Below are 196,124 nucleotides of genomic sequence, written 5' to 3'. Positions count from 1 at the left end.
GTCGCGGGCGAGGAGTCCGGCAGGGCGATCGGGATGCGCGGCGGCAGGTGAGCGCCGACCCAGGCCAGCAGCGTGGCGGCATCGGGCGCGACGCCGGGCGCGGTCGGGAAGACAGCAGGATCGTCGGCCGGCAACTTGTCGATGACGGTGAGCCGCGTATCGATGGTCGTGCCGTGTCTCGCATAGACGGTGCCGTCGATCGCGGCCGAGAACACGACGCGGCCCCGCTCCTGCAGGCGCGAAAATGCCGGCGCCCAGGCAGGATTGTCGGGCGCGAAGCTGGCGCCGGTGATGGTCACCAGCCGGCCGCCCGGCGCCAGCCGCGCCAGCGCCGAGGCGACATGGCGGACCACCGCGTCGGCGACGCGGCCTTCGACATTGGCCATCACCGAGAACGGCGGATTCATCAACACCACGCTCGGCACGGCGCCCGGGTCGAGATGGTCGTCGATCTGGGCGGCATCGAAGCGGGTGACGGACACGGAAGGAAAGAGGGAGGCGAGAAGGCCGGCGCGTATCTCGGCGAGTTCGTTGAGGAGCGGCGTGGCGCCGGCGATCTCGGCCAGGATGGCGAGGAGCCCGGTGCCGGCCGAGGGCTCGAGCACGCGGTCGGCCGGCGTGATGGCGGCGGCCGTCACCGCGACCAGCCCGAGCGGGATCGGCGTCGAGAACTGCTGGAAGACCTGTGACTCTTTGGAGCGGCGGGTGTGCGTGGGCAGCAGGCCCGCAATTCTTGACAGCGCGGAAAGCCGCAAAGCCGGAGACGCGGCTTTGCGGAACAGCGCCTTTCCGTACTTGCGCAGGAATAGCACGGTGGCCGCCTCACAGGCCTCGTAGGCCTGCTTCCAGTCCCAGGCGCCAGCGGCATCGGAGGCGCCGAAGGCCGCCTCCATGCTGGCGCGCAGGATCGGCGCATCGATGCGCTCACCGCGCTCGAGATGGGGAAGGAGAAGCGTCGCGGCCGCGAACACCGCGGCAGACGTGTCGGGCTTGGCGAGGGGGACGTTCGCAGCGGCAATCACTGCCGCCGATGCGGAGGTCGGGGTCATATCGGGATCCTCGGAGAGCAACCGGAAATCGAGCCGCGCGCGGCGCTCTCTCTGGACCGGAGCGGCTCGAACCCCTCGCGGCCTGCCTCTCCCTCTCGGTCGGCCTCGGGCCTGACATGAAACAAGCGCCCGGCCTTAAGGCGGGGCGCTTGAAGAGGATCAGGGCGCGATGGTCATTCCTCGTCGGCCGTGCCGGCAGCCGGCAGGAAGCCGTTCGGGTCGCCAGGATCGGGCGGGCGATAGGCGTCGAAGGGATTGCCTTCGGCCAAGTGCCCGAAGGGCGTGAATACATAGTCCGCGCCGTCGCGGCCGACGGCGCAGATGACATAGCGCGGCTGCGCCGTTTCGGCGTCGAGGCACTCCATCAGTGCGAGATCGCCAGTGCCGGCGGCGCGGAGCAGCGTCTGGAAATTGGCGCGGGCGAAGTCGGGAATGCTCATGATACGTCCCTCGCGCTGTTCGGTTCGTCCGGACCGCGTGCGCCGTCGAGAATGGCTTCGGCGCGCTGCACCGCCCAATTGACCTTGCCGGTCCATTCCGGGGCGGTCGTTCGACCCGCTTCGAAATCGGCGAGCAGGATCTTGAGCAGGCCGAGCAGGACTTCGAAATGCCGCGCCTTGCGCTGCAGCGTTTCCTCAAAGTGCGGCGCGATTTGTACTGTGCGACCGCGGTGGGCGGCATCCGCTCCGCGCCAGATGCCGGTGACGAAGGTCTCGCCCGCGGACTCGGCATCCTCTTTCTGTCCGGACCAGTCGTCGTCCGCGATGGCCAGCCGGCAGGCCGCTTCGGGCGTCTCGGCCGCATAGGTGCGCTGCCGGTAGACCGGCAGGCGATACGTCGTTTCAATGGTGAATTCGGACATGATCGGTCTCCGCAAGGCGAACTGCCCGGCCCTCGCTTCTTCGAGCCCGGCAGGTTCGCCTCGTTTGTGGTGGTGATTGCGCACGGCGATGCGTTACGCCGTGCAGACTGGTGCGCTCGACGCCATCAGGCCGCGGCGCGTCCCTCGACGGCGTCGGCGCTGATCTCGTCGGCGGTCACTTCGTCGATGCCGGCCTGGTGATGGCGGTTTCTCGCCAGCCACAACTCGGCCGCCACGCGGCTTTCGGCGAGGTGCAACAGTTCGACGCCGTCACCGACGGGCTGCAGGACGCGGACCTGGCCGATCCGGGGACGTTCGATGACGCGGAACTTCAGATCGCTGTCGATGCCGTAGTTGCGCATCACCGAAACGAGGATGATGCCATTCTGGCCGAAGCTCCCCTCATGCAGGGTGAAGCAAGGCGGGGACGTGTAGGTCGGGCGTTCGCGCGCCGGCTCCTTGCGGACCAGCCGGCCGGTGCCGTTGCGGCGTTCCCATGCCGCGAGCTTGCGGGTGAAGCGCGCCGGCGGTCGCGGCGTACCGTCCGAATAGGCGACGAGCGAGCCGAGCGGGGCGATGTCGAAGATCAAAGCGGCAGACATTGAAATCTCTCCTGAAACGAAAAGGCCCGGCTGGGCGCCGGGCCAGGGATGAAGGGCGGATGCCCCGTCTGTGGGGCGCCGTTACTCAGCGGCGATCGGCTGCACCGGCTCTTGGGCTTCGGCGGAAGGGCCGTCCTCGCTGGCGAGGAAGGCCGGCAGCGCCGCGCCAGCGCCGTCATCCTCGTCGGGTTCAACGGTGGCGGGTTCGTCACCGGTGAGGCGCAGCGGTTCGGGCAGCCAGCCGCTGTCGGAGAGCAGCCGCTCCGCCTCCTTGGCCATCTCTCCCTTCTTGAGGTGGTCGATGAGTTGCGCCGCGCGCTCGCCGGCGCCCTCGCGCACCGCTTCGAGGATGCGGGATTTGGTGACGCGGCCGAGATAGTTGGCGACGGTCGGCCGCCAGCCGACTTCGACCATGTCCAACCCTGTCACCCGAGCCAGCCGGTCCGCCTCGCGCAGGCGCTGCTCGAGACCCTGCTGGCTGACACCGGCGCCGTAGGGATTGATCCGCTCGAAGAGCGCATTGACCCCGAAACTGACGCAGTGCGCCAGCAGCGCCAGCCGGCTGGCGTCGTCGAGGGCATCGAGCCAGGTCCAGAGCGCCTCGTCATCGCCGGTTGGGATGTCGGCCGTCCACCCCTCCTGCCGCTCGGCGACGGCCTTGGCGGCGGGGCTGTCCTTGAGCTCGGCGTCCTGTGCGGTGAAATAGACATGGCGCACCGAGGCCTCGAGACAGCCGGTCGCGGAGCGGTGACCGAAGCAGTCGAGCACCAGCCGATGGAGCAGCGCGGTCATGGCGATATGCGGGTTGCCGGCGACGGCATTGCGCAGGGCCAGCGTGCGGTGCGCGGTGAGGTCGATGACCAGCCGCTCCGGCAGCGGCTTGATGGCGTCGCTCTCCTCCTCGTCGTCAGGTTCCGAGGCCTGCGCGCCGATGGTGATCGTGGTCCGGCGGACGGCGGGGTCGGCGCCATCGCCATCGGGTTCGTCCTGCGGCTGGTCAGCGTCGCCGTCGACCGTTGCGGGGGCCTCGTCCTCGGGACGGACATAGCCGCGATCAACGACCAGATCGCCGTCGCGATCGATGCTGACGAAGGCGCCGGCGCGGGCAATCTCGGCCGGTTCGTAGATCATCGGGCGGTTCTCGAACCGACCGAGCGCCTGCTCGATTTCGCCGAGCCGCTGATCGACCTCATCGGGCAGTTCGTCGGCTTCGCCATACTGCGCCTCGATCTGGTCATACTCGGAACAGAGCGCCGTTCTTTCGGCCTGCTCCTCGTCGCTGAGATCGGCGAAGGTGCCGGTCAGGGCGCGCATGCCGTGCTCATGGCCATAGGGCAGGTCGACGTCGATGACGATCCACTTCCAGCCCTCGGCGGCGATCGCGTCGGCACTGGCCCGCAGCTTGTCGCCGACGAGACGATCGAGCAGCGCCGGATCCTGCAGCCAGCCGCCATTGTCGGCCTCGAACAGATCGCGCAGCACGATCCCGCCTGCGGCGACATAGGCGTCGATCCCGACGAAGAGGGCGCGCCGGTCGGTGGCCCTGATCGTCGTCTCGGTCAGCATGCGCCGGATCTGATGCGGCTCCTTGGACCAGGAGCTCTGCAGTGTCTCCCAGACCTGTTCCTGGCGCGCATGATCGTCGGTCACGGTGAAGGCCATGAGTTGATCGAGCTTCATGCCGTCCTGCTCATAGATTGCGAGCAGGGTCGGCGAGATCTTGGCGAGACGCAGCCGCTGCTGCACGAAGGTGGCCGAGACGAAGAAGCGGGCCGCGATCTCCTCATGCGTGGCTCCCTGGTCGTGGAGCGTCTGGAAGGCCCGGAACATGTCGAGGGGATGCAGGTCCTCGCGCTGGAAATTCTCGGCGAGCGAATCTTCCTCGATCGGCACGACGCTGTTGGCGTCCGAGACGACGCAGGGGACCGTTTCCGTCTTCGTCATGCGCTTCTGCTTGACCAGCAGTTCGAGCGCGCGATAGCGGCGCCCGCCGGCGGGCACCTCGAACATGCCGGACTCGTTGCGCTCGCCATCGAGTACGGGCCGGACGTTGAGGCTCTGGAGGAGCCCGCGCCGCGCAATGGAGGCGGCGAGATCCTCGATCGACTGTCCGTTCTTGATGCGCCGGACATTGGCTTGGCTGAGCATCAGCTTGTTGAAGGGGATGTCGCGCGAGGCGTTGAGGGTGATCTTCTGCTTGGCGGTCGCCATGGTCTTTTCTCCGCGACGGGCGGCCGGGAACTCCTCTCGACCTCCAACCCGTCACGAAGAGCGGCGCCGCCCTCTCACTCTGAGGACGGCGCCGCGCACGCGGTTTGCGGAGAAGCGCAAAGCCTGAAGCACGGATTTGCGGGTTCCGGGTGGGGCCGCGAGCCATCTCGGCTTGTGCGTCAGGACGCGGCTGGCCGTGGGCGAGCCATGGCCGCTACGATGCGTTCGGCCCCGCGAATGCTGCCGGCTTGCCGCGCCGCCTCGGCCCAGACCGAGGTGGGCAAATCCGTCTCGAACAGGATGTCGCGCTCGATCCCATGCCGAACGGCAGTCGAACCGAGGTCAGGTCCTCGAGCGAGAAGCTGCCGAGTTCGGGATGGCCAAGGTCGGCGAGACCGAACAGGATATCACCATCGGCATCGAGCTCGGTGGCCAGCCAGACGCCCTCGCCAAGCGGATTGAAGAACTTCACCGCCGGCACGTGGTCGGTATCGCGATCACGGCCGTTGACGAGGAGACGGTCGCGCAGTTCGTCGGTCAAGAGGATCATGCCGCCCTCCTGTCGATCTCAGATTGACCATGGTCGCCGCCGGCGATTGCCTCGCCCCCATCGGGCAGGAAGCTGAGGAGCCAGTCCGCCGCCTTGCTGGCCTGCGAGGCGGCGCGGACGATGGCACGGTTGTCCTCGCGCAGCACGTCGAGCCAGGAGCCGAGATAGTCGGCATGGCGAACCGTTGGCACGATGCCGAGCGCGGCGCAGCAGAAGGCTGCGTTCATCTCCGCGACCAGTTCCTCGAAGGCGTATTTCTTGCTGCCGAACGAGCCACCGAGATCGCGGCCGAGCCGCGCGGCATGGCCGGTGGCGTGGCCGAGTTCGTGCAGCGCCGTGCGGTGCCAGTTGATCGGCTCGAAATAGGCGGCCGGCGGCGGCACCATGACATAGTCATGGGCTGGCACGTAGTAGGCGCGGTCGCCGCCGATGCGGAAGTCGATGCCGCTCGCCTTGATCAGCGCCTCGACGGTCGGTTCGATCGTGCCCGGTGGAGGCGGCGGCACCTCAACGGTGACGTCCTCCGGCAGGCCCTCGCATTGCGCCACATTGAACACGGTGAAGCGCTTGAGGAACGGAATGGCCTGCGCGTCTTCCCCGGTGTCGCGGGCGCGCTGCTTCTCGTCCTCGGGCACGAAGCGGTCGGCATAGACCACGGTCGTGCCGTGTTCGCCCTTGCGGACATTGCCGCCCTGGGACAGCGCCTGCCGGAAGGTGAGCCAGGCCTGGCCCGGAAAGCCGTGCTGGACCACGGCACCCCACAGGATCAGGATATTGATGCCGGAATAGGCGCGGCCGGTGCTTGCATTCTTTGGCAGGCCGAGCGGCGCCGCGGCGGCCGATGAGCCCCAGGGCTGCACCCAGGGGAAGCGGCCGGCTTCGAGTTCGGCGATGATCTTGCCGGTGATCTCGTCATAAAGGCCTGCCCGGTCGGCGCCGGCGCGGGCACGGCGGTGAGGTCTGGACATCGCGGTTCTCCGCGACGGGCGCCGGAAGCTCTCCTCCGGCTTTCAACCCGTCACGGCAAAGCCGGTCCGCACTCTCACTCTGAGGGGGGCGTTGCGGGGTCTCCCCGCAGAAGGGGTCGGCCGAGACCCTGGCTCGGCCGCGGGGGGAAGGCGTTTCCCCTTCACAAGCGACAATGCGGCTTTCAGGAACTACGCCTGTGCAGATATGCGCGTCCGACAGCGCCTGAGAGGATGCCGATAACGGACCGAGCCTCGAAATCCTGACCTTGCCGGGCTGGACTGCAGACCATGTGCAATGCCCATGAACGGCATGCGAGGTGGGGCGAGTATGGCCGGCCTGGCTCAAGGCCTGACCACAGCCGCTAGTCCAGCTCGATCCTTTTGCCGATCTTCGTCTGCAGGTGATCGAGATACTTGTTGATGCTGATCGTGACGAAGTGCTCGGTGTGGGCCACGGCCTCGAGGAAGTCGGGGATTTCACCTGTCGGGATTGCCGCGGTCGACAGGTGCCGAACCACCACGCGTGTTGGCTCGTCCTTCACCGCCAGCGTCAGACGTACGAGATCGGACTTGTCCGTATGAGCCGCAATCGTGTTGCGGAGCTGGTTCAGCCGGGAATGGACCTCCATGCCGTCCTTCGACCCCTTGTAGACCTGGCTGGCATCGAGCGTTGGAACATGCGGTCCCGATGAAGCGTAGCAGCGGCCATAGGCCATGATGCCAGCGACAAAGAACGCCTGTTGCTGGAGCGTGTTGTCCAGCTCGTTGGCAACGACCGGGTGGTTCAGCACCCATTGAAAGTTCGCTCTGGCATTGACGATGTGCAGAAGCATGTGCGTCCACTGGCTCAGTCGCTCGTAGCCGGGAGGATCAAGGATGAACCCGTCGTCCACGATCGACGCCATGTGCATCTGGTAGTCTTCTTCGCTGATCGTGGTCATTTCGGGGGCCGATTCTGTCGTTGCTGGCGAGGACGGATCATGGGACTCTCGAAATCTCCGCTGCCTCCCTTGATCCATGCAAGCAGACGACTGGCGGTCTGGTCCATGCCCGTCTCTGGCAGAGCACATTCTTCAGCACGACTCGCTGGGCGCGTTCCGTCTCGGGCGGCCAGAGCATGCGCGTGTCTCCGCCCACCGTCGTGAACTCGGAACGCGAGCGCTCGATCCGCTCCCGTAACGCCGGGCTGTCCGCGAGCGCACGTGCAGCGCTCGCGTTCAATTGCTTTTCAGGGGCGGTCGACCCGGCCTGCTCATCCAGCGCAAAGCTCGTGTTGCACTCTCGGCAGATGGTCACGATCGGCAGGTGGTGCGGGCGAGGTTTGGTGAGCAGGCTTTTCGAAGGGACGTGGTCCTCGTTTGTCTCGAGGCCGACGACTGGCCGCGTGCAGTGGATGCACCACGCGTTCTGACGCTCATCGACGAAATCTTCGATCTTTCGCATGTCGAACCCCGCTTTGTCGGCGTGGCCGGGAGATCACCTAGGCGGCTTCGCGCACCTCGGTCTCCGGCTCGTCATGACGCCCACGAGCGGCTTCGCGCAGGAACCGGTCAAGTGCCGACCTTCGGAAATCGCGGTCGAGAGCATAGGCAGTCTGCTTGAATTCGATCCCGTCGAGAAGCTCTTGGACATAGCCCGAGATGTGTCCGCGGGATGATGAGCGCGCTATCGAGCGTGGGAATGTACTTGCTGGTAGCCAAGCCGTTCGAATGAGGTGACGCTCATGCGTTTGCCTTCTGATCCATCGACCAACGCGCGCGCTCGTTGAGATACGCGGCGAAGGGCCTGACATCTTCGCCAACGCTCGCGGCTTCAAGGGCCGCCATATAGGCGGCGCGGTCTTCTACCCGGACAACGGTCCAGGCATAGCCGCCCGAAGCGAGCATCGCATTCATTAGAAAGCGCGCCATCCGTCCGTTGCCGTCAAGGTAGGGGTGGATGTAGCCGAACAGCCAGTGGCCCAGCACCGCGCGCACGCCCGGCTCAGGCTCCTGATCCAGGAGTCCGAACAGCGTCTCCATCGCATCAGGGACCGCCTCCCAGCGCGGCGGCACGTGGCGCGAGCCGCGGATATAGACGGGGAGATTGCGGTACCCGGCGAGCGTCCCTGGGCGCAGGAGGCCCGCAGCCACCGAGGGCTGGAACAGTTCACGGTACCAGGTGCTGTGCTGATCACGGGCCAGCGCTCCTGCGGGCGCGCCGGCGATGATGGCGGCGATGCTGCCCTTGACGCTCTGAAAGGCTTGCCAGTAACCGCGTGCCGCGAGCGCGTCGCGGCTCTTGCGGTCATCGTCATTACCCTGGGGATTCCACGCCCCGTGGCGGACGCGGTCGATCAGCGCGGGCGTCACGCTGTAGCCTTCGATCGAGAGCGAGTGGTAGGCGTCGTTCTGGTAGATGTCGTCGACGAACTTGAGATAGCCGTCGCGATCGTTGGGCAGGCCCGGCGGGGGGAGGAAGATCTCGGCGACGGCGGCGCGCTGGGTTTCCCAGATTGCCTGCAGGCGCCCCACGATGGGCGGAATGCCCGGAATAATCGTGGGAACGCGCTGCTGCAGGGCGAACGGATCGTTCTCGCGAACATCGTAGCCGGCGGCTTTCATTGTAGCGACGATTTCGTCGGCGACGCTTTTCCTTCCGGTGCGCCTGAAGGCGCCGGCGAGGCGCCCGGCCACGGCGGTATGACCGCCATCAAGCAGGCGGCTGAGAATGGCAGAGGCATTCCTGATCGCCGCGAGCGCGACCTGCGCTTCGATGGGCGCGCGCTGGAAGAAGACTTCCGGCACTTTGATAAGGGCGGCGTCCGGCGTGTAGAGGCGCAGGCCCTGGCGTTCGACGAGGTCGGCTGCGGGCGGCATGTCCTTCTGCCGGAGATCGTAGAGCGACGTCCCGAACGGCAGTTGCACCGTGTTGTTGGTCCCCTTTGGACTATAGATGACAACCTGCGCGGGGATGGCCGTGGCTTCGGCATGCAGCAGCAGGGACTGCTCGGGCGACAGGTGCCAGTCTACGCCGAACCGCTCGCCGCAATAAGCGGCGCAGAATTCCCAGAAGGATGCGTACCAGGGGGTGGTGTCGCCGCTCTCCGCCTGCGGGCCCGTTGACATGAGCCAGCCCTTGATGATCTCCCGCAGGAATCCGTTCTGGATCAGACGCTCGCGGTCTAGGCGCTTCAGTTCCCCGGACGCGAATACACGCCGCCCGCCTTCCTGGAGGGCCCTCAGGGCGTCGAGGGAGTCGGCAAGCTTCTCGTGCGGTGTAGCCATGGTCGTGCACTTGCAAGTTTTTCATGTCGTGCACTTGCACGTATATTATGACGTACACCTGCAAGTCAATCATGCCGTGCATTTACAAGTTTTTTATGTCGCACACCTGCAAGTGTATTCTGTCAACTCACTGACTGCACAGCACCATTCTGCCTCGGTAACCTCACATGACGATATGACTCCATAGCGGCTACCAGTCTCCTCCTCACCCCTTCATTCTCATCATCGTCGGCAAACTCTTCCGTACCCATCGTGGAGGACACCATGATGATGATCGGCGGCGACCGGGCTCAGTCCGGGCCCTGAAATCCGCGCCTGCTGACCGCCGAGAGCACCTTGCGATTGATATTCTCGCGCGTAGCGCTCTGCGCGGGGGACAGCACACGCCTGGCCAGCGTGTCCTGCAGGAAATTGTACTCCCAAGGCGTGAGGAGACCCCGCTCATTGAAGAAGACAACGGCGTCGGCGTTGAGGCTCTTTGTGATGTCCTTGCGGATGCGCTTGATGGCCGCGAAGATCAAATCCGAGCGCAGGCCGAGGAAGCGCTTGACGCACCGGTTGCCAATCTCAGCGCGATGTCTCGTGACGCGGTTGGCGATGGTGCAGATCTCGATGATCGGGAAATGACCGCACAGGCAGATATCAGGTTCGTCGGCCTCGGAGATGTCGACGAGACTCCACTCCTTGCGCGCTACTTCCCAGTCGCTCGCCTGACTCAGGGCCAGGATCGCGTTGCGTAGCTGCTTAAAGTTGTGGCCCTCACCCATCGGAATCCCGGCCGCGCTATTACACCAGCCACTTCGCATAGGCCTCAATGTCAATCATCGGCACGGTACCGCTGAACTGCAGTCGCGAGATCAGCTTGAACAGGAAGGCGGTCGCCGCCTTGTTCTCACTCTCAAAGCTGTAGGACCCCGACTCGGGGTCGCGGAAAAAGTGGCCGTGCGAAGCGACGCAGCCGATGTCGAGCTGGCGCTCGCCAGTGCCGGCATTGAGGGCACTCGCAAACGGAGCGCCGAGAGCGGGATTCCAATCGCTCTCAAACGTCAGCATTCCGCCGAGAATGGGGATCAGCGGCTTGGGCGGGTAGACGCCGCCGGCGTGAGGAATCGGAAGGCTGGTTCGATGGAGCCGCCTTACGCTCGCGACCTTGTCCTGCGCGTAGCTGACCAGACCCGCATCGGCGGTCTGCTTGGCTTCAAACACGGCATAGACGCTCTCCGCCGGTATGATCGTCTGACCTTCGTAGGTGAAAATGAAGGGGGAATACTGTCGGTCGAAAACTACGACGTCGATCTGCTGGCTGAAGTTGCCGAGGCTGTCGACGACATGGGCCTTGGCCGTCTGGTAGCGCTTCGGCAGGTAGAGGTCGAGCATGGCGATCCAGACATTCTCGCTGGCGTCGCCCTTCGAGCCCGGATGGTGGATCGTCTTCCTGACCGTGGCGAGGCGCTGCTGGATATCCTCATGCAAGGAGGCAAGCAGCTGTGACAACGACCAATTCGACATGACTCACCTTGCTGTTGGAATTTACGAGAGCGGGAACTTGGGGCCGAACAAGGCGCGCCAGGCTTTCAGCGCATCGCCGTTGCGGCCCTTGCGTGTGTGGTCGATGGCGATCGACGCCTCGCGAGCTGCGGCCGTCAGCAGGTCCCGTGCCCGCAGCTTGCGTGCATTATCCATGCCGTTGCTGATGGGAGGGCCAAGACCGGCAGGGTCGGGCCAGGTATCAAAGATGCGATCGGCCAGGGTTGCGTACAGCGCCTGCAGCTCACGATCGAACTGGCCCTGCCATCCGCCATAGAGGCATTCGAGCGCCATCACCTCGATGAGGAAGGAGGGCTTCACCGGCTTGTCGACGCCATGCTTGGGGTTGTTGTTCCAGTACTTGACCATGCGCACGAGGCCCTTCCACTCATTCGAAAAGGCTTGGTGGGCGGCAACGGCCTTATCCGCGTGAATTTTCGGGTTGGTCTTGATCCACGTGCTGCTGTCGGTATCGGGGATCTCGTAGTCGTCGCCGGCGGTGAAGGCCGGTACGACGTCGACGCTGACGATGCGGTAGTCGGTGTTGTCTTCGGCGTCGATGACGACGCCGAAATCGATGTTCACGGAGCGGCTCTGCTTTCGCACGGCGTCCTTGCCGTACTTGTCGACGAGCGCGTCGTAGAAATCCTTGATAACGACCGAGGGCGCCTTGCCGCGATAGTGCCGCTCGGAATCCCGCAGCACGAAAAAGATGTCGATGTCCTTGAGCGGCTTGGTTTTGGTGTGACGCTTGTAGGAACCGGTGAGGAAGCTGTTGTCGATCGAGAACTTGGTATCGAGATAATCGCGTACCTCTTGCTGCCGCGCCGAAGCGTTGGCCTGCTCCTTGTCATTGAGCTCCAGGCGGCTCTTGAACTTGCGGAACGCCTCATCGATCGTCAGCATCAGTTCTTCCTCCAGTAGGCGGCGCTGCCGCCGAGGCCGTAGTGCTCGATCGTCGAGCCCAGGCTGTGCCGGACGAAACCCTCGGTGGAGCGGTACGTGCCCGTGCCCCAGCCCGCCACATCCGGGCGTCCCGGCTTGGTCTCGATGAGGATGTCGTAGGAGGCGTCGCTCGGCGCCATGCCCGCCTTGCGGATGTGGTACTTCAGCTGCTCGGTGTCGGTCCAGAAACTGCCGTCGCCTGACGACCAGTTGTAGACCACGTCGATGTCCCAGCGGACGATCAGCGCGCCCGTCCTCGGGTTGAATACCTCCAGCACGACCCGCTCGAGATCGCCGGTGCCCAGCCAGGTCTTGAGGGCGCGCGTGTTCGTTTCCCAGTCCGCGACAAGCCTGCCGGGGTCAAGCCCGCTCAACCGGATGACATCCTTGAAGCTCTTCAGGATGTTGTCGGCGAGGTAGGTGACCGAGTGGGTGTAGATGTTGACGGCGACGCTGGTCATGAGCCTAGGAACCCCTTTGGATCGAGGGTGAGGGCCTGCGCGCTCGCGGACGCGCTGCTGTCCTCGCTGGCGACAGCCTCATCGAGGTCGCGGGCGGTGATGCGCGTGCTGTTCTTCTTCAGCGCGGCCTGGACCCAGGCTAGGTCGTCGGCCAGGCACGGGAGCGAGATGCGCCAGTCGCCCTTCAGGGGATCGTATCCAAGCGGGTCCTCGTTCGCGTCGGCGCCGTCGATGGCGTCCTCGTCGTAAAGACAGCGGATGCGGGTCCGCGGCCCGTCGCAGGTCACGACGATCGCGGCATTCTGGGGTGCCTGGTCGGCGATCACGCTGGCCGCGACCCCGCCGACGGCGAGAAGCTCGGAACGCGCAGCGCCCGTCTGCCCCTTAGTCAGGAGATCGACGATCGCCGTCCACGTTGCGAGGGCGTCGCGGGCGGGCGTGCTGGTGAAGGTGCGGCTGGCGACTGTGGTCATGCGGCACCCCCGGTAATGCGGCTGGCTTTCGCATTCTTGGCCGCCGCCAGCAGGTCGGCGATCGTGACCTTTTCGGGGTGCATCGCTGTCGCGGGCGTGGCCGCGAGGGCATTGGCGACCATCTTGCGGATAGCGCGGCCATCAAGCCCGACGCAGGCGGCGGCGCACTGATCGAACTGCGGCGCGTTGGCGAGCTTGCTGATCGCGGGATAGGTGCGGCCAAGGCCGCCCAGGCAGTCCTTAAGGATCAGGGCGCAGGCCTCGCGGTCGGGCAGCGGGATCGGCAGCACGAGGTCGCAGCGGGACGTGAAGGCGCTGTCGACCGCCTCGGGGAAATTACTCGTCGCCACGAAGAGAAGATGAGGATGCTTTTCCGCGAGGACATCGAGCTGGACGAGGACCGCGTCGGTCGCGCGGTGGATGTCGATCGGGTTGGCCTCGAGGCTCATTTTGGACCGGTCTGCAGCGAGGGTCTCCACCTCGTCGAGCAGTACGACGGTAGGCCCGGCCGCGGCGGCCTCGGTGATGGCCTGTGAGAACAGGTCCGACACCGCGCGCTGTGTCTTGCCCATGGCCGAGCTGGTCAGCGTGTGGGGCTCCACTTCGAGCAGGCGGAACTTGCCGCCGGGGAACGACTCGGCGGTGCGGTGCGCGAGGCCGCGGGCGAGCGATGTCTTGCCGGTACCCGGCGGCCCGACGAGCAGGATGATGCCGTGCAGCGGCAAGACGCTGCGGTCGACCTTGCCGCGCAAGGTGAGGTTGAGGACCGCCTGCGACACGAGACGGCGCTTGACGTCCTCGGGGAGGATGATCGAGTGCCATAGCGCGCCAAGGGTCGCGTCCGGGAGCGCTCGGCTCCGCTGGATACCCTTGGGCAGGTCGTCAAATTCCGTCGCCATATGCTTCATCGCAGGATCGCTTTCAGCCTTTCGGCGGGTTCGGGTCGCGGCCGTGGCTGTCGCTCTGCGCGATCCGGCCGTCCTGGTTGTGGATGCGCAGTTCGGTCTGCTGGCTGCGGCTGACCTGCCGACCGAAGTCGACCGCTTGCTGCTTGGTGTCGAAGTGTCCCGAGGCGCGATCGGCGCCCCCGCGCTTCACGTCCCAGCCGTTGCCGCCCTTGTGGGGCACTACATGATGGGTGTCGGGTCCGCGTTTTCCTACCATATTTTGGTCTCCTTCTGGATTAAGGTGATCTGAAGTATCACTACTCTGAACACGCTACGGGGACTCGGCATTCGTTGTCAAGGCACCTCGTATGGTGCTACTCTGAACTTGGAACAAAAGGAGGCCACCTAGTGCCCACGACTACGCCCCTCGGCGAGAAGATTCGCACGCTGCGCAAGAAGAAGGGCTACACCCTCGAGAAGCTGGCCGAGCTTGCCGAGTCCAGCAAGAGTTACATATGGCAATTGGAGAACGACAACCCGCCGCGTCCGTCGGCGGACAAGATCGCGAAAATCGCGGTTGTGCTCGGCGTGACGCCCGACTACCTGATCACTGAATCGGTGCCAGTCGCGGACGCGACGGATACGGCGTTCTTCCGCAAGTACCAGACCATGGACCCAGCGACGAAAGAGAAAATCCGGCGGATGATGGACCTGATCGGCGACGACGAATGACAGTCGTCTTCGGGCCCGAGCGCTGGGCGAACGAGATCACGGTGCTGCTCAACGCCGCGTTCGGCGCGGACCGTTTTCCGATCGACATCCCGATGATCGCCAAAGAATACTCGCGCCAGCGCTTTCCGGACGACCCGATCGTCAATGTGTTGGGGGATAACCTTCCGACCTTCGACGGAGCGCTCTATCCGGCGCGGGCAGGCCGCAAGGGCTGGGGCATCATCTATAACAACGCAATCACGTCGAAGGGCCGGATCAACTTCACACTCGCACACGAATTTGGCCACTACCTTTTGCACCGCGTGGCCTATCCACAGGGTTTCGAGTGCGGGCAGCAGAAAATCGTGCGGTGGGATTCCACCTACGGGCAGGTTGAGCATCAGGCGAACGTTTTCGCCGCGAATTTTCTCATGCCGCTCGACGACTTTCGCCGGCAGATACCGCCGCGCACCGCCGCCGATCTGGCGATGTTGCAAGCCTGCGCCGAGCGTTACAAGGTCTCGCTGATCGCGGCGACGCTGCGCTGGCTGAGCTACACCGAAAAGCGCGCTGTTCTGGTCGTATCGCGCGATGGGTTCATCCTGTGGTCCCGGTCGAGCGAGCCCGCACTTCACAGCGGCGCCTACTTCAAGACATCGGTCGGGCCGATCGAAATCCCGGCGACGGCGCTGCCTCTCCATCCCGAACTGCTGGTTGATGGGCGCGGAACGATCGAGCATCCCCTCGGCGTCTGGCTGAGAGAGCCGGTGCGAGAGACCACGATCGTTGCCGAGCAATATGACTTCTCGTTGTCGTTGCTGCAGCTCGACGACAACCGCCTCGTTTTCCATGAGGACGCGGAGTCCGAGTCCGATACGTACGACCGGTTCGTTCCGCCGGAACGGCGCCGCGAGTGGTGATCTGTAGAGTCGATCTGTCCGGGCGGGCCCAGCGACATAGGCCCTACGCCGAAGCGACAATATATGGGGTTGCTTGAATCCGGTTCACTGACCCGGCCGCACGCAATTATTGTGAAATCTCCGCGTCTAGTGCGGATTTGGGGAAACGCTTTGCCGTTCAGGCGTGTCTTTTGAGGCGTTCATCAAGCAGCCGCCGAGCGACCCCTGGGCCTGCGGCGGCGAGATGAACGAGAGCTTCAAACTGTTGTAGTCTGCCCACGGTCTCCCTGCCATGGTGAACGTGATTGGCATTTCAACGTCACATTCGCGCAGCAGCTCGTCTCGCCCCTGAAAACCATCATGCTCGTGCCAAGGCATTGACAATCTCGCGCTGATCGTTTTCTTTCAATATGAAAGTAAGCGGCACGATCGCGCTTTCGGAGTGAATAGCTTGCGAGAACGCACGCTGAGGGAGGAGAAAATGAAGCTATCGGCCTTGATAGGTCTGAGTGGTGCATTGGCATTGCTGCCGGCAATAGGCAGCGCTGGTGCCCAAGAATATAAGGAAGCGCCGGCCTTGGCCGCACTAGTTGCGGATGGGACGTTGCCACCCGTGGTGGAACGGCTGCCCGCCTCGCCGGAGGTTGTTACTCCGCTCCAAGAGGTAGGTCAGTACGGCGGCACGCTGCGCTTCGGGCTTCGGGGAAGTTCGGATCACAATCACATCCTGCGCCTCGTGAGCGCCCAGGGCCTGGTCCGCTGGAATCCGCAGTTTACCGAGGTGGTTCCCAATCTGGCAGAGCGATGGGAAGTCGATCCGGAGGGAAAGGTATTCACCTTCTACCTCCGCGAAGGCCTCAAATGGTCGGATGGACAACCGTTCACGGCTGACGACGTCCTTTTCAACGTCAACGATCTCATCAAGAACACCGAATTCGCCCCGACAAATTCTCGCTGGATCGTGAATGGTGACCCGGTGCAGGTGGATAAAGTCGATGATCGCACCGTCCGGTTCACCTTCGCCGGTCCTTACGGAGATTTCCTGAACGAGTTGGCGACGCCGCAGGGGCAGTATCCCGTCTTCAACGCCAAACATTACTGCTCGCAGTTCCTGCCGTCCTACAATGACGATATCGATGCCCTGGTGGCTGATAGTGGCGCCGGCGATTGGCAGACTCTCTATCTTCAGAAATGCGGCGACATCGAAGTGCCGACGCGCTGGAGCAATCCCGACCGTCCAACAATGGACCCTTGGGTGATATCCTCGCCCTACACTGGCGGTGCAACGCAGGTTGTGCTGGAGCGTAACCCCTACTTCTGGCAGGTCGACACCGAGGGCAATCAATTGCCCTACATTGATCGCCTGTCCGCCGAGGTGTCGCAGGACGTCGAAAGCCTCCTGCTCTCGGTAATCGGGGGCAATATCGACTTCGCGCTTCGGCATATCGACCCCCCGGCTAATCGCCCTGTCCTGTTCGAAAACCAGGAAAAGGGCGGCTACCGCATGTTCGCGGCGGACCCCGGCGGCGGCTCCCAGATGTCAATTAACCTGAACCTGACCCATCCCGATCCGGAACTGCGTGAATTGTTCAACACCAAGGACTTCAGGGTCGCTCTCTCCTTGGGAATGGATCGCCGAGAGGTTATCGACACGGCGCTGCTCGGGGTCGGCGAGCCATGGCAAGTCGGCGATTTCGAAGGCTACCCATACTATCATGAGCAGCTATCGACACAGTTCCTGGAATATGATCCCGACCAGGCAAATACGCTGCTGGATGGCATTGGGCTGACCCGCGGAGCTGACGGAACGCGCGTGCTGCCGAGCGGCAAGCCGGTACGCTTCATCATCGACGTCGTTCCGACATATATGCCTGACCACGTCGATCAATTGGAGATCATCGAGCAACAGTGGGCCAGGATCGGCGTTGACGTTGACATCAACCCAATCGAGCGCACCTTCTTTTCCGAGCGCGTCGCAGCCAATCAGCACGATGCCGCAGTCTGGGACGAGTTGGGCAACAAGCTCGTTGGCTTCCCTGACGTGGTCCCGCTTCAGAACAACGTCATCTGGGCCGTGACTTGGGGGCAGTGGTATCAGACCGGCGGAGCTCAAGGAGAGGAACCACCTGAGAGTATCAAGGAACGCTTCCGGCTCTGGGAGGCAGCGCGCAGCACCGTCGACATGGATGAAAAGGTCGAACTGCGCGGTCAGATCAACCAGCTTGCTGCCGATGCCTACGAGAAGATCGGAGTGACTAAGGCCGCCGTGACATATGGGATCGCGAAGACGAACTTGATGAACGTGCCTGAGACCATGCCCAGTGGGTTCTATTACCCCACGCCTGGACCGACCTTGCTGCAGACCTGGTTCTACAAGTAACGCCGAAAACGGGCTGATTCGCCCGGTTTGGCGCGTATCGCACGGGGCTCCTCCCGCCCCGTGCGACTTGCTCTACCCGTTGCCGAGTGATCTCCGCACCAGCCAGTTCTGCCGATTACGCTGATAGCGTAGCCGGCCTCCAACAATGCGACCTGGCCGTCCCGACCGGCAAGACTAATCAACCTCGTGGCCGAGATTGAAGGTGCCGTGCCGGTCCTTGGCTCGACTACAATTTCGATCGACCGGAGATCTAGGTGACGACAGGCCTGCCTTTAGCTGACATCGAAGACAATTCAGGAACGACCACGGCCACTTGGTGCGATCCGTCTGACACGATTCGGCCGATCCAACCGCTGACCGGCGGTTGGCGTTTCCGCCAAGACGATGAGCTGATCGGTGCGGAAGATCCCGATTTCAACGACAAGGGCTGGCAGATGGTCAGTGTTCCACACAGCTGGAACAGGGTCGGTTACTATGTGTCGGAGCAGCAGATCGAACATGCGCCGCCCAGCCACATTAATCTGCATCAAGGCGTCGGATGGTATCGCCTGAGCTTTGTTCCGGATGCGGCTTTTGGCAACAAGAAGGCCTGGCTGCAATTCGATGCCGCCAGCCGATCGGCGACGGTGTGGTTGAATGGGGTGCTCCTCGGCCATCATGCTGGCGGCTTTTCTCGCTTCCGTTTCGACGCGTCCGCCGTTTTGCGTATCAAGGAGCCCAATATCCTGGTCGTGAAGGTCGATAATTCCGCTCCACGGGCCGGTCACCCCAATGGCGACATCCTGCCTTTGGCGGGAGATTTCTTTGTCCATGGTGGGCTCTATCGTCCCGTCTGTCTTGTAGGAACCTCTTCGGTACATCTCGAAATGCTCGATTTTGGCAGCTCGGGTATCTATGCTGAGACCCGATCGGTTCATCATGGCGCGGCCACGATTGCCGTTCGGTCATTGCTCCGCAATTCCACCTCCAATTCTGTTTCCGTTGTCGTGACTACACAGCTTGTCGATGCTGAGGGAAACATCGCGGCGAAGCAGTCAAGGCTGGCATCGATGCATGCCGGCGATGGATGCGCCCTCGAGCACGAACTAACCATAGCGCAGGCCCGGTTGTGGCAGGGCATCAGCGATCCCTATCTCTACCGTCTCATTGTCGAATGCTGCACTGAAGAGGGCGAAGTGCTGGATTTGGTCGCCCAGCAGTTCGGTGTGCGACAAGTCGGATTTGATCCCGAACGCGGGTTCATTCTGAACGGATCGCCCCATAGGCTCAAAGGCATCAGTCTGCATCAGGACCGGGCGGGCAAGGGGTGGGCGGTGAATGCGGCCGATATCGCGGCCGACATCGACATGATCCTCGAAGCGGGTGCGAACAGCATTCGACTGGGTCACTACCAGCACGGCTCCACGATACACCAGCTTGCCGACCGCCATGGGCTGATTCTCTGGGCCGAAATTCCGCTGGTAACGATCTGGATGCTGGGGGAGACTCAGCAGGAAGCCAGTTCCGAGCTGATGAACAACGCCAGGCAGCAGCTGCGCGAGTTGATCCGGCAGAATTACAACCACGCCTCAATTGTCACTTGGGGAATTGCAAATGAGGTGGATTTCGGCTCGGTCCTGCCTGGCATGTTCAAGGGCAATCGAGGAGCGTCTGACCCTACGGCCATGCTTGAAGAATTGAGCGCCTTGGCCCAGGCGGAAGATCCGACCAGGCCGACAACCCAAGCCAACGCGTGCGAGGGCAGATTTCCAAACGACGACGGCATTCCGATCGTCGCGCCAACCACAGATCTGGTCGGCCTGAACAGGTATTTCGGTTGGTACTATGGCGCGATCTCGGATCTGGGCCCGCATCTCGACGCCATCCGGCAGCGACGACCGTGGCAACCGCTGGCGGTGAGTGAGTATGGCGGCGGCGGCGCCGTAACGATTCATTCCGACAACCCACTTGGCGGACCTCCGGACTCGCGAGGGCGGCTGCAACCTGAAGAATATATGACCTACGTCCATGAAGCGACGTGGGCCGTCCTGGCGAGCAAGGCTTACCTGTGGGGAAGCTGGGTCTGGTCCGGCTTCGATTTCGCCACCACGGTAAGGCGGGAGGGTGACGCCGATGATCTGAACACAAAGGGTCTCGTTACCTACGACCGCAAGATCCGAAAGGATGCGTTTTTCTTCTACAAGGCGAACTGGAGCTCAGCCCCGACCGTCCATATCACGGGGCGCCGCTATGTCGATCGAGCGTATCGGGTCAATGACCTCCGGGTTTACAGCAACGCCGATCGGACTAGCTTGACTGTGAACGGTCGACCGCTTGGGATGCGAGCGGTAGGCGCGCTAAAGACATGTGTGTGGGAAGCCGTCGAGCTTGATATCGGCGATAACGTCATTGTGGCCACTGGTCACTTTCCGGACGGACCTCGAGAAGATCGCATTGTTCTAGAAGTTTCGGGGAGAACTGCGACCGAAGTGCGCATCGATTGTGGAGCGTTGGTTGCAGCCGCTGCGCAGTCCGGGCGCTTTGGCTCCGATAGCTTCTTTGACGGCGGCCGCGCCGGCACCACCACGAAGCCGGCCGACTACGGCCGAGCCAGGGTGACGGCTCCCATTGCCAACACAGCCGATCCCGAGGTCGCCGCCACATTCCGCGAGGGACATTTCCGCTATTCCATTCCGGTGAGCGAGGGGCGTCACGAGATTACCCTGACATTTCTCGAACCCCTCGCGGGCCGAGGTGAGCGTCGTTTCGATGTGCTCGTTAACGGCAAGTTGGCCTTGGAAAGCATCGATATTGCGGCTGAGGCCAACGGCAAGATGGTCGTCGTCAAGCGGACTGTGTCAGCAACTGCGAGAAACGGAAAACTCGATCTGCATTTTCGTCCGCTGCAGGGCGATGCGATCGTCAATGCGATCGAAGTGGTTAGATGCTGATTAATAAGCCTATCGCGGCTGGCCATGAGAGCCCGGGGTCCGTTCGGAGGGCCGGCGCGGCAGCTCCTAAGACACCAGCCTTGCCAATGCTGGTGCGCTAGGAAGTGGGAAGCACAATGGGCATCACCGCCATGTCGTGGGCCACGTTTGATCTCATGCTGCGAGGCCCCTCAGAGGGAAACCCGTTCAGCGTGGTATCCTTGGGCGCAGCGTTGGCGCGTGGCGGCGAAAGATTCGCGCATCAGGATTTGCTTGAAAATTGCTTCCACGTTTCGCTTCTGCAAAGAAGAGGGCAAGGATCTCATTGTGGGGTAAGTCGCCAAACGGCGTCCGTCCTCGACCTGCGTGGATAGGGGCAAACGGCCGCGATGAAGTGCCTTGGTTCCGATGCGGGATATGGAAGGGGAGCCTTTGTGCCTAGATCAACATGTCCTTCCGACACAAAACAAAGAGATAGCCGTGATCGACAGCAAGAAGCTTCCGCGGGTGAGAAACAGATACATCGTTCTCGAGTATCTGAGGCGTGCGAGCAACTCGACGCCATCGGAAATATCCGCGGCAACCGGTGTCAGCCTTCCCACCGTCACGCGGGTGTTGTCGTCGCTAGTGGAAGAAGGGCTTGTTGAGTATACCGGCCGCGAAGCGTCGACGGGCGGCCGCCCTGCGGGGCTCGTTACCTTCACGGGTCATCGCTACGGAACCGTCTGCCTATACGCTCACACCAGCGGTATTTACGGTGTTCTGAGTGATCTTTCTGGGAGGATTACAGTCGAAAAAAAGGTTGCTCCGGCCTTTGATGGAGAGGTGAACACTCAAATTGTGCTCGACCTCATACGGGAGTTGTTAGAGATCGGACGACGCGACTTCGATGGCATTTGTGGCCTCGGCGTCGCGGTGCAGTCGATGGTCAAGCAGCCAAAGGGCGAAGTCGTTCGTACCAGCGCCGCGCTGGATTGGCGGTCGCTGCCGCTGCACTCGGTGCTTTGCGCCCATTTCGATTTGCCCATCTTCGTCGATAGCGATCATATTTACGGGGTAATCGGCGAGTGGAACTATGGCAGTTCACGCCACGTGGATATCCTGGTTCGCCTCTCGCTCGGCCCCGGCGCAAGTACCGGTTTGATGGTCAATGGCGAAGTGTACCGTGGCGCTGCCGATGCAGCCGGTGAATTGAAATGGTATCTGGATGATTCGCAGGTCAGCGGAGTACAGTTTCCTCTGCTTGGCACGAAGGAGGAACTGCGACTTGGCAAGGGGCTGACGGAGCAGGTCTTTGATGCACTTTCATCGGCTGCAGACGCGTACGAGGCCGGCAAGCTCGATCTCGGTATTTTCGATAGCGAGATTTCCGGGGACTTACGCCTTGAGACGGCCCGCCAGCTTATCGGCTATTCGTCATTGGCCATCGGCTCTGCCTCGGCCATTCTCAGCCCCACGACGATCGTGCTCTCCGGTCAGATAAACCGCGGTCGGCAACTTATCCTGGATATTTTCAACTCGCGACTTGGCGGCGACGTCTGGCCGGTGCCCAGGATCGTGCACAGCGGACTCGGCCACAGAGCAGTGCTGCTCGGAGCGGCCAAGACCGTCATGGATCAGACGATGTTGAAGCCAGATACGATATTAGAAACGTCCCACGACGTGCTGGCAGCAGCTAGCCGGTAGACGACCTCATTTCCACCCGGTGACTGTTGACAAAAAGGTCGGACTAGTTTTCTTTCATAATGAAAGAAAGCGGTAGAAATCGTGTCTTTCGGAGGAGTGGCGTGCGATCTGAGTACGTCAAAGAGGGAGGTGTGCATATGGGTGGATCGGGCTTTGGCGCTGCCGCCGACCGCAGGGTGGGTTCGCTGGTCGTAACTGGCCGATTGACCCCGGGGCATGTCGGGCGCGGCTCTGCTATCTCTCGGTACCCCAGGCGCCCGGAAGTGCCTTCACTAGAAACAAAGGCGATCATGACGCGGAACGAGGATGCTCAGTTCCGCACACTGTGCGGCACTCTCGTTTTGCCTCGCCCAGCGTAACTCCCCAGGCCGAGGTCAAAATGCTACTCAGCTATATTCTTCGCCGTATCCTGTGGGCCGTACCCTTCCTTTTTGCGGCTTCATTGGTTGCGTTCCTCCTCATAACGCTGCCGCCCGGCGATTATGTGACCACCTATGCACAGACGCTCATGCAGTCTGGCGACACCGTGGATCAGGCTCGCCTGGATGCGCTGCGCCAACGCTTCGGGCTCGATCAACCCGTGGTCGTCCAGTATTTCATCTGGATCGGCAATGTCTTGCGTGGCGACTTCGGCGTCTCCTTCGAGTGGAACCAACCGGTTTCCGAACTGATCTGGGAGCGCTTGGGGCTGTCGTTTGCGTTGGAGATCGCGACGCTCATGTTTGCGTGGAGTGTCGCCCTTCCAATCGGCATCTATTCCGCAGTCAAGAAGTACTCGGTTGGGGACTACATCGCTTCGGTTATTGGGTTCATCGGCTTAGCCGTGCCTAGCTTTCTTATCGCTCTGGTGATCATGTATGTCTCAATCGTGCACTTCGGGAAGGATGTTTCGGGCCTGTTCTCGCCGGAATATCGTCAGGCGCCGTGGTCCTGGGGCAAGTTCGTTGACCTCCTGTCCCATCTGTGGGTGCCTATGATCATTCTTGGTCTAGGCATGACTGCAGGGCTTACCCGCATCATGCGCGCGAACCTGTTAGACGAGTTGAACAAGCCCTACGTGACCACGGCCCGTGCCAAGGGCCTGAGTGAGCTTCAGCTCGTCCTGAAGTATCCGGTTCGGCTGGCTCTCAACCCCTTCGTATCGACCATCGGATGGGCGTTCCCGCAGCTGATCTCGGGTGCGGTCATCACAGCCTTCGTGCTTGGACTGCCGACGACGGGACCATTGCTGCTCCAGGCGCTCCTTGCTCAGGACATGTACCTGGCAGGCGCTTTCATCCTGTTGCTTTGCAGCCTAGCCGTCATTGGCATGCTCGTGTCGGACATCCTCCTCGCCCTTATCGATCCGCGGATACGCTTCCAATGACCGAAAGCACTGTACTTATCGATCCGCGCTCGGACGAAATGATAGCGAATGACCAGGCGTCCCAATGGCGACTGATGTGGATGGCGTTTCTCAGGCACAAGCTCGCCGTAGCGAGCGCTCTCGTCGTGCTGCTCTTCTACATCATTGGGATGTTTGCCGAATTCCTTGCCCCGTTCGATCCCGGCAGCACGTCTTCGCCTCATGTCTACCATCCACCCCAGGCAATCCACTTCATCGATGTTGATACCGACGGGGGGTGGGCGTTGAGGCCTTATGTCGATGCCATGACAATGAAGCGCGACCCCATCAGCCTGCAGTCCAATTTTGCCACAGACCCGGAACGGAAGATCTATCTCAGCTTTTTTGGCGAGGGTGCACCCTATACGATGTGGGGGGTACTTAACTCGAACCGACACTTCCTAACGACCAGCGATCCTACCGAGCGCTTCTATCTGTTCGGTGCTGATCGATTGGGGCGCGACGTACTAAGCCGCACAATTCACGGAACGCGCGTTTCGATGTCGATTGGACTGGCTGGAGTCACGCTCAGCCTGATCATCGGTCTCGTTCTGGGAGGACTGTCCGGTTACTACGGCGGCACGCTGGACATGGTGGTCCAACGGGTGGTTGAACTCATTCTGTCCTTACCGACAATCCCGATTTGGTTAGGCCTGAGCGCTGCGATGCCTCAGGACTGGCCGCCCATGACGCGATACTTGGCGATCACCGCCATCCTGTCGCTGGTGGGCTGGACTGAGTTGGCGCGTGTGGTCCGTGGACGATTTCTGGCGCTGAGAACCGAGGACTTTGTCGTGGCTGCACGACTGGATGGCGGAAGTCAGAGCCGCATTATCTTCCGGCATATGATGCCCTCTGTCCTCAGCCACGTCATTGCGTCCGTTACCCTGGCCATCCCAGCAATGATCATCGCCGAAACAGCATTGTCTTTTCTTGGCGTGGGCCTGATGCCGCCAACGATCTCGTGGGGCGTGCTGTTGAAGGAGGCTCAGAACGTTCGCTCGATCGCCCAGGCTCCGTGGCTATTCGTGCCAGGGGTGGCGGTTTGCCTCGCGGTGCTTTCCCTCAACTTCCTGGGCGACGGTCTGCGCGATGCAGCTGATCCCTATGCCAATGAAGGTCGTTAGAATGTCTGGTACCGATCGCGACCAAACTACCCTAGACGTCCGGGGCCTCCAGACGCATTTCGAAAGTCGACAGGGCGCCTTCCGCGCCGTCGACGATGTGAGCATTTCTATTCAACCCGGCAAGACACTATGCGTTGTTGGTGAGAGTGGTTCGGGTAAGAGCGTGATGGCTCGCTCCATCCTGCAGATCGTCGACAAGCCAGGTCGCATTGTTGCCGGCGAGATCATTCTCAACAAACACCGTGATACGAATGGAAGGATCATTCACGGCCCTATCGAACTCACCCGTTTGAATCCGAAATCGCAGACCCTGCGGAATATTCGTGGCCGCGACATAGCGATGATCTTCCAAGAACCGATGAGTTCCCTGTCACCAGTGCATCGCATTGGCGACCAGATCGGGGAGGTGATCCGCGTTCATGAGAAAGTGTCCAAGGGTGAGGCCCGTGAACGCACCGTGGAGCTGTTGCGCAAGGTGGAGATACCCAAGCCCGAACTGGCGATCGATCGCTATCCGTTCGAATACTCTGGCGGTATGCGTCAACGGGCCATGATCGCAATGGCGTTGGCGTGCGATCCATTCGTGCTCATCGCGGACGAACCGACAACGGCGCTGGATGTCACGATTCAGGCCGAGATATTGGCCCTGATAAAGTCGTTGCAGACTTCGAGCGACATGGCGGTGTTGTTCATCACTCATGACATGGGCGTCGTCGCCGAAATTGCTGATGAAATAGCGGTCATGCGCCATGGCAAAGTCGTCGAGACCGGTTCGGTGCGCGACATATTCGCCGGACCCAAGCATCCCTACACGAAGCGGCTGCTGGAAGCAGTCCATGAACTCGACCGGCCATCAGAGCGCCGTCTGAAAATGCGTGCGGCCCGGGAGATCGGCCAACCGATCCTGGTGTCCAACAAGGTGCGCAAGGAGTTTCCGATTCCCAGCGGACTCCTTGGTCTGAAGAAAGAGGTGCTCGTTGCCGTCGATGATGCCGAACTTGAACTTCGTTCGGGCGAGAATCTCGGCATTGTTGGCGAAAGCGGATCCGGCAAAACCACGCTAGGGCGCTGTTTGCAGCGTATCTATTCCGTGACCTCGGGCGAGATTCTCTACAGGAAAGCGGACGCTGAGACTATCGATCTGGCTCCTCTCAACGACGGTGAACTTAAGCAGGCCTGGCGTGACATACGCATGGTCTTTCAGGACCCTTTTGCCTCGCTCAATCCACGCATGACAGTCGGTCAGATCATAGCGGAGCCGCTCATAACCGGCAGCTTGATGCGGGGACCAGAAATCTCCGCGCGGGTGAAAGAACTCCTTGATCTGGTGGGTTTACCGGAGACCGCAGCCTCGCGGTATCCTCATGCCTTCTCGGGTGGACAGCGCCAGCGCATCTCAATTGCGCGAGCGATCGCACCGAAGCCACGGGTAGTGATCGCCGACGAAGCGACATCGGCTCTGGATGTGAGCTTGCGCACGCAGATCCTAGATTTGCTTCTGGATTTGCAGGAGAAGCTGGAGCTGAGTTTCATCCTGATCAGCCACGACATCTCGGTTATTCGTTATTTCTGCGACCGCACGGCCGTCATGTACCGGGGCCGGGTCGTCGAAATCGGAGACACTGAAGAAGTCTGTTCCAATCCGCAGCACGATTACACGCGGGCCCTACTGTCAGCTGTTCCCATCCCGGATCCGACCCAGCGCGGCACGAGGCAGCGCATCCGTTACGGTGGATAGGCAAATTTGGCCATGCATTTCGCGACCCACGCCTTCGACGTGGGAGCGGATCGCTTCGGAGTTCACATTGGTCTCCGGGGGAAGCGATGGTCGGCGAGGCGGAAGTGAATAGCGGAACCACTACCTTGCTGGCTTATGACCCAATCGGGAGATCACGCTGATGGAAACGAGACAGTATGTCGGCCCCATTGAATGGGTGGGCAAGATGATCGTGCCTCTGACAGATCGCGGCGAAGGCGGCCCCGCAAGTCAGGTGACGAGGGAGTTCGATGTAGAACTCGTGCGCGGCAATGAGATCCTGCGCGTATCCGCCTGCGGTCTCTATCGTGCCTTCATTAACGGCCAACGTGTCGGCGAAGATGTGCTGACGCCCGGCTGGACGACCTATGATGCGAGGTTGTCGTACCAAGTCTACCATGTTGCCCATTTGCTCAAAGAGGGCAGAAACACGATCACCATCTGGATCGGCGATGGTTGGTACCGTTCGCCCCTGATGTGGATGTCGGAGCGACGGACGGAGGTCTGGGGCACCGAGGTTTCAGCCATTGCTGAAATTCGTTCAGGAGAGGATTTTTCAAAGGTTCTGGTCGCCACTGACGAGCATTGGCTGAGCGGGCAGACACCGGTTCGGAAGTCTCAAATCTACTTTGGGGAAATCTTCGACGCGACATTCGCATCAAGGCCTCGAGAGGGCGTCAGATCCATCGTATTCGACACACGCAAGCTGATCCTGCACGAATGCGCGCCAGTGCGCGAGCTTTCACCCCTCGACCCGATACGGCAATGGCGGGACACTGACGGGAGGACCATTTACGACTTCGGACAGAACGCAGCAGGATACGTGCGCGTCTCGATAGCAGGGGAAACCGCAGGGGAAATCCTCATCGAACACGCTGAAATCCTCGATGAGCGAGGCGAATTCTACAATGTAAACTACCGCAGCGCAGAAGCTATCTCCAGGGTTCAAGTGAATGAACGCGGCCTCATCGACTACAGTCCGATCTTTACCTATTTTGGATTTCGGTACGCACGAGTCACCGCTTCAGATGGTGCGCGCATCACGAAGATACAGTCAGTACCGATATCTTCCGTGCCTGACGCGACCGCCGGCTTCTCGTGCGGCAACGAGCTGGTGAACCGCTTTTTCGAGAACGCGATCTGGTCGCATCGCTCCAATTTCATCGACGTGCCGATCGATTGTCCTCAACGAGATGAACGCCTGGGCTATAGCGGCGATGCCCAGGTCTTCGCTGCTGCGGCCTGTTATCTAGCCGACAGCGAAGGCATTCTGACCAAGTTCGTTCGCGATCTGATGGTGGATCAGGCACTCGATGGTGCCATTTCTCACACATCGCCCCATGTGGTGCGCATGAAGCCCGGGAACCGCAAGCAGCGCGGATCCATGGGCTGGGGAGATGCCATCACCATCATCCCTTGGCGCCTCTATGTACACTATGGCAACGAGGATATAATCGCTGAAGCCTTTCCAGCAATGGTTCGCTGGATAGATTTCGCCTGGTCGCTTACGACGGATGGGGTTGTAAGGCCGCCTAACACTCCAGGCATGCGTGGATACTGTCTCGGCGATTGGCTTCAGCCGGCCGGTACTGAGGCAAACCCGCTTCCAACCATCGGGAAGGACGCGATAGCCACCATCTACCTGTTCATCAGCCTGACCATCGGAACAAGAGTTGCCGACATCCTCGGGGAGACCGACACCGGTGCTCGTCTTGAACAGATGCGTTCAGCTGTCGAGACCGCCTTTCGGAGAGAGTTCATCACTGCGTCAGGCCGATTGAAACATGATGATCAGACCTCATATGCTCTGGCGCTCCTGCATGATTTGGTGCCTCCCGAACTTGTCGAGGCGACGACCGATTGTTTTCGTCAAGCCATCGGTCGGACCGGTGGCCGACTCGGGACGGGTTTTTTGGGAACGCCGGCTTTGCTCCCAGCGCTGTCCAAGGTCGGAGAGGGACACCTCGCGGCAAGCGTCTTTCTTCAGGAGGAGGTCCCAGGTTGGCTTTATCAGGTCAAACGTGGCGCTACGACGATCTGGGAGCGCTGGGATGGCGTGCTGGCGGATGGAACCCTTTTTGATCCGGACATGAATTCGTTCAATCACTATGCTTTCGGAGCGGTATGCGATTGGCTGCTCGAAAGTGTTGCAGGCTTTCGGCCCGACCCGAAGCAACCGGGGTTTGAGCACATCATCTATTCCCCAACGATTATTCCTGAACTGTCGCCGGTAACGGCTCACTATGATTCAGTGCGCGGAAAAATCTCGGCCGACTGGACGGTAGTTGGGGAAGATGTTCGATACGAGATCACCGTGCCAGACGGAACGCGCGGAACGCTGCGCCTATCTCGCGCGCATCTGGAGCCTGTGGTCGATGGCGTGTCGGTCGACGCTGGACGTGAGGTTGTTGTGACCCCGGGCCACCATGTTGTCACCTTCAGGCTGTCAAACCACGGTCGCTGACTGCAAACGGATCGCCGTCAATGCGGTTCGCCTCCGCTCCACTACCGGCAAAATCACATTGAGGGATGTGTTTTGGGGTACTCGTGCCGGACAGCCCCTCAACTGGGAGAGTTCGCGCTTTGTCACGATGTCGTCGGACTCCATGAGGTAGCAGTCGGGCTCAACCTGGGCGGCGAGAAAGCTCACCGTCTCGAGATTCGGCTGAAGTTTCGCCCGGATGGCTTCCTGCTGCTGGGTGCCGGCACGAAAATCGTGGCTTTCTACTTCCGAGGTCAGTCCTGCTTCCAGAAGGAACCGGCGGACCTTGAGGGAGAAGAGGCAGTTTTCCGTGAGGTAGACGACCGGTTCGAAAGTTCCGCTGGTCACTGATGTGGTGAGCCCGCATCCGAGGTCTCTCTGGTGAGAGGAGGAGGCGCCCGGTTCGTTCCCGGGCGTCTAATCCGCCGCGCTTCATCCGATCGTCCTTCCGAGACGTCGGACTCTACCAGAATCCCGAGGAGATCTAGGGGCTCAGGTCGCAAGCCTTCAATACTTCGGCGACGAATCCCAATGTTCGTCAGCCTTGCCGTCTACAATCCGCCAAGTATCGTACCACGTCTGCGTGTAGGTCTTGGACGCGTCGTGCGGATCTTTTTCGGTGTGAATGGTCGCCACCGTCACAAGGTCGCCTTCCGCCGTTACGAATGCAACCGGCAGACCAATCTTCGTCGGAATTGGTATTTTTGGGAACTTCAGGACTTGCGTAAAGTAGTAAACGGTTCCGTCTCGACCAGATTTGGCGTTGGGATTGTGCTGTATATATCGCTCGGTGAGATATTTGTCGGCGAGCTCCCAATGATTTGCTTCAATCAGGTCACGAACGATATGGTATACGACCTGTTTGTTCGCGTTGAGCGTAGGATCAGGGCTTGTAAACAGCGCCTCGATATCATTGGCGGGAACGACGGCCTCCTGGGCCGACACTGAACCGGTCGCGGCAAGAAGCAGCGCCGCCGCTATGGCCGTGAGATAGGAGGATTTTGCGAGCTTCATTTTCGGGTCTCTCAAGTTGATGGGACTAGTACCGACCTGCATCGATTGGACTTCGCACCCTTTGTTTGTCATTGCGAACGACCGCATATCATGCAGGGTCTTGGTTAGGTGTCATCCATGCCGCCTGGGTGACGTCAGAACATCGTGTTGGTGTTGCGCGAGGTCTCGGGGACCGGCTGCATCGCATCCCAATGCTCGACGACCTTTCCGTCGCGCACGCGGAAGAATTCCATAAGTGCCGCGCCGCGATCATCCGGGCTGGGCTTGAAATGGATATGGGCGGCGACCATGTCGCCGTCGGCAATCACCCGCTTCACGTCGATGGAAAGGTTCGGCATGGCAGCGAAGGTTTGAACGAAGCCCTCCCGCTCCGCCTCGGCCCCATTCACGCGCGTCGGGTTGTGCTGATAGTAGGGGCCGGCCACATGGCGGTCATAGGCTGACAGGTCGCGCTTGGCTGTCAATTCATCGAGAAAGGCCAGCACCACCTTCTTACTGGCCGCGGCGGAGGCGGTCGGATCGGGCGACGGCCCCGCCGGATCGCTCAAGGTCGTGAACATGTCATTCCCGCTCGTGGAGGTCTCGGGAACCGGTTGGATGACATCCCAGTGCTCGACAATCTTGCCATCGTCCACACGGTAAATGTCGATGACGGCTGACCCCGGAGTGCCGGGGTCAAGAATGGCGTGCGAATGCAGCAGAACCAGATCGTTCTCGGCAAGAACGCGATGGACGGTGTGGGTCATCTGAGGATGAGCCCCTTTGAAATACTTGATGAAGCCGCGCAATGAGTCGGCGCCATCCCCACCGTTGGGGTTGTGGTTGATGTATTCGTTGCCGATATACTGGTCGATCACGTTCAGATTGCCGTGAGTGAACAGCTGGTCATAGAAGTGCGTGACGATTTCCTTGTTGCTGGTAGTCATGTCTTGGTTCCTTTCGCTACCGATCGGTGATTGTGGGGAGCCCGCCGAAACGGAAGCTCGATGCAGTGAGTCCACCCATGAAGTCTTTCTGGTGGAAGGTGGTAGCTGCCGCTTCACCCTCAGCGGCACCGACAACGACCATGAGCGGTATCAAGTGATCTTCCCGCGGATGCGCCACACGGGCGGCGGGCGCCTTTTCCCATTCGATCAGCCTGTGGCTGCGGGTCTTGTCGCGTGTGTTTACCAGGGTTTCCTGCAGCCATGCATCGAAGCGCCTTGATGGCTCATTGCCGGCGGCGCCGCGCATTTGCGACAGATTGTGATAGCTCAGTCCGCTACCGACAATGAGGATGCCCTCGTCGCGCAGCGGCGCCAACGCTCGACCGACCGCAAGATGCAACGCGGCGTCATAGCCGGCGTCCAGCGAGAGCTGGACTACGGGAATGTCTTCGTCGGGATAGAGCGGCTTGAGGATACTGAAGGTGCCGTGATCGTAGCCGCGTGTTGGGTCGAGCGCGGCAGCAATACCGGCGCCGCCGAGCAAGTCCTTCACCCGTCTGGCTAGCGACGGCGATCCAGGGGCAGCATAGACGATGCGATAAAATTCTTCGGGAAAGCCATAATAGTCGTAGACCATGCCCGGCTTCTCACCGGAAGAGATGGCAAAGCCCCTCTCCTCCCAATGGCCGGAAACAACCAAAACTGCCTTCGGCTTATCGCCAAGTTCCACACGCATATCGAGGAGCGAGCGTTCGAGTTGGTCGAAGTTTCGGCGGAACTCACCCGTCATGTATGGCCAGGGACCGCCACCATGGCTGATGAAATACGTTGGCAGTCGAGGGTCTGGCACCGCATTGTCCTCATTGCTCTTAGGTTCAGTTTGGGCGTTTGCGCCGCTGCGGGAACCGTGCCCTCAGGCAGCGTCTGACGATGTGGGGTATTTGACGTTTCCTGTTCGGTCGATCAATGTGGCCCACATTGATGAACCGTTTCTCCTGAGTTAATGATCTATGGATACGTTGACAGGCCTCAAAGTGTTCTGCGCTGTCGCCGAATTCAAAAGCTTCACCGCTGCCGCCAACCGGCTCGGCATCTCGACTGCAATGGTGAGCAAACACGTTACACATCTCGAGCGCCGCCTCGGAAGCAGGCTCTTGAACCGGACCAGCCGTACCGTCAGCCTGACGGAGCCCGGCATCCTCTACTTCAATCACGCCAAGCAAATGCTTGAAAGTTTGGAGGAGTTGGAGGCCGCGATTGGCAACGTTACCGTTTCACCGCGCGGAACTCTCAAGATCAGCGCGCCGGTATGGATGGCAACCTCGGGATTCGCGGCTGTTCTGAGGGACTATATTCAGCGCTATCCGGATGTGAGCCTAGACCTTGACCTAAGCAGCCGGGTGATAAACTTGGTGGACGACGGGTTTGACCTGGCCCTACGCGCAATGTCATCCAGTCGACTCGACCCTGGGTTGATCGCCCGTCCCTTGGTCGACATCGATCTTTTCTTGATGGCGGCGCCCGACTACCTGGACCGTTCCGGGCGTCCCCAGACGATTGCTGAGTTGAGCGGTCACGCACTCCTTCGCTTTAATGGCATGAATGTCAGTGACGGCGTTCTGCTCAATGGTCACAAGGAAGGCGGGAAAGTTGCGTTTCGCAATGTCCTTCTGAGCGGCAATGAGACGATGCTTCACTTGGCCGCCTTGCGTGGTATGGGGTTGGTCTACTTGCCCACAAAATTAGCCGAGGAGGACTTGAAGGGAGGCCGTCTGGAGGTAGTGCTCCCGGGAACCATTGGCCTGACGAACACGCTCCATGCCGTCTACCCCAGCCGAAAATATCTTTCTGCGAAAGTTCGCACTTTCATTGATTTTCTGACCGAGCGTTCGCCTGAACTTTTCTAGCAGGAGATACTAGGATATGCGATTACATCTCGCGCTTCTTGCGCGAGGAGGAAAGACGGCAGCGCCATGATGCAGGTCAGCAGCGACGCGCTTCGAGGCGGTCGAGGATGCTTTCGTCGGTGTGACCAAAGTCGAGCCGGGACAATCGCGGCAGCAGGGGCGTTGCACCCTGTGAGATCGTTCGACATGTCGGTCCAAGAATGGCGTGAACCCGCTAGGCTGAATCGACATTCAGCGCATCCATATCATGGCAGCGGCAAGTTGCAGGAGTTGCATCGCCGAACTCAACGGCCACGCGCTGCTGCGCTGCAGTCGCATCAATGCCGGCGAAACCATGTTGCTGGACGGCCCAGACGGCCAGCACAAGGTCACGTTCGGCAATGTGATGCTGAGCGACAACGAGACCATCCTGTACCTGGCGGCCCTTCGGGGTATGGGTCTGGTGTTCCTGCCCAAATGGATGGTGCATGAGGATATTCTGGCCCGCCGTTTGGAGACCGTTTTTCCATCCGCATTCGGATTCAGCAACACGCTTCACGCAGACTATCCAAGCCGAAAGTACCTTTCGGCTAAGGTTCGCACTTTCATCGACTTCATGCCGGCAAACTTGAAGGAACTGAGATAGGCGGCACTTGATAGAGGACCGCAACTACTGCTAGGCGCCTCCTGACCTTAGGGTCGATGTTGATTCAGTTCGTTCACCCGGTGGCCCCCGCCTGCTAGTCGCGGAGCAGGGTCGCCCTTGCCGCGGAGACAATCGACCGATCTAGCTGAGGAAACTGGTGCGCTGCCATCCTGCTGACTTGCCAATGAAGAGCAACGTCCACCGTTGCATCGGGAACAAGCTCGACCAGGCGTCCGGACGCCAGGTGCTCCTGGACCAGAGCGGTCGGATTAAGACACCAACCCAGCCCCAGAAGACAGGCGTCAACAAAGCCCTGTGTTGACGGCAACCAATGGGTGGGTACCGTTTCAGTGATGCCCAGGAAGGTCTGCAGCCAGTCCTGCTGCATGCTATCCTTCTGGTTGAAAGTGAGCGCCGGCGCCTTGGCCATGTCCACTGCACTTGCTCCGTTGGGCAGATAGTGCCGCAGGAAGGCGGGGCTGGCCGTGGCGCGATACTGCAGCTTACCGAGTGGGGTCGCTCTGCACCCGGTAACCGGTTCCGACCGGGACGTTACGGCAGCCACGACGCGTCCTCGTCGGAGCCAGTCGACCGTGTGATCCTGATCGTCAACTGCTATGTTGAGCAGGATATTGGATGAGCGTGCCAAGTCGGCCGCCGCCGAGAGGAACCAGGTTCCGAGACTGTCGGAATTGACGGCGATGTCGAGCGTGACAGGCGTAGTGCCGCGCTCGCCCAATTCCGGCAGGTAGTCGAGCAGGCTGTTTTCCAGCGCGCCCACCAGCTCCATGTGTCTGCACAGTCGCGCTCCCTTTTCGGTGGCGATGCAGGGATTTCCGCGCTCGATAAGCGCCACGCCCAGCCGCTCCTCCAAATGCTTGACGCGTTGGGACACCGCCGAGGGTGTGACATGCAAGGCCTTGGCCGCGTTTTCAAAGCTTCCCGTCCGAACCACTGCGGCCACGGCCAAGGCAGCTGGATAGTCGATCATGATTTAGCTCCGCTAAGGTCTGATCAGTGAGATTAACTAGCCTAAGTCAATTGAACCAGATAGCGAATTCAGGAAACGGGACGCGAAGCGAAGCTATGAATTTTCCAGTCTTTCTCACCGGGCTCGGTATGGGCCTGAGCCTGATAGTCGCCATCGGTGCGCAGAATGCCTTTGTGCTGCGCCAGGGGCTCAAGGGCGAACATGTGCTGGCCGTGTGCCTGGCCTGCGCCTTGTCGGATGCTGCCTTGATCGTGGTCGGAGTCACCAGCTTTGCCCGAGTATCCGCGTGGCTGCCCTGGCTCGATCCTGCCATGCGGTTTGGGGGCGCGGCCTTCCTGGCTCTCTATGGTGCCAGGAGCCTCTGGGCGGCTTTGCGGACCAATGATGCCCTTTCCGTTGCCGCCGCCGGTGAACCGTCTTCGTTGGCCGCAACGCTGCTGGCATGCATCGCCTTTACCTGGTTGAACCCCCATGTCTATCTCGACACCGTGGTCCTGCTCGGCACGATTTCCACGCAGTTTCCGGGACAGGAATTGTGGTTTGCCCTCGGGGCGACGACCGGGTCCTTCGCCTTCTTTTTTGCCCTGGGTTATGGCGCCACGCTACTGCGCCCCCTGTTCGCAAACCCCGTCGCCTGGCGCATTCTTGAAACCATTATCGCCCTGGTGATGTGGGGCATCGCGGCAAAGCTTCTCGTGGGTACCTGAACCCAAACCAAGACGATGGTGGCCCGATACCGGAAGGCGTGATGGTCACCCAGTTGGCATTGCGTGCCGCATCACCCAGACTGCTTGAACCGTGAGGTGTGAGGCGTCTCAGGCCGCCAGTTCACCCAGGGCACGCAACGCGGACGCCACCTCCTCCTTGGCCGCTTCCGAAAGAGGGAGAATTGGCCTGGGTGGAGTGCCAGTCTCATATCCCAGAGCCTCGGCGATCGCATAGACCACGCGCATGCTCGAATATTTCTTGAACAGATTCCAGACCGGGGCCAATTCCCCGGACAGGCGCCTGGCTTGGTCCGCATTGCCGCCTTGCGCTGCGCGGGTCATCGCCAGGCCGACCGATGGAAGTGTCCCGCCAATGACACTGTACCACGTATCCGCTCCGGCAATGAGCGGCTCGATCGAGCGCTTGTCGCCACTATAGCCGATGGCAAAGCCGGCGGGCAGGGCTCGCCTCTGGCGGGACAGTTGCGCCAATGCCTCGTGGGTCTCGCCAGCGGCATTCTTGATGGCGACCACGCCTTCGATGGCTGCCAGCCGATCAATGAAAGCCGGGCTCATTTCGAAATGCGTCGTGCCCGGATTGTCGTAGATGATGATGGGCAGGCCGCTCTCGCCGGCAACTGCCGCGTAATGCTCGAAAACTTCGCCCTCGCTCAGTGGGGCATAGGAGACCGGCGCGAGCAATCCTGCAATTGCACCCGCCGACCTGGCATGGCGCGCGAGATCGATCGCAATGTCCGTTCGCAGGGCGCCGACGCTGACTATGGCCGGCAGGGCGCCCGATATTTCCTCCATGGCCACGTCCAGCCCGCGCTTGCGTTCGCCGGGTTCGAAATACATGTAGCCCCCGGTGCTCCCGAGCAGACCGATACTGTCCACTTTTGCCTGAGCCAGCCGGGCAACGAGTGCGCGATAGGCCGCGGCGTTGATCGTCCCATGTTCATTGGCCGGGGTTATCGGGAAGGCGCAAAGCCCGTGTAATGGCAACGTCATGTCATCAGATCAGAAGGTTGGGGGGTGGGGGCGAAGACACATCTTCTACACGCCAAGGTAAAGTGCAAGCCGGCCAAGACAAGGGAATTGTAGCAGGTGTCGCTCTGAAACCTGAGTCCCGCAAACTGGTTCGTCGCCAAAAATCGACCGGCAGGACGGGACTTACGCGCAGGTTGTTGGCTTGAGCAATTAGGGTTCAGCCGACTGGACCAGGCCGAGCACTTGGCGCTTGCAGATGGCTACCATTCTCTAGTGCACGCGCGGCCATTGATTGGGCAAGCATGGAGCAAATCAAAATCTGTAGTTGATGATACAGCATCAATGGTAAAATGATCAAACTCACCGGTCCTCCGGCGAATAGTATATTCGCAATCGGTACTCCAGAGGCTAAGCTCTTCGTTGACCCGCAGAAGATCATGCTTTTGTTATCTTCACTGTTGAATCCAGAGAGCCTGCCAACGGCGATGGTGACACCCATCGCAATCGCTAGAACGAGGGATACAACGGCTATCAGAACGAGCAACTGAGTGGAGTCAAGATTGTTCCAGACACCAGCGACCACTCCCGCACTGAACGCTGTGTAAACAATCAACAGAATTGAGCCTCGATCAACCGCCAAGGAAAGTAGGCGGTGGCGGCCGATCCAATCCCCTATCCATCGCCTAGCGACCTGTCCCAGCAAAAATGGAGTGACGATCTGAAGAGCAATGTTCACGACGGCAGCCGAATTAAAACTGCCGTCGTTGGTATGTAGAATAAATGATGCCAGAATTGGCGTGACGAAGACGCCCAATAGGTTAGAGATAGACGCCGCGCAGACACTGGCGGCAACATTTCCCTGCGCCAAGGCGGTAAAGGCGATCGAGGACTGTACAGTTGATGGCAGGATGCCGATATAAAGAAGTCCCAAAACCAGTTCTTTGCTGAGGAACATTTCTGCAAAATTTGCTAGCAATATACAAATTAAAGGAAATATTATATACGTTACGCTTGGAATGCCGAGTTGAAGTCTCCAATTAGTAAAGCCGGCGAGAACGACCTCCGTTTTCAGTTTCGCGCCATATATAAAAAAAGAAGTGCGACGGCAAAATAGGCGGCCTGCTTGACGAAATCCGCAAAGGTCTCTCGTGCGGGCAAAACAAAAGATAGACCAACCGTTGCGAGCAAAACTACTAGATAACCGTCAATGCCAAATTTCTTTGCGTATTCCAGAGTCTTCATGTGGGTATCGATGGTTGCGGCTCGAGCGAGCCGGCATAGAATTACGAAGTGATATTGGCGTCACAATTGACATGCCCAAGCTATCACGGTGGTTCGGAAAGGCACTTGCCCTGATCTTTCTTTCAGACCAACCAGTTTTCTAGAGCCAGATTGCTCTCGAATTCCGAGTTCTGAGCACTGGGCCAAACGAATAGCCGACGGTGGCCATTGCTATAATGGGCCACCCTGCTGGGTTCTGCTTAGCCGGAAGTTGCTCGAGCCTTTACGGGGTGAACTCTCGCGGCTAGATGAGGCTCGCTTGCGGACTCCATATAACCTCACAGAGTGCTAGCTCAACCCAGAGGCGCGGCAAGCTCGGACTGTTGTTCCTCATCCATTCCAGGGTGAATGCCCTGCGGTCTCCAATTCATGTGCAAATCTGGTTGGTTGAGTGCGCTCCAAACTGGCTCTGTCGCCTAGACCAGATTTGCCTTACCTGCATGCTGTCAAGCACTAGTCATAGAAGGCGCAGGTATGAGTGAGACAACAAACGGAGGCCGCCCAGCATCCCCCGACGAAATCCCGTTCAAGAGCTGGTTGTGCGTGATTTGTGGCCTCATTTATCACGAGCAAGAAGGCTGGCCGGACGATGGCATTGCGCCTGGAACTCGCTGGGAAGACGTACCAGACAGTTGGATTTGTCCTGACTGTGGTGCCGCCAAAGCAGATTTCCAGATGACTGAAATTTGAGCAAATAAGCCTAGGATTGAATGATGTATGTCCCCCCGCATTTTGCAGAGACAGATGTCGAAAAGCTCTACGCGCTGATCGAGAATGTAGCGCTTGGAACTCTTATCACCAATGGTCGCTCCGGCCTGGATGCCAACCACATCCCGTTCGAGCTTAATAGAACACAGGGCGAGTTTGGCACGCTTCACTGCCATGTCGCGAGAAATAACTCGGTATGGTCCGATGTGACTAACGGAGACGAGGTCTTGGTCGTCTTCAAGGCGGCTGATGCCTACATCTCACCCCAGTGGTACCCCAGTAAGCACGAGTTCCATAAACAAGTACCGAGTTGGAACTATCTCGTTACACACGTATACGGACGAGTGACGGTGCATGACGACGAAAGATACGTTCGCGGCAATGTTGCTAGACTAACGCGTAAGCACGAAGCATCCCAGCCGGTACCTTGGAAGATGACCGATGCCCCTAAGGAGCACATCGACATCATGCTCAGGGCGATCGTCGGCATTGAAGTAACGATCACCCGGATTCTGGGTAAGTACAAGCTCAGCCAAAATAAAGAGATCCGCGACATGGATGGAGCTGGTACCGCTTTGGTTACGCAAGGCGATGATGTCGTGGGCAACGCCATGCTTGAGCAAGCGAGAAAAGCAGAAGAGAAATGAGTAGCGTTGCGGGCGACAATCTAGACATCGTCATCGCTGGCGCTGGGCACAGTGGTATTAAAGTGGCGGCCGCCCTGCGCAAAAATGGCTGGGCCGGCGCGATAACTCTTTTTGGCGAAGAGTCGGTGCTTCCTTACGACCGGCCACCACTTTCTAAGGCTGTGCTTCTGGGTAAGAAGAGAGCGGACGACTGCACCTTCTTTGCGCGAGAGTGGTACGATGACCAGAAAGTCACGGTTCGCCTTGGTGAGACGGTCTCAGCAATCGATAGGCAATCGAGGCGAGTGCTCACCGACAAGGGCTTGTATGTCTCATTTGATCGGCTCGTGCTTGCTATGGGATCTGCTCCGAATGAACTGAAGGTTCGAGGCGCCGAGCTTGAGGGGGTATTGCCCCTAAGGGAGCCGCACCATGCCGAAAAGATTGCGAGCAAGTTGCACCCTGGCAAACCGATCGTGATCATTGGGGCTGGGGTTATCGGCCTCGAGGTGGCAGCCGCCGCTATCGAACGCGGGTGTGATGTGACAGTCATTGAGACCGCCAGTCGCGCGATGGCACGAAGCCTCCCCGAAGTCGTCAGCGGCATGTTGGTGGACTCACATCGTAAACGTGGTGTGACGTTTCGTTTCGATACCGGCGTGGTTGCCATTGAAGGAAACGGCGGTGTTGAGGGCGTCACTACTTCCGACGGCCAAAGCATACCAGCCGGCATCGTCGTCTACGGTGTAGGGGCGACACCTCGTACGGCCCTTGCCGCGGACGCGGGCCTAAGCGTTGAAAACGGCATAATAGTCGATGCTATGCTGAGGACCGACGATCCGTTCATCTACGCGTGCGGCGACGTTTGCCGCTATACCAGTCAATTGTTCGGTACGTCTGTGCGTCTGGAGAACTGGCGCAATGCCGAAGAACAAGCGAGCGTGGTCGCCAACAACCTGACCGGGCAAAATGCAGTTTACGACCCCATACCTTGGTTCTGGACCAATCAATACGACCTGGCCCTTCAGGTAGCTGGCATCCCGGCCATGGGCGCCAATCACGTGGTGCAGAAAGTGGGCGAAACGCATTTGACCTTGTCTGCTGCAGCGGAAGGGCGCCTCGTTGGTGTATCAGCGTTAGGAAGTATACGTGACGTGGCGGCGCTTATCCGGACGTATCGTGCGCACATCGGTAAACCGATATCCGACCTAGAGATTCAATAAAATCTAGGTTCAACGTTTCCAGAGGAAGGTGAAAGAACGTAAGCCCACGATTACCGACTGATGCGGTCGCGGGCTTACCCCGCTCGAGCTGGTGAAGTTCCGCATTGGTAGGAGAAAGTACGCGCCCGTATCGCGTACCGCCCGCGGTTCTGACACTCTTTGAATACCTTGCAATCGACCTCCAACAGGGCCGCCATTAGCGATCGTTGCTATTGCCCCGACGGTTCTTAAGCAATTCCTAGTCCGGTCTCCGCAAGGGTGCTCGGCGGCTCGCTATTGAAGGTCTTTTGGAGTCGTATCAGTCAGGGTTTGACCAAGGTCGCAAAAAGCGGGGCAGCTGCCCCGCTCTGTGATTCTGGTGGGGGACGGAGCGTGCTCACCAGCCCGCTTTGCACTTCTGGAACAGCTCCGCTTTTGTCATCTTATCTAAACCTATAGCGGGCACGAGGTCGTTGAGTTCGGTGAGGTCCTGGCCATAGGCGGTGGACATCATCTTAATTCCAGCCTCATGCGTTTCTGCGTTTTGTCCGACCAGGCGGGTAAGGATCGTCGTCACGAACAGACCGAATGGAACGTCCTCTAGCACATAGCGGGTGTTCGGCGACGATGGCCCCATGACACCCCCGCTACGCCTCAAGAATTCCTGGTTCATGTCATAGTAGTCGCCCATAGGCACGTGACGGCTCAGAGCAAAGTGCTCATGTTGCGTCCTCACCTTGAGCCCAAAGGCCGCTGCGAGGGCCAACCGTTCATTGTCCAACGCAAGAATTACGTTAGCAACAAACCGGGTGAGATTTTCATTCTGGTTCCACGCTTCGCCGCGCTCTATCCGCGTTAAGTTCAATAGACCAAGCGCCAGGTGGCTCTGAGGATTGAGATTGGAAAGGGCAATGGCCATAAGCCCATCTCGTGCTTTGAAAACATCTCCAAATAGGCGCGTACACAACTCCATGCCGTGATCGATCGCACTCTCCGGCACCGTACCCACATCGATCTCCTCACGGACAGGCTTGCAGTATACTTGGGTCCCTTCCGACCGCTTGGACATCAGTAGTGTGGTCCCCCACACGATTATAGGAAGCGCCACTTTCCGCTCAGCCAGACACTTCGATAGATAGAGCGCACCAAAGGAACTGTGGGACGAATAAATGAAGCTCTGATTGTTGGTGAGCCAGGGTGCGACTGCGTCAATGACGTACTTGTGCCCATACCCAGGCACAGCGAGTATAATTACATCTGCATTCTCGACAGCCGAGCGTGCCGAATGGGCAACCGCTACCTCAAAATCTCCTTCGAGTGCACCTGTAGATTGTATTTTGAAGCTATCGCCCAACCCTTCCGTGCTCTTGCCAGATGGTGACCACAAGGTCACCTCGTTTCCCTTCTGCACTAGGAACGCTGCCATTCCGAAGGCGATGCCGCCAGCGCCAAGGACGGTGACTTTCATCAGCTTACTCTCCCAATTTTAGATGGTTTCGCACCCTACGTATGACCATTTTTGGAGGGATGTTTCACAGTTCCAGATATAACCGGAATTGATCCCGTCTGAACATTCTGGCCCAGTAAGCTTATCACTCGAGTTGAATAGAAAGGGGCCAGTTGACCCGCTGGTTTCACGGCAGCACGAAGACCGGTCCGTGAGAACTGTTCAATTGGTCGCGTGGAAGGAAACATCAAGCAGGACGAGGGTTAGGAGATCCGTGGCCGGCCAATAGGGTCAGGTGTAACATGTCTCGATTCCAGAACGGCCGCAGAATCCCGATCCGAATACGTACAGCCGTCACGATTATATTGGCGCCGTAGCGGCATGAAATTGCGTTGGTAATCGTCGATATTCAAAAAGACATAAAAAAGGAGCGCCCACGCAATTGGGGCGCTCCTGCTGTTTGAAAATGGGGCGTCACTCAACGCCTGTGATTTCCTTCCACCGGGCCAAGAAAGCGTCGTAGTTATTGGTCATTTCTGGGTCCCTGCCGATCTGAACAATCTTGTCCTCGGGCATCTGGGCTGCGATTGTCGGAAAGACGTTTGATACGCCTGCCTGATCTTCCGTAAGGGTGCGCAGTGCTGGAAAGCCACCACCCGCAGCATAGGCAATCTGGCCCTCTTCGGATAGCGTAAAGTCCACGAAGAGTTTTGCTGTGTTCGGGCTTTCACCACCACGCAAAACGCCGAATCCCCTCATCGCCAGCGGAGTCCCGTCCGTGAGGTAGGCTTGGCCAATGATCGATTCAACGGCTGGATCCGAGATTGCATTAAAAACGGTGCGTGCGGCAACCAAGTACCCCACCACATATTCACCAGACATTAGCTTCTCCATCATCGACGAGGCGGAGCGCTCGAAGCGGGATTGCGGCCCGACGATTTTAAGCAGGTCCCAGTATTCGTCACCGTGGGCGTCGGCAAGGGCATAGTGGATTTGATATCCCGCACCAGAGAGGTGTGCGCCATAGCCCGTCAGTTTGCCGTTGAAGACATCGGGATTTGCTTCCACCAGTTCCGCTAGCGAGGCAAATCCCGTGGGGCGGAGGTTTTCACCCAACACCAGCTTGTTGTACGCCATCACAATGGGGTCTGCTCCAGCGACATAGAGATAGGGGCTCGGCTGGTCCTTCTGACCGGGGTACGCCACTGCTTCAGGCGACTCGTACTCTACCAACTCCCCACGTGCGATTAGGTCACGCCATGCTGGCGTCGCACTTGTCACGATAACACTCGCCGTTGGTGTGCCAGTCGCGGACTCATTGAGGTACCGCTCAATTATGCCATAGCTGTCGCCGTCCAGGTAGGCGATAGACACCCAAGGATACTTCTCCTTGAAGGCATTGAACAACGGTTCAAGGTCTTTCTCCGTACCATTGCCGTACATAGTCAATGCTGGCTCGGTCTTCGAAGCCTCAACGATTTCGTTGTAGTTCGCAGGGTATTCTATTGTCTGGGCTATAGACATCGGCGTGAGAGATAGGCTTGCTGAAAATGCGCAAGACAACAGGAGCATATTTCGACGACTAAGTTTCACGTTCATTTGAGTTCCCTCTTTCATTGTTGGTTTGTCTAGGTATTGGGGTGTCCTCGGTCAGTACCCGACCGCCATTCCGTCTCGCCGGTGATCCGAGGCACCCACATAGCCACCGTCGATTCTTTGAATGAGTTGCGCGCCGCCAAAACCAAATGTCTGGTCGGGCTCTTCTACAGTCACTCGATGCCCCATCGCGTCGAGTCCTGCGACAGTCGCGGTGGACATGGTTCCCTCACAGGCGACATCAAGCCCGGCGGTGAACCGCCACCTGGGGGCGTCGCTCGCCGCCTGTGCGTTCTGACCAAAGACCTGGGTGCGGACGATCATCTGCAGATGACCTTGTGCCTGCATTGGGCCGCCCATTACACCAAAGCTCATCTCGGGCAGCCCATCCTTCAGCAGGAAACCCGGAATGATTGTGTGGAAAGGGCGCTTCCGGGGACCAACCAAGTTGGGGTGGCCTTGTTCAAGCGTGAAGCCAAAGCCCCGGTTCTGTAAGTGAATTCCGGTCTCTGGAACAACCACGCCAGAGCCGAAGCCCACGTAATTGGACTGAATATACGACACCATCATGCCACTGGCATCTGCTGTCGCCAGATAGACAGTGCCGCCATGTTTGGGAGCACCCGCGCCAAGGTCCTGCGCTCGATGCCGATCAACGAGCGACGCGCGACTTCTAAGGTAGTCAGGATCAAGTAGATCTTTTGACGTGATACGCATGGCTGAGAGGTCGCCAACGTATTTTTTCAAATCGGCATAGGCCAGTTTCACTGCCTCGATCTGTAGGTGGATAGCCTCAGGGCCATCTGGATCAAGGGTACCAATCTCTAGGTGCTCGACGATTCCCATCGCCATCAACGCTGCTATGCCTTGGCCCGCTGGTGGGATTTCGTGGCATTCTGTCCCGTGAAAGCGTGTGCTGATCGTGCCACACCACTCAGCCTGGTGGTCGGCCAAGTCAGCTGCGTTGAGAGCCGCACCGTTTTGCGCCGCCGCCTCAACGATTTTCTGGGCGAGTTCTCCCTGATAGAACGCTTCGCCCCCTGAACGGGCGATCAAAGATAAGCTCGAAGCAATCGCAGGGTTGCGAAACTGCGTCCCAACGGCCGGTGCCTTGCCCGAGGGCATGAAAGTCTCTGCGAATCCGGGGAAGCCTGAAAGCTCAGATGCACCTTGTTTCCATAGCTTAGCGATGGTTGGTGTCACCAAAAAACCGTTCTTGGCGTAGCGTAGAGCAGACTCAAAGAGTTCGGTAAAAGGTAGCTTGCCGAATTTTTTCGAGAGCTCCATCCAGGCCGATACTGCTCCGGGAACTGTCACGCTTTCCCAACCGCGACGTGGCATGGATTGTAGGCCCGCGAAGCGGTCAGGTGTCCATGCGGCGGGAGATCGCCCCGACGCATTGAGACCATGAAGACTGGTACCGTCCCAAATAATAGCGAAGGCGTCACTTCCGAGCCCGTTACCCGTCGGTTCCACTACCGTAAGCGTAATCGCGCTTGCCAAAGCTGCATCGACAGCGTTGCCACCTTTGGCCAAGGCATCCAGCCCCGCTTGAGAGGCCAGCGGTTGGGAAGTTGCTACGACATTCTGTGCCATCACCGGCGCACGTCGAGATGGATATGGGAAGGCGTAGTTCATGAATTCCCCGACGGAAAGTGCTGCCTAGCAGCGATACTTCGCCGGGAGTTCGGTGACTGACAGGTCCAGAATCAAAGGGAAATTAGGGGGTAAGAGGCAAGTCTGGTCCGTATAGTTATCCGGGTCGCGAGTGGAGGATTGGACCAGTGTAGTCGAATTGGAAGAGCAGTCTGGACCTTGGTGACGCAGCTTCTGGCCCGCCAAACTACGATCAGCACCGTTTTGGAAGGAGCCGTTTCTAGTTATGTCAGCAACCAATTTACGGGACGATGCGAAGCCAGACCGGCGACCGCGTAAAATAGCGGTGACGCCCCGATATTCGGTGATCGGGGGAGGCATTGTAGGAGTATGCACAGCACTAGCGCTTATGGAGAAGGGTTTTTCTACCCGACTGTTCGAGGCCCGCTCTCCGGGCGCCGGCGCAAGCTCGGGTAATGCCGGCATTATTGCCATCGCTTCCATAGCACCCACGGGCGTTCCTGGACTTGCTCGGCGGGTTCCTAGGATGCTTCTGGACCCCTTGTCCCCCCTTGCGATTGACTGGCGGCATTTCCCACAGCTTGCCCCATGGCTGATTTCGTTGCTACGGAACAGCAGCCCGGAACGCGTGGCGCAAATAACGGAAGCACGTCACGCGCTGCTCTCCCGTAGTATTGCTGCGTACGACGACATATTGAATGCCACCGGTACTTCTGATCTGCGCCGGAGCCAGCCCAAGCTGACGGCCTTCGAGAGCGACGACGGCTTTCGGACGTTCGCGGCGGGACAAAGTGGTCGGCTTAGCCGCGGCATTCGTGTCGATCTGATCAGCGGCGACGAGGGGCGTGAGATTGAGCCAGCTCTTGGAGCGAACGTGAAGCACGTAGCTCGCTTTCCTGATGTCCACTTTTTTTCCGACCCAGCTGCCGTCGTGCGCGGGCTCGTGGATCATTTCGTTAGACTGGGCGGAGTCGTCGTGAATGATGAGATTCTCGGCTTCGAGGGCCCCCAATCAAAACCGACAAGCCTCATTGGCAAACAATCCAACTATCTTTGTGATCAGGTGGTGATTGCAGCTGGCCCCTGGTCTGGAGCTTTGGCCAAGCGGCTGGGCGTGAAGCTGCCTATCGAGGCGGAACGCGGCTACCACCTCATGCTGGGCGGTGCCAAAGGCTTCAAACACGCTGTGAATTTCCATGAACGATATGTCGGCCTCACCCCAATGACGAATGGGCTACGAATAACTGGAATGGCTGAATTTGCGGGGTTGCATGCCAAACCCAAAATGAGGCGCCTCGATGCGGTTTTGAAGAACATTCGTCAGGCGGTGCCGGGCATCGGTGGTTCAGAACTCTTGCGTTGGTCGGGAGACCGGCCATCCTTGCCAGACTCGCTTCCAGCAATCGGCAGAACTGTGCGAGCAGCTAATGTTCTTTTCGCGTGCGGTCACGATCACCTGGGCATGACCATGGCTCCTATTACAGGCAAGTTGGTCGCCCAGCTTGCCGCTGGCGAAAGGCCTGACCTCAACCTCACCCCCTATAGCCCCGACAGGTTCAAGTAGGCTTCACGAGATGCATAATCTTCAACGTTTTCCTGGTTTAACGTCTACGCGCAGTAGGGCCGTTGCTACCGACACGACCGTCTACACAGTAGCGGTAGCGCCGACGCCCGTTCCGGAAGCTATTTTTGACGAGGCTATGAAGGTCTTTGAGAGAATCGAAGAAAGTCTGACGCTCTGCGGCACTGAAAAAGCCAACATCCTCGCCATCAATATCTTCCTATCGTCACTGGATCATAAGGAGGAGTTCAACCGCGCTTGGGATGCCTGGATCGGCGAACGAAACCAGCCGATGCGATGCTGCTTCGGTGTGGACATTTCTCCGCCTCACCGCGTCGAGCTGGTGGTTACCGCAGCGCGATAGCTCCTTAGTAGGGCTTTCACATCGTCACATTGTGGACTAACAATTGGCGTTCAGAATACGTCATGGACTGAACCACATATGGCGAGACGCAGAAGCATCATCACCATTCCATCTCTAGGTGGGATTGATCGAGAAGGGCGGCGCCCAGGCCGAAGACTGACCCAAGGACTTCGCCAAGCCATTGTCAACGGGGAACTCAAGCCCGGGGAGCGCTTGCCATCAACCCGGACACTCGCCGCCTCGCTCAATCTGGCGCGGGGCACCGTGGTGGAAGCTTTTGAGCAGTTGCGTGCCGAGGGTTACCTAGAGACACGTCCACGAGGCGGGACGATCATCGTCGACGTTCGCGGAAAGCAGGAGCAGGTTTCTCCTCGAGCCAGTCTTGGGGAGGCCCCAGCTCCGTTGCTTCCCAAAAATGTCGCCCGTCTCGAAGGCGTTGCCGAAGAACTGAAACCCTTGCCGTCTCTGCCGTTCTTGATCGCTCATCCTGCCGGCGCGGTAGCACCAGACGACAAATGGCGTAGACTTTCTAACTGGGCTCGAGCTGCTAGGGTCAGCGCGCCATCTGGCTATTCGGATCCTCGAGGGATTTTAGAGCTGCGCACCGCCATCGCGGAATATGTCCGTAAATCTCGTGGCGTAATTTGTGAGCCAGAGCAAATCATCGTTACCAACGGCACTCAGCAGGGGCTTTTTCTTGCTGCAACGGTGCTTCTCTCGGCTGGCGATACAGTCTGGTCGGAGGAACCCGCGTATCCCGGCATCCTCGCCGTTTTGGGAAATTTTGATGTAACGGCGTTTAGGATCCCCGTGGATGACCAGGGACTACAGGTGGATGTTGGGATTGGCCTCCAACAATCCGCCAAGGTGGCCTTCGTAACGCCATCCCATCAATACCCCTTAGGCATGCCGATGAGCATGCAGCGCCGGATGGCGCTTCTCGCTTGGGCACGCAGCAATAACGCCTGGGTGGTTGAAGACGACTATGACAGTGAATTCCGTTACGCAGGTCATCCCTTCCCAGCGCTGCAAGGCATCGACCCGTCGCGCGTGATTTATTTGGGGACCATGAGCAAGGTCATGTTCTCCTCGATGCGCATCGGATACCTGATTGCGCCGCCAGCGCTAGTGAAGGCCTTTGCCGGGGCTCATTCCTTGGTGGATCGACATTCACCGACGGCTGATCAGCACGTTCTGGCCCGCTATATGCGGGAGGGCTATTTTGAAGCTCACATTCGGCGCATCCGTTCAATTTATGTAGAACGAAGGGCCGTTCTGTTGGACGCTGTCGACAAGGAGCTTGCCCATCTTGTGACGGTCCAGTCTAGCGATCAAGGCATGCATATCCTGCTTTGGCTTGCCGACGGAATTAGTGACGTTTCGATTGCCAATCACGCTTTGCAAGAGCAGGTGGTCGTCAGACCCATATCGCCCATGTACGCCTCTAATCCGAGATCTGGCCTAATGCTGGGCTTTGGCGGCTTTACAGCCGATGAAATTTGGCACGCTGTGAAGCGTTTGCGGTCAATAATTGAACTTCATAGGTGAAACTAGCCGTGCTCACGCCCGCCCAAAGGTCGTTCCTTTCAAAATATCGATCCAGAGTTTGGTGGAGGTGGATGGCATTTTCTGACGTTTCTGGTCCTAGACAGAACGCCGAAGGTGTTGAGTATTTCAGTCCAGACATATGCAGGGATCAATATGCACTGGAAGACCAAACTCATTCAAAGCGACGTACGGCCACCTGAAGGGTTTAAGTCGCTTGTGACACCGATTCAGCGGGCGTCGACTGTTGTATTTTCAAAGCAGTCAGACGTGTCGAGCAACTGGCGGCATGCCCAAGAGGGCTATACTTATGGGCTCTATGGAACTCCGACCTCTCGCGAGTTGGCAGCTCGCATAGGTGAGTTGGAAGGCGCCTATCGTACTATCGTCCTCCCCGGCGGGCAGGCAGCAATTTCTCTGATTTACTTGGCATTTTGTTCGGCAGGCGACCATGCGCTCGTGCCATACAGCGCTTATGGCCCGAACAAGGAGTTGGCTGAAAATCTGCTGGGTCGTTTGGGTATCGAGGTCGAGCCCTACGATCCGCTGATCGGCGCCGGCATCGCCTCGCTGATTAGAGACAATACGAAGTTGATCTGGTGTGAAAGTCCGGGGTCCGTCACTATGGAGATCCAGGATGTTCGCGGGATTTCTGAGGCTGCCCACGACCGTGGCGTATTGGTTGCGTTGGACAACACCTATGCTGCTGGTGTGCTGTTCGATGCATTTTCACATGGCGTTGATCTCAGCATGCAGGCACTCACCAAATATGTCGGTGGCCACAGTGACCTGATGCTCGCCACAATCTCAGTCGCAAACGACGCGGTATGGGAGCGGATCGGAACTGTGCATCGTCTGGTGGGTATGGCGGTGTCGCCGGACGAGTGCGCGCTAGCACTTCGAGGCCTACAGACCCTTGCCGTCAGAATGGACCGCCTGCAGGCCTCGACGCTTACTGTCGCTAGTTGGCTGCGGGAGCACCCCGCGGTAGAAACTGTCCTTCATCCAGCCTTCCCAGATTGCCCGGGCCATGAATACTGGCTTCGGGATTTCAGTGGCTCATCTAGCGTTTTCTCAGTGAAGTTTAGAGACGCTGTCGATCCGCGTGCTGTCGAGAACTTCGTCGACACCCTCAAGCTGTTTTCGATCGGCTTCAGTTGGGGTGGGGTGCACAGCCTTGTCATTCTTTATCCCCGCCTCGTCCGGCCAGGCAAAGACTACGGCGGGCGGTTGGTGCGCTTCAATATCGGCCTAGAGGAGCCGGCCGACCTGATCGGTGACTTGCAGGATGCAATGCAAAAAGCTGGTATCTCCTGAGATCGCTGGCGTGAGGCGAACCGACTTTTGTGAAGTCGCACCTGTCCAGAATTCGTAAAGGCGCAACAATCGCGCTAATTCTGGCCCTGTGTAGTCAGGGGTGTGAGTGTACTCTAGGGAGGCCAGACGAACGCCGGACAGTGGATATGGCGAGCTAGTCTTCACCCCATGTCATTCGAACGAATGAGCCCCAAGAACAAGTTGGCTTAGATGTTGAGGGAATAAGCTGTGCCTGACCTAGTTATCGAGAATCTCACCAAGGCGTTCAATTTGCTCAAAGCGATCGACGACGTGTCGCTGACCGTGGCGGATGGAGAGTTCGTCACGTTGCTCGGACCATCCGGCTGCGGAAAGTCGACCACTTTAGGTGCAATCGCTGGTTTGGATCGAGCCGATATCGGCCGCATCCGCCTGGGCAATCAGGTGTTCTTCGACGGCGCAGAGTCCCGGTTCATGCCGCCTGAAAAGCGAGATATAGGGCTGGTTTTTCAGTCGTACGCGCTCTGGCCACACATGACGGTGCGCAAGAATCTCGAATATCCTCTTAAGCTAAGAAAGGTGCCGGCAAAGGAGCGGGATTCCCGCATCGACGAGGTTCTCGACCTTGTCGAAATGGCGCCCTACGCGGATCGATACCCTTTTGCCCTTTCCGGAGGTCAGCAACAGCGCGTCGCCCTCGCTCGGACACTCGTGTATCGCCCCCGTTTGCTACTGTTGGACGAACCGCTGTCTAACCTCGACGCCAAGCTCCGCGAACGTGCGCGCATCTGGCTTCGAAACATCCAGAGCAGGGTCAATGTAACGACCGTCTACGTAACCCACGATCAGATTGAGGCGCTCGCTCTCAGTGACCGCATTGCGGTAATGAGTAAAGGCAAAATCGTTCAGCTTGCCCCACCTAGAGTTGTTTACGACAATCCGGCCACCGAATTCGTGGCTGACTTCATCGGCAGTGCGAATATATTCCCGGGAGCACTGGAAAGCTACGACTCTAAGCACTCCAAGCTTCGTCTTGCAGACGACGGTATTCTCATTGCGGATCGTCCACCGCCAGAGGGAGCCAAAGGTAGGCTATCAATTGCAGTACGTCCTGAAAGGATACTGTTCATCCACGAGCACGGGGATGTGCCGAGTGAGAACGTTTTTACTGTGAAAGTGGAGTCGGCTTCGTTCTTGGGCGCCAGGCTCCTCGTGGTGGTTCGGCTCGGAGACACTCAGTTGCGGGTTGAATGTGACAGTGCGCCGGAGGGGGATGTTGTCCGGATTGTAATCCCACCGAGTGCTTGCACCTTGTTTGAGATGCAAGCCTAGCGTCGCGCTATTCGTCGGCTATTGGGCGCCGACGCTGTCAAATCGGCATTCGAGGAAAAATCGTGTCGCAACAAGAAATTAGTTCAGACGCCGTTTGGAACGCCAAAAAAAACAGGTGGTCCTTCGACCGCTCATCAATGATTCAGTATGGGCTGATGTTGTTGACGGTGGTGATTGTAATGGGGCCGTTGGTGCCCATTGTCTACCAATCGTTGCTTGACGGTGCACTTTATGAGCCTAATAAGTCGTTCACGCTAGATAATTATGTCCAGGTGTTCTCCAACCCAATGTTCTTGAGGGCGCTCCAAAACACCCTCTTCGTATCCTTGGGTGCAACATTGGTGAGCACCTTTGTAGGTGGTGTTGCAGCGATCCTTTTTGGCCGGACCAACCTTCCTTTCAAGCGAATGCTGTCCGGTATCCTGCTATGGCCGATGTTTATCTCACACCTGGTCATCGCGTTTGGCTGGGTCATTGTTTACGGCCCTGCAGGTTATATCACCCAGCAACTCCAGAGCATTACCGGTACTCAACCATGGGATCTGTACACGATTGGTGGCATTATCCTTGCCGCTGGTGTGGTGGGTGCACCGCTGACTTTCCTCTTCTGTGCGGGTTCAACGGCGCTGTCTGAGGCGTCTCTTGAAGACGCCGCCCGGACCTGCGGCGCGGGGCCAATAAGGACTCTCTGGACTATCGCCTTGCCGATGCTGCAGCCGGCTATCCTCTATAGCGCTATTCTGAATTTCACCAACGCGCTCGAGATGCTCGCCATTCCATTTGTTCTCGGCGAATCCACGAACATCGAGCTGTTTTCGACTCTCATCTACACTCAAGGGTTTGCGGCGATCAAACCCAACTACGGCATCGTCTCCACGGCAGCCATCTTTCTGATCGTCGTTGTTTTCCTGCTGCTAACTCTTCAACGCAGGCTACTGTCTAATACACGACGCTTTGTAACGGTAGGTGGTAAAGCTAGTCGCCCACGACTGCTTGACCTGGGGCCGCTGCGCTGGCCAGCTTTTGCAGTCGTTGCCGCCTACGCCGTCGTATTTATCGTTATACCTATTGGTGCGTTGTTCATTCGGTCGAGCGTCTCCATCCTCTCACCGCTCGTGCCGTTTTGGAACTATTTCACTCCGCGTCACTTGATCGCCGCCTTTACCGAGGCCCAACATGTCAGAACGATTGTCAACACCATCCTCGTTGCTACTGGCGCTGGCCTGATTGGCACCTTCTTTGTGGCCGTGCTCGCTGTGATAATTCACCGCTCGGAATTTCGATTTCGCTGGGAATTGGAATATGTGGCAATGCTTCCGCGCGCTATCCCTGGGGTCGTCGCCGGCATGGGCTTTTTCTACGCCATCATCCTTCTTCCACCCCTTGGCTGGATACGGGCGACGATATGGGTCTTGATGGTCGCCTACATCATGCGCTTCATTCCGTTGGCACTGGGCGCGTTATCTCCAAGTTTGCATCAACTCGGACGAGAGCTTGACAGCAGCGCCCGCGTGATCGGGGCAAGCTGGTGGCAAACTCTGCGGACTATTGTGCTGCCGTTGATGCGGCCGGCTATGCTGTCCAGTTTTGTCCTAGTCTTCGTCGTGAGCATTAAGGAATATTCGACGGCCATCTACCTCTATACCCCGGGTAACGAGGTATTGGGGTCGTCGCTCCTGACTTACTTCTATCACGGCGATTTCGCGATGGTCTCCGCGCTGTCCGTAGTGCAAATCGTTATTACCCTGGTCGCCGTCTATGCTGCAAGAGCACTGTTTGGCGTCAAGGCTTTCGGTAATTAGAGACGCATCCATCTCGGCAAACGTGCGGTAATAATAGTTGATGCCATCTGCGGGGGCTGACTTGTTCTCAGTGTTTTCAAACGTAACTTACCGTCGGCTGTTTTTGGCTCAGGCCGTTGCTTTGGTGGGCACGGGTACGCTGACTGTCGCGCTTGGGCTCTTGGCTTTCGAGCTTGCAGGACCCCAAGCGGGCACAGTCCTGGGAACTGCGCTAGCCATAAAAATGATCGCCTATGTGGGTGTCGCTCCAATCGCCTCAGCTTTCACCGGTCTGGTTCCCACCCGCACATTGCTGGTTTCACTCGATCTCGTGCGTGCTGCCATAGCGCTTTCGTTACCCTTCGTCTCCGAAATCTGGCAGATATACATTTTGATTTTTCTGCTGCAGGCTGCTTCGGCTGCGTTCACACCAACCTTCCAGGCAACCATCCCAAGTGTGCTTCCTTCTGAGCGAGAGTACACGATAGCCTTGTCATTATCGCGACTTGCTTACGACATAGAAAGCGTGGTGAGCCCTGTAGTGGCAGGCATTCTCCTGACCTTTGTTTCCTTTCACTCGCTATTTGTCGGAACTGTAGTAGGCTTTGTGGCATCTGCCGCGCTTGTGCTATCTGTTACCCTCCCGGCACTTAATTTTAGGCCAACCGGCAGCGTTTATCATCGAACTACACGCGGACTAAAAATCTACTTCCAAGTTCCTGAGCTGCGTGCGTTGCTTGCCATTAATTTTGGTGTTGCTGCCAGCGGTGCAGTCGTGATTGTGAACACCGTCGTTTATGTCCAAAGTTTATTTGGCATGGACCAATCCGCAACGGCGGTCGCACTCGCATTCTCCGGCGGCGGCTCTATGCTTGCCGCGTTGATGCTACCGCGCTTGCTACAATACTTGTCCGATAGATCCGTGATGCTCACTGGCATAGCCGTAATTTCCGGGATCACGTTCGCATGCAGCCTGATCGGATCTTACAGTGTGCTTCTAGTGCTATGGTTCTGCTTGGGATTCCTCCGATCGATAACCATGACGCCGTCCGGTCGACTTCTCAAGAATGCCGCTGCAGAAGAAGACCGTGCCTATTTGTTTGCCGCGCAATTCACTCTTTCTCACGCCTGCTGGCTTGTCACCTATCCTCTTGCGGGTTGGGGAGGAGCAACCCTTGGCTTAGGACCCACCGCCCTAGTTATGGCTGGATTGACGACGCTGTCGGTTGGTCTGGCGTTCCATCTATGGAGCCGGAAAGCAGCTCCTGTCACCCATCACCATCGGGATCTTCCCGCAGAGCATCCACACATCCGAGAATCCGGGAGCGTTCACAGCCATAAAAGAGTGCTAGACCATCTGCATCCGGCCACTCTGTGGCAAACCTGATGCTGGCCCCGGCGATTATCGGTTTGGTTCTCTGGGCCAATAGAACCCGTCAGGTGTAGGACGCTGTCCAAATATCGCCTGGCCAATCCTGATGGTCGTGGCGCCTTCTTCTATGGCAACATCGAAGTCACCGCTCATTCCCATGGACAATTCCACTACGCGAGGATCAATCACCGCAGTGGCGTCCCGCAGTTCGCGCAGAAGCCTAAAGCATGGTCTGACTTTGCTCATGTCAGTATCATGCAACGCTAGTGTCATCAGTCCACGCGGCCGTAATCGAGGGAACTCCGGTAGGGACCTAACGAATTCTGGTACTCGATCTGGGGGCAGTCCATACTTGCTTGCTTCGCCCGAAGTATTGACCTGAACGAAAATATCAAGAAATCGATCCTCGATGTCCAGTCGACGTTGCAGCTCAGCCGCCAATGAAAGATCGTCGAGGGCATGAAATTCTGATGCAAATCTTGCAATGTACTTGGCTTTATTTTTTTGCAGGTGGCCAACCATCTGCCAGGTAACGCGAAGATCTGCCAGCTCCTCTCGCTTCTCGAGTGCCTCCTGCACCTTGTTTTCCCCGAACTCGGTGTACCCGGCGTGATAGAGACGCCTCAGTATTGAAGAGGGTACCGTTTTCGAAATGATGAGCATGCGCACAGAGTTGCGTGGTCTGGCTGACCGCTGGCATGCGAAGACAATTTTGTCATCGACAGTGTTTATGCGGCGGGACAATAAGCTGAGCGGATCCGGACCGAACCGCTGGACTTCTTCCGCTAGCGCGTCGTCATTCTGCATGATGTCCTCCCTGGATCGGATTGCCAACACGATATGGCGTGAACTAATAAGCTAGCGGGGGAGGTTAAGCGCTGCTGCGGCCAGTATAGAGTCGTTTTTTCGACCAGTTGCGTCCCACCGGTGTGGTGAGCCTGACTTGGGTTCAAGCGCGATATGGGTGAGAGGCTAGCGTGCGTGTATAATTCGGCACGCCAATCTGGCAAGTGGGCGCCAACTAACCTAAAGCATCGTCGGGAACTGAAACTCGGCCCCCTCTTTGATGCCGCTGGGCCAGCGACTTGTGACGGTCTTCACTTTGGTCCAAAACTGCATAGAGTCGGTGCCATACTGGTTGAGGTCGCCGAATGAACTGGCCTTCCAACCGCCAAAGCTATGGTAGGCGACCGGCACTGGCACCGGTACGTTGACACCGACCATCCCAACATTGACACGAGCGGTGAAGTCGCGGGCAGTATCGCCGTCACGGGTGAAGATGGCTACGCCATTGCCGTAGGGGTTGTCTGAGGGCAGTGCAAGAACCTCCTCATAGATTGTAGCCCGGACTACACTGAGGACCGGCCCGAAGATTTCCTCTCTATAGATATCCATCTCGGTGGTGACGTGGTCGAACAGGGTAGGGCCGACGAAAAAACCTTGCTCATAGCCTTGGAGCGCAAAGTCGCGGCCATCGACGATGAGCTTTGCGCCTTGCTCTACGCCCTTATTGATGAGGCCGATAACGCGCGCCTTCGCAGCGGCGGTGACCAGCGGACCCATTTCCGAATCGGCGTCAGTACTTGGGCCAACCTTGAGCTTTTGGATGCGCGGCAGTAGTGCGGCGACAATGCGATCGGCGGTTTCGTTGCCCACCGGCACTGCAACCGAAACAGCCATGCAGCGTTCGCCAGCGGCACCGTAACCTGCTCCCATCAATGCATCGGCGGCCTTCTCCATGTCGGCATCGGGCATGATTATCATGTGGTTTTTCGCGCCGCCAAAAGCTTGAACACGCTTTCCATGCGCGGCCGCGGTCGCATAGACATAGCGGGTTCAGGTAGCCACCCGTGCTGCCCAACAAACCCGTACTGTCCACTCCGGCATCAATCAGTCGTGTCAAAAGCCTCCGATATGCGCCTTTGTTGACAACGCCGTGCTCGTCAGGCGGGTCACACGAAAGGCGCACAATCCATGCGGGTCGAGCACAATTTCACTCCCCATTCTACTGCAGCGATGGCTTATCAGCTGGCAAAGAAGTCACGACTATCCTGCACTATCGCGCGTATGAAGCGGAGGAACGATCTGACCACGGCAGTATCGGCTACCTCCGGTACGGTGACTATCCAGTATGTGCGTCTAAGGCTTACCTCGTCCGGAAGCAGGCGAACGAGCTTGCTGGAGGTTCTGCCGATATACAGAGGTAACACACCTATGCCGAAGCTAGACTCTATGGCCAGTTTCTGGGCTTCGATACTACTATTTTGAAGTCTCGATCTTAACCCCGGATGAATCTCTCTAAGATAATCTAGAGGTCGGCTAAATATCAAATCATTCACATAACCAACAAAAGGGTGATCGATGAGATCTGTTCGAGAGAAAATCGGCGCCGCGATTGATAGGTAATCTGTCGAGGCGTAAAGACCAAGACTGTAGTCGACTAAATGTTCTTGCATGGAAAGATCACGCGGCGGCTCGGTCATCGTAATTGCGATGTCAGCTTCTCTGCGAGACAGGGCTAAGATCTGCTGTATGGTAACTAGCTCGACAGAAATCAGAGGGTTATCTTGAGTGAATTTCCCTACTCTTTCGGCTAGGAAGTAATTTCCGAATCCTTCTGGCGTAGAAATACGAATAGAGCCATTTAGTCCCTGATGGTGGTCCGCAGTTTTCTCCTGTATTTCAAGCACGTGCGCTTCTACTTCTGTCGTCAACGACAGTATCGCTTCGCCCTGAGCAGTTAAGTTGTATCCCCTCGGATTTCGCTCAAATAGGCGAATCCCAAGAGATTGTTCAAGCGCGGTGATGCGGCGGCCCACGGTCGCATGATCAGTACCCAGTCGCCTACCAGCTAGCGAGAGAGTTTTGGACCTTGCCACCGCGAGAAAAAAGCGGAGGTCGTCCCAATTCAGTGGTAGGGGCATTAGTGTGAATTTCTGCACAGAAACTGAGCTATTTTACTCGTTTCTGTGCGCATTCGTCAAATGCTATGCATGCTCAAGTGAACCTGTATCGGTGGCGACGAGATGACCAACGTTTACCTACCTGTGGCATTGCGAGTTGGCGGGGGCGCTCTTCGCGAGACCGCGGAAGCTATGAAATTGTTCGGCCTCCAACGCCCTGCGATCATTACGGACGCCTTTATGAACGCAAGTGGTAGTGTTCAGGGCCTAGTTTCCATTTTGACTGACGGAGGTATCCACAGCCGGATTTTTGATGGCGTCCAAGCAGACCCCACCGTTGATATTGTTAACGCCGCGGTCGATTTTGTCCTTGCGGGAGATCATGACAGCGTCATCGGTTTTGGAGGAGGCAGCTCGATCGATACGGCCAAGGCGGTTGCCGTGATGGCCAAGCGTGGGGGAGATATTCGTTCCCTCAAGGCGCCGCATCAGGAAAACAATCGCGGGCTTCCTATTGTCGCGATTCCTACTACTGCAGGGACCGGATCTGAGGCGACGAAGTTCACGATCATCACTGACAACGCAAATGACGAGAAGATGTTGTGCGTGGGTCTTGCGTATCTTCCAACGCTTGCAATTGTTGATTTTGAACTTTCGATTAGCGCACCGCCTCGGCTGACTGCAGACACGGGAATCGACGCGCTCACCCATGCTCTCGAAGCATACGTTTCCCGACGGAACAACCCATTTTCGGACGCGATGGCTCTTTCGGCGATGCGTTTGATTTGGCCGAATTTGCGAAAGGTGTGGACGTCTCCAGGCGATCGAAGCGCTCGAGAAGCAATGATGGTTGGTTCGATGCAGGCGGGTATTGCCTTCTCGAACGCCTCCGTGGCGTTGGTTCACGGCATGAGCAGACCTATCGGCGCGAATTTTCATGTGGCTCATGGGCTATCCAACGCCATGTTGCTTCCGATTGTGACTGAATGGTCAATCTCTGGATGCGAAGAACGTTATGCGGACTGCGCTAGGGCCATGGGGATCGTCGATCTTCACTTCGACGATGCAGGCGCAGCCAAAGCGCTTGTGGATGCTCTCAGGCTGCTAAACAGTGACTTGCAAGTGCCAACGCCGAAGGCCTACGGTATTGATCAAATGCAGTGGAGTGCGCTGATCCCTTTTATGGCCGATCAAGCCCTTGCCTCTGGTTCTCCAGGCAACAATCCTCGCGTTCCTACAGCTGACGAAATTAGAGACCTCTATGTCGCAGTTTGGAACGATTAGCTAACGCAGTCGCGAAACACGCAGTGGTCGCAGCGATGTGCGAGCGGGAATTATTGGAAAGTACATTTCTGAAATCCATTAGCCCAGCAGGTTTTTGAGCTGCAGAGAATGGGCTGGAGCTCTTGAGTTCCGCTACGAACATGTCCAAGCAAACCATGACTGTCAGCGTGGGGTTGGCATCCCTACATCGCGGGCTGCGGATGTGTAGGGCGACCCCAGCCCACGACAGCGAAATCGACCTCTTTGAATATCCCCGCGTTCTGTAGACACCTTCGGGGTTAGATTTGGTGCCGTTTCTCGAACTCGACGGGCGATAGCATTCCATTGCGGGCGTGCTTGCGTGTCGGGTTATAGAACATCTCGATGTAATCGAACACGTCCTGCCTGGCTTCATCGCGGGTTCGGTAGGTCCGCCGCCTGATCCGTTCGCGTTTGAGCAGGTCGCGTGGGTGTTGATGGTCTGTCGCCGCGTGCAGTTTGCCGCCGTACAGGTCTTGGAATGCAACAATGGGCATTTCAGCCAAACCAAAACGGTCCTGGGCCGGCGCTGCGCCTATCGAGCAGGGTGTGGCGCTTGAGTCCTCGCCTCAACCGGAAATTCAGAGCGCAAACCTTCGAAAGCCGTCCGATTGCGGGGCTCGCTTGCGGTCTGTCCGTTGGTTTCATGTCAGATCTACTCCGAGGTTTGCGTCTCCCATCAAGCTGTTGGCGGCCAATAGCGACCGCATCCGCCCGCAGGGGAAGAGCAGTACTCCAGCCGGAGTACACCCGCTCGAGAAACTCGTTTCGCCAAAAAGGAGGTCGGCAACGACGCTACCTTTCTCCTTCCAAGACCATAGGCACTGTTCCAAGGCGTCGCGTGGTACCGCGCCACTGCGGTGCGACGTATCTGTTCAATTGCGCCGCGCTTTCCAGATGCGATCGGAACCAGGGATGCGCCAACCAGCACAGCAATGATCAGGTCATCGCCCATGACGCCATACGCCCCCGGAAGTGACTCCATCGCTGACATCGGCCACGGCTTGATGCCGTCCACAATACCGCTAAGTGGCGTAGATTTGTGTCTTCTTGTGACGACGCCTGTCGCCAGGGCCGACGACCGCCGATATACTTCGCTGCGTAACGTGAAGGATCGGAATACGAGGTCTTTTCACACAGGAGCGGGTTACGATTTCGACATACTACGCAAAGCATTGCGCTCTTCCGACAGTAGGAATGCAGACAGATTCGGTGCGTTGAGCTGGTGACGCTACCTCGGTAAATGGGCGTCGGGGCAGCGGGGGCTGCCTCCATTAAACTGGTGGAGACCGCATCTATGGCGCTTGATCAAACGGACCTGAACCTGCTGCGTGTGTTTGACATCCTCATGAAGGAGCGCAGCGTGACCGGGGCGGCGATCGCACTTGGCAGGACGCAGTCGGCAGTCAGCCATTCACTCAACAAGCTGCGCTTGCTATTCGAGGACGAGTTGTTCACTCGAGACGGCCCGAGGATGAAGCCGACGCCGAGGGCACAAGAGCTGGCCGAAGACGTATCCAACTCGTTGATAGGCATCCAGGCCACAATAAAGCGTTTCAAGACGTTCGACCCCGGTCAGACACACCGAAACTTCAGGATTGGTCTTTCGGACTATGACGCGCTGATATTCGTTCCAGGCCTGTTGCGGCGGTTCTCGCTGGAGGCGCCTTACGCAACGTTAAACATTATACCAACCTCCAGCTCGGAGGTGAGGCCTCTCATTTCATCAGGCGACCTCGATTGTGCCGTGATCTCAAAGTTGGAATGGGACGATCCGAACCTCCACCGCATAGTCTTGGGAAAGGACGCATTGCGTTGCGTCGTCTGGCGAGGAAGCCGTCTAGCTCAAAAAGGGTTGGATCTCGATGCCTACCTGGCTGCGCGCCATGTGCAGATTTCGGCAGACGGCGTGTCCGCAGGTGCGGCCGAAGCAGCTTTGAGAGAAATCGGGCAAACCCGAAGGGTGGTGGCCACTGTCCCTAGCTATCAATTGATCCCGCAGATGCTCCGAGGGACGGAGTTGCTGACACACTGCGGCGAAAGTGTCGCCATGATCCTAGGGGGGCAAGACGAAGTTATTTTCCTTCGCCCGCCGATACCGCTTCCTGACATCTCTGTAACCTTGATCATGCATAGCCAACTGACTCTGGATCCCGCTACTTCCTGGTTACGAGAAATGATCGAGAACGTGTTCAAAGAGTGGCGCACGCAGAAGCAAAAGAAGTGAAGGGTAGGGGTTTCCTCGCCGTAGATGAATGAATTTCGTTCATAGTGTTAGTGATATTTTCTAATTTGATTAATGGAGTCCGTTTTCGGAAAGTGTAGAGATAGGGAGGATTATCTATGAAACTGCCATCTACACTCGCTCTAATGATACTTTCAGCCGCCGGATGCGGGGCGGCCAATTCCCAAGAGGTTAAACCGACGGCGGAAGTCGAGAATGCCGGCAAACTTTCGATATCGGCGTTGTTGGCGTATGCGCCCTTCGGTTTCGTCGACGAGGCCGGCAAACCGGCAGGCGTCGATGTGGATTTGGCCAATGCGGTCACGGATGCGTTGGGCGTGGAACTCGATATCACCTCGATGCCGTTCGCCAACATGATTCCGGCGTTGGTGTCGGGACGCTCGCAGGTAGCGTGGACAACGTTTTCGATAACTCCGGAACGTCTGCAGCAGGTCGATTTCGTAACTTATCTCAGCGCTTCTACAGTGTTCGTCACGACCGCGGCGAACGCGCCCCGCTTCCCGGACCAGAGTAGTCTCTGCGGCGCGACGGTTGCGTTTCAGTCGGGCTCGATGTCAGACTTGGTGGTCGACCGACTTAACGCCGACTGCGCGGCGGCGAGCAAGCCGGCAATCGAAAAAGCGATCTTTCCCGAGCAGAAAGATACGATCCAAGCGGTTCTGACCGGCCGGGTAGACGGCCGTCTCGATGACTCCACCGCCGCGGCCTATCTCGAGACTCAGAGCAACGGACAGTTGGTTGTCACACCCGGGACGTACTTCCCCACTCCCATCGGTATCGCGGTCAGGAAGGGCGACGCCGAAACTGCGGAGATGATGCGATCAAGTTTCCAGAACCTCATCGATTCCGGTGAATACGCCGAAATATTGCAGAAATGGAATATGTCCGTAGCCGCGATCAAGGAAACCCGCGTCATCACCGACGAGTCCGAACTCGTCGAATAGCGGTGCGCGCCCGCCTACGGCGGGCGCTGACTGCTTGCTCGTACAATGTGAAACACCGATGCCTTCATCACAAACATCTCCATCTCCAACGGTCGGGGTCGCGCCCGGCGCTTTCCGCGTGGTGCCTTTGCGGCATCCGTTTCGAATGGCAGCCGTTGTTCTGGTCGCTCTCTGCGTGACGGCTCTCTGCTATGCGATAGCAACCAACCCTCTGCTGCAATGGGGTACGGTCTGGCGTTATATGTTCAGCCCCATCATCGTCAGCGGATTGCTCACGACATTGGCTCTCACCGTCATCGTCATGTTGCTCGCCGTCTTTATGGGCACTGTGGCAGCCCTCATGATGTTGTCACCAAGCAAGCTCTTGGCGGCTCCGGCCGTCGCGTTCGTATGGTTTTTTCGCGGCGCGCCTGCTCTAGTGCAGATCATTCTCTGGTACAATCTCGCACTGATCTTTCCCCGGTTGGGTATATGGCTGCCCATGTTGGGAGAGGTTGTTTCCGTGCCGACCAATGAGGTCATGACACCGTTCGTCGCTGCGGTCGTGGCCCTCTCTCTTCATGAGGCCGGATACATGGCCGAAATTGTCAGGGGTGGGTTAAAAACCGTGTCGAAAGGACAGACAGAAGCGGCTCTATCCCTTGGTATGCACCCGAGCTCCCTCATTTTCCGGATCATTTTGCCTCAAGCGATGCGCATGATCATTCCGCCGACGGGAAACGAGACGATTAATCTGCTCAAGACTACCTCCCTTGTCAGTATCATTGCCGTTGCCGACCTCCTTTACTCCGCACAGGCCATCTACGCTCGGACTTTTGAGACCATCCCTTTGTTGTTGGTCGTAACGGCTTGGTATCTGGCTGTAGTCAGCGTGATGACGGTCGGTCAGTTTTATCTAGAGCGATTCTTCTCCCGCGAAGAAGGCAAGCCAGCAGGGGGGGTGAGGCAGAAAGTCTTTGGCATGTTGATCCCTATGAGAAGGCGCTTCCAATGACCGAACTCAAGTCCATGCACCGAAAATTCGGCGCGGATCAGAAATCCGTCGTCTTCGCTAGCGGCATACGCAAATCCTTCGGATCTCTGGATGTTCTGAAAGGGATCGATCTGGAGGTCCCTCAGGGATCGGTCGCGTGCATAATCGGTCCGTCAGGATCTGGTAAGAGCACCTTTCTGCGATGCATCAACCATCTCGAGGAGATCAATGGCGGCGTTTTGCTGGTCAACGGCGACTTCGTGGGGTACCGGCTGGTGGGCGACGCGCTGCACGAACTTCCCGCCTCCGCCATCTGCCACCGTCGCGCTGAAGTCGGGATGGTATTTCAACAGTTCAACCTCTTTCCCCACATGACGGTGATCGAAAACATCGTCGAAGCTCCGATACATGTACGGAAGGAGCCTGTCGCCGAGGCACGCAAGTTTGCACACGAGCTCCTGGAACAGGTGGGGCTGTCGGATAAGGCCGAAGTGTATCCGCGCAATTTGTCCGGTGGCCAGCAGCAACGTGTCGCGATTGCCCGAGCCCTGGCGATGAGGCCGAAAGTCATGCTGTTCGATGAGCCGACATCCGCGCTCGACCCCGAACTCGTGGGAGAAGTGCTCAATGTCATGAAAGAACTGGCACGTAAGGGCATGACGATGGTCATCGTCACACACGAGATCGGCTTTGCCCGCGAGGTGGCGGACCAACTGATCTTTATGGATGGTGGCGTCGTGGTCGAAAAAGGCGATCCGAATGAGATGATCGCCAATCCGAAATCGGAACGGACACGAGAGTTCTTGGCGCGAGTGCGCTGAAGGACGGCGGCCTCGACATTCCACACAATTCAAGAAGTATTGCAAAATGACATTAGACGAATTGGAAGAGTACGTCACCACGCTTCCCAGGAAGAGGGTCGGGTTTTATCCAACACCTCTACACAAAGTCGAAAACCTGTCAAAAAAGTATGGCATCGAGCTCTACCTTAAAAGAGAGGATCTGGCCGGGCCGGCTGCAGCGAGCGGTAGTAAGGTCAGGCTCGCGGAATTTATCGTCGGAGAGGCGCTGCAGAACGGTGTGACGCACATTCTCACCGTCGGCGCATACATCTCCAATTCGGCGACTCAACTGGCAGCGGTAGCGATCCAAGCCGGCATAACTCCGGTTCTTTTTCTATACGACAACCTGGCCGAAGGATTTCCAAAATCTTGGCGCGGCAATCTTCTGGTGAATAAGATCATGGGTGTCGAGGTCCACTGCTATCCCCGTTCCCCGTCAGAGTCCCAAGAAACTATTTGGGACGATAAGCTTTACCCCGCTGTCGCACGAAGGAAGGCCGAACTTGAAGCCGCCGGACACACGGTGATGGTCGCTCCCGCTGGTGTAACCCATCCCGCCAGCTTTCCGGCGCATCTATTAACCTACAAGGAGATCCAGGATCAGTGCAGAGCTTTGGGGTTCAAGCCGGACTATCTTTATCACACCACGGGAACCGGCGGGGTATTGCCAGCATTCGCAGCCGCAAAGCTCATCACGGCAGATAGCACCTTAATTCGGTCCATCGCTATCAGCTCTTATCGTCCCGACAATTATGTAAGTCATGACCTTATCGTCTCACGCGTCAAAACGATCTATGAGCAAATTGGAAAGCCTGCCCCGGACGATAGCGAGATTCTAGACGTCCTGGATATTGACCAGCGGTTCATAGGTCCCGACTATGCTGTTCCGTCAGACGAAGGAACTGCAGCGATACGCGAATTGGCCACCTCGGACGCCATACTGCTTGGGCCGGTGTATACGGGAAAAGGTTTCGCAGGTCTTCTGGCACATATTCGAGAAGGACGCGTCAAGCCAGGTGAGAAGGTTGTGTTCCTCCATACCGGGGACACCAACAATCTTTTCGAGGATGCCGCTGTCACCGGATTGGTCGCTGCCGGTTAACCGCAAAGGTTGAAGTACCACTCGTGGTCTGCCCCCTGAAAAGTGGTTCTCCCTGAAGCCGGCTATTGTGCCGTTGGAGAGGACATTGGAATGCCCCAGAAGAAGCACAGACCCGAAGAGATCGTCGCGAAGCTGCGAAAGATGGTCGGTCCTGGTACCACGGCTCCGATCGGTTCTCCTCTAGCGGCTAAGGCCGCACACCACAGTCTACAACCAGTTAGTTGTCATGCGCAGCAACGCGTATGGCTGCAATGTCCAGAACGTTGAGCGGGCGCTCACTCGGAGTGTGCGTTTGATCGGCAGATCCATCGTTTGAGGGCACCAGCATGCCCAGATGTGAAGTGCCGCCCGCCAGACCACGTATCAAGAATACACGACACTACCGCCTCTTTTATGCAATTGCCGCGCGCCGGCAATCGTGCTCGTGCAGAAGGATCGAGGGATCTTGATCACCCATGTCCACTCAGTACAATTTTCCGGGTAACGACAAAATTACAGTCCGAAGTAGCTAACTGCCGACGATGCATATGCGTTGCGATATCAAACAGGCCGAGCAGATAAGCATTCTTGTTCAATTAGTTAAGGGGCTTTTCTGCAAGCCAGCCATGGACTTTTCAACTGGGTAGCATGGGCAATTGACATTCTCAAGACGCTATGGGATCAATTATACCGGGTATCGTCAAAATAACGGCAACCCGATTTCTCATGGGAGGTTACATGAAGACCCTTTTGAAGGTTGCGACTCTGGTCGTAGCAGTAAGCCCGCCTGCGTTGTCGCTGGCAGCAGAGCCAATCGAGTTCTGGTCTAACTGGCCGGCCGCCGGCGAACTGGCAGCTGTTAACGCGCTTGTAGAACTAGCCAATCAGGTCGATGCAGATCATCCCGTCACGGCTAAGGTGGTGCCGGGCGATTTTGCCGGCTACCGCCAGCAGCTCCAGATTGCAACGCTCGGCGGCACACCGCCGCCGGCATATATCTTCAATGTGGGGCTCGAGCTTCGCGACGCTGTTCAATCTGGGCGGGTTCGGCCTCTGACCGCAGCCTGGACCGCGTTGAACGGGGATGAGGTCTTCTCCGCGGGCCTCCGCAGCCTCGTGACCTTTGACGGCGTGCCCTATGCCATCCCCGTTGCGACCAATGTCATCAGCGACATCTGGTATAACAAGAAGCTTTTTGCGGAGCTGGGCCTAACACCGCCAACAACTTGGGAAGAGTTCGGTGAGGTTTGCGACAAGCTTGCGGCCGCCGGCAAAGAGTGCCTGGCCAACGGAAAGGGACCCTATTGGTCATTCTATACTTTCTATCCCTCGATCATCGCAACGATGGGTGTGGAAGGCTACCTCGGCCTTGCCAGTGGTGAAGTAGCTTTCGACAGCCCCCAGTTTTCTGCCGCTCTAGACCATTTTCGCGACAACGTCGCCGCCCACTTCATGAGCAACTGGACGGGCGGCGATTGGGTCAACGGTGCTGATGCTGTTGTTGCCGCTGATGTCGGCATGGACCTCATGGGCTCGTGGTTCATGAACTACGCAGCCGCGAAAGGTGCCGTGCCGGGCGAAGATATCGGATACTTCCCCGCGCCGGGTATGGCCGACAAGGCGATCATCCAGATCGACGGTCTGTTGAGTGGGAACGGCCTTTCCCAAGACGTCGAAGCAGCGGCCGACGCATTCCTGGAAGTCGCTGGCAGTCCCGCGGGGCAGGCCGCACTCAACGTTGCTAAGGGGGCGCTGCCTGCCAATAGCCTTACCTCCCCTGATGCCTTCTCCGCCAATTCGCTACATGCCCAGATGGTGAAGGATTTGCTGGATCCAGCAAAGACAACAATCCCGAATCTGTCGCTGCTCCTGCCCGCAGCTTTCTCGCAGGACTTTGGCACAGCCATCGAGCGGTTCGCAGCTCAGCCTACTAGCGAGGTGAAGGCCATGATCATCGAGTCGCTGGAGGCCGAACGCCAACAGCTCGTCGCGGACGGTAAGTTCAACGACTGGACCGAGTGAGGACAGGGCGCGCGATTGCGGTCGAGCGCCATTTTTAGGGGGAACGAAAATGACCACGCTCTCACCGAACTACCGCAAGCGTGCCGATCGCTCGTTCATGCTTTTCCTGCTGTTTCCCACAGCGCTGTTCGTGTTGGCCTATGTTTATCCGATCGCTTACACGTTCGTGACCTCGCTCCACGAATGGGACGGTCTGTCGCCTACCTGGAAATGGATCGGCTTCGCCAATTATGCGGCCTTGCTCGAGTCGCCGCGGTTTTGGAATGCTCTTAGCAATAACATCCGTTGGCTGATCTTCTATCTCATCGTCCCTACTGGCGTAGGATTGGGTCTGGCGACACTCTTGGACGAGAAGATCAAGGGCGAGAATATCTTCAAGGTGATATTCTTCATCCCATTCACGATGACGCCGGTTGCTGTCGCGGCCATTTGGAAATGGATGTATCGGCCGGGCAGCGGCGTTTTTTCCTCGGTTGGCGCACACCTTGGGCTATCCAACCAAAATTGGCTCGGTGACCCATCGATTGTTTCTTTCTCCATCATGGCAGCGAGCCTTTGGTGGACCGCTGGATTTGCTTTCCTGGTCTACTTTGCTGGTCTGAGAAGCATCCCCAAAGAGTATATTGAGGCCGCTCAGGTCGATGGCGCTAAACCTTGGACTATTTTTTGGCAGGTTACATTCCCCCTCCTACTACCGACAACCGTCATCATTCTTGGTGTATCAGGCGTCGAAGCCATGCGGGTGTTCGACATCGTTCAAGGAATGACGCAAGGTGGACCGTTCCATTCATCTGAAGTCTTGGCCACGTTTGTCTATGACACATCTTTCGCCCGTTTTGAGATGGGTAAGGGGGCGGCCATTGCTGTGACCTTGATGGCGTTGGCCTGCGCCGTGATCCTTCCCTACATCCTCTATATTTCTGGGCGCATCGAGGAGCGCGACTGATGGATACAAAAGCAGTTCCCATCCGCCGATACATCGCATTGATATTGGCGTCGGTCGTATTCCTTTTTCCGCTCTTGCTCGCCATCCTGGCGTCTCTCAAGACACCGGCAGAGATGCTGCAACCGCTTAGCCTGCCCAGTTCCATATACTTCGCGAACTATATGGACGCCGTGCCACTCCTCGCTAGGCCCCTCTTGAATTCTCTGTTGATCACGGCTCCGGCGGTCGTCATCTCCGTACTGATCGGGGCTTTGGCCGCCTTCCCCCTGGCCACAACCCGTTTGCCCGGTGACCGCGTGATTTTCGTCTTGCTGCTCATGGGCATGTTCGTGCCGTTCCAGATCACCCAGCTTCCCGTTTTCTTCACCATCCGGAGCCTGGGCCTTTACGACAACATTATGGGGCTGTGGCTCGTCCATGCCGCATACGCCATTCCCTTCTGCACGTTCTTCATGCGCAATTATTTCGCAACCGTGCCGAAGTCGCTTTGGGAAGCCGCCCAAATGGACGGTTGCTCTCCCGCCAGTTACTTCGTGAAGGTTCTGCTTCCGGCCTCCCTGTCTGGTCTGGCTGCCTTGGCTATCGTGCAGGCCCGTTACATCTGGAATGACCTGCTTTTCGCTTTGACGCTTACGAACAGCGACAACGCATCGCCGGTTACCCTGAAGCTGTACGGCATGATCGGCATGTACGAGTCGCAGGAAGGTCTGCTGATGGCATCCACGCTTCTGGCTGCCGCGCCAATCGTACTCGCTTTCCTCCTTTTCCAGAACGCCTTCACTCGCGGGTTGCTTGGCGGCGTCAACAAGTGATCACCCTTTCGCGCTGATCGGCCAAACGGCCGGCGCGGTTTTGAGAGTTCTTCAGAATGGCAACCATAACCCTCCACAAGATTCAAAAATCCTACGAAAACGTACCGGTCGTCCATGGTATTGATCTCGAAATTGCAGAACACGAATTTGTCGTTTTGGTGGGTCCATCCGGATGCGGCAAAAGCACAACACTGAGAATGATCGCCGGCCTGGAAACCATAAGTGGTGGCGATCTGGCAATCGGCGGGAGGAGGGTCAACGAACTGGGTCCTGGCGAACGCGATATCGCCATGGTATTTCAAAACTATGCCCTCTATCCGCACATGACAGTGGAGCAGAACATCTCATTTGGCCTTCGTCAGCGCCGAGTGCCCAAAGCAGAAATTGACCAAGCTGTAAAAGAAGCTTCTCGAGTGTTGGGGCTAGACCCCCTACTCAAAAGAAAGCCCCGCGCCCTTTCCGGTGGCCAGCGTCAGCGAGTCGCGATGGGGCGTGCCATTGTGCGCAAACCGCAGGTATTCCTGTTTGACGAGCCGCTTTCCAATCTAGATGCAAAGCTGCGTGTGCAAATGCGCGGCGAGATAAAACGCCTTCACTCCATTTATCCTGTAACGACAGTCTATGTGACGCACGATCAGGTGGAGGCCATGACGATGGCCGATCGCGTCGTTGTCATGAACAAGGGAGTGATAGAGCAGGTGGGGCCGCCCCAGGAGCTTTATCGCAATCCGGCTACAAAGTTTGTCGCCGGTTTTATTGGATCGCCGAGCATGAACTTCATACCATGCACGGTTTCACATGGTGGTTCTGGCTTAGAGGCAGTCATGCCCGGAAGTTCGATTCTCCTTCCGGCCGAACGCAGCGAATACGCACGATTTACCGGAAAGTCGGTTCTGTTCGGCATTCGCCCTGAAGATCTCGCCATCGGATCGAACGGCGGAGCGGGCCTCAGTCTGACCGTCACGAACGTCGAAACACTGGGATTCGAGACCATCATTTACGGGCAGTACGCTGGGCTCGAAATCTGTGTGCGCGTCGCTTCCGATGTGTCCGTACATCGGGGTGAAGTCATTCCGCTCACACCCGACACGGCAAAAATACATCTCATTGACCCGGAAACGGGTCTGGTAATCAAAGCTTAGCGGTCACGAGGCTCCTCCCGTGAGGCGGCGGCTTCGAGGCACTTGTTGCTTTGGGGCCGCCGGCTCTCGGCTCCACAACAGAGTACACGATGCTTCCCAACGACGATCTATCCTTCCAGCTGTTTTCTGCCCGAGCCTTTCCGGTCCTTGAAGAGAAAATTTGGACATTGGCGAACGCGGGCTACACCGATGTTCAGCCTTACTTCAACGCTGATCATGCCATTAACCCGACAATCGACGTAGCGGCCCTTAAGCGACTGACAGCCTCACATGGTTTAAGTATCAAGTCAGCGCATTTCGATATCTCCCTTATCGAAAAGCGCACCGAACTGGTCACCGCCATCTGCGATCGGCTTGGAGCGGCACTGGTCGTCGCTCCGTGGTTGGAGCCGTCAGACCGCCCCGTCGATGCTGCCGGCTGGTCGAGAATGGCCGATCGTCTGTCTGCCATTTCCGAACTCCTGGCGTCCAACGGTCTGGAGTTCTCCTGGCACAACCATGATTTCGAATTCGTACGCCTTCCGGATGGCCAGTATCCTATGGACATTCTGATGGCCAGCGGCATCACATGGGAACCAGACCTTGCCTGGATTACCTTGGCCGAACAGGATCCTACCCATTGGCTGCGGCGCTACGCGGGACGCCTATCCGCCCTCCACGTCAAGGATATCGCACACCCCGGCAATGGCCTTGATGAGGGGGGATTTGCGGCTCTGGGTGAAGGTTCAATGCCTTGGGACCATTTGTGGCCAGTTGCGGTGGAGGCCGGCATCCGGCTAGCGGTCATTGAGCACGACAATCCCAAGGACTACCGCCACGTCGCATATAGAGGCGCGACAACACTCAGGGCGCTCGCATCAACCAAATAACGCGATCGATTATCTGGATCGGATGGCGCCGGACAGCAAGCCGTGCCCCATCTGACGGTCTCGAAGGGCTAAAAAATGACGGATTACATCATCGTTGGCGCTGGCTCTGCAGGGTGTGTGCTGGCAGATCGACTTTCCAGGGACCCGGGGAACTCCGTGCTGCTGCTTGAAGCTGGTGGAAGCACCGAACACCCACTGGTACACATGCCCCGTGGCATGGCCAAACTCTGGCAGACTCCGAAATACTTTTGGTCCTTTCCAATGGAAGACCATCCAAACCGTGCACCCAACGAGACATGGTACTATGGCAAGGGACTGGGTGGTTCCAGCGCAGTTAACGGCACTTGGTATTTTCGCGGGCAACCTGGCGATTACAATAGCTGGGAAGCGCTTGGGCTCGCCGGCTGGAACTGGGAAGTGATCTCGAGAGCTTACGCCGAACTGGAAGGGTACAATGACCCTCAGGCTGATCAGTCTCGAGGTAAGAAGGGGCCGTTGGAAATCACTGCCAGCAAAGATCGAAATCCGATCAACGACGCGTTGATCGAAGCAGGTCGACAGATGGGTATCCCATTTCTCGCCGATGTGAACCAGCCCGGAACTGAGGGTATCGGGTACACTCAGATGACGGTTAACAGCCGAGGACGCAGGGTGAGTGCGTACTCTGCCTTCCTAAAACACGCTCGGAAGCGACCAAATCTCAAAGTCAGAACGGGCGTACATGTCCGAAGGGTCGACTTCGACGATAGCAAACGCGCTGTCGGTGTCACCTGTTCAATGGGTTATGGGCTCGAGCGCTTCACGGCAAATAAGGAAATCATTGTCTCATCCGGCGTCATGCAGTCGCCCAAGTTGCTGCAATTGTCGGGCATCGGACCGCGAGACTTGCTCGACAGCCACAAAATTGCAGTAGTTCATTCCAACGATCAGGTCGGCAAGAATCTTGCGGAGCACATGATGATTTCCATGTCGTACGACCTTATGGAAACTCCTGGCATAAACCGCGAATTTAGCGGTTGGCGTCTGTATAAGAACGTTCTCGACTACTTCTTGATGGGTAGAGGGCATATGGCAACAAACCTGCCCGATGTAAGCGCGATGGTATCTTCTCCGGAAACCGCATCGGACTTCCCGGACATCCAATTGGGCATTTCGCCGTACTCCCTTGAAAATTCGGCCGAGGCCAAGTCTGAGGCCGGTAGAGGCGTGCCAGAAACGACGCCTGGCATTACCGCCGTAGGATTCTATTTGCGCCCGGAAAGTCGTGGCACGGTTTTTATCCGATCGTCTGATCCGAGAGATCCGCCTCGCTCGACTGCCAATTGGTTTGGCAACGAACGGGACAAGAAACATTTTCTAGACATGGTCAAGACGATCCGGGCGTACATGTCACAACCTGCCCTGCAACGCTATGTTGGGGACGAGAAGTTCCCAAGTGCGCAGCATCAGTCGGACGAGGAAATTCTGGAGATGGGCTATTGGTTGATGAGCACAGGGCTCCACGGAACAGGCACTTGCCGCATGGGACTGGAAGGAGCGGGCGTTCTTGACGAACATCTCCGGGTTCGAGGCGTTGATGGTTTGCGGGTCGTCGATTGCTCCGCAATCCCAACTCCTATTTCTGGGAATACGAACGGGCCCGCGATGGCTCTCGCATGGCGTGCCGCCGACTTGATTTTGGCGGATGCGGAGCAATCGACGATCCGGAAATCGAATTGAGGCTTTGCCGGTGGCGTTCGTCTACGCGTTATGAGCAGCATCCCAGTGATGCTGAAAGTTGTTATGCGTTCGTCGCCAACTCAACGATCGCCTCCGCGGCTAATTGAATCTCAGAGCGAGACAACCTTACCCCTACTTTGCTAGCGACGGTTGATCGGGTCACGACGTATCCATAGTTTGGTACGCTACTCGGAAAAATTATCATGAATCCGTCCTTCATACGGCATCTGAATGCTCTAAAAATCTTTCATGCGATCCGCTCGAACCCAGGGATAACTCAGAAATCCTTGACTGACCTGGTCGGCACCGACAAGACTACGACCTCGTCAGTCGTGAACAGCTTTCATCGCGCGGGTCTGATCGAACGTGTTCGACAGACAGAACGGTCAGGTGCGGGGCGTCCTTCGGATGGGTTTGCCATATCGCCACGCGGAGGATTGCTGGTAGGAGTTGAAATACGCGGGGGCCATGTCATGCTCATCGCTGCAGGTCTCGATGGGCGCCCGCAAACCAGCTTGAGCCTTCCCATGGCCGAAGACCAAGAGGGTCTCGGTGACCAAATCGCAAACGGCCTGCGCGGCATAACTATCGCTCTTGGCCGAGAGCTATCGGAAGTGAGGGCTGTAGGCCTAGCTGCCCCCGGCGGGGTTTCGATCGACGGTCGCGTGACAGAACCCATGGTGTCGGGCCTCGACCGAGCGCTTAAAGAAATGATTGAAGGAGCTATCGGTGCTCCGCTCTACATAAACAACAACTCCAACGGGGGAGCACTTGCAGAGTTATTCTTCGCGCGGGGTGGGCAGTCTGATGATTTTCTCTATGTAGAGACGGATGCAGTCAATGACGGACAAGGTTTAGGCTCAGGAATCATAATTGGCGGAGCTTTACATCGTGGGTCTAACGGCTTTGCGGGCGAGTTAGGCCACGTTAAACATCCTACTCATCTTCCCCTTCGCTGTGTATGCGGAAAGTTTGGATGCCTATGTACCCTCGTCGCAGACAAATGGCTCCTAGAGCGGTCACGGATAGCAGGCAATGAAGTTGCGAGTATGGAGCAATTGTTAGACCAGGCCAGTCTTGAAGTGCCCGCTGCGCTGGCAGTTCTGCACCAAGCAGGCACAGCTCTGGGCCAAGCTGTGGGTAACTTTCTCAATATGCTCGACGTCACAGAAGTCGTCTTCGGTGGCAGTCTCGTTAGGCTGGAACCCTTCTTGCGCGATAAGTTGAGACACGCACTTTTCGAGACGACGTTCCGCCCAATAGCAGAGCCATTGACTGTTTCTTTCTCCCGGCTTGGCGAGGCCCCGCTTGACGGAATCGCAATTGCCCTTGACGGCTGCACCAATGATCTAGAGCGCGAGACGGCACCCTGGCATGGTACCAAACCGATTACATGATCGATTGGCTCGATGTGGAACTCGCTTGCCCCAGGAAGTGGGCGAGCGCTGACTTTCTAGAAGCCCTATCGAGCGCATAGGCGGTATGATCGAAGGCAGCGCCGTCCAGCAGGCCCTGTATGTAACCTGCCATTTTTTGGTCGTTCACACTCGGTGTGACTCTGGTTGGCTGGTGGGCTGCGGATCAATGGGGACGCTCGACCGGTATTCCCGATGATGGCCGCGTTGTTGTAGACGAGGTGGCGGGCGCGGCCATGTTGTTGGCCTGCGCGCGCCCTCGCGACACTTTGTGGATGATTCCTCTCCTTATCGGTTTTCTGGTTGTCGACGGGATCAAGCCGTGGCCGATGTCAGCGATGGAGTCCCTTCCGGGGGCGTATGGCGTCATGGGCGATGACTTGATCATTGCTCTGCTGGTTGGCGCAGTCCTGGTTCCGCTAGGCATCTGGCAGGGGCGGCGCAACTGAACAGATACGTCGCACCGCAGTGACCCGGTACCATGCAATGCCTTGGGCCGCTGCCAATCGTTTGGAGGGAGGAAGGTAGCGTCGTGGCCGACCTCCCTTTTGGCGAAACGAGGTTCTTGAGCGGGTGTACTCCGGCTGGAGTACTGCTCTTCTCCTACGGGCGGATGCGGTCGCTATTGGCCGCCAATAACTTGATGGGAGAAGCAAATCTCGGAGTAGATCTGACATGAAACCAACCGACAAATCGCAAACGAGCCACGCAATAAGACGCCGCAATTTTCTCACCGGTGCGGCCGCACTTGGTGTGGGTGCCGGATTGGCCGCGCCGGCCATTGTTACCCGCGCCTCTGCCGCTGAGCCGTCGGTCATTGCATCGCGCGACCATGACCTGAAGTTCATCGCCACGGAAGAGACCTATACCACGGACGAGCTGATCGCCCTGAATGCGATCAACGACGAACACGTAGAATATCTGCGCGAAACCGGTCTTGTCGAACTCGGCCCTGACCGCATCGCCAAGATGGACGAGGCGGGGATGAATGTTCAGATCCTCTCTGCACATACGCCGGGCGTGCAGGATGTTCCAGGTCAGGAAGGGATCGATTTCGCCCGCCGCCTTAACAAGATGATTGCCGATGGTCCAATGGCCAATTATCCGGGGCGCTATCAGGCTTACGCAACCTTGCCGCTGCAGGACCCCGAGGCATCAGCCGACGAACTGGAGCGCGCCGTGACGGAAGATGGCTTTGTGGGAGCCATGACCAATGGATTTATCGGGGAAAAATTCCTCGACCACCCCGACTTCGACCCTCTTCTGGCACGGGCCGAAGCATTGGGTGTGCCCATTTACCTGCATCCGGGTTACCCGCCCAAAGCGGTCTACGACATCTATTACCGCACCACTCGTCCAGGAGACGACCAGACATTCCAAAATTACATTTTCAGCGGTTCAGGCTATGGATGGCACCAGGAGGCCCTTACGCAATGCCTTCGACTGATCTTTACCGGGACGTTCGACCGGTTCCCCAATCTGCAGATGATCCTCGGGCACATGGGAGAGGGCCTCCCATTCTACTACGAGCGTATCGTGGGAGACATGAGCGAGTCGACCGAAGGTTCACTGAACAAGCCTCTGGGTCAGTACTTCAGCGATAATTTCTGGTACACCACCAGTGCATTCTTCCAGGATGAACTGCTCCATCTTTTGCTGCGATACATCAGCGTAGATCGGGTGATGTTTGGAACGGACTATCCGTTCGCCGACATGAAGCAGGGAACCGACTGGTTCCGGGCAGTGGATCTGCCTCGCGAAGACAAGGAGAAGATCGCGTACCGGAATGCAGAAAAGCTGTTCGGTATAAAAGTCTGAAGCTTCCAAGACGGAGTGGACTTCATCAGCGGGTTCGCGCTTGTGAGAACCTATTGGCGCGGTTTCCTAAGGGTGCCGCCAATAAGATAACAGCTGAATTCCAGGAACGGCATGGTGTCGCTAGGCGAAGAGATCTGTCACAGTCGGGGTGAAGGTGGTGTGAAGCACGTCCTGCAGCGGATAGGGCTTGTCGATCTAGCTCTGCTTCTCGCTGCGCTTGCGATGTCAGTCAGCGTGCTGGCTTCCGATCCCGACGTCGTCGCGGGACGACAACTCCCCGGCATCGCGATCGCAGTCATCGCTGCAATCCTATTGCTCTTCGGCCGCCATTGGTTCGGCTGGGCAACCCTCGTGGCGGTGGGTGCGCTCGACGTTTTTACGCTCACTTGGACTGCCAGTCCGGTTGGCCTTCGGCCGCTGCTGGCCGTGGCGTTGTTCCTTATCGTGCGCCAGAGCGAAGACCGTGCCGCGATTTGGTACGCCTCCTTCATCGCGATCGTGGCCGCCAGCGTCGGGGTGCAACTGGATGACGAGCCGTTCTGGTTCGAGTGGGCCACCGATGCGGCAGTGCTTCTGCTCCCGATCGCTGCGGCAGAGGCAAGCCGTGTGAACGTGCGGCGTCGGGCAGAAGCCGTGGACCGCGAGGTCGCCGAGCGGCTGCAGGCAGAGCGGCTCCGCATCGCCTATGACCTGCACGACATCGTTGCGCATTCGCTCTCAGCGATCACTGTGCAGTCGGGAATTGCTGCTCACAGGTTCGAGCGTGATCCTGCCGTAGCTCACGATGCCCTTGTAGAAATCAACAACACAGGCAGGCGATCACTCGACGAACTCCGGTCCCTGCTCGGGCTATTACGATCAGATGAGCCCGTACCGCTTCGCCCGATGCCGATGGCGACGACGCCCCTGAGCGAGGTCATCGCGGCCGAGGGGTATCCTAGAAATGTCAATCTGGTCGAGGAAGGTGGCTATCCCAAAGGCGTGGCGGATAGCACCGTGCTGACGGTGCACCGCGTTGTGCATGAGTGCCTAGTCAATGTCGCCCGTCACGCCGGCGAGGTGCCTACCACCGTGCACCTTAAGCACACGGACAGTGGTTTGCATTTGACCGTTACGAACGACGCGCCAGCCACACTACGTGCCGCCGCTCCGGGGACTGGGATCGGGCTTGTTGCCATCCGGGAGAGAGCAGAACTGCTTGGTGGCACCGTGCAAGCCGGACGAACCGAGGATGGCGGATTTGTAGTGGACGCTTTCGTCCCTTACCACGTCGGCGGGGTGAAAGAATGACTTCCCGATCGCAAGAGCTTGAGGTGACGGATGGCGCGATCCGCGTGTTGCTCGCCGATGATCAGGAGCTGGTGCGCCGCGGCTTCGCAGCCCTACTGGCCAGCGAGCCAGGCATCGAGGTCGTCGGTGAGGTCGGCGATGGAGCACAGGCGGTCGCCGAGGTTCGTCGTACGCGTCCGGATGTGGTGTTGATGGATATCCGCATGCCTCGCATGGACGGCCTTCAAGCGACGCGGGCGATATGCGGCGATGCACGGCTCGGGGCGGTAAAGGTTCTGGTGCTTACAACCTTCGCGCTCGACGAATATATTTATGATGCACTCAGAGCAGGTGCTTCCGGATTCCTCCTCAAGGACACCCCTCCGCAGCTTCTGATTGAGGCCATCACTGCCGCAGCCGCCGGCGACGTCTTGATCTCGCCGACGGTGACCAAGCGCCTGGTCGCCGACTTTGTTCGCAGACCTGTTATTCGTCCGGGTGAGCCGAGTTTACTGGATGTCCTGAGCGATCGGGAGCGTGAAGTCCTCGTCGAGGTCGCGCGTGGCAAGACCAACGCCGAGATCGCGGAGTGGCTCGGCATGTCACCGCTGACCGCTAAAACGCACGTCAGTCGGATCCTTGGGAAATTGAATGCGCGCGATCGTGCGCAGCTCGTCATCATTGGGTACGAAACCGGGCTGGTAAGCCCTGGGGAATGAACGTGGCGAAATCTGTGATGAAGCAAGTGTCGAGGCAGGACAACGGCGCTCTGCCAACGTCGGCGCCCTTTCTTTAGGACGATGAGAACGACCGGGCCATACGGCCTTCGGACAGTTGCGCTCTGAATCTTTCGGATGAAGCAGAGGCTTGGGAGCCTCGGCCCGCTCGATAAGTGCGGCGCCGACCCAGTCGATCAGAAGTGAGGAAGACCACTTGTCAAAACAATCGCTGCGGATCGCTATCGTTGAGGACTCGGTCCTCCTTCGGGAGGGCCTGGAGAGGCTGGGGGAAGCTACCTGACATCGACTACTCACATCGCCAATCTCTGTGTCGGAATAGAACTGGCGCTCAGCAAGGGGACAGGTGGAGAGGTGTATTTCATCACCGATGGCGTGCCGGTGGAGTTCCGCAGCTTCATCTCACAGCTCCTCAAGACGCAAGGAGTGCCCGTCCCAGAAAAGACGGTGCCACGCGCCCTTCTGAAGGCAATAGCCACGATCGGCGATGCTGTAGGCAGGATCTCGGGTGGCCGGATCGCCGCACCGTTGACGATGCAGTCCTATGCCACTTCGGCGGTGGAGGTCACTCTGGATATTGGCAAGGCAAAGAGGGAACTGGGCTACGTTCCGGTCTTTTCCAGAGAGGCAGGGCTAGCGGAGATGCAGGAGCAAGGTGCCAGCACGTCCGTAGGGCCATCGATGCCCTGGCGAGGCTAGGCTGCGCTCGCAGAGGCAATGCCGAGGCGGCGTGCAAGCGTGTCTCTCTTCGGTGGCAGTCCGTAGAAACGTGAATAGTCGCGGGAGAATTGTGCCGCGCTCTCGTAGCCGACGGCAAAGGCTGCTCCCGTGACATTGTCCGTGCCAGCATCCAGAATTTTTCTCGCCTCCACAAGTCGCAATTGTTTCTGGTACTGGATCGGCGTCAACCGGGTGAGGGCTTTAAAGTGGCGATGAAACGACGTGAGGCCCATCCCTGCGGTCGCGGCTAGATCTTCCACGAGGATTGGCGCCGCAAAGTCAGTTCGAAGCAATGCCAGCGCGTTTTCGATGCGATCTGACATACCTTCTGGTTTAGTCAGTGCCCATAGGTCCGCACCCGTTTCTCCCTTGAGGAGCCAGTAGCTGAGTTCCCGCAGCATGCCTGGATAGAGCACTGGCATTGCGTCCGGAGTATTCAGGAGCCGTGCCAGGCGTACCAGGCAATCGAGCGCCTCGGGGCCAAGGGCGTGGACGGACAAGCTTGCGCCTGCAGGCTCTGGCGGTGCCGCCAGGGAGGCTCCGACTTCGCGCAGCACTGCGGTATCAAGTTCGATCGTCACGCCAAGGAACGGCTTTTCGGCACTTGCCTGGGTGATCACACCCTTGGCGAGAAGTGACACACTGACGAGCAAGGCCTCGCCTTCGTGGTAGTCGAGCACTTGTTCGCCAAGCCAGACCTGCTTCGCGCCTTGTACGACCACGCCAAGTGTCGGACGATAGATGGCGTAATCGGGCAATTTCTGCGCCTCGGCGTGCCCGATCATCATCCCCGGAATCGGCGTATCGAAGACCCCGAACTCTACGCCCTGGCTATCGAGAAAGAGTTTTAGGGCATCGCTGAGTTCGTTGAGCATACAGCCTCCTAAGACATCCCAATCTGCGGCAATTGGCAGTATTTGGCAAGAAATTCGTGCTGAATGATTAGCGGCTCGTTCTGTTTTGCGCGACCATCCTTGTCTCAGCAATGACCAATGGACCAGCACGAATGTCAAACCAAGAGAACATCGTCCCGACCGCATCCAGCATAGAACGAGCCACTAGGCGCTTCGCAGGCAAGACTGTGCTCATCAGCGGCGGAACCGGCGGGCAGGGTGCCGCTCACTTACGCGCATTCGCCGCCGAGGGCGCAAACGTCGTAATTGGCGACCTGCGGGATGACGCTGGTAAAGCGCTCGCCGCAGAGATCGGTGACCAGGCGCTCTATACGCATCTAGACGTGACGAGCGAAGATGACTGGGCCGCAGCCATCGCAGCGACCGAGGAGCGATTTGGACCGCTCGCTATCCTGGTAAACAATGCGGGCATTCCCAGTCCAGCCGTCCTCATCGAGAATGGTGAGCTGACCACCTGGCAGCGCATCCTGGACGTCAACCTTACCGGTGCATATCTGGGTATCCGGGCCGCGGCGCCATCCCTACGGCGCAATGGCGGCGGCGCGATTGTGAACATCGCTTCGATGGCCGCCGACGTGGGCATCGCCTATGCTTGCAGCCGCGCGCCAGTTGCATCCAGAAAACGGAATTCGATGGTTCGAGGACGCCATGCCTCACCTTAAGTTTCTAGGCAACGAGACCTTCGGCTTCATCATCCTCAGTGCCGTCTGGATGTTCGTCCCTGAAAAGGATAGGCACGAGGCTGCGCGGAGGCTCAGTAACCTGATAAGACCCGGGGGCAAGATCGCGGTATCACTTCGACCGCTCACCGGGACCGAACCAGGTTTCTTCAGCCGCGACGACATCCAGCGGACCGCTACTATCTTTGCCGCCAACGGCCTGACGACGGTGGAGCGGTACGATCAAGCCGACACCCTCGGCCGCCCGGACAGGAACTGGACTACGCTGGTCTTCCAGATGCCAGGTTATCTAGCGGTCTCCTGATCCCATCTTTCCTAACTCATGATTGATCAACCGCTTTGGCACGGTGGTTCTGCATACCGGTTGCTACCCAGGGTTCTCTCCTTGTAGCGTCGGCATCCGAACTACATTGTCCAGCAACTTCGCCGAGAACAAAGAGGTCACCGCAGCTTGGTCACGATGGGCGACGCCATCTTCAAGGCCCGTCAGGCCGGACCTTAGCTACCATCCTCGGGCTCGTAGGCGACCATCCTGTTGCCTCCGATTTTAGGCCGCAACCGGGATCTTGGTAAACCTGAAAAGGTCCTCGCGAAACTTCCTCGCATAATCGGACGAGGCTACGGACTTCGCTAGCGGCACTTCCCATGTCGGGGCGATACCGTACGTGGCGCGCATTTGCCTCAAAGCTATCTTGCCATCGGCCAAGCGCCACTTTGTCGTGGTCTTTCCTGTTTCGTCCATGCTTTCCATATGCAGGATGATGTGGTCGCGAACCCTGTCGAGCTCGTCCTTGAATGTCTGCCAATCGCAATTGCCGCTCGCCACCCGTTCCTCGAGAAGCCGTTGCGTGTCCTCATCCCGGGCGTCCTGTGCATGGGTCCCCCCGAGCACGCCCGAGATCTTCCCTTCCGCGTGGAGGAGATAGCTAGCGTACTTGCACAGCGCCCCCAGGAATTGGCGATCCACGATCTCCGAAACCTTTCGCACGATCTCTTCGGGTTTCCTCTTACCGAGATCAGCCAAGGTCGTCTGGTCCACGATGTAGGCGACGATGTCGGCCTGGCGCAGCAGAATGTTTTCCGCCTCGTGATCGGCGAGATATAAAAGACCATCTGACTGGTCCAACGAGAAGATGGCGCCGTCCGACTTTACGAAGCTCTTGAAACCCTCGCTTTCGGGCACCGAGGCCTCACCGTCGAGCAGAGCATAGACATTTGGATCGTCGGGCCGGTATTTCTCGACATAGGCCCTCGCCGGACCGCATCCGGTGCCCCCCTCCGGAGGCGGCTCGAAAACGATGTGCTCGTTGAAACCAGGCCCGACGATGGTCCGGAACAGGTTAGCGTCAGCTTCGGACTCGACGTACACGACGACCTTTTTGACGTAGCGGTGCCTGAGCGCCGTAGTGTCCCTCAGTTCGGATAAGCTAGGCATTAGAGGATATCCGTCTCAATGAGATAGCCACCCTTAACCAGCCCTGGCTCCTTGGTCTCGAAGCGGTACAATTCGATGAGGTCGAGATTGTGGGTGGTGAAGACCAGCGAAACGGCGGGATAGTCTCGCAGGAGCTTCTTCAAGGCTTCGAACATGCGGCTCAGCCACCGCGTGTGGAGATGTATCTCGATCTCGTCGATCAGGACGATCGTGTTCGCGGTCATGTGGGTTAAGGTACGCGCCAAGATGTGCAGCATGGCCCGCTCGCCATGGCTCAGGCCACTGAGCGGATGGGAACCATGCCTCGTCTTCACGTAGGATCTAAGCTCCTCTCGGTGCGGGCGCTGGATGGCCTTGTCGGGCGAGTCTTGGAACACCAGTCCGTTGACGAACTCGAGTAAGTCGTCGACGCGATGATCGCGCCTGTCGGTTTCCTTGGCCGCGAGCCATTCGAGCCAAACGAGTACGTTGTCGATCGACTTTCCCCATTCGGGGCCATCGGAGCTGAAGTAGACTGCAGGTTGATAACCCCAGTTGTCGGGCCGGGTGACAGCCTCGTGGCGGTTCGGGGCTACCACCCGCCTGTCGGCAGGGAAGTAGAGTACCGACGGCATGTTTTGCGATATGCCGAACAATTCTGTTGGCGGGGTACCGAGCGACCCTTGGATCGCCTGATGAAGCAGGATGCCGAGGTCGTTGGTACCGCCAAGCCTGGTGGAAGCGGAGCCGTTCCGGGTCAGACCCAACTTAGCCCAAGTGGTGGTGTTGCCGAGCTTCTCGAGGTCGACCTGGGACAGGGGGTCCAACGGCTCCTCGCTGCCGGTCCAGAGCGACAGCATCATGGTCTGTGCCTGACCGTCGATTATCCATGTGGTGCGGATGTCTAACTGGGCGCTGCCCTTGTAGACGCCCTCGGCGAACTTGCCGGTGCCTTCGGTGTTCAAGAGCCCGTAAAGGCCGAAGATGGCTTCCAGCACGGTGGTTTTGCCGAACCCGTTGACCGCTAGGATCATGTACATGTTCGCTGCATCAGTGGTGGTCGACTTCGGGTCGTCAGTGTCCGCACCCACCAGGTCGAAGGTCTGCCTGCCCTGACGGAACGGCCCCAACTCGTCCAGTGTCACCCTGACCAGTTTCCATTCGGCGATTGTAAGGTCGGTCATTTATCCCACCGCTCCGCTGATATCCGACGGCTGTATCCTGGCACCATGGGCCCTCACTATCTGCCGACCGCTGAACTTCACCAGCATGTCGCCGCGACCCAGAAGATTCTCCGCGCCACCCTCGTCCAGGATAATCCGGGATTCCGCGCCCTTCTGGACGGTGAGGGCAACGCGGCTCGGCACGTTCGATCGAAGCATGCCCGGGAAGGTCGCCGCCTCTGGCCTCTGCGTGGCAAGGACAAGATGGATCCCTGCGGATCTCGCCTTCTGCGCGAGCCTTATTAAGGGGATTTGGATGTCGTCGGATTGCATGAAGAGGTCGCCGAGCTCGTCTATCACCGCCACTATGCGCCTCAGTCCGGACCCCGCGGCCTGCGCCTCTGCAAGGTCGCGCACCTCGAGCTCGGCGAAGGCGTCTTGGCGCCGGTTCATCTCCTCGATGAGGCCGTTGAGCGCCGTGAACGCGTCGCCGACGCTCGTCACCACGCCGGGAGGCAACAGGTTTTTCAGCCCCCTGTAACCCGCGAACTCGACGGCCTTCGGGTCGATGAGCAGGAGGTCGGGAGGGGCCTCCAGGGCAAGAAGCGAAAGCAGGATGGCGTGCAAGGTCATGCTCTTTCCGCTGCCGGTCGTACCGCCGAGGAAGAGGTGGGGGGCTTCGGCAAGGTCTATCAACAACGGCGCGCCGAGCACGTTGGTCCCTAGGCAAATCGGAAGCGTCATGGCCCGGGCTTCGTCAGACCGTAGCGAGCCCTTCACGTCGTTCCAGTCGACCGTGCGCCATTGGCTTACGGCACGCGGGATATCCACCAGCACCTGTCTTTCTACTGGGGCACTGGACACGGTAGCGGCCCGGTCGCCCAAGCCCAAGCCGAAAGCGAGCTTCTCCTCGCCGCGCTTGAGCCGGTTCAGGTCGTCCAATTGAGAAAGCTGGAATGTAAACCGGGTTAGCCTAGGGCCCTGCTCCGTCCGCACGAGTCGGCCGTCGACACCCATTTCGGCCATGATCCTCGTGACCTGGTCTCCCAGCTCCGCGGCGACTTCCCCGTTCTGTGCGCCATCGGTGAAAAGGTCCTGTAGAAGGTAATGGTTGAGATCGGTCCCGGAGGCCCATTCCGTCGCCATTGTCGCCAGCCCCCTCCGTACATGCCGCTGCAGGGCGGCATGGAAGGCTACCTCGTCGGCGAAGAGATCGCGCCCTTCGTAGACGGAGATCAGGGCGCGATAGACGTCGGAATAATCGTCGTCGCCCGGTTTCGTCTCGCCGATCAACTGTGCGGCGTGCAACTGGATTCCTTCGTCTTGCACCGACAGGATCGGAAACATCTCCGGATCGGGCGCGGTCGTCTGTTGTAGCGACCGGGCGAGCGCCAGACGCGCGACCGTCCAGTAGTCGAGGCCGGGCCTTCCCCATCCGGCGGTCATGACCTCCTCGATGAACTTCTTGTCCTTTTCGGTCAGTTGTACGCGGGCTACCATCAGACCTCCACCAGGGCCCTTTGCTCGACCCTTGCGGCATCGCCGCTCTCGTTGACGATGCTGTAGTGCTGCGCGACCTTCCCTTGCAGGAGCTGTAGTTTGCGGTCGTCGATTTCCGCGTTGGTCGGCAGGATGACGACCTGGTGCGAGAGCGCAGGATAGTATGCGCGGAGGAGATGGTCCTGGTTCTCCCGATCGATCCGGCCCAAGGGCGTGTCGATGATCACCGGAACGTCGGTACCGGCAATCTCCTTCATGGCCCACAGGAGTGCTGTCGCAGCGAGTTGTTTCATCCCGCTGGACAAGCTGGTGCGGCCGATCGCCTTTCCGCCCTTTTCGTAGAAGGTCAGCACGTAGCCCTCGTCCAATCCTATCCGGTCGATCAGGTTATGCTGGATGATGAGCTTGAACTTCTCGTTTAGCAGTTGCTCCAGCTCCTGCCGGGTCTCCGTCTTGATGCGTTCGCCGATTTCGGTCAGTGCCGTGGCCGCTTTCTGAAGGAACTTGCTGTCCCGAGCGGCTTGCGACACCTGATCCTGCGAGGCTTCGAGCTTCTTCACCTCTGCCGCCCACTTCGTCTCGTTCGCGGCAGCTTCGGTCAGGCGTGCGGACCACTGCCCCTTCAACTGGTTCTGCTTGGCGATGCCATCTTCCAGTTCCGCAACCTTGTTCGAGACCGCCCGGAATTCTTCGGCGTTGCCGTTCGCGCCGACTTCCAGGGTGAATAAGTCCCGCCTAAGTTTCTCGATTTCGTTGCCGTGCCTGTACGCCTCGATCAGGAGTCGCGCCCGGGTGGAGCGCAAGGCGTCGCCGGCCATCGACCAGCTCTCAAACCGCCCAATGATCTTCTCGATCACCGCCGGGCTGACATTGGAGAAGAGACCCTCGCCGCCCCCCACCTGCAACAGACCACGCATGCGGCCGACTATGAAGCTCGCGAGCCTTGTAGCCTCGCCAGTGGACAATGCCGGACAACCTTCGGCGATCCAGTCCTCCAGATTGTTGGAGACAGACTCCGCGAAAGTCGTTTCCGCGCTCCCGATCTGGGTCATCCGCGCGTTCATTGCCGTGAGGGCCTGCCTAACAAGCCCCAGGTTCGCCAGTACGGGAACGTCCTTCGGAAGCTCCCGGACGATCTGGTCGGTAACCAGGGCCAGTTGTCGAGTGGCTTCCTTGAGCTGGTCCTCGACGACCTTGCGCTGCGCTTCGGAAGCGCCCGAACTGAGGTTCGCGCGCCGGATCTGAACCCTCCTCAACTCCACGCCGTCAATACCGAGCTGGGCATCCAGGTCGTCGATGGCCTCGCGTGCCTCGAGCTGCACTGTCCGGGCCTTTGCCAGAGTGGCCTGTGCCTCGTCCAAGGCGCGGCGGAGCGAGGACTCCAATCCACTCCGCTTCCGGTCTCCCGACAGAGCGAGCAGTTCGCGGGTCAAGTCGTCGAGAAAGGTGATCCGGAGCAGCCGGTTGAAGTCGGTCTGGTACGAGCCCGAGCTCTCCGCGAGGCTCTTGATGTCTTCGCCGTCGAAGAAGAAGAAGCGCACCAGGTCGGAGGGGATCGTGTCCTCGAGGATTTCCTGTGCGACCAGGCCGGTCTTCCTGTCTCCGGCGCGTTCGACCACCAGACCATTGGTGAAGTCATCGGCATCCACGGTCCACCAACGTGTTGCCGTGACCGTTTCACCGGCGTTGTCCAGCCAGGAGACGATGATCTGCGCGGTGACCGGCTCCCCCAGGGTCAACGCGCGGCGACGCGCCTCGCGGTTCACCAGACCTGTCCAGCGCGATCCGTCTCCAAGCACGTATTGCGGCGCGGAGAGACCCACGGGAGGGAAGCCCACCCGTCGGAATTCCGTCTTCTCCATCCCGGTAAAAAGGAGCTTCATCGCATTGAGGAAGCTGGTCTTGCCCATGCCGTTGCGGCCCCAGATCAGGACGATGTTCTTGTCCGGCGTGGTTCCCGAAAGGTCGAAATCGGCTTCGCGGTAAGCGAAGACGTTCTCCAGCCTAACCCGCAGTAACTTCATCGCCGCCCTCCGCGCGATGCTTTGCCAGTGCCTGCTCGACTATACCGCCGACGTCCCTGCGCAGGTGCGGTCGAGCGCCCCAGGCGAGGAGGTCGCCATGGTCCGTCTCCAAGTCGAGCAGCGCCTCGATGAAGGATTGGTCGATACCTTGTTCCGCGCAGACGTCTGCAATGATTTTGGCCTTTGACGCTTTATTCTTCATCTGCCCCCCCAAAGGGCCAAAGTGCGCACGCTATGATTTAAATAGCCTTATCTTGGGCGTTTCAGGCGATGTCAAACCTTTCGGCAAGAAGGGCGACCAAGGTTTCAGGTTCCGCGGGTAGTTCGTCGGCGATGCCGCCCAGCTTGGCGGTTCCTCGGGCCCAGTGAGCCGATACCAGGGCTTGGAACATCTTTCGCGTCAGGTCCATCCCTCCCGCGTGCTGCACGATCAAGGCTACCCAGGCGGAAAGCTCCGCTTCGTCGGATCCGAAGAGGAAGTCGCCTTTTATCGGACGCCCCGAGGTATCGGCGGGGGCATCCGGGGGGGTCGGGATGCGCAACGACAGCGCCAGTGCCAAGCGCGCGGGTTGGTACTTGAACTGGAAGGCGAATTTTTTCTGGATCGAAGCGTTTACGGTGTCGGCGTGGAATGACGTTCGGAAATCCGCACGTGCGATGTCGCCGATCTGCAGGGGAAGTAGCGGGTCGCTCATGCTGCGTGCCTCGGGAAGTAGCCGGGGCTGAGGGTGGAGCGACCCAAACCGTCCGCCCCCGGCACGTATGTAAGATGGAACTCGGCCAGCAGGCGCGACTTGATCAGGTCGTAGTAGCGCCCGCCCACCTCCTCCGGCTGAGAGAGCAATATGGTCTGGACCGGCCGGTTGGCGAAGTGGGCCAATATGCGCTCGCGATGGCCGGGATCCAGCCGCCCCAAGGGTGTGTCGATGATGAGGGGAAGCGGACTACCGAGCATGTCGGAGATCGCGGAGATCAAGGACATGGCGAAAATCTGGCTCTCGCCCGCGGATGGATCGGTATTGCGCAGGTTCCGACCAGCGGCGTCGAGGAGTGTCACGGCACCGCTGGTGTCGATGTCGACCCGCTGGACTATCCCCTTGTGCGCCAGCGCCCGGTAGATCTCGGTAACCTTGCTGGCCAGCTGCGCGTAGTAGGTCGGAACGACGGCCTCCATCGCCCGCGACAAGCTCGCGACTGTCGAATGCGCCGCGGCCACGCGATCCGACAAAGAGGTGGAGCCAGCCCGTTGCGAGCGCCGCCGCAGTCGCTCGTCACGGAGCGGGGCAAGGGCGGTCTGGATCCGTCCGAGGTTCTGGTCTAACGCCCTGCGCTTGAGCTCCAGAGCCGAAATGGCCTGGTTTACGGCACCGAGTTCTTCCGCCAATGCTCGTCTGATCTCCACGGTCCTTGCGCGGGTATCCTCCGCGTCTCCCATTTCCTTGAGCAGACGCTTTGAAGTCTCGAGCGTCCCAAGGCTGTCCTTGACCTGCTGCCCCGTGGTGGCCGCCATCCGAAGGGCTTCGGTGACACGGTCAATCCGCAGCCCCGCCAGGTAGTCGTGTAGACTCTTTTCCTGACTTGACCGCGATCCTCGAGTTGCGTCGGCTCGCATCGCCTTCCACGCGGCGCCGATCCGCTGGTCGATGAGGGACTGCTCCGCGTCCGTCAATTTCGGCTGCACATCCCGCGAGGCAGCCAACAGGCGCTGCAGCATCACGTCGTCGTACCTCGAAAGGCGATCGGCCTCGCGACCGGTTTTCTCCAGGCTGCGGACGGTTCGCTCCAGCAGGTCCGTGCCGACCAGGGCGAAAGGCAGGCGGGACGCTGCCGACATGAGAGTGTCTCGCCCCGACTTGATCTCCGCCTCGAGTGCCTTGCGCCGCTCCAACCTGTCCTTCTGCGCATCGTAGGTGGCGACCCCCAGCGACCCCATTTCCTGGACCATGTCATCCCGACGGGCGCGCAGCGGTTGCAGTTCGGCTTCGATCAGCTCGAGTTCACGACCGGCTTCCTCCAGCTCTGCCTCGAGTTTCGACAACGCCGCCGCGCTCGAGTTATCGGCGTCCTCGGCGGACAGATCGCGCTCGCGATCACGCGCATAGTCCCTCAGGTCGTCGACAAGGGATCGCAGCGTGGTAAGGCCGAGTGCACTTTCGATACCGTAACGGACCTGACCGTCCAATTCCTGCTCGGCAAGCCTACGTACGTGTTCGCCGTCGAAGAGGAAAAAAGGCATCATGCTGGCCGGGGCCAGCAGCCGGCCGATTTCCCTCTGGTAGAATTCGGCGGGGTCTTCCGCCTCGGGCACCTGAAGTAGGTGGCGATCGTCGCCTATCCGCAGTACTAGCTCCTCGTCCCCAACAGAGAAATGACCTTCGTCGTCGAAATACCACTGCCGATCGATCTCGATCGGCCCCTCACCCGTCGCGGCGGAGATGCGGATGGAGATCGTCGTCTCGCCCCGCTCGAATGCCGGGCGGTGCAGTGCCCGCTCCATGAACCTCTGGTAGTCCGCCCGCCTGCCCGCGACCGGCACATCACCGGCATCGGGCCGGACGGCACGACCGGTGTCGAGATGTCCACGGACCCCGTAAAGTCCGTACATCACGGCTTCGAGGATGCTGGTCTTGCCATTGCCGTTGTTCCCCCCCACCAGGATGACCGAACGGCCATCTCCGCTTTGCGGGAAAGTGAATTCGGCCTGGTCGAATGCTTTCCAATTGTTGACTGTCATGCCCGTGAACGAGAAGCTCGCCGCGCGTTCCGGTGCCCGCAGCTCAGGCAGAATCGCGCCTTCGTCCGAGCCGTTGCCCGTTTCCGCCAATATCTCGTCGAAAACGGTGAAAAGCCTGCGGCGGTTTCCCGTGCCCCCGAATTGGAAGCGCGCCTGTGACAGCCGTTCGAGAAGCGACACAGCCGGCAATGTCACGCCCGGTCCGCCGCCGCAAGAGTCACCAGGTCGGCCGCCCAGATCTTCCGGATGGCCTCGATCTCATCGGGCGAGATAAGTTGCACGTCGACCTCGTCCTGGACGGCGATCAACCGCGTCAGGATCTCCTCCCTGGCTTCGAGGGTGAACGGTCCCGGGATAAGCCGACCCTCGCCGACGAAGTTCAGCGTGCCGTTTCGCCGAGACGCCATACGCATGGAGCCGTCTTCGCGGATTGCCTTCAGCCAGTCACGGAACTCGAGCAGCGGTTCGAGGTCGCCGTGCCCCGCTTCGATGAACGACTCCGCACTCTTGTCCTTTTCGACGACCGTGCAGGTCCAGCATCCGAACCGTGAGGACGACGTGCCGCAGGACGGTGCCTCGGTCTTGTCGGTCACCAGCGGGCACTCTCCGCCTCCGGCGTTGCGGTACATGGTCACCAGCGCGCGGTGCGTCCCGCCCCAAGGCGGATTGGATTGCAGGAGGGTTTGCCAGACCTCGTCTGTGCTGAGTTCCACTATCGGCTTGTAGACGAAGCAGTTCTGGAGACTGTTGTGTGGATTGAGCCTCTCCCCGTTCTCGTAGCGGCCCACGCTGCGCGCCCGCTGGGTCGATTCCGAGCGTCGCACGCCAAGCAGCAGGATCGTCTGGCCCGACGCGTCGACTTGCGAGCGGATATACTGGGTCGTAGGCGCGATCTTCATGCGGTCGGTGCACCAGCGGAAGACGCGGCTCGGGGAAGGATAGCCCCTTCCGATCAGGTTCACCCAAAAGGTCTGTTCTGTGGGCGGGACGGTCTTGGCGACCACGACCGGCAACCGGAGCGGCTCCACCGAACTTCGTATCCTGGCCAGGACTTCGTCCAGATGATCGGCGATCACCGGCGACTCCACCAGCGTGTCGTTCGCCACGACGTGGACCGTCCGTGTGCGCCTGCGCGGCGGCAGCGACAGCAGCATCTCGAACGCGAGTTGCGCCAGCAAAGTGCTATCTTTCCCGCCCGAGAAACCGATTATCCAGGGAGTATCGTGGGGTTGGAGGTACTCCTCCTTTAAATCGGCCAGGATGCCCTTGAGCTTGGCGCCGAGATCCGAGGCTGGAGGCGGAAGCTCGAGTGTTTCAAGGATCATATTCATGCTCGATTCCGTACAGACCTGAGTGCGTGGACCGCCGATGCGATTGCATCGACCGTATCGGCGACTATCGCGCCGGTGGTGGACGGCCCCAAGCCGATCCTTATCGAACTCTCCGCCTGGGTTCGCGACAGCCCGATAGCGAGAAGAACGTGGGAGGGCTCGAGAGACCGGGCGCTGCACGCAGAACCGGTGGATATAGAGACAATGTCTTGCAAATAGGTCACCAGCGCCTCGGCGTCCACACCGTCGAACCGCACATTGGCGTTGCCGGGCAAACGGTGGTCGAGCGAGCCATTCATGTATGATCCTGGAATGCGGAGCAGCCCGTCCACGAGAACCGCCCTTAAGGCGTAGACGTGGGCGGCATTGCTCGCCATCTCGACACTGGCAATTTCACAGGCTTCGCCGAACGCGACGCATAGCGGCACAGGCACCGTCCCGGACCTCAGACCGCTTTCCTGATGACCGCCGCGGAGATGGGCAGTCATCTTTGGTCGAATGCGCCTGCGAACATACATCGCCCCCACGCCGGTCGGTCCTCCCAGCTTGTGGGCGGAGAGGCTGGCCAGGTCGAGAAGGCCAGCAGATACCGGCAGCTTGCCGGCGGCTTGCGCCAGATCTGAATGGAAAAGGGCACCACGTGAGCGGACTGCCTGCGACACGGCACCGAGATCCTGAAGCGTGCCGATCTCGTGGTTGGCAGCGGCCACGGAGACCAGCCCGGTCTTTTCCGACATCATTGTTACCAAGGCGCGCATATCCAACAGGCCGTCGGATGTCACCGGTACAACCCCGACCATGAAACCCTTATGCTCCAATTGGTTAGCAGACTGAAGGACCGAAGCGTGCTCGGTGGAAGAGACCAGAACCTCCGTGCGCCCCAAATCCTTGAGGAGGGTGGCGATGCCTTCGAAAACCAGATTATTGGCCTCAGTAGCACCTGATGTGAATACGATCTCGGATGGGCGAGCGTCGATTAGACTGGCTACCTGCTCGCGGGCTTGCTCAAGGCTTGATCTGGCTTCTATTCCATGCCGATGGGTAGAATGCGGGTTCGCATCGACCGATAGGAAAGACGAGGTGAGCTTCAACAGTACCCTCGGATCGATCGGATAGTGGGAATGATAGTCGAGATAGTGTGGCATGTTGACCTTGGTCCGCCGACCGATAACCTTCGCAGACTAAGGTGCCTGAACAATCCTGCATAGCAATTCCAAAGGTTATGGAGCAATCTTGAGGGGAAATCGCCCATCTCACCTCGAATCCGGCGGCTCCCAGGTGAGATGGTCGTTGTCCCAGCGATTATCACCCCAACCTATCCCATAACGGTGCTGGCGAGATACCGACCCCGTGGGCGCAAGCTGAAGCGATCAAAAGCAGCTGTTGCTGGCTGCGGCGCTCGAATACCGGGCGAGCCAACGGATGCGATCGCAATCTTGGTCAAAGCTAAGGCAGATGCCGTGTCGGCGCCACCCCATGGGGTCAAGGCATTGCCGGTAGGGTCGCCTTCGACAAGTCGGGCGAGAGGTTTTACTGCTTCGCAAACTCGGCTGCCGAGCCGCCAATCACGTCCAAACTTGCGGCAACAATCTACGATTTCAACGAAGCCGGCAAAGGCTCATGCCCGGCAAAATAATTCGTGCTACGGATCTAAAGTCACCTAGCCGGCCCCGTACGTCTTTCGTACACCGCCGCTAGCTTGAGCAGCCATCCACGACCTCCAGACATACGACTGGCATTAAGCCTCATTCCTTTCTGAATGAATCTCCTTTTGTCGCCCGGGCGGAGGCGACTTCGACGATGCGGTCAATTACGCGGTCCCGATCCTTCCACTTCATCACCAATTTGCCAGGGTCCATACCGTATTGGGCCACGACGTCGAGCAGGCGTTCCAGATCAAGGTCCGCCAGTCGCGCCCGCAAGGCGGGTTCGCCTTCCTTGACGAGGTCGATAGGATCAAGGGTGGCGGGCGCGCGGCGGCCACCCTTCCGATGTTCTCTTTGCTCCGGGCCGCCCCCGCGTGGCTTGGGTCCTGATTCCAGGCGGGAGGCCGGGGGCTGTAAAACGGCCTCGATGCGCTCCTTGAAGTCGGGATTTCTCCCGGCCTCTTCCAAAATAATCGCGACTAGCGCGCCAAGAGTCTTCTTCAGGTTCATGCGTCGATCTCCAGCTTATCCAGCAGCTCCTGAGCCAGATCGATATAGCGGGTAGCGAGGTCGCCGTAGCCATATTTCTGCTTGAGCGTCCGCCGGCTCGTTTGCAGTTCGGCCGCTGCCGCGATTTGGTTGGCCTGACGTATCACCGTCTCAAAGACCGGTGGATCATTGCGCCGGCGCAAGTCGCGAGACACGTTGACGTGAATGGTAGAGGCCTCCTGGTACTTGGTGATGACGATACCAAGCGGAGCGATTTCTTCTCCGACCTCCTTCGAGAAATTGCCCACGCGTTTCACGATCTGAGGAATGCCGTACGTGGACAGGACGTCCGGGACCGTGGGGATGATATAGCCTTCGGAGATTCGCAGGCCGTTCAGGGTGATGATGCCCAAGTTGGGTGGGCAATCGACAAGCACAAGGTCGTAGTCGTCGAGGAGCGACTTCACCGCAAGGCGCAGCAGGTCGATGGGTGTGACGGAATAGAACTGCCCGCTGGGCGCGCTGGCAAGCTTGTCCTGGACGTCGATCAGGTCGAGGCTCGAAGGAAGCAGGTCAACTTTCTCGGCGCCCTGGACGTCGGACACGCCTTTCTGCAGTGTCTTCTGAAGGTCGAACGCTTTGTTCTCCGGGTCGAGCGCGTCCTTGAATAGAGTGGCCAGCGTCCACCCCTTCTCATTCAATTTTTCCCACTTCTTCTCGCCGATCAACATGGTCGTAGCGTTGGTCTGCGGGTCCAAGTCGATAACGAGGATGCGCTTGCCAAACCGGGAGGCGAGCGTTTCCGCGAGCGCTACGGTGGTGGTAGTCTTGGCCACCCCACCCTTCAGATTGATCAGTGATACGACACGAGCCATGGGCACTTTCCTTTTTCTTAGCCAAGCTTTGATCTGGCGGGCTCGGAACACCGGGCCGGCCTTGAGTTCGGTATGAGGTTTGGGGAAATCGGCGAACCGAACCCGCCAATTGGCGACGGCTTGTCGCGATACCCCGGCGATATCGGCGATCTCGTTGATCCCGACTAAGTCGTCTTCGGCTAGAGGCATAAAAAGCTACTTGTGACCATTGCTCACAACCAATGTGTACAACGGTCACAGATCGCGGTGCAAGAGGAATAATGGGGGAGGATGCCTTTTACCCATTATGGGTATTACCGGCTCCTAGCCGGCGATCCCTGCCGATACAGGTCTACGGTGCCGGTGACACTCAATGTATGCCACTGCTAGCGTGACGCTCAAAAGGCCTATAGCGCGCCTGGTGTCTGCCTTTTGGGAAGCGGTTAGGTGATGAACGACCGATTTGGGCGCGCAAAGCAGGTGCCGGATTCGCATAATATGCGGTCTGGAACTTTGTTCGGAAACCATACCGGACCGTCAGCAGTCGACCCCATTGCGGCCGTTCAGCAGCTGCTTTCGATTGCCCAAAAGCTGCCATCGGTCAGTGGGTATGGGCTATCAGCGATGGTCGTATCATGGAGGCTAGTCGCGGACCGGGCTTGCACACCTTCTTATGTGTAGCTGATAACCAGTTTCTAGCTTTCGTCTCACAATGTGAGGCAAACTCGCATCCATCGTCGTCTCGATGCATTGACCGTCTCACCACCCACCATGTACCTCACTAATTGGAGGATACATGTCTATCGGCGAGCGGATCTTATTGAAGTGTGGCGCTATAGCGCTCGAAGTGGCGCCCGCTTTTGGCGGCCGGGTGACAAGACTGACGCATGATAGTGTCGATGTGCTTGTCCCGCTGGAAGCACAAGAGTTCCACCCGCCGTTCTGGCCTCGGGCCGGCGCTTATCCAATGGTCCCCTACCATAACCGCATCGAGGGCGGCCGCCTGCGCCTCGATGGATGCGAAGTGGCGCTGCCGTCACATCCTGACGCTCAGCCGCATACACTTCATGGTCCCGCTCATCTTGCAGCGTGGCAAGTTTCGGAACGCAACGACACCACAGTTACGCTGGCGCTGGAGCGGGCAGCCGACCCGCACTGGCCTTGGAAATTTAGCGCACGGCAGACCTTCGTGATCACCGAGGGCGGGCTGCGATTGAAGCTGTCAGTTACTAATCGAGGTGAGACTGCGATGCCGGTCGGTCTGGGATGGCATCCCTATATCGCCGGCTGCCAGCGTGTTCGCCACGACGCCGAATACGAGTGGCCCATCCGCAAGGATTATCTGCCGACAGGCGATCGGCAACCAGTGATTCAGGCGTTTGATGAAAACGTCAGCGGCACACACTACCTGTCCTGCTGGTCCGATGTTCAGGTCGATACCAAGGACGACCTCACGCTTACAATATCGGCCAGCCCGACAATGAGCCATCTTGTTCTTCATAAAGGCGATGGCGATTTCGTTTGCATCGAACCGGTTTCTCATCTCGCCAACGGTTTCAACCTCCACGCGCGCCAAATTCTGGGAACTGGCGCCAGGATCCTGGCGCCAGTTGAGGAAATGTCGGCAACCATCGAACTTAATATTGAGAAGCGTAGGAGCTGATTTCAGATGGCCAAGCTTCGGGATGAGGCCCTGGACTGGGAAGAAGACGAGCAGCCACAAAGCAATGTGAAGGGCGCAGCCCTGATCGGCAAAGCCACTGAGGTCCTAACACGTATCGGTAGCGCCCCTGGCAAGATCGGGTTTGCAGAACTGTCCGCTGCCACGGGCATCGCGCGCGCCACGCTCTACCGCATCCTGTCTGCTTTGACCTCGCGTGGGCTGATCCGGGTGGATCCGGTCACCCAAAATTACACCCTGGGTTTTCAGTTTCTCGAACTGGCGCAGAATGTCTGGTCGTCTGCCGACCTCGCCTCGGTCGCCTCAGCCGAGCTGCGCCGGCTGCGCGACATGACCGGAGAGACTGCCTATCTCGCCGTGCAGGAAAAGCGCCATGTTCTTGCATTAGGCCGGTTTGAAGGCGCACATTCGCGCCGCTCCAACGCCAAATTGGGTGCCCTGAAGCCCATGCATTGCACCAGCCAGGGTAAGGCGATCCTTTCCGCCCTCAGCGAGGCGCAGGTAGACGCCATCCTGAGTGACGGCATGGAGAGGTTTACTGAACATACCATCGTGGACGCGGCCAGCCTTAAGACGCAGCTGCAGATCATCCGGGCGCGCGGCTATGCCACCGACGATGAAGAGATTGTCATGGGAACGCGATGCGTTGGTGCCGCGGTCAGGGACCGTTCGGGCAGACCAATCGCTGCCATCAGCGTTGCCGGGCCCACCTATCGCATGACGGTGGAGCGTGCCGAGCAGCTCGGGCGTGAAATCGCCGAAGCTGCGCAACGCATATCGGACCAGCTGGCGCCGTACCTCTTCGAAACGAAAAACCGCCATCCCGATATCAGCCAGGCCAGCGAAACCTCGGGCTTTACGATTAGCTCTCCCTTTTGGGACGCCGAGCGCGGCTGGCTTTGCTGGTTGGACCGTCTGGCCCCATCGGTGCATGGCTTGCGCAGCGCTGATGATGTGTTCAGTCTCGATGCTTTGGGAGAGAGCCTGGTGGGCGCATTGCCTCATCAGGATGGCATGATCATCGCTAGCGCGAACCGCATAGGGCTCCTGCAACGCGACGGGAGCTATGACTTGCGTCCAGTGGAACAAGGCCTGGCCGTAACGACCATCCTGGGCATGCCGGACGGCACCCTGTGGGCGGCGACAACGCGCGATGGTGAAGATGGCACCTCTATCGGGCCGATGAATGTTGCGGATGGCACGGTGCAGTCTGTGTTCGAATTGCCCGAGCCGGTTTCTGCACTCGCCATCAGCCGTGACGGTCAGAATGTTTATGCGGCGCTGCCGGGCAAGAGCGCCATCTACCAGCTCAGCCTGCACGATCGCCGCAAACGGATTTTCGCTGATCTGCCGAAAGCTGCTGGCACGCCGGCGGCGCTGGCAATTGACAATGAAGATTGCATATGGGCCGCGATGGCGGATGGCTGGAGCGTCATACGGCTCAATCACCACGGCGATTTCGACCGTACCATTGCCGTACCGGTTCCGGCGCCCACCGGACTGTGTTTCGGGGGGGCGCGCAATGACAGGCTGTTCGTGACCAGCGCCAGGCTCGGTCTGTCGCGAGAGGCATTGATGCATTCGCCGCTTTCCGGACACGTGCTCGAATTGGAGCCAGGCCAGATCGGCGGCCCGTCACCCGTCACCACGATTACACCAAGCGAGACGCCCTGATGTCCGAAGTCGCGCCGATCCGTTCGCTGGATACCTTTTTTGTTTCCATTCCCTTTGTGGATGACGGGAGCGGAACAGGGGCAACGCCGTCGCGCTGGCACACGCTGGACATGGTCTTAATCCGCATCGAGGATGAGGCGGGCAATGTTGGCTGGGGCGACGCCTTTGCCTATTTCTGCACGCGCGCTACGCATGCGGCGGTCACTGACATGATCGCCCCCAGCGTGATCGGGCAGGTGATCGACGACATCCCGGCTTGGAACGTGGCGACACAGAAGAAACTACATCTCTTTGGCCGCTACGGCATCACTACGTTTGCTCTGTCGGGCGTCGATATCGCGCTTTGGGACCTTCGGGCTAAACGCGAGAAACAGAGTCTGGCTGCGGCCGTGCAGGAAAAAGTCGTAGAGGCGCGCGCTATCAACGCTTATGCGAGTCTTGTGCGCTATGGCGATCTCAAGATCGTGCGGCAGCAGTGCGAGCGTGCCATGGAGCTGGGTTTCCACCACATCAAGCTGCACGAAGTCGACCCCGTGATTATCGCCGCCGCTCGCGACGTCATTGGTCCCGAGGCTGTCTTGATGGTCGACGCCAATTGCGCCTGGACGGTCGAGGAGGCGGTCGCCCAAATACCGTCGTTTAAGCGCAGCAATGTGCTTTGGATCGAAGAGCCCATCTTTCCGCCCGACGATTATGAGGGGCACAAACGCATTGAAGCTGCCGGTATGGCAGTAGGCGCTGGCGAAAACGCTTGCACAGCGTTCGATTTCCGCCGCCTGAGTGGGGCCTTGAAATACCCGCAACCCAGCATGACCAAAGTCGGTGGCGTGTCTGAGTTTGCCACCGTGTGCCGGGATGCCGCAAGCTTGGGCAAGACCGTCATGCCGCATACGCCCTATTTTGGACCGGGCTTCTTCGCCACCTTGGCAATGGCGCCGCTCCTGCCGGAAGACAGCCTTCTCGAATATCTCTTCGTCGAGCCGCAGGGATGGCTGCAGCAGACCCCACCATTGCGGGACGGCAAGATGATCATCGGTCCTGGTAGCGGCATTGGCTTTGCTCCCGATGAGGCTGTGTTGTCCCGTTTCGCTGCAGGCGCATAATCTTACCATGTGAGATGTGGTCCGGCTGGGTCAGGTCTCAGCACTTTCTTCACCCGGTGAATTCTTCCAAAGTCATGTTGCATCCTGTGAGCGATCGCAAAGCGGGCAGGGGCAAAAACCGGCGGTTTGATAGCGGGCGTGACGTGTCGGTCCCGAGTGCGCCCTGACCTGGAATTGCAAATGAGCGATATCGTCATCACCCAGGATATCCTGGACAAGCTGAAGCAGGCCAGTACGGCCACTCTGACTACCCAGTTGTTCAAGCACGGCTTTCGACAGCAATTCCTTGTGGGTCTGAACGCACTCAACAAGGATGCAGGCAGCTTTGCGGGCGAAGCCTTCACACTTCGCTTCATCCCTTCCCGGGAGGACAAGGATTGGGACCTGGGCGATCTGGCAAAACGCGGCGACGACAACCTGCAATGGGAAGCTGTGGAAGCGATCGAGCCTGGCAAGGTCCTCATCATCGACAGCCGTAGCGATCCTCGCGCGGCTTCGGCCGGCAATATGCTAATGACCCGGCTGATGCGCAAAGGTGTGGTGGCGGCCATTACCGATGGCGCTTTCCGCGATGGTACCGAAATCTCGCGCATGAGTTTCCCGGCCTATTGCGCAGCCAATACCGCGTCCACGCGACCCGCCTTCCACCGCGCCATCGATATGCAGCGGCCGATCGGTTGCGCGGGCGTTGCGGTCTATCCGGGTGACATTATCGTCGGCGATGCTGACGGGGTGGTGGTCATTCCGCGTCATCTGGCTCCGGTACTGGCCGATGCAGCATATGAGCAGGAAATGCGTGAGCGCTTCCTATTCACCAAGATCGATGCCGGACAGCCGCTCTGGGGGACCTATCCCCCAAATGAACAGACACTGGCCGAATACGCGTCCTGGCGCGCTGAGCAGGGGAAATAGGCCCGTGACCGATCTATCCCAGAAGGCCGAGGCGCTGATCCGTCGCTATTTTGCGGCCTGTAATGCGGCCGATCATGCTGAACTGGTCGCCTGCTTTACCCCGGATGCCGTACATTATTTCCCGCCGGGCCTGCCCGGCGCTCCCTGGCGTGGCGCCAAGGCGATTGCTGATGGCTGGGTGTGGTGCGTCAAGACGCTGGGTTCGCAATGGACGATCGAAAAGGTCCTGGCGGGCGCCGACGGCAAGGAAGCCGTGATCGAGTGGACGCATTGGAAAACCGCCGTAGGTGAAGCTCTACGTGGTGACGAGTGGTACATCTTCGACGACAAGATTGATCGCATCGTTGAGATCCGCGCTTACTACGCGTCGCCTGTCGACAAATCCCAGCCCATCAACAAGCTACACGACTTCGACTATGCCGGCCGCGGCTTTGCCATGGCACCGCAGTCCGAGCCGCCAAAGATCGACTGAACACTCCAAAGATGGGCACGCAACGTGACTGCACTCACCGGTAAAACTCGCATCAATCTGCTCATTGGGTCGCCGATCGCGCAGGTGCTTGCACCTGGCTGGCTGACAGATCGCATGCAAAAGGCTGGCCATGACGGTCTGCTGGTGCCTATCCAGATCCTCCCCGACCGTCTGGACGTGGCGCTCCCAGAACTGATGGCCATGCCCAATGTGGATTCCATCTTGGTGACGCTGCCGCACAAGTTCGGCGCCTCCCGACACTGCTCAGAGCTCTCGCCACGTGCGACAATTCTGGGAGCGATCAATGCCATGCGTCGGGCGCCCAATGGCCACTGGCATGGTGACAATTTCGATGGCGCCGGGATGTTGCAGGGTCTGCAGAATGCCGGCCACGATGTGGTGGGCAAGTCGGTCTACGTCGCAGGCGCCGGTGGCGCCGGTTCGTCCATTGCGGTGTCGGTTCTGGAAGCAGGGGCCACCCGCATTGCCTTGCACGATCCCGACGCGACGAAGGAAGGTGCGTTGCTCGACCTGTTGGAACGCAATTATCCAGGGCGAGCAAGTAAGGGCACAGGTGACGTCACCGGTTTCGACGTGGTCATCAATGCGAGCTATGCTGGGTTTAAGGCAACCGACCCCCTGCCTGTCGATGTCTCTGGTCTGGTCCCTGCAACCGTCGTCGCCGATGTGATTACCGACCCTGTGCCGACCAGGCTGCTCGTCGAGGCTGGTGCGCGTGGATGCGCAACACGTGATGGCACCCATATGCTCGAGGGGCAGATGCAGCTGCTCTACGACTTCATGACGAAGCGATAAACCGCACCCTTTATCTCCATCTTTAGAACCCTGGCGGAGCTTGCCATGTATTTCACCATTATTGCGCGCGACAGCACGCAGCCCGGCAGCCTGGAAAAGCGCCTCGCCAATCGCGATTCCCATCTCGAAAAGATCCACGCCATGAAGGCCGAAGGTACTATCGTCGATGGCGGCGCCATGCTGGACGACGCCGGCAATATGGTGGGATCGATAGTTCTTTGCGAATTCCCAGATCGGGCCGGACTTGATGCCTACCTTGCCGAAGAGGTCTATGCCACCCAAGGCGTATGGGGTGACATTGAGATTGTACCCTTCCGTCGCGTGGCTTGGAGAAGCTGACCATGGCTGAACTACACAAGAACCTCATCGACGGGGAATGGGTGGGCTCGGATGGGGTGGAGAATATCAACCCGTCCAATACGTCCGAGGTCGTCGGCCTCTATGCCCGCGCCACAGCTGAAGAAACAAAGCAGGCCATCGCTGCTGCCAAGGCGGCGTTTCCGGCTTGGTCGCGCTCGGGCATTCTCGAACGCCATGCGATCCTCTCCAAGGCCAGCCAGGAAATCCTGGCCCGCAAGGCCGAGCTGGGTGAACTGCTCTCGCGCGAAGAGGGCAAGACGCTGCCGGAAGGCATTGGCGAAGTGACCCGCGCCGCGCAGATTTTCGACTTCTTCGCTGGTGCTGCGCCTGGCCGGCGAAGTGCTGCCGTCGGTGCGTCCAGGCGTCGGTGTCGAGATCACCCGCGAGCCGATCGGCGTCATCGGCATCATCACGCCGTGGAATTTCCCGATCGCCATCCCGACCTGGAAGATTGCCCCGGCTCTGGCCTATGGCAATACCGTGGTCATCAAGCCGGCTGATCTGGTTCCGGGCTCCACCTGGGCTATCGTCGACATTCTCGTGCGGGCCGGCCTGCCCAAGGGCGTGCTTAACCTTGTCATGGGCAAGGGTTCGGTCGTTGGCCAGACCATGCTCGAGAGCAAGGATGTGCATGCCATTTCCTTTACCGGCTCGGTGGGCACCGGCAAGCGCGTGGCTGCCGCCTCCATCGAGGTTGGCCGCAAGTTCCAGCTCGAAATGGGCGGCAAGAACCCGACCATCGTTCTAGATGACGCCGATCTCAAGGTCGCCGTCGAATCCGTTGCCCAGTCGGCCTTCTTCTCGACTGGTCAGCGCTGCACGGCCTGGAGCCGCGTCATCGTCACCGAAGGCATCCACGACGCCTTCGTCGAAGCCCTGGCCGAGCGTACGCGCAACCTGCGCGTCGGCGATGCGCTGGACAAGAACACGGAAATCGGCCCTGTGGTCGATCCGAGCCAGCTCAAGCAGGACACCGATTATATCGAGATCGGCAAGGCCGAAGGCGCCAAGCTGGTCGCCGGTGGCGAACGCGTCAAGGCCGGCACGGAAGGCTACTTCCTGCAGCCGACGCTCTTCACCGAAGCGACCAACCAGATGCGCATTTCGCGCGAAGAGATCTTTGGCCCCGTCGCTTCGGTCATCCGCGTCAAGGACTATGAAGAAGCCCTGGCAAAGGCGAATGACACCGAATTCGGTCTCTCGGCCGGCATCGTCACCACGTCGCTCAAGTATGCCACCCACTTCAAGCGCAATGCAGAAGCCGGCATGGTCATGGTCAACGTCCCGACGGCCGGCGTCGTCTTCCACGTCCCCTTCGGCGGCCGCAAGGGCTCGTCCTACGGCCCGCGCGAGCAGGGCAAGTATGCAGCAGAGTTCTTCACCGTGGTGAAGACGGCTTACACGGCTGCCGGCTAAGCGAAATTAGAATGGGCCCTCTGGCCGTTTGCTTTTGGACCGACTTGCGCGTGGTAGCGGATAATTAAGGCCGGTCTCAAACCGGCCTTTTTGCTTCTTCAGCTTTTGGAGGTTAGTGCAGCATCTGCGCCAAGAAGGTCTTTGCACGCTCGCTTTGCGGACTGTCGAAAAACTCCTTGGGCGGCGCCGTTTCGACAACGCGGCCCTTGTCCATGAACACGACGCGATCGGCGACGCTTCTGGCAAATCCCATCTCGTGGGTCACGCAGACCATTGTCGTTCCCTCTTTGGCGAGCTCGAGCATGGTATCGAGCACTTCCTTGACCATTTCGGGATCGAGGGCTGAGGTCGGTTCGTCGTAGAGCATGATGGCGGGCTTCATACAAAGCGCCCGCGCAATTGCGACACGCTGCTGCTGGCCACCCGAAAGTTGGCTTGGATATTTGTCGGCCTGCTCCGGAATGCGAACGCGCTCAAGATAGTGAAGGGCGAGATCCCGTGCTTCCTTTTGCGACGTGCCCTTCACCTTCCTCTGGGCAATCATGCAATTTTCCAGCACGGTCATATGAGGGAATAGGTTGAAGCTCTGGAAGACCATCCCAGTAGCTTTGCGAGCGGCATCGATCGATGCCCGGTCTTTGGTAACCTCTCGGCCCAGCACCATGAGCTTTCCGCCCTCATGCTGTTCAAGAGCGTTTATGCAACGGATCATGGTGCTCTTGCCCGATCCGGAAGGCCCGCACACAACGATCTTCTCACCTTGAGAAATGGTCAGTGAGACGCCGGTAAGGCTCTGGAACTGGCCATAGTATTTGTCCATCTGCTCAATCTCGACTGCTGGGACTGCCCCGGCATTCTGGGTCGACATGGCGGACCTCCTCACTTCGCGACACATTCAATGTCGCCAACTTATTGGATGCCATCAGGGGCGTCATCCAACTTGAAATGCAGCACGGCGTGATTGTCTCACGAAATGAGACGGCGGACTGGCTCGTCTCTCCAACCTCATTGACCCAATAGGCCGCCTGACAATACCGATACAAGGATTGGAGGAGCCATGAACGGTTTGGAATTCAGTGGCACGCTTTCGCGTATTGACCTGCTCATTGCTGGAGCCTGGACAACTGTCTGGATTTCCGGTGTCTCAATGGTGTTGGGTCTTCTGATCGGCTTGGCCTGCGCGGTTGCGATGGGTGTCAATCGTCCGGTCCGCCTGATCGTGCTGACCTATATCGAGATCATCCGCAACACGCCCTTCCTGGTGCAGTTGTTTGTCGTTTATTTTGGCTTGCCGAGCTTGGGCATCAGGCTGTCGCCGGTGACTTCCGCGATTATCGGTCTGAGCATCTATGGTGGTGCATACCTCGCGGAAATCATCCGCGCGGGCATCGATAATGTGCCACCTGGCCCCATTGAAGCGGCGCGAGCTCTGGGCATGCGCAGCACGACCATTTTCGGCAGTATCGTCTTGAAACCAGCGCTTGCGTCGATCTTCCCCGCGCTATCGGGTCAATTCGTCTTGCTGCTCCAATCGTCCAGCCTTTTGTCGGCGATCTCGGTGGCTGAACTGACGGGTGCCGGCAACGACATTCAAAGTCTGACAGTGCGCAATTTTGAGGCCTTCGTCTTCGTTGCAGGCTTCTATATTCTGCTGACCACCGGCTTCCGGCTGATTTTTGCAGGCATTGCACGCACGTCCTTCCGCTTCAAATATCTGGGGAGGTGAGCCATGTTCCAGCAGTTCACGTTCAACCACGTCCTGTTCCTGGCGCAATCCACGCTGGTTACGCTGCAATTGGTGGGGATCGCCCTAGCCGGCGGCGCCGTTGGCAGCGCCATCATCACAGCTATGCTGATCTCGCCCATTAGGCCGATCCGCTGGCTGGCAGAACTCTTTGTCTTCATCATCCAAGGCACGCCGATCATCGTGACCCTGTTCATGGCCTATTACGGTCTGCCGATGATGGGGCTCAACCTAGACCAGACGTGGTCGATGACCTTCGCCTTTGCCATTTTCACCAGCGCGTTCCTGGGTGAGATCTGGCGCAGTTCGCTTGCCGCTGTACCGAAGGGGCAGTGGGAAAGCGCGCATGCGCTTGGCTTGAGCTGGCGTACCACGATGGGAAGCATCATCGTCCCACAAGCAATGCGGATCGCAATCCCACCCAGCATAGGTTTCCTGGTGCAACTGGTGAAGGGCACCAGCGTGGTGTCTATCATCGGCATTGCCGAGCTCACGCGCGCTGCCCAGATCGTCAGCAATGCGACCTTTAAACCGCTACCCGTCTTCCTGACTGCGGCTGCCTTCTATTTCGCCATCAATTTTCCCCTGACCATGCTGAGCCGTCATCTCGAACGGCGCTTCAAGGTCGGTGGAATGGTAAAATCTCACTAAGTGGGACAGCCTAGCAGTCATCGCAATCAAACCGATGGCGTGATTGGGCGGACGGTGATTACCTAAAATCACAGTTGCAGTCGTCAAGTCAAAGCACACTAGACCAGCGACTGATTGGAGGAAACCATGAAACATCTCTCGACCGCTTTCGCCGCTGCCGGCGTCACGTTTGCTCTTGTCTCTGTTTACCCCGCGATGGCGCAGGGCGAGGCTTCGTCCCTCGATGCGATCATAGCTAAGGGCAAGCTCAGCGTTTGCACCTCGTTCTCGACGCCGCCCTATGGCATTACCGATGCCGACCTCAAGCCCGCCGGCTTCGACATTGCGGTGGCCAACCTTCTGGCACGCGACTTGGCGGTGGAACTCGAGCTGGTCGACGTGGCTTCGCAGGCCCGCATTCCGAGCCTCAACGGTGGCAATTGCGATGTGCTGATCTCGTCCTTCGGCGTTACGGCCGAGCGCGCCAAAACAGTCTGGTATTCGGTGCCGATTTACGTCGATACGCAGACTGTCATCGCACCGTCCAGCACTAATTTCTCATCCTACGAAGACCTGGTGGGCAAGAATATCGGAGTGACGCGCGGTTCGACCAACGACACGCTGCTGACCGAAAACGCCCTTCCGGGCACCAACATCATGCGCTTCGAGGACGCAGCGACCGGCAACCAGGCGCTGTTCTCCGGGCAGGTCGATGGCCTGGTTTCTGGTACGGCCGCTGCCTTCACCATCACCAAGGAAACCGATCAGTTCAAGCCGCAGTTCCCGATGCGCACCTCTCCCATGGGCGTCGGTATCCGTAAGGGCGAGACCGATCTGCTGCAGTGGGTGAATACCGAGATCATGCTGCTGTGGAATTCCGGCGAGCTGCAGGCTGCCCAGCAGGAATGGATCGGCACGGTCAACGAAGACCTCCACAACTACTGGTTCTGATCTCCTCCCAGGGTGGCCGATCCTCTCATCGGCCGCCCACCCCTATCTCAAGGATGCCTTCATGGTTGCCCGAATTAAAGTTGCGACATTGGGCAATGCCTTTCTCGATCGCATCCTCTACGTGCCCAACCTGCCGACCGAGCCGAGCAAGATGCGTGTCACCGGTCAATATGAGACGGGTGGCGGTATCGCGGCGACCGCAGCCGTAGCCTGCGCGCGCCTTGGCGCGGAGACCGTCTGTTACAGTCGCATTGGCTCCGACGCCGCTGGCAACGAGATCATCCGTCGCCTCGACGAGGCCGGCGTCCAGACAGACCAGGTCCATCAGTTCGAAAATGGCCGGAGCCCGCAAGGTACCATCATTGTCGAGCGGAGCGGCGAGCGCATGGGCTTTGGCTTCATGGGTGAGGGCTGGAGCGATGATGCAAGCTGGCTGGATTTTTCCCGGCTTGATGGCGTTGCAGCGGTCATGGCCGACTATAGCTGGTGGCAAGGCGCTTCGGCCATTTTCGCGGCCGCAGCGGATCGCGGCGCAAAGTCGGTGCTCGATGCCGACATCAACGACCTCGAAGCGGTGCAGCGCCTTCTGCCACTGGCCGATCATGTCGTCTTTTCCGAGCGATGCCTGGCGCAGCTAACGGGGCATGGCGAACACGCGCTTGGACTCAAGGCCATCGCCCGGCGTGCCAAAGGGCATGTCTCGGTGACGGCCGGAGAAGGCGGCTTCTACTGGCTCGATGCAGACACGGTTCGGCACATGCCGGCCTTTGCGATCAAGGCGCTCGATACCAACGGCGCCGGCGACGTCTTCCACGGCGCCTACACGGTCGCGGTGGCCGAAGGCCACAGCGTCGAACGGGCCGGGCGTTTCGCCAGCGCGGCGGCCGCACTCAAATGCGCGAGAGGCAGCGGCTGGGAAAGCATTGCCGATCGCTCTGAACTCGATCTCTTTCTAAACGGAGCACAATGATGAAAATTTCGCCCGGTAAGCTTTGGGGCCTGCGTCGCCTGTCAGACGACAATGGCCGGTTTAAGATGCTGGCGATGGACCAGACCGGCCCCATCGTCAACCCGATCAAGCAGAAGCGCGGCGTAGATGTTGCCGCATTCTCCGATATCTCGGCCGTCAAGGGCATGCTTGCCGAATATCTGGCGCCCCATACTTCTGCCGTTCTTGTTGACCCCCCGTTTGGCTATGCCAGCGCCGTCCACTCCATCCCGCCGCGCACCGGCCTGATCCTCGCCACCGAATGGGCGACCTGGGTTGTCACCGAGGGGGGCCGCAAGTCCTCCAATATCCCGCAATGGGATGCCGGCGAAATCCGCAAGATCGGCGCCGACGCCGTCAAGGTGAACCTCTGGTTCCGTTCCGATATCGACCCGGAAGTGCGCGCGCACCAGCTCGCATATCTTCAGTCGGTCAAGGATGCCTGCAAGGCCAATGACATCGTCTTCCTGCTCGAATTTTTGATCTACCCCTTCCCGCAGGAAGCCCCGAACGTCGTCGTGCAGAACCGCACTAAGATGGTTCTGGAAGCCCTGTCGGACCCCGACGTGATGAACCCCGATGGTGTTGACGTCTACAAGCTCGAAGCACCGATCCACGTGCACAACGTTCCCGATCCGGATGGTCCGGAAGCGGCCGGCGTGCAGAAGATCTTCGACCAGATGGCCAGCAATCTCAAGCGCCCATGGGTGCTGTTGAGCGCCGGCGCTGGCCCCGAAGACTTCCTCAAGAAGCTGGTCTACGCTTACCGCGCAGGCGCCAGCGGCTATCTGGCCGGTCGTGCTATCTGGGCGCAGGCTTTCGATCAGTTCCCGGACATGGGCGCTATGGAAGCCAAGCTCAAGAACGAGGCCGTGCCGTTCATGCACCGCGTTAACGAGCTGACCGAGCGCATGGCCCGTCCGTGGAACGAGCATCCGTCCTGGCAGGGTGCCGTCGAAATGGATCCTGCAGGTCCCGACTTCGCCAAGCTCTACGGCAAGGCCAAGTAAGCTTCGGGCGCCCCTGTTTGCAGGGGCGCCCACTTTGTCTGTGCGACACTGTCGCAGGCGACGGTCCGACGGCTCAGTCTACCTCACCGGCCGAGCGAACGAAGGTCAGCTTCTTCGGAACAAGTGCCTAAAACCCGCCAGTCCACTCTCCACCCCGTCGCTGCCGGTATCCTTGCGTCCACAGCAGCCGGTCAGATGCCGACCCCATTCCAGTCATTAGGTGGACTGTAGCGCTCTGCCAGAAGCGGACATTATGCTCGGCTGGTTTGGCGATAGTCTGGCTATGGCAGCTAGCCAAAAAACATCGGGACATATTGCGCATTCTGGGCGGAAACCCGGTTGGCCGCGGTCGGTTGATCCGCTGCAAGAGCGGGCTTCGGAGTCCTATTCCCACTTCGGCGCATCTCAAGGTGCAAGGTTGCTAAACTTTGACTTGAACCTCTCAAGGCTCAATCGAACCGACTCGAGCTCGGGAAGTTGGGTGTGGTCCTGTTCAAGAATGATGTACTCGGCATTGGGAAGCCTTGTGCCGGTATCGATGATCTCCTGGATCGGAAGAATTCCGGTGCCGATCTCGGTAAAGCAGAGCGGATCTTTGCGATCCTCGAATTCTCGCATTGTGATCTCCTCGGTTGGTGAGAAGACGCCGTCATAAAGGTTCAACGGCTGCGCGGTTTCGGCCGGAAAGTCCTTTTGATGGAGGAGCACTACCCGCTCGCCAAGCTGCTGCATCCAACGAACAGGATCTTGGCCAGCGCGGTACATCCAGTAGGTATCGATCTCGAAATAGACCAAACTCGGATCTGTATTTTCGATGATGTGCGAATAGACGAAGTCGCCATCGATGCGCTGAAATTCCTGGAAGTGGTTGTGATAATAGAACCGCATGCCGCGCTCGTGGGCCAGTTGGCCCACCTGGTTGAAAACGTCGCAACGACGCTTCACATGGTCGAGATCGTTTGGCGGGAAGAACTCGATGTCGCAGCCGAACTGGGCGTTCCCGAGGGTCGTCTGATAATCCAGAGCACGGGGCAGAATCGAGAGATCCAGCGGATTGATGTGACACCCGATCATGGATAGCCCGAGGTCATCGAGGCGCTGGCGAAGTTCTCGCGCGTCAACTCCGAAGCCAACGCCTGGATCCGTCTTAGCCTTATGATTGGCGGCCTCGATCCTCTTGAAGCCAGTCTCGGCAATCTTCTCGAGGGTTCCCCAGGGATCGGCCGCCAGTGCGTTCCGGACGGAATAAAGCTGCAAGCCGATACCTAGGGACATTTTGCGTTCCTCTTTGAAGGACTGTGATTGGGTGCGTGCCAATTAGCTGCGGACGATGACGTGATCGCTCTTGAGCCAAAGTGGCGGCAGGCAGAGCTGGATATTGGACAGCGGCAGCAGGTGATCGCCAAGGGTGACGCCGATGGTGTCGCGGATGAAGGCCTTGCGGGCCTGGATGCGAGACCACGTTTCGGGATGCTTCTCGGCCAATGATGCCCGCAGCGCCTCGTCGGCGATGGCAACGGCATCTTCGCAGTTCAGCGCCTTGCCGGCCGGCATCGGGGTCGGGATGACGTCGACCTGGAAGACCATGCCCGAGACGAGCTTTTCGGTGGAACCTGGACGAACCGGAGAGTGGCTCCATTCGTCATAGCTCACGAGGTGTCCTGGGTTCAGCGCCGATTTGAGGTTCGACTTCGCCAGGGTGTCGACGACAGCGGTGCGCAGGTCGCCACCGGTGACGCCGATATTGGCGGTTTCATACCAGGTGACCAAAGCGTCGAAATAACCGGCGGCGATCTTCACGAACGCATCGTCATTGTCATCAAGCTGGCCGGCGCGCGAGCTGAGGCCACCCCAATAGCCGACGGCCGTGGTGACGCCATCGCCCTTGTTGAGGATGCGGGAGCCAGCGCTGTTCAGACCATGGATGACATGCTTTGCGTCGCCCGAAGCGAACATGGAATGGGCGCTGAGGGGTTCGCCGGCATAAAGGAAATTGCCAGCAGCTTCGATCTCGCGCTGGCCGGGACGAGCCTTCGACAAGACGTTCCAGACAGAAGCCGAAGCGCGGGTCGATGCCCATTCGAATGCAGCGATCTGATCGACATCCACCACCGAGCGGGCACCCGTTGCCGGATGCATCAGCACCGCCGTTTCATCAGACAAACCGTCGAGACCACCGATAATCTTGGAGAGAATTACGATCATGTAGTGGGGAACGAGATAGCCCGGACGTTCATCGTTCCATTCCTCGGGCTCGAGGTATTTCCAGCCTACGATACCGACGGTGTCGCCTGGCTGAAGGCCGGCGTCACGAAGAACGGCTTCTAGACTTGGCTTGCGGGTGCGATCCTGGGACATGAGGCTCATTGACTGGCTCAGCATGACCTCGAGGTTCGGGAGCGGCGAAATCGCGGTGAAGCTCTCGGATTCATTACCGGTGATCACCACTCTCTTGCCATTTGGACCGAGCAAGAGAACGGCCTCTTCGAAGCGTGGGTCAAAACCGGAAAGGTGCAGAATGTTCGCGTTGTGCTCCCGATCGGCATAGACGAAGAGCCACGTCTTTCCTGCCTTGGCATAGGCAAAGTCACAGCGGGCAGCCAGCGTCGCAGCGGGGATTTGCGGGCGATCGAGAGGTACGCCGAAATCAGGGATGGAAACGCTTTGCAGGTGGCTCATGAGCTTCTCTCCAGGTCTGGCCGGTCTTCCAGCCGGTGTAAAAGGTGATCGGCGCAGCGGAAGGCGAGCGCCATGATGGTGAGAACGGGATTGAAGGCCCCGTTTGTGGGATGGAGCGAAGCGTCGGCGACGAATAGGTTTTCGTGCCCCCAAACGCGTCCATTGATGTCGGTGACCGAGTTTGTCGGTGCAGTACCCATTCGGCAGGTGCCAGCTTGATGCTGATATGCGGAGAGCCGTGGTTTGGGTGGATCCCCCCAGACGGCTTTTGCGCCCGCCGCCGCTAGCCACTCTTTCGCCCGCTCAAGCATTGCTGCTGCGGTGCGAATGGTCTCGGGATGCACAACGCCGGATAGCCGAGCGACCGGCCGCCCCCACTTGTCGGTGACGCTCGGATGAAGTTCCACCCTGCAATCGGGATTTGGAATCTCGTGCACCGGGCCCTTCACCTGGATCAGGCGGCGGAAGTTGGCGCGCATGAAGTCGTGCGGTGCTTGACCCCATCGCGGCATGCCTTCGGGGAGTGCGGCATCCCAGAAAATGATGGGGAGCATAACAAAGTCGTCCGCCAACATGGCACCGCCCACGATACCGGGCGTGCCATGAGCAAAATCCGTGGTCGCGATGGTGACGCCGGGCCCTTTTCGGGCATAGACCTCGTCGTCGAACAGACCGAAGGCTGTCGGGTAGGTGTGGCCCTGAAGGTTCCGACCCACGAGACCAGCATTGTTGCCCAAACCATCGGGCTCTTTCTCATTAGCGGACAGCAGAAGGAGTCGGGCACTCTCGATCGCCCCGGCAGAGAGCACGACGTCATTGGCCGTGACCTTAACGGAGTGGCGGCCGGCTGCTCCTTCCCAAATCAACGCGACCCCGGTGACGCGGCCCTCGAGATCCGTCTCGATACGATCGGCAACTGTTTCGGCCGCTACGATCAGCCGACCGCTGGCAATAGCCCTCCGGATCATGGTGTTTTGCGTGCCGTTCTTCGCATCGGTCGGACAAGGAAATCCCACACAACTGCCGCACTCGATACATGCACCCCGGCCATGATGGGGAACCGAATTCAGCAACAGAGGCGGCTGGGTCGTGCTGATGCCGAGTGCCATCGCTGCCTGCTGCAGAACATGAGCGGTTTCATATTGCGGCATAGGCGGCATCGGCAGATCTTCGCTGCGCTCCGGTTCATGGGGCAGGGAGCCCTCTGGTCCTGCGACGCCCAGCATCTGCTCAGCACGAGTGTACCAGGGCTCAAGCTCGGCGTAGCCGATCGGCCAATCGGTCAATGACGAGGCTTCGGGAATTCCATAGCGGCTCGCCATGCGGAAATCGTCGGGGTGGAAGCGCCAAGCTTGGCCGCCATAGACCAGGGTGCCGCTACCCACACAGGCCGAATTGCTGGAATAGGCGACTGTATGCGTCGCTACCTGATGTTCGGTCCCGTCGGACGTGACATGAACACGAGGCCCGTCGTCAGCATCTGGGCCAGTATTGTGTCCATAGAGCGGATAGCGGTGATTTCGCAGATGATCCCGGTGGCCACCGTGTTCATAGTCAAGCCAACGTCCGCGTTCTACCAACAGCACTCTCTTGCCGCCGAGCGCGAGTTCACTTGCGACTATGCCGCCACCTGCACCGGCCCCAATAACGATGGCGTCGAAGTGCTGGCTGAAGTCGGGTTTTGGACGGGGCGCAGCAGCGGAAGCCGGAGGGCCCTCTGGGCCTTCCGGAAGGCCATGCTCGTATCCGATCTCGCGCCAAGAAATTGCATTCGGATTTCCGCCATTGCCGGGATCAGCGTAGATCGCCTCGGCCACCCAGTGCGCTAGCGTTTCAAACCATGGAGTCTGCTCGTGTTCGGCCAGTCGTCCATCGAGCTCAGCGTCGGTGGCTGCGACAAAGTCTACGTCGGCGCAAAGGGAGTGGAAGCCAGACCGAATGGCCTCGGCGGTATCGGGCTCGACCTCCATGCGCCTGGAGACGTATGCGGGCACACCCATAGCCATGCTGCCGAGAACCGGATCAGGAGCGATCCGGTCGAGCATTCGTAAGAATGACTTCTCGGCCACCAACATGATTTCAGCCCAATACCTTGTCGTTTGACGGATCCAGGAGGTGCACCCGGTTCATGTCGACGCCTAGGTTCAACCGAGCGCCGCTACGCAGCGATGACTGAGGCAAGAGGCGCGCGACCGCCGCCTCGTCGCCCAGATCGAAGTGAACGAGCGTTTCCATCCCCAAGGGCTCCACCAATCGCGCCGTGACGGAAAGCGACGCTCCAGTGGGTTCGAGATAGAAATGCTCAGGGCGAACGCCCAGCAGTGCCGGCTTACCGACGAGCTGGCTGAAAAGCGGTGTGCGCTCCGTCGGCACCTCAAGCGTCTGACCATCAGGCAAACGCACGGACAATTTGCCCTGGTTGCTTTCAACGACGGCGGTGAAGAAATTCATCCCGGGGGAGCCGATAAAGCCAGCAACGAACTTCGTCGCCGGGCGTAGATAGAGCTCTTCCGGCGGCGCGATTTGCTCGATCCGGCCCTTGTTCATGACCACAACGCGATCTGCGAGCGTCATCGCTTCAACCTGGTCGTGGGTCACGTAAATCGTCGTCGTCGGTACCTTCGCATGAAGTGCCTTGATTTCGGTGCGCATCTGCACGCGGAGCTTGGCGTCGAGATTCGACAGCGGTTCGTCGAAGAGAAAGACCGATGGATTCCGGATCAGCGCGCGTCCCATGGCCACACGCTGCCGCTGACCGCCGGAAAGCTGGCGCGGCTTGCGAGCGAGCAGTTGATCGAGTCCGAGGATGTCCGCGGTGCGCTTCAGCCTCTCAGCGATCTCGGCCTTGTCGACTTTCCGGAGCTTGAGCCCGAAGACGATGTTCTCGGCTACCGTCAGATGCGGATAGAGCGCATAGTTCTGAAAAACCATTGCGATGTCGCGCTCACCCGGCTGCAGGTCATTGACCCGCTTGCCATCGATACGAACCTCGCCGTCGGAGATCGTTTCAAGCCCAGCGACCATCCGCAAAGTCGTCGATTTGCCGCAGCCAGAGGGGCCAACGAGCACGATGAATTCGCCATCGGCGATCTCGAGATCGATGCCGTGGACAATCTGGGTACTATCATAGGCCTTGACGACCTTATCGAGGGATACGACAGCCATAGTGGCCTCCTGATCGTCTGAGTTACGAAGCGTCGCCGTAGGTGTTGCCTGCGGGCGCCCAGTCAAAATTCTTGTCGAGTGGCCAAGCAGGGCGGGACAACCGCTCCCAGGTCAGCCGCGAAAGATCGAGCTGGGACACGCCGTCGCTGAGGAGCAGAATGTGCCTGGCCGCAATGTCTTCGATGCGCGGGTGCAGGTAGCCCAACTTGACGACGTAAACCTTGTGAGCCAGCGGATCGATGCCCATCGATCGGAAGTGCTCGGGTGTCGTAATGCCGATGGGACGGGCATGGAAGGTGGCCACGACATTGCCGATCCGAACCTTCGCCCATGCTGCTTCGCGTGAGCGATAAGGCTGGAAGCCACTCAGATCCAGATATTCACCGCAGGCCTCAACCTTGACCTTCATTTTCTCGTCGGTGGTCGGACGCGACCAATGCTCGGCGCCAAGGGCGATTTCGACTTCAGCGCCGGCACCGGCTGCGTTGAGTTGAGCTACCGTTTCCGGTGCGGTAATGCCGGCGATGATGATGTCTTCGTTTGCACCGAGGCGAAGAGCCGATTGGAGCACATAGGTCAGTTCGCCGGCAGCGCCGGCGGTGGTGTTGTCGCCGGAATCCGACACGTATACGGGACGCTGTGGACTGTTGAGCGCGAGCTCTAGCCCTTCATCGACCTCGGCGGTTTCCATGCGGAGGATAAATTCCTCATGGGCAGCCCAGATGGCATGGGCAAGCTTCGTTGCTTGCTCCTGGGCCAGTTCCACGCTGTCCTCGCTCACGGCAAAGGCTGTGCACTTTGTCCAAGGGCGGTCGTTCCAGGCAAAGCCGACGAGGATGTTGGCTTCCATCATCCCGGGCACGCTGTCGTATTTTGGCAGACTTCCATAAAGGTGATTGGCCGGGGCCAGAGCCGTTACGGCGGTTTCGCCGGGTATGAGGATTGGCAGGCTGACTGCGACCTTCTTGGGCTTCAAACCCTTCCGGATGACCCGAATAAGCTGATCGGCGGCGCGATAGCCAGTTGATTTGTCGTCACGATGGGGGGCAGTTCGCAAGACGGAAAAAACGGTGCCAGCATCGAGCAATTCTGGCGTCATATCGCCATGAAGATCGAGCGATACGCCGATCGGCAGATCTGGGCCAACCTGCGCACGAATTGCCGAAACGAAATCCGAGTCCGCGTCTGCATCGAGCCCCTCAACTTCCAGGGCGCCATGGTTGACGATCAGAACACCATCGAGGTCCTGGGCTTCGGCCAGGAGCTTCAAGGTCTTTTGCTTGACCATTTCATACGCATCTGCGGTCATCATTCCGCCGGGCAAGGCGGTCGCCCAATAGAGGGGAACTGCCTCAATATCGGTCTCCTCGCCAATCCGTTGGAGCATGCCGCGAACCATCCACAGATCTCCGTCGCGCATTTGCTGAGCGTCGTAGAGCTGGAGTGCGTCAACGCCGGTTATGGCCGGCGACGACAACATGATTTCGATGGAGAGGCCTACGATTGCGAGACGCATGAGGATGCTTTCTGGAGACAAAATGGTCAGGGAAGGACGTGGGAGGTTTGGATGTCGGTGACGCCATCCAAAGCCAGTGCCACGCCGCCTAGGCGGGGCCCCTCAAGGTTGGGGTCCGCGAACTTGACGATGCTGCGTGCGAACATCGCTGGGTGGGTGAGGCGTTGAAGCGCTCGATCAAGAGAACTTGTGAGGTAAGGAGCGGCAATGGCGATATCGCCGCCAAGCAGGACCACCGGTGGATTGAAAATGCTGATCAGGCTCGAGACCGCCGAACCCAGGACGTCGCCAGCGTGATCGAGGACATTGAGGACAACCGAATTGCCGGCCTCAGCCATCTTCATGATCTCGTCGAAAGAGCGAGGGCGGACGCTACCAAGGCGGGCAATCTCCTCAATGAGCGAGGGTGCCGACAAATAAGCCGAAAGGCAGCCGGAGGCGCCACATGTGCAGAACCGACCTTGCGGTACGATCTTGATATGGCCCAGCTCCCCAGCCAAACCGCCTGCGCCCTGATAAATCGCGCCATCCAGAAATAGCCCGCCACCGACGCCAGATCCGGAGAACAGGTAGATGAAGTTCTCCATATCGATACACGCGCCGAACATCTGCTCGGCCATAGCGGCGGCCTTACCGTCGTTGCCGACATAGACTGGCGCCGCACATGCGCCTTTCAATCGGGAATAGATGTCCAAGTCACGCCAACCGAGTGCCGGCACGTGAATGAGCTGGCCCTCGGAGTTTAGAAGGCCGGGCAAGGAAACGCCGATACCAAGAACGCGCGCCTTGGAACCTGACTGTCCAACCACCTGGTCGACGCCATCGGCGATAAACTTCTCGACGCCTTCTGCGGCGCCGTCGAAGGGAAGCACCAGCTTAGCCGATACTGAACCATCAAGACCGCAAGCGACAAAGATGATCTCGGTCGCTTCCACCTCGACACCAACCAACATGCCGGAATTCGGAGAAATGATCAGGCCTTCCGAAGGCCTGCCTCGGCCCCGTTCGCCAGCTTTGACGTGGCGCTCCACAAGGCCACGCTCAGCGAAGCTGTTTACGATCGAGGAGACAGCGGATTTGTCGAACTTCGTGCGCTCGATGATCTCGCGCTGGGAGATGCCCGGTTCCAGGCGGATCCGATGAAAAATTGCACTGGCGTGGTAGCGCCGCAGAAACAGCCGATCCACTCCCGACCCCTTTTTATTCTGGCACAAAGAAAAATAACCAGAGGATTCTAGCTCGGTCAATACGGTGCGCCAGGCCGAAATTGGAAGATCGAACAAAAAAGGAAAAAAACCTAGTATTCTCGGCAGTTTGTGCGTGCATAAAAATATTGCACCCGAGTGTGACTGCCTAACCTGTTGACTTTTTTCGGCCCATGTCTCAGATTTTTTCTGGTGTGAAGATTATTCACGCGGTAGGGAAGGCCTTATGGCCGCAGAAGGTAGGGAACATGAAAAAATCAAACTGGTTGGCCGCCCTCGGCCTCGCGATGCTTGCGACGACCGCTGTCCAGGCCCAGGAAAATAACGAGATTTGGCACTATTATGCCGCCGGTTCCGAGCTCGCCGGCATGAATGCATTGATTGATGCGGCTAATTCCGCCACCGACCAATATGAGTTCTCCGGCGTCGTGATTCCGGGCAATGTGGTTGAACTGCGCCGCCAGCTGCAGACTGCTTTCCTTGGCGGCCGACCACCAGCGCTTTATCAGAGCTCGATGGCATTCGAGCTCAAGACCTTTGCAGACGGTGGCCAGCTCCACCCACTGACCGATGTTTGGGCAGCCATCGATGGCGACAAGATTTTCCCGGAAGGCGTGCAGCGCGTGGTCAAGGTGGAGGGCGTGCCCTTCGGCGTGCCGTTCGATCTCTCGCTGATCAACAACGTTTTTTACAACAAGGAAGCATTCGAAAAGGCCGGCATCGAAGTCCCGACAGACTGGGCGAGCTTTACCGCCGCTTGTGACGCACTGCGCACAGCTGGCTATGAACCGCTCGGCAATGCCGGTGGCACTTTCTGGAGCCTCTACAACTTCTACGCAGCCTTGGTTTCGGTGCTCGGCGAAGACGGATATTACAAGATGGCCAGCGGCGAACTCGGCTTCGACAGCCCTGAGTTCAGCGAGGCTCTCGATCTCTACCGCGACAGCATGGTCTCCTGCTACGCCAAGAACTGGAGCGGCAAGACCTGGACGCAGACAGCTGACGACCTCGTCAACGGCAATACCGGCATGTTCATGATGGGTATCTGGGCCGCCGGCTACATGGAAGGAGCTGGGTTCAAGGCCGGGGAAGGCTTCGACATGTTCCAGGCCCCCGGTACCGTCGGTAAGTCGATCTTCCAGATGGACGTTCTTGCCGTTCCTGAAGGTCCTGGCGTTGCCGCCGCTGACGAATTCATCAAGGCGGCGACCACCCCCGAAGGTCAGGCCGCTTTTGCAACCTTGAAGGGCTCGCTGGCGCCCAACATCAACGTTGATCCGGCCGTTTACGGATACGCCGGAGCGACCTTCACGCGCCAGTTCTCCGAGGCCTCGGCCAACAATGCGGTGCTGCCGAACCTCTTCTTCCTTCTCCCCACTGATCTTGGCACCGAATTCGGCGTTCAGATCGAGCGCTTTGCCATCGATCCGTCTGACGCCGTCAAGTCCGAGATGATCTCGACGCTGGAAGGTTTCCGCCAGGAAGCTCTGGCCGAGAACGCTTTCATCAAGTGGTGAACTGATCCTCCCGGAGGGGCGGCGCTTTCGGGCGTCGCCCCTCTTATTCCGCCTCAAGCGAGACGATAGCAATCCGATGGCCCAACCAAAAAGCCGCCTGACACGAACGGACTGGACCCACATTGCCTTCCTGGCGTTGCCGGCGATTCTGTTCGTCACTTTCTACATTTATCCGGTCATTTCCAGCATTAGCCTGTCGCTGCACGACTGGGATGGCTTCTCGCCTCGCATGCGCTTCATCGGCATAACCAATTACACAGTGCTGGCGGGCCAGCCGCGCTTTCTTCATGCGGTGTTCAACAACATCCTGTGGGTTGTGTTCATGCTGATCGTGCCCACCGGCATCGGTCTGCTCTTGGCGGCTATCCTCGATCGCGGCATCCGCGGCGAGAAAGCATTCCGCATCATTTTCTTTCTGCCGTTCACCATTCCCGCCGTAGCCGTCGCCGCCATCTGGCGCTGGATGTACGAACCCGACAACGGCCTGGTCACGACGGTTATGAACCTGCTGGGATTGGGGAGCTTCGCTCAAAACTGGCTCGGCGATCCATCGGTCGTGAACTTCTCGCTGATGGGCGCTGTCGCATGGTGGACAACGGGCTTTGCGTTTCTCGTATTTTTTGCTGGCCTCAGGAATATTCCCACCGAATGCGTCGAGGCGGCACGCATTGAGGGGGCGACACCTTGGCAGGTGTTTTGGAAAGTCAGTTTCCCGCTGCTCTGGCCATCGACGATCATTGTGCTCGGCATGGCTGCGATCGACGCCATGCGCCTGTTCGACGTCGTCTGGTCCATGACCAAAGGCGGACCTGCATACTCGTCAGAAGTGCTGGCGACGCAAATGTACGATTTGGCATTCGGACGTTTTGACATGGGCCGTGCATCGGCCGTCGCGGTCTATCTCTTCATCATCGCCGGCATCATCATCATGCCCTACATCGTCTACATGTCCCGGCGTGTTCAGGACAGCGAGGCAGAATAATGAGCTCCTCATCCATCGAACAACGCCAGACGATCCTCACGCGAACCGTGCTGATTGGCATGGCCGTCATCTTCATGGCGCCGCTTCTCATTGCATTCCTGACCTCGTTCAAAACGCCGTCGGAAATCACACGGGTCCTTTCCATCCCGAGCCAGCTCTATTGGGAAAATTATGCGATAGCGTTCCAGCGCGCCGGTCGAACCTTCCTCAATTCGATCCTGATCACGGTGCCCGCCGTCGTGCTGTCCCTTCTGATCGGTGCGATCGCTGGATATCCGCTGGCCTACATGCGAGGGTCCAGCGGAAAGGTGGTGTACTTCATCCTTCTGACCGGCATGCTGGTCCCTTTTCAGATCGTGCAAATCCCGCTGTTTTTCCTGATTCAGAAGATCGGTCTCTACGACACCATTCCGGGCATGTGGCTCGTCCACACTGCCTATGCGGTGCCGTTCTGCACCTTCTTCATGCGTAATTTCTTTGCCTCGGTACCCCGCTCAATGTACGAGGCCGCCCTCATCGATGGCTGCAGTCCTAATCTCTACTTTTGGAAGTTGCTGTTGCCTGCATCGGCTTCGGGCCTTGCTGCGCTGGCCATCATTCAAAGCCGGGCAATCTGGAACGATCTGCTTTTCGCAATTACGCTGACCACGAGTGACATTGCACGTCCAGCCACCGTTGCGATTTCAGGTTTTGCCAGTAGCCTGCAAGTTGAATACGGACCACTCATGGCTTCGACGGTTGTGTCGATCATTCCGGTAATGGCGGCCTACCTGCTATTCCAGAAATCCTTCGTTCGCGGACTGTTGGGTGGAGCCGGAAAATGACTCCAAAGCGTTTCTTCAGCGCATCGGGCGTGTTCATTGAACGCGGGAGGTGTGTATGCAAAGCCAGGTGAGGGGCGCATGGGCAAACCCGAAGGCTCCGCCGGATGAGAAGGACGCTACCGGTACCCGGAAACGACAATGGCGCGTCGCGTTCGATCGGTTGCAGCAACCAGGATTGATGTCGGCTCTATCAGGTCGCCTCAACGGAAAGTCTAGAGCTTAGACTCGCTTTGTATCCCGCGAGTCCTCATCGACCTCTCCCAACCTCGTCGAGAAAGAAAAACGAGAACCGTGCTTCGACTTTACCAGTGGCGACCTGCGCACCGCTGTTGTCGACACCTGGCAAAGTCCAACCTCAAGTCGGCGCTGAACCCGAAGCACCTTGTCAGCTATGACGAGTGGAGCCACTCGCCGTTTCGCACCGGCTCGGTGGAAAGCTCGTTTCCGGCATGTTCCAGGTCGACGTCATTCCGACCTGATACAGGCCGGCAAGGCATTGAACTGTGAAGATGCCGTCGCCAAGAATTAAAATTCGTTCTGAAAGTTGGGAATCTGCGATCACGTGCCGGCCATTGTCTCCCGGGTGGCTGCAGTTTACTGTCGTGGCGCTGAAAGCGGACAGTCTGTTTACCACCCCCTTTCAGACGTCAGAGTCCAATTTGGGGAAGGGGGTGGCTTCAGGCCGCCGTATCCAGGTCCGCCTCGTTCTTCGCGTTGGCGGGGAGTGTTAGGGCTAGCGCGATAGCGTCCGCTACCTTATTGGCCGCCGCTCTTATCGGATCTGTCTTGAGGTGCGCGTATCGCGCAGTGGTCTGGATCTGCGTGTGCCCCAATAGTCTCCCAATCATAGTCAGGTCCTCACCGAGTTGCAGGGCATCTGACGCGAAGGAGTGCCGGAGATCGTGGATACGAAGTTCGTTCATTCCAGCGCGTTTGCGCAATCGGCGCCAGGGCTTCTGCATGTCGGTCAGGTGCTGGCCCTCAACAGTGCCAGTGATGACATACGGATTATTCTTGACCTTCGGGATGGTCTTGAACACCTCGATTACTGCCTGGCCGATGGCAACCAGCTTTGCGCCACTCTTGGAGTCAGGAAGACGAAGGAGGCCAGCTTCGAGGTCGACGTAGTCCCACTTGAGGGTCTGAATCTCGCCGAGGCGACATCCTGTCAGCAGAAGAAGTTGGATACAGCTTGCGGCCTCGCGCTCCCCATCTGCCTCCCGCAATACCTGTCCGAGCCGAGCAAGTTCGCCAGGGGTGAGGTATCGTTCACGCTTCACTTCCTTGTATCGCTTGATTTTCCAGCAGGGGTTCACGCCATCAGCGCGAACGCCCCAAGTATGGGCAACCGTGAACATGACCGAGAGGACACCCAAGGTTCGATTGGCCTGATAGGGGGTTGCCTTCATGGAGTGATGCAATTCGACGACATCGGCGCGAGTGATGTCGATGACGCGATGAGACCCGAGCTTCGGATTGATGAAGATCTCGACCGACCGCTTGTACTCAGCGTGGGTTGAGGGTTTGCAGTGCGAAGCGACATGCTCATCAAGAAAGCGCTGTCCGAACTCCTTCATGGTAGGACTCGCTTTGCGCCGATCACGCTCGCCTGCGGGATCTGCACCCAGTCGCGCTTGTGAGAGATGCCTCATTGCTTCGGTGCGAGCGATCTCTGGCGTGACTGCGCCGTGCAGCCCGATGTTGACCCGGCGTAGGCGCCCGCTGGCGCGAAACTGGGCTAGATACATCTTTCGTCCTGACGGATAAATGCGGAGGCCGAAGCCTTTCAATTCGCTATCCCAGAGGAAGAACTCTTTTGCGGCAGGCAAAGCAGCATCGACGGAACGTTTCGTGATTTTGGTCATGGGTGCTCCCTACCACCGGAGTTCCGGAATCAAATCGGAATCAATAGGGAGCGCATCGCCGCGTCCCTGCTCGCATAAAATGGTAGGCAGGCCAGAAGAATAGGTCAACAAAAACATATTGTTAGTGTGCTCTAGCGTACCCCTTCGCGCTGCCGGATATCGAGGCCAAAGCTTCTCGAACAAACTCATAACCTGAAGGTCGCAGGTTCAAATCCTGCTCCCGCAACCAAAAAAGCCCAGTGAACTCAGTGAGTTCGCTGGGCTTTTCCTTTTTCGGCGCTACGGAGCCAGCGGGAGCGATATTTCGAACAGCGCTCCGCCTTCGGGGGCATCGGCAAGGGTCAGGGTGCCATGATGGTGGCGCACGATATCGGTAACGATGCTCAGACCCAGGCCCGCGCCATGCTGGCGGGGCACCACGCGGTGGAAGGGCTCGAAGATTTCCTCGCGATCGGCCTGATCGATGCCGGGGCCGGAATCGGCGACTTGCAAGCGCCCATCGGGGCAAACTTCGACCCTGATCCTGGCCTTATCGCCGCCATGCATGATGGCGTTCTGGATGAGATTGGCGAGGGCGCGGGACAGAGCGTCGCGATCGCCCATGACATGGACGGCGTCGGCCCCGGTCTGGAAGCAGATTTCGTCGCCGGCGGCTGTCGCCAGGGGGGCTACATCGGCGGTGACCGTGGCCGCCAATTCCACCAGATCGAGGCGCTGGAAGGGAGCCGATGTCAGGCCCATGCGCTGCAGGTCGAGCAATTGATCGGTCATGCTGCTGAGCCTGGCCACGTTGACGAGGAGCCGCTGCTTGTCGGCGGTTTCGGGCAGCATTTCCAGATTGACCTGCAGGATGGCGATGGGCGTGCGCAGCTCATGGGCGGCATCGGCCATGAAGCGATGCTGGCGGTCTATGCCGTCATCGAGCCGCTGGAAGGCCGCGTTGACCGCGCGCAGCAGCGGCTGCAATTCGCTGGGCACCTGATCGGGCGACAGACGCGTGCCGCGCTGCTTGACGTCGATCTCGTCCGCCTCGGCGGACAGATCGTCCAGCCCCTTGAGCTGCCGCTTGACGAAGTGCGGAATGACCAGCAGCGAAGCCGAACTCAAAAGCAGGATGAAGATCCCGAAAACCGGGCTCAAAATGGCATTGAAGAGAATGGCGACCGTATAATAGGGCGGGCCGCCGCCGGTAATGATCCAGAGCCTGCCGGCGGCACTGCCATGCTGGCGGATGATTGCCACCGGCGTTTCCGGTGAGCCCACATCGGCAACATTGGCGGAATCGATGCGCGAGAGGTTATCGGCAAGCGCACTGGATTCTATCGGCACAATGCCCCCACTCACGCGATGTCCCTGGCCGTCGGTGGCGAAAAACCAGAAGTTGGGATAGCCCGCGTAGAGTTCGCTGAGATCGCCGGTTTCGGTCACCGTCAATGCGCCATCGGGCCCGCGATGGATCGCAGCGGCGATGACTTCGACGACCGAGCCATCGAGGCGTTGCTCGCCGGACATCAGGTTTACGATGGGGATGGATGCAGCCAGGACGAAAGCGAGAACCACGATGGCCTGCATGACGATCATGTTGCGGGTCAGCACCCCGCGCAGGGATCGTCGCGCAGTGGGGCTCATGAGGACGCCTGGATGACGTAGCCAAGCCCCCGAATGGCGTGGATCTGGACGGCGGCGCCAGCCAGCTTGCCGCGCAGCCGGGAAATATGGGCGTCGAGCGCGTTGGAGGCGATTTCGTCATCGAAGCCATAGACCGCTTCTTCCAGCGCATGGCGCGACACGGTGCGGCCGGCCCGGCGCATCAGCATTTCGAGCGCAAGGATTTCCCGTCGCGTCAGATCGAGCCGGATGCCGGCGGCCTCGGCAAAGCGCCCGTTGAGATCAAATCTGAGCTTGCCCACGGTGATGGAAGCCTCCCCGATCCGGGCCGGCCGGCGCAGAATGGCGCGAATGCGGGCCAATAGCTCATCGGTGGAAAAGGGCTTGGAGAGATAGTCGTCGGCTCCGATATCGAGGCCGGCCACGCGATGGTCGGTCGAATTGAGCGCAGACAGCACGATGATGGGCAGGCCGGGCTGTACGCCACGCAGGATGGGGATCAGGGAAAGCCCATCGCCATCGGGCAATTTGCGGTCGAGCAGGGCCACGTCATAGACATCGTTGCGGGCGGCCTCGTTGGCGATATCGAGCGTGGTGGCGTGATCGACTACGATACCCTGCCGGTTGAGCGCCGCGATCAGCGCGCGGGCCATGTCGGTTTCGTCTTCGACGAGCAATATGCGCATGATTGGTCCGGGCGATCGTGCCGTATTGCAGGCTCTGCAATAGCGAATTGCCGCGGTAATATGGAAATGCGGCTCAACTTTGTAAGGAAGAGCCGGGCCTATGCTGACATGGTTCAGAATAGGCCCGCGCAATGTTGGCGCCGCTGCAAGTCTAGAACGAGAAGCGGCGGGCCAGGCCCAGGCCGACAGTGAAGTTATGTTCGGAGCCCGATTTGACGATCGGCGATTCCCGGGCGTCGCCGAGATAGGTGGAATAGGCGGCGTTGAGCGTGACGAAAGTGTCGGGAATGAACTCGTAGCGGGCCTCGATCTGCAGCCCGGCGGATTTGATGCCTCCACTGGGGTCAAAGGCGCCGAGGCGGCCGCCCGTTGCCACCGATTCCGCGCCCGTGACGCCGAAATAGGTATCCATATAGTCTTCGGAAGCGAAGCTGACGACCGGGCCGCCGACAATCTCCAATTGCGGGGTGAGCTTGGCGGTTATGTCGACGCCGGCCTCCCCGATAAGGCCCCGGGCGCCGCCAAAGGCGTAGCGGGCCGCGCCGTAGATTTCGGCGCTGATCGCGTCGTCGAAGACGATTTCGTAGCCGATCCGGCCGCCCAGCGCATAGGTGGCCTCGACATTGTCCAGCCCGTGTAGCGCGGCATGATCCCCGCTGACGCGTTCGCCTTCATAGCTGACAGAGGGAGAGAAGCTGAACCCGCCGCGATCTTCCTCGCCGCCGACATCGATCCAACCCCAGCGGAGGCGCTCGACATCGATGATGGGCTTGAACGTCATCTTGTAGTCCGAGGCGCCTTCATAGGCCGGAGCCGCGCCCACGCCCAGGCCGAGGATGAAGACGAAATCCGATTCCGGTTCGATCGGCACGAATTGCGCGGGCGCGGCGCCATAGCTATCGAAATCGCCCGCATGCACCGGGCCGGCAAAGACGGCGCCCACAGCGACGGCGACCATCAGATGATTATAAAGACGCATACAAAACTCCGGTGATTTCCGCGGTCAACGGCGCGGACGCGCGCCAATGGCTGCGTCGGCGGGGACGCCCAATCGGTCCATCCTGCGATGATCGGCGATCCGGTCATGTGACCCGATGCGCCATTAATGCCCAGCGAAACATTACGCGGGCGTTACGGCGGTGTGATCTTCGCAAGGCCGGGGCGCGTGTAAGGCATGCGCAATGTTCCGGTAATCCGGATCGGGCAAAGGTAGGCGTCTTAATGGACGTGCCTGGCGGCACAGGAGAAACCGGCAATGTCTGAAGCGCAGGCGATGGAGATCGTCCTTGAAACGGAGGATTATCAGAACTTCCAGGTCCGGCAGGTTCCTGTGTCGTCGATGCCCTATCCGCGCCTGACTGCCGGCAGCCGGGTGCTGCTGACCGGCCCGGGCATGGCCGGGCGGGAGGAGCGGCCCCTTGCAGGTGATGGACCTATGCCGGCTGGCCTGGTGGCGGCCAATACCTAGGGCCAATCGACATTCAGCTGATGCTGGCCTGCAAATGGCAGTTTTCTGCGCTTCCGGTGCTCACGTACCAAACGTACGCTGCGCTCCGGTTCTCGAAAACCACCATTTTCGGCTCAGCCTGAGTGAATGTCGATTGGCCCTAGCGCCGCGCGAGGCTTCCGACGCCTATTTGCCGGTCAATGGCGATTGGCTCGGGGCCGTTCTCCCGGCTAAGCTCACCCGTCTTTCAAGGAGCCCACCAAAAATGGTCAAAGTGCAGCAGCCGCCCGATCCCTGGCAGAGAACCACGACCGAGCATGGCTTTGCCGCCGACGAGGTGATCTCGGCCCTGCAGAAATGCATGCGGCGCGGCATGACCGAAAATGTGCTGCTGCTGGGCTGGGAAATGTTCGTCACCAGCCCCGAAATGGAGGAGGTGCTGTGGTCGCGGCTCTGCGTCATGGCGGTGGAGGATATCGGGCTGGGCAATGTGGATGCGCCGGTGCTGATCGAAACGCTCTATCAGCAGCATAAGCGCTATCCCCGGCCGGCCGGCGACCGGTTCCTGTTCGCCGCCCATGCCATTCGCGTGCTCTCGGCCAGCAAGAAGGACCGCACCAGCGACGATATGGTCAATTGGGCCCGGCGCGTCACCGAACTGGGTGAGCGGCTGCCGGAAATTCCCGATGTGGCGCTCGACATGCATACCCGGCGCGGCCAGGAAATGGGCCGGGATTATGCTTTCTTCATGTCGGAGGCCTCCAAAGTCATTCCCGAGATCAATGACAAGGACCAGACCTATCGCGACTGGATCATGCAGGCGCTGGCCGATGGGCGGCTGAGCTGAGCGCAAACCTGTCGGGATGACATTTTTCCGGTTTTAACCAAGGCTTTGGTTTGTGCCGCTAGGTTCTGCGTGGAAAGCAGGCCGACAGGGGAAGCGGCGTGAGCGTTGAGCTGTTCATCTCGGTTCTTACACCGACGCTGGCGTTGATCCTGGCGGGGACCTTCGCCATGCTCTGGTGGTTCCGCCGGAGCAATCGGCATATCGCGATGCTGGCCATCTGCTACGCCTGCGTCGCGGCTGGTTTTGCCTTGCAGGCGACGAGCCTGGGGCTGGACAGCACCCTGGTGCGGTTTTGCTCCAATCTGATGTTGCTTGTCGCGGTGTTCCTGTTGTGCACGGCGCTTCTGACGCGGGCGGGGATGCCGGTTCCGCGCGGATTATTGCTCGCATGCGCTGTTGTCGCCATGCTGGTCCTGGGCTGGTTCATGTGGGCGCAGCCCAGCTTTGTCGCCCGCGTGGTTGCCGTCACCTGGGGGATTGGCGCCATGCTCGCCATTGCGGCGATCCGCCTTTCGCAATCGCCGCAGCGCTCGCGCATCGACGTGCTCATGCTTGTCGTGCTCGGCATGGGGGTGGCCTATTTCCTGGCCCGGCCCTTCATTGTCGTTTTCTTCGAGGCGGGCGGGCTCGCGACGCCCGATATTACCTCGTCCTATTGGCTGCTGACGAACCTGGCGACGATCGCCTATTCGCTGCTGGTCGCGCTGACGCTGCTGACGGCCGTGGCATTGGATGTCATCGAGGAATTGCAGGCCGAGTCGCAGACAGATCCCCTGTCGCGCCTGTTGAACCGGCGCGGATTTGATCTGCGTGGCGCGCGGCTCTTGTCCGAATGCGCGGCGCAGAAGCGGCCGGTCGTGCTGGTGCTGGCCGATCTCGACCATTTCAAGCGGGTGAATGACCGGTACGGCCATGAGGCGGGGGACCAGGTGATCGTGTCCTTCGCGCGGCGGCTCCAGAGCATGGCCCCTGCCGAAGCCCTGGTCGGCAGGCTGGGGGGCGAGGAATTTGCCGTGCTGCTGCCCTTGACCAATCTGCAGGCCGGCATGCTCTACGCGGAGGCCGTCCGCTCGGCGGGCCCGGCCGATTGGGCGGCCCGTTTCAAGGTTACCGCCAGCTTCGGCGTGGTCGAACGGCAGCCGGGCGAGGGGCTCGAGCAGATGGTCGGCCGGGCGGACGCGGCGCTCTATCAGGCCAAGCGCGATGGCCGCGACCGCGTCCGCAGCGGTGGGGAGATCAGGACCCGGCTCAGGCGGTTTGCGGGGTAGGGTCGTGCCGGGCCGATCAGGCAGCCTGCGCGGCCGGTTGGCTGGTGCGGTTGTCGAGCAGGCCGCTCCACAGGGTCAGCAGCACGGCGGCACCGACCAGGATGGCGCCGACCCATGGGGTGGCGACTAGGCCGAGGGAGGAATCCACCACCAGGCCGCCCAGCCAGGCGCCGACGGCAATGCCCAGATTGAAGGCGGCGATATTGAGGGCGGAGGCGACATCGACCGCGCCGGGACGATGCCGCTTGGCGAGCTGGACTACATAGAGCTGCAGGCCGGGCACATTGGCGAAGGAGAGGAAGCCGAGGGCGGCCAGGGTCACCAAGGCCAGGATGGGCGAGATGGCAGTGAAGGAGAAGAGGACCAGTACCGCGGCCTGCAGGGCGAAGAGAATGGTCAGCGCCTTGACGGGATCGCGATTGGCGATCCGGCCGCCGGCCAGGTTTCCTGCGGCGATGGCCAGGCCGTAGAGCACCAGGATCAGGCTGACATTGCCCTCCGAGAAGCCGGTGGCCTGTTGCAGGATGGGCGCGAGGAAGGTGAAGGTGACGAAGGTGCCGCCATAGCCCAGAGCGGTCATGGCGAAGGCCAGCAGCAGGCGGCCGCTGCCGAGCACGCGCACCTGATCGATAAGGCTGGCCGGGGGCGCCTTGGCGAGATTGGCGGGCAGCAGGGCGGCGATGCCGACAAAGGCGACGGCGCCCAGTGCCGACACAGCCCAGAAGGTGGCGCGCCAGCCAAAGGTCTGGCCGATAAAGGTGCCTAGCGGCACGCCGGTAACGATGGCCACCGTGAGGCCGAGGAACATCATGGCAATAGCCGAGGCACGGCGATTTTCCGGCACGAGATCGGCGGCGATGGTGGCGCCGACCGAAAAGAAGACGCCATGGGCGAAGGCGGAGAAGACGCGGGCGACGAGGAGCGCTTCATAGCCGGGGCTGAGCGCGGCGGCACCATTGCCGGCGATGAACAGCGCCATGAGGCCGAGCAGCAGGGGTTTGCGCTCGATGCGGCCGGAAAGGGCGGTGAGAATGGGAGCGCCGAAGGTGACGCCCAGGGCATAGACGCTGACGATAAGGCCGGCCAGCGGCAGGGTGATGCCGAGGTCGCCGGCTACGGTGGGCAAGAGGCCGACAATGACGAACTCGGTCGTTCCGATCGCATAGGCTGCGATGGTCAGGGCAAAAATGGCGATGGGCACTTGAGGGCTTCCTTCCGGAAATAGCGGCATGGCGGCACCTGGCCGCAACTGAACCCGGAAAATGATCCTTCGGCCCTTGCGCGACAATCGGGCGTCATGTCCAAATACCTGTGAACCAAATTCAAAGGTGGGCCATGGTCGACAGTCGCAGCGGCGAGATGGAAGTGTTCGTGACCGTTGCCGAGCAGGGCAGTTTTTCGGAAGCGGCCCGGCGGTTGCGGCTGACGCCTTCGGCGGTGAGCAAATTGGTGACGCGGATAGAAGACCGGCTGCAGACGCGGCTGTTCTTCCGCTCGACACGGGCGCTGCGGCTATCGCCGGAAGGGGAAGCGTATCTGGCGCGGGCCCGGCTGATCCTGGCGGAGATCGAGGATGCGGAGCGCAGTATCGCCGATGGGGCGTCGGCGCGGCCGCGGGGCAAATTGCGGGTTACCGTCTCGGTGGGGTTCGGGGTGACCTATGTCGTGCCGATGATGCCCGAATTCCTGCGTTGCTACCCGGAAATCGAACTCGACCTGCTGCTGAGCGACACGCTGGTCGATCTGCTGGAGGACCGCGTCGATATCGCGCTGCGCTCTGGCCCCTTGCGGGATTCAAGCCTCAAGGCGCGGAAAATCCTCGTATGCGATCGCGTCATCGTGGGGTCGCCAGGCTATCTGGAGGCGTTCGGGGTGCCGCGCCGCCCGGAGGAGCTGGAGGCCCATAATTGCCTGACGCTGAGCCTTTTGCGCAATTTCGACCATTGGCCATTCCGGTTGCCCTCGGGGCAGAAGCTGGAGCAGCCGGTATCGGGGACCTTCCAGACCAATAACGGGCCGACCTTGCGGCAATTGTGCCTGGCCGGGGTGGGGCTGGGCCGGGTGGGACGGTTCAATGTACAGGCCGATATCGATGCGGGGCGTCTCGTGCCGGTGCTCGAGGACTATTATGGCGGGGACGATGAGCTGATCCATGCGCTTTATGCGCCGCACCAGCATCTGGCGGCCCGGGTGCGGGCATTTATCGATTTTCTGGTCGAGCGCGTGGCCGCCGGAAGCCATATCGACAGCCGTTGAAATCTGATATATCAATGATGCAACGCCTATTCTGCAAAGGACCGCGCCGTTGACTGCTGCCATGACCAAAATCCGCCAGGCCCTGACCGGAATTTCCGGCGTGCCCGTTACCCCCTATGCAGCAGACGGGTCGGTCAATGGGCCGGGGCTGAAAGTGCTGATTTCCCGGCTCGCAACGGCGGGCGTGCACAATCTGATGGCGGCGGGCAATACGGGCGAATTCTTCGCGCTGTCGCTGGAGGAAGTACGGCTGGTGCATCGGCTGACTGTCGAGGCGGCCGATGGCAAGAGCCTCGTCAGCGCAGCGGTGGGGCGCTCGCTGGTCGAGGCCAAGGAACTGGCGCGGGACGCGATTGCGGCGGGCGCCGATGCGATTATGGGGCATCATCCGATGGATCCGTTTGCGGCTCCCGCAGCGCAGGCACGGTATTTCCTCGAACTGGCTGATACGTGCAGCGTGCCGGTAATTGCCTATGTGCGGTCCGACACCATGGCGGTGGCCGATTTTTCGCTGCTGGCGCAGCATGGCAATATTGCGGGGATCAAGTTCGCCTCGCCCAATCTGATGCTGCTGGCCGAGGTGATCCGGGCGACCAGGGACGCGCCGGCGATCTGGGTGTGCGGGCTGGCGGAAGGCTGGGCGCCGGCATTTTATGCCATGGGCGCGCGGGGCTTCACCTCGGGCCTGGTCAATGTGTTCCCGCAGCGCTCGCAGGCCATTCACCGGGCGCTGGAAACAGGCAATTATGCCGAGGCGCGGCGGCTGATCGACGCTATTGCCGGGTTCGAAGCGATGCGCACCAAATATGGCAATGGGGCCAATGTGACGGTGGTCAAGGAAGCGCTTGGTATTCTGGGCGAGGATGTGGGGCCGGTGCGCAAGCCGGGGCTGGAGGCGCTCAATGACGAGGAGCGTGCGGCCCTGCGGGCGATCGTGGAAAGTGTGGCCCGGGCCGAACGTTCATGAAGATCACAGCGCTCAAGACCTATATGCAGCGGGTCGACGACCGGCCGCGGCTGCTGGTCAAGATCGAGACGGACGAGGGTATTTCGGGCTGGGGCGAGGCCTATAATCACGGGCCCGACTGGGCGCTGCCGCCGCTGCTCGATTATCTCTTCGGGCAGATTGTGGGCGAGGATCCGCGGCGAGTGGAATTCCTCATTCTCAAGCTCAATCAACAATGCCGGTTTCCGCCCGGGGCGCTGGGACTGGCGGCGATTTCCGTGATCGACCATGCGCTATGGGACATTGCCGGCAAGGCGGCGGGGCTGCCGGTCTATATGCTGCTGGGCGGCAATGTGCGGGACCGGGTCAAGGTCTATTGCGGGGTCTATACCGCGCCCGATCCGGCGGCGGCACTGGACCAGACGGCCGAGCTCAACGAGAAATACGGCTATACCGCCTTCAAGCTCAGCCCCTATCGCCGCGATCTGCATGCGGGGCGCTGGGGCGAGCTGGTCAAGGAAACCGGCGATTATTTCGGCCGGGTGCGCGAAATGACGCCGAGCCATTTCGAATTTGCCTTCGATGCCCATGCCAAGATTTTCGAGCCTTATCAGGCCGTACAACTGGCGCAGGCGCTGGCGCCGTATGATCCTTATTTCTACGAGGAGCCGATCCGGCCCGAACATATTCCGGCCTGGCGGGAGCTGAAATCCAAGGTGACGGTGCCGCTGGCGACGGGGGAATCGCTCTATAATCGCTTCGAATTCCTGTCGCTGCTTGCGGCGGGCGGGGCCGATATCATCCAGCCCGATATCTGCGTGGTAGGCGGCATCAGCGAAATGCGCCGCATCGCTTCCATTGCCGAAGCCCATTATGTGACCCTGGCGCCGCACAATCCGATGGGGCCGCTGGCTACGGCGGTCAATATCCATTTCTGCGCGGCCCAGCCCAATTTCAAAGTGCTGGAATTCAAGCCGCATATCCACGCGCCCTGGGCGATCGATCCCTATATTCCGGTGGATGGACATATGGAGCTGCGGCCCGACCGGCCAGGCTTTGGCATCGAGATCGACGAGGCGGTGCTGGAGCGGGACGACTATATCCATTGGGAGCGCAAGGTGACGCGCAAGCCCGATGGGTCCACGGCTTATCCTTAGGAGTGATTGACTTCCGCCTGGCGCTCCACGAGAACGGCAGGGAGCGCCAAGGGAGCATGTCGTGAGCGTGGATTTTTCGCGGGTGAGCCACTGATGGCCATTCCCAATGCCGTTGCCGGCCTGTTGCGGCGTCCGGCCCGATTGGGCGACGAGGTCTATAGCGCCATTTTCGCGCGCATCATGTCCGGCGAGATCGCCGCCGGCGGGCGGATCGGGGTCGATGCGCTGGCCCGGCAATTGGGCGTGTCGCAGACGCCTATTCGCGAGGCGCTGGGGCGGCTCGAGGCCGAGGGGCTGGTCAGCAAGACGCATCTGGTGGGCTATAGCGTTGCGCCGCAACTGAACGCGCGCCAGCTCGCCGAGCTTTATGAAATGCGGCTGTTGATCGAGCCCTTTGCCGCGCGCAAATGCGCCGATGTCATGACCGATGCAGTGATCGGCCAACTCGAAGCGCTCTGCGCCGATATGGCGGCCCTGGTCAACGAAGAGGGGCTGGATGCCTATGCCCAGTTCGGGCAGCTCGATATGGCTTTTCACGATCAGATCGCCGTGAGCGCGGACAACGAATTGCTGTTGCAGGCGCAGGTGGGACTGCATTCTCACGTGCATTTGTTCCGGCTGGTGCGCGATGCAAAGGTGACGCGCACCGTGCTTGACGAACATGAGGCCCTGGTGGCCGCCATCAAGGCGCGTGATCCCGATGGCGCCGAGCGGGCGATGCGGAGCCATATCGAGCGTTCGCACGCCCGGTTCGCTACGGCGTAATAGCCTCGCTCGGGGAAACCGCCTAAGCTGCGGGCCAAGTTGAGTTGGAGCCTTGCATGAGTTCTCGTATCGTACCCGTCATCCTGGCCGGGGGCCAGGGCACGCGGTTGTGGCCGATGTCGCGGGCGGCGCGCCCCAAGCAGTTCCTGCCGCTGACGGGGGCGCAAAGCCTTTTCCAGCAGACGCTGGCGCGGGTGAGCGATGGGGATGTCTATACGCCCGCCATCGTCATCACCAATGCCGATTATCGCTTCATCGTGGCCGAGCAGGCCAGCGAAATGGGGGCGCCACTGGCTGGGGTGCTGCTTGAGCCGGTGGCGCGCAATACGGCCGTGGCGATCGCTGCCGTGGCCGTTTATGCGCGCAATCTCTTTGGCGCCGAAGCGGTGTTGCATGTGCTGCCATCCGACCACGATGTGGGGGTGGATGCGGGGTATCTGCTGGCGGTGCAGCAGGCAGCCGCAGCGGCCGCCGAAGGGCGGCTGGTGACCTTTGGCATCGTGCCCACGGCACCCGAGACGGGCTATGGCTACATCAAGGCCGGTGGCGATCTGGGCGGCGGCGTCAGCGCTGTCGAACGGTTCGTGGAAAAGCCCGATCTCGTGCGCGCCGAGCAGATGCTGGCCGAGGGCGGGTATCTCTGGAATTCGGGCATGTTCATGATCGGCGCCGAGGCTTTCCTCGTCGAATGCGAGGCGCTGTCGCCCGAAACGCTGGCAGCCGCCAATGGCGCGGTGGCGGCGGCACGGGTCGATCTCGATTTCGTGCGGCTGGAAGAAGCCGCTTTTGCGACCGCGCCCAATATTTCGGTCGATTATGCGATCTTTGAAAAAACCGGGCGGGCGGCGGTGGTGGCGGTCAGCTTCGGCTGGTCTGATCTGGGCAGCTGGGATGCGGTGTGGAAGGCCCAGGAGCATGACGAAGCGGGCAATGCCGGCAGCGGTTCCGTGACGTTCAGCCATACGTCCAATTCGCTGGTTGTTACCGACCATGCCCATGTGGCGGTCGAGGGGCTGGACGATATCGCGGTGATTGCCAGCGAGGACGCTGTTTATGTCGGCAAGCTCTCCGAGGCGCAGAAGGTGGGGCCGTTGGTCAAGCTTTTGCGCGCGGGCAAGGACACAGTGGGCCTGACCGAAATTCACCGCACGGCCTATCGGCCCTGGGGTGGCTATTCATCGGTGCTCAATGGCGAGCGGTTCCAGGTCAAGCGGCTCTTCGTCAAGCCGGGCAAGAAGCTGAGCCTGCAAAAGCACCATCACCGCTCCGAGCATTGGGTCGTGGTGCGGGGTACGGCCGAGGTGACGCTGGATGGCGTGGTGAGCATGCTCAGCGAAAACCAGTCGATTTACCTGCCGCTGGGCTGCACGCATCGCCTCGCCAATCCGGGCAAGATCGAGCTGGAGCTGATCGAGGTGCAGACCGGGTCCTATCTGGGCGAGGACGATATTATCCGGATCGAGGATGAGTTCGGGCGGGCTTAGGGGCGGGCGGCGGCCTTTGTGACAGGGCTCGTCGACCCCCACCCTCGATCCCTCCCCTCAAGGGGGAGGGAAGCAATAGCGCCGATGACTCAAGTGTCGTTCCTTGGCTTTTGCAAACTCGAACCTGTCGGTTCTTGGCCTCCCTCCCCCTTGAGGGGAGGGCTGGGGTGGGGGTCGTTGCGGTTTTCACTACTACCGCTCAGCAGGCCACTACGTTCACAGCCAACCCGGCCAGGCTCGTTTCCTTATACCGCTCGGACATGTCCAGCCCCGTTTGCCGCATGGTTTCGATGCAGGCGTCGAGGGGAACAGCGTGGGTGCCGTCGCCTTTGAGGGCGAGGGAGGCGGCGGTGACGGCTTTGACGGCGCCGAAGGCGTTGCGTTCGATGCAGGGGATTTGCACCAGGCCCGCGACGGGATCGCAGGTCATGCCCAGATGGTGTTCCAGCGCAATTTCAGCGGCGTTTTCGACCTGTTCGGGGGTGCCGCCCATAATCGCGCAGAGGCCGGCGGCGGCCATGGCCGAGGCAGAGCCCACTTCGCCCTGACAGCCCACTTCGGCGCCCGAGATCGAGGCATTGTGCTTGATAATGCCGCCAATGGCGGCGGCGGTGAGCAGGTATTCGCGCACGGCTTGCGGGCCGGCGGCGGCGTTGAATTTGAGGAAATAGCGCATGACGGCGGGGATGACCCCGGCCGCGCCATTGGTGGGCGCGGTGACGACGCGGCCGCCGCCGGCGTTTTCTTCATTGACCGCCATGGCGTAAAGGCTGAGCCAATCATTGGCCATGAGCGGGGTCAGCTCGTTACGCTGCCATTGCGCATCGAGCTGCAGGAAAATGGAGCGGGCGCGGCGCTTGACGTTGAGGCCGCCCGGCATGATGCCGTCCTGGGTCAGGCCCCGGTCGATGCAGGCACTCATCACGCCCCAGATTTCATCGATGCCGCGATCAAGGGCGAGACGCTTGGTGGTGGCTTCCTCGTTGGCGCGCTTCATGCCGGCGATGGACAGGCCCGAAGCTCTGGCCATGGCCAGCATGTCCTGAGCATGGGCGAAGGGATAGGGCACGTCGGCCTGGGCAGGGGACGCGCCCTTGAGGGCATCGAGCTCCTCGGCGCTGACGACGAAGCCGCCGCCGATGGAGAAATAGGCGCGGCGCAGCAACAATTGGCCATCGGTATCATAGGCAGCAAATTGCAACCCATTGGGGTGGCCGGGCAGGGCGGTCTTGCGGTCGAACACCAGATCGACGGCCGGGCGGAAGCGATAGGGGGCGTGGCCTGGTGGATGGACCGTTCCGGTCGCCTCGACCTGGGCGATGATGGTGTCCATCCGGTCGGGATCGACGGTTTTGGGATCTTCGCCACAGAGGCCCAGAATGACGGCGCGGCCGCTGCCATGGCCCAAGCCGGTATAGGCCAGCGAGCCATGCAGGCTTGCCGTCAGCGCGGCGGCGCGGGCATTGGCGGGGCGGGGGCGGTCGCTGTGCTTGAGTTCATCGAGAAAGCGCCGGGCGGCGGTCATCGGACCCATTGTGTGGGAACTCGATGGCCCGATGCCGATCTTGAAGATGTCGAAAATCGATAGGAACATTGCCCTATAGTGCATGGAACGCGGCCTCACGCAACGCGGGCATCGTTTCGCTTTGCGCAACAGTGCGTGGCGTGCCGGCCCTGTTGTGCGCATTCCCGCCTTCCCCGATATCGGAGGGCAAGACAGCAGGAGACAGATCATGGCCGATTACCATTATCGTGAAGGCAAGGGCGCCGATGCTGCGGCACCGCTTTTCGTGCTGCTGCATGGCACGGGCGGGGACGAGAACCAGTTCTTCGATCTGGGCGGGCAGCTATTGCCGGGCGCGCGGATCATCACGCCGCGCGGCGATGTCAGCGAGCATGGGGCACTGCGCTATTTCAAGCGCACGGGCGAAGGGGTCTATGACATGGAGGACCTGGCGCTGCGGACGCGGCAGATGGTCGAATTCGTCACGGCGCGGCGGGATGAGGGGAAGCCGACGCGGGTGATCGGGCTGGGTTATTCCAATGGGGCCAATATTCTGGCGTCAGTGCAGTTTGTGGCGCCGGAGCTGTTCGACGCGACGGTGCTGATGCATCCGCTGATCCCGTTTGCGCCGCCGGAGGTGGATTTTGGTGGGCGCAAGGTGCTGATTACGGCGGGGCAGCGTGATCCGATGGCGTCCGTGGCGATGACGCAGGGGCTGGGGGATTATTTCAAGACGCATGGGGCGAAGGCGGAGGTCTTCTGGCATGCCGGCGGGCATGAATTGCGGCAGGAAGAGTTGCGGACGGCGCAGGGGTTTTTGGCGGGGTAACGCCAGTCCGTGTTTGTTGCCCGACCCTTCCTATCAAGACTCGTCTCTACCCAATCTTGCACCATTTCTAAACACCGCCATCGCTTCCCTCGGGCGGGTCAAGCCCGAGGGAAGCGGCGGTGGGTGGGGGAGATGCTGCCATAGACGCGATGTCGTCTTCCTCTCACACCAACCCATGTTCCTCCATCGCGCCCTGCTCGTCAGGGGTGACATAGGCGAAGATCTTGGGTTCGCCGCTGGCGATGGTGACGAAGTAGAAATTGGTGAAGGTGACATGGCCGCTTTTGCCGGCCTTGTTGGTATAGGCAAAATCCCAATCGACATCGGCAATGGCGTGCAGGTCATCGAGGGCCGTGACCTTGAGGCCCTTGACGGTCATGTGCTTGCCCCCGACTTCGCGGTAATGGGCGAAGCCGCGGGGAATCTGCTGGCGGAAGGCATTGTCATTGGGGCCACCCATGACGCCGCGCGGGCTGGAGCCGACGAAATAGTCGGCAAAAGCGGCGGCGTGGCCGCCGGCATCCTCGATGGGCGGGTTCTGCAGGGCGTTGTCGCTGCGCTGGCCGTAGCGGTCGAACAGGCGGCGCACCTTGGTTTCGAGCGGGCTCATCGTTTTCTCCTCCTCGTTGTGCTGGCACAACGCGGGTGAAGCCATCGGGTTCAACCGCTTGTGCGGACGGTCATATTGCTGCCGGAAGGGGATGATCTTGGAAGCAAAAGCTGCAACAAGGACGGGCGATGTGCGGAGAACGAAGATGAGCAAATCGATCAAGGTGATGAGCGCGCTGGCCATGCTGGGCGCAGTGATGACCCCGGCGGCGGTGGTTGTGCCGGCAGCGGCGGCGAGCTTTGATTGCAGCAAGGCTTCGACACCCTATGAGCAGGCCATTTGCGGGCGTCCCGAGCTGTCGGCGGCCGATGATGTGCTGGCCAAGAGCTTTGCCACAGCCATTGGTGGGCTGACCAAGGAGGGAACCGAGGCCATGCGCGCCAGCCAGCGTGTCTGGCTCGATTATGCGCAGCGGGTTTGCACCGATAATGCAACGCCCCTCACCACCGGTAGCTATGATGACGAGGGTGCCGCGTGCCTGCTCGAAAAGCTCAAGGCGCGCAGCCGGTTGCTGGAGGCCAGCCGCATGATCGGCGGGCACCGTTTCTATATCGTGTCGCAATACCGGGCCATGCCGGACCCCAATGAAGCGGACAATCCGGATTCCTATTGGAAAGTGTCCAGCCACGAGATGAGCTATCCGCTGCTCGATCACGACGATCCGCTGGCGGAGAATTTCAACGGCTTCATGAAGCAGAACTGGTCGGCCATTGCCGGGACGGGTGGCGACGCCGCCGAGGATGCGAGCGCCGATGTCATGGATAGCGCCGTGATCAAGCAGGTGCTCGCTTCGCGCATCACGCTCGAGACCAATAGCTATTGGTATGGCCATGGCGCCGCGCATGGCAATGGCGCCGTCCGGTACCTGCATTATTTCGTTCCCGAGAACCGGGCGCTGCTGGCCAGCGACGTCTTTGCCGGAGAGGGGTGGGAAAAGACGCTGCTGACGCTGGCGCTGGCCCAGCTCGAGAACGAGCATGGCGATTGGCTGCAATTGCCCGATGACGACACGATCGAAAAGATCGTCACCGACCCGGCGCGGTGGAGCTTTGACGACGACTATGGGCTGGTGATCCAATTCAACCAGTATGAAGTGGCCGCCTATGCCTATGGCATGCCCACGATCACCATTTCCTGGGACGATCTGGAAGCGATCAAGGCCGATAACCAGGACCTGGTGCGCTACGGCAATTAGGCCCGCAAATCCGCCCATTCGGGGTGGCGGCGGAACTGGGCGACGACATAGGAGCAGACAGGGGTGATCTTGAACCCCTGTTCGCGGGCATCGGCAATGGCCCGATGCACCAGTTTGGCAGCGATGCCACGGCCTTCATATTCGGGCGGGACGCCGGTATGGTCGATGATGATCGTGCCGTTGGCCTCCTTGCGGAAGGTCATTTCGGCATCGTAGCCGGGCGCCAGGTGGATGACGTAGCGGCCCCGCGTGGGGCCATCTTCGCGCTGCACGACCAATTCGGCTTCACTCATCGGTGTCACTCCTGTTTGAGACCAATGTGGGTGCTGGTGCCCGCAAGCTCAATGGACGGCGTCGGAATTGCCCCAGCGGGCCTGGATCGAGCGGCCCAGCCCGCCCAGCCAGGGGGCGAAGAAGAGCAGGATGCGGCGATGGTAATGCAGGACCAGGAACAGCACGGTCAGCACCAGCGCGCCCACCACGATGACCAGTTCGAGCGAGAGGCCAATGGATTTGAGCCAGGCGGTCAGCAGCATGCCGGGCAGGATATGGGCAGCCGCCCAGGCGAAGGCCGAGGTCACGTTGATGATGGTGAAATGACCATAGCGCATGCCCATAATGCCGGCGACGCCGGGGATGACCGCTTTGACGCCGGGGATGAAGCGGCCGATGAACACGGCCTTGCCGCCATGGCGGGCAAAGAAGTCCTCGCCGCGGGCGATCAGATCGACATGGTTGCGGAAGGGCCAGATGGTCTTGATCTTGTCCTTGAGGAAATGGCCGATCGTGTAGGAGATGGCGTCACCGATAATGGCGCCGATCACGGCGGCGAAATAGACTTCCCAGAAGGGTAGCCGGCCCTCGGCGATGATGCCGCCGGCCATCAGCAGGACGGGCGTCGAAGGCACGAAAAGGCCCAGGATGAACACGGCCTCGCCGATGGCGACGGCAAAAATGAACCAGAAGGTTAGCCAGAAATTGCCGGAAATAGCGTCGAGAAAGCTCTCGAGATAGAGCGAGACCGAATGGAAGAACTCGAACATTGAACTGCTTGCCCCGCAGCGCTGGTGAGCGGTGCGAAGCGCCCGCCGGAGATTGACTTATGGCGGGTGAAGCACCCAGGCTCAAGCACCTTCACACTGGAGTTATGCCATGAGCGCGCCGATTTATCACATGGTGGCTTCCGGGCCACGGCCCGTTGCCCCGTTTTCCCATGCCGTCGAGGTGGATGGGTGGGTCTTCGTGACCGGCCAGATGCCGACCAATCCGGAAGCGCCCGATGCGCCATTGCCGGCGGGAATCCAGGCCCAGACCCGGCGGGTGATCGACAATCTCAAAGTGGTGTTGGGCGGCATTGGGCTGGGGCTCGAACATGTGACCATGGCCCGCATCTATCTCACCGAATTTGAACGCGACTATGACGCTCTCAATGCACTGTGGCCGGGCTTTTTCGAGCCGGGAAAGCTGCCGGCGCGGACCACAATAGGGGTGACGGCGCTGGCGGTGGGGGCGCTGGTGGAGATTGACCTGGTGGCGAAGCGGCCGGCTTAGGTCTCTTCTCACCCTCGGTGTCACCCCGGCGCAGGCCGGGGCCCATCCTGAGATGATGGCGTGCCACATGTGGTTGAACGGACACCTTGCGGCTGCGGTTCGATCTCGAGATGGATCCCGGCCTGCGCCGGGATGACACCGTGGGAGTGGAGGGATTTCTGCCCGCCCTGGAACCTCAGGCGCTGTAGGCCTTCACGTTCTGCTGCTGCTCACCCAGGCCTTCGATGCCCAGGCGCATGACGTTGCCGGGCTGGAGCCAGACCGGGTTCGGCTTGATACCCATGCCGACGCCCGGGGGCGTGCCGGTGGAGATGATGTCGCCGGGCTGCAGGCTCATGAATTGGCTGACATAGGCCACCACATTGGCAACGCCGAAGATCATCGTTTTGGTCGAGCCGTTCTGGTAGCGCTTGCCATCGACATCGAGCCACATGCCCAGCTGCTGCGGGTCGGCGACTTCGTCCCTGGTGACGAGCCAGGGGCCGATGGGGCCGAAGGTGTCGCTGCCCTTGCCCTTGTCCCAGGTGCCGCCGCGCTCGGTCTGGAAGTGGCGTTCGGACACGTCATTGACCACGCAATAGCCGGCGACGTGATCGAGAGCGTCCTTTTCCTCGATATAGCGGGCTTCCTTGCCGATGATGACGCCCAGTTCGACTTCCCAATCGGGCTTGATCGAATTTTTTGGGATGATCACATCGTCATTGGGGCCGATAATGGCGCTGGTGGCCTTCATGAAAATGATGGGCTCGGCCGGGATGGCAGCGCCGGTCTCGGCGGCATGGTCGGCGTAATTGAGGCCGATGCAGATGAACTTGCCAACATTGGCGACGCAGGGGCCGATGCGCGATCCGGCATCGAGCTTGGGCAGCACACCGATATCGGTAGCGCGGATTTTGGCCAGGCCTTCGGGCGTCAGCGTTGCCCCGCCGATATCGCCGACAATTCCCGTCAGGTCGCGGATCGAGCCATCTTCGGCCAGAATTGCCGGCTTTTCGGCACCCTTGGCGCCAACACGAAGCAGTTTCATAGGTCAGTTTCTCCAGAGAATATTTTTAAATGCGGCAGCTCAGCCCTTGGGGCGGATAATGCCTTTTTTGAGCAGGATATTGCCGTAAAGCCGGGTCTCGCCGGTCTGGACAATGGCGTAACCGGTTTTGACGCGGTCGTAGAAAGCGAAGCGTTCGAGGGTCGAAATGCCCATGGCTGGTTCGTGCTTTTTGACGATGGTTTCGAAAGCATCCATGACCGGCTCGCGCTTATTGGCATCGCCCACCACCTGCATGCAGATGGCGGCCTGGTCGACGAAGTCGTCGAGCGGCATGAGGGTGAGAATGGCTTCGAGCACATCGGTGGCCGAAATGCCGTCGAGACGCACGAGGACCGGGCCGGCAGAATCAGCGGGATAATTGGCGTCGACAATGGCGATTTCGTCGCCGTGACCCATGGCCCGCAGAATGCCCAGCAGATCGGGGCCGAGCAATGGCGGTATGTTCTTGAGCATTAAAGTCCTCCTCCTCAGGGGACGTCGGCCATTAGATCAGCCGAATGGAAAGCTTTCTTCCTCAAGCGTCTTGCCATCGGCAAAGGGCTCGGGGTTTTCGCGCGCAAAGGCGAACAGTTCGACCATGACCGCGTCGATATGGGCGCGGATGGCAGCGGTGGCCTGATCCTGGTTTTCGGCCAGGATGCCGTCGAAAATGGCCTGGTGCTCGGCAATGGTGTGTGCCAGGCGCCGGGGCGTGATGATGAGACGGCGGGCCCGGTCGAGATTGGCGCGGGCGGAATCGATGATGCCCTTGATCTTGGTAAAGCGCATCGAGCGGAAAATGATGTCGTGGAAATCGATGTCGATCTGATGAAAGGCTTCGGCATCGTCGCGGGCGGCGGCCTCGCGCTGGGCTGCCATATTGGCGTGAAGCGCGGCGATGACATCCTTGTCGATATTGCCGATCAGCACGCGCAGAGCCTCGCTTTCGAGCGCCTTGCGGATGAGCATATATTCGCGAACATCGGCAATCTTGACCAGCGAAACGGTCGAGCCGCGCTGCGGGGCGATATCGACCAGGCCCTCGGCGGCCAGCCGGGCCAGGGCTTCGCTGACCGGAAAGCGGGACACGCCCAATTGCTCGCAAATGGCCGATTTATCGATGCTTTGCCCGGGAGCGAGGGCCAGGGTGACAATGGCCTGGCGCAATACATTGGTCACGTCCAACGTAACGCTGCCGCGCGTCAAGGCGGCCGGGCGCGCGAGAAAATGGTAGGGACTTTCTGCCGGTATCATGCTAACATGTTAGTTAGAGAAGTGATGTTTTACAATCGTCCATGCCAAGTGATTGCGCGCGCAATCTGGCGGCAAACGGGACGGGCGTAAAGCGCAGTTGAGATCCGACCTCCCGAAAGCCCATTCATGTCCGAAACCCTGACCCGTCCCCAAAGCCGTACGCTGGTGTTGAACGCGGCCGACAATATCGCCGTGGCCCTCGCCAATCTGGAAGTGGGGAGCGACACGCCGCAGGGCGTTACCATAAAGCGCCGCGTGCCCAAGGGGCACAAGTTTGCCAGCCGGGCAATCCGGGCCGGCGAAGCTATCGTCAAATTCGGGCAGATCATCGGCTTTGCCAAGGAAGCCATTCCGGCCGGCGACTGGGTGCATGAGCATAATTGCGGCATGGGTGGCGCCGATGGCAGCCTCAAGCACGACTATGCCTTTGCCGAAGGGGCCATTGCGCCTGACATGATCCCGGTTGGCCAGCGGGCCACATTCGAGGGCTATCGCCGCGCCAATGGCAAGGTGGGCACGCGCAATTACGTTGGTATCCTGACCTCGGTCAATTGCTCGGCCACGGTGGCCAAGTTCATTGCCGAAGGGATTAATCGCTCGGGGATTTTGGATGATTATCCCGAGATCGATGGGGTTGTGCCGTTCGTGCATGGCACGGGCTGCGGCATGGAAAGCCGGGGCGAGGGCTTTGACATCCTGAAACGCACGCAATGGGGCTATACGTCCAATCCCAATCTGGGCGCGGCCATGCTGGTGGGGCTGGGCTGCGAAGTGTTCCAGATCGGCCGGATGAAGGAGATGTATGGGATTGTCGAGAGCGACACGTTCCAGACCATGACCATTCAGGAAAGCGGCGGCACCAAGAAGATCATCGAATGGGGCATTGAGCGCATGAAGGAAATGCTGCCGGTGGCCGCCCGCGCCAAGCGGGAAACCATTGATGCGTCCGAATTGACGCTGGCGCTGCAATGCGGGGGCTCGGACGGTTATTCGGGGATTACCGCCAACCCCGCTCTGGGCTATGCGGCCGATATTCTGGTGCGCAATGGTGGCACGGCGATCCTGAGCGAAACGCCGGAAATCTATGGCGCCGAGCATTTGCTGACGCGGCGCGCGGTGAGCCGGGAGGTGGGCGAGAAGCTGATCAGCCGTATCCATTGGTGGGAGGATTACACCGCCCGCAATCATGGCGAGATGAACAATAATCCCTCGCCAGGCAATAAGCTGGGCGGGCTGACCACTATTCTCGAAAAGTCGCTTGGCGCGGCGGCCAAGGGCGGTACGACGCCGCTGACGGCGGTTTATGAATATGCGGAGCCCGTGACCGAGAAGGGTTTTGTGTTCATGGACACGCCCGGCTTCGATCCGGTGTCGGCGACAGGGCAGGTGGCGGGTGGCGCCAATATCCTGGCCTTCACCACCGGGCGCGGTTCGGCCTATGGCTGCAAGCCCGTGCCCTCGATTAAGCTGGCCACCAATTCGGATATGTATGGCCGGATGCAGGACGATATGGACATCAATTGCGGCGATATCGTCGAGGGTGTGTCCATCGAGGCCAAGGGGCAGGAGATTTTCGATCTCATGCTGCGGGTGGCCTCGGGCGAGAAGACCAAGTCGGAAGCCTTGGGCTATGGCGACAATGAATTCGTGCCCTGGCAGGTCGGGGCGACGATGTGAGCACCCAGCAGAAGACGGTCGACTATATTCTCGAGCAGGCGGCGGGGGCCGGCACTGTCACCGCCCGCAAGATGTTCGGTGAATATGGCATGTATTGTGACGGCAAGGTCATGGCCTTCATCTGTGATGACCAGCTGTTCATCAAGCCGACTCAGGCGGGGCGGGACTATCTGGGCGAGGTCACCGAAGGGGAGGCCTATCCCGGCTCCAAGATGTATTTCGTGATCGAGGGCGACCGCTGGGACGATGCTGATTGGCTGGCGGAGCTGGTGCGGGTGACTGCGGCGGAATTGCCGGAGCCGAAGGTGAAGAAGAGCAAGAGTTAGCGTTATGCCTCTGCTATCACCGTGTTTCCCTCGGGCTTGACCCGAGGGCCATTATCAGCACGGCGCAAGCGGCGAGTGGCCCTCGGGTCAAGCCCGAGGGAGATGCGGTGGGTGTGGATGGTTTGTCATGCCAACCGGTAGACTGAACCCTTGCGGCCCGTGTTGCTTCTGACATCCCCGACATCGCCCACGGCATAGGATGCCAACAGTTCCAATTGAGCGATTGGTAGGTCGCGGCGGTCGGGGTCGCCGATCAGCACCGTTATGCCGGAGCCGGTGCAGCGGGTGAGGAAGGGCAGCATGAGGCGGGCGATCTCGGCATTGTAGAAGACGTCGCCGGCGGCGATCAGGTCGACATCTTGGGGTGGTGCGCTGTGCAGGTCGATGTCGATCAGCGGTAGGATGACGCCATTGGCTGCTGCATTGAGGGTAATGGCGGCGCGGCCGTTGGGGTCGATTTCGGCGGCTTTGGTGTGGGCGCCCAACTTGGATGCGGTGATGCCGACGAGGCCCGAGCCAGCGCCCAGGTCGAGCAGGCGTTTGCCTTGCACCAATTCTGGATGGGCGCGGAAATGATGCGCCAGAGCCAGGCCGCCGGCCCATTGATAGGCCCAATAGGGGGCTGGTGGGTCATTGTCGTCGGGGTCGGCGAACTGCGATAGGCGGCTGCCGGGATGGGCGGTGTAGAGCCTGATATCGGGCAGGGTCGGGACGGGTTCGAGCCGCAGATTTTGGGCGATGGCGGCGGCGCGGGAGATCAAGGATATTGCAGGCCCGTGGCGGTGACATAGATCGCCATCAGATATTGGCTCGAGGTGATGAAGAGCCGGTTGCGGGCCGGGCCGCCAAAGGTGACGTTGGAGGTGGCCTGGCCGGTATGGATGCGGCCGAGCAGGGCGCCGGCGGGATTGTAGACGTTTACGCCGGGGCCGGCGCTGGTCCAGATATTGCCTTCGGTATCGAGGCGGAAGCCATCGGGCAGGCCGGAATCGATATCGGCAAAGGTGCCGGGATTGGTCAGTTTGTCGCCATTGACGGTGAATTTGCGGATATGGGCGGGCCAATCCGGGTTGTGGCTGCGGCCGGTATCGGAGACATAGAGCAGGCTTTCGTCGGGCGAAAAGGCCAGGCCATTGGGCTTGGCGAAATCGTCGGCGACGACGGTGAGCGAGCCAGTGGCGGGATCGAAGCGATAGACATAGCAGCCGGGCTGCTCGGGGTCGGATTTATGGCCTTCGTAGTCCGAGAGAATGCCGTAGGTGGGGTCGGTGAACCAGATCGTGCCGTCGGACTTGACCACCACGTCATTGGGGGAGTTGAGGCGTTTGCCCTGGTAGCTATCGACCAGGGTGGTAATGGTGCCATCGATCTCGGTGCGCAGCACGGCGCGGGCGCCATGCGAGCAGGAGATCAGCCGCCCCTGCCGATCGCGGGTATTGCCGTTGACGTAATTGGAGGGCGTGCGGAAGGGGCTGACGCCGCCATCGGGCACCCAACGCAGCAGGCGATTATTGGGGATGTCGCTCCAGACCAGGGCATTGGCATCGTTGAACCAGACCGGGCCTTCGGCCCAGCGGCACTGGTCGTAGAGCACTTCGAGCGCGGCGCTGCCGATGGTCAGGTCGTTGAATTTTTGATCGATGCGCTCGAGAACCCCGGCCATCTTTATCCTCCTGTTTTCTGGCATTTGAGGGGAAGGCCGGGGTGGAGGCAAGAGCCTAACCGTTGGCGCCGAGCGGAGAATTTCTGGGCGGCAGGTCGATGGAATAGATATTGTGCAGGCCCACATCGTGGATATCGCGTTCGCCGCACAGGGCCATGGTGATATCGAGTTCGCGCTGGATGATTTGCAGCGTGCGGGTGACGCCGGCTTCGCCACCAGCGCCGAGGCCCCAGAGGAAGGCGCGGCCGATGAAGGTGCCCTTGGCGCCCAGGGCCATGGCCTTGAGCACGTCCTGGCCGGAGCGGATGCCGCCATCGAGATAGACATCGGTTGATTTGCCGACGGCATCGACGATTTCGGGCAGGACGCGGATTGAGGAGGGGGCGCCATCGAGCTGGCGGCCGCCATGGTTGGAGACGATTATGGCGTCGGCGCCATGGGCGACGGCGGCCTTGGCGTCATCGGCGTCGAGGATGCCCTTGACGATGACGGGGCCGCCAAAGCGCTCCTTGACCCAGGCGACATCCTTCCAGCTCAGGGCCGGATCGAACTGATTGGCGGTCCAGACCGAGAGCTTGGAGAGGTCGCCGGCATTTTCGACATGGCCAACAATATTGCGGAAGCTGTGGCGCTTGGTGCCCAGCATGCCCAAAGCCCAGGCGGGCTTGCGGGCCATTTCAAAGACAAAGCGGGGGGTGAATTTGGGCGGGGCGGACATGCCATTGCGCAGGTCCTTGTGGCGCTGGCCCAGGATCTGCAGGTCCATGGTGAGCACCAAAGCCGAGCATTTGGCGGCCTTGGCGCGGTCGATCAGCCGCTCGATAAAGGCGCGATCGCGCATTACATAGAGCTGGAACCAGAAGGGTTTTGTCGTGTTCTCGGCCACATCCTCGATGGAGCAGATGGCCATGGTGGAGAGGGTGAAGGGCACGCCGAATTTCTCGGCGGCGCGGGCGGCCTTGATCTCGCCATCGGCGCTTTGCATGCCGGTAAGGCCGGTGGGCGCAATGGCGACGGGCATGCTCGCTTTTTCGCCGGTCATGGTGGTGGCGAGGCTCCGGCCTTCCATATTGACCGCCACACGCTGGCGCAGCTTGATCTTCTGGAAGTCTTCCTGATTGGCGCGATAGGTGCTCTCGGTCCAGGCGCCGCTATCGGCATAGTCGAAGAATTGCTTGGGCACTTTGCGCTTTGCCGCGGCCATCATTTCTTCGATGGTGAGAATCTTGTCGAGGGACGGCATGGCGCAGCTCCGGGGAATGGTCTGGGCGCTGGCCTAGCAACTAACATGTTAGTCGTCAATCGGTGCATGCGGAAGCGCCGCCTGTTGCGGTTTTCGAATAGACGGACGGACCCCGAGACGGCATTCGCCTCGTGAGGAGTTAGAATGAGACGGACGTCGCCTCGGGGTGCCGGGACTTTTTCGGACGGCGCGATCGCAGGCCTCAGCGTTTGCCCGTAGCGCCCGCCCGATTGCCTCGTCCGCTCGCCCCGGAGCGGAGCGCGACCCCCACTCCCCCGGCTGGCTTCCGGACGCTCGTCGCTGCAGCGCCGCCCGTATCCCGGAAGATGGGGGGAGTATGCGGGAGGTTTTGGGGAGGGGGATAAGTTTGTGGGGGTGGAGCTTGCGGTTCTCTCGCCTCCCTCCCCCTTGAGGGGAGGGCCGGGGTGGGGGTGGTTGGGGCATTTGCGCAGGAGCCGCGCGACCCCCACCCTCATTCCCTCCCCTCAAGGGGGAGGGAGGCGATGGAGCCTGTGGATTGGGGCTCTCGACACCCCCTCCCGACCTCCCCCGTCGAGGGGAGGTGCTGGAGCGGTGGGTGGTGAAGTATCCGTGGTTCCTCGCACCTTTATTTCCCACCACCGTTGCTCCCACGGGCTTGACCCGAGGGTCATTCGCCGCTTGTGCCGGGTTGAGAATGGCCCTCGGGTCGAGCCCGAGGGAGGCGATTGTGGGGAGGATGGATCGGGGTGAATGAGGATCGCTCAATCAACCATGGATGCCGCAGTTGGCTTCCGGCCCTAGCCCCGATCAACCCAGGCCACGTCGCCTTCGGTCAATTGCTGATAGACCGCGCGCGACACCGTTTTCATGTCGGCTTCAGGCAGGGTGCCGACCACGGTGCAGGTGATGCGGGCATTGGCCCAGTAGAACGCTTCAGCGCCTTCATAGCTGGCAAATTGGTAGGCAGGGGCGCGGTCGGGCAGGGCGGCGGTGACGTAGACGGTGATGCGTTGCTTGGCGGCGTTTTCATACATCAGCTGGGCGGCGCGGCCGCCGCGGCTGGGTTCGCCGGGGAGCAGACGCCCGCCGACCAGGGTGAAGCCTTCGGCGGAAAGATCGGGCATGCCCAGATTGGTATCGAGGCGGTTGGAGAGCCAGCTGGAGAGATGTTCGCTGTCGCTGCCGGGCACTTCCACCGCATGGCGGTTTTCGGCGACGAAGACGGTGTGGGCGTTGATGGCGTCGGCGATGAGATATTGGCTGGGCGGCTCGGCATCGAACAAGGGGCGGGCGAACCAGCCGGCGCCGAGGCCGAGGCCGACAAGCACGATCGCGGCGGCGGCCCAGCCGAATGAGCGGGTGCGACGACGGCCCAGTTCGGCGGCGATGCGGCGCGGGCGCAGGCGCGCGGGCACGGGTTCGGCGCCGGCAGGAGCAAAGAGGGTACGCAGGGCATCGGACTGGCGCTGCCAGGCGGCGACTTCGGCCGCGCTGTCGGGATTGGCGGCCAGATGGGCCTCGATGTCGGCGCGCTCGGCTTCGGGGAGCTGCCCGTCGGCAAAGGCCATCAGCCGATCGCTGGGGATCTGGCTCATTTGACGGTCCTCAAATGGGGCTCGGCCGGGTTTCCCGTAGCCAGCCGCAGCGCCGAACGGGCGCGGCCCAGCCGGGACATCAGCGTGCCGAGCGGAATGTTCAATATGCCGGCGGCCTCGGAATAGGCGAGGCCCTCGAGAGCAACCAAGAGAATGGCCTCCTTCTGTTCGAGCGGCAGGGTTTCGATGGCGCGGGCCATTTCGGCCAGCGCGATATGGCCGGGCTGAGGCGCAGGCATTGCCGGCTCGGAAACGGCGTCCATGGCAACCAGCGCGCCCTGGCGGCGGGTGGTGCGCAGGCCGTTGCGGTGGAGATTGACCAGGATGGTGAAAAGCCAGGCGCGGACCTCGCCAGAGGGGCGAAACAGGCCGCGCCTGGATATGGCGCGCTCAAGACAATCCTGCACGAGATCATCGGCCAGATCGATATTGCGCGTCAGCGCCCGGGCATAACGCCGCAGAGCTGGCACGCAGGCTTCGACCTGGTCGAGGAAATCTTGCAAGAGCGCTAGTCCCGAGCCTTATTCGACGGCAAGATGCCAGACGCCGCCAACGCCGTCACCGGTGATGTCGCCGGGCTTGGCATCGTCTTTCCAGTAATAAAGCGGCCAGCCCTTATAGGCCCACATCTTGGAGCCGTCGGTGCGGTCGACAATGGTGAAATCGCCTTCCGGAGCGGCAGAAGCGTCGGCCATCAGGGGCGGCCAGTTGATGGCGCATTGCTCGTAGCAATTGGTGACGCCGGGGGCGTCCTTGTCGAAGATGTAGAGCGTCATGTCATTGGCGCCGGTCAGCACCATCTTGCCGCCGATATCGACGGATTTGACGGCCCCGCCGACATAATCTTCGGCAAAGGCGGGGGCAGCGAACAGGGCCAGCATGGCGGCGCCAGCCAGGACAGAACGGAATTGCATCTGGTATTCCTCCGAGTTGCGGGCTTTTCCTCGAAAGCCTCACCGACATAAACACCGCAAGGGACGATTTAATCCGCGGGTTCGGAAATATTTCTATTCAATGGATGAATGGGGTGGCGGCGCACTGGTGACAGGGCGCGCAAAGATGATATTGGCTGCTCCGCGCCAGCGGGGCGTCCGTTTCGGGAGGAAGTGCATGTTCGTGGTGAGTGGGGAAAGCCTGATCGATCTGGTGTCCGAGCCGCGCGGGGCGGATGGGTCCATCGTCATGCAGGCGCATCAGGGCGGCTCGCCCTATAATTGCGCTATCGCCCTCTCCAAGCTGGGCAATGAAACGGGCTTTCTGTGCCCGATTTCCAAGGATGGGTTCGGCTCCTATCTGCTCGAGCCGCTGGATGCCGCCGGGGTCAAACCGCTGCTCAAGGAGCGGGTGTTTGCGCCGACCACTTTGGCGGTGGTGACGCTCGATGCGCAGCGCAAGGCGCAGTATGAATTCTATCGCAATGCCGATCATGCCTTTACCCAAGGCGGGCTGATCGCGGCGCTGCCGGAACAGATCGAGGTCTATCAGATCGGTGGGTTTTGCCCGATCCTGCCCGAGGATGCCGCGATCTGGCTGGAAGTGGTCAAGACCGCCATCGCCAGGGGCGCGACAATTTCCATCGATCCCAATGTGCGCCCGTCACTGGTGGAGGATTTCGAGGGCTATAAGCAGCGGCTGAGCCAGTTCCTCGACCTGGCGCATCTGGTCAAGGTGTCCGAGGAGGACCTGGCGGCGCTGGACAGTACCAAAAGCATCGAGCAGCACGCTGCCGATCTCCTGGCGCGGCCCAATTGCGAGCTTGTGGTGGTGACGCTGGGCGAAAAGGGTTCGCGGGCGTTTACGGCGGCGGGGGAAGCCCGCGCCGATATTTATGCGCCGCCGGTGTTTGGCGACACGGTGGGGGCGGGCGATAGCCTCATGGCGGGGATTTTGACCTGGCTGCATGAGGCGGGGGATTTGGAGCCGGGTAGGCTTGCGGCGCTGGGTAGCGCGGCGCTGGCGACGACGCTGCGTTTTGGCGCGGTGGTGGCGGGGCTCAATTGCGCCGAGCAGGGCTGCAAGCCGCCGACGCGGGCCCAGGTGGATGCCGTGCTGGGGGCTTAGGCCCCAGCCCTGATCTCCAGCGCTTCTTCGAGCGTCATCGTGGTGTGGTGCTCCCAGCTTTCATTGGTCTGCGGATAGTCGGTGCGGAAATGGCCGCCGCGGCTTTCGGTGCGCTTGAGGGCGGCGGCGGCGACCATGGTGGCCGAGGTGGTCATATTGAGATAGGCGCGGGTGACGTGCTCGGCATTGGCCTCGAGCGTCGCGATGTCGCGCAGCGCCTGTTTGAGGCCCTCGGCATCGCGTTCGACCCCGACCAGGTCGGTCATGATGTGGCGCAATTGCTGGACGGCGGGCAGGTTGCGCAGCACGTGTTCGGCCTTTTCGCCTTCGGCTTCATCCCATTCGATGCCCTTGAACGGGGCGAGCGAGCGCACCGGTTCGAGCCCGCCGATATCCTCGGCGATGCGGGCGCCATAGACGGTGGCTTCGAGCAGGGAATTGGAGGCGAGGCGATTGGCGCCGTGCAGGCCCGTGCAACTGGCTTCGCCACAGACCCAGAGGCCCGGTAGCGAAGAGCGGCCGCGTTCGTCGACCTTGACACCGCCCATGTGGAAATGGGCTGCGGGAGTGACCGGGATCATGCCGGTGACCGGGTCAATGCCGGCATCGAGGCAATATTTGGCGACGGTGGGGAAGCGGGTGAGGATGGCTTCGCCCAGCACCTGCCTGGTATCGAGGAAGACTTTGCGGCCGGCCTGTAGCTGACGGAAATTGGCGCGGGCGACGATGTCGCGCGGGGCCAGTTCGGCATCGGGATGGATGGCGGGCATGAAGCGCTCGCCCAGATCATTGACCAGGATCGCGCCTTCCCCACGTAAAGCCTCGGTGGCGAGGGGAGCCGGATCGGCGCCGGTGGCGATGGCGGTGGGGTGGAATTGCACGAATTCGGCGTCGGCAATCAGCGCGCCGGCCCGGGCCGCCATGCCCATGGCGTGGCCACGCACGCCGGGCGGATTGGTGGTGACGGCATAGAGTCCGCCCAGGCCTCCGGCGGCCAGGATGGTGGCGCGGGCGCGGATGAAGACGGGTTCGGAATAGCGATCGCCCAGCTTGCGGCAGAAGACGCCGACAATGCGGCCATTGTCGCGGGCGAGGCTGAGGGCGGTAATGCCTTCGACGACACGGATCGAGGGGGTGCGGCGCACTTCGGCGATGATGGCCTGCATGATGGCCCAGCCGGCGCGGTCGCCCTCGACCTTGACGATGCGATTGGCCGAATGGGCGGCTTCGCGGCCCAGGGCAAAATTGCCGAAATCGTCGCGGTCGAAGGGTGTGCCCCAACGGGCCAGATCCTCAATGCGGGCGGCGGCTTCGGCGGTGACGCTTTCGGCAGTGCCGTGATCGACAATGCCGGCGCCGGCCATTTCGGTATCGACGGCGTGGGCATGGGAGCTATCGCCCTCGCCCACGGCCGCTGCAACGCCGCCCTGCGCCCAGGCCGAGGAGGCCCCGGTGCCCAAGGGCTTGGGCGAAAGGACGGTGACCGGGCGTGGTGCCAGTTTGAGGGCGGTGAAGAGGCCCGCGAGACCGGCGCCGACGATGAGCGCGCCATCGGCGTTGAGCGTATTGTCGAAGGTGGTCATGAACGTCCCCTTGGCCAGCCGGTTCTCATTGCCCGCGTTTCTCTCTATGGTCAAATACGTATGCCAGGGGGAGCGGGCGATTGAGTGGCGCGGACAATAGCGGCTTTGGTGACTTTCCGCAGCGCGGTTTTGCCGCGGGCGCGCCGATGGAGGTTTACGAGGGTCTCTACCGGCTGGTGCTGACTGTCTATGGTCATAGATGCGCACTGAGCGGAGCGCGCTTCGAGCCGGCGCCGGGCCTGCTGCATCCTCATCTCGACGTTGTTGCGCTGCAACCGCGGGAACATGGCGGTCCGCTGGCGATCAGCAATTACCTGCCCGTGGTCAATGTGCTGTCGACCGATTTCGTGGCCGGCTCCATCCTGATCGAGGACGACTACCGGATCATCGTTCCCAATACCGACCTGCTCTCGCCGGAGAATGTCGCCATGCTGCGAAACTCCCTGCATCTGCCGGTCGAAAAAATCTTCCAGCCGGCACAGACCCATCTTGCCTATCACCGGCGCTTCGGCCGCGGCCGCTAATCGCCCTTGCGGCTCATCTCGATCATGCGCTCGACGGCGAGGCGCGCCGGGGGGATGATGTCGGCGGGGACGGTGACTTCCTCGGTCATGGTGTGGAGCGACCAGAGGACGTTTTCGAGATTAATGCGCTTCATATGCGGGCAGATATTGCAGCCGCGCAGGAAATCGACGCCGGTGGTTTCGCTGGCGACATTGTCCGACATGGAGCATTCGGTGACCATGACCACGCGGGCCGGTTTTTCGGTCTTGACCCAATCGATCATGGCGGCGGTCGAACCGGCGAAATCGACCGCATCGATCACTTCGGGCGGGCATTCGGGATGGGCGATGATCTTGGCGCTGGGATAGGCGTGGCGCAATTCGGCAATGTCGTCGGCGGTGAAGGTCTCGTGCACCTCGCAGGCGCCGGCCCAGGTGATGATCTTTTTGCCCGTTTTCTTGGCGGTGTTCTGGGCCAGATATTGGTCGGGGATCATGATGACGGTGTCGCCATCGACGCGGTTGACGATGTCGAGCGCGTTGGAGGAGGTGCAGCACACATCGGTCACCGCTTTCACCGCCGCCGAAGTGTTGACATAGGTCACCACCGGCACGCCGGGATACATGGCGCGCATGGCCATGACGTCCTCGACGGTGATCGAGGAGGCGAGCGAACAGCCGGCGCGGCTATCGGGGATCAGCACGGTCTTGCTCGGATTGAGCAGCTTGGACGTCTCGGCCATGAAATGGACGCCGCATTGCACGATGACCGATTGGGTGACCTTGGTCGCCTCGATGGCCAGCTGCAGGCTGTCGCCCACGATATCGGCGACGCCATGATAGATCTGCGGGGTCTGGTAATTATGCGCCAGGATGACCGCGTCCTTTTCCTTCTTGAGCCGGTTGATCTCGAAAATCAGCGGGGCATAGAAGGGCCATTCGATGGCGGGAATCTTGTCCTTGACGCGATCGAACACCGTTTCGGTGGCGCGCTCGATGGCCTTGGAAAATTTGAGATCGAAATTCTGGGCCAGGATGGCGCGCGCTTCGTCCAGCGGCGTCGTGGCATTGATTGTCTGAACCATACTGGCCTCCCATTGGCTGGGGCGGAACCTAGGGATTATTTGACGGCTTTTCAATGAACGGGGTTGCGGGAATTTTGCTGTGCGCCTAACCGTTCCTCAACGTTTTCCACATGAGGCCGATCCATGCCGCAAGACGCAGCCGCCATCCGCTCCATCCTGTCGCTGGCCCCCGTCGTGCCGGTGATCATCCTTGACGACGTGTCCCAGGCGCGGCCCTTGGCCGAAGCGCTGGTGGCGGGCGGGTTGCCGATATTGGAAGTCACGCTCCGTACGCCCAATGCGCTCAGGGTGATGGAAGAAATGGCCAAGGTCACCGGCGCCATTGTCGGCTCGGGTACGGTGCGCAACGCTACCCATATGAAACAGTCGGTGGATGCCGGATGCCGGTTCATGGTGTCGCCGGGGATTTCTCCGCGTATTCTGGACGCCGCCGACGATATCGGCATTCCGTTGCTGCCGGGCATTGCCACGCCGAGCGAAGCCATGACGGCGGCCGAGCGGGGCTATAGCTTCCTCAAGTTCTTCCCGGCCGAAGCCAATGGCGGCGCCCCGGTGCTCAAGGCGTTTGCTTCTCCGCTTCCCGATATCACGTTCTGCCCGACGGGTGGGATCGATCCGGCCAAGGCCAGGATTTATCTCGGCCTGTCCAATGTGATCTGCGTGGGCGGCAGCTGGATCATGCCGGGTGATGCCCTGGCGGCCAATGATTTCGGCCGTATCGAAGCGCTGGCCCGCGAGGCGGCCGCGCTGCGGGGGTAGCTGGGCGCTCAGCGGTCAACCCTCTCCACGGTGTCATTCCCGCGAAAGCGGGAACCTCCGTTTGCGATCCCGGCATTGAAAAACAGAGGTTCCCGCTTTCGCGGGAATGACATTGTGGTTTGAATTGGGATGGTGCCACGACCTCGTGGTTCGACAGGTTCACTATGAGGTCTACTGATGCGCGGGCGGGTGAGGGCCAGAGGAGGTTCGCTTGGCAAAAGGTGAGGTTCCTGAAGACGGCCTCAGTCATCTTCGCATTGTGCTCAGCGAGACCGCTTATCTGGGGCCGGGGCGGGCCGATCTGTTGGAATTGATCGGTAGCACGGGCTCCATTTCGGCGGCCGGCAAGGCCATGGGCATGAGCTATAAGCGGGCCTGGGGGCTGGTGCAGGCGCTCAATGACGGGTTTGGCATTGTGCTGGTGGAATCCAGCCGCGGCGGGGCGGCGCAGGGTGGGGCCCGGCTGACGGAAGCGGGCCGGATGGTGCTGAGCCATTATCGCAGCATGCAGGAGCGGACACGGACGGCGATCGGGCCGGATGTGGCGGCATTGCGCGCCATGCTCGATATGGCGCAGCGGAAATAACGCTTGCGAGGCAGGCTGCGCTTTGCCAAAACCGATATAGTTTCCAAGACATATCGAGGGCTGTTTGATGAACCGCATTTTTCTGAGCACCTTGCTGGCCGGATTGCTGGCCTCCACCGCCGCTTATGCCGATAGCGCCAGTGTGGCTGTCGCCGCCAATTTTACTGCCGTGGCCGAGGAATTGGCGGGGCTGTTCAAGACCGAAACGGGGCATGACCTGGTCTTGAGCTTCGGGGCGACCGGGCAGCTCTATACCCAGATCAGCCAGGGCGCGCCGTTCGAGGTTTTCCTCGCGGCCGATGACGAGCGGCCGGCCAAGGCGGTGGCGGATGGATTTGGCGTCGACGGCACGGTGTTTACCTATGCCATCGGCACGCTGGCACTCTACTCGACCTCGCTGACTGTGGGCGATGGCGAGGCGGTGCTCAAGGGGCCGTTCGAAAAGCTGGCCATTGCCGATCCCGAGGCGGCGCCTTACGGCCGGGCAGCGGTGGAAACGCTCAAGGCCATGGGCATTTACGACATGGTCGAACCGCGACTGGTGACCGGCGAGAATATCAGCCAGACGCTGCAATTCATCGAAAGCGGCAATGCGGAGCTGGGGTTCGTCGCGGCCAGCCAGGTGGTGGGCAAGGACAATGTCTGGCTGGTGCCGTCGGGGTTCTATGAGCCGATCCGGCAGGATGCCGTGCTGCTCAAAACGGGCGAGGACAATCCGGCCGCGACGGCGTTCATCGATTTCCTCAAGAGCGACGCCGCGGTGACCGTGATAAAAGCGGCAGGCTACGCCGTCGACTAAACGGAGCCTGAGAGGATGAGCCTTGCCGAAATCTGGCAGCCAGTCAGCCTGACGCTGAGCCTTGCTGGGATCAATACGCTCATCCTGCTGCTGGCCGGCACGCCGATCGCCTGGTGGCTGGCGCGCAGCCAGAGCCGGTATCGGGAATTGGTGGGAGCGGTGGTGTCGATGCCGCTGGTGCTGCCGCCCACCGTGCTGGGTTTTTACCTGCTGCTGGCGCTCGGCCCCAATGGGCCGGGTGGCTGGATTGCCGGGCTCTGGGGCGGGCGCACGCTGGCCTTTTCGTTTACCGGCCTGGTCATCGGCTCGTTCTTTTATTCGCTGCCCTTCATGATTCAGCCGTTGCGCAATGCCTTTGCGGCCATCGGCAATGAGCCGATGGAGGCGGCGTCGAGCCTGGGCGCCAGCAATGGGCAGCGCTTCTGGCGCGTGGTGCTGCCGCTGGCACGGCCGGGCTATATTACCGGGGCGGTGATGACCTTTGCCCATACGGTGGGTGAATTCGGCGTGGTGCTGATGATCGGCGGCAATATTCCGGGCCAGACCAAGGTGATCGCCATCGCGCTCTATGACTATGTCGAGCGTCTGCAATGGGGCAATGCCCATATCCTGGCGCTGGGCATGGTGATCTTTGCCTTTGTGGTGATCGCCATAACGCTGACGGTAGACCGGCGGCTCAATACGCCCATGCCTTAGGATTGGTTTATGCTCTGCACCGGAACCAATTGCCCTAACGGCCTTGCCTGCCTAATGTCGCCGCCATGAAGAACAAGGGAGAATCGCTGATGGATATCGCCAACGGTTTCGCGCTGGACGGGCTCAGCATCACGCTGATTGGCTTGGGCATATTGGCACTATTGGTGCTGTTTGCCGGTGCCAAGACGGTGCCGCAGGGCTATAATTACACCATCGAGCGGTTCGGCAAATATACCCGCACCCTCAAGCCGGGCCTCAATCTTATCGTGCCGTTCATCGATACGGTGGGCAAGAAGATCAATGTCATGGAGCAGGTGCTCGACGTTCCCCACCAGGAAGTCATCACCCGCGACAATGCTTCGATCACCGCCAATGGCGTCACCTTCTACCAGATCCTGGATGCGGCGGCGGCGGCCTATGAGGTCTCCAATCTCGAAAACGCCATCCTCAACCTCACCATGACCAATATCCGTACGGTGATGGGCTCGATGGACCTGGACGAATTGCTCAGCCATCGCGACGAGATCAACGAGCGCCTGCTGCGCGTGGTCGACACGGCCGTGTCGCCCTGGGGCGTCAAGATCACCCGTATCGAAATCAAGGATATCGATCCGCCCAAGGACCTGGTGGATTCCATGGGCCGGCAGATGAAGGCGGAGCGCGAAAAGCGCGCGGCCATTCTCGAGGCGGAAGGCCGCCGGCAATCGGCGATCCTGCAGGCCGAGGGCGCCAAGCAGGCCCAGGTGCTGGAAGCCGAGGGCCGCAAGGAGGCCGCGTTCCGCGACGCCGAGGCGCGCGAACGGTCGGCCGAGGCCGAGGCCAAGGCGACGCAGATGGTGTCGGACGCCATTGCCGGGGGCAATGTGCAGGCGATCAACTATTTCGTGGCCAATAATTACATCAAGGCGCTCGAAGGCATCGCCACCTCGCCCAACCAGAAAATCCTGATGCTGCCGGTGGAAGCCTCCAGCGTGATCGGGGCCATCGGGGGCATTGCCGAAATCGCCAAGGAAACCTTTGGCGGTGGCGCTCCGGCGGCGCCGCGCTCGAGCCGCCCGCCCACGACGGGCCAGTAATAGGAGGCGGGCATGCAGGTCGTGCAGTTTCTTGCCGACAATGGCCCCTGGTCCTGGATCGTCGCCGGGCTAATCCTGTTGGCGCTCGAACTGGTCGTGCCGGGGGGATATCTGTTGTGGATGGGGGTTGCCGGGCTCATCGTGGGCCTGCTGACCCTGTTCCAGCCCATCGCCTGGCCGCTGCAATGGCTGATCTTCGGGGGATTGTCGCTGGTGGCGATCTTTCTCTGGGTCCGCTTCAATCGCGGCCGCGAAACGGCCAATGACAGCCCGTTCCTCAATCGCCGTGCCGATCGGTTCCTGGGCCATGAGGCGGTGCTGGAGCAGCCCATTGTGGGCGGCTTTGGGCGCCTGGTGCTGGGCGACAGCGTCTGGCGGGTGGCCGGGCCCGATCTGCCCGCTGGCACCCGCGTCAAAATCGTGGGGAGCGAAGGGGCTGTGCTCAGGGTTGAGCGGATGAGCTGAGCCGGGCGGCAAGCTTTCATTAACTATAAGATGAAAGGATTGGGTAAGGCCCGGATTGCTGCATTGGCGGGCTGATTTCTTTCAGCTGGCGGAGCGGACCTTGCCCTGGCGCATTCGGCAATCGGGACAATGGGCTGGCGCCGTGGCGCTTGGCCTCGTCTGCCTTGCCGCGCCTGCTCATGCGGGTTCCGAGCTCTCCCCCGGCGATGGTTCGAACGCCGACAACCAGCGGCTCCTGCCCGATATCTATCCCGCCAATCCGGTGCCGCTCGAAGCCGGGCCCACGCCGGAACCCTATGATCCCTTCTTCGATGTCGACTGGTCGGTGGCCCTGCGCGGCACCTATACCGATAGCGATGGAGAGGAGCGGTTCGACACCAGGCTCGTGCCCAATGTCACGCTCAGCCATACCGGATCGCGTTCGGCAATCGGCATTGATGGCGAGGCCGAGCTGACCCTGCCCGATGAGGGGCAGGTCGATGTCACGGCCCTACGGCTCAATCTCTCCGGGAGCTATGCGCTGGACCGGGAAACCCTCGCCACGGCGGGCGCCAATTTCTCGCTGACGCAGGACCTGCCCGGCATGCCGGGGGTGGCCAGCAATATCGCCGATTCCCCGGTGATCACGTCGGGTGGCGTGGATCTGGGGGTGACGCGCAAGTTCGGGCGCTTCAATCTGGGTGTCACCGGGGCGGTGCAACGCACGGTCTATGGCGAAACGAGCTATGTGGGCGGCTCAATCGTGGATAATGCCGACCGGGCGGTCTGGGCGCTGGATTCGGGGCTGCGGCTTGGCTTCCAGGTGACGCCGATCTTCGAGATTTTCGGCCGGGCCGGGCTGGGGCGCGACATGTTCGATCGTCCGTCCTCGGTGCTGTTGGTCAAGACCGATGCCAGCGAAGCCAGTATCGAAGCGGGCGTCACCGGGCGCTGGGGGAGCGTGTGGGAGGCGACGGCCTCGACCGGTCTCAATCTGCGCCGGTTCGACGAGGCAAGCCTTGGGGAAGTGGTGACCCACCTCTACGACGCCAGCGTCAGCTTCACGCCGGATGACCGCTGGCGCTTTACCGGCGCGCTCTCGACCAGTGTCGAGCCGCCGGGTCCGACCTCGGCGGGCACGACCGCGGTGCGCTATGCGGCTAATGCGGAAGTCGCCTATGCGGTCAATTCCTGGCTGGCGCTGCGGGCCATGGCCGACTGGAGCACGACGCGCTACGAAGGCAGCCCCGAAAGCAAAAGCGGCAATGGCTATGGGCTTGGGGTGGATTACCGGCTGGGGCCGCATACCACGCTCTCGGCCGATTACGGTTTCTCCCATAGCGACAGCACGACCGAAGGCGTCGAGGATAGTCACCGCATCATGGTTGGTGTCACCGTATCGCGCTGATTTGTCGCAGGGGGCTGACGATGGCGGGAGGGGCCGGCCAGGGTGATCGGCCGGACGCGCCGCTCTTCGTACAACCACCGCAGCTTCCCTCGGGCTCGACCCGAGGGCCATTCGTCGCTTGTGCCGGGTTGAGAGGGGCCCTCGGGTCAAGCCCGAGGGAGCAACGGTGGGTGGAGTGGATAATCGCGCAATCCCGATATTCCCAGGGATGCTGAATCGCGCTGGAGTGCTGCCAACCACAATGTCACGGGGCAATGCAAAAAGAGCTTCCCGCTTTTCGCGGGAATGACATTGTGGGTGATGCAGGGAACAGTGCGGAGGGCAGCGGCCCGGTCGCGGGGACCGGGCCAGCCTGATGGGCTTCTGCCCTAGAGGTGGTCGCCGAGATCGAGCTTCTGCAATTCCTTGATGAAGCCGCTACGGATGTCGTCGCGGTCGAGGGCATAGACCACATTGGCGGTCAAAAAGCCGATCTTGGAGCCGCAGTCGAAGCTCTTGCCCTGGTATTTGACGCCAGTGAAGTTCTGGGTATGCATCAGGGTCTGCATCGCGTCGGTCAGCTGGATTTCCCCGCCGGCGCCGCGCGGCTGATCGGCCAGGAGGTCGAAAATCTCAGGCTGCAGGATATAGCGGCCCGAAATGATGAGGTTGGAAGGAGCCTCTTCGCGCTTGGGCTTTTCCACCATGCCGGTGACGCGGAAGCCATTATCCTCGCCTTCGCCCCGGGCGATCACGCCATAGGAAGAGACTTCGGCGGGCGGCACTTCCTCGACGGCGATGACATTGCCGCCGGTTTCTTCATAGGCGTCCATCATCTGGCGCAGGACGCCCGGTTCGCCCTTGAACAGCATGTCGGGCAACAGAAGGGCGAAGGGATTGTCGCCCACGATATCGCGGGCACACCAGACGGCGTGGCCCAGGCCCAGCGGCTCCTGCTGGCGGGTAAAGCTGGTGCGGCCGGCCGAAGGCAGGTCCTTGCGCAGCTCGGTCAAGGCGTTGTTCTTGCCGCGAACCTCGAGCGTGGTCTCCAGCTCGAACTGGCGATCGAAGTGATCTTCGATGACGCCCTTGTTGCGGCCGGTGACGAATACGAAGTGCTCGATTCCGGCTTCGCGTGCCTCATCGACCGCATATTGGATAAGCGGGCGGTCTACTACGGTCAGCATTTCCTTTGGCATTGCCTTGGTGGCCGGCAGGAACCGGGTACCGAGGCCGGCGACGGGAAACACGGCCGTTCTTACGCGCTTTGGCAAATCGGGAACTCCATTTGAGGGACAGGGGTAAAGCTATCTCAAGACATGCAGTATATCATCAGGGCAAAATTGCGTTCTCAAGACAGGAGTTAACGGGATGACGGTTCTGGTTACGGGCGGGGCTGGCTATATCGGCAGCCATATGGTGCTCAACCTCACCGATGCCGGCGAAGACGTCGTGGTGCTGGACAATCTCGTCACCGGTTTTGACTGGGCGATCGATGGCAGGGCCACTTTCGTCCAGGGCAATGCCGGCGATATCGACTTTGTGCTGAAGCTGATCGAAACCCACGGGATCACCGAGATCGTGCATTTTGCCGGCTCCATCGTGGTCCCCGAATCCGTTGCCGATCCATTAAAATATTATGGCAATAATACTGCCACTTCTCGCAATCTGATCGAGGCGGCGGTCAAGGGCGGGGTCAAGCATTTCATCTTCTCCTCGACCGCGGCGGTCTATGGCATGACGGGGCTGGCCCCGGTGGTGGAGAGCACGCCGCTCAATCCCATGTCGCCCTATGGCCGCTCCAAGCTGATGACCGAATGGATGCTGGCCGACGTGGCGGCCGCCCATCCCATGACCTATGGCGTGCTGCGCTATTTCAACGTGGCGGGCGCCGATCCGGGCAAGCGGAGCGGCCAATCGACGCCGCTGGCCACCCATCTCATCAAGGTGGCTTGCCAGACCGCGCTGGGGCAGCGGGCCAAGATGGATATTTTCGGCACCGATTACGAGACGCCGGATGGCACCTGCATACGCGACTATATCCATGTCACCGATTTGATCGCCGCCCATGGCCTGCTGCTCAAGCATTTGCGCGGCGGCGGGGAGAGCACGACGCTCAATTGTGCTTATGGACAGGGCTATTCGGTGCGCCAGGTGGTCGATACGGTCAAATCCGTCTCGGGCGTCGACTTTCTGGCCGAGGAAGGGCCGCGCCGTCCGGGCGATCCGGCCTCGATCACTGCGACGGGTGAGAAGGTGCGTTCGCTGCTGGGCTGGGTGCCCCAGCATGACGATCTCAACGAAATCGTCCAATCGGCCTATGATTGGGAGCGGCATCTGATGGTGAGAAATAGGTAAGCACATGGTTCGCCTGATCGGGCTGTTTCTGCTGCTGTTGGCCAGTTCCGTTCAGGCGCAGCCGGTCGAGAGCTTTGACAGCTTCATCGCCAATTTCCGCGCCAGGGCCCTGGCGGCGGGGGTGAGCGCGGCCACCTATGACGCAGCCATGATCGGGCTCACGCCCGATCCGCGCGTCCCCGATCTCGTCACCAACCAGCCCGAATTCACCACGCCCATGTGGGAGTATATCGAGGGAAGGGTGACGTCCGGCCGGATCGAGCGGGGCAAGGCGGCATTGTCGCGCAATGCCGATCTCTTCAGCAGTGTGGGCCAGCGCTATGGCGTTGACCCCTATCTCCTGGGTGCCATCTGGGGCATGGAGACCGATTATGGGAGCGTGCTGGGCAATCAGAGCCTGATCCGCCCCATTGTGCGTTCGCTGGCAACGCTGGTGCATCAGCGACGGACGCGGCTGGTGGAGGATGAGGCCGACCTGATTGCGGCGCTGCAACTGGTGCAGCAGGGGCCGCTCGATGCATCCATGCTGGTGGGCTCCTGGGCGGGCGCGATCGGGCATTTGCAGGTCAATCCATCCAATGTCGTGGCCCATGGCAGCGATGGGGATGGCGATGGGCGGATCGATCTCCACAATTCGCTGGCCGATGCCCTGGCGACATCGGCCAAATTCCTGCGCGATCTGGGTTATCAGCCGGGAGTGGATTGGGGCTTTGAGGTCGTTTTGCCGGCGGGGTTCGACTATCTGCTGGCGGACCGCGAGCAATTGCGGCCGATCTCGTTCTTTGTCGAGCGCGGCGTGGTGCGGGCCAATGGGCGGGCTTTTGCCGATGCGCGGATACCGGTCTTTCTCTATGTGCCGGCGGGCAAGGATGGGCCCAAATTCCTGATGACGGGAAATTACCTGGTGCTCAAGGGCTATAATTTCTCCGACAGCTACGCCATGAGCGTGGCCCACATGACCGACCGGCTCAAGGGCGGCGGAGGTTTTGCGCAGGATTGGCCGCGCGGCACGGCCTTTCCCAACCTGGCGCAGCGCAAGGCTATCCAGCAGGCGCTGATCGATCTGGGACTTTATCAGGGCGCGGTGGATGGGCGGATCGGACCGATCAGCCAGGCCGCCTATGCCCGGTTCCAGGCAGCCCAGGGCCAGGTGGCCGATGGCTTTATCACTCGGGCCTCCTATGAGGCGCTGGCGGCCGCGACGCGGTAACATTGGGGCGAGTGGCATGGTTTTGCCACCCGGCTTTGGTAAGACGGCAGGGACAATTGGTGGGACTGAGATGAACCGGCTTGTTCTGGCAATCGTGGTGGGGCTTTTCGTCTTTATCGACGTGGCGCCGGCCTTTGCCCAGCACGAGACGCTGCTGGTGGCCCAGCAGCAGCGGCGGCGCACGCTGTTCGACCTGCTGTTTGGCGACGATCAGCAGCAGGCGCCGGTGGAACAGCCCCGCCAGCAGCCGCGGCAACAGCCCCGCCAGCAACCGGCGCCACGGGCCAGCCTGCCGCCGCCAAAGCCGCAGATCGAAAAGGCCGAGGGTGCGACGCGACTGGCCGTGTTCGGGGATTCGCTGGCGGTGGACCTGGCCAAGGCGCTGGAGCGCTTTTATGCCGAGGACCCCAATCTCGTCGTGATCGGGCAGGGCGTGGGCTCTTCGGGCTTTGTGCGCGACGATTATTTCGACTGGGACAAGACCATTGGCGAGCAGATCGCCGCCGACAGCTTCGATCTGGCCGTGGTTATTATCGGCATCAATGACCGGCAGGATATCGGCTCCTACAAGGCGCTGAGCGAGCCGTGGAACACGGCCTACCAGGCGCGGATTGCCGATTTTCTGGGGCAGTTGCGGGCGGCGCGGAAGCCGGTGATCTGGGTGGGTTTGCCGCCCATGGCCAAGGGCGATTACTCGACGGCGATGACCCAGATCAGCAATATCCAGAAACTGGCAAGTTTCTCAGGCGGCGCCGAATTCCTTGATATCTATGAGAGATTTCTGGGCGAGGACGGCAAATATTCGTCCTATGGCCCCGATGTCAGCGGGCAGAATGCGCTGATGCGCAAGGATGATGGCATCCATTTTTCGGCGGCCGGGTCGGACAAGCTGGCCTTTTATCTCAGCCAGACGATCCGCACCTTCTATCGCGGCAGCGGGGTCAGCGTGGCGGTGAGCGATCCGCTGCTGGGCACTGATGCCGCGGCCATGTTGCGGCCGCCCTATCAGGGGATCGGGCAGGTGCGGCTATTGGAAGTGGCGGGCGCGGTGATCCCGCTGAGCCGGGCGCCGCAGCGGGCCGGGGAACTGCTGACCGCCAGTGGCGGGGCGGCGGGACCGGGCTTTACGCTGGACCAGCTGGTGTCCGCGCCGGTGGGGCGGGTCGACGCGTTTGGCGTCGGGATCGACCCGGCGGCGAGTGGCGTCGAGAATGCAGGCGGGCGGTGAAAGCCACGCAATTGCTTTGCGGGTTCTGAAAGGGGGCAGGACCTCGATATCGGGGCTCTCCTCCACCCCCTCCCAGCCTCCCCCATCAAGGGGGAGGTGCCGATTGGGGCTTTCGGGCCGTAGTGCCGGTTAGCGCGGCAGGTCGGTTTTGCCCATGAGGTCGAAGTCGATGGAGCGGGCGGCCTGGCGGCCTTCGCGGATGGCCCAGACGACCAGGGACTGGCCGCGGCGCATGTCGCCGGCGGCGTAGACCTTGGGGACGGTGGTCTTGTAGCTCAGGGTATCGGCGAAGAGATTGCCGCGCTTGTCGAACTGGGCGCCGAGTTCGGTCAGCATGCCTTCGTGGATGGGCGAGGCGAAGCCGATGGCAAGCAGGACGATATCCGCCTTGATCAAAAACTCGGTGCCGGGGATGGGCTGACGCTTGCGATCGACGCGGGCGCATTCGACGCCGATGACCTGACCCTTGGCATTGCCGACGATCTTCATGGTGCCGGCGGCGAATTCGCGGATAGCGCCTTCGGCCTGGGAGGAGGAGGTGCGCATCTTGACCGCCCAATTGGGCCAATTGGTCAGCTTGTTCTCCAGCTCGGGTGGCTGGGGGCGGACGTCGAGCTGGGTGACGGCAATGGCGCCCTGGCGGAAAGACGTGCCGACACAGTCACTTGCGGTATCGCCACCACCCACGACCACGACATGCTTGCCGGCAGCGGTGAGCTGGAGCTCGTTGCTGACATCCTCGCCGCCCAGGCGCCGGTTCTGCTGCACGAGGAAGGGCATGGCGAAGTGGACGCCATTGAGATGGGTGCCTTCGGCATCGACATCACGCGGCTTTTCCGAGCCACCGCAGAGCAGCACGGCGTCATGGCGGGCCTGGAGATCGGACAGGGGCGTGTTGACCCCGACATTGACGCCATAGTGGAAGGTGACGCCCTCGGCTTCCATCTGCTCGACGCGGAAGTCGATATGGTCCTTCTCCATCTTGAAGTCGGGAATGCCATAGCGCATCAGCCCGCCGGCCTTGGGTTCGCGTTCATAGAGATGAACATCGTGACCGGCGCGGGCCAGTTGCTGGGCAGCGGCCAAACCGGCGGGACCGGAGCCGACAATGCCGACCGACTTGCCGGTCTTGGCAGTGTTGACCTGCGGCTTGATCCAGCCGGAGCGGATGGCCTTATCGGCAATGGCCTGCTCGACCGTCTTGATGGCGACGGGGGTATCTTCCAGGTTCAGCGTGCAGGCTTCCTCGCAGGGGGCGGGGCAGATGCGGCCGGTGAATTCGGGGAAATTGTTGGTGGAGTGGAGGTTGCGCGCAGCCTCTTCCCAATCGCCATTATAGACGAGGTCGTTCCAGTCCGGGATCTGGTTGTTGACCGGGCAGCCGGTATCGCCATGGCAGAAGGGAATGCCGCAATCCATGCAGCGGGCGGCCTGATCGGTGACCCGGCCCTCGGACATGGGAATGGTGAATTCGCCAAAGTGACGGATGCGGTCGGATGCCGGTTCGTAGCGGGATTCTTCGCGCTCGATCTCGAGAAAGCCTGTTACCTTACCCATGCTTTCCTCCTAATGTGCTGCTGCCGAGAAGGCAGGTAGTCCGAGTTCTTGTTCGCAGGCGGCAATCCAGCGCAGAAGCGCGGGCCGCCCATTGAGATCGAAACCGCCCTGCGGCGCCTGGCGCGTATAGGCCAGGAGCGCGATATCGGCGATGGTCATGGTCTCGCCGACGAGGAAGGTGCGGCCCGTCAAGGCCACTTCCATCAGGTCGAGCGCCTTGTTGCCGCGCGTCACGAGCGCGGGGTCCAGTTCGGCAAAGCTCTGGCCATCATAGACGACGCGGGCCCGGGCAACCGCCACGGTCGGCTCATGGCTGTACTGCTCCCAGAACAGCCATTCGTCCACCTTGGCGGCCTGATAGGCATCCTCGGGCAGGAAACGCGTGCCCCGGGCCAGATAGCGCAGGATGGCGTTGGACTGGGCCAGGGGACGACCATCGTCGAGGACGACGACCGGCATCTGGCCCGCCGGATTGAGCTTCAAAAATTCAGGCGTCGCAGTCGCGCCGGAGCGCGACGCGATCTCGTGCAGGACGAAGGGCGTGCCGGTGGCATCGGCAATATACTTGACCTTGAGGACGTTGCCGGACCCAAGGTTGCCATAGAGCGTCAGCATTATTCCGCCGCCGCCATGCCAAGGCCGCCTGCCGCGCGCTTTTTTTCCATTTCGCGGATGGCGCGGCGGTATTCGACCGGCATCACCTTGACGAATTTCGGACGCATCTCGACCCAGTTGTCGAGGATGAACTTGGCGCGGGTGGAGCCGGTATAGTGCAGGTGGTTGGAGATGAGCTGGTGCAGGCGCTCATCGTCATGGCGGGTCATGTCGCCTGAGATGTCGACGCGGCCATGCCATTCGAGATCCCCACCGTGATGGTGGAGCTGCTGCATCAGTTCTTCTTCTTCCTGCACCGGTTCGAGATCGACCATGGCCAGGTTACAGCGGTCGCGGAAGGTCTCGTCTTCATCGAGCACATAGGCGACGCCGCCACTCATGCCGGCCGCGAAATTGCGGCCGGTGGAGCCGATGACGACGACGACACCGCCGGTCATATATTCGCAGCCATGATCGCCGGTGCCTTCGACCACCGCGATGGCGCCGGAATTGCGGACGGCGAAGCGTTCCCCGGCGACGCCGCGGAAATAGGCTTCGCCCGCAATGGCGCCGTAGAGCACGGTATTGCCGACGATGATCGACTTTTCGGGGACGAAGGTGACCTTGTCGGAGGGGCGCACGACGATGCGGCCGCCGGAAAGGCCCTTGCCGACATAGTCATTGGCGTCGCCCACCATATCGATGGAAATGCCACGGGCGAGGAAGGCGCCGAAGGCCTGGCCGGCAGTGCCGGTCAGCTTGATCGAAATAGTGTCGTCCGGCAGGCCTTCATGTCCATACTTGCGGGCCAGGGCGCCCGACAGCATGGCGCCGGCCGAGCGGTCGCGGCTGCGGATGGGCAGCTCGAACTGGACGGCGGTGCCAGTGTCCAGAGCCGGCTGGGCCAGCTCGATCAGCTTGCGATCGAGCACGGCTTCCAGATGGTGGTTCTGGAATTCGGAATGGAACAGGGTATCCCCGCCAATGGCCTCGGGCTTGTAGAACAGCTTGGTGAAATCGACACCTTCGCTCTTCCAATGGTCCTTGAGGCGCTTCTGATCGAGCAGGTCGGAGCGGCCGACCAATTCGTTCAGCGTCTTGGCGCCCAGCTCGGCCAACAGGCCACGCAGCTCTTCGGCGATGAAGAAGAAGTAGTTGATGACGTGTTCGGGCGTGCCCTTGAAGCGCTTGCGCAGCACCGGGTCCTGGGTGGCGACGCCAACCGGGCAGGTGTTGAGATGGCACTTGCGCATCATGATGCAGCCGGCCGCGATCAATGGCGCGGTCGAGAAGCCGAATTCGTCGGCGCCAAGCAGGGCGCCGATGAGGACGTCACGGCCGGTCTTGAGGCCGCCATCGACCTGCAGGACGACGCGGCTGCGCAGGCGGTTCAGCACCAGGGTCTGGTGGGTTTCGGCGAGGCCGATTTCCCACGGGCCGCCGGCATGCTTGAGCGAGGTCAGCGGGGACGCGCCGGTGCCACCATCATAGCCGGAGACGGTGATGTGATCGGCGCGGGCCTTCGCGACGCCGGCGGCAACAGTGCCGACGCCGACTTCGGAAACCAGCTTGACCGAGATATCGGCTTGTTCATTGACGTTCTTGAGATCGTAAATGAGCTGGGCGAGATCTTCGATGGAATAGATATCGTGGTGCGGCGGCGGGCTGATGAGGCCCACGCCGGGGGTGGAATGGCGCGTCTTGGCGACGATCCAATCGACCTTGTGGCCGGGCAATTGGCCGCCTTCGCCGGGCTTGGCGCCCTGCGCGACCTTGATCTGCAGCGCATCGGCATTGACCAGATATTCGGTGGTGACGCCGAAGCGGCCCGAGGCGATCTGCTTGATGGCAGAGCGGAGCGGGTTTTGGCTGCCATCGGGCAGGGGCTTATAGCGATCGGGCTCCTCGCCGCCTTCGCCGGTATTGGACTTGCCGCCAATGCGGTTCATCGCCTGGGCGAGGGTGGTGTGGGCTTCGCGCGAAATCGAGCCGAAGGACATGGCGCCGGTGACGAAACGCTTGACGATATCGACGGCCGGTTCGACTTCGTCGAGGGCCACGGGGGCGCCGAGCGGCTTGATGTCGAACAGGTTGCGAATGGCGAGATAGCCGTTTTCGCCGGAGTTCACGCGTTCGGCAAAGCTGTTATAGCGGTCCTGCGCGGTTTCGGGCGATTCATCCTTGGTGCGGACGGCGTGCTGGAGATCGGCGACGACGTCGGGGCTCCAGGCATGCTTTTCGCCGCGGATGCGGTACATATATTCCCCGCCCACATCGAGCGCCTTGCGCAGCACCACATCGTCGCCAAAGGCGTCGCGGTGGCGGCGCACGGTTTCCTCGGCGACTTCGGAGAGGCCAACGCCTTCAATGGAGGTGGCGGTGCCGAAGAAGAAGCGCTTGACGAAATCGGTCTTGAGGCCGACCGCGTCGAAAATCTGCGCGCCGCAATAGGACTGGTAGGTGGAAATGCCCATCTTGGACATGACCTTGAGCAGGCCCTTACCCACGGACTTGATGTAGCGATAGACCACTTCCTGCGCATCGACTTCGGCGGGGAATTCGCCCTCGGCTTGCAAAGCGGCAAGCGCTTCAAAGGCGAGATAAGGGTTGATGGCTTCGGCGCCATAGCCGGCCAGCATGGCGAAATGGTGCATTTCGCGGGCTTCGCCGGTTTCGACAACGAGGCCCGAAGAGGTGCGCAGGCCCTTGCGGATCAGGTGGTGATGGACGGCCGCCGTGGCCAGCAGCGCCGGAATGGCGACGCGGTCGGCAGCGACCAGGCGGTCGGAGAGGATGATGATGTTATATTCGCCGCGCACGGCGGTTTCGGCAAGCTCGCAAATGGCCGAGATGGCCGCTTCCATGCCCACCGCGCCCATATCGGCGGGATAGGTGATGTCGATGGTCTTGGTCTTGAACTGGTTGGTGTCCATGTCGCCAATGGCGCGGATCTTTTCGAGATCCTCATTGGTCAAAATGGGTTGGCGCACTTCGAGCCGCTTCTGGTGGGACACGCCTTCGAGATCAAAGATGTTGGGGCGCGGGCCGATGAAGCTGACGAGGCTCATCACCGATTCCTCGCGGATCGGATCGATGGGCGGATTGGTGACCTGGGCGAAGTTCTGCTTGAAATAGGTGTAGAGGAGCTTCGACTTGTCGCTCAGCGCCGAGATGGGCGTATCGGTACCCATCGAGCCAACGGCTTCCTGGCCGGTGGTGGCCATGGGGGCCATCAACAGCTTGATGTCTTCCTGGGTGTAACCAAAGGCCTGCATGCGATCGAGCAAGGATTCCGAGGTGACCGGAGCCTTGGGCTCGGTCTCGGGCAGGTCTTCGAGCACGATCTGGCTGCGGGCGAGCCATTCGGCATAGGGGTTTTTGGTGGCCAGGGTGCGCTTGATCTCGTCGTCGGAGATGATGCGGCCTTCTTCAAGGTCGATCAGCAGCATGCGGCCGGGCTGCAGGCGCCAGCGTTCGACGATGTCCTCGTCCGGAATATCGAGCACGCCGGATTCCGACGCCAGGACGACATGGCCTTCCTTGGTGACAAGGTAGCGGGCGGGGCGCAGGCCGTTGCGGTCCAGCGTGGCGACGACATAGCGGCCGTCCGATAGCGACATGGCGGCGGGGCCGTCCCATGGCTCCATCAGGGCCGCGTGATATTCGTAGAAGGCGCGCCGCGTGTCGTCCATCAACGGGTTGCCGGCCCAGGCTTCGGGGATCAGCATCATGGCCGCGTGGGGCAGGGAATAGCCGCCGCGCACGAGGAATTCGAGCGCGTTGTCAAAGCAGGCCGTGTCGGACTGGCCTTCATAGGAAATGGGCCAGATCTTGGTGATGTCGTCGCCGAACAGGGGCGAAGACACCGACGCCTGGCGGGCGGCCATCCAGTTGACGTTGCCCCTTATGGTGTTGATCTCACCATTATGGGTGGTCATGCGATAGGGGTGGGCCAGCTTCCAGCTTGGGAAGGTGTTGGTCGAAAAGCGCTGATGCACCAGGGCAATGGCGGATTCAAAGCGCTCGTCGCTGAGGTCCGGGAAGAAGGCCTTGAGCTGGTAGGCGAGGAACATGCCCTTATAGACCAGCGTGCGGGCGGACATGGACACAACATAGAAGCCGTTGTCGCTATCGCTTTCGGGGATGGCGGCATAGACGGTGTTGGAGATCACCTTGCGCACGATCAGCAGCTTGCGCTCGAACTCGTCCAGCGTGAGACCGGCGGGGCGGGCGATGACCATCTGCTCGATGATGGGCTGGGTGGCGATGACGCCTTCGGAGAGCTTGGAATTGTCGGTGGGGACAACGCGTTCGCCCAGCAGGGTCAGGCCTTCGCGGGCCAGGACGCCCCGCACGGCATCGGCGCACTTGTCGCGCAGCTCGGTGATGTTGGGATAGAACAGCATGGCCACGGCATAGTGGTGCTTTTCGGGCAGGGGGAAGCCCATCACCTGCGTGAAGAAGGCGTGCGGGGTCTGCACCAGAATGCCGGCGCCGTCGCCCATCAAGGGATCGGCACCCACGGCGCCGCGGTGTTCCAGGTTCTCGAGGATTTCGAGACCCTTTTCGACCACTTCGTGGCTGGGCTTGTTCTTGATATTGGCGATCATGCCGATGCCGCAGGCATCATGCTCATTGGCGGGATCATAGAGACCCTGGGCCTCAGGCCGGCCAGTGACGCGACGGCCATGCTCGATCAGAGTTTTACGATTGGTGGCTTTGGTGGTGACCGGAGATGTTTGTCCGTTCCGCGCGTGTGCCATATCGTGTTCCTCGCTCAATGATCGAGCCCGTTGCCGGGCCTATGTTGCTATGTCGTGTGCATCCTGATGGTGCCGGTAACGGCGGGCGGATGCGGTCTCGTCCTCTGGTGGGCGCAGTGTTCAGGCGGGTCGTACTACAACAGTACGGCTCGCATTCGCAAATACGTCCATGCGTGGGGAGCGGCACTGCATCCAAATGGCCGCTCAACTTCGAGCCTCCGAACGTTGTCCTTCGGTTGATGCCGGCCTGCAAGTCAATGTTTGCTGCGCTTCCGGTGCTCACGTACTCATGTACGCTCCGCTCCGGTTCTCACAAACATCGCCTTTCGGCTCGGCCTGAACCGAAGTCCTGCCGTTCGATCTTAGCTCCGCCTATCCGTTTCCGCTAATGCATAGCGGGCCAGCCGGACCAGCGTGCGTGCTGACCGCGGAGAGCGGGGCGACGCGTCAGATAGGACAGTCGTGCTGCCCTAACAAGGTCACATTTGCATAATTCCAAACTGGCTGCAAGCGGATTTGCAAAAGTCCTATAGGAGATTTCCCATTAGCCTATAGGAAATCATAGGAGATCGCTGCCGGAGAGCCGCCGCCAGCGGGTGAGGGTGACATTGGCCTGGGGGTCCAGCGGCTCGAAACTGACGGGGAAAAGTCCACAATCGGCCAGGACCAGCCGGGGGTGGCCGGTGCTGAAACAGGGCTGGCCATCGCGGATCAGCACGATATTGGATTCGGCCAGATCGAAGGCGGTGAAGCGTTCGCGGAAGAGATCGAAGACCCCGGTAATGGCGACATTGCCATCGGCGGGAACGCCGAGCGCGGCGAGCGCCGATTCGAAGGACAGGCCGGACGGGTTCCAGAAATGGGCGTGCTTGTCGGCCGGATCGGGCGAGAGGTCGTGTACCGAGGTCGTGGCGACGAGCCGTTTGCGGCCGGGATTGGGGTGCCGCTCATGCCCCTGGCGGCCGACAACCACCAGATTGGCGCGGTCGAGATGGCTCTGGAAGCGCTGGAAATCGAGATCATTGCGCAGTTCGGCCGGCATGTCCCCATCAGCGGTGGCAATCTTGCCGTCAGCGGAGACGATGGCATGGCCGACGATTTCGTGAGGCAAGGTGCTGGTCTCCGTAGTCTAGCGTCGGGCGATGATGTGGAAGGCGTGCCAGTGTTTAGGCCTGCCGGACATGGTCTTGCTATTGGCATCGTCTTCGACGTCGAAGCGCAGCAGGGTCAGATCGGCAAGGAGAGCACGAGCCGATGTCTCGGTGTGAAAATTCATGCCGGGGCTGCCGGCCCAGGTGTCGCGATCGCCAAAGAGCTGGCCGACAAGCAGGCCGCCGGGCTTGAGCGAAGCGCGGATGGCGGCGAAGACGCGGGGAAAATGGGCGGGCTCGATGAAGGGCAGGGCATATTGCGCATTGACCACGTCATAAGCGGCAGTCGGGAAAGCAAAGGCCTCGAAGGTCGAGATGGCATAGCGGAAGCGGGTGGCGGGGAAGGTATCGGCCGTGGCCTGGGCGACGGGAGCCGAATCGAGGGCGGTTACCGAGGCAAAGCCTTGTTCAAGCAGATATTGGCTATCGGTCAGCGCGCCGGCGCCGAGATCAATGGCGGCGTCGCGGGCGGAAATCAGCTGCAGGGCATCGACCAATAGGGGGCGGGGCGGCCGGCCGGCGGCGTTGTCGGCATATTTCTGCCAGCCTTCGAAATAGTGGTGGAACGTTCCGGCCATGGGAGCCCCGCTTGGTTTTGGCGGGAAAGTAGGGCGTGGTGGCTTTGACGTAAAGGTGGGAGGTCCGTCGCGCTTAGATGTGTCTTGGGGAGATGCTGCAGATCGCGGTGCTTTGGATCCATTTGCTTTTACCCACAGCCGCTTCCCTCGGGCTTGACCCGAGGGGCGCTCTCGATGCGGCGCAAGCGGCGAATGGTCCTCGGGTCAAGCCCGAGGAAGGCGATCGGGCGTGGGGGTAGCTGCGGCGACTGTAGCTGCTTCCAGCGCTTTTCTCCGCCTATTCCAGATGCGACTTGATGAACCAGAGGTTCTTGTCGAGGTCGCGGGAGAAGGCGGTGAGGATGTCGGCGGCGTCGGCGTCGCCTGCTTCGGCGGTGGCGTCGATATCCTTGCGGACCTGGTTGGCGAGGGCCGCATAGCGTTCGGCCAGGGCGGCCAGGTGGTCGGACGACTTGCGGATATCGGTGGGATAGGGATCGAGCCTGGTTGCTTTGGCGACGATCTGGCTGGTGCCCAGGGCGATGCCGTCAAGCTGGGCGACACGTTCGGCAATGGTATCGGCATGGGTGTCGATGGCGGCGCGCATGGGATCGAGCATTTCATGGACGGCGATGAAATTGGGGCCCTTGAGGTTCCAATGCGCCTGTTTGGTGATCAGCGCCAGATCGATGGCGTCGGCGAGGCGTCCGTTGAGGATGTCGATGACGGCGGATTTGGCATTGCTGGAGGAGAGCTTGATGGCGGGCGTTTTCATTGCTTGGATCCTTGAGGAAGAGGCTCGCTGCTTCAACTAGGGGGTGGGGTGCCGGGTTCCGTTGGGGGGTGAATTGTTCGGGCATCGGAGTACCCCCTCCTAGCCTCCCCCTGATAGGGGGAGGGATCGCTCCACTCTTGGACTCGATCGAGCTTTAAGCACCAGACGGTTCCTCCCCCTATCAGGGGGAGGCTAGGAGGGGGTATCCCAACAAAAAAGCGCGGCCCTTGCGGACCGCGCCTTCTCTCGTCTCGGGAGGAGACAGGGTTAGTTGACGGACTTGTCCTCGATGGTGGCAGTAGCACCATTGATCGCGATCTGGCGCGGCTTTTTGCTTTCGGGCAATTCGCGCTTCAGTTCGAGATGGAGGAGGCCGTTTTCGAGCGTGGCGCCCTGAACCTCGACATAATCGGCCAGCTGGAAGCGCAGCTCGAAAGCGCGCTCGGCAATGCCGCGATGGAGGAATTCACGGGCCTTCTCGGCGCTCTCCTGGGGCTTGGCGCCCTTGACCACGAGGCTGTTTTCCTTGGTTTCGATGGCGATATCGCCATTGGAGAAACCGGCAACGGCGATGGAAATGCGGTAGGCATCTTCGCCGGTGCGCTCGATATTATAGGGCGGGTAGGTTTTGGCTTCCTGGCCGCTCAGGGTGTCGAGGCGATTGAACAGCCGGTCGAAGCCGACGGTCGAACGATAGAAGGGGGAAAAATCGATGGTCTGCATGTCACATTCTCCTGTGAGCAACGTGGGTTTCCCGGTGGTCTGCATGAAGCGTCCCCAGCATTAGGCGAACGCGGAATGGGTAGGTCGGGGCCCCCGGAAATCCGGCGGGCCAACAAGATGTAGGGAGCGTGGGGCGCGGTTCAAGGCTGGCGAAGCTGAATGAATTATGAACCGAAAATGAACGGCCATGTCCGGATTGGTTCAGGCAGAGGGGCGTAAACCCATTCTCGTGTCTGGGAGACATCCCGATACGCCCCGCGGCCCATCATCCGCCCCCCGCATGGGCCGCACCCTAAACAAGAAGCCAGTGTCCCCACCAGACACTGGCTTTTTGCTGTTTGCCTTTCTGCGGCAACAGAAAACGGAGGTTCCCGCTTTCGCGGGAATGTGGGTTGGAATTTCCCGCGATCTCTCCGTTATCGTCATCACCCGGCTTGTCCGGGTGATCCATCTTTCAACGGGTGCGGCAGAATGGATTGCCCGGACAAGCCGGGCAATGACGATGGAGGGGGTAGTTCGGGTGCGCTTGAAGTCGCCAAAAGGAAGCTTCCAGGGACACTAACGCTTCCCATAGGTTTTCCGCGTAGAATGGCAGGCCAGTGACCTCCCAAGCGAATTGAGCCCGCATGACCATAATCGTTGATCCCGATGGACCCGAACTGGTCAATATTGCGTCCAATCCGGTGCCCGAAGGCGTGCGGGCGGGCTATTTTTCGACCAGCGACAAGGTGAGGCTGCGCTATGCGATCTGGCCCAAGGGGCAGGGCGCGCCGCGGGGCACGATCTGCCTCGTGCAGGGGCGGGCAGAATTCATCGAGAAATATTTCGAGACGGTCGCCGATTTTCGCAAGCGCGGCTTTGCCGTGGCGACGTTCGACTGGCGCGGGCAGGGCGGCTCGGACCGGCTGATCGGCAATAAGAGCCTGGGCTATGTCGACCGGTTCGAGGATTACTGGACCGACCTCAAGAGCTTTTACGGACAGATTGTGCTGCCCGATTGCCCAGGGCCTTATTATCTGGTGGGCCATTCCATGGGAGGGCTCGCCTGCCTCAATGCCGGCACGCGCGACCGCATGATGTTCGAGCGCATGTTCCTGTCGGCTCCCATGCTGGCGCTGGACCGGCAGCCGCTTGGCATGACCGGCATGGCGCGGGTGACCGAGACGCTGAGTTTTCTGGGGCTGGGGCAGGTGCCGGTGCGGCGGCGGGCCGACAAGCCGGCCTCGGACCTGACCTTTCCGGGCAATCCGCTGACCTCGGACATGGTGCGTTATATGCGGATGGTGGATGTGCTGAAGGCCCAGCCGGGGCTGGAGACGGGATCGCCCACTATCCGCTGGGCGGCGGCGGCTTTTGGGGCCATGGCCGAGGCGGGGCGGGACGATTTTCCCGGACGCATCAAGATTCCGGTGCTGATGCTGGCGGCGGCGCGCGACGAGGTGGTGTCGACAGCAGCGATCGAGCGGCTGGGGCTGAGGATGCGCACCGGGCACCATTTGATGGTGGGCGGGGCGCGGCATGAATTGTTCATGGAGAACGACGCGATCCGCGGGCAGGTTTTGGCGGCGTTTGATGCGTTTATTACGGATCTGACGGTTTAGGTCTGGGTCGTCGCGCTGAGATTGGGGCCCCCCTCCACCCCTCCCTGGCCCTCCCCATCAAGGGGAGGGTGACATCGAGTGTTTGGCGGCATGTTGCCACTTCCGCGAGATGGCGCCTCCACGTTGAGGTCGTGCCCCTACACCGCGTTGATCAGTTCCAGCGCTTTTTGCAGCAGTTCGGGTGTCGCCGCGGCTACCACGTCGCCGCCGCCGGTGGGTTCGGTGCCGTCCCAGCAGGCAATGGCGCCGCCGGCTTCGCGAATGATCGGCACCAAAGCGGCGATGTCGTAGGTGTTGAGGAAGGGCTCGATGACGAGGTCGGCATGGCCGGCGGCGAGCAGGGCATAGCCGTAGCAATCCATGCCGAAACGCTGGAGGCGCGTGGCGGATTCGACGGCTTTCCACTTGGCCATGAGCTCGGGCGTGCGGAACAGGGAGGGCGTCGTGGTAAAGACCCGGGCGGGGGCCAGCTCGGTCTGACCGCTGGTGCTGATGGGCTGGGTTTCGCCCGCGCGGCGATAGGTGGCGCGGCCGGGCACGGCGAGGAAGGTTTCCCCGATAAAGGGCTGGCTCATGAGGCCGGCAATGGCGACGCCATTATGGGCAAAGCCGATCAGCGTGCCCCAGACGGGGGCGCCGGAAATGAAGGCGCGGGTGCCATCGACCGGGTCGATGATCCAGGAATATTGGCTGTTGCCGGTCGTGCCCCATTCCTCGCCGATGATCGCATGATCGGGGAAGGTCTCGGCGATGACGGCGCGGATGGCGGTTTCGGCCGATTTATCGGCCTCGGTGACGGGGTCGAAGCCTTCGGCCAGCTTGTTGTCGATGGCCAGCGGCGTGCGGAACAGGGGCAGGGTGCGCGTCGCGGCGGCCTCGGCGGCAGCGAGCAGGGTTTGTTCGATTTTGGCGAGGTCGAGGGTCATGGGAGGTCCGGGAAAACGTGCCACGACCTCCTGGTTCGACAAGCTCACCATGAGGTCTACTGGGGGCTCAGTAGCATTGTGGAAAGAGGAAGCAAACAGGGGTCTCCGCTGGCGCGGCAAAGCCTATTCGGCGGCTTCTTTTTCCGGTTGGGGCGGGGGGCCGGCCAGGGCGACGAGATCGAGGCCGATCAGGGAGAGGATGAGCCGTTCGACCAGGGCCTTGGTGGCGTCGAAGCCTTCGTTTTTGGCCAGGGTTACCTCATTCATATAGAGGTGGCGGCTGATCTCGATCTGGAGAGCATGGACGCCATGCTGCGGGCGGCCATAGGAGCGGGTGGCAAAGCCCCCGGCATAGGGGCGGTTGCGGGCGACCTTGAGGCCGGCGCCGGCAAAGATGGTTTCGACCAGATCGACCAGGCCCGGCGCGCAGGTGGTGCCATAGCGGTCCCCCAGGACGATATCGGGCGCGGCGCGTTCGGCGCTGCGGGTGATGCGCGGCATGGAGTGGCAATCGATCAATATGGCCACGCCAAAGGCGGCGATAGCTTCGCTCAGCAGCTTTTGCAGGGCTGAATGATAGGGATGGTAGATGCCTTCGATGCGCATGCGCGCATCATCGAGCGTCAGCCGGTCGCGATAGATGGGCTTGTTCTCGGCCACCACGCGCGCCAGCGTACCCAGGCCCGCGGCGACGCGGGGCGAGGTGGTGTTGAAGCGATCCGACAGGGGCTCGACGAACATGGCGGGATCGAGTTCCCAGGGTTCGCGATTGACGTCGAGATAGGCCCGGGGGAAATGCGCCCGCAGCATGGGGGCGCCCAGATGGGGCGCGCGGGCAAAGAGTTCGTCGACCCAGGCATCCTCGGACTGGCGGATGGAGAGGTGGTCGAGCCGGGTCATGGCCAGGAAGCGGTCGGGATAGACGCGGCCGGAATGGGCGGAGTTGAACACCAGTGGAGCCACCAGCCGCCGTGGACGGATGGTCTCAAACGCCGGCTGATCCCAATAGTCGGACCGCACTCTGCCTCCCCCTTATGGCTGGCCCAAAAACCGGGCGCAGCAGTGATTTGCACCAGTTTGGCGGTTTGGCGGGAAATTGTCCAGATTGTCGCAAAATTGCGAAGTGAAATTGGCTGAGGTTGCCAATGTGCAAAACTCGCTTAAACATCGCTCCGTATTTTATGAGCAGGCGCGGATTCGCCGTAAAGGTGCTATCCAAAGATCCGCCCAGACCAAAAGCCTGCTCGAGCCGTGTGGCCGGAGAGATTGATGAAGCGAATCCTGCTCGCCGAAGATGATAACGACATGCGCCAGTTCCTGACGCGTGCGCTCAAGAATGCCGGCTATGAAGTGGTGAGCTTTGACAATGGCTTATCGGCCTATGAACGACTGCGCGAGGAGCCATTTGCGTTGTTGCTCAGCGATATCGTGATGCCGGAAATGGACGGAATCGAGCTGGCGCGGCGGGCGACGGAACTGGACCCTGACTTGAAGGTGATGTTCATCACCGGCTTTGCCGCCGTGGCGCTGAACCCGGACAGCGACGCGCCTAAGGATGCCTCGGTGCTGAGCAAGCCGTTTCATCTCAAGGACCTGGTGAACGAGGTCGAGCGGTTGCTGGCGGCCTGAGGCCAAGCGTAGAGGCTACAACATCCCCGCCCCGGCGGGGATTTTCCTTTGCAGGAATGTACAACCACGCTGCGGACTAGCGGCGTTTTCTTGCCACTTTGGCCGGGCAACAAAAAGAGAAAATGGTGGGAGTAACAAGGATTGAACTTGTGACCCTTCGCGTGTGAAGCGAATGCTCTCCCGCTGAGCTATACTCCCATCGCCGCAAGGCGAAAGTGAAGAGATGGTGGGCGTAACAAGGATCGAACTTGTGACCCCTACGATGTCAACGTAGTGCTCTCCCGCTGAGCTATACGCCCATCTCTCCGGGTGGATCAGCGCTAGTCCGATCCAGTGGCGCGGATAGACCACAAAACCCCTTTGGGGGTCAAGAGGCTAAGTTTCGGCTTTGTGGAAAGTGCGCTGGAATCTGCACCCGGGATGGACCACCCGGGCAAGCCGGGTGGCGATGATGGAACGGAAGGCCCGGGCTGGCTCCGTTTATTCCCGGATGGTGTCGATATCGGCATTGCCGTCGATGAAATCGTCGAACAGGACGGTGGTGCGGTCGGGCGTGCCGACGACGACGGCCATCTGGCCGGGGCCGCTGATGCGGCGCAGTGGCGCCTCGGGGCGGTCGACCTCGAAACTCACCGAATAATGGCCGCCGGCCAGGGTGGTGAAGGGCAGGCCATGCCAGATGGCCGTGGAGGTGAGGTGGACGTGGCCGGCAATGACCTGGCGGATATCGGGATGAGTCTTGAGGGCGGCGACGAAGGCATCGGGCTCGAGAATGCGGATCGTATCGGCGTGGATATGAAGCGCATTGGCATTGTGGTGGAGAATGACGATGACCGGGCGATCCGCCGCTTCGGCCAGCCGCGCCACCAGCCATTCGATCTGGGCGGCTTCCAGCACGCCATCGACCCGGCCCGGCTCGGACGAATCGAGCAGGATGACGCGGTAGCCCTTGATATCGATGACCTTGTCGATCTTGCCGGTTTCGGCGGCGAAATGGGCGCCGAAGGCATTGAGGAAAGTGGGCCGATCGTCGTGGTTGCCCAGGGTGATGTGAACCGGGATGGGCAGGCGCGCGATGATGGATTTGAGGCGTTCGTATGCGGCCGGATTGCCGGTATCGGCCAGGTCGCCGGCCAGGACGCAGAAATCGGCATCGCCATAGCGGGCCACCACGGCATCCACGGCGCGCTCCAGGCGGTCGGCGGTATCGAGCGTCAGCGACAGCTCGCCATCCGGCAGCAGATGGAGGTCGCTCATCACCACAAATTTCAGCGTCATTCTCTTGGCCCTTTTTGGTCGGTTTGGCGGTGCTCGTAGAGAATATGCATGACCGCGTGGTGACAGTCATGGAGGGCGCGGACCGCGGTGTGTGCGGCGAGTAGCCTGAGGGACGCGATTGTGGTCGGGGAGCGCTCGATGCCCTACCACATGGTCTGCTTGGCGCGTTCGGGCCAGGCCTGGTCATAGGCTTGTCCGCCGACCTGATTGTCGGTCATGGCGGCGAGGATTTCGCCGGGCGTGGGCAGGGTTTTGGGATCGAGGTGGCGGGCCGGGTTCCACAATTCGGAGCGGATGATGGCGCGGGCGCATTGGAAATAGAGCTCGTCGATCGCCATGACGATGACCGAGCGGGGCGCTTTGCCATCGACGGCAAAGCTCTCCAGCAGATCGGGATCGGTGCTGAGATGGGCGCGGCCATTGGCGCGGAACGTGGTGCCCGAGCCGGGGAGCAGGAAGAGGAAGGCGACGCGGGGATCGCGCACGATATTGCGCAGCGAATCGATGCGGTTATTGCCGCGCCGGTCGGGCATCATCAGGGTGTGGTCATCGTGGATACGCACAAAGCCGGGCTGATCGCCGCGCGGGGAACAGTCGATGCCTTCGGGGCCCACCGTGGCGAGGGCGGCAAAGGGGGAGGCCTCGATCAGGCGCCGGTATTGCGGGGTCATGGCATGGGCCACCTTGACGGTCGAGGCGGCGACGGCGGCGGGCGTATAGAGCGCTTCAAGCTCTTCGATGGTGCGGATGATGGTCATAAACTATTTCTCGGATGTCACGTCGCCTTGATGGGGCGGGTGGGTGTCGGCGGACCAAAGAAGATACTATATCTGGGCTCAATGACATTGAGACAAAAGGGGAAGAGCCATGGACAGCCATGCCTTCAAAGTGACCCGTACCGATGCGGAATGGCGGGAGAAGCTGACGCCCGAACAATACCAGGTGATGCGCAATCATGGCACCGAGCAGCCGGGTAGCTGCGCGCTGCTGTATGAAAAGCGCGCGGGGGTATTTTCCTGCGCCGGCTGCGATACGCCGCTGTTCGAATCGACGCTGAAATTTGAAAGCGGCACGGGCTGGCCGAGCTTCAACGATCCGCTGCCGGGCGCGGTGGAGACGACGACCGACCGTTCCTATGGCATGGTGCGGACCGAAGTGCATTGCGCGGCGTGTGGGAGCCATTTGGGGCATGTGTTCCCCGATGGTCCGCCGCCGACGGGGCTGCGCTATTGCATCAATGGGGTGGCGCTGGAGTTTTCGCCGGCCTAATCCATTGATATTTCGACCGGCATGGCCTGCGATTGATTGACGGTCCTGGAGCGAGAGCTCCGGGGCCCTTTTATTTGTCACGACGTCATTCCCGCGCAGGCGGGAATCCATTCTTTGGTCCATGGATGATGTTGGAAGAGTGGATTCCCGCCTGCGCGGGAATGACGTCGTGGGAGGAGGATATTGTGGTGGCTGGCAGGTGGAACTGTGGCAACCTCCAGCTTGCTTTCTTCCCTTCTCCCTTGAGGGAGAAGATGCCCAAAGGGCGGATGAGGGTTTTTCAATAAGCATTGAAGGCATGGGAGGGCGCGGGACCCCTCACCCTGTAATTTCTTCTGGACGAAGAAATTACTGTCCCTCTCCCTCAAGGGGCGAGGGGAAGAAGGGGCTCACGTGCCTCTTGGTTTGGCCCTTGCTGTGGCGGCAGCGTTGATGGGGTCTTCGGGCCAGAAATGGCGGGGGTATCGGCCTTTCAAATCCTTGGCGACGTCTTTCCAGCTACCGCGCCAGAAGCCGGGGAGGTCTCTGGTGGTCTGGATGGGGCGGTGGGCGGGGGAGAGGAGGATGAGGAGGAGGGGGATTTTGCCGCCGGCGATCGACGGGTGGCGGTCGAGGCCGAAGAGTTCCTGCACGCGGATTTCCAGCGCCGGGCCGTTTTCGGCGGCGTAGTCGATGGGGAGGTGGCTGCCGGAGGGGGCGGCGAAATGGCTGGGCAGGAGCGTGTCGATCTGCTGGCGGTCGGACCAGGGCATAAGTGTGTCGAGGGCGGCGCCGAGATGTTCGGCAGTGATGGCGGATAGGCGGGTTTCGCCCAGCAGGTGAGGGGCGAGCCAATCGGGATTGGTGGCGAGGGCGGTGGCGGAGAGGTCGGGCCAGGGCGCGCCGATAGAATTGTGCAGGAAGCTGGCGCGGGCGCGCAGGGCCTTTTGATCCTTAGACCAGGGGAGGGCGTCGGGGCCGCGCCTGATGGCGGCCTCGGCGAGGAGTCGGGCGGCGGTTTGCAGGTCTTCGACCGGGCCGGGTTCATCGGCTAGGCGCAGGGCGTCGAGGCGCCTTATGCGACGGGCGCGGACGGACGCGGAGGCTTCGTCGAAGGCCAGCGTCGTTTCGGTCGTGATGTGGTGGGCGAAGAGGGCTTCTAGGTCTTCGCGGGAGAGGGGCGCAGCGGCGCGAATGCGGGCAGTGGCAGCGGCGCCGGTGATGTCGGTGACGACGAGGAAGGGGGCGCTGGCGAGGGCGTCGGTTTGCTCGAGACTGGCCTGGCGGCCATTGGCGAGGCGGAATTTGCCGCGCGGGCCGGCGGCCTGGGCGATGCGGTCGGGGAAGGCACGGGCGAGGTGATGGCCGGCGGGGAGATTGCCGCCCGCTTTGCCGCCGGCTAGTTTGGCCCAGCGCTGGGCCATGGAACGGGCATCACTGGCGCGTTTGGAGCGGTCACTGCGGAAACGGTCGAGGCGGTGGCTGAGGTCGGTGCTGTCGCCGCCCAGGCCGCGTTCACCGATCAGCACGGCAAGTTCGGCGGCGGTTTGGGCATCGTCTTCGGGTGCGGCGGCGACCACCATATGGGCTAGGCGCGGGTGGAGCGGCAGGCGGGCAAGGGCTTTCCCATCGGCGGTGAGGCGGCCGCTTGCGTCGATGGCGTCGAGGCGTTGCAGGAGCGCGGTGGCTTCGGCCCAGGCGGGGGCGGATGGGGCATCGAGGAAGCGCAGGGCGTTTGGGGTGGTGATGCCCCAGGCGGCCAGGTCTAGGGCGAAACCGGCCAGGTCGGCGGAGAGGATTTCGGGGGTGTCGAAGAGGTCTAGGGCGGTATTTTGGCCTTCGTTCCAGAGGCGGATGGCGACGCCCGGACTGGTGCGGCCGGCGCGGCCGCGACGCTGGTCGGCGCCGGCGCGGGAGACGCGGCGGGTTTGTAGGGTCGAGAGGCCGGTGGCGGGCTCGTAGGCGGGGACGCGGCGGAAGCCTGAATCGATGACGATGCGGACGCCGTCGATGGTGAGGGAGGTTTCGGCAATGGAGGTGGCGAGGACGATTTTGCGACGGCCGGAGTCGGCGGGGCGGATGGCGCGGTCTTGCTCGGCCGGGGTGAGCTGGCCGTAAAGGGGGGCGATGTCGGTATTGGCGGGGACGCGGGCGGCGAGGCGTTCGGCGACGCGGGTGATCTCGCCCTGGCCGGGGAGGAAGACGAGGGCGGAGCCCTCGTGGTCGCGCAGGGCGGATAGGATGGCTGCGGTGACTTGATCTTCGAGGCGTTGGAGCGGGTCGGGTTCGGCGTAATGGGTTTCGACCGGGAAGGCGCGGCCCTGGCTTTCGATGATGGGGGCGTTGTCGAGGAGGGTGGCGACTTTTCCGCCATCGATGGTGGCGGACATGACGAGGACGCGCAGGTCGGGGCGGAGGGCGGCAGCGTCGAGGGTGAGGGCGAGACCCAGATCGCCATCGAGGCTGCGTTCGTGGAATTCGTCGAACAGGATTGCGGCGATGCCGGTCAGTTCGGGATCGTCGAGCAGCATGCGGGTGAAGACGCCTTCGGTGACGATCTCCACGCGGGTCTTGGCGGTGATACGGGTGTCCATGCGTACGCGGTAGCCCACGGTTTGGCCGATATCTTCGCCGAGCAGGCGCGCCATCTGGCCGGCGGCGGCGCGGGCGGCGAGGCGGCGGGGTTCGAGGACGATGATGCGGTTGTCCTGGCGCCAGGGGGCGGTGAGCAGGGCGAGGGGGACGCGGGTGGTTTTGCCGGCGCCGGGCGGGGCGACGAGGACGGCATAGGGGCTGTGCGCCAGGGCCGTGAGCAGGGCGGGGAGGGCGTCATCGATGGGCAGGGGTGGCGGGGACAAGCGGAGCTCCGGGTTAGCGGAGGCTTACCCCCGGGCTAACCTTCCCCACAAGGGGGAGGTGACGACAGATAGATCGTGAGCGGCTTGAGCCGGACCGGGTTGGCGGGTAGCGTGCGGCACCAGTTCGGGAGTGCGGCATGAGCAATATCAGGATCGGCAACGAGCATTTGAGCGTCGAGGTTTCGGCGCTGGGGGCGGAGATGCAGTCGCTGACGACGCGGGATGGGCGGGACTGGCTGTGGAATGGCGATGCCGCGTTCTGGACCGGGCGGTCGCCGATTCTGTTTCCGATTGTGGGCAAGGCGCCCGAGGATCATGTCAGTATCGAGGGCGTGCGTTACCCCATGGCCCAGCATGGCTTTGCGCGGCGCAGTGAATTTGCACTGGTGGAAAGCGGGGACGATTTCTGCCGGTTCGAGCTGGCGGCCGGGCAGGCCACGCGCTCGATCTATCCGTTCGATTTCCTGTTGAGTGTCGAGCATCGCGTGGTGGGCGCGGCAGTGGCGGTGACGGCTGAGGTGACCAATCGGGACCATAGGCCCATGCCGTTCGGTATCGGGTTTCATCCGGCCTTCCTGTGGCCGCTGCCGGGCTGCGAGGGGCAGGAGCACACGATCCGGCTCGATAGCGGCGGGGCGCCGGCGCTGGCGCGGCTCGAGGGCGGGCTGGTTGATCCGGAGCCGCTGCCGTCGCCCTTCGTCCATGGGGTGCTGGCGCTGGACCGGGGCCGGTTTACCGGCGACACGATGATCTTTCTCGATGGCGCGGGAGCCGGGCTGCGTTATGGCGCGGAAGGCGCCGAAGTGCATCTGACCTGGGAAAATCTGCCGAACCTGGCATTCTGGACCAAGCAGGCGGAGGCGCCGTTCATCTGCCTAGAGCCCTGGCACGGGACGGCGGCGGCGGTCGGGCGCGGGGATGGGATTGAGGAGCGGCCGTCGACTGTGCTGCTGGGGCCGGGCGCGACGGGGCGGTATGGGTTCGGGGCTGAGGTGGGGTAGAAAAGGGACGCTACTCGGCCGCTCCGCGTTCGTCGATCATGACATCGGGGCCGTTGGGGTCGCCGGGGGCGGTTTCGGCCGATAGCTCGGGGAAGGCGATGACGCGGTTGTTGCGGAAGTCCAGGCGCACGACCAAAAGACCGCGTTCTTCGAACCAGGTCACGAGGCGCCGTGCGCGGCTGGCCGAATGGGTGCCGTAGAGGCGGGCCAGGGTTGCGTCGGAGGGGCAGGGGGCGCTGGTGAGGGCGGCCTGGGCGAGCACGAGGAAGACGCCCTGGACGTCATCGGAGAGCGTTTCGGACAGCGATAGAGCGGTCTGCCAGCCGTCGGATGCCGCGACTTCAGTGTCGGGGGCGACGCGGGCGACGGCCAGCTTGCGCTTGAAGGCGGGCAGAGCGGGGGGCTCGCCGGGCACGCGGCGGATGCGGCAGCGGACCAGAAAATCCTGGTAGAGCACGGCGACGGTGCGGAAGCTGGCGTCGGGATCGCCCAATAGCTCGACCATGATGGCGTCGATCTGGCTATCGCGTTCGGCCTCGTCGATTTCGGGGAAGAGGCTTTGCGGGGCGGCTTCCACCTCGGGGCGGGCGCGGGCGACCTGGGCCAGGAGCTCATTGGTCGAGGGCGGCGGTGGTGGAGCCGGGCGGCGGACCACGGGCCGGACGATCTCTTCGGGGCTGGCGGTGAAGATCAGGTCGGCGGCGTCGATCGGCGCTTCGAAGGGAGTCAGCTTGGGGCTGGTGGAGCGGGCCGAGGTTTCCACCGCGCCGATGGTGACCGGCATGGGGCGGCGGGAAATGGCGGGGCCGAGGGCCACAAAATGGCCGCGGGCCAGATCGCGGAATTGCTCGGCCTGGCGCTTTTCCATACCCAGCAGATCGGCGGCGCGGGCCATGTCGATATCGAGGAAGGTGCGGCCCATCAGGAAATTACTGGCCTCGGCGGCGACGTTTTTGGCCAGCTTGGCGAGGCGCTGGGTGGCGATAACACCGGCCAGGCCCCGTTTGCGGCCGCGGCACATCAAATTGGTCATGGCGCCGAGGGAGAGCTTGCGGGCTTCGTCGGAGACTTCGCCGGCAACGGAGGGGGCGAAAAGCTGGGCTTCGTCGACGACGACGAGGACGGGATACCAGAAATCGCGATCGGCATCGAACATGCCGCCGAGGAATGCGGCGGCGGCGCGCATTTGCTGCTCGACGTCGAGGCCCTCAAGATTGAGCACGACGGAGACGCGGTGCTGGCGGATGCGGCCGGCAATGCGGGTGAGTTCGGCTTCGGTGCGGGTGGCATCGACCACGACATGGCCGAATTTATCGGCCAAGGTGACGAAATCGCCCTCGGGATCGACAATGCATTGCTGCACCCAAGGGGCCGATTGTTCGAGCAGGCGGCGCAGCAAATGGGATTTGCCGGAGCCAGAATTGCCCTGCACCAAAAGGCGCGTGGCCAGCAATTCCTCGAGATCGAGCGTGGCGGGCGCAGACCCCGTCGTCGCGCCCATGTCGATTGCTACCTTCATTAAATCTCCAGGCCGGCCAGTCATGTCTCGGTCGGAGACTCAGGCTGTTGGTTGGCCTAGGGTTAGCATGATTTTGGGCGTGTGGGGGTAGGGGTGGTGGGGAATTTCACAGGGTGAGTGCGGCAGTCATCCGTGTTGTGTTCCAAACGCGGTGTCACCCCGGCGCAGGCCGGGGCCCATCCTGAGATGGTGGCGCGGCCGCAAGGTGTATGGATGGTTCCCTGGCGTGGGCATCACGCGATCTGGCGGCGTGATGCAATATCTCGAGATGGGCCCCGGCCTGCGCCGGGGTGACACCGTGGGTGGGGTGGGATCGTGATGACCCGGCACGCTTTAGTGCCGGGCCCTATGGCTTAGAGGCGAACCAGTTTGCCGACGTTTACCGGCAGGCCGGTGGCGAAGGATTGGTTGGCGGCGATGCCGGTGAGGATGGAGAGGGCGCCGTCGCGGTGGTTGGCGCCGTAGCCGGGCTTGGGGGTGGCGTTGCCGAAGATTTCTTCGAGCATGATATTGTCGCCCCCGCCATGACCGCCCTGGGCATGCTTGATCGGGATGACGCGCGCTTCGCCATGCAGGGGGAAGTGATAGAGGTCGACGCCCTTGGCGGCGCCTTCGGCAGTCGAGGTGGAGCCGGCATTGATGTAAGAGGTTTCGCGCACCATCAGCTCCAAGCGCCCGCCGGTGCCGTTGATGGCGACGTTGAAGCCTTCCCAGGGGGCATAGGCATAGAGCGAATAGGTCATGACCGCCTTGTTGCGGTAGCGGACCATGACATTCATCGTATCCTCGATGGAGATGCCGTCGCCAAACACGTTCTGGTCGCGCTGGTAGCCGTCTTCCTTTTCGCCGTCCCAATAGAGGCCCTTCTGGACCGGGTTGGCGGTCAGGTCGATGGCGAAGGGGTCATCCTTGGCGGCTTCAACGCCCGTGGTGCGGGTATAGGGGGTGAACACCCCGCGATCCTCGGCATTGGCGCGGCCGTAGAATTTGAGATCGCCCATGGCAAAGACCGTGTCGGGCTGGCTGCCGAGCCAGAAATTGACGAGGTCAAAATGGTGGGTCGATTTGTGGACCATCAGGCCCCCGCTATTGCGCTTGTCGCGGTGCCAGCGGCGGAAATAATCGGCGCCGTGGCGGGTATCGAGCAGCCATTCGAAATGCACCGAAGTGGGGGTGCCGATGGCGCCTTCGGCGATCAATTCGCGCAAAGCGGCATTGTGGGGGGCATAGCGATAATTGAAGGTCACCCGCACCGAGCGGCCGGTCCGCTCGACCGCGTCGAGGATCGCCTGACACTTTTCGGGGTCGGTGGTCATCGGCTTTTCGGTGATGACGTCGCAGCCGGCTTCGAGCGAGGCGATAATATATTGGTGGTGGGTGCGATCGATGGAGGTGACGATGACCGTAGCGGGTTTGGTCTCAGCGATCATCTTGGCGAATTCGCTGGCCTTGTAGGTGGGCACGGCCTTGCCGGACAATTCCTGCTCGATCGCCCGATTGGTATAGTCCATGCGGACCTGATTGGTGTCGCAGAGCGCGACGAGCCGGGAATGTTCGCGATGGGGCCCCAGGATGGCTTCATAAAACATCCGTGCCCGACCCCCGGTTCCCACCAGTGCGTAGGTCTTGGCCATTCGATTTTCTCCGGTCTCGATGTGTTCGTTGCGCCATGGACAGGCGCCGGAGATGCGTCTACCATACAAGATGAGAGAGGGCACTAATTCTTTTGATTATTTTGAATGGTGGTCGGGGATTGCTCTGATCCTGCACTCTCCCCCGTCATGGGTGAGGTGTTGGGGCTGGCGGTTGCGCCGGTATCGGAGCCGATAAAAAGATCAAAAAACCTGTGGATCGTGCGGGCGTGGAGGTTGTCACGCGATCAAACCGGGCATGGTTGAGGGAGGAAACAACAAGGCGATGGCCCAGGTGCTGGAAACGAGTGAGGAAACCATTGCGCTGCGCGTCGTTCGGGCGTTGCGCGACGAGATTGTCACCATGGCCTTGCGGCCGGGCGACGTGATTTCCGAAAGCGATATTGCGGGACGCTATGGCGTGTCGCGCCAGCCGGTGCGTGAGGCCTTTATTCGCCTGGCGCAGCAGGGATTGCTGCTGATCCGGCCCAAGCGGGCCACGGTGGTCAAGAAAATTTCGCCCGATGGGGTCAGGCAATCGCGGTTTATCCGCGAATCCATCGAGGTGGAAATCATCCGTCGCGTAGCGGCCAATCCGGGCAATGATGCCGCCGCGGTGCTCGAAGGGTTGATCGCCGACCAGGAAAAAGCCTCGGCGGCCAATGACCGGGCGGCGTTTCATACGCTGGACGAATTGTTCCACCGCACACTCGCCCGGCTGGCGGGGGTGGAATATGCTTGGCAGCTGATCGACGACCACAAGATCCAGCTCGACCGGGTGCGATACCTGACGCTGGGTGTCTCCTCGAGCCAGCGCGCGATTGTCGAGCACAAGGCGATTGCCTCGGCTGTGAGCAAGGCGGATGTGGCGGCGGCCGAAGCGGCGATGCGCGAGCACCTGGAGCGGGCGGAAGTGCTGCTGACCCAGACGATCGAAGATTTTCCAGACTATTTTGAGTAGGTTGGGCGGACGCCTCTTGGGTGACCGTGCCCCTGTTGGGCATCGGAGTACCCCCTCCTAGCCTCCCCCTGATAGGGGGAGGGACTGCCCTGTGCACTCGAATGGATCGCGTTACAATTTCGCAATGTGGGCTGGCGGATTGGGGTGGGGGTGCCTACTTTGGTGGGCAATTGATAGAGCACCCCGAGTATCCCCCCATGTCCCATCCCGCATTCGAGCTGATCCGTGACGAGCATATCGCGGAGGTCAATTCGCAAGTGCAATTGTTCCGGCATAAAAAGACCGGGGCGGAGGTGCTGAGCCTCGTCAATGACGATGAGAACAAGGTGTTTGGCGTAACCTTCAAGACGCCGCCGCAGGATTCGACGGGGATTGCGCATATTCTTGAGCATTCGGTGCTGTGCGGCTCGCGCAAATATCCGGTCAAGAAGCCGTTTGTGGAACTGCTCAAGGGCAGCATGCACACTTTCCTCAATGCCATGACTTTCCCGGACAAGACCGCCTATCCGGTGGCCAGCCAGAATCTCAAAGACTTTTACAACCTGGTCGATGTGTATCTCGATGCGGTGTTTTTTCCGCTGATGTCAGAGGACACGTTCCGCCAGGAAGGCTGGCATTATGAGCTGGAGGATGTGCAGGCGCCGCTGGTTTACAAGGGCGTGGTGTTCAATGAGATGAAGGGCGTGTTTTCTTCGCCCGACGCGGTGATGCGGGATTTGAGCCAGCGCTCGCTTTATCCCGATATCACTTACGGCAAGTCGTCGGGGGGTGATCCCAAGGCTATTCCGGAACTGACCTATAAGCAATTCAAAGAGTTTCACGACACATTCTATCACCCGTCCAATACGCGGGCGTTTTTCTCGGGCGATGATGATGCGGGCAAACGGCTGGCGATTCTGGACGAATATTTCAGCCAGTTTGAGCGGCTGGATGTGGATGCCGAGGTGAAGCTGCAGCCGCGGTTCAATGCGCCGCGGCAGATTGTGGCGACCTATGCGGGCCCCAAGAGTGAGGGCAAGGCGCGGGACGGCATGGTGTCGGTCAATTGGATGATCGATCCGCCGGTAGACCGCACCGAGGCGCTGAGCCATGGCATGCTGAGCTATCTTTTGGCGGGCAATCCGGCGGCGCCTTTGCGCAAGGCGCTGACGGAATCGGGGCTGGGCGAGGGGATGACCGGGGGCGGCATTGGCTCGGGACTGCGCCAGCCGATGGCGAGTTTTGGCATGAAGGGGATCGACGCGGCGGATGCCGAAAAGGTCGAGGCGCTGATCCTGTCGACGCTCAAGGATGTCGCTGAACAGGGCTTTGCCGAGGATCAGCTGGAAGCGGCGATCAATACGTTTGAGTTCTCGCTGCGGGAGAACAATACCGGGTCTTACCCGCGTGGCATGACCTATATGTTTACCGCCATGGGCACCTGGCTGCATGGCGGGGACCCGCTGGAGCCGCTGGCGTTTGAGGGGGCGTTGGCGAGCCTCAAAGCCAAGGCGGCGGAGGGGCATTTTGCCAGGGAGATTTCCCGGCTGTTCCTCGACAATAGCCACCGTACCACGGTGACGCTGAGCGCTGACCCTGAACAGGGGGCGCGTGAGGCGGCGGAGGAAGTGGCGCGGCTGGCCGCTGTGCGGCAGGGGCTGGATGGCGCGGCGCTGGAAGCGGTGGTGGCCGAGACCGAAAAGCTCAAGGCGCTGCAGGAAAGCGTGGATGATCCGGCGGAGCTGGCCAAGATTCCAACGCTGACGCTGGCCGATCTGCCGCGCGAAAGCCGGACGGTGCCGATCGAGATCGGTACGCTCGCCGAGACCAAGCTATTTTATCATGACCTGCCGACGCTGGGGATTGTCTATCTCGATCTGGGCTTTGATCTGCATGTGCTGGACAAGGACCTCTTGCCCTATCTGCCGCTATTCGGGCGGGCGCTGTTGCAGGCCGGGACGAGCAAACAGGATTTTGTGTCGCTGACGCAGCGGATCGGGCGCTCGACGGGCGGGATTGCCCAGCATCGCGGCCTGTCGGCGCGGCAGGGGAGCGATGGTAGCGCGGCGTGGTTTTTCCTGTCGGGCAAGGCCGTGCCGGACAAGCATGAGGAAATGCTCGCCATTATGGGCGATGTGCTGCTCGATGCGCGGCTGGATAATCGCGAGCGGTTCCGCCAGATGGCGCTGGAGGAAAAGGCCGGGTTCGAGACGCGGCTGGTGCCGGGGGGCAATGCCATTGTCGATACGCGGCTGAAATCCGGGCTGACCGAAGCGGGGTGGATTGCCGAGCAATCGGGCGGGGTGAGCTATCTGGGCTTCCTGCGCGAGCTGGTGCAGCGGATCGATAGCGATTGGGCCGGGGTGGAAGCGGCGCTGGTGCGGATACGCGATACGCTGTTCCAGCGGGGGCATATGATTGTTAATGTGACCGCCGATGGCTCGCTGTGGGAGCGGGCCAAGGGGGAGATCGCAAGCTTTCTTGGGCGGCTGCCCAATGGCAGGCCGGCTTTTGCCGATTGGTCGGTGGATTTGGCGCCCAAGTCGGAAGGGCTGATCATTCCGGCGCAGGTCAATTATGTGGGCAAGGGGGCCAATCTGCGGGCGCTCGGGTTCGAGCTGACGGGCGCGTCCAGCGTGGTGCTGAAGTTTTTGAACACCACCTATTTGTGGGACAAGGTGCGGGTGCAGGGCGGGGCCTATGGCGGGTCCAGCCGGTTTGACCTGACCTCAGGCAATTTCTCATTTCTGTCCTACCGCGATCCCAATCTGCTCAAGACGCTGGATGCCTATGACGGGGCGGCCAAGGCGCTCAATGCCGGGATTGGAGAGAATGATCTGACGCGCTCGATCATCGGGGTGATCGGGGATATTGACGGGTATGAATTCCCCGATGCCAAGGGGTATTCGTCGATGTGGCGGGTGCTGACGGGGACGACCGACGCGATCCGGCAGCAGCGGCGCGATGAGGTGCTGGGGGCTAGTGCGGCTGATTTCAGGCAGATGGCCGAGGCGGTGGATGCGGTGGCGCGGCATGGCAGTGTCGTGGTGCTGGGCGGGGAGGCGGCGATTACGGCGGCCAATGAGACGCGGCCGGGGTTGTTGAAGGTTAGCAAGGTGCTGTGAGGGGGCCTTCTCCCCTTGTGGGAGAAGGTGCCTGAAGGGTCACCGAATTCGCGTTTGCGAATTCGGTTGGGATGAGAGGGCTCTTTCTAAGCTTCTGGCATGGGCGGGCGCAGAACCCCTCACCCTGTCATTTCTGCTGAACGCAGAAATGCCGTCCCTCTCCCTCAAGGGGCGAGGGTTGATGACTGATGGGGTGGTGCCTGCAGCAAGAGTCTGAACCACTTTTGCTTGCCTTGCGTTATCATCGCGCCATGGCCAGTCCGATCCTCGATAGATTTCTCCATATCAAGGCGATCGATGCTTATATCGATCCGGGCGTGCCGCGGGAGCGGGCGATTGTTACCCATGGGCATGCGGACCATGCGCGCTCTGGGCATGGGGCGGTGCTGGCGACGCCGGATACGATTGCCATTATGAAGACGCGGTATGGGCAGGATTGCGCCGGGCGGTTCGAGGCGCTGGATTTTGGGGTGCCATTGCGGATCGATGAAGTGACGATCACGCTGGTGCCGGCGGGGCATATTCTGGGATCGGCGCAGGTGCTGGTGGAGCAGGCCGGGCAGCGCGTGGTGGTGACGGGGGATTACAAGCGGGGCCGGGACCGGACGGCGCAGGCCTATGAGCTGGTGGAATGCGATCTGCTGGTCAACGAGGCGACGTTTGGGCTGCCGGTGTTTCAGCATCCGCCGCCCAGCGTTGAAATTGGGCGGTTGCTGAAATCGGTAGCGGATAATCCGGAGCGGAGCCATCTGGTGGGGTGTTATGCGCTGGGCAAGGCGCAGCGGGTGATCGCGTTATTGCGGGATGCCGGCTATGACGCGCCGATTTATCTGCATGGGGCGATGCTCCGGCTCTGTGCGCTGTATGAAGAATTGGGCGTGAGCCTGGGGGATTTGCGGCCGGTGCTGGATGCGCCCAGGGCCGAGTTTGCCGGGCAGATCGTGATCGCGCCGCCATCGGCCATTCGCGACCGCTGGAGTCGGCGGTTTCCCGATCCGGTGACGTGTCAGGCCTCGGGCTGGATGAGCGTCAAGCAGCGGGCAAGACAGGCGCTGGTGGAATTGCCGCTGGTGATTTCAGACCATTGCGACTGGGGGGAATTGCAGCAGACGATCCGCGAAACTCATGCCGAGACCGTGTGGGTGACGCATGGGCGGGAGGATGCGCTGGTCTATTGGTGCCGGACGCAGGGCTTGCAGGCCGAGCCGCTCAATATTCAGGGCTTTGAGGATGATGGCGGGGAGGGCGAGGCGTGAAGCGGTTTGCCCAATTGCTGGAATTGTTGGCGCTGACGCCGTCGCGGACGCGCAAACTGGCGGCGTTGACGCAGTATTTCCGCGAAGTGCCGGACCCGGACCGGGGCTTTGCGCTGGCGGTGCTGACGGGCGCGCTGAGCTTTCGCAATGTGAAGCCGGCGCTGCTCAAGGAGGTTGTGCTGGCCGAGGTGGACGAGACGCTGTTCGCCATGAGCTATGATTATGTGGGGGACCTGGGCGAGACGATTGCGCTGATCTGGCCGCATCACGGGGCGCAGAGCGATCTGCCGTCGCTGACTGCGTTGATCGAGCTGTTCAATACGACGAGCAAAAGCGAGTTGCCCAAGCTGATTGGTTCGCTGCTAACGCGAGCGGGGATCAATGAGCGGTGGGCGCTGGTGAAGCTGGCGACGGGGGCGCTGCGCATTGGGGTGTCGGCGCGGCTGGCCAAGACTGCGTTGAGCGAGATGAGTGGGGTGGACCTGCAGGAAATCGAGGAAGTGTGGCATGGCTTGCGCGTGCCCTATCTCGATTTGTTTGCCTGGCTCGATGGCAAGGCTGGGCGGCCCGATATCGATCAGGCGTCGCGGTTTCATCCGCTGATGCTGAGCAATCCGATCGATGAAGAGAAGGACCTGACGCGGTTCGATCCGCGGGATTTTGCGGCGGAGTGGAAATGGGACGGGATCAGGGTGCAGCTGGTGCTGGGGGTGGGGACGGCGTCGCTGTTTTCGCGGACGGGCGATGATATCGCGGCGGCCTTTCCCGACATTGTGGACAATGTGACGGGGCTGGGCGTGCTCGATGGCGAATTGCTGGTGGGGCGGGATTTCAAGGCGGGCAGTTTCAACGATCTGCAGCAGCGGCTGAACAAGAAGGTGGCTTCGGCCAAGCATCTGAAAGAGAGCCCGGCCTTTATCCGGGTCTATGACATGCTGTTTGATGGGCGGCAGGACGTGCGGGCGCTGGGTTGGAGCGAGCGGCGGGCGCGGCTGGGGGCGTGGTTTGCGGGCAATCCGCAATCGCGGCTCGATCTGTCGCCGGTTTTGCCCTTTGCCGATTGGGACGATCTGGCGCGGCAGCGGCGGGAGGGGGCCGAGCGCGATGGGCATGAGGGGGTGATGATCAAGCTCCGCACCTCGCCCTATGTGCCGGGCCGGCCCAAGGGGTTCTGGTTCAAGTGGAAGCGCGATCCCAATGTGGTGGATGCGGTGCTGATGTATGCGCAGCGCGGGCATGGCAAGCGGAGTTCGTTTTATTCGGACTATACGTTTGGCGTGTGGAAGGGGAATGAGATCGTGCCGATCGGGAAGGCCTATTTCGGCTTTACCGATGAGGAATTGAAGCTGCTGGATAAGTGGATCAGGGCGAACACGGTGGCCTCGTTCGGGCCGGTGCGGGAGGTGCGGAAAGAGCTGGTATTCGAGGTGGCGTTTGACTCAGCGCAGGTGTCGAGCCGGCACAAGTCGGGGGTGGCGCTGCGGTTTCCGCGGATCAGCCGGATCCGGTGGGACAAGCCGGCGGCGGAGGCGGGGACGCTGGAGGATATGGCGGTGTTCTTATTGAGCAGTTGAGGATGCAGTCGACACCTCCCCTTGTTGGGGGGGGGGCCTGTGTTTGCGGCGGCATACCCCACCCTGCTCGATTACGGACTTAGCAAGCGCTAAGTCCTATCTCGCTTCCCTCCCCACAAGGGGGAGGGTGAACCCGGTGGGTGTGACGCATTCGAAAGAGCAGGAGACCAAAAATGTCATCGCGGTCCAATCATTTGCGGCTGGTGGCGCTGGAGAAGCAGATGGCGGCGGCGGCTGAGGCGATGGATTTCGAGGGAGCGGCGGCGATCCGTAACGAGATTGCGCGACTCAAGGGAGAGGGGCCGGTGGTCGAGGGCGAGGATGGAGTGAGCGTCACCGTCAGCCAGCCGCCGCCAGGGGCGATGGGGCTGGGTACGCAAGTGCCGGTGCGGCAACCGCCCAAGGGCTGGGTCAAGCCGAAGAAGCCGGATTTTATGACGAAGAATGTGAAGCCGCGAGGCGGGCGCTAGAGCGCCTAACGATATCGCTTCGCACTTTTCGGTCCGATGCCCTAGCCCGTCTGCCTGATGCGCTCGTCGGCCAGTTTCCTGATTTCCTTGAGCTCGGCAATGGTTGTCTGGAGATCGGTGAGCTGGGTCTCCAGCGAGGCAAGGCGTTCGTCGACTTTGCCGACGAGGAGGCTGACCTGCTGGGTGCGGTCGGCGTCGTAGAGGCTGAGATAGTCCGAAATATCGCGGAGGGAGAAGCCGAGGCGTTTGCCGCGCAGGATGAGGATGAGCCGGGCGCGGTCGCGGCGGCGGAAGATGCGGGTGGCGCCGAGACGCTCAGGGGCGAGCAGGCCCTTGGCTTCGTAAAAGCGGATGGCGCGGGTGGAAATGCCGAATTCCTTCGCCAGATCGGCAATGGCGAAGAGGTCGCGGCTTTCAGTCTCGGGGCGGTTCACTTCCCCTGGCCTCCAGTGGCGGCATATTCCTCGCGCAGCTCTTTCTTGCTGAGCTTGCCGATCAAGGTCTTGGGGAGGGCGTCCTTGAAGATGATCTCGCGCGGCATTTCGATCTTGTTGAGCCTTTCGGCGAGGAAAAGCTTCAGCTCGGCTTCGGTGGCCGATTTGCCGGATTTGAGTTTAATGTAGGCGATGGGGGCCTCGCCGCGATATTCGTCGGGCACGCCGATGACGTTGGTTTCCTCGACCGCCTCATGGGTCATCAGCGCTTCCTCGATAATGCGGGGATAGACGTTGAAACCCGAGCAGATGATGAGGTCCTTGGTGCGGTCGACGAGGAAGACATAGCCGTCTTCATCCATGTGGCCGACATCGCCGGTGCGCAGCCAGCCATCGTGGAAGGCCTCGGCATTGGCTTCGTCATTGTCAAAATAGCCGGACATGACCTGGGGGCCGCGCACTTGCAGCTCGCCGTTTTCGCCGATGGCGGCTACCTTTTTGGTATCGATATCGACAAAGCGGATATCGGTGCCGGGCAGGGGCAGGCCGATGGACATGGGCTTGCTGGCTACGCGTAGCGCGGCGCAGCAGACGACCGGCGAGGCCTCGGTGAGGCCATAGCCTTCGGCCAGCAGGGCCTTGGATTTCTTGGCGAAATTGGCGCGAATTTCATTGGGCAGGGCCGCGCCACCAGAAATGGCGACTTCGAGGCTCGCGAGCTTGGCCGAAATATCGGGGTCCTCGGCGCGGGCGATGGCGGCGAGCAATGTGGGCACGGCCGGCAGCACGTTGGGCTTGGTGCGGGCGAAGAGATCGAGCAGGGCCTTGAGCTCGAAGCGGGGCAGCATGACGACCTGGGTGCCATTGCAGAGCGGCACGTTCATGCAGACCGTCATGGCGAAGATGTGAAAGAAGGGCAGTACCGCCACGACCTTGGTGGGCGGGTAGAACAGCCCGCAACCCCATTGATCGATCTGGCTCATATTGGCCGCGATATTGGCATGGGTGAGCAGGGCGCCCTTGGGAATGCCGGTGGTGCCGCCGGTATATTGCTGGACGGCAATGTCCTTATGCGGATCGATGACGACGGCGGCGGGGGTTTCCTTGCGGTCGATCATCTCCTGGAACAGGGCGATGCGGTCACGCACGGTGGATTTGCGCAGCTTGGCGAGGTCTTTGCGCTTGGCAATCGAATAGAGGATTTTCTTGGGTAGCGGCAGTGCGTCGGGGAAGTGGCAGATGACCAGCGATTTGACATGGCCCAGCTCGACCAGCTTCTCCGCCTTTTCGAAAATCTGCTGCAGATCGAGCGTGATCATCACGTCGGCGCCGGCATTGGCGGCGATGTGGCTGAGCTCATGGACGGTATAGAGCGGGTTGCAATTGACCACGGTGCCGCCGGCGCGCAGCACGCCATAATAGGCAATGGGGTAGAAAGGGGTGTTGGGCAGCATGATGGCCACCCGGCTGCCTTTCTTGACGCCGAATTGGCTCTGCAGCGCCCCGGCAAAGGCGGTGATCCGGCGGGCCAGGTCGCCAAAGCTGGTGGTGCCGCCCAGGAAATCGAGCGCTGTGGCGAGCGGGTTTTTGGCGCAGGCGGCCAACACCTGTTCGTGCACGGGACGGGTGTCGATCTTGACATCCCAGGCAATGCCATCGGGATAGCTGGCGATCCAGGGACGCATGGCCTGATCGTTATGCTGGTCCATTTCCAACCTCCTCGATGGGACTTTGCCCTTATGGACGCAGTATTCCACGGCTTTACGTTAGCGTCAAAG

At 60.5% G+C, this 196,124-nt stretch carries 176 protein-coding genes, 2 tRNA genes and 7 pseudogenes; 92 read left to right on the top strand and 93 right to left on the bottom strand.

The features are described 5' to 3' along the window. From QQL79_RS20490 to QQL79_RS20405, 17 genes and pseudogenes are all read right to left on the bottom strand, one after another. A pseudogene (locus QQL79_RS20490) lies at positions 1-1,049 on the bottom strand (methylase); the annotation flags it as partial. A 173-nt stretch (positions 1,050-1,222) separates the two neighbouring features. Continuing rightward, positions 1,223-1,489: a DUF6117 family protein gene (locus QQL79_RS20485; RefSeq protein ID WP_284393968.1), complete on the bottom strand. Its 267-nt coding sequence runs from the start codon at positions 1,487-1,489 to the stop codon at positions 1,223-1,225. Then, a complete protein-coding gene (locus QQL79_RS20480; RefSeq protein WP_284393966.1) occupies positions 1,486-1,911 on the bottom strand; it encodes a hypothetical protein in 426 nt (141 codons plus the stop codon). Before QQL79_RS20480 ends, QQL79_RS20485 begins: the two co-directional genes overlap by 4 nt. Positions 1,912-2,036: 125 nt before the next feature. After that, positions 2,037-2,513: a UCP036055 family protein gene (locus tag QQL79_RS20475; protein ID WP_284393964.1), complete on the bottom strand. Its 477-nt coding sequence runs from the start codon at positions 2,511-2,513 to the stop codon at positions 2,037-2,039. 81 nt (positions 2,514-2,594) lie between these two features. Further along, positions 2,595-4,724, bottom strand: a complete 2,130-nt coding sequence (locus QQL79_RS20470) for a ParB/RepB/Spo0J family partition protein (RefSeq protein ID WP_284393962.1) — start codon at positions 4,722-4,724, stop codon at positions 2,595-2,597. Between the two features lie 179 nt (positions 4,725-4,903). After that, positions 4,904-5,274 (bottom strand): annotated as a pseudogene (locus tag QQL79_RS20465) (DUF2958 domain-containing protein). After that, complete coding sequence (locus QQL79_RS20460; RefSeq protein WP_284393960.1) at positions 5,271-6,242, bottom strand: ArdC family protein; 972 nt, start codon at positions 6,240-6,242, stop codon at positions 5,271-5,273. Before QQL79_RS20460 ends, QQL79_RS20465 begins: the two are co-directional and overlap by 4 nt. Before the next feature lie 362 nt (positions 6,243-6,604). After that, entirely contained in the window at positions 6,605-7,183 is a 579-nt protein-coding gene (locus tag QQL79_RS20455) for a hypothetical protein (RefSeq protein ID WP_284393959.1), read from the bottom strand. Positions 7,184-7,220: 37 nt separating this feature from the next. Further along, on the bottom strand, positions 7,221-7,685 hold the full coding sequence (locus QQL79_RS20450; RefSeq protein ID WP_284393957.1) for a hypothetical protein: 465 nt from the start codon (positions 7,683-7,685) through the stop codon (positions 7,221-7,223). Positions 7,686-7,963: 278 nt separating this feature from the next. Further along, positions 7,964-9,508 (bottom strand): Fic family protein, encoded by a 1,545-nt coding sequence (locus QQL79_RS20440; protein ID WP_284393955.1) that lies wholly within the window; start codon positions 9,506-9,508, stop codon positions 7,964-7,966. A gap of 290 nt (positions 9,509-9,798) precedes the next feature. After that, positions 9,799-10,275, bottom strand: a complete 477-nt coding sequence (locus QQL79_RS20435; RefSeq protein ID WP_284393953.1) for a hypothetical protein — start codon at positions 10,273-10,275, stop codon at positions 9,799-9,801. 19 nt (positions 10,276-10,294) lie between these two features. After that, on the bottom strand, positions 10,295-11,017 hold the full coding sequence (locus QQL79_RS20430; protein WP_284393952.1) for a DUF6602 domain-containing protein: 723 nt from the start codon (positions 11,015-11,017) through the stop codon (positions 10,295-10,297). Positions 11,018-11,038: 21 nt separating this feature from the next. Beyond that, on the bottom strand, positions 11,039-11,941 hold the full coding sequence (locus QQL79_RS20425; protein ID WP_284393951.1) for a CBASS oligonucleotide cyclase: 903 nt from the start codon (positions 11,939-11,941) through the stop codon (positions 11,039-11,041). Continuing rightward, complete coding sequence (locus tag QQL79_RS20420) at positions 11,941-12,441, bottom strand: HORMA domain containing protein (protein WP_284393949.1); 501 nt, start codon at positions 12,439-12,441, stop codon at positions 11,941-11,943. Before QQL79_RS20420 ends, QQL79_RS20425 begins: the two co-directional genes overlap by 1 nt. Then, the gene (locus QQL79_RS20415; protein WP_284393948.1) at positions 12,438-12,914 is read right to left on the bottom strand and encodes a CBASS system Cap8 protein; all 477 of its coding nucleotides are present in this window, start codon (positions 12,912-12,914) and stop codon (positions 12,438-12,440) included. The genes QQL79_RS20420 and QQL79_RS20415 overlap by 4 nt, the downstream gene beginning before the upstream one ends. Further along, entirely contained in the window at positions 12,911-13,813 is a 903-nt protein-coding gene (locus QQL79_RS20410; protein ID WP_370461273.1) for an AAA family ATPase, read from the bottom strand. The genes QQL79_RS20415 and QQL79_RS20410 overlap by 4 nt, the downstream gene beginning before the upstream one ends. 22 nt (positions 13,814-13,835) lie before the next feature. Next, complete coding sequence (locus tag QQL79_RS20405) at positions 13,836-14,078, bottom strand: DUF2188 domain-containing protein (protein WP_284393945.1); 243 nt, start codon at positions 14,076-14,078, stop codon at positions 13,836-13,838. A gap of 131 nt (positions 14,079-14,209) precedes the next feature. On the opposite strand from QQL79_RS20405, the gene QQL79_RS20400 reads away from it, so the two are divergent. Further along, on the top strand, positions 14,210-14,533 hold the full coding sequence (locus tag QQL79_RS20400) for a helix-turn-helix domain-containing protein (protein WP_284393943.1): 324 nt from the start codon (positions 14,210-14,212) through the stop codon (positions 14,531-14,533). Then, positions 14,530-15,432, top strand: a complete 903-nt coding sequence (locus tag QQL79_RS20395) for an ImmA/IrrE family metallo-endopeptidase (protein ID WP_284393941.1) — start codon at positions 14,530-14,532, stop codon at positions 15,430-15,432. The genes QQL79_RS20400 and QQL79_RS20395 overlap by 4 nt, the downstream gene beginning before the upstream one ends. A gap of 126 nt (positions 15,433-15,558) precedes the next feature. Here the strand turns inward: QQL79_RS20395 and QQL79_RS20390 are convergent, their stop codons facing one another. Then, entirely contained in the window at positions 15,559-15,789 is a 231-nt protein-coding gene (locus QQL79_RS20390) for a hypothetical protein (RefSeq protein ID WP_284393940.1), read from the bottom strand. A 103-nt stretch (positions 15,790-15,892) separates the two neighbouring features. Here QQL79_RS20390 and QQL79_RS20385 point away from each other — a divergent pair, with 103 nt between their 5' ends. The 7 genes from QQL79_RS20385 (at position 15,893) to QQL79_RS20355 (ending at position 29,117) form a co-directional block, all read left to right on the top strand. Further along, entirely contained in the window at positions 15,893-17,791 is a 1,899-nt protein-coding gene (locus QQL79_RS20385; protein ID WP_284393939.1) for an ABC transporter substrate-binding protein, read from the top strand. A gap of 254 nt (positions 17,792-18,045) precedes the next feature. Beyond that, entirely contained in the window at positions 18,046-20,721 is a 2,676-nt protein-coding gene (locus tag QQL79_RS20380) for a glycoside hydrolase family 2 TIM barrel-domain containing protein (RefSeq protein WP_284393938.1), read from the top strand. 459 nt (positions 20,722-21,180) lie between these two features. Continuing rightward, positions 21,181-22,386, top strand: coding sequence for an ROK family transcriptional regulator (locus QQL79_RS20375; protein ID WP_284393937.1), 1,206 nt, complete (start codon positions 21,181-21,183; stop codon positions 22,384-22,386). Between the two features lie 379 nt (positions 22,387-22,765). Continuing rightward, positions 22,766-23,752 carry an ABC transporter permease gene (locus QQL79_RS20370; RefSeq protein WP_284393936.1) on the top strand — a complete coding sequence of 329 codons (987 nt, stop codon included), beginning with the start codon at positions 22,766-22,768 and terminating at the stop codon, positions 23,750-23,752. After that, positions 23,749-24,897: an ABC transporter permease gene (locus QQL79_RS20365; RefSeq protein ID WP_284393935.1), complete on the top strand. Its 1,149-nt coding sequence runs from the start codon at positions 23,749-23,751 to the stop codon at positions 24,895-24,897. The genes QQL79_RS20370 and QQL79_RS20365 overlap by 4 nt, the downstream gene beginning before the upstream one ends. A gap of 1 nt (position 24,898) precedes the next feature. Then, positions 24,899-26,635 (top strand): dipeptide ABC transporter ATP-binding protein, encoded by a 1,737-nt coding sequence (locus tag QQL79_RS20360; RefSeq protein WP_284393934.1) that lies wholly within the window; start codon positions 24,899-24,901, stop codon positions 26,633-26,635. A gap of 160 nt (positions 26,636-26,795) precedes the next feature. Then, the gene (locus QQL79_RS20355; protein ID WP_284393933.1) at positions 26,796-29,117 is read left to right on the top strand and encodes an alpha-L-rhamnosidase; all 2,322 of its coding nucleotides are present in this window, start codon (positions 26,796-26,798) and stop codon (positions 29,115-29,117) included. Here QQL79_RS20355 and QQL79_RS20350 read toward each other — a convergent pair. From QQL79_RS20350 to QQL79_RS20335, 4 genes are all read right to left on the bottom strand, one after another. After that, positions 29,100-29,483 (bottom strand): hypothetical protein, encoded by a 384-nt coding sequence (locus tag QQL79_RS20350; RefSeq protein ID WP_284393932.1) that lies wholly within the window; start codon positions 29,481-29,483, stop codon positions 29,100-29,102. The genes QQL79_RS20355 and QQL79_RS20350 overlap by 18 nt on opposite strands. Positions 29,484-29,642: 159 nt before the next feature. Then, positions 29,643-30,149: a nuclear transport factor 2 family protein gene (locus QQL79_RS20345; RefSeq protein WP_284393930.1), complete on the bottom strand. Its 507-nt coding sequence runs from the start codon at positions 30,147-30,149 to the stop codon at positions 29,643-29,645. 134 nt (positions 30,150-30,283) lie between these two features. After that, entirely contained in the window at positions 30,284-31,075 is a 792-nt protein-coding gene (locus QQL79_RS20340) for a nuclear transport factor 2 family protein (protein WP_284393929.1), read from the bottom strand. A 16-nt stretch (positions 31,076-31,091) separates the two neighbouring features. After that, positions 31,092-31,925, bottom strand: a complete 834-nt coding sequence (locus QQL79_RS20335) for a DODA-type extradiol aromatic ring-opening family dioxygenase (protein ID WP_284393928.1) — start codon at positions 31,923-31,925, stop codon at positions 31,092-31,094. Positions 31,926-32,085: 160 nt separating this feature from the next. Between QQL79_RS20335 and QQL79_RS20330 the strand changes: the two genes are divergently transcribed. Both QQL79_RS20330 and QQL79_RS20325 read left to right on the top strand, forming a co-directional pair. After that, complete coding sequence (locus QQL79_RS20330; RefSeq protein WP_284393926.1) at positions 32,086-32,982, top strand: LysR family transcriptional regulator; 897 nt, start codon at positions 32,086-32,088, stop codon at positions 32,980-32,982. 274 nt (positions 32,983-33,256) lie between these two features. After that, positions 33,257-33,607 (top strand): annotated as a pseudogene (locus QQL79_RS20325) (LysR substrate-binding domain-containing protein); the annotation flags it as partial. 94 nt (positions 33,608-33,701) lie between these two features. Here QQL79_RS20325 and QQL79_RS20320 read toward each other — a convergent pair. Beyond that, positions 33,702-34,598, bottom strand: coding sequence for a LysR family transcriptional regulator ArgP (locus tag QQL79_RS20320; protein ID WP_284393924.1), 897 nt, complete (start codon positions 34,596-34,598; stop codon positions 33,702-33,704). 95 nt (positions 34,599-34,693) lie between these two features. On the opposite strand from QQL79_RS20320, the gene QQL79_RS20315 reads away from it, so the two are divergent. Then, entirely contained in the window at positions 34,694-35,305 is a 612-nt protein-coding gene (locus QQL79_RS20315; RefSeq protein WP_284393922.1) for a LysE/ArgO family amino acid transporter, read from the top strand. 108 nt (positions 35,306-35,413) lie between these two features. Here QQL79_RS20315 and QQL79_RS20310 read toward each other — a convergent pair whose 3' ends face one another. The 3 genes from QQL79_RS20310 to QQL79_RS20300 form a co-directional block, all read right to left on the bottom strand. Further along, complete coding sequence (locus tag QQL79_RS20310; RefSeq protein ID WP_284393920.1) at positions 35,414-36,316, bottom strand: dihydrodipicolinate synthase family protein; 903 nt, start codon at positions 36,314-36,316, stop codon at positions 35,414-35,416. 196 nt (positions 36,317-36,512) lie between these two features. Next, positions 36,513-37,367, bottom strand: coding sequence for a bile acid:sodium symporter family protein (locus tag QQL79_RS20305; RefSeq protein WP_284393994.1), 855 nt, complete (start codon positions 37,365-37,367; stop codon positions 36,513-36,515). Continuing rightward, the gene (locus QQL79_RS20300; RefSeq protein WP_284393919.1) at positions 37,364-37,537 is read right to left on the bottom strand and encodes a hypothetical protein; all 174 of its coding nucleotides are present in this window, start codon (positions 37,535-37,537) and stop codon (positions 37,364-37,366) included. The genes QQL79_RS20305 and QQL79_RS20300 overlap by 4 nt, the downstream gene beginning before the upstream one ends. 513 nt (positions 37,538-38,050) lie before the next feature. Here QQL79_RS20300 and QQL79_RS20295 point away from each other — a divergent pair. Genes QQL79_RS20295 through QQL79_RS20285 form a run of 3 tightly spaced genes read left to right on the top strand, consistent with a single transcriptional unit; the run spans position 38,051 to position 40,133 of the window. Next, entirely contained in the window at positions 38,051-38,266 is a 216-nt protein-coding gene (locus tag QQL79_RS20295; protein ID WP_348523192.1) for a rubredoxin, read from the top strand. 20 nt (positions 38,267-38,286) lie between these two features. Next, on the top strand, positions 38,287-38,931 hold the full coding sequence (locus tag QQL79_RS20290; RefSeq protein ID WP_348523191.1) for an FMN-binding negative transcriptional regulator: 645 nt from the start codon (positions 38,287-38,289) through the stop codon (positions 38,929-38,931). Beyond that, positions 38,928-40,133 (top strand): NAD(P)/FAD-dependent oxidoreductase, encoded by a 1,206-nt coding sequence (locus tag QQL79_RS20285; RefSeq protein ID WP_284393918.1) that lies wholly within the window; start codon positions 38,928-38,930, stop codon positions 40,131-40,133. Before QQL79_RS20290 ends, QQL79_RS20285 begins: the two co-directional genes overlap by 4 nt. A gap of 376 nt (positions 40,134-40,509) precedes the next feature. Here the strand turns inward: QQL79_RS20285 and QQL79_RS20280 are convergent, their stop codons facing one another. The 3 genes from QQL79_RS20280 to QQL79_RS20270 form a co-directional block, all read right to left on the bottom strand. Beyond that, positions 40,510-41,580 carry an NAD/NADP octopine/nopaline dehydrogenase family protein gene (locus tag QQL79_RS20280; protein ID WP_284393916.1) on the bottom strand — a complete coding sequence of 357 codons (1,071 nt, stop codon included), beginning with the start codon at positions 41,578-41,580 and terminating at the stop codon, positions 40,510-40,512. A 453-nt stretch (positions 41,581-42,033) separates the two neighbouring features. Further along, entirely contained in the window at positions 42,034-43,158 is a 1,125-nt protein-coding gene (locus QQL79_RS20275; RefSeq protein ID WP_284393914.1) for an ABC transporter substrate-binding protein, read from the bottom strand. 51 nt (positions 43,159-43,209) lie between these two features. Further along, positions 43,210-44,793 (bottom strand): gamma-glutamyltransferase family protein, encoded by a 1,584-nt coding sequence (locus QQL79_RS20270; RefSeq protein WP_284393912.1) that lies wholly within the window; start codon positions 44,791-44,793, stop codon positions 43,210-43,212. Positions 44,794-45,037: 244 nt separating this feature from the next. Here QQL79_RS20270 and QQL79_RS20265 point away from each other — a divergent pair, with 244 nt between their 5' ends. The 7 genes from QQL79_RS20265 (at position 45,038) to QQL79_RS20235 (ending at position 54,038) form a co-directional block, all read left to right on the top strand. Beyond that, positions 45,038-46,336 (top strand): NAD(P)/FAD-dependent oxidoreductase, encoded by a 1,299-nt coding sequence (locus QQL79_RS20265; protein ID WP_284393910.1) that lies wholly within the window; start codon positions 45,038-45,040, stop codon positions 46,334-46,336. Between the two features lie 10 nt (positions 46,337-46,346). Next, entirely contained in the window at positions 46,347-46,697 is a 351-nt protein-coding gene (locus QQL79_RS20260) for a Rid family hydrolase (RefSeq protein ID WP_284393908.1), read from the top strand. Between the two features lie 78 nt (positions 46,698-46,775). Next, the gene (gene pdxR, locus QQL79_RS20255) at positions 46,776-48,245 is read left to right on the top strand and encodes a MocR-like pyridoxine biosynthesis transcription factor PdxR (RefSeq protein WP_284393906.1); all 1,470 of its coding nucleotides are present in this window, start codon (positions 46,776-46,778) and stop codon (positions 48,243-48,245) included. Positions 48,246-48,398: 153 nt separating this feature from the next. Next, positions 48,399-49,559, top strand: coding sequence for a cystathionine beta-lyase (locus QQL79_RS20250; RefSeq protein WP_284393905.1), 1,161 nt, complete (start codon positions 48,399-48,401; stop codon positions 49,557-49,559). Positions 49,560-49,787: 228 nt separating this feature from the next. After that, entirely contained in the window at positions 49,788-50,870 is a 1,083-nt protein-coding gene (locus QQL79_RS20245; RefSeq protein ID WP_284393903.1) for an ABC transporter ATP-binding protein, read from the top strand. A 62-nt stretch (positions 50,871-50,932) separates the two neighbouring features. Then, entirely contained in the window at positions 50,933-52,672 is a 1,740-nt protein-coding gene (locus QQL79_RS20240; RefSeq protein ID WP_284393902.1) for an ABC transporter permease, read from the top strand. 61 nt (positions 52,673-52,733) lie between these two features. Further along, on the top strand, positions 52,734-54,038 hold the full coding sequence (locus tag QQL79_RS20235; protein WP_284393901.1) for an MFS transporter: 1,305 nt from the start codon (positions 52,734-52,736) through the stop codon (positions 54,036-54,038). Positions 54,039-54,053: 15 nt separating this feature from the next. On the opposite strand, the gene QQL79_RS20230 is transcribed toward QQL79_RS20235, so the two are convergent. The 3 genes and pseudogenes from QQL79_RS20230 to QQL79_RS20220 all read right to left on the bottom strand — a co-directional run bounded on the left by QQL79_RS20230 (position 54,054) and on the right by QQL79_RS20220 (position 56,947). Continuing rightward, positions 54,054-54,830: a YggS family pyridoxal phosphate-dependent enzyme gene (locus QQL79_RS20230; RefSeq protein WP_284393900.1), complete on the bottom strand. Its 777-nt coding sequence runs from the start codon at positions 54,828-54,830 to the stop codon at positions 54,054-54,056. Positions 54,831-55,049: 219 nt separating this feature from the next. Continuing rightward, a pseudogene (locus QQL79_RS20225) lies at positions 55,050-55,856 on the bottom strand (aldehyde dehydrogenase family protein); the annotation flags it as partial. 191 nt (positions 55,857-56,047) lie between these two features. Then, on the bottom strand, positions 56,048-56,947 hold the full coding sequence (locus tag QQL79_RS20220; protein ID WP_284393899.1) for a LysR family transcriptional regulator: 900 nt from the start codon (positions 56,945-56,947) through the stop codon (positions 56,048-56,050). 102 nt (positions 56,948-57,049) lie between these two features. On the opposite strand from QQL79_RS20220, the gene QQL79_RS20215 reads away from it, so the two are divergent. Beyond that, complete coding sequence (locus QQL79_RS20215) at positions 57,050-58,210, top strand: iron-containing alcohol dehydrogenase (protein ID WP_284393898.1); 1,161 nt, start codon at positions 57,050-57,052, stop codon at positions 58,208-58,210. Between the two features lie 278 nt (positions 58,211-58,488). Here the strand turns inward: QQL79_RS20215 and QQL79_RS20210 are convergent. Continuing rightward, positions 58,489-58,650 (bottom strand): annotated as a pseudogene (locus tag QQL79_RS20210) (IS3 family transposase); the annotation flags it as partial. A 257-nt stretch (positions 58,651-58,907) separates the two neighbouring features. Next, positions 58,908-59,246 carry a hypothetical protein gene (locus QQL79_RS22585; RefSeq protein WP_370461272.1) on the bottom strand — a complete coding sequence of 113 codons (339 nt, stop codon included), beginning with the start codon at positions 59,244-59,246 and terminating at the stop codon, positions 58,908-58,910. Positions 59,247-59,525: 279 nt separating this feature from the next. Between QQL79_RS22585 and QQL79_RS20205 the strand changes: the two genes are divergently transcribed. The 12 genes from QQL79_RS20205 to QQL79_RS20150 all read left to right on the top strand — a co-directional run bounded on the left by QQL79_RS20205 (position 59,526) and on the right by QQL79_RS20150 (position 73,220). After that, complete coding sequence (locus QQL79_RS20205; protein ID WP_284393897.1) at positions 59,526-60,455, top strand: LysR family transcriptional regulator; 930 nt, start codon at positions 59,526-59,528, stop codon at positions 60,453-60,455. Between the two features lie 116 nt (positions 60,456-60,571). Then, positions 60,572-61,417, top strand: coding sequence for an ABC transporter substrate-binding protein (locus QQL79_RS20200; protein ID WP_284393896.1), 846 nt, complete (start codon positions 60,572-60,574; stop codon positions 61,415-61,417). A gap of 145 nt (positions 61,418-61,562) precedes the next feature. After that, positions 61,563-62,411, top strand: a complete 849-nt coding sequence (locus QQL79_RS20195) for an amino acid ABC transporter permease (RefSeq protein WP_284393895.1) — start codon at positions 61,563-61,565, stop codon at positions 62,409-62,411. Then, a complete protein-coding gene (locus QQL79_RS20190; RefSeq protein WP_284393894.1) occupies positions 62,408-63,211 on the top strand; it encodes an amino acid ABC transporter ATP-binding protein in 804 nt (267 codons plus the stop codon). Before QQL79_RS20195 ends, QQL79_RS20190 begins: the two co-directional genes overlap by 4 nt. 46 nt (positions 63,212-63,257) lie before the next feature. Beyond that, a complete protein-coding gene (locus QQL79_RS20185) occupies positions 63,258-64,334 on the top strand; it encodes a 1-aminocyclopropane-1-carboxylate deaminase/D-cysteine desulfhydrase (RefSeq protein ID WP_284393892.1) in 1,077 nt (358 codons plus the stop codon). A gap of 717 nt (positions 64,335-65,051) precedes the next feature. Continuing rightward, the gene (locus QQL79_RS20180; protein ID WP_284393891.1) at positions 65,052-66,335 is read left to right on the top strand and encodes an ABC transporter substrate-binding protein; all 1,284 of its coding nucleotides are present in this window, start codon (positions 65,052-65,054) and stop codon (positions 66,333-66,335) included. A gap of 49 nt (positions 66,336-66,384) precedes the next feature. Continuing rightward, complete coding sequence (locus QQL79_RS20175) at positions 66,385-67,281, top strand: carbohydrate ABC transporter permease (RefSeq protein WP_284393889.1); 897 nt, start codon at positions 66,385-66,387, stop codon at positions 67,279-67,281. Then, positions 67,281-68,093: a carbohydrate ABC transporter permease gene (locus tag QQL79_RS20170; protein ID WP_284393887.1), complete on the top strand. Its 813-nt coding sequence runs from the start codon at positions 67,281-67,283 to the stop codon at positions 68,091-68,093. Before QQL79_RS20175 ends, QQL79_RS20170 begins: the two co-directional genes overlap by 1 nt. A gap of 56 nt (positions 68,094-68,149) precedes the next feature. Further along, a complete protein-coding gene (locus QQL79_RS20165; protein WP_284393885.1) occupies positions 68,150-69,235 on the top strand; it encodes an ABC transporter ATP-binding protein in 1,086 nt (361 codons plus the stop codon). A gap of 89 nt (positions 69,236-69,324) precedes the next feature. Further along, positions 69,325-70,104, top strand: coding sequence for a sugar phosphate isomerase/epimerase family protein (locus QQL79_RS20160; RefSeq protein WP_284393884.1), 780 nt, complete (start codon positions 69,325-69,327; stop codon positions 70,102-70,104). Between the two features lie 75 nt (positions 70,105-70,179). Next, positions 70,180-71,823, top strand: a complete 1,644-nt coding sequence (locus tag QQL79_RS20155; protein ID WP_284393883.1) for a GMC family oxidoreductase — start codon at positions 70,180-70,182, stop codon at positions 71,821-71,823. Between the two features lie 203 nt (positions 71,824-72,026). Next, positions 72,027-73,220, top strand: a complete 1,194-nt coding sequence (locus tag QQL79_RS20150; protein WP_284393882.1) for an ROK family transcriptional regulator — start codon at positions 72,027-72,029, stop codon at positions 73,218-73,220. Here the strand turns inward: QQL79_RS20150 and QQL79_RS20145 are convergent. Then, positions 73,213-73,353 (bottom strand): annotated as a pseudogene (locus QQL79_RS20145) (integrase); the annotation flags it as partial. The gene QQL79_RS20150 and the pseudogene QQL79_RS20145 overlap by 8 nt on opposite strands. Here QQL79_RS20145 and QQL79_RS22580 point away from each other — a divergent pair. The 5 genes from QQL79_RS22580 (at position 73,352) to QQL79_RS20125 (ending at position 77,761) form a co-directional block, all read left to right on the top strand. After that, a complete protein-coding gene (locus QQL79_RS22580; protein ID WP_502258420.1) occupies positions 73,352-73,687 on the top strand; it encodes a phosphatidylglycerophosphatase A family protein in 336 nt (111 codons plus the stop codon). The pseudogene QQL79_RS20145 and the gene QQL79_RS22580 overlap by 2 nt on opposite strands. A gap of 226 nt (positions 73,688-73,913) precedes the next feature. Further along, the gene (locus tag QQL79_RS20140; protein ID WP_284393881.1) at positions 73,914-75,056 is read left to right on the top strand and encodes an amidohydrolase family protein; all 1,143 of its coding nucleotides are present in this window, start codon (positions 73,914-73,916) and stop codon (positions 75,054-75,056) included. 159 nt (positions 75,057-75,215) lie between these two features. Continuing rightward, positions 75,216-76,346, top strand: coding sequence for a sensor histidine kinase (locus QQL79_RS20135; RefSeq protein WP_284393880.1), 1,131 nt, complete (start codon positions 75,216-75,218; stop codon positions 76,344-76,346). Beyond that, on the top strand, positions 76,343-77,044 hold the full coding sequence (locus QQL79_RS20130; RefSeq protein ID WP_284393879.1) for a response regulator transcription factor: 702 nt from the start codon (positions 76,343-76,345) through the stop codon (positions 77,042-77,044). Before QQL79_RS20135 ends, QQL79_RS20130 begins: the two co-directional genes overlap by 4 nt. 372 nt (positions 77,045-77,416) lie before the next feature. Continuing rightward, positions 77,417-77,761, top strand: coding sequence for a Rossmann-fold NAD(P)-binding domain-containing protein (locus QQL79_RS20125; RefSeq protein WP_284393878.1), 345 nt, complete (start codon positions 77,417-77,419; stop codon positions 77,759-77,761). On the opposite strand, the gene QQL79_RS20120 is transcribed toward QQL79_RS20125, so the two are convergent. After that, positions 77,758-78,657, bottom strand: coding sequence for an AraC family transcriptional regulator (locus QQL79_RS20120; RefSeq protein ID WP_284393877.1), 900 nt, complete (start codon positions 78,655-78,657; stop codon positions 77,758-77,760). The two genes, QQL79_RS20125 and QQL79_RS20120, sit on opposite strands and share 4 nt — an antisense overlap. 131 nt (positions 78,658-78,788) lie before the next feature. Between QQL79_RS20120 and QQL79_RS20115 the strand changes: the two genes are divergently transcribed. Next, entirely contained in the window at positions 78,789-79,358 is a 570-nt protein-coding gene (locus QQL79_RS20115; RefSeq protein ID WP_284393876.1) for an SDR family NAD(P)-dependent oxidoreductase, read from the top strand. Then, the gene (locus tag QQL79_RS20110) at positions 79,285-79,680 is read left to right on the top strand and encodes a class I SAM-dependent methyltransferase (protein WP_284393875.1); all 396 of its coding nucleotides are present in this window, start codon (positions 79,285-79,287) and stop codon (positions 79,678-79,680) included. Before QQL79_RS20115 ends, QQL79_RS20110 begins: the two co-directional genes overlap by 74 nt. Before the next feature lie 243 nt (positions 79,681-79,923). Here QQL79_RS20110 and QQL79_RS20105 read toward each other — a convergent pair whose 3' ends face one another. The 11 genes from QQL79_RS20105 to QQL79_RS20055 all read right to left on the bottom strand — a co-directional run bounded on the left by QQL79_RS20105 (position 79,924) and on the right by QQL79_RS20055 (position 92,741). Then, positions 79,924-80,811 carry a hypothetical protein gene (locus QQL79_RS20105; protein WP_284393874.1) on the bottom strand — a complete coding sequence of 296 codons (888 nt, stop codon included), beginning with the start codon at positions 80,809-80,811 and terminating at the stop codon, positions 79,924-79,926. Then, positions 80,811-81,974 (bottom strand): AAA family ATPase, encoded by a 1,164-nt coding sequence (locus QQL79_RS20100; RefSeq protein WP_284393873.1) that lies wholly within the window; start codon positions 81,972-81,974, stop codon positions 80,811-80,813. The genes QQL79_RS20105 and QQL79_RS20100 overlap by 1 nt, the downstream gene beginning before the upstream one ends. Beyond that, the gene (locus tag QQL79_RS20095; protein WP_284393872.1) at positions 81,975-83,453 is read right to left on the bottom strand and encodes an FtsK/SpoIIIE domain-containing protein; all 1,479 of its coding nucleotides are present in this window, start codon (positions 83,451-83,453) and stop codon (positions 81,975-81,977) included. Beyond that, a complete protein-coding gene (locus QQL79_RS20090) occupies positions 83,453-85,477 on the bottom strand; it encodes an AAA family ATPase (RefSeq protein ID WP_284393871.1) in 2,025 nt (674 codons plus the stop codon). The genes QQL79_RS20095 and QQL79_RS20090 overlap by 1 nt, the downstream gene beginning before the upstream one ends. After that, positions 85,458-85,679, bottom strand: a complete 222-nt coding sequence (locus QQL79_RS20085) for a hypothetical protein (RefSeq protein WP_284393870.1) — start codon at positions 85,677-85,679, stop codon at positions 85,458-85,460. The genes QQL79_RS20090 and QQL79_RS20085 overlap by 20 nt, the downstream gene beginning before the upstream one ends. 61 nt (positions 85,680-85,740) lie before the next feature. Then, positions 85,741-86,172: a hypothetical protein gene (locus QQL79_RS20080; protein ID WP_284393869.1), complete on the bottom strand. Its 432-nt coding sequence runs from the start codon at positions 86,170-86,172 to the stop codon at positions 85,741-85,743. Continuing rightward, the gene (locus QQL79_RS20075; protein WP_284393868.1) at positions 86,169-88,406 is read right to left on the bottom strand and encodes an AAA family ATPase; all 2,238 of its coding nucleotides are present in this window, start codon (positions 88,404-88,406) and stop codon (positions 86,169-86,171) included. Before QQL79_RS20075 ends, QQL79_RS20080 begins: the two co-directional genes overlap by 4 nt. After that, positions 88,403-89,542 carry a DNA phosphorothioation system sulfurtransferase DndC gene (gene dndC, locus QQL79_RS20070; RefSeq protein WP_284393867.1) on the bottom strand — a complete coding sequence of 380 codons (1,140 nt, stop codon included), beginning with the start codon at positions 89,540-89,542 and terminating at the stop codon, positions 88,403-88,405. Before dndC ends, QQL79_RS20075 begins: the two co-directional genes overlap by 4 nt. Beyond that, positions 89,539-90,687 carry a cysteine desulfurase family protein gene (locus QQL79_RS20065; RefSeq protein WP_284393866.1) on the bottom strand — a complete coding sequence of 383 codons (1,149 nt, stop codon included), beginning with the start codon at positions 90,685-90,687 and terminating at the stop codon, positions 89,539-89,541. Before QQL79_RS20065 ends, dndC begins: the two co-directional genes overlap by 4 nt. 600 nt (positions 90,688-91,287) lie before the next feature. Next, positions 91,288-91,698, bottom strand: a complete 411-nt coding sequence (locus tag QQL79_RS20060) for a hypothetical protein (protein WP_284393865.1) — start codon at positions 91,696-91,698, stop codon at positions 91,288-91,290. After that, on the bottom strand, positions 91,695-92,741 hold the full coding sequence (locus QQL79_RS20055; RefSeq protein WP_284393864.1) for a ParA family protein: 1,047 nt from the start codon (positions 92,739-92,741) through the stop codon (positions 91,695-91,697). The genes QQL79_RS20060 and QQL79_RS20055 overlap by 4 nt, the downstream gene beginning before the upstream one ends. A 586-nt stretch (positions 92,742-93,327) precedes the next feature. Between QQL79_RS20055 and QQL79_RS20050 the strand changes: the two genes are divergently transcribed. The 8 genes and pseudogenes from QQL79_RS20050 (at position 93,328) to QQL79_RS20015 (ending at position 100,965) form a co-directional block, all read left to right on the top strand. Next, positions 93,328-94,194 (top strand): aldose 1-epimerase, encoded by an 867-nt coding sequence (locus QQL79_RS20050; protein ID WP_284393863.1) that lies wholly within the window; start codon positions 93,328-93,330, stop codon positions 94,192-94,194. Between the two features lie 6 nt (positions 94,195-94,200). Further along, positions 94,201-95,886 (top strand): IclR family transcriptional regulator domain-containing protein, encoded by a 1,686-nt coding sequence (locus QQL79_RS20045; RefSeq protein WP_284393862.1) that lies wholly within the window; start codon positions 94,201-94,203, stop codon positions 95,884-95,886. Beyond that, positions 95,886-96,989, top strand: a complete 1,104-nt coding sequence (locus tag QQL79_RS20040; RefSeq protein ID WP_284393861.1) for a mandelate racemase/muconate lactonizing enzyme family protein — start codon at positions 95,886-95,888, stop codon at positions 96,987-96,989. The genes QQL79_RS20045 and QQL79_RS20040 overlap by 1 nt, the downstream gene beginning before the upstream one ends. Before the next feature lie 180 nt (positions 96,990-97,169). Next, positions 97,170-97,901: a ribonuclease activity regulator RraA gene (locus tag QQL79_RS20035; RefSeq protein WP_284393860.1), complete on the top strand. Its 732-nt coding sequence runs from the start codon at positions 97,170-97,172 to the stop codon at positions 97,899-97,901. 4 nt (positions 97,902-97,905) lie between these two features. Further along, complete coding sequence (locus tag QQL79_RS20030; RefSeq protein ID WP_284393859.1) at positions 97,906-98,373, top strand: nuclear transport factor 2 family protein; 468 nt, start codon at positions 97,906-97,908, stop codon at positions 98,371-98,373. Between the two features lie 24 nt (positions 98,374-98,397). Next, positions 98,398-99,189, top strand: a complete 792-nt coding sequence (locus tag QQL79_RS20025) for a shikimate dehydrogenase family protein (RefSeq protein ID WP_284393858.1) — start codon at positions 98,398-98,400, stop codon at positions 99,187-99,189. Positions 99,190-99,234: 45 nt separating this feature from the next. Next, positions 99,235-99,528, top strand: coding sequence for a YciI family protein (locus QQL79_RS20020; protein ID WP_284393856.1), 294 nt, complete (start codon positions 99,235-99,237; stop codon positions 99,526-99,528). Between the two features lie 2 nt (positions 99,529-99,530). Beyond that, positions 99,531-100,965, top strand: a pseudogene (locus QQL79_RS20015) (aldehyde dehydrogenase family protein). 112 nt (positions 100,966-101,077) lie between these two features. Here the strand turns inward: QQL79_RS20015 and QQL79_RS20010 are convergent. Then, on the bottom strand, positions 101,078-101,833 hold the full coding sequence (locus tag QQL79_RS20010; RefSeq protein ID WP_284393855.1) for an amino acid ABC transporter ATP-binding protein: 756 nt from the start codon (positions 101,831-101,833) through the stop codon (positions 101,078-101,080). Positions 101,834-102,022: 189 nt separating this feature from the next. Between QQL79_RS20010 and QQL79_RS20005 the strand changes: the two genes are divergently transcribed. The 5 genes from QQL79_RS20005 (at position 102,023) to QQL79_RS19985 (ending at position 106,288) form a co-directional block, all read left to right on the top strand. Then, positions 102,023-102,691 carry an amino acid ABC transporter permease gene (locus QQL79_RS20005; RefSeq protein WP_284393854.1) on the top strand — a complete coding sequence of 223 codons (669 nt, stop codon included), beginning with the start codon at positions 102,023-102,025 and terminating at the stop codon, positions 102,689-102,691. Between the two features lie 3 nt (positions 102,692-102,694). Next, the gene (locus QQL79_RS20000; RefSeq protein WP_284393853.1) at positions 102,695-103,360 is read left to right on the top strand and encodes an amino acid ABC transporter permease; all 666 of its coding nucleotides are present in this window, start codon (positions 102,695-102,697) and stop codon (positions 103,358-103,360) included. 126 nt (positions 103,361-103,486) lie between these two features. Further along, on the top strand, positions 103,487-104,290 hold the full coding sequence (locus tag QQL79_RS19995; protein WP_284393852.1) for a transporter substrate-binding domain-containing protein: 804 nt from the start codon (positions 103,487-103,489) through the stop codon (positions 104,288-104,290). 61 nt (positions 104,291-104,351) lie between these two features. After that, the gene (locus QQL79_RS19990) at positions 104,352-105,260 is read left to right on the top strand and encodes a PfkB family carbohydrate kinase (protein ID WP_284393851.1); all 909 of its coding nucleotides are present in this window, start codon (positions 104,352-104,354) and stop codon (positions 105,258-105,260) included. Next, entirely contained in the window at positions 105,260-106,288 is a 1,029-nt protein-coding gene (locus tag QQL79_RS19985; RefSeq protein WP_284393850.1) for a tagatose 1,6-diphosphate aldolase, read from the top strand. The genes QQL79_RS19990 and QQL79_RS19985 overlap by 1 nt, the downstream gene beginning before the upstream one ends. Positions 106,289-106,693: 405 nt before the next feature. Here the strand turns inward: QQL79_RS19985 and QQL79_RS19980 are convergent, their stop codons facing one another. The 6 genes from QQL79_RS19980 to QQL79_RS19955 are packed head-to-tail and all read right to left on the bottom strand — an operon-like array spanning position 106,694 to position 114,895. Beyond that, positions 106,694-107,563, bottom strand: coding sequence for a sugar phosphate isomerase/epimerase family protein (locus tag QQL79_RS19980; protein WP_284393849.1), 870 nt, complete (start codon positions 107,561-107,563; stop codon positions 106,694-106,696). A gap of 42 nt (positions 107,564-107,605) precedes the next feature. Then, a complete protein-coding gene (locus tag QQL79_RS19975; protein ID WP_284393848.1) occupies positions 107,606-108,967 on the bottom strand; it encodes a M24 family metallopeptidase in 1,362 nt (453 codons plus the stop codon). Beyond that, complete coding sequence (locus QQL79_RS19970) at positions 108,964-111,012, bottom strand: GMC oxidoreductase (protein WP_284393847.1); 2,049 nt, start codon at positions 111,010-111,012, stop codon at positions 108,964-108,966. The genes QQL79_RS19975 and QQL79_RS19970 overlap by 4 nt, the downstream gene beginning before the upstream one ends. Before the next feature lie 34 nt (positions 111,013-111,046). Then, positions 111,047-112,132 (bottom strand): ABC transporter ATP-binding protein, encoded by a 1,086-nt coding sequence (locus QQL79_RS19965; protein WP_284393846.1) that lies wholly within the window; start codon positions 112,130-112,132, stop codon positions 111,047-111,049. A 22-nt stretch (positions 112,133-112,154) separates the two neighbouring features. After that, the gene (locus QQL79_RS19960; protein ID WP_284393845.1) at positions 112,155-113,648 is read right to left on the bottom strand and encodes a M81 family metallopeptidase; all 1,494 of its coding nucleotides are present in this window, start codon (positions 113,646-113,648) and stop codon (positions 112,155-112,157) included. Between the two features lie 26 nt (positions 113,649-113,674). Then, entirely contained in the window at positions 113,675-114,895 is a 1,221-nt protein-coding gene (locus tag QQL79_RS19955; RefSeq protein ID WP_284393844.1) for an ROK family transcriptional regulator, read from the bottom strand. A gap of 206 nt (positions 114,896-115,101) precedes the next feature. Here QQL79_RS19955 and QQL79_RS19950 point away from each other — a divergent pair, with 206 nt between their 5' ends. From QQL79_RS19950 to QQL79_RS19940, 3 genes are all read left to right on the top strand, one after another. Continuing rightward, positions 115,102-116,370 (top strand): ABC transporter substrate-binding protein, encoded by a 1,269-nt coding sequence (locus QQL79_RS19950; RefSeq protein ID WP_284393843.1) that lies wholly within the window; start codon positions 115,102-115,104, stop codon positions 116,368-116,370. A 76-nt stretch (positions 116,371-116,446) separates the two neighbouring features. After that, on the top strand, positions 116,447-117,352 hold the full coding sequence (locus QQL79_RS19945) for a carbohydrate ABC transporter permease (protein WP_284393842.1): 906 nt from the start codon (positions 116,447-116,449) through the stop codon (positions 117,350-117,352). Further along, entirely contained in the window at positions 117,352-118,176 is an 825-nt protein-coding gene (locus QQL79_RS19940) for a carbohydrate ABC transporter permease (RefSeq protein WP_284393841.1), read from the top strand. Before QQL79_RS19945 ends, QQL79_RS19940 begins: the two co-directional genes overlap by 1 nt. Before the next feature lie 677 nt (positions 118,177-118,853). On the opposite strand, the gene QQL79_RS19930 is transcribed toward QQL79_RS19940, so the two are convergent. From QQL79_RS19930 to QQL79_RS19915, 4 genes are all read right to left on the bottom strand, one after another. Beyond that, positions 118,854-120,041: a tyrosine-type recombinase/integrase gene (locus QQL79_RS19930; protein ID WP_284393840.1), complete on the bottom strand. Its 1,188-nt coding sequence runs from the start codon at positions 120,039-120,041 to the stop codon at positions 118,854-118,856. A gap of 279 nt (positions 120,042-120,320) precedes the next feature. Further along, on the bottom strand, positions 120,321-121,670 hold the full coding sequence (locus tag QQL79_RS19925) for a sensor histidine kinase (protein ID WP_284393839.1): 1,350 nt from the start codon (positions 121,668-121,670) through the stop codon (positions 120,321-120,323). Continuing rightward, the gene (locus QQL79_RS19920) at positions 121,667-122,335 is read right to left on the bottom strand and encodes a response regulator transcription factor (RefSeq protein ID WP_284393838.1); all 669 of its coding nucleotides are present in this window, start codon (positions 122,333-122,335) and stop codon (positions 121,667-121,669) included. The genes QQL79_RS19925 and QQL79_RS19920 overlap by 4 nt, the downstream gene beginning before the upstream one ends. 151 nt (positions 122,336-122,486) lie before the next feature. After that, positions 122,487-123,314 (bottom strand): MipA/OmpV family protein, encoded by an 828-nt coding sequence (locus QQL79_RS19915; RefSeq protein WP_284393837.1) that lies wholly within the window; start codon positions 123,312-123,314, stop codon positions 122,487-122,489. 276 nt (positions 123,315-123,590) lie between these two features. Between QQL79_RS19915 and QQL79_RS19910 the strand changes: the two genes are divergently transcribed. The 3 genes from QQL79_RS19910 (at position 123,591) to QQL79_RS19900 (ending at position 125,897) form a co-directional block, all read left to right on the top strand. Next, complete coding sequence (locus QQL79_RS19910) at positions 123,591-123,803, top strand: hypothetical protein (protein ID WP_284393836.1); 213 nt, start codon at positions 123,591-123,593, stop codon at positions 123,801-123,803. 244 nt (positions 123,804-124,047) lie between these two features. Continuing rightward, positions 124,048-124,629, top strand: coding sequence for an AAA family ATPase (locus tag QQL79_RS19905; protein WP_284393835.1), 582 nt, complete (start codon positions 124,048-124,050; stop codon positions 124,627-124,629). Between the two features lie 98 nt (positions 124,630-124,727). Further along, positions 124,728-125,897 carry a GGDEF domain-containing protein gene (locus QQL79_RS19900; RefSeq protein ID WP_284393834.1) on the top strand — a complete coding sequence of 390 codons (1,170 nt, stop codon included), beginning with the start codon at positions 124,728-124,730 and terminating at the stop codon, positions 125,895-125,897. Between the two features lie 16 nt (positions 125,898-125,913). Here QQL79_RS19900 and QQL79_RS19895 read toward each other — a convergent pair whose 3' ends face one another. Beyond that, complete coding sequence (locus QQL79_RS19895) at positions 125,914-127,098, bottom strand: MFS transporter (protein ID WP_284393832.1); 1,185 nt, start codon at positions 127,096-127,098, stop codon at positions 125,914-125,916. A 134-nt stretch (positions 127,099-127,232) separates the two neighbouring features. On the opposite strand from QQL79_RS19895, the gene QQL79_RS19890 reads away from it, so the two are divergent. The 5 genes from QQL79_RS19890 (at position 127,233) to QQL79_RS19870 (ending at position 132,505) form a co-directional block, all read left to right on the top strand. Next, the gene (locus QQL79_RS19890; protein WP_284393830.1) at positions 127,233-128,153 is read left to right on the top strand and encodes a LysR family transcriptional regulator; all 921 of its coding nucleotides are present in this window, start codon (positions 127,233-127,235) and stop codon (positions 128,151-128,153) included. 61 nt (positions 128,154-128,214) lie between these two features. Then, a complete protein-coding gene (locus QQL79_RS19885; protein WP_284393828.1) occupies positions 128,215-129,120 on the top strand; it encodes a dihydrodipicolinate synthase family protein in 906 nt (301 codons plus the stop codon). Then, positions 129,117-130,256 carry a mandelate racemase/muconate lactonizing enzyme family protein gene (locus QQL79_RS19880; protein ID WP_284393826.1) on the top strand — a complete coding sequence of 380 codons (1,140 nt, stop codon included), beginning with the start codon at positions 129,117-129,119 and terminating at the stop codon, positions 130,254-130,256. Before QQL79_RS19885 ends, QQL79_RS19880 begins: the two co-directional genes overlap by 4 nt. Positions 130,257-130,349: 93 nt before the next feature. After that, complete coding sequence (locus QQL79_RS19875) at positions 130,350-131,021, top strand: GntR family transcriptional regulator (protein WP_284393824.1); 672 nt, start codon at positions 130,350-130,352, stop codon at positions 131,019-131,021. Between the two features lie 56 nt (positions 131,022-131,077). After that, positions 131,078-132,505, top strand: coding sequence for a mannose-1-phosphate guanylyltransferase/mannose-6-phosphate isomerase (locus QQL79_RS19870; protein WP_284393822.1), 1,428 nt, complete (start codon positions 131,078-131,080; stop codon positions 132,503-132,505). Between the two features lie 199 nt (positions 132,506-132,704). Here the strand turns inward: QQL79_RS19870 and QQL79_RS19865 are convergent, their stop codons facing one another. Next, the gene (locus QQL79_RS19865; protein WP_284393990.1) at positions 132,705-134,099 is read right to left on the bottom strand and encodes an L-serine ammonia-lyase; all 1,395 of its coding nucleotides are present in this window, start codon (positions 134,097-134,099) and stop codon (positions 132,705-132,707) included. 136 nt (positions 134,100-134,235) lie between these two features. Between QQL79_RS19865 and QQL79_RS19860 the strand changes: the two genes are divergently transcribed. Next, on the top strand, positions 134,236-134,838 hold the full coding sequence (locus QQL79_RS19860) for an alpha/beta hydrolase (protein ID WP_370461276.1): 603 nt from the start codon (positions 134,236-134,238) through the stop codon (positions 134,836-134,838). Positions 134,839-135,001: 163 nt separating this feature from the next. Here QQL79_RS19860 and QQL79_RS19855 read toward each other — a convergent pair whose 3' ends face one another. Continuing rightward, the gene (locus QQL79_RS19855) at positions 135,002-135,448 is read right to left on the bottom strand and encodes a hypothetical protein (RefSeq protein WP_284393819.1); all 447 of its coding nucleotides are present in this window, start codon (positions 135,446-135,448) and stop codon (positions 135,002-135,004) included. Positions 135,449-135,593: 145 nt separating this feature from the next. Here QQL79_RS19855 and QQL79_RS19850 point away from each other — a divergent pair, with 145 nt between their 5' ends. Continuing rightward, positions 135,594-136,643, top strand: coding sequence for a DUF3298 domain-containing protein (locus tag QQL79_RS19850; protein WP_284393818.1), 1,050 nt, complete (start codon positions 135,594-135,596; stop codon positions 136,641-136,643). Here QQL79_RS19850 and QQL79_RS19845 read toward each other — a convergent pair. Continuing rightward, positions 136,640-136,936 carry a GNAT family N-acetyltransferase gene (locus QQL79_RS19845; RefSeq protein WP_284393816.1) on the bottom strand — a complete coding sequence of 99 codons (297 nt, stop codon included), beginning with the start codon at positions 136,934-136,936 and terminating at the stop codon, positions 136,640-136,642. The genes QQL79_RS19850 and QQL79_RS19845 overlap by 4 nt on opposite strands. A 48-nt stretch (positions 136,937-136,984) precedes the next feature. Continuing rightward, positions 136,985-137,686, bottom strand: coding sequence for a DedA family protein (locus tag QQL79_RS19840; protein ID WP_284393814.1), 702 nt, complete (start codon positions 137,684-137,686; stop codon positions 136,985-136,987). A gap of 109 nt (positions 137,687-137,795) precedes the next feature. Here QQL79_RS19840 and QQL79_RS19835 point away from each other — a divergent pair, with 109 nt between their 5' ends. After that, positions 137,796-138,194, top strand: a complete 399-nt coding sequence (locus tag QQL79_RS19835) for a RidA family protein (protein WP_284393812.1) — start codon at positions 137,796-137,798, stop codon at positions 138,192-138,194. Positions 138,195-138,369: 175 nt separating this feature from the next. On the opposite strand, the gene QQL79_RS19830 is transcribed toward QQL79_RS19835, so the two are convergent. The 3 genes from QQL79_RS19830 to QQL79_RS19820 are packed head-to-tail and all read right to left on the bottom strand — an operon-like array spanning position 138,370 to position 140,475. Continuing rightward, a complete protein-coding gene (locus QQL79_RS19830) occupies positions 138,370-139,221 on the bottom strand; it encodes a fumarylacetoacetate hydrolase family protein (RefSeq protein WP_284393810.1) in 852 nt (283 codons plus the stop codon). A gap of 39 nt (positions 139,222-139,260) precedes the next feature. After that, a complete protein-coding gene (locus QQL79_RS19825) occupies positions 139,261-139,695 on the bottom strand; it encodes an RbsD/FucU family protein (protein ID WP_284393808.1) in 435 nt (144 codons plus the stop codon). A 36-nt stretch (positions 139,696-139,731) separates the two neighbouring features. Beyond that, a complete protein-coding gene (locus QQL79_RS19820) occupies positions 139,732-140,475 on the bottom strand; it encodes a GntR family transcriptional regulator (RefSeq protein WP_284393806.1) in 744 nt (247 codons plus the stop codon). Positions 140,476-140,601: 126 nt separating this feature from the next. Between QQL79_RS19820 and QQL79_RS19815 the strand changes: the two genes are divergently transcribed. Together QQL79_RS19815 and QQL79_RS19810 are read left to right on the top strand one after the other, a co-directional pair. Next, positions 140,602-142,152 (top strand): UxaA family hydrolase, encoded by a 1,551-nt coding sequence (locus QQL79_RS19815; RefSeq protein ID WP_284393804.1) that lies wholly within the window; start codon positions 140,602-140,604, stop codon positions 142,150-142,152. Next, a complete protein-coding gene (locus QQL79_RS19810) occupies positions 142,149-142,478 on the top strand; it encodes a TfoX/Sxy family protein (protein WP_284393802.1) in 330 nt (109 codons plus the stop codon). Before QQL79_RS19815 ends, QQL79_RS19810 begins: the two co-directional genes overlap by 4 nt. 125 nt (positions 142,479-142,603) lie before the next feature. On the opposite strand, the gene QQL79_RS19805 is transcribed toward QQL79_RS19810, so the two are convergent. The 6 genes from QQL79_RS19805 to QQL79_RS19780 all read right to left on the bottom strand — a co-directional run bounded on the left by QQL79_RS19805 (position 142,604) and on the right by QQL79_RS19780 (position 147,875). After that, the gene (locus tag QQL79_RS19805; RefSeq protein WP_284393800.1) at positions 142,604-143,239 is read right to left on the bottom strand and encodes a class I SAM-dependent methyltransferase; all 636 of its coding nucleotides are present in this window, start codon (positions 143,237-143,239) and stop codon (positions 142,604-142,606) included. Then, complete coding sequence (locus tag QQL79_RS19800) at positions 143,236-144,141, bottom strand: SMP-30/gluconolactonase/LRE family protein (RefSeq protein WP_284393799.1); 906 nt, start codon at positions 144,139-144,141, stop codon at positions 143,236-143,238. Before QQL79_RS19800 ends, QQL79_RS19805 begins: the two co-directional genes overlap by 4 nt. 55 nt (positions 144,142-144,196) lie before the next feature. Beyond that, on the bottom strand, positions 144,197-145,384 hold the full coding sequence (locus tag QQL79_RS19795; protein ID WP_284393798.1) for an alpha-hydroxy acid oxidase: 1,188 nt from the start codon (positions 145,382-145,384) through the stop codon (positions 144,197-144,199). A gap of 779 nt (positions 145,385-146,163) precedes the next feature. Beyond that, positions 146,164-146,961 carry an anti-sigma factor family protein gene (locus QQL79_RS19790; protein WP_284393797.1) on the bottom strand — a complete coding sequence of 266 codons (798 nt, stop codon included), beginning with the start codon at positions 146,959-146,961 and terminating at the stop codon, positions 146,164-146,166. Then, positions 146,958-147,464 carry a sigma-70 family RNA polymerase sigma factor gene (locus tag QQL79_RS19785; RefSeq protein ID WP_284393795.1) on the bottom strand — a complete coding sequence of 169 codons (507 nt, stop codon included), beginning with the start codon at positions 147,462-147,464 and terminating at the stop codon, positions 146,958-146,960. Before QQL79_RS19785 ends, QQL79_RS19790 begins: the two co-directional genes overlap by 4 nt. Positions 147,465-147,482: 18 nt before the next feature. After that, positions 147,483-147,875 (bottom strand): COG4315 family predicted lipoprotein, encoded by a 393-nt coding sequence (locus tag QQL79_RS19780; RefSeq protein ID WP_284393794.1) that lies wholly within the window; start codon positions 147,873-147,875, stop codon positions 147,483-147,485. A 196-nt stretch (positions 147,876-148,071) separates the two neighbouring features. Here QQL79_RS19780 and QQL79_RS19775 point away from each other — a divergent pair, with 196 nt between their 5' ends. Further along, positions 148,072-149,022 carry a carbohydrate kinase family protein gene (locus QQL79_RS19775; RefSeq protein ID WP_284393793.1) on the top strand — a complete coding sequence of 317 codons (951 nt, stop codon included), beginning with the start codon at positions 148,072-148,074 and terminating at the stop codon, positions 149,020-149,022. Here QQL79_RS19775 and QQL79_RS19770 read toward each other — a convergent pair. Beyond that, positions 149,019-150,605 carry an L-aspartate oxidase gene (locus QQL79_RS19770; protein WP_284393792.1) on the bottom strand — a complete coding sequence of 529 codons (1,587 nt, stop codon included), beginning with the start codon at positions 150,603-150,605 and terminating at the stop codon, positions 149,019-149,021. The genes QQL79_RS19775 and QQL79_RS19770 overlap by 4 nt on opposite strands. 80 nt (positions 150,606-150,685) lie before the next feature. Here QQL79_RS19770 and QQL79_RS19765 point away from each other — a divergent pair, with 80 nt between their 5' ends. After that, the gene (locus QQL79_RS19765) at positions 150,686-151,129 is read left to right on the top strand and encodes a hypothetical protein (RefSeq protein WP_284393790.1); all 444 of its coding nucleotides are present in this window, start codon (positions 150,686-150,688) and stop codon (positions 151,127-151,129) included. Here the strand turns inward: QQL79_RS19765 and nadA are convergent. After that, positions 151,126-152,193: a quinolinate synthase NadA gene (nadA, locus tag QQL79_RS19760; RefSeq protein WP_284393788.1), complete on the bottom strand. Its 1,068-nt coding sequence runs from the start codon at positions 152,191-152,193 to the stop codon at positions 151,126-151,128. The genes QQL79_RS19765 and nadA overlap by 4 nt on opposite strands. A 123-nt stretch (positions 152,194-152,316) precedes the next feature. On the opposite strand from nadA, the gene eda reads away from it, so the two are divergent. The 7 genes from eda (at position 152,317) to QQL79_RS19725 (ending at position 157,961) form a co-directional block, all read left to right on the top strand. Beyond that, the gene (gene eda, locus QQL79_RS19755) at positions 152,317-152,952 is read left to right on the top strand and encodes a bifunctional 4-hydroxy-2-oxoglutarate aldolase/2-dehydro-3-deoxy-phosphogluconate aldolase (RefSeq protein ID WP_284393786.1); all 636 of its coding nucleotides are present in this window, start codon (positions 152,317-152,319) and stop codon (positions 152,950-152,952) included. Between the two features lie 211 nt (positions 152,953-153,163). Further along, positions 153,164-153,538 carry a winged helix-turn-helix domain-containing protein gene (locus tag QQL79_RS19750; RefSeq protein WP_284393785.1) on the top strand — a complete coding sequence of 125 codons (375 nt, stop codon included), beginning with the start codon at positions 153,164-153,166 and terminating at the stop codon, positions 153,536-153,538. A 67-nt stretch (positions 153,539-153,605) separates the two neighbouring features. Beyond that, positions 153,606-154,337, top strand: coding sequence for a molybdate ABC transporter substrate-binding protein (gene modA / locus QQL79_RS19745; protein WP_284393783.1), 732 nt, complete (start codon positions 153,606-153,608; stop codon positions 154,335-154,337). Between the two features lie 15 nt (positions 154,338-154,352). Then, positions 154,353-155,033: a molybdate ABC transporter permease subunit gene (gene modB, locus QQL79_RS19740; RefSeq protein ID WP_284393782.1), complete on the top strand. Its 681-nt coding sequence runs from the start codon at positions 154,353-154,355 to the stop codon at positions 155,031-155,033. 89 nt (positions 155,034-155,122) lie between these two features. Further along, positions 155,123-156,109, top strand: a complete 987-nt coding sequence (locus QQL79_RS19735) for an SPFH domain-containing protein (RefSeq protein ID WP_284393781.1) — start codon at positions 155,123-155,125, stop codon at positions 156,107-156,109. Positions 156,110-156,121: 12 nt separating this feature from the next. Next, positions 156,122-156,574 carry an NfeD family protein gene (locus tag QQL79_RS19730; RefSeq protein WP_284393779.1) on the top strand — a complete coding sequence of 151 codons (453 nt, stop codon included), beginning with the start codon at positions 156,122-156,124 and terminating at the stop codon, positions 156,572-156,574. A 100-nt stretch (positions 156,575-156,674) separates the two neighbouring features. Beyond that, on the top strand, positions 156,675-157,961 hold the full coding sequence (locus QQL79_RS19725; RefSeq protein ID WP_284393777.1) for a porin: 1,287 nt from the start codon (positions 156,675-156,677) through the stop codon (positions 157,959-157,961). A gap of 368 nt (positions 157,962-158,329) precedes the next feature. Here the strand turns inward: QQL79_RS19725 and galU are convergent, their stop codons facing one another. Then, positions 158,330-159,214, bottom strand: a complete 885-nt coding sequence (gene galU, locus QQL79_RS19720; protein ID WP_284393775.1) for a UTP--glucose-1-phosphate uridylyltransferase GalU — start codon at positions 159,212-159,214, stop codon at positions 158,330-158,332. Between the two features lie 97 nt (positions 159,215-159,311). Here galU and galE point away from each other — a divergent pair, with 97 nt between their 5' ends. The 3 genes from galE to QQL79_RS19705 all read left to right on the top strand — a co-directional run bounded on the left by galE (position 159,312) and on the right by QQL79_RS19705 (position 162,736). Further along, positions 159,312-160,298, top strand: a complete 987-nt coding sequence (gene galE / locus QQL79_RS19715; protein WP_284393771.1) for a UDP-glucose 4-epimerase GalE — start codon at positions 159,312-159,314, stop codon at positions 160,296-160,298. A gap of 4 nt (positions 160,299-160,302) precedes the next feature. Beyond that, complete coding sequence (locus tag QQL79_RS19710) at positions 160,303-161,508, top strand: lytic murein transglycosylase (RefSeq protein ID WP_284393768.1); 1,206 nt, start codon at positions 160,303-160,305, stop codon at positions 161,506-161,508. A 70-nt stretch (positions 161,509-161,578) separates the two neighbouring features. Then, positions 161,579-162,736: an SGNH/GDSL hydrolase family protein gene (locus QQL79_RS19705; protein WP_284393766.1), complete on the top strand. Its 1,158-nt coding sequence runs from the start codon at positions 161,579-161,581 to the stop codon at positions 162,734-162,736. 129 nt (positions 162,737-162,865) lie between these two features. On the opposite strand, the gene QQL79_RS19700 is transcribed toward QQL79_RS19705, so the two are convergent. From QQL79_RS19700 to QQL79_RS19670, 7 genes are all read right to left on the bottom strand, one after another. Beyond that, a complete protein-coding gene (locus tag QQL79_RS19700; protein ID WP_284393764.1) occupies positions 162,866-164,293 on the bottom strand; it encodes a glutamate synthase subunit beta in 1,428 nt (475 codons plus the stop codon). A 9-nt stretch (positions 164,294-164,302) separates the two neighbouring features. Beyond that, positions 164,303-164,905 carry a glutathione S-transferase family protein gene (locus tag QQL79_RS19695; RefSeq protein WP_284393988.1) on the bottom strand — a complete coding sequence of 201 codons (603 nt, stop codon included), beginning with the start codon at positions 164,903-164,905 and terminating at the stop codon, positions 164,303-164,305. Between the two features lie 2 nt (positions 164,906-164,907). Continuing rightward, on the bottom strand, positions 164,908-169,650 hold the full coding sequence (gltB, locus tag QQL79_RS19690) for a glutamate synthase large subunit (protein WP_284393762.1): 4,743 nt from the start codon (positions 169,648-169,650) through the stop codon (positions 164,908-164,910). 559 nt (positions 169,651-170,209) lie between these two features. After that, a complete protein-coding gene (locus QQL79_RS19685) occupies positions 170,210-170,761 on the bottom strand; it encodes a dihydrofolate reductase family protein (protein ID WP_284393760.1) in 552 nt (183 codons plus the stop codon). Positions 170,762-170,779: 18 nt separating this feature from the next. Next, positions 170,780-171,379 carry a class I SAM-dependent methyltransferase gene (locus QQL79_RS19680; protein ID WP_284393759.1) on the bottom strand — a complete coding sequence of 200 codons (600 nt, stop codon included), beginning with the start codon at positions 171,377-171,379 and terminating at the stop codon, positions 170,780-170,782. Between the two features lie 277 nt (positions 171,380-171,656). Continuing rightward, complete coding sequence (gene dps, locus QQL79_RS19675) at positions 171,657-172,133, bottom strand: DNA starvation/stationary phase protection protein Dps (protein WP_284393757.1); 477 nt, start codon at positions 172,131-172,133, stop codon at positions 171,657-171,659. Positions 172,134-172,400: 267 nt separating this feature from the next. Continuing rightward, entirely contained in the window at positions 172,401-172,856 is a 456-nt protein-coding gene (locus QQL79_RS19670) for an Hsp20 family protein (RefSeq protein WP_284393755.1), read from the bottom strand. A gap of 626 nt (positions 172,857-173,482) precedes the next feature. Between QQL79_RS19670 and QQL79_RS19665 the strand changes: the two genes are divergently transcribed. Then, the gene (locus QQL79_RS19665; protein WP_284393753.1) at positions 173,483-174,457 is read left to right on the top strand and encodes an alpha/beta fold hydrolase; all 975 of its coding nucleotides are present in this window, start codon (positions 173,483-173,485) and stop codon (positions 174,455-174,457) included. Between the two features lie 137 nt (positions 174,458-174,594). On the opposite strand, the gene hisN is transcribed toward QQL79_RS19665, so the two are convergent. Together hisN and QQL79_RS19655 are read right to left on the bottom strand one after the other, a co-directional pair. Beyond that, positions 174,595-175,383 (bottom strand): histidinol-phosphatase, encoded by a 789-nt coding sequence (hisN, locus tag QQL79_RS19660; protein ID WP_284393751.1) that lies wholly within the window; start codon positions 175,381-175,383, stop codon positions 174,595-174,597. Between the two features lie 123 nt (positions 175,384-175,506). Beyond that, positions 175,507-176,403 carry an N-formylglutamate amidohydrolase gene (locus tag QQL79_RS19655; protein ID WP_284393748.1) on the bottom strand — a complete coding sequence of 299 codons (897 nt, stop codon included), beginning with the start codon at positions 176,401-176,403 and terminating at the stop codon, positions 175,507-175,509. Positions 176,404-176,652: 249 nt separating this feature from the next. Between QQL79_RS19655 and cpdR the strand changes: the two genes are divergently transcribed. Then, positions 176,653-177,012, top strand: coding sequence for a cell cycle two-component system response regulator CpdR (cpdR, locus tag QQL79_RS19650; RefSeq protein ID WP_284393747.1), 360 nt, complete (start codon positions 176,653-176,655; stop codon positions 177,010-177,012). Between the two features lie 123 nt (positions 177,013-177,135). Here the strand turns inward: cpdR and QQL79_RS19645 are convergent. The 4 genes from QQL79_RS19645 to QQL79_RS19630 form a co-directional block, all read right to left on the bottom strand. Next, positions 177,136-177,210, bottom strand: a tRNA-Val gene (locus QQL79_RS19645). 26 nt (positions 177,211-177,236) lie between these two features. Further along, positions 177,237-177,311 (bottom strand) — tRNA-Val (locus QQL79_RS19640). 181 nt (positions 177,312-177,492) lie between these two features. Beyond that, positions 177,493-178,290, bottom strand: coding sequence for a phosphodiesterase (locus QQL79_RS19635; RefSeq protein ID WP_284393745.1), 798 nt, complete (start codon positions 178,288-178,290; stop codon positions 177,493-177,495). Between the two features lie 143 nt (positions 178,291-178,433). Next, on the bottom strand, positions 178,434-179,048 hold the full coding sequence (locus tag QQL79_RS19630; protein WP_284393744.1) for a pyridoxamine 5'-phosphate oxidase family protein: 615 nt from the start codon (positions 179,046-179,048) through the stop codon (positions 178,434-178,436). Positions 179,049-179,157: 109 nt separating this feature from the next. Here QQL79_RS19630 and msrB point away from each other — a divergent pair, with 109 nt between their 5' ends. Beyond that, positions 179,158-179,559 (top strand): peptide-methionine (R)-S-oxide reductase MsrB, encoded by a 402-nt coding sequence (gene msrB, locus QQL79_RS19625; protein ID WP_284393742.1) that lies wholly within the window; start codon positions 179,158-179,160, stop codon positions 179,557-179,559. 389 nt (positions 179,560-179,948) lie between these two features. Here the strand turns inward: msrB and hrpB are convergent, their stop codons facing one another. Beyond that, a complete protein-coding gene (gene hrpB / locus QQL79_RS19620) occupies positions 179,949-182,396 on the bottom strand; it encodes an ATP-dependent helicase HrpB (protein ID WP_284393741.1) in 2,448 nt (815 codons plus the stop codon). 137 nt (positions 182,397-182,533) lie between these two features. Here hrpB and QQL79_RS19615 point away from each other — a divergent pair, with 137 nt between their 5' ends. Further along, positions 182,534-183,397, top strand: a complete 864-nt coding sequence (locus QQL79_RS19615) for an aldose epimerase family protein (protein WP_284393739.1) — start codon at positions 182,534-182,536, stop codon at positions 183,395-183,397. A gap of 10 nt (positions 183,398-183,407) precedes the next feature. Here QQL79_RS19615 and QQL79_RS19610 read toward each other — a convergent pair whose 3' ends face one another. Together QQL79_RS19610 and QQL79_RS19605 are read right to left on the bottom strand one after the other, a co-directional pair. Next, positions 183,408-184,916 carry a helicase HerA domain-containing protein gene (locus QQL79_RS19610; protein WP_284393737.1) on the bottom strand — a complete coding sequence of 503 codons (1,509 nt, stop codon included), beginning with the start codon at positions 184,914-184,916 and terminating at the stop codon, positions 183,408-183,410. Between the two features lie 353 nt (positions 184,917-185,269). Next, entirely contained in the window at positions 185,270-186,550 is a 1,281-nt protein-coding gene (locus QQL79_RS19605; protein WP_284393736.1) for a Gfo/Idh/MocA family oxidoreductase, read from the bottom strand. A 283-nt stretch (positions 186,551-186,833) separates the two neighbouring features. Here QQL79_RS19605 and QQL79_RS19600 point away from each other — a divergent pair, with 283 nt between their 5' ends. The 5 genes from QQL79_RS19600 (at position 186,834) to QQL79_RS19580 (ending at position 193,912) form a co-directional block, all read left to right on the top strand. After that, positions 186,834-187,508, top strand: coding sequence for a GntR family transcriptional regulator (locus QQL79_RS19600; RefSeq protein ID WP_284393734.1), 675 nt, complete (start codon positions 186,834-186,836; stop codon positions 187,506-187,508). A 197-nt stretch (positions 187,509-187,705) separates the two neighbouring features. After that, the gene (locus QQL79_RS19595; protein ID WP_284393732.1) at positions 187,706-190,612 is read left to right on the top strand and encodes an insulinase family protein; all 2,907 of its coding nucleotides are present in this window, start codon (positions 187,706-187,708) and stop codon (positions 190,610-190,612) included. A gap of 251 nt (positions 190,613-190,863) precedes the next feature. Continuing rightward, positions 190,864-191,868, top strand: coding sequence for a ligase-associated DNA damage response exonuclease (locus QQL79_RS19590; protein ID WP_284393731.1), 1,005 nt, complete (start codon positions 190,864-190,866; stop codon positions 191,866-191,868). Next, a complete protein-coding gene (locus QQL79_RS19585; RefSeq protein WP_284393730.1) occupies positions 191,865-193,442 on the top strand; it encodes a cisplatin damage response ATP-dependent DNA ligase in 1,578 nt (525 codons plus the stop codon). Before QQL79_RS19590 ends, QQL79_RS19585 begins: the two co-directional genes overlap by 4 nt. Positions 193,443-193,615: 173 nt before the next feature. After that, complete coding sequence (locus QQL79_RS19580) at positions 193,616-193,912, top strand: UvrB/UvrC motif-containing protein (protein WP_284393729.1); 297 nt, start codon at positions 193,616-193,618, stop codon at positions 193,910-193,912. 41 nt (positions 193,913-193,953) lie between these two features. On the opposite strand, the gene QQL79_RS19575 is transcribed toward QQL79_RS19580, so the two are convergent. Both QQL79_RS19575 and QQL79_RS19570 read right to left on the bottom strand, forming a co-directional pair. Then, positions 193,954-194,346, bottom strand: a complete 393-nt coding sequence (locus tag QQL79_RS19575) for a MerR family DNA-binding protein (protein WP_284393728.1) — start codon at positions 194,344-194,346, stop codon at positions 193,954-193,956. Beyond that, a complete protein-coding gene (locus QQL79_RS19570; RefSeq protein ID WP_284393727.1) occupies positions 194,343-196,055 on the bottom strand; it encodes a long-chain-fatty-acid--CoA ligase in 1,713 nt (570 codons plus the stop codon). The genes QQL79_RS19575 and QQL79_RS19570 overlap by 4 nt, the downstream gene beginning before the upstream one ends. Positions 196,056-196,124 lie beyond the last annotated feature (69 nt).

The organism is Devosia yakushimensis, from assembly GCF_030159855.1.
GTDB classification, from domain to species: Bacteria; Pseudomonadota; Alphaproteobacteria; order Rhizobiales; family Devosiaceae; genus Devosia; species Devosia yakushimensis.
This window is presented reverse-complemented; position numbering and strand designations above follow the sequence as displayed.

Coding starts and splice junctions, on each gene's coding strand:
- QQL79_RS20485 (WP_284393968.1), bottom strand. CDS start 1,489: ATGAGCATTCCCGACTTCGCCCGCGCCAATTTCCAGACGCTGCTCCGC.
- QQL79_RS20480 (WP_284393966.1), bottom strand. CDS start 1,911: ATGTCCGAATTCACCATTGAAACGACGTATCGCCTGCCGGTCTACCGG.
- QQL79_RS20475 (WP_284393964.1), bottom strand. CDS start 2,513: ATGTCTGCCGCTTTGATCTTCGACATCGCCCCGCTCGGCTCGCTCGTC.
- QQL79_RS20470 (WP_284393962.1), bottom strand. CDS start 4,724: ATGGCGACCGCCAAGCAGAAGATCACCCTCAACGCCTCGCGCGACATC.
- QQL79_RS20460 (WP_284393960.1), bottom strand. CDS start 6,242: ATGTCCAGACCTCACCGCCGTGCCCGCGCCGGCGCCGACCGGGCAGGC.
- QQL79_RS20455 (WP_284393959.1), bottom strand. CDS start 7,183: ATGACCACGATCAGCGAAGAAGACTACCAGATGCACATGGCGTCGATC.
- QQL79_RS20450 (WP_284393957.1), bottom strand. CDS start 7,685: ATGCGAAAGATCGAAGATTTCGTCGATGAGCGTCAGAACGCGTGGTGC.
- QQL79_RS20440 (WP_284393955.1), bottom strand. CDS start 9,508: ATGGCTACACCGCACGAGAAGCTTGCCGACTCCCTCGACGCCCTGAGG.
- QQL79_RS20435 (WP_284393953.1), bottom strand. CDS start 10,275: ATGGGTGAGGGCCACAACTTTAAGCAGCTACGCAACGCGATCCTGGCC.
- QQL79_RS20430 (WP_284393952.1), bottom strand. CDS start 11,017: ATGTCGAATTGGTCGTTGTCACAGCTGCTTGCCTCCTTGCATGAGGAT.
- QQL79_RS20425 (WP_284393951.1), bottom strand. CDS start 11,941: ATGCTGACGATCGATGAGGCGTTCCGCAAGTTCAAGAGCCGCCTGGAG.
- QQL79_RS20420 (WP_284393949.1), bottom strand. CDS start 12,441: ATGACCAGCGTCGCCGTCAACATCTACACCCACTCGGTCACCTACCTC.
- QQL79_RS20415 (WP_284393948.1), bottom strand. CDS start 12,914: ATGACCACAGTCGCCAGCCGCACCTTCACCAGCACGCCCGCCCGCGAC.
- QQL79_RS20410 (WP_370461273.1), bottom strand. CDS start 13,813: ATGGCGACGGAATTTGACGACCTGCCCAAGGGTATCCAGCGGAGCCGA.
- QQL79_RS20405 (WP_284393945.1), bottom strand. CDS start 14,078: ATGGTAGGAAAACGCGGACCCGACACCCATCATGTAGTGCCCCACAAG.
- QQL79_RS20395 (WP_284393941.1), top strand. CDS start 14,530: ATGACAGTCGTCTTCGGGCCCGAGCGCTGGGCGAACGAGATCACGGTG.
- QQL79_RS20390 (WP_284393940.1), bottom strand. CDS start 15,789: ATGCCTTGGCACGAGCATGATGGTTTTCAGGGGCGAGACGAGCTGCTG.
- QQL79_RS20385 (WP_284393939.1), top strand. CDS start 15,893: ATGAAGCTATCGGCCTTGATAGGTCTGAGTGGTGCATTGGCATTGCTG.
- QQL79_RS20370 (WP_284393936.1), top strand. CDS start 22,766: ATGCTACTCAGCTATATTCTTCGCCGTATCCTGTGGGCCGTACCCTTC.
- QQL79_RS20365 (WP_284393935.1), top strand. CDS start 23,749: ATGACCGAAAGCACTGTACTTATCGATCCGCGCTCGGACGAAATGATA.
- QQL79_RS20360 (WP_284393934.1), top strand. CDS start 24,899: ATGTCTGGTACCGATCGCGACCAAACTACCCTAGACGTCCGGGGCCTC.
- QQL79_RS20355 (WP_284393933.1), top strand. CDS start 26,796: ATGGAAACGAGACAGTATGTCGGCCCCATTGAATGGGTGGGCAAGATG.
- QQL79_RS20345 (WP_284393930.1), bottom strand. CDS start 30,149: ATGAAGCTCGCAAAATCCTCCTATCTCACGGCCATAGCGGCGGCGCTG.
- QQL79_RS20340 (WP_284393929.1), bottom strand. CDS start 31,075: ATGACTACCAGCAACAAGGAAATCGTCACGCACTTCTATGACCAGCTG.
- QQL79_RS20330 (WP_284393926.1), top strand. CDS start 32,086: ATGGATACGTTGACAGGCCTCAAAGTGTTCTGCGCTGTCGCCGAATTC.
- QQL79_RS20320 (WP_284393924.1), bottom strand. CDS start 34,598: ATGATCGACTATCCAGCTGCCTTGGCCGTGGCCGCAGTGGTTCGGACG.
- QQL79_RS20315 (WP_284393922.1), top strand. CDS start 34,694: ATGAATTTTCCAGTCTTTCTCACCGGGCTCGGTATGGGCCTGAGCCTG.
- QQL79_RS20310 (WP_284393920.1), bottom strand. CDS start 36,316: ATGACGTTGCCATTACACGGGCTTTGCGCCTTCCCGATAACCCCGGCC.
- QQL79_RS20300 (WP_284393919.1), bottom strand. CDS start 37,537: ATGAAGACTCTGGAATACGCAAAGAAATTTGGCATTGACGGTTATCTA.
- QQL79_RS20295 (WP_348523192.1), top strand. CDS start 38,051: ATGAGTGAGACAACAAACGGAGGCCGCCCAGCATCCCCCGACGAAATC.
- QQL79_RS20290 (WP_348523191.1), top strand. CDS start 38,287: ATGATGTATGTCCCCCCGCATTTTGCAGAGACAGATGTCGAAAAGCTC.
- QQL79_RS20285 (WP_284393918.1), top strand. CDS start 38,928: ATGAGTAGCGTTGCGGGCGACAATCTAGACATCGTCATCGCTGGCGCT.
- QQL79_RS20280 (WP_284393916.1), bottom strand. CDS start 41,580: ATGAAAGTCACCGTCCTTGGCGCTGGCGGCATCGCCTTCGGAATGGCA.
- QQL79_RS20275 (WP_284393914.1), bottom strand. CDS start 43,158: ATGAACGTGAAACTTAGTCGTCGAAATATGCTCCTGTTGTCTTGCGCA.
- QQL79_RS20270 (WP_284393912.1), bottom strand. CDS start 44,793: ATGAACTACGCCTTCCCATATCCATCTCGACGTGCGCCGGTGATGGCA.
- QQL79_RS20265 (WP_284393910.1), top strand. CDS start 45,038: ATGTCAGCAACCAATTTACGGGACGATGCGAAGCCAGACCGGCGACCG.
- QQL79_RS20260 (WP_284393908.1), top strand. CDS start 46,347: ATGCATAATCTTCAACGTTTTCCTGGTTTAACGTCTACGCGCAGTAGG.
- pdxR (WP_284393906.1), top strand. CDS start 46,776: ATGGCGAGACGCAGAAGCATCATCACCATTCCATCTCTAGGTGGGATT.
- QQL79_RS20250 (WP_284393905.1), top strand. CDS start 48,399: ATGCACTGGAAGACCAAACTCATTCAAAGCGACGTACGGCCACCTGAA.
- QQL79_RS20230 (WP_284393900.1), bottom strand. CDS start 54,830: ATGCAGAATGACGACGCGCTAGCGGAAGAAGTCCAGCGGTTCGGTCCG.
- QQL79_RS20220 (WP_284393899.1), bottom strand. CDS start 56,947: ATGCCCCTACCACTGAATTGGGACGACCTCCGCTTTTTTCTCGCGGTG.
- QQL79_RS20215 (WP_284393898.1), top strand. CDS start 57,050: ATGACCAACGTTTACCTACCTGTGGCATTGCGAGTTGGCGGGGGCGCT.
- QQL79_RS20205 (WP_284393897.1), top strand. CDS start 59,526: ATGGCGCTTGATCAAACGGACCTGAACCTGCTGCGTGTGTTTGACATC.
- QQL79_RS20200 (WP_284393896.1), top strand. CDS start 60,572: ATGAAACTGCCATCTACACTCGCTCTAATGATACTTTCAGCCGCCGGA.
- QQL79_RS20195 (WP_284393895.1), top strand. CDS start 61,563: ATGGCAGCCGTTGTTCTGGTCGCTCTCTGCGTGACGGCTCTCTGCTAT.
- QQL79_RS20190 (WP_284393894.1), top strand. CDS start 62,408: ATGACCGAACTCAAGTCCATGCACCGAAAATTCGGCGCGGATCAGAAA.
- QQL79_RS20185 (WP_284393892.1), top strand. CDS start 63,258: ATGACATTAGACGAATTGGAAGAGTACGTCACCACGCTTCCCAGGAAG.
- QQL79_RS20180 (WP_284393891.1), top strand. CDS start 65,052: ATGAAGACCCTTTTGAAGGTTGCGACTCTGGTCGTAGCAGTAAGCCCG.
- QQL79_RS20175 (WP_284393889.1), top strand. CDS start 66,385: ATGACCACGCTCTCACCGAACTACCGCAAGCGTGCCGATCGCTCGTTC.
- QQL79_RS20170 (WP_284393887.1), top strand. CDS start 67,281: ATGGATACAAAAGCAGTTCCCATCCGCCGATACATCGCATTGATATTG.
- QQL79_RS20165 (WP_284393885.1), top strand. CDS start 68,150: ATGGCAACCATAACCCTCCACAAGATTCAAAAATCCTACGAAAACGTA.
- QQL79_RS20160 (WP_284393884.1), top strand. CDS start 69,325: ATGCTTCCCAACGACGATCTATCCTTCCAGCTGTTTTCTGCCCGAGCC.
- QQL79_RS20155 (WP_284393883.1), top strand. CDS start 70,180: ATGACGGATTACATCATCGTTGGCGCTGGCTCTGCAGGGTGTGTGCTG.
- QQL79_RS20150 (WP_284393882.1), top strand. CDS start 72,027: ATGAATCCGTCCTTCATACGGCATCTGAATGCTCTAAAAATCTTTCAT.
- QQL79_RS20140 (WP_284393881.1), top strand. CDS start 73,914: ATGAAACCAACCGACAAATCGCAAACGAGCCACGCAATAAGACGCCGC.
- QQL79_RS20130 (WP_284393879.1), top strand. CDS start 76,343: ATGACTTCCCGATCGCAAGAGCTTGAGGTGACGGATGGCGCGATCCGC.
- QQL79_RS20120 (WP_284393877.1), bottom strand. CDS start 78,657: ATGCTCAACGAACTCAGCGATGCCCTAAAACTCTTTCTCGATAGCCAG.
- QQL79_RS20115 (WP_284393876.1), top strand. CDS start 78,789: ATGTCAAACCAAGAGAACATCGTCCCGACCGCATCCAGCATAGAACGA.
- QQL79_RS20110 (WP_284393875.1), top strand. CDS start 79,285: ATGCTTGCAGCCGCGCGCCAGTTGCATCCAGAAAACGGAATTCGATGG.
- QQL79_RS20105 (WP_284393874.1), bottom strand. CDS start 80,811: ATGCCTAGCTTATCCGAACTGAGGGACACTACGGCGCTCAGGCACCGC.
- QQL79_RS20100 (WP_284393873.1), bottom strand. CDS start 81,974: ATGACCGACCTTACAATCGCCGAATGGAAACTGGTCAGGGTGACACTG.
- QQL79_RS20095 (WP_284393872.1), bottom strand. CDS start 83,453: ATGGTAGCCCGCGTACAACTGACCGAAAAGGACAAGAAGTTCATCGAG.
- QQL79_RS20090 (WP_284393871.1), bottom strand. CDS start 85,477: ATGAAGTTACTGCGGGTTAGGCTGGAGAACGTCTTCGCTTACCGCGAA.
- QQL79_RS20085 (WP_284393870.1), bottom strand. CDS start 85,679: ATGAAGAATAAAGCGTCAAAGGCCAAAATCATTGCAGACGTCTGCGCG.
- QQL79_RS20080 (WP_284393869.1), bottom strand. CDS start 86,172: ATGAGCGACCCGCTACTTCCCCTGCAGATCGGCGACATCGCACGTGCG.
- dndC (WP_284393867.1), bottom strand. CDS start 89,542: ATGAATATGATCCTTGAAACACTCGAGCTTCCGCCTCCAGCCTCGGAT.
- QQL79_RS20065 (WP_284393866.1), bottom strand. CDS start 90,687: ATGCCACACTATCTCGACTATCATTCCCACTATCCGATCGATCCGAGG.
- QQL79_RS20060 (WP_284393865.1), bottom strand. CDS start 91,698: ATGAACCTGAAGAAGACTCTTGGCGCGCTAGTCGCGATTATTTTGGAA.
- QQL79_RS20055 (WP_284393864.1), bottom strand. CDS start 92,741: ATGCCTCTAGCCGAAGACGACTTAGTCGGGATCAACGAGATCGCCGAT.
- QQL79_RS20050 (WP_284393863.1), top strand. CDS start 93,328: ATGTCTATCGGCGAGCGGATCTTATTGAAGTGTGGCGCTATAGCGCTC.
- QQL79_RS20045 (WP_284393862.1), top strand. CDS start 94,201: ATGGCCAAGCTTCGGGATGAGGCCCTGGACTGGGAAGAAGACGAGCAG.
- QQL79_RS20040 (WP_284393861.1), top strand. CDS start 95,886: ATGTCCGAAGTCGCGCCGATCCGTTCGCTGGATACCTTTTTTGTTTCC.
- QQL79_RS20035 (WP_284393860.1), top strand. CDS start 97,170: ATGAGCGATATCGTCATCACCCAGGATATCCTGGACAAGCTGAAGCAG.
- QQL79_RS20020 (WP_284393856.1), top strand. CDS start 99,235: ATGTATTTCACCATTATTGCGCGCGACAGCACGCAGCCCGGCAGCCTG.
- QQL79_RS20010 (WP_284393855.1), bottom strand. CDS start 101,833: ATGTCGACCCAGAATGCCGGGGCAGTCCCAGCAGTCGAGATTGAGCAG.
- QQL79_RS20005 (WP_284393854.1), top strand. CDS start 102,023: ATGAACGGTTTGGAATTCAGTGGCACGCTTTCGCGTATTGACCTGCTC.
- QQL79_RS20000 (WP_284393853.1), top strand. CDS start 102,695: ATGTTCCAGCAGTTCACGTTCAACCACGTCCTGTTCCTGGCGCAATCC.
- QQL79_RS19995 (WP_284393852.1), top strand. CDS start 103,487: ATGAAACATCTCTCGACCGCTTTCGCCGCTGCCGGCGTCACGTTTGCT.
- QQL79_RS19990 (WP_284393851.1), top strand. CDS start 104,352: ATGGTTGCCCGAATTAAAGTTGCGACATTGGGCAATGCCTTTCTCGAT.
- QQL79_RS19985 (WP_284393850.1), top strand. CDS start 105,260: ATGAAAATTTCGCCCGGTAAGCTTTGGGGCCTGCGTCGCCTGTCAGAC.
- QQL79_RS19980 (WP_284393849.1), bottom strand. CDS start 107,563: ATGTCCCTAGGTATCGGCTTGCAGCTTTATTCCGTCCGGAACGCACTG.
- QQL79_RS19975 (WP_284393848.1), bottom strand. CDS start 108,967: ATGAGCCACCTGCAAAGCGTTTCCATCCCTGATTTCGGCGTACCTCTC.
- QQL79_RS19970 (WP_284393847.1), bottom strand. CDS start 111,012: ATGCTCGACCGGATCGCTCCTGATCCGGTTCTCGGCAGCATGGCTATG.
- QQL79_RS19965 (WP_284393846.1), bottom strand. CDS start 112,132: ATGGCTGTCGTATCCCTCGATAAGGTCGTCAAGGCCTATGATAGTACC.
- QQL79_RS19960 (WP_284393845.1), bottom strand. CDS start 113,648: ATGCGTCTCGCAATCGTAGGCCTCTCCATCGAAATCATGTTGTCGTCG.
- QQL79_RS19950 (WP_284393843.1), top strand. CDS start 115,102: ATGAAAAAATCAAACTGGTTGGCCGCCCTCGGCCTCGCGATGCTTGCG.
- QQL79_RS19945 (WP_284393842.1), top strand. CDS start 116,447: ATGGCCCAACCAAAAAGCCGCCTGACACGAACGGACTGGACCCACATT.
- QQL79_RS19940 (WP_284393841.1), top strand. CDS start 117,352: ATGAGCTCCTCATCCATCGAACAACGCCAGACGATCCTCACGCGAACC.
- QQL79_RS19930 (WP_284393840.1), bottom strand. CDS start 120,041: ATGACCAAAATCACGAAACGTTCCGTCGATGCTGCTTTGCCTGCCGCA.
- QQL79_RS19925 (WP_284393839.1), bottom strand. CDS start 121,670: ATGAGCCCCACTGCGCGACGATCCCTGCGCGGGGTGCTGACCCGCAAC.
- QQL79_RS19920 (WP_284393838.1), bottom strand. CDS start 122,335: ATGCGCATATTGCTCGTCGAAGACGAAACCGACATGGCCCGCGCGCTG.
- QQL79_RS19915 (WP_284393837.1), bottom strand. CDS start 123,314: ATGCGTCTTTATAATCATCTGATGGTCGCCGTCGCTGTGGGCGCCGTC.
- QQL79_RS19910 (WP_284393836.1), top strand. CDS start 123,591: ATGTCTGAAGCGCAGGCGATGGAGATCGTCCTTGAAACGGAGGATTAT.
- QQL79_RS19905 (WP_284393835.1), top strand. CDS start 124,048: ATGGTCAAAGTGCAGCAGCCGCCCGATCCCTGGCAGAGAACCACGACC.
- QQL79_RS19890 (WP_284393830.1), top strand. CDS start 127,233: ATGGTCGACAGTCGCAGCGGCGAGATGGAAGTGTTCGTGACCGTTGCC.
- QQL79_RS19885 (WP_284393828.1), top strand. CDS start 128,215: ATGACCAAAATCCGCCAGGCCCTGACCGGAATTTCCGGCGTGCCCGTT.
- QQL79_RS19880 (WP_284393826.1), top strand. CDS start 129,117: ATGAAGATCACAGCGCTCAAGACCTATATGCAGCGGGTCGACGACCGG.
- QQL79_RS19875 (WP_284393824.1), top strand. CDS start 130,350: ATGGCCATTCCCAATGCCGTTGCCGGCCTGTTGCGGCGTCCGGCCCGA.
- QQL79_RS19870 (WP_284393822.1), top strand. CDS start 131,078: ATGAGTTCTCGTATCGTACCCGTCATCCTGGCCGGGGGCCAGGGCACG.
- QQL79_RS19865 (WP_284393990.1), bottom strand. CDS start 134,099: ATGTTCCTATCGATTTTCGACATCTTCAAGATCGGCATCGGGCCATCG.
- QQL79_RS19855 (WP_284393819.1), bottom strand. CDS start 135,448: ATGAGCCCGCTCGAAACCAAGGTGCGCCGCCTGTTCGACCGCTACGGC.
- QQL79_RS19850 (WP_284393818.1), top strand. CDS start 135,594: ATGAGCAAATCGATCAAGGTGATGAGCGCGCTGGCCATGCTGGGCGCA.
- QQL79_RS19845 (WP_284393816.1), bottom strand. CDS start 136,936: ATGAGTGAAGCCGAATTGGTCGTGCAGCGCGAAGATGGCCCCACGCGG.
- QQL79_RS19840 (WP_284393814.1), bottom strand. CDS start 137,686: ATGTTCGAGTTCTTCCATTCGGTCTCGCTCTATCTCGAGAGCTTTCTC.
- QQL79_RS19835 (WP_284393812.1), top strand. CDS start 137,796: ATGAGCGCGCCGATTTATCACATGGTGGCTTCCGGGCCACGGCCCGTT.
- QQL79_RS19830 (WP_284393810.1), bottom strand. CDS start 139,221: ATGAAACTGCTTCGTGTTGGCGCCAAGGGTGCCGAAAAGCCGGCAATT.
- QQL79_RS19825 (WP_284393808.1), bottom strand. CDS start 139,695: ATGCTCAAGAACATACCGCCATTGCTCGGCCCCGATCTGCTGGGCATT.
- QQL79_RS19820 (WP_284393806.1), bottom strand. CDS start 140,475: ATGATACCGGCAGAAAGTCCCTACCATTTTCTCGCGCGCCCGGCCGCC.
- QQL79_RS19815 (WP_284393804.1), top strand. CDS start 140,602: ATGTCCGAAACCCTGACCCGTCCCCAAAGCCGTACGCTGGTGTTGAAC.
- QQL79_RS19800 (WP_284393799.1), bottom strand. CDS start 144,141: ATGGCCGGGGTTCTCGAGCGCATCGATCAAAAATTCAACGACCTGACC.
- QQL79_RS19795 (WP_284393798.1), bottom strand. CDS start 145,384: ATGCCGTCCCTCGACAAGATTCTCACCATCGAAGAAATGATGGCCGCG.
- QQL79_RS19790 (WP_284393797.1), bottom strand. CDS start 146,961: ATGAGCCAGATCCCCAGCGATCGGCTGATGGCCTTTGCCGACGGGCAG.
- QQL79_RS19780 (WP_284393794.1), bottom strand. CDS start 147,875: ATGCAATTCCGTTCTGTCCTGGCTGGCGCCGCCATGCTGGCCCTGTTC.
- QQL79_RS19775 (WP_284393793.1), top strand. CDS start 148,072: ATGTTCGTGGTGAGTGGGGAAAGCCTGATCGATCTGGTGTCCGAGCCG.
- QQL79_RS19770 (WP_284393792.1), bottom strand. CDS start 150,605: ATGACCACCTTCGACAATACGCTCAACGCCGATGGCGCGCTCATCGTC.
- nadA (WP_284393788.1), bottom strand. CDS start 152,193: ATGGTTCAGACAATCAATGCCACGACGCCGCTGGACGAAGCGCGCGCC.
- eda (WP_284393786.1), top strand. CDS start 152,317: ATGCCGCAAGACGCAGCCGCCATCCGCTCCATCCTGTCGCTGGCCCCC.
- modA (WP_284393783.1), top strand. CDS start 153,606: ATGAACCGCATTTTTCTGAGCACCTTGCTGGCCGGATTGCTGGCCTCC.
- modB (WP_284393782.1), top strand. CDS start 154,353: ATGAGCCTTGCCGAAATCTGGCAGCCAGTCAGCCTGACGCTGAGCCTT.
- QQL79_RS19735 (WP_284393781.1), top strand. CDS start 155,123: ATGGATATCGCCAACGGTTTCGCGCTGGACGGGCTCAGCATCACGCTG.
- QQL79_RS19730 (WP_284393779.1), top strand. CDS start 156,122: ATGCAGGTCGTGCAGTTTCTTGCCGACAATGGCCCCTGGTCCTGGATC.
- galE (WP_284393771.1), top strand. CDS start 159,312: ATGACGGTTCTGGTTACGGGCGGGGCTGGCTATATCGGCAGCCATATG.
- QQL79_RS19710 (WP_284393768.1), top strand. CDS start 160,303: ATGGTTCGCCTGATCGGGCTGTTTCTGCTGCTGTTGGCCAGTTCCGTT.
- QQL79_RS19705 (WP_284393766.1), top strand. CDS start 161,579: ATGAACCGGCTTGTTCTGGCAATCGTGGTGGGGCTTTTCGTCTTTATC.
- QQL79_RS19700 (WP_284393764.1), bottom strand. CDS start 164,293: ATGGGTAAGGTAACAGGCTTTCTCGAGATCGAGCGCGAAGAATCCCGC.
- gltB (WP_284393762.1), bottom strand. CDS start 169,650: ATGGCACACGCGCGGAACGGACAAACATCTCCGGTCACCACCAAAGCC.
- QQL79_RS19680 (WP_284393759.1), bottom strand. CDS start 171,379: ATGGCCGGAACGTTCCACCACTATTTCGAAGGCTGGCAGAAATATGCC.
- dps (WP_284393757.1), bottom strand. CDS start 172,133: ATGAAAACGCCCGCCATCAAGCTCTCCTCCAGCAATGCCAAATCCGCC.
- QQL79_RS19670 (WP_284393755.1), bottom strand. CDS start 172,856: ATGCAGACCATCGATTTTTCCCCCTTCTATCGTTCGACCGTCGGCTTC.
- QQL79_RS19665 (WP_284393753.1), top strand. CDS start 173,483: ATGACCATAATCGTTGATCCCGATGGACCCGAACTGGTCAATATTGCG.
- hisN (WP_284393751.1), bottom strand. CDS start 175,383: ATGACCCTCGACCTCGCCAAAATCGAACAAACCCTGCTCGCTGCCGCC.
- cpdR (WP_284393747.1), top strand. CDS start 176,653: ATGAAGCGAATCCTGCTCGCCGAAGATGATAACGACATGCGCCAGTTC.
- QQL79_RS19635 (WP_284393745.1), bottom strand. CDS start 178,290: ATGACGCTGAAATTTGTGGTGATGAGCGACCTCCATCTGCTGCCGGAT.
- QQL79_RS19630 (WP_284393744.1), bottom strand. CDS start 179,048: ATGACCATCATCCGCACCATCGAAGAGCTTGAAGCGCTCTATACGCCC.
- msrB (WP_284393742.1), top strand. CDS start 179,158: ATGGACAGCCATGCCTTCAAAGTGACCCGTACCGATGCGGAATGGCGG.
- QQL79_RS19615 (WP_284393739.1), top strand. CDS start 182,534: ATGAGCAATATCAGGATCGGCAACGAGCATTTGAGCGTCGAGGTTTCG.
- QQL79_RS19610 (WP_284393737.1), bottom strand. CDS start 184,916: ATGAAGGTAGCAATCGACATGGGCGCGACGACGGGGTCTGCGCCCGCC.
- QQL79_RS19605 (WP_284393736.1), bottom strand. CDS start 186,550: ATGGCCAAGACCTACGCACTGGTGGGAACCGGGGGTCGGGCACGGATG.
- QQL79_RS19600 (WP_284393734.1), top strand. CDS start 186,834: ATGGCCCAGGTGCTGGAAACGAGTGAGGAAACCATTGCGCTGCGCGTC.
- QQL79_RS19595 (WP_284393732.1), top strand. CDS start 187,706: ATGTCCCATCCCGCATTCGAGCTGATCCGTGACGAGCATATCGCGGAG.
- QQL79_RS19590 (WP_284393731.1), top strand. CDS start 190,864: ATGGCCAGTCCGATCCTCGATAGATTTCTCCATATCAAGGCGATCGAT.
- QQL79_RS19580 (WP_284393729.1), top strand. CDS start 193,616: ATGTCATCGCGGTCCAATCATTTGCGGCTGGTGGCGCTGGAGAAGCAG.
- QQL79_RS19570 (WP_284393727.1), bottom strand. CDS start 196,055: ATGGACCAGCATAACGATCAGGCCATGCGTCCCTGGATCGCCAGCTAT.